At 43.5% G+C, this 230,686-nt stretch carries 221 protein-coding genes, 1 tRNA gene, 1 pseudogene and 1 riboswitch (2 of these 224 only partly in view); of the genes and pseudogenes, 106 read left to right on the top strand and 117 right to left on the bottom strand.

Annotated elements, in window-relative coordinates:
- The 5 genes from pstB to ACYVGZ_RS12980 form a co-directional block, all read right to left on the bottom strand.
- A protein-coding gene (pstB, locus tag ACYVGZ_RS12960) for a phosphate ABC transporter ATP-binding protein PstB (RefSeq protein WP_460756308.1) crosses the window boundary here: on the bottom strand, positions 1–407 show its 5' end (the start). It extends 424 nt beyond the left edge of the window; only the first 407 of its 831 coding nucleotides appear in the window; its start codon is at positions 405–407; its stop codon lies off the left edge, out of view.
- Between the two features lie 20 nt (positions 408–427).
- Complete coding sequence (gene pstA, locus ACYVGZ_RS12965; RefSeq protein WP_460756310.1) at positions 428–2,143, bottom strand: phosphate ABC transporter permease PstA; 1,716 nt, start codon at positions 2,141–2,143, stop codon at positions 428–430.
- Positions 2,143–4,401 carry an ABC transporter permease subunit gene (locus ACYVGZ_RS12970; RefSeq protein ID WP_460756313.1) on the bottom strand — a complete coding sequence of 753 codons (2,259 nt, stop codon included), beginning with the start codon at positions 4,399–4,401 and terminating at the stop codon, positions 2,143–2,145. Before ACYVGZ_RS12970 ends, pstA begins: the two co-directional genes overlap by 1 nt.
- Positions 4,402–4,512: 111 nt before the next feature.
- Positions 4,513–5,481 carry a PstS family phosphate ABC transporter substrate-binding protein gene (locus ACYVGZ_RS12975; protein WP_460756315.1) on the bottom strand — a complete coding sequence of 323 codons (969 nt, stop codon included), beginning with the start codon at positions 5,479–5,481 and terminating at the stop codon, positions 4,513–4,515.
- Positions 5,482–5,657: 176 nt separating this feature from the next.
- Positions 5,658–6,575, bottom strand: a complete 918-nt coding sequence (locus tag ACYVGZ_RS12980; protein WP_460756318.1) for a DMT family transporter — start codon at positions 6,573–6,575, stop codon at positions 5,658–5,660.
- 128 nt (positions 6,576–6,703) lie between these two features.
- Here ACYVGZ_RS12980 and ACYVGZ_RS12985 point away from each other — a divergent pair, with 128 nt between their 5' ends.
- The 7 genes from ACYVGZ_RS12985 (at position 6,704) to ACYVGZ_RS13015 (ending at position 15,485) form a co-directional block, all read left to right on the top strand.
- Complete coding sequence (locus ACYVGZ_RS12985) at positions 6,704–7,165, top strand: Lrp/AsnC family transcriptional regulator (RefSeq protein ID WP_460756320.1); 462 nt, start codon at positions 6,704–6,706, stop codon at positions 7,163–7,165.
- A 318-nt stretch (positions 7,166–7,483) separates the two neighbouring features.
- A complete protein-coding gene (locus ACYVGZ_RS12990; RefSeq protein ID WP_460756322.1) occupies positions 7,484–8,002 on the top strand; it encodes a TRAP transporter small permease subunit in 519 nt (172 codons plus the stop codon).
- Positions 8,003–8,004: 2 nt separating this feature from the next.
- A complete protein-coding gene (locus tag ACYVGZ_RS12995; RefSeq protein ID WP_460756325.1) occupies positions 8,005–9,393 on the top strand; it encodes a TRAP transporter large permease in 1,389 nt (462 codons plus the stop codon).
- A gap of 94 nt (positions 9,394–9,487) precedes the next feature.
- The gene (locus ACYVGZ_RS13000) at positions 9,488–10,450 is read left to right on the top strand and encodes an NADPH:quinone reductase (protein ID WP_460756327.1); all 963 of its coding nucleotides are present in this window, start codon (positions 9,488–9,490) and stop codon (positions 10,448–10,450) included.
- A gap of 165 nt (positions 10,451–10,615) precedes the next feature.
- Entirely contained in the window at positions 10,616–11,386 is a 771-nt protein-coding gene (locus tag ACYVGZ_RS13005; protein WP_460756330.1) for a helix-turn-helix domain-containing protein, read from the top strand.
- Positions 11,387–11,648: 262 nt separating this feature from the next.
- Positions 11,649–14,771 carry a bifunctional proline dehydrogenase/L-glutamate gamma-semialdehyde dehydrogenase PutA gene (putA, locus tag ACYVGZ_RS13010; protein WP_460756333.1) on the top strand — a complete coding sequence of 1,041 codons (3,123 nt, stop codon included), beginning with the start codon at positions 11,649–11,651 and terminating at the stop codon, positions 14,769–14,771.
- 30 nt (positions 14,772–14,801) lie between these two features.
- Positions 14,802–15,485, top strand: a complete 684-nt coding sequence (locus ACYVGZ_RS13015; RefSeq protein WP_460756335.1) for a 1-pyrroline-5-carboxylate dehydrogenase — start codon at positions 14,802–14,804, stop codon at positions 15,483–15,485.
- Between the two features lie 70 nt (positions 15,486–15,555).
- Here the strand turns inward: ACYVGZ_RS13015 and ACYVGZ_RS13020 are convergent, their stop codons facing one another.
- From ACYVGZ_RS13020 to uvrD, 4 genes are all read right to left on the bottom strand, one after another.
- Positions 15,556–16,665, bottom strand: coding sequence for a TRAP transporter substrate-binding protein (locus ACYVGZ_RS13020; protein WP_460756338.1), 1,110 nt, complete (start codon positions 16,663–16,665; stop codon positions 15,556–15,558).
- 225 nt (positions 16,666–16,890) lie between these two features.
- On the bottom strand, positions 16,891–18,003 hold the full coding sequence (locus ACYVGZ_RS13025) for a TRAP transporter substrate-binding protein (protein WP_460756341.1): 1,113 nt from the start codon (positions 18,001–18,003) through the stop codon (positions 16,891–16,893).
- Positions 18,004–18,235: 232 nt separating this feature from the next.
- Positions 18,236–19,285, bottom strand: a complete 1,050-nt coding sequence (locus tag ACYVGZ_RS13030; protein ID WP_460756343.1) for a Gfo/Idh/MocA family oxidoreductase — start codon at positions 19,283–19,285, stop codon at positions 18,236–18,238.
- A gap of 431 nt (positions 19,286–19,716) precedes the next feature.
- Positions 19,717–21,930 carry a DNA helicase II gene (gene uvrD / locus ACYVGZ_RS13035; protein WP_460756346.1) on the bottom strand — a complete coding sequence of 738 codons (2,214 nt, stop codon included), beginning with the start codon at positions 21,928–21,930 and terminating at the stop codon, positions 19,717–19,719.
- Between the two features lie 189 nt (positions 21,931–22,119).
- Here uvrD and ACYVGZ_RS13040 point away from each other — a divergent pair, with 189 nt between their 5' ends.
- The 3 genes from ACYVGZ_RS13040 to ACYVGZ_RS13050 all read left to right on the top strand — a co-directional run bounded on the left by ACYVGZ_RS13040 (position 22,120) and on the right by ACYVGZ_RS13050 (position 24,568).
- A complete protein-coding gene (locus ACYVGZ_RS13040; RefSeq protein ID WP_460756349.1) occupies positions 22,120–22,314 on the top strand; it encodes a PA3496 family putative envelope integrity protein in 195 nt (64 codons plus the stop codon).
- Positions 22,315–22,585: 271 nt separating this feature from the next.
- On the top strand, positions 22,586–23,791 hold the full coding sequence (locus ACYVGZ_RS13045) for an amino acid aminotransferase (RefSeq protein WP_460756352.1): 1,206 nt from the start codon (positions 22,586–22,588) through the stop codon (positions 23,789–23,791).
- A 150-nt stretch (positions 23,792–23,941) separates the two neighbouring features.
- Positions 23,942–24,568, top strand: a complete 627-nt coding sequence (locus ACYVGZ_RS13050) for a DsbA family protein (RefSeq protein WP_460756355.1) — start codon at positions 23,942–23,944, stop codon at positions 24,566–24,568.
- A gap of 41 nt (positions 24,569–24,609) precedes the next feature.
- Here ACYVGZ_RS13050 and ACYVGZ_RS13055 read toward each other — a convergent pair whose 3' ends face one another.
- Positions 24,610–26,121, bottom strand: a complete 1,512-nt coding sequence (locus ACYVGZ_RS13055) for a GntR family transcriptional regulator (protein WP_460756357.1) — start codon at positions 26,119–26,121, stop codon at positions 24,610–24,612.
- Positions 26,122–26,323: 202 nt separating this feature from the next.
- Between ACYVGZ_RS13055 and ACYVGZ_RS13060 the strand changes: the two genes are divergently transcribed.
- The gene (locus tag ACYVGZ_RS13060) at positions 26,324–27,541 is read left to right on the top strand and encodes an aminotransferase class V-fold PLP-dependent enzyme (RefSeq protein ID WP_460756359.1); all 1,218 of its coding nucleotides are present in this window, start codon (positions 26,324–26,326) and stop codon (positions 27,539–27,541) included.
- The gene (locus tag ACYVGZ_RS13065; protein ID WP_460756362.1) at positions 27,534–27,923 is read left to right on the top strand and encodes a SufE family protein; all 390 of its coding nucleotides are present in this window, start codon (positions 27,534–27,536) and stop codon (positions 27,921–27,923) included. The genes ACYVGZ_RS13060 and ACYVGZ_RS13065 overlap by 8 nt, the downstream gene beginning before the upstream one ends.
- Positions 27,924–27,928: 5 nt before the next feature.
- On the opposite strand, the gene ACYVGZ_RS13070 is transcribed toward ACYVGZ_RS13065, so the two are convergent.
- Positions 27,929–28,834: a LysR family transcriptional regulator gene (locus ACYVGZ_RS13070; RefSeq protein WP_460756365.1), complete on the bottom strand. Its 906-nt coding sequence runs from the start codon at positions 28,832–28,834 to the stop codon at positions 27,929–27,931.
- A gap of 160 nt (positions 28,835–28,994) precedes the next feature.
- Between ACYVGZ_RS13070 and ACYVGZ_RS13075 the strand changes: the two genes are divergently transcribed.
- The 5 genes from ACYVGZ_RS13075 to ACYVGZ_RS13095 all read left to right on the top strand — a co-directional run bounded on the left by ACYVGZ_RS13075 (position 28,995) and on the right by ACYVGZ_RS13095 (position 36,081).
- Complete coding sequence (locus ACYVGZ_RS13075) at positions 28,995–30,827, top strand: ABC transporter ATP-binding protein (RefSeq protein ID WP_460756367.1); 1,833 nt, start codon at positions 28,995–28,997, stop codon at positions 30,825–30,827.
- A gap of 52 nt (positions 30,828–30,879) precedes the next feature.
- Positions 30,880–32,409, top strand: coding sequence for an ABC transporter substrate-binding protein (locus tag ACYVGZ_RS13080; protein ID WP_460756370.1), 1,530 nt, complete (start codon positions 30,880–30,882; stop codon positions 32,407–32,409).
- 144 nt (positions 32,410–32,553) lie between these two features.
- Positions 32,554–33,477 (top strand): ABC transporter permease, encoded by a 924-nt coding sequence (locus tag ACYVGZ_RS13085; RefSeq protein WP_460756372.1) that lies wholly within the window; start codon positions 32,554–32,556, stop codon positions 33,475–33,477.
- A gap of 4 nt (positions 33,478–33,481) precedes the next feature.
- Positions 33,482–34,333 (top strand): ABC transporter permease, encoded by an 852-nt coding sequence (locus ACYVGZ_RS13090; protein WP_460756375.1) that lies wholly within the window; start codon positions 33,482–33,484, stop codon positions 34,331–34,333.
- On the top strand, positions 34,330–36,081 hold the full coding sequence (locus tag ACYVGZ_RS13095; protein ID WP_460756378.1) for a M14 family zinc carboxypeptidase: 1,752 nt from the start codon (positions 34,330–34,332) through the stop codon (positions 36,079–36,081). The genes ACYVGZ_RS13090 and ACYVGZ_RS13095 overlap by 4 nt, the downstream gene beginning before the upstream one ends.
- Before the next feature lie 126 nt (positions 36,082–36,207).
- Here ACYVGZ_RS13095 and tcdA read toward each other — a convergent pair whose 3' ends face one another.
- Positions 36,208–36,978, bottom strand: a complete 771-nt coding sequence (gene tcdA / locus ACYVGZ_RS13100; RefSeq protein WP_460756381.1) for a tRNA cyclic N6-threonylcarbamoyladenosine(37) synthase TcdA — start codon at positions 36,976–36,978, stop codon at positions 36,208–36,210.
- Positions 36,979–37,072: 94 nt separating this feature from the next.
- Here tcdA and ACYVGZ_RS13105 point away from each other — a divergent pair, with 94 nt between their 5' ends.
- Complete coding sequence (locus tag ACYVGZ_RS13105; protein WP_460756384.1) at positions 37,073–37,813, top strand: TrmB family transcriptional regulator; 741 nt, start codon at positions 37,073–37,075, stop codon at positions 37,811–37,813.
- Between the two features lie 67 nt (positions 37,814–37,880).
- Here ACYVGZ_RS13105 and ACYVGZ_RS13110 read toward each other — a convergent pair whose 3' ends face one another.
- From ACYVGZ_RS13110 to mnmG, 13 genes are all read right to left on the bottom strand, one after another.
- A complete protein-coding gene (locus ACYVGZ_RS13110; protein WP_460756387.1) occupies positions 37,881–38,303 on the bottom strand; it encodes a F0F1 ATP synthase subunit epsilon in 423 nt (140 codons plus the stop codon).
- Positions 38,304–38,364: 61 nt separating this feature from the next.
- Positions 38,365–39,741, bottom strand: a complete 1,377-nt coding sequence (atpD, locus tag ACYVGZ_RS13115) for a F0F1 ATP synthase subunit beta (RefSeq protein WP_460756390.1) — start codon at positions 39,739–39,741, stop codon at positions 38,365–38,367.
- 28 nt (positions 39,742–39,769) lie between these two features.
- Positions 39,770–40,630: a F0F1 ATP synthase subunit gamma gene (gene atpG, locus ACYVGZ_RS13120; protein ID WP_460756393.1), complete on the bottom strand. Its 861-nt coding sequence runs from the start codon at positions 40,628–40,630 to the stop codon at positions 39,770–39,772.
- Between the two features lie 76 nt (positions 40,631–40,706).
- Positions 40,707–42,251 (bottom strand): F0F1 ATP synthase subunit alpha, encoded by a 1,545-nt coding sequence (gene atpA, locus ACYVGZ_RS13125; RefSeq protein WP_460756395.1) that lies wholly within the window; start codon positions 42,249–42,251, stop codon positions 40,707–40,709.
- A gap of 38 nt (positions 42,252–42,289) precedes the next feature.
- On the bottom strand, positions 42,290–42,826 hold the full coding sequence (locus ACYVGZ_RS13130; protein ID WP_460756398.1) for a F0F1 ATP synthase subunit delta: 537 nt from the start codon (positions 42,824–42,826) through the stop codon (positions 42,290–42,292).
- 11 nt (positions 42,827–42,837) lie between these two features.
- Positions 42,838–43,308, bottom strand: a complete 471-nt coding sequence (locus ACYVGZ_RS13135) for a F0F1 ATP synthase subunit B (protein WP_460756401.1) — start codon at positions 43,306–43,308, stop codon at positions 42,838–42,840.
- A 58-nt stretch (positions 43,309–43,366) separates the two neighbouring features.
- On the bottom strand, positions 43,367–43,624 hold the full coding sequence (gene atpE / locus ACYVGZ_RS13140; protein WP_087610906.1) for a F0F1 ATP synthase subunit C: 258 nt from the start codon (positions 43,622–43,624) through the stop codon (positions 43,367–43,369).
- Positions 43,625–43,678: 54 nt separating this feature from the next.
- The gene (gene atpB, locus ACYVGZ_RS13145) at positions 43,679–44,506 is read right to left on the bottom strand and encodes a F0F1 ATP synthase subunit A (protein WP_460756405.1); all 828 of its coding nucleotides are present in this window, start codon (positions 44,504–44,506) and stop codon (positions 43,679–43,681) included.
- 46 nt (positions 44,507–44,552) lie between these two features.
- Positions 44,553–44,963: an ATP synthase subunit I gene (locus ACYVGZ_RS13150; protein WP_460756408.1), complete on the bottom strand. Its 411-nt coding sequence runs from the start codon at positions 44,961–44,963 to the stop codon at positions 44,553–44,555.
- A gap of 147 nt (positions 44,964–45,110) precedes the next feature.
- The gene (locus ACYVGZ_RS13155; protein ID WP_460756411.1) at positions 45,111–46,001 is read right to left on the bottom strand and encodes a ParB/RepB/Spo0J family partition protein; all 891 of its coding nucleotides are present in this window, start codon (positions 45,999–46,001) and stop codon (positions 45,111–45,113) included.
- A gap of 41 nt (positions 46,002–46,042) precedes the next feature.
- The gene (locus ACYVGZ_RS13160) at positions 46,043–46,810 is read right to left on the bottom strand and encodes a ParA family protein (RefSeq protein WP_460756414.1); all 768 of its coding nucleotides are present in this window, start codon (positions 46,808–46,810) and stop codon (positions 46,043–46,045) included.
- A 4-nt stretch (positions 46,811–46,814) separates the two neighbouring features.
- Positions 46,815–47,441, bottom strand: coding sequence for a 16S rRNA (guanine(527)-N(7))-methyltransferase RsmG (gene rsmG, locus ACYVGZ_RS13165; protein ID WP_460756417.1), 627 nt, complete (start codon positions 47,439–47,441; stop codon positions 46,815–46,817).
- 38 nt (positions 47,442–47,479) lie between these two features.
- Positions 47,480–49,369, bottom strand: a complete 1,890-nt coding sequence (gene mnmG / locus ACYVGZ_RS13170) for a tRNA uridine-5-carboxymethylaminomethyl(34) synthesis enzyme MnmG (RefSeq protein WP_460756420.1) — start codon at positions 49,367–49,369, stop codon at positions 47,480–47,482.
- 644 nt (positions 49,370–50,013) lie between these two features.
- Between mnmG and acuR the strand changes: the two genes are divergently transcribed.
- Positions 50,014–50,649, top strand: coding sequence for an acrylate utilization transcriptional regulator AcuR (acuR, locus tag ACYVGZ_RS13175; protein WP_460756423.1), 636 nt, complete (start codon positions 50,014–50,016; stop codon positions 50,647–50,649).
- A gap of 110 nt (positions 50,650–50,759) precedes the next feature.
- On the top strand, positions 50,760–51,740 hold the full coding sequence (gene acuI, locus ACYVGZ_RS13180; RefSeq protein ID WP_460756426.1) for an acrylyl-CoA reductase (NADPH): 981 nt from the start codon (positions 50,760–50,762) through the stop codon (positions 51,738–51,740).
- A 79-nt stretch (positions 51,741–51,819) separates the two neighbouring features.
- Here acuI and mnmE read toward each other — a convergent pair whose 3' ends face one another.
- From mnmE to rpmH, 4 genes are all read right to left on the bottom strand, one after another.
- Positions 51,820–53,199 carry a tRNA uridine-5-carboxymethylaminomethyl(34) synthesis GTPase MnmE gene (gene mnmE / locus ACYVGZ_RS13185; RefSeq protein ID WP_460757064.1) on the bottom strand — a complete coding sequence of 460 codons (1,380 nt, stop codon included), beginning with the start codon at positions 53,197–53,199 and terminating at the stop codon, positions 51,820–51,822.
- 125 nt (positions 53,200–53,324) lie between these two features.
- A complete protein-coding gene (yidC, locus tag ACYVGZ_RS13190) occupies positions 53,325–54,986 on the bottom strand; it encodes a membrane protein insertase YidC (RefSeq protein ID WP_460756428.1) in 1,662 nt (553 codons plus the stop codon).
- Between the two features lie 96 nt (positions 54,987–55,082).
- Entirely contained in the window at positions 55,083–55,481 is a 399-nt protein-coding gene (gene rnpA / locus ACYVGZ_RS13195) for a ribonuclease P protein component (RefSeq protein WP_460756430.1), read from the bottom strand.
- A gap of 8 nt (positions 55,482–55,489) precedes the next feature.
- Positions 55,490–55,624: a 50S ribosomal protein L34 gene (gene rpmH, locus ACYVGZ_RS13200; RefSeq protein WP_460756433.1), complete on the bottom strand. Its 135-nt coding sequence runs from the start codon at positions 55,622–55,624 to the stop codon at positions 55,490–55,492.
- 512 nt (positions 55,625–56,136) lie between these two features.
- On the opposite strand from rpmH, the gene dnaA reads away from it, so the two are divergent.
- The 5 genes from dnaA (at position 56,137) to ACYVGZ_RS13225 (ending at position 63,422) form a co-directional block, all read left to right on the top strand.
- Positions 56,137–57,678: a chromosomal replication initiator protein DnaA gene (gene dnaA / locus ACYVGZ_RS13205; RefSeq protein WP_460756436.1), complete on the top strand. Its 1,542-nt coding sequence runs from the start codon at positions 56,137–56,139 to the stop codon at positions 57,676–57,678.
- 31 nt (positions 57,679–57,709) lie between these two features.
- Positions 57,710–58,807, top strand: coding sequence for a DNA polymerase III subunit beta (gene dnaN / locus ACYVGZ_RS13210; RefSeq protein WP_460756439.1), 1,098 nt, complete (start codon positions 57,710–57,712; stop codon positions 58,805–58,807).
- 87 nt (positions 58,808–58,894) lie between these two features.
- Complete coding sequence (gene recF / locus ACYVGZ_RS13215; protein ID WP_460756442.1) at positions 58,895–60,001, top strand: DNA replication/repair protein RecF; 1,107 nt, start codon at positions 58,895–58,897, stop codon at positions 59,999–60,001.
- Entirely contained in the window at positions 60,002–62,425 is a 2,424-nt protein-coding gene (gene gyrB / locus ACYVGZ_RS13220) for a DNA topoisomerase (ATP-hydrolyzing) subunit B (RefSeq protein WP_460756445.1), read from the top strand.
- Positions 62,426–62,927: 502 nt separating this feature from the next.
- Entirely contained in the window at positions 62,928–63,422 is a 495-nt protein-coding gene (locus ACYVGZ_RS13225) for an NYN domain-containing protein (RefSeq protein ID WP_460757067.1), read from the top strand.
- A 90-nt stretch (positions 63,423–63,512) separates the two neighbouring features.
- Here ACYVGZ_RS13225 and ACYVGZ_RS13230 read toward each other — a convergent pair whose 3' ends face one another.
- The 15 genes from ACYVGZ_RS13230 to def form a co-directional block, all read right to left on the bottom strand.
- A complete protein-coding gene (locus ACYVGZ_RS13230; protein WP_460756447.1) occupies positions 63,513–64,493 on the bottom strand; it encodes an NAD-dependent epimerase/dehydratase family protein in 981 nt (326 codons plus the stop codon).
- A gap of 108 nt (positions 64,494–64,601) precedes the next feature.
- On the bottom strand, positions 64,602–64,961 hold the full coding sequence (locus tag ACYVGZ_RS13235; RefSeq protein ID WP_460756450.1) for a MerR family transcriptional regulator: 360 nt from the start codon (positions 64,959–64,961) through the stop codon (positions 64,602–64,604).
- A 128-nt stretch (positions 64,962–65,089) separates the two neighbouring features.
- Positions 65,090–67,060 (bottom strand): Fe(3+)-hydroxamate ABC transporter permease FhuB, encoded by a 1,971-nt coding sequence (gene fhuB, locus ACYVGZ_RS13240; RefSeq protein ID WP_460756453.1) that lies wholly within the window; start codon positions 67,058–67,060, stop codon positions 65,090–65,092.
- A gap of 14 nt (positions 67,061–67,074) precedes the next feature.
- Positions 67,075–68,004: an iron-siderophore ABC transporter substrate-binding protein gene (locus ACYVGZ_RS13245; protein ID WP_460756455.1), complete on the bottom strand. Its 930-nt coding sequence runs from the start codon at positions 68,002–68,004 to the stop codon at positions 67,075–67,077.
- Complete coding sequence (locus ACYVGZ_RS13250; protein ID WP_460756458.1) at positions 67,998–68,765, bottom strand: ABC transporter ATP-binding protein; 768 nt, start codon at positions 68,763–68,765, stop codon at positions 67,998–68,000. The genes ACYVGZ_RS13245 and ACYVGZ_RS13250 overlap by 7 nt, the downstream gene beginning before the upstream one ends.
- A complete protein-coding gene (locus ACYVGZ_RS13255) occupies positions 68,753–69,481 on the bottom strand; it encodes a siderophore ferric iron reductase (protein ID WP_460756461.1) in 729 nt (242 codons plus the stop codon). The genes ACYVGZ_RS13250 and ACYVGZ_RS13255 overlap by 13 nt, the downstream gene beginning before the upstream one ends.
- Positions 69,482–69,498: 17 nt before the next feature.
- The gene (locus ACYVGZ_RS13260) at positions 69,499–71,598 is read right to left on the bottom strand and encodes a TonB-dependent siderophore receptor (RefSeq protein WP_460756464.1); all 2,100 of its coding nucleotides are present in this window, start codon (positions 71,596–71,598) and stop codon (positions 69,499–69,501) included.
- A gap of 89 nt (positions 71,599–71,687) precedes the next feature.
- Positions 71,688–72,590: a GyrI-like domain-containing protein gene (locus ACYVGZ_RS13265; protein ID WP_460756466.1), complete on the bottom strand. Its 903-nt coding sequence runs from the start codon at positions 72,588–72,590 to the stop codon at positions 71,688–71,690.
- Between the two features lie 159 nt (positions 72,591–72,749).
- Positions 72,750–73,307: a D-glycero-beta-D-manno-heptose 1,7-bisphosphate 7-phosphatase gene (gmhB, locus tag ACYVGZ_RS13270; protein WP_460756468.1), complete on the bottom strand. Its 558-nt coding sequence runs from the start codon at positions 73,305–73,307 to the stop codon at positions 72,750–72,752.
- A 14-nt stretch (positions 73,308–73,321) separates the two neighbouring features.
- Positions 73,322–73,795: a Cys-tRNA(Pro) deacylase gene (gene ybaK, locus ACYVGZ_RS13275; RefSeq protein WP_460756470.1), complete on the bottom strand. Its 474-nt coding sequence runs from the start codon at positions 73,793–73,795 to the stop codon at positions 73,322–73,324.
- Between the two features lie 12 nt (positions 73,796–73,807).
- Positions 73,808–75,256: a TrkH family potassium uptake protein gene (locus ACYVGZ_RS13280; protein WP_460756473.1), complete on the bottom strand. Its 1,449-nt coding sequence runs from the start codon at positions 75,254–75,256 to the stop codon at positions 73,808–73,810.
- A 57-nt stretch (positions 75,257–75,313) separates the two neighbouring features.
- Positions 75,314–76,687 (bottom strand): Trk system potassium transporter TrkA, encoded by a 1,374-nt coding sequence (gene trkA, locus ACYVGZ_RS13285; protein ID WP_460756476.1) that lies wholly within the window; start codon positions 76,685–76,687, stop codon positions 75,314–75,316.
- A gap of 261 nt (positions 76,688–76,948) precedes the next feature.
- Complete coding sequence (gene rsmB, locus ACYVGZ_RS13290) at positions 76,949–78,304, bottom strand: 16S rRNA (cytosine(967)-C(5))-methyltransferase RsmB (RefSeq protein ID WP_460756479.1); 1,356 nt, start codon at positions 78,302–78,304, stop codon at positions 76,949–76,951.
- The gene (fmt, locus tag ACYVGZ_RS13295) at positions 78,304–79,299 is read right to left on the bottom strand and encodes a methionyl-tRNA formyltransferase (RefSeq protein ID WP_460756481.1); all 996 of its coding nucleotides are present in this window, start codon (positions 79,297–79,299) and stop codon (positions 78,304–78,306) included. The genes rsmB and fmt overlap by 1 nt, the downstream gene beginning before the upstream one ends.
- Positions 79,300–79,366: 67 nt before the next feature.
- On the bottom strand, positions 79,367–79,885 hold the full coding sequence (def, locus tag ACYVGZ_RS13300; protein WP_460756484.1) for a peptide deformylase: 519 nt from the start codon (positions 79,883–79,885) through the stop codon (positions 79,367–79,369).
- 234 nt (positions 79,886–80,119) lie between these two features.
- Here def and dprA point away from each other — a divergent pair, with 234 nt between their 5' ends.
- Positions 80,120–81,346 carry a DNA-processing protein DprA gene (dprA, locus tag ACYVGZ_RS13305; protein ID WP_460756486.1) on the top strand — a complete coding sequence of 409 codons (1,227 nt, stop codon included), beginning with the start codon at positions 80,120–80,122 and terminating at the stop codon, positions 81,344–81,346.
- A gap of 30 nt (positions 81,347–81,376) precedes the next feature.
- On the opposite strand, the gene ACYVGZ_RS13310 is transcribed toward dprA, so the two are convergent.
- Entirely contained in the window at positions 81,377–81,796 is a 420-nt protein-coding gene (locus ACYVGZ_RS13310) for an RNA-binding S4 domain-containing protein (RefSeq protein ID WP_460756489.1), read from the bottom strand.
- A gap of 38 nt (positions 81,797–81,834) precedes the next feature.
- Between ACYVGZ_RS13310 and cysQ the strand changes: the two genes are divergently transcribed.
- Positions 81,835–82,683, top strand: a complete 849-nt coding sequence (cysQ, locus tag ACYVGZ_RS13315) for a 3'(2'),5'-bisphosphate nucleotidase CysQ (protein ID WP_460756491.1) — start codon at positions 81,835–81,837, stop codon at positions 82,681–82,683.
- A 103-nt stretch (positions 82,684–82,786) separates the two neighbouring features.
- On the opposite strand, the gene ACYVGZ_RS13320 is transcribed toward cysQ, so the two are convergent.
- Entirely contained in the window at positions 82,787–83,401 is a 615-nt protein-coding gene (locus tag ACYVGZ_RS13320) for a TetR/AcrR family transcriptional regulator (protein ID WP_460756494.1), read from the bottom strand.
- A 103-nt stretch (positions 83,402–83,504) separates the two neighbouring features.
- On the opposite strand from ACYVGZ_RS13320, the gene fabF reads away from it, so the two are divergent.
- The 5 genes from fabF to ACYVGZ_RS13345 all read left to right on the top strand — a co-directional run bounded on the left by fabF (position 83,505) and on the right by ACYVGZ_RS13345 (position 88,751).
- The gene (fabF, locus tag ACYVGZ_RS13325; RefSeq protein WP_460756496.1) at positions 83,505–84,776 is read left to right on the top strand and encodes a beta-ketoacyl-ACP synthase II; all 1,272 of its coding nucleotides are present in this window, start codon (positions 83,505–83,507) and stop codon (positions 84,774–84,776) included.
- 101 nt (positions 84,777–84,877) lie between these two features.
- Entirely contained in the window at positions 84,878–85,819 is a 942-nt protein-coding gene (lpxM, locus tag ACYVGZ_RS13330; protein WP_460756499.1) for a lauroyl-Kdo(2)-lipid IV(A) myristoyltransferase, read from the top strand.
- Between the two features lie 11 nt (positions 85,820–85,830).
- Entirely contained in the window at positions 85,831–86,769 is a 939-nt protein-coding gene (gene hemF, locus ACYVGZ_RS13335; RefSeq protein WP_460756501.1) for an oxygen-dependent coproporphyrinogen oxidase, read from the top strand.
- Between the two features lie 13 nt (positions 86,770–86,782).
- Complete coding sequence (gene aroE / locus ACYVGZ_RS13340; protein ID WP_460756504.1) at positions 86,783–87,586, top strand: shikimate dehydrogenase; 804 nt, start codon at positions 86,783–86,785, stop codon at positions 87,584–87,586.
- Between the two features lie 22 nt (positions 87,587–87,608).
- Complete coding sequence (locus ACYVGZ_RS13345) at positions 87,609–88,751, top strand: GNAT family N-acetyltransferase (RefSeq protein WP_460756507.1); 1,143 nt, start codon at positions 87,609–87,611, stop codon at positions 88,749–88,751.
- Here the strand turns inward: ACYVGZ_RS13345 and ACYVGZ_RS13350 are convergent.
- Together ACYVGZ_RS13350 and ACYVGZ_RS13355 are read right to left on the bottom strand one after the other, a co-directional pair.
- Complete coding sequence (locus ACYVGZ_RS13350) at positions 88,738–89,187, bottom strand: group II truncated hemoglobin (RefSeq protein WP_460756510.1); 450 nt, start codon at positions 89,185–89,187, stop codon at positions 88,738–88,740. The two genes, ACYVGZ_RS13345 and ACYVGZ_RS13350, sit on opposite strands and share 14 nt — an antisense overlap.
- On the bottom strand, positions 89,180–89,386 hold the full coding sequence (locus tag ACYVGZ_RS13355; protein WP_460756512.1) for a hypothetical protein: 207 nt from the start codon (positions 89,384–89,386) through the stop codon (positions 89,180–89,182). Before ACYVGZ_RS13355 ends, ACYVGZ_RS13350 begins: the two co-directional genes overlap by 8 nt.
- A 353-nt stretch (positions 89,387–89,739) precedes the next feature.
- Here ACYVGZ_RS13355 and ACYVGZ_RS13360 point away from each other — a divergent pair, with 353 nt between their 5' ends.
- On the top strand, positions 89,740–91,080 hold the full coding sequence (locus ACYVGZ_RS13360; RefSeq protein ID WP_460756515.1) for an MATE family efflux transporter: 1,341 nt from the start codon (positions 89,740–89,742) through the stop codon (positions 91,078–91,080).
- 7 nt (positions 91,081–91,087) lie between these two features.
- On the opposite strand, the gene ACYVGZ_RS13365 is transcribed toward ACYVGZ_RS13360, so the two are convergent.
- On the bottom strand, positions 91,088–91,876 hold the full coding sequence (locus tag ACYVGZ_RS13365; RefSeq protein ID WP_460756517.1) for a TSUP family transporter: 789 nt from the start codon (positions 91,874–91,876) through the stop codon (positions 91,088–91,090).
- A gap of 110 nt (positions 91,877–91,986) precedes the next feature.
- On the opposite strand from ACYVGZ_RS13365, the gene ACYVGZ_RS13370 reads away from it, so the two are divergent.
- The gene (locus ACYVGZ_RS13370) at positions 91,987–92,202 is read left to right on the top strand and encodes a DUF2798 domain-containing protein (RefSeq protein WP_460756520.1); all 216 of its coding nucleotides are present in this window, start codon (positions 91,987–91,989) and stop codon (positions 92,200–92,202) included.
- 50 nt (positions 92,203–92,252) lie between these two features.
- On the opposite strand, the gene ACYVGZ_RS13375 is transcribed toward ACYVGZ_RS13370, so the two are convergent.
- Complete coding sequence (locus tag ACYVGZ_RS13375) at positions 92,253–92,900, bottom strand: pyridoxamine 5'-phosphate oxidase family protein (RefSeq protein WP_460756523.1); 648 nt, start codon at positions 92,898–92,900, stop codon at positions 92,253–92,255.
- A gap of 105 nt (positions 92,901–93,005) precedes the next feature.
- Here ACYVGZ_RS13375 and pdxR point away from each other — a divergent pair, with 105 nt between their 5' ends.
- On the top strand, positions 93,006–94,487 hold the full coding sequence (gene pdxR, locus ACYVGZ_RS13380) for a MocR-like pyridoxine biosynthesis transcription factor PdxR (RefSeq protein ID WP_460756525.1): 1,482 nt from the start codon (positions 93,006–93,008) through the stop codon (positions 94,485–94,487).
- A 68-nt stretch (positions 94,488–94,555) separates the two neighbouring features.
- The gene (locus tag ACYVGZ_RS13385; RefSeq protein ID WP_460756527.1) at positions 94,556–96,205 is read left to right on the top strand and encodes a tannase/feruloyl esterase family alpha/beta hydrolase; all 1,650 of its coding nucleotides are present in this window, start codon (positions 94,556–94,558) and stop codon (positions 96,203–96,205) included.
- Here ACYVGZ_RS13385 and ACYVGZ_RS13390 read toward each other — a convergent pair.
- Entirely contained in the window at positions 96,202–96,948 is a 747-nt protein-coding gene (locus ACYVGZ_RS13390; protein ID WP_460756530.1) for an SDR family oxidoreductase, read from the bottom strand. The two genes, ACYVGZ_RS13385 and ACYVGZ_RS13390, sit on opposite strands and share 4 nt — an antisense overlap.
- 136 nt (positions 96,949–97,084) lie before the next feature.
- Between ACYVGZ_RS13390 and ACYVGZ_RS13395 the strand changes: the two genes are divergently transcribed.
- Positions 97,085–97,687 carry a gamma-glutamylcyclotransferase family protein gene (locus ACYVGZ_RS13395; RefSeq protein ID WP_460756533.1) on the top strand — a complete coding sequence of 201 codons (603 nt, stop codon included), beginning with the start codon at positions 97,085–97,087 and terminating at the stop codon, positions 97,685–97,687.
- A complete protein-coding gene (locus tag ACYVGZ_RS13400; RefSeq protein ID WP_460756536.1) occupies positions 97,677–98,738 on the top strand; it encodes a methyltransferase in 1,062 nt (353 codons plus the stop codon). The genes ACYVGZ_RS13395 and ACYVGZ_RS13400 overlap by 11 nt, the downstream gene beginning before the upstream one ends.
- 55 nt (positions 98,739–98,793) lie before the next feature.
- Here ACYVGZ_RS13400 and ACYVGZ_RS13405 read toward each other — a convergent pair whose 3' ends face one another.
- Both ACYVGZ_RS13405 and ACYVGZ_RS13410 read right to left on the bottom strand, forming a co-directional pair.
- On the bottom strand, positions 98,794–100,203 hold the full coding sequence (locus tag ACYVGZ_RS13405) for an alanine/glycine:cation symporter family protein (RefSeq protein WP_460756538.1): 1,410 nt from the start codon (positions 100,201–100,203) through the stop codon (positions 98,794–98,796).
- A 476-nt stretch (positions 100,204–100,679) separates the two neighbouring features.
- A complete protein-coding gene (locus ACYVGZ_RS13410; RefSeq protein WP_460756541.1) occupies positions 100,680–101,300 on the bottom strand; it encodes an SGNH/GDSL hydrolase family protein in 621 nt (206 codons plus the stop codon).
- Positions 101,301–101,407: 107 nt separating this feature from the next.
- On the opposite strand from ACYVGZ_RS13410, the gene ACYVGZ_RS13415 reads away from it, so the two are divergent.
- Entirely contained in the window at positions 101,408–102,826 is a 1,419-nt protein-coding gene (locus tag ACYVGZ_RS13415) for a coniferyl aldehyde dehydrogenase (RefSeq protein ID WP_460756543.1), read from the top strand.
- Between the two features lie 4 nt (positions 102,827–102,830).
- Here the strand turns inward: ACYVGZ_RS13415 and ACYVGZ_RS13420 are convergent, their stop codons facing one another.
- Positions 102,831–103,898 (bottom strand): bifunctional transcriptional activator/DNA repair enzyme AdaA, encoded by a 1,068-nt coding sequence (locus tag ACYVGZ_RS13420; RefSeq protein ID WP_460756546.1) that lies wholly within the window; start codon positions 103,896–103,898, stop codon positions 102,831–102,833.
- 185 nt (positions 103,899–104,083) lie between these two features.
- Here ACYVGZ_RS13420 and ACYVGZ_RS13425 point away from each other — a divergent pair, with 185 nt between their 5' ends.
- Positions 104,084–104,845 (top strand): sulfite exporter TauE/SafE family protein, encoded by a 762-nt coding sequence (locus tag ACYVGZ_RS13425; RefSeq protein ID WP_460756549.1) that lies wholly within the window; start codon positions 104,084–104,086, stop codon positions 104,843–104,845.
- Here the strand turns inward: ACYVGZ_RS13425 and ACYVGZ_RS13430 are convergent.
- Together ACYVGZ_RS13430 and ACYVGZ_RS13435 are read right to left on the bottom strand one after the other, a co-directional pair.
- Positions 104,842–105,414, bottom strand: coding sequence for a DNA-3-methyladenine glycosylase I (locus ACYVGZ_RS13430; RefSeq protein WP_460756551.1), 573 nt, complete (start codon positions 105,412–105,414; stop codon positions 104,842–104,844). The two genes, ACYVGZ_RS13425 and ACYVGZ_RS13430, sit on opposite strands and share 4 nt — an antisense overlap.
- A gap of 10 nt (positions 105,415–105,424) precedes the next feature.
- On the bottom strand, positions 105,425–106,444 hold the full coding sequence (locus tag ACYVGZ_RS13435; protein ID WP_460756554.1) for a hypothetical protein: 1,020 nt from the start codon (positions 106,442–106,444) through the stop codon (positions 105,425–105,427).
- Positions 106,445–106,593: 149 nt separating this feature from the next.
- On the opposite strand from ACYVGZ_RS13435, the gene ACYVGZ_RS13440 reads away from it, so the two are divergent.
- The 13 genes from ACYVGZ_RS13440 (at position 106,594) to ACYVGZ_RS13500 (ending at position 120,563) form a co-directional block, all read left to right on the top strand.
- Positions 106,594–107,064, top strand: a complete 471-nt coding sequence (locus ACYVGZ_RS13440; RefSeq protein ID WP_460756556.1) for a hypothetical protein — start codon at positions 106,594–106,596, stop codon at positions 107,062–107,064.
- A gap of 81 nt (positions 107,065–107,145) precedes the next feature.
- Positions 107,146–107,311, top strand: a riboswitch (FMN riboswitch).
- 132 nt (positions 107,312–107,443) lie between these two features.
- Positions 107,444–108,367 carry a DMT family transporter gene (locus tag ACYVGZ_RS13445; protein WP_460756559.1) on the top strand — a complete coding sequence of 308 codons (924 nt, stop codon included), beginning with the start codon at positions 107,444–107,446 and terminating at the stop codon, positions 108,365–108,367.
- Between the two features lie 132 nt (positions 108,368–108,499).
- A complete protein-coding gene (locus ACYVGZ_RS13450; protein ID WP_460756561.1) occupies positions 108,500–109,369 on the top strand; it encodes an NAD(P)-dependent oxidoreductase in 870 nt (289 codons plus the stop codon).
- 94 nt (positions 109,370–109,463) lie between these two features.
- A complete protein-coding gene (locus tag ACYVGZ_RS13455; RefSeq protein WP_460756564.1) occupies positions 109,464–110,672 on the top strand; it encodes an MFS transporter in 1,209 nt (402 codons plus the stop codon).
- A 125-nt stretch (positions 110,673–110,797) separates the two neighbouring features.
- Positions 110,798–112,948 (top strand): FAD-dependent oxidoreductase, encoded by a 2,151-nt coding sequence (locus tag ACYVGZ_RS13460; RefSeq protein WP_460756566.1) that lies wholly within the window; start codon positions 110,798–110,800, stop codon positions 112,946–112,948.
- Positions 112,949–112,952: 4 nt separating this feature from the next.
- Positions 112,953–113,750, top strand: coding sequence for a DUF547 domain-containing protein (locus ACYVGZ_RS13465; RefSeq protein WP_460756569.1), 798 nt, complete (start codon positions 112,953–112,955; stop codon positions 113,748–113,750).
- 29 nt (positions 113,751–113,779) lie between these two features.
- Positions 113,780–114,361, top strand: coding sequence for a DedA family protein (locus ACYVGZ_RS13470; protein WP_460756571.1), 582 nt, complete (start codon positions 113,780–113,782; stop codon positions 114,359–114,361).
- Positions 114,358–115,491, top strand: a complete 1,134-nt coding sequence (locus tag ACYVGZ_RS13475) for a D-alanine--D-alanine ligase (RefSeq protein WP_460756574.1) — start codon at positions 114,358–114,360, stop codon at positions 115,489–115,491. The genes ACYVGZ_RS13470 and ACYVGZ_RS13475 overlap by 4 nt, the downstream gene beginning before the upstream one ends.
- A gap of 12 nt (positions 115,492–115,503) precedes the next feature.
- The gene (locus ACYVGZ_RS13480; protein ID WP_460756577.1) at positions 115,504–116,064 is read left to right on the top strand and encodes a hypothetical protein; all 561 of its coding nucleotides are present in this window, start codon (positions 115,504–115,506) and stop codon (positions 116,062–116,064) included.
- A 1-nt stretch (position 116,065) separates the two neighbouring features.
- Positions 116,066–116,803: an NRDE family protein gene (locus tag ACYVGZ_RS13485; RefSeq protein WP_460756579.1), complete on the top strand. Its 738-nt coding sequence runs from the start codon at positions 116,066–116,068 to the stop codon at positions 116,801–116,803.
- 17 nt (positions 116,804–116,820) lie between these two features.
- Positions 116,821–117,261: a YHS domain-containing (seleno)protein gene (locus ACYVGZ_RS13490; RefSeq protein ID WP_460756581.1), complete on the top strand. Its 441-nt coding sequence runs from the start codon at positions 116,821–116,823 to the stop codon at positions 117,259–117,261.
- 7 nt (positions 117,262–117,268) lie between these two features.
- The gene (locus tag ACYVGZ_RS13495) at positions 117,269–119,026 is read left to right on the top strand and encodes a lysophospholipid acyltransferase family protein (protein WP_460756584.1); all 1,758 of its coding nucleotides are present in this window, start codon (positions 117,269–117,271) and stop codon (positions 119,024–119,026) included.
- 133 nt (positions 119,027–119,159) lie between these two features.
- The gene (locus ACYVGZ_RS13500) at positions 119,160–120,563 is read left to right on the top strand and encodes a sensor domain-containing diguanylate cyclase (RefSeq protein WP_460756586.1); all 1,404 of its coding nucleotides are present in this window, start codon (positions 119,160–119,162) and stop codon (positions 120,561–120,563) included.
- Positions 120,564–120,618: 55 nt separating this feature from the next.
- Here ACYVGZ_RS13500 and ACYVGZ_RS13505 read toward each other — a convergent pair whose 3' ends face one another.
- From ACYVGZ_RS13505 to mtgA, 9 genes are all read right to left on the bottom strand, one after another.
- Positions 120,619–121,293, bottom strand: coding sequence for a 7-cyano-7-deazaguanine/7-aminomethyl-7-deazaguanine transporter (locus tag ACYVGZ_RS13505; RefSeq protein WP_460756588.1), 675 nt, complete (start codon positions 121,291–121,293; stop codon positions 120,619–120,621).
- Positions 121,294–121,457: 164 nt separating this feature from the next.
- A complete protein-coding gene (locus ACYVGZ_RS13510) occupies positions 121,458–122,504 on the bottom strand; it encodes a GGDEF domain-containing protein (RefSeq protein WP_460756591.1) in 1,047 nt (348 codons plus the stop codon).
- Positions 122,505–122,643: 139 nt separating this feature from the next.
- Positions 122,644–122,991, bottom strand: a complete 348-nt coding sequence (sdhD, locus tag ACYVGZ_RS13515) for a succinate dehydrogenase, hydrophobic membrane anchor protein (RefSeq protein WP_460756593.1) — start codon at positions 122,989–122,991, stop codon at positions 122,644–122,646.
- Positions 122,982–123,362 (bottom strand): succinate dehydrogenase, cytochrome b556 subunit, encoded by a 381-nt coding sequence (gene sdhC / locus ACYVGZ_RS13520; protein ID WP_460756596.1) that lies wholly within the window; start codon positions 123,360–123,362, stop codon positions 122,982–122,984. The genes sdhD and sdhC overlap by 10 nt, the downstream gene beginning before the upstream one ends.
- 122 nt (positions 123,363–123,484) lie before the next feature.
- On the bottom strand, positions 123,485–124,597 hold the full coding sequence (locus ACYVGZ_RS13525; protein ID WP_460756598.1) for a GGDEF domain-containing protein: 1,113 nt from the start codon (positions 124,595–124,597) through the stop codon (positions 123,485–123,487).
- 532 nt (positions 124,598–125,129) lie between these two features.
- Positions 125,130–126,728, bottom strand: coding sequence for a sensor domain-containing diguanylate cyclase (locus ACYVGZ_RS13530; protein WP_460756601.1), 1,599 nt, complete (start codon positions 126,726–126,728; stop codon positions 125,130–125,132).
- A 186-nt stretch (positions 126,729–126,914) separates the two neighbouring features.
- Positions 126,915–128,534 (bottom strand): methyl-accepting chemotaxis protein, encoded by a 1,620-nt coding sequence (locus ACYVGZ_RS13535; RefSeq protein ID WP_460756605.1) that lies wholly within the window; start codon positions 128,532–128,534, stop codon positions 126,915–126,917.
- 186 nt (positions 128,535–128,720) lie between these two features.
- Positions 128,721–129,719 (bottom strand): ABC transporter substrate-binding protein, encoded by a 999-nt coding sequence (locus tag ACYVGZ_RS13540; RefSeq protein WP_460756608.1) that lies wholly within the window; start codon positions 129,717–129,719, stop codon positions 128,721–128,723.
- Positions 129,720–129,827: 108 nt separating this feature from the next.
- Positions 129,828–130,508 (bottom strand): monofunctional biosynthetic peptidoglycan transglycosylase, encoded by a 681-nt coding sequence (gene mtgA / locus ACYVGZ_RS13545; RefSeq protein ID WP_460756611.1) that lies wholly within the window; start codon positions 130,506–130,508, stop codon positions 129,828–129,830.
- A 208-nt stretch (positions 130,509–130,716) separates the two neighbouring features.
- Between mtgA and ACYVGZ_RS13550 the strand changes: the two genes are divergently transcribed.
- On the top strand, positions 130,717–132,030 hold the full coding sequence (locus ACYVGZ_RS13550) for an ATP-binding protein (RefSeq protein WP_460756613.1): 1,314 nt from the start codon (positions 130,717–130,719) through the stop codon (positions 132,028–132,030).
- 75 nt (positions 132,031–132,105) lie between these two features.
- On the opposite strand, the gene ACYVGZ_RS13555 is transcribed toward ACYVGZ_RS13550, so the two are convergent.
- A complete protein-coding gene (locus ACYVGZ_RS13555) occupies positions 132,106–132,255 on the bottom strand; it encodes a DUF2256 domain-containing protein (protein WP_460756616.1) in 150 nt (49 codons plus the stop codon).
- Positions 132,256–132,319: 64 nt separating this feature from the next.
- Positions 132,320–133,324: a GNAT family N-acetyltransferase gene (locus tag ACYVGZ_RS13560; protein WP_460756619.1), complete on the bottom strand. Its 1,005-nt coding sequence runs from the start codon at positions 133,322–133,324 to the stop codon at positions 132,320–132,322.
- 321 nt (positions 133,325–133,645) lie between these two features.
- Between ACYVGZ_RS13560 and ACYVGZ_RS13565 the strand changes: the two genes are divergently transcribed.
- Positions 133,646–134,287, top strand: a complete 642-nt coding sequence (locus ACYVGZ_RS13565) for an Abi family protein (protein ID WP_460756621.1) — start codon at positions 133,646–133,648, stop codon at positions 134,285–134,287.
- A 136-nt stretch (positions 134,288–134,423) separates the two neighbouring features.
- Here ACYVGZ_RS13565 and polA read toward each other — a convergent pair whose 3' ends face one another.
- A complete protein-coding gene (polA, locus tag ACYVGZ_RS13570) occupies positions 134,424–137,159 on the bottom strand; it encodes a DNA polymerase I (RefSeq protein ID WP_460757070.1) in 2,736 nt (911 codons plus the stop codon).
- 268 nt (positions 137,160–137,427) lie between these two features.
- On the opposite strand from polA, the gene ACYVGZ_RS13575 reads away from it, so the two are divergent.
- From ACYVGZ_RS13575 to ACYVGZ_RS13615, 9 genes are all read left to right on the top strand, one after another.
- The gene (locus ACYVGZ_RS13575; protein WP_460756624.1) at positions 137,428–138,390 is read left to right on the top strand and encodes a homoserine kinase; all 963 of its coding nucleotides are present in this window, start codon (positions 137,428–137,430) and stop codon (positions 138,388–138,390) included.
- Positions 138,387–138,953: a DUF1007 family protein gene (locus ACYVGZ_RS13580; RefSeq protein WP_460756627.1), complete on the top strand. Its 567-nt coding sequence runs from the start codon at positions 138,387–138,389 to the stop codon at positions 138,951–138,953. The genes ACYVGZ_RS13575 and ACYVGZ_RS13580 overlap by 4 nt, the downstream gene beginning before the upstream one ends.
- A gap of 33 nt (positions 138,954–138,986) precedes the next feature.
- Positions 138,987–139,619 (top strand): LysE family translocator, encoded by a 633-nt coding sequence (locus ACYVGZ_RS13585; protein WP_460756630.1) that lies wholly within the window; start codon positions 138,987–138,989, stop codon positions 139,617–139,619.
- A gap of 28 nt (positions 139,620–139,647) precedes the next feature.
- Positions 139,648–140,253, top strand: coding sequence for a MarC family protein (locus tag ACYVGZ_RS13590; protein WP_460756633.1), 606 nt, complete (start codon positions 139,648–139,650; stop codon positions 140,251–140,253).
- A 112-nt stretch (positions 140,254–140,365) separates the two neighbouring features.
- Positions 140,366–141,331 carry a nickel/cobalt transporter gene (locus ACYVGZ_RS13595; RefSeq protein WP_460756635.1) on the top strand — a complete coding sequence of 322 codons (966 nt, stop codon included), beginning with the start codon at positions 140,366–140,368 and terminating at the stop codon, positions 141,329–141,331.
- Entirely contained in the window at positions 141,331–141,804 is a 474-nt protein-coding gene (locus ACYVGZ_RS13600; RefSeq protein ID WP_460756638.1) for a Fur family transcriptional regulator, read from the top strand. The genes ACYVGZ_RS13595 and ACYVGZ_RS13600 overlap by 1 nt, the downstream gene beginning before the upstream one ends.
- A 3-nt stretch (positions 141,805–141,807) precedes the next feature.
- Entirely contained in the window at positions 141,808–142,581 is a 774-nt protein-coding gene (znuC, locus tag ACYVGZ_RS13605; RefSeq protein WP_460756641.1) for a zinc ABC transporter ATP-binding protein ZnuC, read from the top strand.
- Between the two features lie 50 nt (positions 142,582–142,631).
- A complete protein-coding gene (gene znuB, locus ACYVGZ_RS13610) occupies positions 142,632–143,423 on the top strand; it encodes a zinc ABC transporter permease subunit ZnuB (protein WP_460756644.1) in 792 nt (263 codons plus the stop codon).
- Positions 143,424–143,520: 97 nt separating this feature from the next.
- The gene (locus ACYVGZ_RS13615; protein WP_460756646.1) at positions 143,521–145,152 is read left to right on the top strand and encodes a methyl-accepting chemotaxis protein; all 1,632 of its coding nucleotides are present in this window, start codon (positions 143,521–143,523) and stop codon (positions 145,150–145,152) included.
- Here ACYVGZ_RS13615 and ACYVGZ_RS13620 read toward each other — a convergent pair.
- The 7 genes from ACYVGZ_RS13620 to ACYVGZ_RS13650 all read right to left on the bottom strand — a co-directional run bounded on the left by ACYVGZ_RS13620 (position 145,142) and on the right by ACYVGZ_RS13650 (position 149,165).
- A complete protein-coding gene (locus ACYVGZ_RS13620) occupies positions 145,142–145,609 on the bottom strand; it encodes a DoxX family protein (protein ID WP_460756648.1) in 468 nt (155 codons plus the stop codon). The two genes, ACYVGZ_RS13615 and ACYVGZ_RS13620, sit on opposite strands and share 11 nt — an antisense overlap.
- Positions 145,610–145,652: 43 nt before the next feature.
- Complete coding sequence (locus ACYVGZ_RS13625) at positions 145,653–146,411, bottom strand: HvfC/BufC family peptide modification chaperone (RefSeq protein ID WP_460756651.1); 759 nt, start codon at positions 146,409–146,411, stop codon at positions 145,653–145,655.
- Positions 146,395–147,312 carry an MNIO family bufferin maturase gene (bufB, locus tag ACYVGZ_RS13630; protein WP_460756654.1) on the bottom strand — a complete coding sequence of 306 codons (918 nt, stop codon included), beginning with the start codon at positions 147,310–147,312 and terminating at the stop codon, positions 146,395–146,397. Before bufB ends, ACYVGZ_RS13625 begins: the two co-directional genes overlap by 17 nt.
- 12 nt (positions 147,313–147,324) lie before the next feature.
- Positions 147,325–147,600, bottom strand: a complete 276-nt coding sequence (locus tag ACYVGZ_RS13635; protein ID WP_460756657.1) for a BufA1 family periplasmic bufferin-type metallophore — start codon at positions 147,598–147,600, stop codon at positions 147,325–147,327.
- A gap of 102 nt (positions 147,601–147,702) precedes the next feature.
- Positions 147,703–147,897 carry a zf-HC2 domain-containing protein gene (locus ACYVGZ_RS13640; protein WP_460756659.1) on the bottom strand — a complete coding sequence of 65 codons (195 nt, stop codon included), beginning with the start codon at positions 147,895–147,897 and terminating at the stop codon, positions 147,703–147,705.
- 3 nt (positions 147,898–147,900) lie between these two features.
- Complete coding sequence (locus ACYVGZ_RS13645; RefSeq protein WP_460756662.1) at positions 147,901–148,524, bottom strand: RNA polymerase factor sigma-70; 624 nt, start codon at positions 148,522–148,524, stop codon at positions 147,901–147,903.
- 89 nt (positions 148,525–148,613) lie between these two features.
- Positions 148,614–149,165, bottom strand: coding sequence for a gamma carbonic anhydrase family protein (locus ACYVGZ_RS13650; RefSeq protein WP_460756665.1), 552 nt, complete (start codon positions 149,163–149,165; stop codon positions 148,614–148,616).
- Between the two features lie 259 nt (positions 149,166–149,424).
- On the opposite strand from ACYVGZ_RS13650, the gene prlC reads away from it, so the two are divergent.
- The gene (gene prlC, locus ACYVGZ_RS13655) at positions 149,425–151,455 is read left to right on the top strand and encodes an oligopeptidase A (RefSeq protein ID WP_460756667.1); all 2,031 of its coding nucleotides are present in this window, start codon (positions 149,425–149,427) and stop codon (positions 151,453–151,455) included.
- A gap of 15 nt (positions 151,456–151,470) precedes the next feature.
- Positions 151,471–151,731: a YheV family putative zinc ribbon protein gene (locus ACYVGZ_RS13660; RefSeq protein ID WP_460756670.1), complete on the top strand. Its 261-nt coding sequence runs from the start codon at positions 151,471–151,473 to the stop codon at positions 151,729–151,731.
- Positions 151,732–151,783: 52 nt separating this feature from the next.
- Here the strand turns inward: ACYVGZ_RS13660 and ACYVGZ_RS13665 are convergent, their stop codons facing one another.
- On the bottom strand, positions 151,784–152,314 hold the full coding sequence (locus tag ACYVGZ_RS13665; protein WP_460756673.1) for a DUF3750 domain-containing protein: 531 nt from the start codon (positions 152,312–152,314) through the stop codon (positions 151,784–151,786).
- Between the two features lie 171 nt (positions 152,315–152,485).
- Between ACYVGZ_RS13665 and ACYVGZ_RS13670 the strand changes: the two genes are divergently transcribed.
- On the top strand, positions 152,486–153,700 hold the full coding sequence (locus ACYVGZ_RS13670) for an MFS transporter (RefSeq protein WP_460756675.1): 1,215 nt from the start codon (positions 152,486–152,488) through the stop codon (positions 153,698–153,700).
- Between the two features lie 77 nt (positions 153,701–153,777).
- The gene (locus ACYVGZ_RS13675; RefSeq protein WP_460756678.1) at positions 153,778–154,287 is read left to right on the top strand and encodes a glycine cleavage system transcriptional repressor; all 510 of its coding nucleotides are present in this window, start codon (positions 153,778–153,780) and stop codon (positions 154,285–154,287) included.
- 22 nt (positions 154,288–154,309) lie between these two features.
- Here ACYVGZ_RS13675 and ACYVGZ_RS13680 read toward each other — a convergent pair whose 3' ends face one another.
- Together ACYVGZ_RS13680 and ACYVGZ_RS13685 are read right to left on the bottom strand one after the other, a co-directional pair.
- A complete protein-coding gene (locus ACYVGZ_RS13680) occupies positions 154,310–154,891 on the bottom strand; it encodes a LysE family translocator (RefSeq protein WP_460756681.1) in 582 nt (193 codons plus the stop codon).
- Between the two features lie 48 nt (positions 154,892–154,939).
- A complete protein-coding gene (locus ACYVGZ_RS13685) occupies positions 154,940–155,776 on the bottom strand; it encodes an AraC family transcriptional regulator (RefSeq protein ID WP_460756683.1) in 837 nt (278 codons plus the stop codon).
- 167 nt (positions 155,777–155,943) lie between these two features.
- Here ACYVGZ_RS13685 and ACYVGZ_RS13690 point away from each other — a divergent pair, with 167 nt between their 5' ends.
- On the top strand, positions 155,944–156,285 hold the full coding sequence (locus ACYVGZ_RS13690; protein WP_460756686.1) for a zinc ribbon domain-containing protein YjdM: 342 nt from the start codon (positions 155,944–155,946) through the stop codon (positions 156,283–156,285).
- A gap of 111 nt (positions 156,286–156,396) precedes the next feature.
- Here the strand turns inward: ACYVGZ_RS13690 and ahpF are convergent, their stop codons facing one another.
- The 11 genes from ahpF to ACYVGZ_RS13745 form a co-directional block, all read right to left on the bottom strand.
- Positions 156,397–157,944, bottom strand: coding sequence for an alkyl hydroperoxide reductase subunit F (gene ahpF, locus ACYVGZ_RS13695; protein ID WP_460756689.1), 1,548 nt, complete (start codon positions 157,942–157,944; stop codon positions 156,397–156,399).
- 140 nt (positions 157,945–158,084) lie between these two features.
- Positions 158,085–158,642 (bottom strand): alkyl hydroperoxide reductase subunit C, encoded by a 558-nt coding sequence (ahpC, locus tag ACYVGZ_RS13700; RefSeq protein WP_460756691.1) that lies wholly within the window; start codon positions 158,640–158,642, stop codon positions 158,085–158,087.
- Positions 158,643–158,821: 179 nt separating this feature from the next.
- Positions 158,822–159,745, bottom strand: a complete 924-nt coding sequence (locus tag ACYVGZ_RS13705) for a 5-oxoprolinase subunit C family protein (protein ID WP_460756693.1) — start codon at positions 159,743–159,745, stop codon at positions 158,822–158,824.
- Complete coding sequence (gene pxpB, locus ACYVGZ_RS13710; protein ID WP_460756696.1) at positions 159,735–160,466, bottom strand: 5-oxoprolinase subunit PxpB; 732 nt, start codon at positions 160,464–160,466, stop codon at positions 159,735–159,737. The genes ACYVGZ_RS13705 and pxpB overlap by 11 nt, the downstream gene beginning before the upstream one ends.
- Before the next feature lie 7 nt (positions 160,467–160,473).
- Positions 160,474–161,220 carry a 5-oxoprolinase subunit PxpA gene (locus tag ACYVGZ_RS13715; RefSeq protein WP_460756699.1) on the bottom strand — a complete coding sequence of 249 codons (747 nt, stop codon included), beginning with the start codon at positions 161,218–161,220 and terminating at the stop codon, positions 160,474–160,476.
- Between the two features lie 23 nt (positions 161,221–161,243).
- On the bottom strand, positions 161,244–162,551 hold the full coding sequence (locus tag ACYVGZ_RS13720; RefSeq protein ID WP_460756702.1) for a TRAP transporter large permease: 1,308 nt from the start codon (positions 162,549–162,551) through the stop codon (positions 161,244–161,246).
- Positions 162,551–163,069, bottom strand: a complete 519-nt coding sequence (locus ACYVGZ_RS13725; RefSeq protein ID WP_460756704.1) for a TRAP transporter small permease — start codon at positions 163,067–163,069, stop codon at positions 162,551–162,553. Before ACYVGZ_RS13725 ends, ACYVGZ_RS13720 begins: the two co-directional genes overlap by 1 nt.
- A gap of 105 nt (positions 163,070–163,174) precedes the next feature.
- Complete coding sequence (locus ACYVGZ_RS13730) at positions 163,175–164,137, bottom strand: TRAP transporter substrate-binding protein (protein WP_460756707.1); 963 nt, start codon at positions 164,135–164,137, stop codon at positions 163,175–163,177.
- A gap of 100 nt (positions 164,138–164,237) precedes the next feature.
- Positions 164,238–165,038 carry a putative hydro-lyase gene (locus ACYVGZ_RS13735; protein ID WP_460756709.1) on the bottom strand — a complete coding sequence of 267 codons (801 nt, stop codon included), beginning with the start codon at positions 165,036–165,038 and terminating at the stop codon, positions 164,238–164,240.
- Between the two features lie 105 nt (positions 165,039–165,143).
- Positions 165,144–166,046 (bottom strand): LysR family transcriptional regulator, encoded by a 903-nt coding sequence (locus ACYVGZ_RS13740; protein ID WP_460756711.1) that lies wholly within the window; start codon positions 166,044–166,046, stop codon positions 165,144–165,146.
- A gap of 19 nt (positions 166,047–166,065) precedes the next feature.
- A complete protein-coding gene (locus tag ACYVGZ_RS13745; RefSeq protein ID WP_460756714.1) occupies positions 166,066–167,118 on the bottom strand; it encodes a glycosyltransferase family 9 protein in 1,053 nt (350 codons plus the stop codon).
- Positions 167,119–167,333: 215 nt separating this feature from the next.
- On the opposite strand from ACYVGZ_RS13745, the gene ACYVGZ_RS13750 reads away from it, so the two are divergent.
- A complete protein-coding gene (locus ACYVGZ_RS13750) occupies positions 167,334–168,551 on the top strand; it encodes a TIGR03862 family flavoprotein (RefSeq protein WP_460756717.1) in 1,218 nt (405 codons plus the stop codon).
- A 60-nt stretch (positions 168,552–168,611) separates the two neighbouring features.
- Here the strand turns inward: ACYVGZ_RS13750 and ACYVGZ_RS13755 are convergent, their stop codons facing one another.
- The 7 genes from ACYVGZ_RS13755 to ACYVGZ_RS13785 form a co-directional block, all read right to left on the bottom strand.
- Positions 168,612–169,859 carry an OmpA family protein gene (locus ACYVGZ_RS13755; protein WP_460756719.1) on the bottom strand — a complete coding sequence of 416 codons (1,248 nt, stop codon included), beginning with the start codon at positions 169,857–169,859 and terminating at the stop codon, positions 168,612–168,614.
- Between the two features lie 218 nt (positions 169,860–170,077).
- Positions 170,078–171,799, bottom strand: a complete 1,722-nt coding sequence (locus ACYVGZ_RS13760; protein WP_460757073.1) for an ABC transporter substrate-binding protein — start codon at positions 171,797–171,799, stop codon at positions 170,078–170,080.
- Positions 171,800–171,877: 78 nt separating this feature from the next.
- A complete protein-coding gene (locus ACYVGZ_RS13765) occupies positions 171,878–172,150 on the bottom strand; it encodes a DUF2160 domain-containing protein (protein WP_460756721.1) in 273 nt (90 codons plus the stop codon).
- Positions 172,151–172,161: 11 nt separating this feature from the next.
- Positions 172,162–173,052 carry a carbohydrate ABC transporter permease gene (locus ACYVGZ_RS13770; protein WP_460756724.1) on the bottom strand — a complete coding sequence of 297 codons (891 nt, stop codon included), beginning with the start codon at positions 173,050–173,052 and terminating at the stop codon, positions 172,162–172,164.
- 9 nt (positions 173,053–173,061) lie between these two features.
- Positions 173,062–173,931 (bottom strand): carbohydrate ABC transporter permease, encoded by an 870-nt coding sequence (locus tag ACYVGZ_RS13775; RefSeq protein ID WP_460756726.1) that lies wholly within the window; start codon positions 173,929–173,931, stop codon positions 173,062–173,064.
- Positions 173,921–175,057, bottom strand: coding sequence for an ABC transporter ATP-binding protein (locus tag ACYVGZ_RS13780; protein ID WP_460756729.1), 1,137 nt, complete (start codon positions 175,055–175,057; stop codon positions 173,921–173,923). Before ACYVGZ_RS13780 ends, ACYVGZ_RS13775 begins: the two co-directional genes overlap by 11 nt.
- A 2-nt stretch (positions 175,058–175,059) precedes the next feature.
- Positions 175,060–176,148: an ABC transporter ATP-binding protein gene (locus ACYVGZ_RS13785; RefSeq protein ID WP_460756731.1), complete on the bottom strand. Its 1,089-nt coding sequence runs from the start codon at positions 176,146–176,148 to the stop codon at positions 175,060–175,062.
- A 269-nt stretch (positions 176,149–176,417) separates the two neighbouring features.
- On the opposite strand from ACYVGZ_RS13785, the gene ACYVGZ_RS13790 reads away from it, so the two are divergent.
- The gene (locus ACYVGZ_RS13790; RefSeq protein ID WP_460756734.1) at positions 176,418–178,442 is read left to right on the top strand and encodes a sigma-54-dependent Fis family transcriptional regulator; all 2,025 of its coding nucleotides are present in this window, start codon (positions 176,418–176,420) and stop codon (positions 178,440–178,442) included.
- Between the two features lie 32 nt (positions 178,443–178,474).
- Here ACYVGZ_RS13790 and ACYVGZ_RS13795 read toward each other — a convergent pair whose 3' ends face one another.
- A complete protein-coding gene (locus ACYVGZ_RS13795) occupies positions 178,475–179,353 on the bottom strand; it encodes an AraC family transcriptional regulator (RefSeq protein ID WP_460756736.1) in 879 nt (292 codons plus the stop codon).
- A gap of 196 nt (positions 179,354–179,549) precedes the next feature.
- Here ACYVGZ_RS13795 and ACYVGZ_RS13800 point away from each other — a divergent pair, with 196 nt between their 5' ends.
- The 3 genes from ACYVGZ_RS13800 (at position 179,550) to ACYVGZ_RS13810 (ending at position 184,549) form a co-directional block, all read left to right on the top strand.
- Entirely contained in the window at positions 179,550–181,277 is a 1,728-nt protein-coding gene (locus tag ACYVGZ_RS13800) for a solute:sodium symporter family transporter (RefSeq protein WP_460756739.1), read from the top strand.
- Positions 181,278–181,325: 48 nt separating this feature from the next.
- Positions 181,326–182,918 (top strand): sulfatase-like hydrolase/transferase, encoded by a 1,593-nt coding sequence (locus ACYVGZ_RS13805; RefSeq protein ID WP_460756741.1) that lies wholly within the window; start codon positions 181,326–181,328, stop codon positions 182,916–182,918.
- A 164-nt stretch (positions 182,919–183,082) separates the two neighbouring features.
- Positions 183,083–184,549: an EAL domain-containing protein gene (locus ACYVGZ_RS13810; protein WP_460756744.1), complete on the top strand. Its 1,467-nt coding sequence runs from the start codon at positions 183,083–183,085 to the stop codon at positions 184,547–184,549.
- Between the two features lie 11 nt (positions 184,550–184,560).
- On the opposite strand, the gene ACYVGZ_RS13815 is transcribed toward ACYVGZ_RS13810, so the two are convergent.
- The 3 genes from ACYVGZ_RS13815 to ACYVGZ_RS13825 are packed head-to-tail and all read right to left on the bottom strand — an operon-like array spanning position 184,561 to position 186,103.
- Positions 184,561–185,175, bottom strand: a complete 615-nt coding sequence (locus ACYVGZ_RS13815; RefSeq protein WP_460756747.1) for a glutathione S-transferase family protein — start codon at positions 185,173–185,175, stop codon at positions 184,561–184,563.
- Positions 185,172–185,456: a putative quinol monooxygenase gene (locus ACYVGZ_RS13820; protein WP_460756750.1), complete on the bottom strand. Its 285-nt coding sequence runs from the start codon at positions 185,454–185,456 to the stop codon at positions 185,172–185,174. Before ACYVGZ_RS13820 ends, ACYVGZ_RS13815 begins: the two co-directional genes overlap by 4 nt.
- An 11-nt stretch (positions 185,457–185,467) precedes the next feature.
- Positions 185,468–186,103, bottom strand: coding sequence for a helix-turn-helix transcriptional regulator (locus tag ACYVGZ_RS13825; RefSeq protein ID WP_460756752.1), 636 nt, complete (start codon positions 186,101–186,103; stop codon positions 185,468–185,470).
- 296 nt (positions 186,104–186,399) lie between these two features.
- Between ACYVGZ_RS13825 and ACYVGZ_RS13830 the strand changes: the two genes are divergently transcribed.
- Together ACYVGZ_RS13830 and ACYVGZ_RS13835 are read left to right on the top strand one after the other, a co-directional pair.
- Positions 186,400–186,747 (top strand): cupin domain-containing protein, encoded by a 348-nt coding sequence (locus tag ACYVGZ_RS13830; protein ID WP_460756755.1) that lies wholly within the window; start codon positions 186,400–186,402, stop codon positions 186,745–186,747.
- A gap of 86 nt (positions 186,748–186,833) precedes the next feature.
- Positions 186,834–187,472 carry an RpiB/LacA/LacB family sugar-phosphate isomerase gene (locus ACYVGZ_RS13835; protein ID WP_460756757.1) on the top strand — a complete coding sequence of 213 codons (639 nt, stop codon included), beginning with the start codon at positions 186,834–186,836 and terminating at the stop codon, positions 187,470–187,472.
- Between the two features lie 51 nt (positions 187,473–187,523).
- Here the strand turns inward: ACYVGZ_RS13835 and ACYVGZ_RS13840 are convergent, their stop codons facing one another.
- From ACYVGZ_RS13840 to ACYVGZ_RS13880, 9 genes are all read right to left on the bottom strand, one after another.
- The gene (locus tag ACYVGZ_RS13840) at positions 187,524–188,189 is read right to left on the bottom strand and encodes a DsbA family oxidoreductase (RefSeq protein ID WP_460756760.1); all 666 of its coding nucleotides are present in this window, start codon (positions 188,187–188,189) and stop codon (positions 187,524–187,526) included.
- Positions 188,190–188,550: 361 nt separating this feature from the next.
- Positions 188,551–188,895, bottom strand: a complete 345-nt coding sequence (locus ACYVGZ_RS13845) for a YidH family protein (protein ID WP_460756762.1) — start codon at positions 188,893–188,895, stop codon at positions 188,551–188,553.
- 15 nt (positions 188,896–188,910) lie between these two features.
- Positions 188,911–190,188: a TRAP transporter large permease gene (locus ACYVGZ_RS13850; RefSeq protein WP_460756765.1), complete on the bottom strand. Its 1,278-nt coding sequence runs from the start codon at positions 190,186–190,188 to the stop codon at positions 188,911–188,913.
- Entirely contained in the window at positions 190,181–190,690 is a 510-nt protein-coding gene (locus tag ACYVGZ_RS13855; RefSeq protein ID WP_460756768.1) for a TRAP transporter small permease, read from the bottom strand. Before ACYVGZ_RS13855 ends, ACYVGZ_RS13850 begins: the two co-directional genes overlap by 8 nt.
- Positions 190,691–190,745: 55 nt before the next feature.
- Positions 190,746–191,774 (bottom strand): TRAP transporter substrate-binding protein, encoded by a 1,029-nt coding sequence (locus tag ACYVGZ_RS13860; protein ID WP_460756770.1) that lies wholly within the window; start codon positions 191,772–191,774, stop codon positions 190,746–190,748.
- Positions 191,775–191,825: 51 nt separating this feature from the next.
- Positions 191,826–193,364, bottom strand: a complete 1,539-nt coding sequence (locus tag ACYVGZ_RS13865) for a sulfatase family protein (RefSeq protein ID WP_460756773.1) — start codon at positions 193,362–193,364, stop codon at positions 191,826–191,828.
- Positions 193,361–194,125: a helix-turn-helix domain-containing protein gene (locus tag ACYVGZ_RS13870; protein WP_460756776.1), complete on the bottom strand. Its 765-nt coding sequence runs from the start codon at positions 194,123–194,125 to the stop codon at positions 193,361–193,363. The genes ACYVGZ_RS13865 and ACYVGZ_RS13870 overlap by 4 nt, the downstream gene beginning before the upstream one ends.
- Before the next feature lie 213 nt (positions 194,126–194,338).
- Positions 194,339–195,103: an SDR family NAD(P)-dependent oxidoreductase gene (locus ACYVGZ_RS13875; RefSeq protein WP_460756778.1), complete on the bottom strand. Its 765-nt coding sequence runs from the start codon at positions 195,101–195,103 to the stop codon at positions 194,339–194,341.
- Between the two features lie 69 nt (positions 195,104–195,172).
- On the bottom strand, positions 195,173–196,633 hold the full coding sequence (locus tag ACYVGZ_RS13880; RefSeq protein WP_460756781.1) for an NAD-dependent succinate-semialdehyde dehydrogenase: 1,461 nt from the start codon (positions 196,631–196,633) through the stop codon (positions 195,173–195,175).
- Between the two features lie 231 nt (positions 196,634–196,864).
- Between ACYVGZ_RS13880 and araD the strand changes: the two genes are divergently transcribed.
- The 5 genes from araD to ACYVGZ_RS13905 all read left to right on the top strand — a co-directional run bounded on the left by araD (position 196,865) and on the right by ACYVGZ_RS13905 (position 202,016).
- Positions 196,865–198,586, top strand: coding sequence for an L-arabinonate dehydratase (araD, locus tag ACYVGZ_RS13885; RefSeq protein WP_460756783.1), 1,722 nt, complete (start codon positions 196,865–196,867; stop codon positions 198,584–198,586).
- Positions 198,586–199,353, top strand: a complete 768-nt coding sequence (locus ACYVGZ_RS13890) for an HpcH/HpaI aldolase family protein (protein WP_460756786.1) — start codon at positions 198,586–198,588, stop codon at positions 199,351–199,353. Before araD ends, ACYVGZ_RS13890 begins: the two co-directional genes overlap by 1 nt.
- An 11-nt stretch (positions 199,354–199,364) precedes the next feature.
- On the top strand, positions 199,365–199,907 hold the full coding sequence (locus ACYVGZ_RS13895; RefSeq protein ID WP_460756789.1) for a TRAP transporter small permease: 543 nt from the start codon (positions 199,365–199,367) through the stop codon (positions 199,905–199,907).
- A gap of 4 nt (positions 199,908–199,911) precedes the next feature.
- Complete coding sequence (locus ACYVGZ_RS13900) at positions 199,912–201,198, top strand: TRAP transporter large permease (protein ID WP_460756792.1); 1,287 nt, start codon at positions 199,912–199,914, stop codon at positions 201,196–201,198.
- A gap of 62 nt (positions 201,199–201,260) precedes the next feature.
- The gene (locus ACYVGZ_RS13905) at positions 201,261–202,016 is read left to right on the top strand and encodes a TSUP family transporter (protein ID WP_460756794.1); all 756 of its coding nucleotides are present in this window, start codon (positions 201,261–201,263) and stop codon (positions 202,014–202,016) included.
- Positions 202,017–202,023: 7 nt separating this feature from the next.
- Here the strand turns inward: ACYVGZ_RS13905 and ACYVGZ_RS13910 are convergent, their stop codons facing one another.
- On the bottom strand, positions 202,024–202,761 hold the full coding sequence (locus ACYVGZ_RS13910; RefSeq protein ID WP_460756797.1) for a GntR family transcriptional regulator: 738 nt from the start codon (positions 202,759–202,761) through the stop codon (positions 202,024–202,026).
- Between the two features lie 214 nt (positions 202,762–202,975).
- On the opposite strand from ACYVGZ_RS13910, the gene ACYVGZ_RS13915 reads away from it, so the two are divergent.
- Complete coding sequence (locus ACYVGZ_RS13915) at positions 202,976–204,046, top strand: TRAP transporter substrate-binding protein (RefSeq protein WP_460756800.1); 1,071 nt, start codon at positions 202,976–202,978, stop codon at positions 204,044–204,046.
- 61 nt (positions 204,047–204,107) lie between these two features.
- Here the strand turns inward: ACYVGZ_RS13915 and ACYVGZ_RS13920 are convergent, their stop codons facing one another.
- Positions 204,108–204,992 carry a LysR family transcriptional regulator gene (locus tag ACYVGZ_RS13920; protein ID WP_460756802.1) on the bottom strand — a complete coding sequence of 295 codons (885 nt, stop codon included), beginning with the start codon at positions 204,990–204,992 and terminating at the stop codon, positions 204,108–204,110.
- Positions 204,993–205,101: 109 nt separating this feature from the next.
- On the opposite strand from ACYVGZ_RS13920, the gene ACYVGZ_RS13925 reads away from it, so the two are divergent.
- A complete protein-coding gene (locus tag ACYVGZ_RS13925) occupies positions 205,102–206,313 on the top strand; it encodes a Gfo/Idh/MocA family protein (protein WP_460756804.1) in 1,212 nt (403 codons plus the stop codon).
- 73 nt (positions 206,314–206,386) lie between these two features.
- Here ACYVGZ_RS13925 and ACYVGZ_RS13930 read toward each other — a convergent pair whose 3' ends face one another.
- On the bottom strand, positions 206,387–207,226 hold the full coding sequence (locus tag ACYVGZ_RS13930; protein WP_460756807.1) for a 2OG-Fe(II) oxygenase family protein: 840 nt from the start codon (positions 207,224–207,226) through the stop codon (positions 206,387–206,389).
- A 384-nt stretch (positions 207,227–207,610) separates the two neighbouring features.
- On the opposite strand from ACYVGZ_RS13930, the gene ACYVGZ_RS13935 reads away from it, so the two are divergent.
- The 11 genes from ACYVGZ_RS13935 to ACYVGZ_RS13985 all read left to right on the top strand — a co-directional run bounded on the left by ACYVGZ_RS13935 (position 207,611) and on the right by ACYVGZ_RS13985 (position 216,082).
- Positions 207,611–208,177, top strand: coding sequence for a YqgE/AlgH family protein (locus ACYVGZ_RS13935; RefSeq protein WP_460756809.1), 567 nt, complete (start codon positions 207,611–207,613; stop codon positions 208,175–208,177).
- Positions 208,178–208,621 carry a Holliday junction resolvase RuvX gene (gene ruvX / locus ACYVGZ_RS13940; protein ID WP_460756812.1) on the top strand — a complete coding sequence of 148 codons (444 nt, stop codon included), beginning with the start codon at positions 208,178–208,180 and terminating at the stop codon, positions 208,619–208,621.
- An 87-nt stretch (positions 208,622–208,708) separates the two neighbouring features.
- Positions 208,709–209,203, top strand: a complete 495-nt coding sequence (pyrR, locus tag ACYVGZ_RS13945) for a bifunctional pyr operon transcriptional regulator/uracil phosphoribosyltransferase PyrR (RefSeq protein WP_460756815.1) — start codon at positions 208,709–208,711, stop codon at positions 209,201–209,203.
- Between the two features lie 112 nt (positions 209,204–209,315).
- Entirely contained in the window at positions 209,316–210,320 is a 1,005-nt protein-coding gene (locus ACYVGZ_RS13950) for an aspartate carbamoyltransferase catalytic subunit (protein ID WP_460756817.1), read from the top strand.
- Complete coding sequence (locus ACYVGZ_RS13955; protein ID WP_460756820.1) at positions 210,321–211,601, top strand: dihydroorotase; 1,281 nt, start codon at positions 210,321–210,323, stop codon at positions 211,599–211,601. It abuts the gene before it with no gap.
- A 101-nt stretch (positions 211,602–211,702) separates the two neighbouring features.
- A complete protein-coding gene (locus tag ACYVGZ_RS13960) occupies positions 211,703–212,809 on the top strand; it encodes a diguanylate cyclase domain-containing protein (protein ID WP_460756822.1) in 1,107 nt (368 codons plus the stop codon).
- 77 nt (positions 212,810–212,886) lie between these two features.
- Positions 212,887–213,597 (top strand): YggS family pyridoxal phosphate-dependent enzyme, encoded by a 711-nt coding sequence (locus tag ACYVGZ_RS13965; protein ID WP_460756825.1) that lies wholly within the window; start codon positions 212,887–212,889, stop codon positions 213,595–213,597.
- Positions 213,598–213,731: 134 nt separating this feature from the next.
- A complete protein-coding gene (gene proC / locus ACYVGZ_RS13970; RefSeq protein WP_460756827.1) occupies positions 213,732–214,553 on the top strand; it encodes a pyrroline-5-carboxylate reductase in 822 nt (273 codons plus the stop codon).
- Positions 214,554–214,564: 11 nt separating this feature from the next.
- Positions 214,565–215,107 (top strand): YggT family protein, encoded by a 543-nt coding sequence (locus ACYVGZ_RS13975; RefSeq protein WP_460756830.1) that lies wholly within the window; start codon positions 214,565–214,567, stop codon positions 215,105–215,107.
- A gap of 186 nt (positions 215,108–215,293) precedes the next feature.
- Positions 215,294–215,779: a pantetheine-phosphate adenylyltransferase gene (gene coaD / locus ACYVGZ_RS13980; RefSeq protein ID WP_460756832.1), complete on the top strand. Its 486-nt coding sequence runs from the start codon at positions 215,294–215,296 to the stop codon at positions 215,777–215,779.
- 51 nt (positions 215,780–215,830) lie between these two features.
- Positions 215,831–216,082: a YfhL family 4Fe-4S dicluster ferredoxin gene (locus ACYVGZ_RS13985; RefSeq protein ID WP_460756835.1), complete on the top strand. Its 252-nt coding sequence runs from the start codon at positions 215,831–215,833 to the stop codon at positions 216,080–216,082.
- A gap of 58 nt (positions 216,083–216,140) precedes the next feature.
- On the opposite strand, the gene ACYVGZ_RS13990 is transcribed toward ACYVGZ_RS13985, so the two are convergent.
- Both ACYVGZ_RS13990 and trmL read right to left on the bottom strand, forming a co-directional pair.
- Positions 216,141–217,244: an ion channel gene (locus ACYVGZ_RS13990; RefSeq protein WP_460756837.1), complete on the bottom strand. Its 1,104-nt coding sequence runs from the start codon at positions 217,242–217,244 to the stop codon at positions 216,141–216,143.
- 9 nt (positions 217,245–217,253) lie between these two features.
- Positions 217,254–217,724: a tRNA (uridine(34)/cytosine(34)/5-carboxymethylaminomethyluridine(34)-2'-O)-methyltransferase TrmL gene (gene trmL / locus ACYVGZ_RS13995; protein WP_460756839.1), complete on the bottom strand. Its 471-nt coding sequence runs from the start codon at positions 217,722–217,724 to the stop codon at positions 217,254–217,256.
- A gap of 121 nt (positions 217,725–217,845) precedes the next feature.
- On the opposite strand from trmL, the gene ACYVGZ_RS14000 reads away from it, so the two are divergent.
- From ACYVGZ_RS14000 to ACYVGZ_RS14050, 11 genes are all read left to right on the top strand, one after another.
- Positions 217,846–217,921 (top strand) — tRNA-Phe (locus ACYVGZ_RS14000).
- Between the two features lie 443 nt (positions 217,922–218,364).
- A complete protein-coding gene (gene ugpB, locus ACYVGZ_RS14005; RefSeq protein ID WP_460756842.1) occupies positions 218,365–219,666 on the top strand; it encodes a sn-glycerol-3-phosphate ABC transporter substrate-binding protein UgpB in 1,302 nt (433 codons plus the stop codon).
- Positions 219,667–219,742: 76 nt separating this feature from the next.
- Complete coding sequence (ugpA, locus tag ACYVGZ_RS14010; RefSeq protein ID WP_460756844.1) at positions 219,743–220,621, top strand: sn-glycerol-3-phosphate ABC transporter permease UgpA; 879 nt, start codon at positions 219,743–219,745, stop codon at positions 220,619–220,621.
- On the top strand, positions 220,618–221,466 hold the full coding sequence (gene ugpE, locus ACYVGZ_RS14015) for a sn-glycerol-3-phosphate ABC transporter permease UgpE (RefSeq protein WP_460756847.1): 849 nt from the start codon (positions 220,618–220,620) through the stop codon (positions 221,464–221,466). Before ugpA ends, ugpE begins: the two co-directional genes overlap by 4 nt.
- Position 221,467: 1 nt before the next feature.
- Positions 221,468–222,541 carry a sn-glycerol-3-phosphate ABC transporter ATP-binding protein UgpC gene (gene ugpC, locus ACYVGZ_RS14020; RefSeq protein WP_460756849.1) on the top strand — a complete coding sequence of 358 codons (1,074 nt, stop codon included), beginning with the start codon at positions 221,468–221,470 and terminating at the stop codon, positions 222,539–222,541.
- Between the two features lie 8 nt (positions 222,542–222,549).
- Positions 222,550–223,278 carry a glycerophosphoryl diester phosphodiesterase gene (locus tag ACYVGZ_RS14025; protein ID WP_460756852.1) on the top strand — a complete coding sequence of 243 codons (729 nt, stop codon included), beginning with the start codon at positions 222,550–222,552 and terminating at the stop codon, positions 223,276–223,278.
- Positions 223,279–223,296: 18 nt separating this feature from the next.
- Positions 223,297–224,055 carry a DeoR/GlpR family DNA-binding transcription regulator gene (locus tag ACYVGZ_RS14030; protein ID WP_460756855.1) on the top strand — a complete coding sequence of 253 codons (759 nt, stop codon included), beginning with the start codon at positions 223,297–223,299 and terminating at the stop codon, positions 224,053–224,055.
- Positions 224,056–224,062: 7 nt separating this feature from the next.
- Positions 224,063–224,863, top strand: a complete 801-nt coding sequence (locus ACYVGZ_RS14035) for an HAD-IIB family hydrolase (protein ID WP_460756858.1) — start codon at positions 224,063–224,065, stop codon at positions 224,861–224,863.
- A 117-nt stretch (positions 224,864–224,980) separates the two neighbouring features.
- Positions 224,981–226,159, top strand: a complete 1,179-nt coding sequence (locus ACYVGZ_RS14040; protein ID WP_460756861.1) for a GAK system CofD-like protein — start codon at positions 224,981–224,983, stop codon at positions 226,157–226,159.
- Positions 226,160–226,273: 114 nt separating this feature from the next.
- The gene (locus ACYVGZ_RS14045) at positions 226,274–227,293 is read left to right on the top strand and encodes a response regulator (RefSeq protein WP_460756864.1); all 1,020 of its coding nucleotides are present in this window, start codon (positions 226,274–226,276) and stop codon (positions 227,291–227,293) included.
- Positions 227,290–227,748 (top strand): hypothetical protein, encoded by a 459-nt coding sequence (locus ACYVGZ_RS14050; protein WP_460756866.1) that lies wholly within the window; start codon positions 227,290–227,292, stop codon positions 227,746–227,748. Before ACYVGZ_RS14045 ends, ACYVGZ_RS14050 begins: the two co-directional genes overlap by 4 nt.
- Positions 227,749–227,789: 41 nt before the next feature.
- On the opposite strand, the gene rimK is transcribed toward ACYVGZ_RS14050, so the two are convergent.
- Positions 227,790–228,692, bottom strand: a complete 903-nt coding sequence (gene rimK, locus ACYVGZ_RS14055) for a 30S ribosomal protein S6--L-glutamate ligase (protein WP_460757076.1) — start codon at positions 228,690–228,692, stop codon at positions 227,790–227,792.
- Between the two features lie 75 nt (positions 228,693–228,767).
- Positions 228,768–229,172: pseudogene (locus ACYVGZ_RS14060) on the bottom strand (ATP-dependent zinc protease family protein); the annotation flags it as partial.
- Positions 229,173–229,399: 227 nt separating this feature from the next.
- On the opposite strand from ACYVGZ_RS14060, the gene ACYVGZ_RS14065 reads away from it, so the two are divergent.
- Positions 229,400–230,323 carry a D-hexose-6-phosphate mutarotase gene (locus ACYVGZ_RS14065; RefSeq protein WP_460756869.1) on the top strand — a complete coding sequence of 308 codons (924 nt, stop codon included), beginning with the start codon at positions 229,400–229,402 and terminating at the stop codon, positions 230,321–230,323.
- 75 nt (positions 230,324–230,398) lie between these two features.
- Here ACYVGZ_RS14065 and ACYVGZ_RS14070 read toward each other — a convergent pair whose 3' ends face one another.
- Positions 230,399–230,686 carry the 3' portion of an exodeoxyribonuclease III gene (locus ACYVGZ_RS14070; RefSeq protein WP_460756872.1) on the bottom strand. It continues 489 nt past the right edge of the window, so only the last 288 of its 777 coding nucleotides appear in the window; the start codon falls outside the window, past its right edge — the gene reads right to left on this strand; the stop codon is at positions 230,399–230,401.

The raw sequence follows: 230,686 nt of genomic DNA on the forward strand, positions 1-230,686 counted from the left end.
ATACGAAGACCGTAAGCAACATTTTCATAAATGCTCTTAGGGAATGGGTTTGGCTTTTGAAACACCATGCCCACTCGGCGACGTAATTCAGCGACGTCTGTGCCTTTTTCGTAGATATTATTGTCGTGTAAGTTGATTTCACCGGTAATGCGGCAGCTATCTACCAAGTCGTTCATTCGATTAAAGCAGCGTAATAAAGTCGACTTACCACAACCAGATGGACCGATAAACGCAGTTACCTTTTTCTCTGGGATAATCATATCCACACCTTTCAGTGCTTCTTTTTCCCCATAGTAAAGGTGTAAATCCTTTACAGAAAGGCAAACGGTTTCGTCTTCAATGCGTAGTGCTTGTTGGCTACGTTGCATTGCTGAAATATCAATTGAGTGTGTTTGTTCTTCGCTCATAATAATCTCTTCTTCTCCGCTTACATTTCTAGCGATTTGTATTTTTCACGTAGGTGATTTCGAATCGTTACTGCTGAGAAGTTCAACAGAGCAATCACCATAACAAGTAGTAAAGCTGTTGCATAAACCAGTGGTCGCGCTGCTTCCACATTCGGACTTTGGAAACCTACATCATAGATATGGAAGCCTAAGTGCATGAATTTCTGGTCTAGGTGGATAAATGGATAGTTACCATCTAGAGGCAGCGTCGGAGCTAGCTTCACCACACCCACCAGCATGAGTGGAGCAACTTCACCCGCAGCACGGGCCACCGCTAAGATAACCCCTGTCATGATCGCAGGGCTGGCCATAGGCAACACCACACGCCATAGGGTTTCGGCTTTTGTTGCTCCCAATGCCAAACTACCTTCACGAACATTACGAGGAATACGCGATAAGCCTTCTTCTGTCGCTACAATGACAACCGGCACTGTCAATAGAGCCAAGGTAATAGAAGCCCACATCAGACCACCAGTACCAAAAGTTGGTGATGGTAATGCCTCTGGGAAGAATGCTTCGTCAATGCCAGAACCTAGGAAGTAGATAAAAAACCCTAAACCGAATACACCGTATACGATAGAAGGTACACCAGCCAGGTTATTTACTGCGATACGAATAATGCGAGTAATCACACCTTGTGTGGCATATTCACGTAGATAAACCGCTGCAACGACACCGAACGGCGTGACCAACACGGTCATTAACAATACCATCATGATGGTACCGAAGATCGCAGGGAAAACACCGCCCTCTGTATTTGCTTCACGTGGCTCGTCGGTTAAAAACTCCCATACTTTATTGAAGTAGAAGGCTAGCTTCTCAAACACTCCCATCGCATTCGGACGGAAAGCATGAACTATTTTAGCCACTTGAATTTCATGAACCGTACCGTCCATAACCTGCACAGTTATTGTGTCACGGTTAATCTGCTGGTACAGAGCTGCAAGTTGCTTTTGCAACTGAGCATATTCAGCATCATATTGAGCTCGTTCGGCAGCCAAATCAGCTTCTACTGCTGGAGTTAACTCACCATCAAGCTCATAGCGGCGCTGTTTAAGGCGAATACGCTCTAGGGCATGGTTAATTTTACCAATGTCTGCTTTTTCGATGTCTTTGATTTCATCAAAAATGCTTGAAGCGCGTTCAATACTCTTTTCAAATACACCCCAAGTTGCCAAAGCCGACGCAGTTGGCGTGAGGTCTTGTGTTTGAGAAACGACTTGACCGTTTTCTTTTACTTCTTTCAAGTAGCCATACAGGTTACCCCATTCGTGCCTTTCCGCTGCAAACAGCATTTCAGGGGTTTCCATATCACTTAGGTACTTATCAAGGACCCAACCAAAATCGGCACCGTAGACATCGCGGTTACCCATTTTAAGTAAGGTTCGAGTAAGTAATGGCTCACCACCTTCAGGTAAGTTAATACCGGCTTCACGAAGCTGAGCCGCTGTAACTTCCACGCTTTCAACGCGCTCTGCCACAATGGTGTACGCCTTTTCTCCTGGTAGGGAGTAAGTCGCTTGAGTAATGTCAGCAGGCCAGAAATGCCCCAGACCTCGTACTGCAATAAGCAGTAGCAAGCCAACCACCATGATGACAGAAATGGCAACTGCACCAGCATTCATCCATACCCATGGATCACCGGACTTGACCCACTCAGATACGGACTGTTTTTCCATTTTCATTTCTTTACTCATTACAATGACCCGTATTTTTTACGTAGGTGCTGACGCACGGTTTCGGCGATGGTGTTTACCACAAAGGTAAAGATAAAGAGCACAAACGCCGCCAAGAAAAGAATACGATAATGGGAACTTCCCACTTCTGATTCTGGAACCTCTACCGCTAGGTTTGCGGCCAATGTACGCATACCTTCGAAAATATTGAAGTCCATAATCGGCGTATTACCTGTTGCCATAAGTACGATCATGGTTTCACCAACAGCACGGCCCATACCTATCATTACGGCAGAAAAAATACCTGGGCTCGCCGTTGGAAGAACCACTCGAGTCATGGTTTGCCAGTAAGTCGCACCCAATGCTAGTGACCCTTGTGTTAAGGCTTTTGGCACACTAAAGATCGCATCTTCGGTAATTGAGAAGATGGTAGGAATCACCGCAAATCCCATTGCAAAACCTACTACTAACGCATTACGTTGGTCAAAAGTGATACCCAAGTCGTGAGTAATCCAACCGCGTATATTACCGCCAAAGAAGTTCAGCTCTATGAATGGACTCACGGCCAAACAGAACCAAGCTAAGAACACGATAACGGGGATCAATAAAAGTGGTTGCCAGCCTTCTGGTACTAACCAGCGAATATTGGTTGGCAGCCTAGACCAAAGGTAGGCAAACAACAAAATTCCAATAGGTAGTACGATCAGAACGCTAAAGGTTGCGGCCAGATTTTCTTCTAAGAAAGGAGCAAAGAATAAGCCCGCTAAGAAACCGAGGATTACCGTCGGCAGTGCTTCCATTAACTCAATAACAGGTTTCACTTTACGGCGTAGGCCCGGTGCCATGAAGTAAGCCGTATAAATAGCGCCACAAATAGCCAGCGGCACGGCCATTAGCATTGCATAGAACGCGGCTTTCAAAGTACCAAATGCCAACGGCATTAAGCTGTATTTCGGCTCAAAGTCATTGTTAGCTGCAGACGACTGCCAAGTAAAGGTCGGCTCTTGGTAGCCTTCATACCAGACTTGCCCCCACAATGAAGACCAAGATACCTCTGGGTGCTCGTTATCAACGTGGTAGAAGTGTAAGCCTTTGCCATCTTCTAACAGTAAGCCATTAGCACGTGGCGTAAAGCTGATCATGCGAGCCGAACCGTCACTCAATTGCTCATCCACAACTTGGCGCTTCGCTGTCGCATTATAGATAGCCACAACACCACGATCGTCTAGTGTTGCAAAACCTTTACGACGTTGTTCCATAGTAATGTTGTCGATGGCTGAGTTTTGCTCGAAGTCACGAATAAACGTCAGCTTTTCTTCATTACTGCCATCTTCGCGGACATTGAACCATTGTCCGACACGGCCTGAAGAGTCGGCTACCATCACAGAAGAGTTACCTAGCAAGTAAGTCATAGAAACTAGGCTTGCAGACTGGTCAAATAATTGAATGGTATCTTTTTGGTATATGTTATCGAAGTTACGTAAATCGAACTCGTTTAACTCACCTTTAGTAGTGGCAATGTAGAGGTATCTTTGGTCACCACTCACTAACACAGACGCTACGTCTTGTATGAAAGGTAGAGATTCACGTTGCTCTGATATTTCAACTTCTTCGGTAATGATGTTAACGTCTTTGGTAACACGCAGTACGGTGCTTTCTGAGGCACCGAGTGCAGCAATGGTCATACCATCTTCAGCATCACGAACCGCCAGTTTATTAATGGCGAAGTTAGCGACATTGATGGCTTCTTCACCATATGGAAACTCGACAAAAGGTGTGATTTGACGAACACCGTCGGGGTAAGAAATACGATAGCTATGCTTTACTAAAAGCACCTTTCCGTCTTCATAACCAAAGGCTAATAAACGGCTGGTATCAGACTCAATAGTAAAACTCGTTACAGCTTGCTCACGAGGATTCTCGATTGTATTGATGACACTGCCATCGGCAATAGAAAAGAACACTATGCTGCCGTTTTCTGCAACACGCATTCCAATTTCAGACTGTTCTTCTGAAGTAAGATATAAGCTCTTACCATGATCTTCAGCAGGCAAAGAGTAATCTGCTTGCTTTTCAATTGAAGCACCAGCGAAAAGTGGCGCAACCTCGTACAGAAGGTAAAAACAAATTAGCAATACAGCCAGTATTACACTGCAGCCCCCGATGGCGATCCCAGTACCGGTCATGCGGTCTTTTAGGGCTCGAATTTTACGATGACGCTTTAGCGCTGGAGTATCAAAATCCAGCTCAGGCATCTGATTATCAGTTGTTGTAGTCATCCGCTTTCAACTTTTATTGTGACGTTTTTGTTACATCAAGTGAGAAGAGAAAAGCAGGAGAGCGTAACGCCATCCTGCTTCTGGTATCTCATTTTGATTCGCTAAGCTAACTTAGTTAATGCCTAGAGATTTTAGGTACTTGTCAGCAACTTTAGCTGGTAGAGGTACGTAACCGTCTTTTACAACAACCTCTTGACCCATTTTAGATAGAACCATTTTTACGAATTCACGTTGTAACGGTGCTAGTGGCTTGTTAGGTGCTTTGTTTACGTAAACGTAAAGGAAGCGAGACAGTGGGTATTTACCAGTAGAAGCGTTTGCTGGAGTAGCTTCTACGAATGCGCCACCTGCTTTCTTAGCCAATGGTAAAGCACGTACTGAAGACGTTTTGTAACCGATACCAGAGTAACCAATACCGTTAAGTGAAGTAGAAACAGACTGAACAACAGAAGCAGAACCAGGTTGCTCGTTTACACTGTTTTTGAAGTCACCTTTGAATAGTGCAGTAGACTTGAAGTAACCGTAAGTACCAGATACTGAGTTACGACCGAACAATTGAACGTCGCGGTTTGACCAAGCACCAGTTAGACCCGCTTTACCCCAGTTAGTGATGTCTTCGCTGTGACCACCTTTACGAGTAGAAGAGAAAATCGCATCTACTTCTGGAAGTGAAAGACCTTTGATTGGGTTATCTTTGTGTACGAATACTGCTAGCGCATCAATTGCAACTGGGATTGCAGTTGGCTTGTAACCGAATTTTTTCTCGAACGCTGCGATTTCTTTGTCCTTCATTGTACGAGACATAGGACCAAAGTTTGACGTACCTTCAGTTAGTGCTGGTGGCGCAGTAGAAGAACCAGCCGCTTGAATTTGAATGTTCACGTTAGGGTAAAGACGTTTGAAATCTTCAGCCCATAGAGTCATCAAGTTAGCCAAAGTATCAGAACCAACACTTGAGATGTTACCAGAAACACCGCTAGCCTTAGTGTAAGAATTCAAACCTGCATCAACGTCTGCAACAGCGTTAAAAGAAACGCTTGCCGCTGCTGTCATTGCTAAACCCGCAACTAGTTTTTTCATCACATAAACCCCAATGGTTATAGTCAAATATTTATGAGCGACTGCCCATAGCTCGTTCAATGACAGCCACTATAAAAAAGTTATGTGACAGAAATGTTAAAGAGTGAAATATTTCAATAATAATTTCTTTTGGGTACTCATTCTTTAATTATTAGCATCAGATAAATGCCCTTAGTTTAAATTTTAATTGGGAAAAATGACGACAGTTTCCAATCGAATTTTACTGCGCAAACGGCTAACAAAATGAGTAATACCCCTACCCCTTGCCAGAGGCTAATTTGAGTTGAAAACGCCATGTAATCAACAATCAAAGCAGTTACAGGGTAAATAAATGACAGAATGGCAATCAACTGAGTTGGCAACTTTTGAAAGCTATCGTACATGATGATGTACATAAACCCAGTCAGGATAACCCCTAACACTAAGATATCCGTCCATTGGCGAGCTGACGTAGGCAAGTTCGACAAGTCCACCAGCGGCATCAGCATAAAGATACCAATGATCATCTGCACTAGGGCCACAAAAGTAGATGGTACTTGGCTCACTCTTTTCGCCAGTAAAGTGGCTGCTGTATAAAACAGCGCAGCCCCTAACGCGAGCAACAAACCAATAAAAGCAGACGAGCTGGCATCACCAGACAAGAGTCCAACTATCTCATTCACATCCAACTCAACGATGCAAAACAAGCCAACAAACGCCACTGCTAACCAAAACAACATAGAACGAGAAGGAGCTTCTCTACTAATAAACGCACTCACCAGCACCAAAAATAAAGGTTGCATGTTGTAGGCCACCGTTGCGATGGAAAACGCGATAAACTGGAACGAAGCAAACAACAAAATCCAATTCAGAACTAAAGTCATGCCACCTAAGATGATCAATGACAGTACTCCAAACCGAAAAAACTCACGACGAACTACCCCAGAAAAGTATGCATAGCCCCCTAACACTAGGGCACCAATCACACATCGAAAAAACACAACGTTATACAATGGCTGCTCAGAGCTGATAACAAAATATCCAATTGTGCCGGACATCATCATGGCCAACACCAATTCAATGGTGCCAATACTGCTAATAGAACGATTCATCATTTCTCTCCTATTCTTTGCATTAAAAGAACAAAATGCTCTATGGTGAATAGAATAAATTGAATAATCTTAATTTAGCAGACAAATACAAAGGCAAATAAAGATAGTTCCTATAAGAAATAGAGGCAAAAATGCGAAATAACTTTAGAAATAATAATATCACTTTAGATGGCATAGACACTCAACTCATCCGACTCTTATACGACAATGCCAGAACACCTGTCAGTGAACTGGCTCGAGTGGTTGGCATGACAGCCCCAAGCGTCAATGAGCGCCTAAAGCGATTAGAAGAAAACGGCGTTATCGCTGGGTACAAAATAGAAATCAACCCTGACGCCTTAGGCTATGGCTTAATGGCCATTGTACGTATGCGCCAGCTACCAGGAAAAATACACGAATTAGAAAAACAAATTAGTGCCATTCCAGAAATCGTTGAGTGCGATAAAGTGACGGGAGAAGACTGTTACATCGCCCGTTTATACTTGAAAGACATCAGCGAACTCGATCCGATTTTAGACAGAGTTTCCGAGCTTGCAGATACCAACACCGCCATCGTCAAGTCTACTCCGGTAAAACGTCGGTTACTGATTTAACCATGAAGCGCACTTCTCTTTGGAGCTGGGTTTCAGCCATTGCAAGTAACCATATGGCTGCGCTAAGCCTTTTATCAAGGCAAGAGCGAGGCAAACTTTTGGGCAACTATCAAAATCTAGCGTTTAATACAGTGAATCAATCACGTAAGAAGGCTGTTTTTCACGTATTTAAGTAGAAAAACGCACGATTTTAGCCAAGTTTCAGCTTCAAATATTCCCATCTTGCTTGAGATCCAATAGACTAACCGTCCAGTTTTTTTGCTTGTTCTTTGAACAACAAAAACACTTCATAACGGTTTATATTCTGTGAGTATTTCAATGTTAAACAAACTGGTTTGTTCTGCTGGTGCTGTCTCCCATTACATGGGGCGATGTGTGGCTTGGCTAACCCTAATGATGATGTTACTAACTTGCCTTATTGTGCTATTACGGTATGGCTTTAACTATGGCTCTATTGCACTGCAAGAATCTGTGCTTTACCTACACGCTTTAGTTTTTATGCTGGGTGCAGCTTATACCTTCAAAGACGATGAACACGTTAGAGTCGATGTATTCTATCGAGAGTTTTCACCTACTAAAAAAGCTTGGGTAAATATTATTGGTGGCCTTTTCTTACTACTGCCTTTTATTTTTTATACCGCTTATTTAAGTATCGATTATGTCGCAGCGTCTTGGCGAGTCATGGAAACGTCTCAAGAGCCAGGCGGGCTACCTTTTATTTACCTATTAAAAACGTTAATCCCAGTCATGATGGTAAGCCTGATTATCCAAGGGGTTGCTGATATTTTGAAAAACATTGGCGTTATTACAGCGGCACCTAGCAAAGGACAAAATTAAGCATGGTTGAATTACTTCCTATTTGGTTATTTGCAGCTGTTTGTATCTGCTTGCTATTTGGCTATCCCGTTGCCTTCTCATTAGGTGGCACAGCGCTCATATTTGCTGCCGGTGGCGCCGTATTTGGTACTTTTGATGGTGTTTTCTTAGAAGCCTTACCCAATCGTTTATTCGGTATTGTCCGTAATGAAACTCTTATTGCCGTTCCTTTATTTGTATTAATGGGGGTTCTGCTAGAAAAATCCAAACTGGCTGAAAAGCTATTAGACTCCATGGCCATGCTATTTGGCTCACTGCGTGGGGGTCTTGGTATCTCGGTCATTCTAGTGGGCATGCTGATGGCAGCCAGTACAGGTATTGTTGGGGCAACCGTGGTCACCATGGGGATGATTTCCCTGCCCACTATGTTGCGTCGTGGTTACGACCCAGCTTTAGCAACCGGTACTATCTGTGCAACAGGAACACTGGGGCAAATCATTCCGCCATCTATTGCCTTAGTGTTACTGGGTGATGTCATTTCTAATGCTTTCCAAAAAGCACAATTGGAAATGGGCATATTCTCACCTAAAACGGTTTCTGTGGGCGACCTATTTGTTGGCGCTTTAATACCTGGCTTGATGCTAGTTGGTTTATATATTTTGTATGTGATCCTAGTTGCTTGGCTACAACCCCATAAAGCCCCTGCGGTACCAAGAGAAGAACTTAGAAATAACTCTGATGAATCATTAGCGATTCAGTTAATTAAAGGTTTATTACCTCCTTTAGTGCTGATTTTTTCTGTTCTCGGCTCTATTTTATCAGGCATTGCCACCCCTACCGAAGCAGCAGGTGTCGGTGCTTTGGGCGCAGCCGTGCTGGCTTTCTTAAGCGGAAAATTAAATCTAAGCACCTTAAAAGAGTCTGTTTACTCCACCACTAAAGTCACCAGTATGGTCTTTATGATCCTAATTGGCGCATCCCTATTCTCGCTTGTTTTCCGAGGTTTCGGTGGTGAAGAACTGATTCACGAATTCTTCTCTCAGCTACCTGGTGGTGTCGTTGGGGCCATGATAGTGGTTATGTTGCTGATGTTTTTCTTAGGCTTCATTCTCGATTTCATTGAAATTACCTTCGTTGTTGTACCGATTGTTGCTCCTGTCTTATTAGCAATGGGGTTAGACCCAATTTGGCTAGGTATTATGATGGCCATTAATTTACAAACTTCGTTCTTAACACCGCCATTTGGTTTTGCACTGTTCTATTTAAGAGGTGTTGCACCTCCGGAAGTGAAAACCCAGTCTATTTATAAAGGCGTATTGCCCTTTATACTAATACAAGTGTTGGTACTTATAATGCTTGCCATTTGGCCCGAACTTGCCACTTGGCTGCCTGAACAGGTTTATGCTGATTAACCATTAAAGTATGGAGGAGTGCCCCAAACTATGTGTACTGCGCTCTTCCATTGTTAACATCTGTGACACCTAACTATAAGAAGGAAGTCCGACTATGAAAGCAATGCAAATTCAAGATTATGGCCCAGCCAGCGATTTAGCCCTTGTTGATGTGGCAAAGCCTAGTATCGATGCAGATCAAATCTTAGTGGCCGTAGGCGCGGCTGGTGTTAACCCTGTAGACACATACATTCGTTCAGGTGTTAACAACTACAAAGCGAACTTCCCACACACGCCAGGTAATGATGGCGCAGGTACAATCGTTGAAGTAGGTAGCCAAGTAACTCAATTTACAGTAGGACAAAGAGTTTACTTCAGCCGCAACCTAACGGGTTCGAGTGCCGAGTTTGCTGTTTGTAACACCACACATACTTTTGCCCTTGCAGATGCCTTGTCCTTTGAAGAAGGTGCCTGCTTAGGGGTACCTTACACAACGGCTCACCGAGCTTTATTTGGCCGTGCTAATGCCAAAGCTGGCGATAAAGTATTAATTCACGGTGCTACTGGTGCCGTAGGCATAGCTGCGGTGCAACTTGCTCTAGCAGCTGGCATGGAAGTGGTTGCCAGTTCTGGTACTGAAGCAGGCGCTAAGCTTCTTAAAGAGCAAGGTGTGAGCTCCGTTATCATGCATAATGAAAGTGGTCACCTTGAGCCTTTCCAGACACTGGAAACAGGTTTTGACGTAATTATCGAAATGCTTGCTAACCATAACCTAGACCAAGACCTTAAAGCCCTTGCCTTTGGTGGATGCGTTGCTGTTATTGGTAACCGAGGCACCGTTGAGATTAACCCGCGCGACTTAATGGCACGGGATGCCAGTGTGGTGGGTGTGGCTCTAGCGAACGTTAAACCAGCGGAACTGGCCTTAATTGCAAAGTCCTTGCTTCCTCAGTTCGAAAAAGGCGTATTAAAGCCCGTTGTACGCCGTGCGTACGAATTGGCCGACTTGGCTCAGGCTCACGAAGACGTCTTAAAATCAGGCGCACTTGGCAATTTGGTCATTAAGGTTAGTCCTTAATAACTATGAAGTAGGCTCACTTAGCGCTTAGTAAGCGAGTCTACTGGCCTTTTTAAGGATATAACAGGCGTTGTTTTAGAGGTTAGGGAAAGTCGGATTGAATCTATTCAAGTTAGCCATAGCTGACTATACTTTATACAAACCGTTACAAAAGAAGACTCGAATTTGACCACGCCTGACTCTGATGTTTTTAGCTTACCTGATGAAGCAGATACCCATGAACATGACTACCACCAACTGGTTGTTGTGCTAGATGGTAATACCGACTTTGATATCCAAGGGAAAAGCAAACAACTCCATACTGGTGAAGGATGCATTGTACCTTCTTCAGACGGGCACGCCTTTGCGGGGCTGGGAGAAAACCGCATTATGGTGGTCAATTTACCCGTCCCTCCTCAGCAAAGCATTACAGACCAAGAGTACGAAATTGTCTCACGTTTATTTGACCAAGCGGCTTTCTTCCAGCTCAACAGCCGCCTTCAGATCCTCGCTTCAGCGTTATCTGGTGAGCTAGAGCAATATCCAGAAGACAGTATGTTAGCCCGAGCCTGTGGGAATACCCTACTCAGCGCTATTCGGCATCAAGTAAACACCAAAGAAATACGTACCCGAGGTAACCAGCTCGACATAGACAAACTTGACCAATTTATTGAGCTTAATTTGTCCCGCCGTGTTCATATTGAGCAATTAGCTAATTTTTGTTTTTTAAGCGTCAGTCAATTTCATGAAAGGTTTAAAGAACGCACTGGCGTAACGCCCCACCAATACCTAATTAAAAAGCGCCTTGAGCGTGCCCAGCATTTATTAATTCAAGGCCTAGCACCAATACAAGTCGCCCAGATGTGTGGTTTCTCTAGTCAAAGTGCCATGACCAATCTATTTAGCCAAAGCTTAGGCATTACGCCCTTAAAGTTTCAAAAGCTCCATTCAAAGTAGCCTCCTTTCGCTTTATACACACGGTACGTTAACCAAATACAATATTAGCCCGTAAACATTCCGTAAAAAATCAGACTTTCTTATAAAAAAAACCGATTTTTTCGAAAGACAGCATATCCCCCTATCACTAAAGTGTGCTTATAAATCAAGTAAGCTCTTTTAGGCGTATTTGTTCAATACATCGCCAAAATCAGCAAACCTGCTCTATAACAATATACGGTCTAATAAAAGCCAATTGGCTTGGTGATAGGAGAGTTCCACCATGTTTAATGCGATTGAGGTCTTACAGCCTAACTTCATTCAGCGACCACTTAACGAGTTATGGCAGCTCATTTCTCCGCTTTATAAAGCAGATGAAGAACAGTGGTTAAAAGAATTGCTACCTTTGGCTAAGCCATCAGAACAGTCTCTTACTAACTGTACTGATGCCGCTACGCGCTTGATAGAGCAAGTGCGTAAAGACGACGACAGCATGTCTATGATTGATGCTCTCTTACTAGAGTACAGCTTGGATACCAAAGAAGGCATTCTCTTGATGTGTCTTGCCGAAGCGTTAATGCGAGTACCTGACAAAGAAACCGCTGATGCTTTTATTAAAGACCGTTTGAGCGTAGCAGACTGGGCTTCCCATGCAAAAAACTCCGACTCCTTTTTTGTCAATGCCTCTACCTGGGGGCTATTGCTCACAGGGAAAATTGTCACCATGGACGAAAAGCAAGATGGCACCCCAGCCAACTTGGTAAATCGCTTGGTTAACCGAGTTTCAGAGCCGGTAATTCGTAAGGCAATGAACCAGGCAATGAAAATCATGGGACATCAGTTTGTCCTAGGTCGTGATATTAAAGAAGCGTTATCACGTGGTAAGGGTTACCGTGACAAAGGCTACACCTACTCTTTCGATATGCTAGGGGAAGCGGCACTAACATCAAACGATGCCGCTAAATACCTTCGTTCTTACGAAAAAGCGGTTGAGTCAGTAGGTAAAGATACCTACAGCAAGGGCTACCGCCCGACCATTTCAATCAAGTTATCTGCCTTACACCCTCGTTACGAAGTGGGCTGTGAGGAGCGTGTTATGACTGAGCTGTTTAACAGTGTGAAAGGTTTAATCAGCAAGGCACGGGCTTTAGATGTTGGTATCACTATTGATGCAGAAGAAGCCGATCGCTTAGAACTTTCTTTGCACCTGTTTGAAAAACTATACCGTGATGATGCGGTACGAGGTTGGGGGCTGTTTGGTCTTGTTGTTCAAGCCTACTCAAAACGTGCTTTACCTGTACTTGCTTGGCTGGCAGCTTTAGGGAAAGAGCAAGGCGACCGTATTCCTGTGCGCCTAGTTAAAGGCGCTTACTGGGACTCAGAAATTAAACTGTGTCAGCAACGAGGCATCAATGGCTACCCTGTATACACCCGCAAAGAATCTACAGATGTTTCTTACCTTGCGTGTGCAAATTTCCTACTCAGCGAGCACACTCGTGCGAATATCTTCCCTCAGTTTGCAAGCCATAACGCTCACACCATTGCAACCATCGCTTGCATTGCTGAAGAATTAGGCGCAACCACAGAAGAATATGAATTCCAACGTTTACACGGTATGGGCGACGCTCTTTACAACAGCTTAATCAAAGACAGTAATATTTGCGTGCGCATTTATGCACCTGTCGGTAGCCATAAAGACCTACTTCCTTACTTGGTAAGACGCCTACTAGAAAACGGCGCTAACAGCTCTTTTGTACACCGTTTGATTGACGCTCGTTGCCCAGTTGCAGAGCTTGTTCACCACCCAGTGACTACGCTGGAAAGCCGAAAAAGCTTGGCGAACCCGCACATTAAGCTTGCAAAAGACATGTTTGATGATCGTGACAACTCTTTTGGCCCTAATATTGAAATTGAATCTGAATGGCAGCCCTTTAAAGCCGAGATTGATCGTTTTATGGGGCAAGATACCCAGTGGCGAGGCTTCCCAATTGTTGGTGGTGAACGTATTACTACCGGTAATACTCACAACATCGTCAGTGCTTACAAACACAGCGAAACAGCCGGTCAATTAGACTGGGCTGACGCTTCGACCGTTAGCCAAGCAATTGATCTAGCACAAGCAGCCTTCCCAGCTTGGTCAGCAACACCAACAGCTGAGCGCGCTGCTTGTTTAGACCGCATGGCAGATTTAATGGAAGAAAACTATGCCGAACTCATGGCGCTTTGTCATCGTGAAGCTGGTAAAACCATTCAGGACAGTATTGATGAAGTACGTGAAGCCGTGGACTTCTGCCGTTACTACGCCCAGCAAGCGCGTAGTGATTTCGCTCAGCCAAAAGCTTTTAAAAACTTCTTGGGCGAAGATCGCCAAGCCCAACTTGTTGGCCGCGGAGTATTTGCTTGTATAAGCCCTTGGAACTTCCCATTAGCCATCTTTACAGGCCAAGTAGTCGCTGCTTTGGTAGTGGGTAATAGCGTCATTGCTAAGCCTGCAGAGCAAACCAGCTTGATAGCTTATCGTGCTATTGAATTGCTACACCAGGCAGGTATTCCAAAAGATGTTCTACACCTGTTACCAGGCGACGGTGCTCAAGTCGGTGCGCCATTAACCAGTGATAAGCGTATTGCAGGCCTGGCCTTCACAGGGTCAACTGGCACCGCCCAATTAATTAACCGTACGTTGGCAAGCCGCGGGGTTGCTCCTGTACCAGTGATTGCTGAAACAGGTGGTCAAAACGCTATGCTGATCGACTCAACGTCATTACCAGAGCAAGTTGTGCGCGATGCAGTACGTTCCGCTTTTGCCTCAGCAGGGCAACGTTGTTCTGCTCTACGTGTGATGTTTGTCCAAGAAGACATTGCCGACCGAGTGATCCCAATGATCAAAGGCGCTATGGCAGAGCAAAGCGTTGGGCTACCTTACCTACACAGTACTGACGTGGGCCCAGTAATTGATAAAAAAGCTCAAACAATGTTGCTAGAACACATTGAAAGAATGAAGGTAGAGGGCAAGCTCATTGCTCAATCAGAACTGCCAGAATGGGCTGAAGAAGGCACTTTTGTACCACCAACGGCCTTTGAGATTCCAAGCATTTCAATTCTTAGCGAAGAAAAATTCGGTCCTATCATGCACCTTGTACGTTACAAAGCGCGCGACCTAGATAAGATCATAGATACTATTAACAACTCAGGCTTTGGCTTAACAATGGGTGTTCATAGCCGTAATGAAACCACCTGCGCTCGTATTGCTAGCCGAGCACGTGTCGGTAACCTTTATATAAACCGTGACCAAGTGGGCGCCGTGGTCGGCGTTCAGCCGTTTGGCGGACAGGGGTTATCTGGTACCGGTCCTAAGGCCGGTGGGCCACACTATCTACAACGTTTTGCAGTAGAAAAAATCATTTAATTCTATCTGCAAAATTTAGGAGACAAGACAATGACAATCGTACAATCTGTTCAAATTGAAATGGCCCAAAAGGTATTCGAATCCTGGGATAAACTTGGCGTAAATGGCCGTGCACAGCTTTTACAACCTGTGCTTAGCAAGCTGTCAGAGCAAGAGCAAAAAATGGCCCAGTGGCAAATTAGTAATGCTCTAAAAGAAATTGGTGAAACCCAAATTATGCCAGGACCTACAGGTGAGCGAAATGAGCTTTCCTCACAAGGTCGTGGTGCGTTTTTGTGTGTCAGCTTTGCTCAGCATTCACAAGCTAAAACAGGGTTAATAGGACAAATCATCGCTGCGCTTATCGCAGGGAACCCAGTGATAACGGTAGGTTCGAAAGGCCAAGGAATTATGGACTTACTTGCTCCTAGTTTACCTGAAGGCGTTATCCAAAACGTTGCCGAATCGGCCCAAGATTCCATCATAGAAGCAGAGCATCTCGCCGGTATCGCAGTGATTTGCAAGCCAGAAGAAGCTCTTTCTTTAAACCAGCGCCTAGCAGCAAAAAACGGACTAATATGCCAGTTGGTTGAAGAAACTAATGTTGATAGCTTGAACTATATTGCCAGCCCACATTACATTCTTCGATTTGTGACTGAGCGTACTGTATCAATCAATACAACCGCTATTGGTGGTAACGCTACCTTGCTAGAACTAGGCAGCATGGACGAATAATAGCTCACACAAAAAACCTTCCGCACCCTGGAAAGGTACGGAAGGTTTTTTTATAAGCTAACAATCAGTCTTACTGGTCACGAGCGTTAATGTAGGCACGCTCAGAAACCGCATGCCAATCACTAACTTTTGCTCGGAAAGCTTTGAAAGAATCATATACTTTCTGGCTCATAGGATCCGCTGCTGCCACTTCTTCTAATACTTCGTCAGACGCTACTTTTAACGCAGCTAAAAGATCTGCAGGGAAAGGTTTAAGATCAACATTATGCTCGTTCACTAGAGTCTGTAACGCATTATTATTTAACGCTGTAAACTCATCTAGCATATCGGCATTACTCTGACGAGCCGCTGCCCTAACAATCATTTGCAAATCTTTTGGTAGAGCTTCAAAAGCTTCTTTGTTCAACACCACTTCCATTGTTGAACCTGGCTCATGCCAACCAGGGTAGTAGTAGTATTGAGCCGCTTTGTATAATCCAAAGGCTAGATCATTGTATGGCCCCACCCACTCAGTGGCATCAATGGTGCCAGACTGCAATGCTGTGAAGATTTCACCGCCAGGCAGGTTAACTGGTGAACCACCTACTTTTTTCAGGACTTCACCACCTAAACCTGGAATACGCATTTTAAGGCCTTGGAAGTCCTCTAAAGAGTTAATCTCTTTATTGAACCAACCGCCCATTTGTACTCCAGTGTTACCTGCGGCTAGAGGGATAAGATTAAAGGGCTCGTAAATTTCTTCCCATAGCTCTAAACCGCCACCATGATGGATCCAAGAATTAATTTCTTGTGCAGTTAAGCCGAATGGAACTGCGGTGAAGAACTGAGCAGCTGGTGCTTTACCTTTCCAATAATACGCAGCACCATGACCCATTTGTGCAGTGCCTCGAGACACAGCATCAAATACTTCAAGAGGCGGAACTAACTCACCCGCAGCGTATACTTTGACATTGATGCGTCCAGCAGTCATTTCATTAATATTTTTCGCAAGCAACTCAGCCCCTGTTCCCAAACCTGGGAAGTTTTTCGGCCAAGTGGTTACCATTTTCCACTCAATAACCTCTGCTTTCTTCTCTACTTTGGCAGTCTCTTCTGCTTTTTCAGAACCACCACAAGCCACCAAAGTGGCTGCTGCCACGCTAGCCAGTGCCAACTTACTCCATGAACCTACCGCTTTCATTTCGCTTAAACCTCTCATGAATCATGTTTATTTTTATATTGCTCGCTACGCGAGTTCTTCATGCAAACTGAAATTACACATTTCTTGCACTAAGTATTACGATAGTATGAAGTGTTAGCGTCAGTCTCAAGCCCTATTTTCCATTACAGATCAATTTATTACTTTTTCTGACATAAAAAAGCCCCTCCTAGTTAGGAGAGGCTGAAGTATTCAATGTTTTAAAGCTTATTTAAGCGCTCTTGCATTGATATAAGCACGCTCAGACACATCATGCCATGAAGTTACAGAGTCTAAGAAAGCTTTAAACGAGTCATAAACGCGTTGGCTATCTGGATCATTCGCTGCGATTTCAGCCAAAGTTTCCTCTGATGCTTTTTTAAGAGCGATCAGTAAATCTTCAGGATAAGCACGAAGGTCCACATTATGCTCATTCACCAATGTCTGGAGTGCGGCGTTATTACGCGCAGTATACTCGTTCAGCATATCCTGATTGGCTTGCTGAGCCGCCGCCCTTACGATCGCTTGTAAATCCGCAGGTAATGCTTCAAAAGCCTCTTTATTGAAGATAGCTTCAACAGCACTGCCTGGCTCATGCCAACCTGGGTAATAGTAGTATTTGGCTGCCTTATAAAGGCCGAAAGCTAAGTCATTGTATGGCCCAACCCACTCAGTCGCATCGATAGTACCAGATTGTAGAGCAGTAAAGATTTCACTCCCTGGTAGGTTAATAGGCGAAGCTCCTAACTTTTTAAGCACTTCGCCACCAATGCCAGGCATACGCATTTTTAGGCCTTTAAAGTCTTCTAAAGAGTTGATCTCTTTATTGAACCAGCCGCCCATTTGCGCTCCTGGATTACCTGCTGGCATAGGGATTAAACCAAATGGTTCGTATATTTCTTCCCACAGCGCTAAGCCACCACCGTAATAGATCCAAGCATTAAACTCTTGCGCCGTTAGACCAAAAGGTACTGTTGTGAAAAACTGTGCCGCCGGAACCTTACCTTTCCAGTAGTAAGAAGCACCATGACCCATTTGAGCGGTACCGCGTGATACGGCATCAAACACCTCTAGAGCCGGTACCAACTCACCAGCCGCATAGACTTTTACCTCTAAACGACCACCAGCCATTTCGTTAATGTTCTTCGCTAAAAACTCTGCTCCAGTACCTACTCCAGGGAAGTTTTTTGGCCAAGTGGTGACCATTTTCCATTTAATGGTCTCAACTTTTGCTGCCGTTTGTGCTGATGTGTTTTCTTCTTCTGAACCACCACAGGCAACTAAGACTGTGGCAAACAAGCTAACTAGAACCAACTTGCTTAATGAGAATAAGTTGCGCATTACGTTTCCTTTAAAAAAGTAATTTGAAATCTGAGGTCTCTGCCTTCAATAGGACAAGATAAGCGAGGTTTAACGCGCCTATGATCATCGCAACATTTTATTATTTTTCTCATGAGTGAGCAGGACAGCCCCTTATAACAAAAATATAAGGGGCCAAAGATAATAAGAAGCGATTAAGATTAGCTCAACTACTTTTTCCAATTTTCGACATTTAATTGCGAATACTGGCTTGTTATGCGTAATTCCATGCCAACCTTTGGCAAGAATGAGAGGATTGTTCTGCTAACAGCAAGGCATACACAAGATGACAGGCATCTTCTAGAGGCACAGGAGAGTCCGCTTTACCCTGAATCGCTAATGCTAATTGACGATAGAAAGCGGTATATTGGCCAGCATCAGCCACTTCTTCTTGTACCGAAATATCACTTGCCGTTGGAGCTATATAGCGAGTTATACTTTGTTGAGCAGCTTGGTCTGGAAATCCACTGTGCCAAGGCATTTGGCCGCTACGTAAGGCATCTTCTTGAGGATCAAGACCATGACACTGCCAACTCCCTCCAGAAAAACGAGCATTGAAACGACGCATGTTACCGGCTTCAAAAGAGCTATGACCTAAACGAACTCGAGTTTTACCGTAGCCCAACTCCAGCTCAAAAGTATCCGCTGTTTTGCCGCCCTCTCTTAATGTATCAATGCAAGCTTGAATCCAATCAGGCTCCCCCATTAAGCACAAAGTTTGATCTAACAAATGGGGGCCAAGATCCCAAAAGATACCTGCACCTACCCCTGGCTCTTCCCGCCAACGCACCTGAGGTATTGGGCGAAAACGATCAAATCGTGAATCTAACTGTTTTAACTCCCCCAGCTCCCCGCTTTTTATTAAAGCTCGTAAACGCTGAAAATCTCCATCAAAACGGCGATTTTGATACACACAAAAAATACGCTCTTGCTCTTTACTCAAAGCACAAAGCTGCTGAATCTCTTGAATACTGGTGACCGAAGGCTTCTCTAGCAAAACGTGTTTGCCCTGCTCAAGGGCTTGTTTCGCTTGCTCGAAATGAACAGCATTCGGAGACGTAATAACTACTAAATCAACATCTTGAGCCGTTAGCACTTCTTCAACATCCGCTACCACACGTGCCTGTGATGCGACTTTCGACACTTCTTCAGCTTGGCTGGTCGACACACACACCAACTCCATATCAGGATCATGAAGAATAAAAGGCGCATGAAAAATACGTCCTGACAGACCAAAACCAACCAACCCTACTCGAATAGTCATTGAATACTCCTTATTTTTATTCATTCCCTAACAGCCTAACAGATAACGGCAGAAAATTTATATGGCAGGCACAAAGCTCCTACCCCTCAAGCAAAATGCCACCGCACAGGAGACAGACGTAAACACATCAGTAGAAATCGTAAAAAAATGCGAAAGTGCACCCGCAGCCACTTTGAACGCCTGCTTCACATCTTGGGTATCTCAGCCCAAATAAGCACAACGTTTAACTACCAGAGAAAAGATGTAAAAGCGCTCTCGTAGCGACTTTGAACGCTTGCGTTCGGAGCCAGAGAGTCGCTTTACATTTTAGGAAACCACAGCCCGAATAAGCACAACGTTTAACAACCAGAGAAAAGACGTAAAAGCGCTCTCGTAGCGACTTTGAACGCTTGCGTTCGGAGCCAGGGAGACACTTCACACCTTGGAAGCTACTAAATTACCTCTAGCTTAGCAAAAGACAGCACCAGCCACTTCGTACCTTCATCGTCAAAATTAACCTGCACACGAGCTTGAGCCCCTTGGCCCTCATGATTAATCACCAGTCCTTCTCCAAACACAGGGTGTCTTACCCTATCTCCCATATTCACCGTAATCTCAGGAGCTTGATAAGCATTCAACACACTGCTACTTCTAAGCTTTTGTTTCTCAGAAGCAAAATCATGGCGCTGGAACGACACTGGGCGGCTTACTTGCGAGCGTAAACGCACTTCTTCTAACGTTTCAGGGGGAATCTCTTTAATAAACCGTGATGGACTATTAAAAGACTCACTGCCAAATAAACGACGGGATTCCGCATAGGTTAAATAGAGTTTTTCCATTGCTCGTGTGATTCCGACGTAGCATAAACGTCGCTCTTCGGCTAAACGACCAGGCTCTTCAAATGACATTTTGCTTGGGAACAGGTTCTCTTCTACCCCGGTTAAAAATACCAGAGGAAATTCTAGGCCTTTTGCCGAGTGGAGCGTCATCAATTGCACCGCATCCTGATGCTCATCTGCTTGAGCTTCACCAGCATCTAACACCGCTTGGTCTAAAAAGGCCATAAGTGGAGAGCTGAACTCTTCGTCTTCATCGTTCCAGCTAAACCCACCAGCAGCACCAACAAGCTCTTTTAAGTTTTCAATACGAGCTTCGCCTTTTTCACCCTTTTCTTTTTCGTGGAAAGGAATCAAACCTGCTTCCTCAATAATTTGAGAAAAAATTTCATTCAAATTCAGCTCAGGGTTTTTCACACTTATCGCAAGCCCTTCAATCAATTGTAAAAAGGCTTTAATGGCATTGCTGGCGCGAGCCGTCATAAGAGATTGCTCAACTACCTGTTGAGCGGCTTGCCACATAGAGCAGCCTTGATCTCTCGCTAGTTCACGCAACGTACCAATACTGCGCTCGCCAATTCCTCGGGGTGGAACATTAATCACTCGCTCCATGGCGCCATCATCATTCGGGTCTAAAGCCAAACGTGCATAAGCTAGGGCATTTTTGATCTCTAATCGATCATAAAAACGATGACCGCCGTAAATTCGGTAAGCAATACGTTCACGTACTAAGCATTCCTCAATCACTCGCGATTGAGCGTTAGAACGATATAAGATGGCCATATCTCTTAACGCCGTACCTTTATCGCTCCACTCTTTAATAATACCGATAATAAAACGCGCTTCATCTTGCTCATTAAAGCCTGCGTAAACTGAGATCGGCTCGCCTTCTCCGCTGTCTGTCCATAGCTCTTTACCCAAACGATCATCGTTGTTTTTAATTAGGCCGTTAGCCGCTTTAAGAATATGGCCAGTGGAGCGGTAATTCTGCTCAAGGCGAATGGTTTCAACATTTTTAAAGTCTTTGGTAAAACTTTGAATGTTTTCAATTTTTGCGCCCCGCCAACCATAAATAGATTGATCATCATCCCCTACCGCGGTAATAGTGCCTTGATCTCCCACCATAAGGCGTAACCAAGCGTATTGAATCGTGTTGGTGTCTTGAAACTCATCAACCAGAACGTGTTGAAAGCGATCTTGATAATGTTTAAGTAACGACGGTGTACTGAGCATGAGTTCATGAGCTCTAAGAAGCAATTCACCAAAATCTAATAATCCACCTCGTTCACAGGCTTCTTCGTAATGGTAATAAAGCTCACGCATGCCTTTGGCAAAAGGATCGTGGCTATCTGGCACATGGGCTGCGCGGCGGCCCTCATCTTTTTGAGCATTAATAAACCAACACACTTGTTTTGGCGGCCAACGAGTGTCGTCTATGCTGAGCTCTCGCATAATACGTTTCACTAAACGTAGCTGATCATCACTGTCCATAATTTGAAAGTTTTCTTTCAAACCTGCATCGCGCCAATGAGCCCTTAAAAGCCTATGGGCTAAGCCGTGGAAAGTTCCTACCCACATGCCCTGTGGTGGCACTCCAACAAGCTGTTCAATACGCCCTTGCATTTCACGAGCGGCTTTGTTGGTAAAAGTAACTGCCATGAGACTATAAGGTGATAATTCATAGGCATGCATTAGCCAAGCAATTCTATGTACCAATACACGGGTTTTTCCTGAACCCGCACCTGCTAGCACCAAACTATTTTGCAATGGTGCGGCCACTGCCTCTCGTTGCTTATCGTTTAATCCATCGAGGATAAAAGAAACGTCCATTCAATTCCGCCATAGGTTGTATTCTGTTTGTAACAAAAAAACGGCATGATCAGGTTGATTTTTGATCACAAAATGTTTTTTATTAACTTGTTGATTATGTTGTTTGTCTATTTTGACGCTTTTTGAGCGCCGATGACAGTCATCTGTGTATTTCTATTGCTACGAATACGCTAGAAAGGAGAAACCATCATGAGAAACCTGTCTGAAACTTTAACAGAAGTAAAAACAGACATTCTTCACGCGTCTATCAGTTTAAAGAATGAAGAGAACGAAAAAAATCAAAAAGAAGACTCGGCCCGCATGCTAAGAGCACGTCGTGCCATTGAACAACACCTAGAAGAGAAACGCTTAAACCAAGCTATTTCTGACGGTTGGGATGAATAGCTAATAATCCTGCCTCAACATACAGGCTCAACCACCTACGCTGTACCAAAGCGAGCGTAGCGGAGACATTTAGCCCCTGAATTAGGTAATTCCCCCCCATTACCTAACAAGCCTCTTTTACACCTTTTTCTTCCGTTTTCACAACCTAGATCAACAACAAGTTTCATTTTTAATGGCGATCATGTCTAGCATGGAGTACCATATTGTCTGATTTTAACATCAATTCATCACATAATAAGAAAAGCAAAATAAACCCTCTTGGGGAGTCTCCATGTTTGAACATATCCAAGCTGCTCCAGCAGACCCAATTCTTGGCCTGAACGACGCTTATAAGAAAGATCCTAACCCTAACAAAATTAATCTTGGGGTTGGTGTATTCAAGGACGAGCAAGGCACTACGCCAATTTTAAAAGCCGTTAAACAAGCGGAAGCAAGTTTGTTAAACCAAGAACAAACGAAAAGTTATTTAAGTATTGAAGGGGCTCCCGCTTATCGCGCAGCCGTTCAAAAGCTACTTTTTGGCGCTGATCACAAAATTATTGCTAAAAACTTAGCGCAAACTGCCCATACACCTGGCGGTACTGGCGCACTTCGTGTAGCTGCAGAATTTATTAAGAAACACCTTCCTGAAGCGACTGTTTGGGTGAGCAACCCTACTTGGGCAAATCATCAATCTATTTTCCAATCAGTGGGCATAGAAGTCGGCAGTTACGCTTATTACGACGCAAAAAATAAAACACTGGACTTTGAATCTCTGCTCGCAAGCCTTTCTCAAATACCAGAAGGCGATGTAGTATTGTTCCACGGTTGCTGCCACAACCCTACTGGCATTGATCCAACCCCTGAGCAATGGCAACAGCTTGCCAAACTTTCAAGCAAACAAGGCTTTTTACCCCTGTTTGACTTTGCTTACCAAGGATTTGGCCTTGGTATTGAAGAAGATGCTCAAGGTTTACGCACCTTCTTAGATCAAGTACCTGAAATGCTGATTGCTAACTCGTTTTCCAAAAACTTTGGCCTATACAATGAGCGGGTTGGAGCCTTAACTCTTGTCTGTGAAACTGCAGAGCAAGCAGAAACTGTGTTCACTCAGGTAAAAAGAGCTATTCGCACAAACTATTCAAACCCGCCTTCTCATGGCTCTGCTGTTGTGGCAGAAATTCTCAACAATGCAGAACTACGCGCAATGTGGGAAAATGAGCTAAAAGAAATGCGAGTTCGTATTCATGAAATGCGTAGCTTGTTTGTTAACACCCTTCGCGCTAAAGGGGTTAGCCAAGACTTTTCGTTTATCTCTCAGCAGCAAGGCATGTTCTCTTTCTCAGGTCTAAACCCAGAGCAAGTTGCCCAATTGCGCAAAGACCATGGCGTGTATATCGTTGGGTCGGGGCGCATTAATGTTGCAGGTATGACCCACGAAAACATGGAGCCACTTTGTGACGCCATTGCCGCCGTATTAAAAGCCAGCGAAAGCTAAACCTTTATAGGCTTGATGATTAAAAACCGCTTAGCATTTCTTTCTAAGCGGTTTTTTTTTTGACTTCTTTGTCCCAATACTATTTATATTACTGTCTAAACAGACAAGATTATTTCTTAGCATTGAACAAAAAGAACACTGGAATCTGATATGACCGCAACTCTGATTTACTGTTACGACCCTATGTGCAGCTGGTGCTGGGGCTTTAAACCCACTTGGAGCCAACTACAAAAAGCCCTCCAACCATTGATCGATAACAAACAACTTACCATCCAGCCCATGCTAGGTGGATTAGCGGTAGATTCCGATCAACCTATGCCAGAGCAAATGAAATCTGCGTTAGAAGGAACTTGGCAACGCATCCAAAATACACTCGGCACCGAGTTTAATTTTGACTTTTGGCGTTCCGCAAAACCTCGCCGCTCCACATATCCAGCCTGTCGCGCTTGCTATGTGGCTCGCGATGTTGGCTTAGAAGATGAAATGTACCAAGCTATTCAAGAAGCGTACTACTTGCAAGCACGTAACCCCTCCGACATGGATACACTCACACAATGTGCTGTGCAAATTGGCTTAAAAGCAGAAGGCTTTGAAAAATCCATGCAACATGTTCGGGAAGAGAAACTACTCGAACAAGAAATTAGCCAAGCGAGGCAACTTGGCTTAAATTCGTTTCCGTCACTGGCCCTTTTGATTGGCGATCGACTGGTTGATATCCCACTGGAGTATCATAACCATGAAACCATGCTAGAGAGCATCAAAGCTGCTCTAAGTTAACCGAATCATCTTGGTGTTATTCTAATTAACCAGCGAATTTGTTAACCAAAGTCGTGGTTAATTAGATCTAACATCGGATTATAAACAGGTTCATCAAGCTGACTTTTCCTTTGTGGTTTTTCTTCAGATGATGCGGCATTTTCATTGGTTTGTACTTCCTCGGATGGAACAGAAGAAATATCAATCCGTGTCGTTTTTTCGTCTACTAGAATTTCCGAGCCCTGATCAGAAACAAGGGGATCTTTTGCGGCTAACGCTTTTGCTAAAGCCTCGATAAAACCGTTTAATTCTGGAGAAGTTACATTCACAGCCAACCAATGTTTGGCTTCGGCTTTTTGACTAAGCAAGGCACCACTGGCAAAACAATGCCGAAACTTAGCCATTAGTGTTTTACTGGTTTCTTCCTCAACCGCACGCTCTAGTTTCAACCAAAGAATAAAGCCCCCTTTACTTTGGGCAAAACTCACTTGATCTGAAAAATGCAGTTCGAAAAGGCTCTTCGCTTTCTCCATTAAAGACCAAGCGGTACGCGCTTTTTTCGTTAGAGATGACTTGCCTTCTTTCTTAAAAGTCCGGACTAGAGCCTCCTGTTGGGCTTCTGACAAGGCCATATCCATTCCTAGCAAGGCCCCCTCTAACTTGTCATGATAGCGGCCAGCAATACACCAAGCTGCACTAGCGTATGCAGACTTAGCTTCGAGGGCGCCTATATAAATAACTCGATCTTCTTGATCGAGAGACTTATATGCCATAACAGAAGATGCCTTGTGCGCAAGGTGAGAGTACATATCCCACTCAATTGCAGGAATGTCTACCTTCTCAATAATAGCTAACCAGCGTCGTAAGCTTAAATTACTGATGGCCAATCCCGTAGGAAATGAAAACTGCCCTGGTAGAACAATTAAGCCAATGCTTTCTTGTTTTAAACACTGCAACACAGCATCTAAGTCAGCTCCTCGTTCACCGACATCCAAGGTCATTACTTGACGCTCTAAACTCACGAGAGTCGCGGCTAATCTTGGGTCACTCGGCGTTAACAGCAACACTTTGTCTTGTACTTGAGTCAGCCTTAAAACGGCTTGAGTGAAAAAACTAAGCGGGCTACGGCCTAACCAAAGTTGAGATGCATGAGTATTAATTCCTAGATTTTTTAGATACTGGCAACCAGCCTCACGAGCAGATAGGCTACCTCTACCCAGTGGCGCAAATTCATGATCATGCTCGACCAAGCTCGTATCACTCAAAGCACTTAGTTGATCTGTTAATACGCCACGTAAGGACATAGCCGTCCATGCTAATGAGCAGCCTGATTCGTCCAACAAGCTCACTGAATCACTGACTAATAAGTTAGCGGGCTTAGCTTGATTTCTATGGCAAACAAAATAGCCTGATTTAGGGCGTGATTCTATCCAGCCTTCTTGCGAAAGAATGTCATAGCCATGAATAATGGTATTTAAGCTCAGCCCTAAGTCTTTAGATAAATTCCTAAGAGACGGCATTCGATCACCAGGAGACAATTTAGACGTCGATACCTGCTCAAAAAACCAATCCACTACACCCTTGTATAAAAAGTCAGCCACCATTTGTACCTTTTTATTAACTTACATTTAAATCTGTATTCAATCATTAAGCCGAAACTTGAAAAAGGCAAGTAAATTGGCCATTTTTTCTTATTTCAAACCACAGCTAGGTTACAATTTCCAAACTAGGCATAGCTTTTAATTCTCGTTAAGCAGGTAACATTGAAGGACTTTCATGGCATTTGACCCTCTTTCACTTCATGAGCAATTCCCCATTCTTTCTATGGAAGCAAATGGTCACCCGCTTACCTACTTGGACAACGCGGCCACGACACAAAAGCCATCTGCGGTTTTAAAAGCCATACAAGATTATTACCTTACTTGTAATGCCAATGTTCATCGTGGTTCTCATTACCTAAGCGATCGTGCAACCAATCACTTCGAGCAAGCTAGAAGCCGTGTCGCTCGCTTTATCAATGCACCTGCTGATAGCCATGTCATATGGACTAAAGGTACTACAGAGTCCATCAATACGGTGGCTTATGGATTAGAGCATCTTATCGAAGCGGGTGATGAGATCTTAATAACCAGCTTGGAACATCATGCCAACCTAGTACCTTGGCAACAATTGGCTTTTCGAACTGGCGCCAGATTAAGAGTGCTTCCCCTTACTTCTGAAGGAAATTGGCAATCCGAATATGCTCGGTATTTTACTGACCGAACCAAGATATTTGCCACCACACAAATATCCAATGCCATCGGAGTATCAACACCTCTCGCCAACATGTTAGAACAAGCTAAAGAATGTGGTGCTTTTACCTTAGTAGATGGCGCTCAAGCGGTTGCCCACCATAGTATTGATGTGGCTGAACTGGATTGTGATTTTTATGTCTTTTCGGGTCATAAAATGTATGGCCCAACGGGTATTGGTGTTTTATATGGTAAAAGTCATGCTTTAGAAGTGCTTATGCCTTTCCAAACAGGGGGGGAAATGGTTCATCACGTGGCATACCAAGCTACAGAGTTTAATGTGCTGCCTTATCGCTTGGAAGCCGGCACCCCCCATATAGAAGGGGTAATAGGTTTAGCTGCAGCGTGCGATTTTTTAACCAATCAAGACCGAGAAGCGATTCTTCAATGGGAAGAGTTTTTAGCCAATCACGTATACCAAAGGCTTTTTAAACATGGTGGAATCGACCTGTTTTCCCCTGAAACGAAAACCAACATTGTTTCTTTAACTGTACCCAATATTCATACTATCGATTTAAGCAGCTACCTAGATGCTAAGGGAATCGCGGTACGAGCAGGAAGTCACTGTGCCCATCCATTAATGGCTCAGCTTGGTGTAGCAGGGACACTCAGAGCGTCTTTTGCTTGTTATAATACTTTAGAACAAGCCAATCATTTTTGTGACACCCTATTTGAAGCCATTGAGATCCTAGGTGATGACTGATTATCAAAGTATAAAAACACAACTTAGCGAATGTAATAGTAAAGAAGAAACCTTTAAAACCTTGGTCATGCTCAGCAAGAGCCTAGAACGCTTGGCAGACCCAGATAAGTCTGACGAAAATAGGATAAAAGGCTGTGAAAGCGCTGTTTGGCTACTTGAGCACAAAGAAGGCGAAATCTGCCACTTTCGGGCTGACAGTGACGCCAAACTAATGCGTGGAGTGCTGGTTGCCATTCTTAGCCTTGTGAATGGCAAAAACAAAACGGCAATTCAGGCTATGGATCTCAAAGCAGAACTTGCCGAACTGAACCTAAGCAGTTACCTCACCACTTCTCGTACAAACGGTGTATTGGCGATTCTTAGCTTTATCCAAGCGCGCTGAATACGCTAACTCTCATTAAATTCCGACATGGTTGGCACTACCGTTTTAATGGTATTAATAAAGTGGTGCAAAGATTTGTGCTGCTTGATGTTCGTTGGGTAGGCAACCCCATAGGGATAGCTAATCGCAGGCTCAAAAGGTCGGGTTATAACCCCTTTATTTCGCCATGTAATGGCTGCAAAAGGTTCCAATACCCCAACAGCCAGCCCAGAAGAAATGATGGCATAAGCCGTATGAGAAGTGTCTATCTGGATACCGCGATGTATTTGACCTTTAACAGGTTCAAGCGCATCTTCTAGCTTATTCCAATAGCCTGGGTATGAGTCTAAAACCGACAACACACTCTCACCAATAAGATCCTCTGCATGAATCACCTGCTTATGTCTAAGTGCATGACCATCTTGCATAGCAAAAACGAATCTCGCTTTACCAATAAACTCCCGCTCAATACCCACCAATTTTGGCAACTCTAACCCGAGCGCGAGGTCAATGGAGTTGGTTTGAAGTCGCATGGCAATTTCAGACATAGACAAAGTTAGTACAGTGAATCGCTCAGCGGGGTAATACTTCTTATGTTCTTCTAAGACAAGGGTTAATAAGGAGCTAGAAATAGCAGAGGTACAAGCAATTTTTAATTCACTAGGAGTACGGTTACGAATCCTTTCCGCAACCGATTCCAGCTTCTGAAAGCCTATAAATATCTCTTCAACGGAGCGAAAAAACTCTGTCGCTTCGATCGTAGGGTGGAGTCTACCCTTTTTCCTTTCAAATAGAGCAAAGCCCAATGAGTCTTCAAGATCACTTAGCAAACGGCTTACAGCGGGTTGAGAAATATACATTTTTTCGGCGGCAGCCGATGTTGTTCCCAACAACATAATGTTCCGAAACGCCTCAACTTGTCTAAATTTCATACATTCCCATAACTTTTGGTTATTGATAATACTTAAATATAAGTAGATATCATGGCATTAAATTTTCATTATAGAAATATGTAAAGAGTGTGAAGCTTTAATGAAGACGAAAAAATTTTAGAGACTTTCAAAAATATTCAATGAATAGGGGTAACTCGTTGTGGAAGAAGAGACTACATCTCCGATACTGACTGTGAAAGATTTGTCCGTTGAGTTCGGTCAGTCCCGGGTAATTAACCGATTAAGCTTTTCTGTTTCTCAGGGGAAAACTCTCGCCATTGTTGGCGAATCCGGATCGGGGAAATCGGTTACCTCTCAGTCTATTATGCGATTAGCAGAATCATCGGGAGCGACCTATCCATCAGGTCAAATTCTGTTTTCTCCGGAACAGAATGAAATGGACCTGCTATCGCTCTCTGAGGGTGAGATGCGAAATATTCGCGGCAAAGATATCGCGATGATCTTCCAAGAACCCATGACCTCCCTCAACCCGGTATACACGATCGGAGACCAAATCAGCGAATCACTCATCCTTCACGAAAAACTCGATAAAACTTCTGCTCTGAACGAAAGCATTAAACTGCTCAAAATGGTACGACTCCCAGACGCTGAAGACATGATCCACCGCTATCCTCATCAACTATCAGGTGGTATGCGACAAAGGGTAATGATCGCCATGGCGCTCGCATGTCGCCCTAAACTGTTAATCGCGGATGAACCTACCACTGCCCTCGACGTCACCATCCAAGCGCAAATACTGGCCATTATTAAAGACTTACAGCAAGAATTGAACATGGCTGTGATTTTCATTACCCATGATATGGGGGTAGTGGCCGAGGTAGCTGATGATGTCGTCGTTATGTGGAAAGGGGAGAAAGTCGAACACAAAGAAGTGAAAGAGCTCTTTGCGAACCCTCAACACCCATACACGCAAGCCCTCCTTTCTGCTGTGCCAAAACTAGGCAGTATGAAAGGAGAAGCCTTCCCGAAACGACTGCCGGTGAAGATCATTCAAAACGGTGAAATCCAACTGGTGGGCCATGAAGAAATTCAAGACACCGCTAAATATGATGAAGCCCCACTATTGTCTGTCTCCAACCTAGTTACTCGCTTTGACAGCAAAAAGAGTTTTTGGGGCAAGGTCACTCACAGAGTGCATGCGGTAGAAAACGTGAGTTTTGATATTTATCGAGGCGAAACGCTGGCCTTAGTGGGAGAATCGGGATCAGGTAAATCGACCATTGGTCGCACCATACAACAGCTACAAGAAGCCACCAGCGGCGATGTTAGCTATCAAGGCACTCCTCTTTCGAAAATGAGCAAGAGCGAACGAAAACGCCTACGCCAAGAAATCCAATATGTATTCCAAGATCCTTTTGCCTCACTAGACCCTAGAAAAACGGTGGGCTTTTCCATTGCTGAACCGATTAAAACCCATGACCTCATACGTGGTGAAAGCAAGATTCAGCACAGAGTAAATGAGTTACTTGAACGTGTTGGCTTATCTGCCGAGCATGCGGATCGCTACCCACACCAGTTTTCAGGTGGACAACGCCAAAGGATTTGTATTGCCAGAGCTCTGGCTTCCAACCCTAAGCTCATCATTGCCGATGAATCTTTATCTGCGCTGGATGTGTCGATTCAAGCACAAATTATTAACCTTTTCATGGAGTTACAAAAAGAGCACGGCATCGCTTACTTGTTTATTAGTCATGATATGGCAGTGGTTGAGAAAATCAGCCACCGAGTAGCCGTCCTGTATCTTGGGCAAATTGCTGAGCTTGGCTCACGAGCTCAAGTCCTTGAAAACCCAACCCACTCCTATACACAAAAGTTATTAAGTGCGGTTCCGGTTGCCGATCCAACCATAGAAAAACGCCTTACGAAATTAACTGGTGAAATACCAAGCCCTATCAGACATGTGGATGATGCGCCGGTCATTGTATCTCACCAGGAAGTAGAAGCTAACCACTTCGTCGCCACACCATCATAAGCTAGCAATAACATTTAACCTTATTCGTTATACCTAATTTGGAGAGCTGAAAATGAAAACGCGATTACCTGTTACAACTCTTATCAAGTCATCACTTATGGCCTGTAGTTTATCCCTTGCGGCCTCTAGCTTTGCTAGTACCTTGACGGTTTCCTCCCCGCAAGACCCCGGCAGCTGGGACCCTATCGACACGTTTTTAGTCAACTGGGCATCCGTCGCCACCAACATTTATGATGGTCTTACTTACCGTGGACCAGACCTTAAACTACAACCGGGCCTCGCCACTGAGTGGTCACAATTGGATGAAGGTAAACGCATTCGATTCAAGCTACGTGAAGGGGTGACCTTCCATAACGGCGAAGCCTTTAATGCCAATGCCGTAAAGTTCACCTTTGACCGCTTGATGGGAGCAGAAGGTAAAAAAGGCCCACAAAGATCCAACTATGCCGCCATTAATTCTGTTGAAATAATTGACGACTATACTGTCGACTTTCACCTGAATGCTGCCGACCCAGTTTTGCTGACCAAGCTAGCAGGTTATGGCGCCATGATAGTGCCGCCAGCCTATATAAAAGAACACGGTGAAGACTACTTTAATACCCATCCAGTGGGCACAGGGCCTTTTAAATTCGCAGCCTACGAGCCGAAAGTCTCCATCAAACTTGAAGCCTACCCAAACCATTGGGGCGGCAAACCTAAGCTTTCTAATTTGGACTACCGATTTATTTCTGAGCCTTCTACCGCAGTGGCGGAATTACAATCTGGCCGAGTTGATCTCGTCATCCCACCAACCATCCCAATTGGTATGATCCCTGTTATCGAAGATAACCCAGACCTCAAAGTAGTCTCTACCGCAAGTCCAGGTGTTTATGCCCTGCGTTTCAATACTAAACAAGGAATTACAAAAGATGAGCGAGTACGCAAAGCCTTAATATACGGGGTAGACCGTCAAGCTATTATCAATACCATTTTGGCAGGACAGGCCTCACAAATATCTAGCTTCCAAAGTGCGATTTCGTTTGGTAACGACCCTGAAATGGCACCGCTACCCTATGATCCTACAAAAGCTATGCAGCTGTTAAAAGCCGCTGGTGTGAAGACAGGTACTAAGATCCAAATCGACATTCGTGGTAATGACTCCACCTTTAATGAAGTAACTCAAGCCGTTGCTAGCTATCTACAGATTATTGGTTTGAATGCCACAATTAAGCCCTACGAAACCAATGTGCTGCTCAATGACATCATTCCTGCAGGTAAAACCGGTGCTATGTTCCAGCAGAGCTGGGGCGGTTGGACACTAGATTACGATAATACAGCCTACTTCATGTACCACACGGGTGAAAAGTGGAACCCATACGATAGTGATCCGGCTTTAGATGCTCTTTTAGAATCTCAACGTCCTATTACCGACAGCGCTAAGCGTGAAGAAATACTAAAAGAAATTGCCAACTACACAGCCAATCGCGCATTAGAAATGCCTCTTTATAATCTAAATGCCATTTTCGCTATATCCAATAAAGTTAAAAACTTTACACCTGTACCTGATAGTCGCCTGCGTTTAACGGATGTAAGCGTGGATTAAAGCCATTTTTTCGCCATGGAAAAAGTGATTTCCATGGCGAAAAGTAAGCTTTGTATTTCATTGCTCGTTAGCAGCAATTTTCAGATTACAAATCTCTAGATGTTATTTAAGTGTTTCTTAAATAATGAAACTGAAGGAAAAGTTATGGCGAACTTTTTAATTAAACGTCTCCTACAAGCTATTTTTGTCTTGTTTGCCGTTACCCTGTTGGTCGCCTTTGCGATCCGTTTAACAGGTGATCCCGCGTTGATGCTAACGCAAGGGGCAGGCAGTGTTACCGAAGCAGACTTGGTGTTAATACGAGAAGCATTAGGCATCAACAAACCCTTTTTAGAGCAATACCTCGACTTCATTGTGGGTTTATTCCAACTGGATTTCGGCAATAGCTTTTTAGGCGGTACCCCAGTCTCCGATTTAATCAGCACCTCATTGCCAGCAACCCTTTTGTTGGCAGGGGCCGTCATGGTGATCTCAATTGTGATTTCCATTCCATTAGGCATCAAAGCCGCTGTATCCAAGGGCCAGTGGTCTGATCAATTGATCCGAATCACCTCTTTAATCGGTCTGTCTTTTCCAAACTTTTGGTTAGCCTTGATGTTAGTGCTGGTGTTTTCCATCTGGTTACAGTGGTTACCTCCTAGCGGTATGTCTGGCTTTGCAAGCTTCGTCATGCCAGCTTTCACCATGGCCATTATTTTAACGGCAACAAACGTACGATTGGTTCGATCTTCCATGCTAGAAACCTTACAAGCCCAATATGTCATGGTGGCACGTGCTAAGGGTTTGAGTGAAAACACCGTACTTTATAAGCACGCCTTACGTAACTGTGCCATTCCGCTAATCACTTATTTCGGCCTACAGTTTGGTGGTTTACTAGGCGGCATCGTCGTAATAGAACGCGTCTTTAACTGGCCAGGGCTTGGAACGCTTGCTTTCGATGCTGTCAGTAGCCGTGACTACCCTGTTCTACAGGCTGTCATTACCCTGCTATCAATGCTTATCGTCAGTGTGAATCTACTTGTCGATATTGCCTACGGGTTAATTGACCCACGCATTCGAACGGAGTAAAAAAATGTCTACTAATCGTTTAGCCTCAAATTTATCCCAGTATAAAAGCTTAGAATTTATACTCGGTGCCCTACTAACCGGCGGCATCTGCTTACTCGTTATTTTTGCTGATTTGCTTTTTCAGAGCGCTGACAAAATCGATTTGTCCGCTCGATTATTAGCGCCTTTTACTCACCCTGACCACATTTTTGGAACCGATCCATTAGGTCGAGACATTCTTGCCCGAGTTGTTTCCGGCGGGTCTATTTCCCTGCAAGTGGGCTTTATTTCGGTGGCTGGTGCGGTAGTACTTGGGGTCGTCATGGGGTTGGTTGCGGGTTATTACCGTGGCTTTTGGGATGTAATAGTGATGCGCTTTGCTGATGTGCAGTTAGCCATGCCTTTTATCCTTTTGGCAATCACCTTCATTGCCATTGTCGGTGGAGGCCTAGCCAATATGATTTTCCTGCTCATTATCTCCCAATGGGTGCAATACGCTCGACTCGTGCGTGGCTCTGTTTTGTCTTTACGAGATAGAGAGTTCATCTTGTCAGCTCAAGCCATCGGGGTAAGCAACGTGAGTATCTTGTTCCGTCACCTTTTGCCAAACCTAATCGGTCCCGTCATCGTGCTGATGACCTTAAACGTAGCGAACAATATATTGCTAGAAAGTAGCCTGACATTCTTAGGCTTAGGTGTAGACCCATTAACCCCTAGCTGGGGTGGAATGCTAGCGGATGGCCGAACCTACATCCAAAATGCATGGTGGGTGAGTGTTTTTCCTGGTGTTGCTATTCTGCTGACAGTACTTGGGCTTAATCTATTAGGAGATTGGTTACGAGACAGTTTAGACCCAACTGGGAAAACGTCGCGATGAGTACATTTTTCACCACTGAATTGTCACTTACAACTGATAGGCTGGTTGAGCGTTTCAACCAGCCGCAGTACCAAGGCTGTACTATCGAAGCTTGGCTATTTGCAGATAAAAAGCACCGAAAAGCCGCTGAACAGAAGCTTTTGCAGCATAATGTAAAAGCAACCTTTCGAAGTGCTTATAAGCCTCTAGTACACTTTTTCCTTGAGGATATTCCTTATAAAAAGGAGTCAATTGAGAGCATAAAGGTGTTCTACCCTATTCATAGCAAAGCTTCTGATAAACGCTTTTTATTAGAGTCTTATCCATTAGCCGCCATGATGAAGGATCAGAACATTGAATTTATCGGTAATCCTCAGCAACAAGGGTTTTACCATGTCCATCTGGTTTTAAAATCTGGGGAGCCTCATCAATATCAAGTTTTTGCCCCGAACCATTTACAGCAAAGTGTGATTCAAGAAGAGCATCTTTCTCCAACGGGTTGGCTAAAGGTTTATCACCCTGAGAAAGGCGTGACAGAAGATTCGCGCTTAGTAACGGACTATGAAGAGCTCTTTGAGCAAGCAATAAATGCGATATGTCAGCACCCTTGGCAGCAGCAAGAGCCTTATTTCAAAGAGTTACAGATACTCGTAAAACTACCTTATGAAGATCAGCCATTAGACTTTAAGCAAGAGATAATCAGTCTTAGGGAAGCACTTCATGAAGATTTATATTTTTCCATTCTTGAGTGGTTTAAGGTGAAAAGCGGCTATCTTGCCCATGGTAGAGAAGGACAAGTGGGGCATATTGTGCCAAACATTGTCTTTACGGAAGAAAAGCAAACAAGTGTGCAGATTTCCCTTGAGGATTATCAGCTGGAGAGTTCTAAAGGCTTACAATCACTGGTCAATTGCCAACGCGCGATTAGTGTAGAACAGGCTCAAGCAGAACTTGCTGACATCTCAGGCGTGGATTTTTCAGCTCTAACCATTACTGGTAGAAAGCTGCAAGGTCGCTACCATAAAGGCTCAGATCAAGCTGTGATGATTAGTTGTGGCCAGCACGCTAATGAAACCTCGGGGGTTGTCGGTGGTCTACTGGCGGCTCAATACCTTGCTCAGCAGCCCCATAGCCACTTCAGTATCTGCCCATTAGAAAATCCTGATGGTTATGAATTACATCAAAGGCTAATCAAGGATAACCCCTGCCACATGCATCATGCAGCTCGTTATACAGCCTTAGGAGATGATTTAGAGTACCGTAATCAAGCCCCTTGGTATGAAAAAGAGATTCGTCAAAAAGCCAAGCAATTGAGTGAAGCTAGTTTGCACATCAACCTTCATGGCTACCCATCTCATGAGTGGACTCGCCCGCTTTCTGGCTATGTTCCTCAAGGCTTTGACATGTGGACCATTCCAAAAGGCTTCTTTCTGATTTTACGTCACAGTCATGAACAAGCATGGCAGGATTACGTGGAAAAATTCCTGCCTTTTGTTACCGCTCGATTAACGCAAATACCAGGGCTTATGGCTTTTAATCAGCAGCAGATTGAGCTTTATAAAGAGCATGCTGGGGAGGCTAACTTTCATTTTGTTAATGATATTCCCTGTCTTATCAGCCAGATGGAGAATCCAGATGTTCCAGTGCAACTCGTGACGGAATTTCCGGATGAGACCATATATGGAGATGACTTTGTCTTTGCACACCAAGTACAGATGACAACCGTACTTGCGGCGTATGAAGCACACCAACTGTTCGCTGAAGCTTAGAGAAAACTAACCTTTCATGGCAGTAGATACAGACACCTATTCTGTATCTACTTTTTCTATTCCAATATTAACAATATCCAATTAAGTACCTTACATTCCTTCAACTAGAGTAGAAAAGCTAACCAACTACTTAGCTAGCTTTTCTAATACTCTTGATGCTGCGACAAAGCCGAAGGTAGCGGTCACTGCTGTGCTCGCACCAAAGCCTGTATCACAATTCATTTTCGTTTCTGTGTCGCCTTTTTGCCTTGACTCACAAACGGTGCCATCAAGTTGGGGGTATCTAAGTTGCTCAAGGGAATAGACACACTCTATGTCAAAGCGGCGTTTAGTATTACGAGAAAAATTATAATGACGACGTAGAAAGTTTCTTAACTTTGCCGCCAAAGGATCTTGTTCGGTTCTGGCCAGATCGGCAATCTGAATTTTTGTTGGGTCTATTTGCCCACCCGCGCCTCCGACCGTAATTATTTTACGCTTGTTGCGCTTACACCAAGCAATAAGAGCGGCTTTCGGCTTGAGGCTGTCAATGGCATCAATAATGTAGTCAAACGGCTCTGAGAGAAGCTCAGGCAGGTTATCGGGGGTTATAAAGTCTTCTACACAGTTAATTTGGCAATCTGGGTTGATGAGTGCCATTCGCTCTTTCATCGCATCAACTTTTGGTTTGCCGATATTGCCATCAAGTGCATGGATTTGGCGGTTTGTATTGGTGATACATACGTCGTCCATGTCTATTAAAGTGATCTGACCCACTCCCGAACGAGCTAGTGCTTCAACAGCCCAAGAGCCTACCCCACCTATGCCAATAACGCAGACATGTGCTTTTTGGAAGGCTTCGTAACCGGCTTCACCATATAAACGGCGAATACCGCCAAACCTTTGTTCTTGTGACACAATTTTCTCCTCACAGGCTGAACTTACCTGCGCTTCATTGTATTTCAGTGTATTCTTAAGCTTGTTGCCTATTGATAATCAGACTGTGAGTTATATGATCCAACAAGCCTTTGAAGAACTTGGCTTAACGCCAAGAGAAACTCAACTTTACCAAACTCTTCTTAAACTAGGCCCTTCTTCTATTCGCGATATAGCAGAGCACAGTGGGATAAACCGAGGCAGTGCTTATGAGTCTTTAAAGCAGTTGCAAAGCAAAGGGGTAGTCAGCTACTTTCCGAAGGGAAAACGCCGCTTTTTCACCGCTGAAAGCCCTGATATTTTGCTTAACTTGGCAGAAGAAAGACGCAACCGCCTTAATAAAACCATCGATAACTTAAAAAATACGATTATCCCTAGCTTGCACCAGCAACAGCCAGACTACCACCATACCAATGTTCGCTATTACGAAGGTGACGATGGTATCGAATGGGTTTTGCGAGATATTTTAAACGTGGTATCAGAACAAGACCACAAAGAATATTGTGTGTTCTCTTCAAAGCCTATTCGGCCTTATTTGTATCGCCCTTTCCCGAACTACACCAAGCAAAGAGTAAAGCTAGGCATTAATGTTAAAGTAATAGCCTTGGGAGATGGCGGTGAAGATGCGGAATTATCAGAACGTAAATGGATCAAAACCGAAGGCGCGGTCGACGCCAGCTACATTGCTATTTATCCGCCCAAATGTGCCATCATTTCTCTCGCCAGTAACAACTTTCCTTCTGCCGTTGTTCTTGAATCTCAAGACATAGCAAAGGCCCAGCAAATCATCTTTGATACTCTTTGGAAGATGCTCTAAAACTCTCTCTATAAAACAAAAAAAAGCAGCCGAAGCTGCTTTTTTGATGTTACTTACAAACAATGAATTAACATTGCTTGTTTTGTAACTGCTGAATGGTACGAATACGAGCCACAGCTTCTGCTAGGTCGGTTTTCGCACGAGAGTAGTCAATATCAGTATTCTGATTTGCTAGCTGCTCTTTAGCATATTCTTTCGCTTTAAGCGCTGACTCTTCGTCCAAATCATTGGCACGAATCGCAGTATCAGCCAAAACGGTGACACGGTGTGGTTGAACTTCTAAGAAGCCACCAGACACAAAGATAAACTCTTCTTCACCATCTTCTTTAACCACACGAACAGGGCCTGGCTCCAGTGTTGTTAACAACGCCGCGTGCCCAGGCATAATACCCAAATCACCGTGGCTACCAGGAGCTACGATAGATTGAACATTACTAGAAAAAATTTCCTGTTCAGCGCTTACGATATCGCATTTTACTGTGATAGCCATAAGTTGCCTCTTATATTCATACAGAGTTAAAGCCGACTAAGGCTTTAACTCTGAGCCGTGATTAAAGGTTTTTAGCTTTCTCGACTGCTTCGTCGATGCTACCAATCATGTAGAAAGCTTGCTCTGGCAGATCGTCATATAGACCATCTAGAATGCCTTTAAAGCCAGCAATCGTGTCTTTCAAAGATACATACTTACCTGGTGCACCAGTGAAGACTTCTGCTACGAAGAAAGGTTGAGACAAGAAGCGCTGGATTTTACGAGAACGGTTAACCGTTTGCTTATCTTCTTCAGATAACTCGTCCATACCCAAGATGGCAATGATGTCTTTCAACTCTTTGTAACGTTGCAGAACCATCTGTACACCACGAGCAACGTCATAATGCTCTTGACCGATTACTAGAGGGTCAAGCTGACGTGAAGTAGAGTCTAGTGGGTCGATCGCAGGGTAGATACCCAAAGAAGCGATATCACGAGACAATACAACGGTTGCATCCAAGTGAGAGAAAGTTGTTGCTGGAGACGGGTCAGTCAAGTCATCGGCAGGTACGTATACCGCTTGTACCGATGTGATAGAACCAGTCTTAGTAGAGGTGATACGTTCTTGAAGAACACCCATCTCTTCAGCAAGAGTCGGCTGGTAACCTACCGCAGATGGCATACGACCTAGCAATGCAGATACTTCCGTACCCGCCAGCGTGTAACGGTAGATGTTATCTACGAAGAAAAGTACGTCGCGACCTTCATCACGGAACTTCTCTGCCATAGTCAAACCAGTCAATGCAACACGTAGACGGTTACCTGGTGGCTCGTTCATCTGACCGTATACTAGAGATACTTTGTCGATTACGTTCGAGTCAGTCATCTCATGGTAGAAATCGTTACCCTCACGAGTACGCTCACCAACACCAGCGAATACAGAATAACCGCTGTGTTCGATCGCGATGTTACGGATCAGCTCCATCATGTTTACGGTTTTACCTACACCGGCGCCACCAAACAGACCAACTTTACCACCTTTCGCGAAAGGACATACTAGATCGATTACTTTGATACCAGTTTCTAGTAGTTCGTTACTAGAAGACTGCTCAGAGTAAGACGGTGCATCACGGTGAATAGACCAACGCTCTTCTTCACCAATAGGACCTTTTTCATCGATTGGGTTACCAAGAACGTCCATGATACGACCTAGTGTTTTAGTACCAACAGGTACTGCCACTGGGTTGTTGGTGTTTTGAACAGCCAAACCACGCTTCATTCCGTCTGTAGAACCCATGGCGATAGTACGTACAACACCATCACCTAGTTGCTGTTGAACTTCCAACACCAACTCTTTGCCCTCAATGGTAAGGGCATCATATACTTTTGGCACTTCGTCACGTGGGAATTCCACGTCAATGACTGCACCGATAATCTGTACAATTTGTCCGCTACTCATGTTCGGATCCTCTTAATACCTTAATACCTTAAACCGCTGCCGCGCCGCCGACAATCTCAGAAATTTCCTGAGTAATCGCTGCTTGACGAGCCTTGTTGTACACCAATTGCAATCCATCAATGATGTCGCCCGCATTATCTGTCGCATTTTTCATCGCGATCATACGTGCAGCTTGCTCACAGGCAATATTTTCAACCACTGATTGATACACTTGAGATTCAATATAACGAACCAATAACGCGTCTAAAATTTCAACGGGCTCTGCTTCGTAAATATAATCCCAGTGGTGCTGTAACTCTGTACTCTCTTCGGCTTCTAATGGAAGAAGCTGCTCGACCTTAGGCTTTTGCGTCATGGTGTTGACGAACTCGTTAGAAACGATGAACAAGCGGTCAATTTGACCTTCATCAAACGCATCTAACATAACCTTTACACTGCCGACTAGGTCATCTGCTTTTGGCGCATCACCTAATCCAGTGTAAGCGGCTGTTACGTTGCCACCATAATTTTTGAAGAAAGAAACTGCTTTACTACCGATTGCACAAACGTCTATTTCAACGCCGTCATCAGCATACTGTTTCATTTCTTTAAGCGCCGACTTAAACACGTTTACGTTTAAGCCACCACATAAACCTCGGTCAGAAGAGATTACGATATAACCAACACGCTTCGCCTCACGCTCGGTAAGGTAACGGTGTTTATATTCAGGATTCGCGTTGGCCAAGTGGCCAACTACTTGGCGAATTCGTTCCGCATACGGACGAGAAGCGGCCATACGATCCTGAGCTTTACGCGTTTTACTTGCAGCTACTTTTTCCATAGCGCGCGTAATTTTTCGCGTATTGTTAATGCTCGAAATCTGAGTACGTATCTCTTTTCCGACTGCCATAATAAACTGCCCTTGTGAGAATGTTATTTCACAAACGATAAAAGTGATGGCTAATGTTTAATTAGCCATCCACTGATTACCAAGTTTGCGTCGCTTTAAACTTCTCGATTGCCGCTTTAAATGTCGCTTCAATCTCGCCGTTGAAATTACCAGTTTGGTTAATATCGGCCATAAGATCAGTGTGCTCACTGTTCATGTAACCTAATAACGCACTTTCGAAACTGCTAATTTTGCTTGTTTCAACATCTTCAAGGAAGCCGCTATTGGCAGCGTAAAGAACAACACCCATGTCTGCTACAGGCATTGGGCTGAACTGTTTCTGTTTCATCAGTTCAGTAACTTGCTTACCATGCTCAAGCTGCTTACGAGTTGCTTCATCAAGGTCAGAAGCGAATTGCGCGAATGCCGCCAATTCACGGTACTGAGCTAAAGCAAGACGAATACCGCCACCAAGCTTCTTAACGATCTTAGTTTGCGCCGCACCACCTACACGAGATACCGAAATACCGGCGTTCATCGCAGGACGGATACCAGAGTTGAACAGACCTGTTTCTAAGAAGATCTGACCATCTGTGATAGAGATAACGTTCGTTGGTACGAACGCAGATACGTCACCACCTTGAGTTTCGATGATAGGCAATGCTGTCAAAGAACCTGTTTGACCTTTTACTTCACCGTTAGTGAATTTTTCTACGTAGTCAGCGCTTACGCGAGAAGCACGCTCAAGAAGACGAGAGTGTAAGTAGAAAACGTCACCTGGGTAGGCTTCACGACCTGGTGGACGACGAAGCAACAAAGAGATTTGACGGTAAGCCCAAGCTTGTTTAGTCAAATCATCATAAATGATCAATGCATCTTCACCGCGATCACGGAAATACTCACCCATAGTACAACCAGTGTACGGTGCAAGGTAAAGCATAGAAGCAGGGTCAGAAGCGCCCGCTGCGATCACTGTGGTGTATTCCATAGCGCCAGCTTCTTCAAGCTTACGTACTACGTTTGCAATGGTAGATTGTTTCTGACCGATTGCTACATACACACACTTAATGCCACTGCTCTTCTGAGCAATGATGGTGTCGATTGCCAATGCCGTTTTACCTACCTGGCGGTCACCGATGATCAACTCACGCTGACCACGACCAACTGGAACCATTGCATCAATCGCTTTGTAACCAGTTTGGATAGGCTGGTCAACAGACTGACGAGCGATAACACCAGGTGCTACTTTCTCTACTTTGTCTGTCAACTGTGCATTGATGTCGCCTTTGCCGTCGATTGGGTTACCCAATGCGTCAACAACACGACCTAATAGTTCAGGACCAACTGGAACTTCCAGAATACGACCTGTACATTTAACTTTTTGGCCTTCTACAAGACCTTGGTAATTACCAAGTACAACGGCACCTACAGAGTCACGCTCTAGGTTCAACGCCATACCGTAAACACCACCAGGGAATTCAATCATTTCCCCGTACATTACGTCTGCCAAGCCGTGGATCAGAACAATACCGTCTGCCACGCTGACAATTGTACCCTCATTTTGAGCATCAGATGATACATCAAGATTTTCAATACGCTTCTTGATGATTTCGCTGATCTCAGATGGATTCAGTTGCTGCATGCTAAATTCCTCAACCCTGTTTTCGATTTAACGAAACACTAGGAGTTTATCGCTTCGGACAGTTTCGCTAATTTACCGCGTACTGACCCGTCGATGATTAAGTCACCTGTACGGATAACCACGCCACCAAGTAAGCTCGCATCTGTATCACTGGTTAAGTTGATCGTACGATCTAACTTTTTAGCCAGTGCTGCGGCCAAAACTTGTGTCTGTTCTTCTGACAATGCGAAAGCAGAGACGAATTCAACATCTACCGCTTTCTCATAGTTCAGCTTGAACTGTTGAAACAAATCAGAAATCGCAGGTAATAGCGTTAGACGCTTATTTACTGCTAGGGTAAGCAAATAGGCTTTGCCCTGTTCTGATACTGCTTCTGCACAAATTTCCGCAAGTGCGTTCGCTTTCTCTTCCGCATTAAAAGCTGGATTCTCAAGTGCCTTTTTGAGCACAGGGTCCATCGTTACTTGAGCTAATGTCGTTAACATTTCAGCCCATTGTGTGATGGAACCTTGCTCACGAGCTACTTCAAAAGCCGCTTTAGCGTATGGTCGCGCGACTGTTTTTAGTTCAGCCATTAAACCCTCGCTTAAAGCTCTTTAGCGAGTTGTTCAACGATCTCGCTGTGTGCTTTTTCGTCAACAGTAGCACCCAAAATTTTCTCAGCGCCAGCAAAAGCTAGAACAGAAACTTGTGCACGCAATGCTTCTTTAGCACGCAATACATCTTGTTCGATCTCTGCTTGAGCAGCTTCGCGCAAGCGTTTGCCATCAGCAATCACTTGTTCATTCGCTTCTTCGATAATTTGGTTTGCACGTTTGTTAGCTTGTTCAATAATCTCGGCCGCTTGTGCCTTGCTTTCTTGCAATGTCTTATTAGCTTCTTCTTGGGCTAATTCAAGATCGCGAGAAGCGCGGTTAGCTGCTTCCAAACCGTCAGCTATTTTTTTACTACGCTCTTCAAGAGCAGTAATAATTGGTGGCCATACAAACTTCATGCAGAACCACACAAAAATAGCAAACGAGATAGCTTGGCCTATTAGTGTGAGATTAATATTCACGCAAATATCCTCGCTCTAGTCGTTCAAAAAATAAATCACTTTTAATAATAGCGACTTATTAGCCTGCAACCTGAGCGATGAAAGGGTTCGCGAAAGTAAAGAACAACGCAATACCAACACCGATCATAGATACCGCATCAAGAAGACCTGCAACGATAAACATTTTAGTTTGTAGCATAGGTGCAAGTTCTGGTTGGCGAGCACTCGCTTCCAAGAATTTACCACCTAAGATAGCAAAACCAATCGCTGTACCCAGTGCAGCCAAACCGATAAGGATTGCTACAGAGATAACAGTTAAACCTACTACAGTTTCCATTTTAACTCCTAAATTACACAGTTTTTAAAGATTAAAGTTTATTATTCAAAAGAATTAGTGTTCTTCATGCGCCATGCTGAGATAAACAATCGTCAGCATCATGAAAATGAATGCTTGTAACGTTATTACTAGAATGTGGAAGATCGCCCATGGCACAGATAGCGCCCATTGAGCAAACCAAGGCAAAATAGCAATAAGGATAAAGATCAATTCACCAGCATATAAGTTACCGAACAAACGTAGTGCAAGAGAAACAGGTTTCGCCAATAGGCCTACCATTTCCAACACGAAGTTGAACGGAATCATGATTGGTGTATTGAAAGGTTGTAATGTTAGTTCTTTCGTGAAGCCACCAAAACCTTTAATGCTAATGCTATAAAAGATAATGAGAGCAAACACAGACAAAGACATACCTAAAGTAGCGTTAATGTCTGTTGTCGGAACAATTTTGAAGTACTCTAGACCAAATACGTCGTGAGCAATTCTTGGAACGAAATCCACAGGGATCAAGTCCATCAAGTTCATTAAGAAAATCCAGACAAAAATCGTCAAGGCTAAAGGCGCAATTACTTTGCTCTTACCATGAAAACTTTCTTTTACTGAATTATCGACAAACTCAACCATCATCTCAACAAAGTTCAACAAGCCTGAAGGTGTTTCAGTTGAGGCTTTTTTCGCTGCAACGCGAAATAACCACAAAAACAGAATACCCAGACCAATAGAGAACCCCATTGTGTCTAAATGAATTGCCCAAAAGCCCATATCTGCGGCTTCTTTAGATGTTCCTGCAATACCCCAGCTACCATCAGGATGCTGACCAAAAGTCAAATTCTGAAGGTGGTGTTTTATGTATTCGGAAGCACTTGGATTTTCACTTGCCATATTTACATCCACGCTCTTAATGATAAAACCTGTACCTTCTTGCTGCTTAGCGCTTCAGCAAGATAGGGCTGAGCCAATGGCTCAAAATAACGAATCCAAAACCTGCAAAAAAGTAACCTGCGGTTAAGGGCTTTATGTAAACGAAAACCAGCGACAATAAAACAGCTGTCAAAACTAATTTACCGGCTTCGCCACGATAAAAGGACTTTACAACATCCCTAGCTGGTCGGGCTCCTTTGTGTCCAAAGACCCGCCAAGCCATATATATACTTGGTATTACGCTGACACCACCACCCAATAAAAAAGAATACGCATTGGTAGTAGTACTAAACAGCCAAATCCCTAATGTCACAACAATAAGCAGTAAAGATTGCAGAAAAATAAAGCCAAATACGGCACGCTTTTTTGCTCTTAGCAACAGGCTTGAGCTAAGCGGTTTGCTGTGTCCAACTTGCATTCTTTCCTCTGCACTTAAACAGTGCACACCCCATTAGGATTTATAAAATTCGAGGCATTATATGAGTAAAAGCCAAGCGGTTCAACAGAAACTCGCTCCTCTCAACACTTTCTAACAAACTTGTCTAGGGAGCAGAGAGCGCTTACTTTATTTTTCCGTAAAAAATTCACTAATCAGCAATTCCAAGTGCTCTGGATTGCGATACTCAATTACTAATTTACCTTTACCCTTTGCAGATGCTTGAATCTTTACAGCAGCATTGAGTTTTTGACTAATACGTTCTGCTTCTGCACTTAAATCAGGCACAGTCGATTTTTCTAAGTCGTTAGCGTCTTGTTCCTGTGCTTGAAAACTCTTCACTAGCCGTTCAGTTTCTCGAACAGACAACGATTTAGTAATGACTTGCGATGCCGCTTGGATTTGTTGCTCATGTGGTAATGGCAGTAGCGCTCTTGCATGCCCCATTTCAATATCACCGTGCTCTAGCAGGCGTCGTACTTCAGGCATTAACCCCAGTAAACGCAATAAGTTGGCTACTGTAGAGCGTGATTTACCTACGGTATCCGCAATTTCTTGCTGAGTTAGATTAAAGTCATCGACTAAGCGTTGTAACGCAATCGCCTCTTCAACAGGGTTAAGATCTTCCCGCTGAATATTTTCAATTAATGCTAGTACAACAGCGTCGCTATCTTCTACATGACGGACAATAACTGGCACTTGATCCAAGTTGGCAAGTCTTGCCGCGCGCCAACGGCGTTCACCTGCAATAATTTCATACTTATTATGGCCATCCGGGCGCACCACAATTGGCTGCATTATGCCTTGTGTTCGAATAGAGGCAGCCAATTCTTCTAGGTGCGTTGGGTTCATATCACGACGAGGTTGAAATTTACCTTTAGCTAACCAATCGACAGGCAAATAAGTTAAACCTTTTACTTGCTCTTCTTGCCCACCGTGTTCTGCGGCATCTACAGCAGCTGTTTGTGGCGCTAAAAGAGCGTCTAAGCCACGACCTAAGCCGCGTTTTTTTGTCGTCATTCTACAAACCTTAATTCGTCTAAATAGGCGTTCATGTTTTATTAAGCAGACTGTTTACGAATAAACTCACCCGCTAGAGCAAGGTAAGCCACAGCCCCTCGGGACTGCTTTTCATAATGTAAAACAGGCACCCCGTAACTCGGTGCTTCAGCAAGTCGAATATTCCTAGGAATAACGGTATCGTATAACTTGCCACCAAAGTGCTTCTGTAATTGGCTGGACACATCATGCGTTAAACTCGGCCTTGGATCATACATAGTTCTGACTATGCCATCAATTTGTAAGGCCGGATTTAAAGCGTGCGTAATACGCTCAATAGTCTGTAAAAGTGCGCTAAGACCTTCCAAGGCGTAATACTCACATTGCACAGGAATCAGCACACCTTGGGCTGCCGATAAAGCATTCACTGTCAGCATATTTAATGAAGGTGGACAATCTAACAAGATAAAATCGAATTCATTGTCTACTTCGTACAACCCAGATCGTAGGCGCGTCTCTTTACTGGGTAAGTCTAATAAAGCGACTTCTGCCCCAGTTAAATCCCCATTTGCGGGTAAAACCCAATAGTCACCAGGGTCGCATTTTTTCATCACTTCTTTAACGCCATGGCTACCTACCAACACGTCAAAAACACTAAACTCAAGTTCATTTTTAATCAGACCACTACCTGTAGTAGCATTGCCTTGAGGGTCTAAATCAATCAATAAGACTCGGCGTTTCATTGCCGCTAACGAAGCCGCTAGGTTGACGCACGAAGTGGTTTTACCCACGCCCCCCTTTTGATTAGTAACAGCGATGATTTTTGCCATAGTATTATCCTTTACGAGTCATAGTAACCATATGACGTTCTGCATGCACATTGGCTACTTGTAGCGGCTCAACACTCACTAACTCAACTTCTTCAGGAAGCAACGCCAATTCATCATGAGGGTAAACCCCTTTCATTGCTAAGAAGTTACCTGAATCTTTAGGCAAGGGTAAAGTCCAATTGATCATATCTTGAATCGAAGCAAATGCCCGAGATGTCACATGGTCGTACTTACCTTGTTGGGTATGCTTTTCTACACGTTCATTCGCAACGGTCACATTGGACATGCCAAGTTCCATTTTAACTTGCGTTAAAAAACGTGTTTTTTTGCCATTGCTATCAAGTAAGGTAAATTCTTTTTCAGGGTAACAAATAGCCAAAACCATGCCAGGCAAGCCAGGTCCTGTGCCTACATCAATAATTTTATTACCTGTAATAAAAGGCAAAATAGCAAGGCTGTCTAACAAATGTAAATCAATCATCTGCTCGACATCGCGAATAGCGGTTAAGTTATAAGCCTTATTCCACTTTTCCAGCATGGTTAAATAATCAACCAAGCGTTGAATCGTGGCATCAGAAAGGTTGGCGCTCATTTTCTGAGCGCCTTTTTGAATCATATCAAAATGTGTCACAGTCGAATCCATGTAAAAGGAATGTTCGGCTGATGATTTTAGGCAGTTTTACGTGCAATGGCACGCTTTTTCAGATGAATTAACAGTAAAGATACTGCTGCAGGTGTCACACCTTGAATTCGAGAAGCGGCTGCCAAAGTAGCAGGACGTGCATCATTAAGTTTCTGTTTCACTTCGTTAGACAAGCCATCAAGCTCATCATAATTCAGGTCATCAGGTAACAAGGTGTTTTCTTGTCGTCTCAAGCGCTCTATTTCATCCGCTTGACGAGAAATATAACCTGCATACTTTACTGAAATTTGAACCTGTTCAGATACTTGCTCATCTACTGCTAGTTCAGGTGCATTTTTCAGATCCGCAACATCGGCATATTCAATACCTGGACGCTTAAGCAAATCTAATAAACTGTACTCTCGGCTAATAGGAGTCTCAAGTTTTGGGTTTATACTTGCTGCTTCATCCGAACCAGGTACAATCCAAGTTGATTTTAGTCTCTGTTCTTCACGAGCAATGGCTTCACGCTTGTCACAGAATGCCTGCCAGCGCTTGTCGCTTACTAGGCCAAGCTCTCGACCCTTTTCAGTTAAACGAATATCGGCATTATCTTCTCTTAGAATAAGACGATATTCAGCACGACTGGTGAACATTCTGTAGGGTTCTTTAGTCCCCATGGTAATAAGGTCATCCACCAGCACGCCTAAATATGCTTCATCACGGCGAGGAGTCCAAGGGTCTTTATCTTGAGCCAATAGCGATGCATTTAGCCCCGCCAATAAGCCTTGCGCTCCAGCTTCTTCATAGCCAGTTGTGCCATTTATTTGGCCGGCAAAAAACAACCCAGGCATGTGTTTTGTTTCAAGGGAGTACTTAAGATCTTGAGGATTAAAGTAATCGTACTCAATCGCATACCCAGGGCGCATAATATGAGCATTTTCCATACCTTTCATAGAACGTACTAGTTCAATTTGGACATCAAAAGGCAATGACGTTGAAATACCATTAGGATACAACTCATGAGTAGTTAAACCTTCAGGTTCAATGAAGATTTGATGGGAGTTTTTATCGGCAAAGCGAACTATTTTATCTTCTATTGAAGGGCAATATCTTGGGCCAACACCTTCAATAACGCCAGTGTACATAGGTGATCTATCCATACCACTACGAATAATATCGTGAGTCTTTTCATTGGTATGAGTAATAAAGCACTCTATTTGGCGGGGGTGCATATCGCGATTCCCCAAGTAAGACATTACTGGAGTGATGTCATCACCGGGTTGCAGTTGCATTTGAGAAAAATCAACGGAACGAGCATCAATTCGCGGTGGTGTTCCCGTTTTCAAACGGTCAACGCGAAATGGCAGAGCCCTTAATTTTTCTGCTAATCCAATAGATGGCGGGTCACCTGCACGGCCACCAGCATGATTTTGCAATCCTACGTGAATAACACCACCTAAAAAAGTACCTGCTGTAAGTACAACTGTTTTACTTCTAAAACGAATACCTGTTTGAGTCACTACACCTCGTGCTGCACCTTCTTCAACAATTAGGTCTTCAGCTGACTGTTGAAACAACCATAGGTTAGGTTGGTTTTCTAATACTTCTCGAATCGCTGCTTTGTAAAGAATACGGTCAGCCTGTGCCCGAGTTGCTCTTACTGCTGGGCCTTTGCGTGAGTTCAAAGTACGAAATTGAATTCCTGCTTTATCAGTTGCTAGACCCATAGCACCGTCTAAGGCATCAATCTCTTTTACTAGGTGGGACTTCCCAATACCACCAATAGCAGGGTTGCAGGACATTTGTCCTAAAGTTTCAATATTATGCGTAAGTAATAAAGTCTTCACGCCTGTACGAGCTGCAGCAAGAGCCGCTTCCGTACCTGCATGGCCTCCACCTACCACAATCACGTCAAAGCGACTTGGGAAATCCACGGTAACCTCGGAAATAAAAAGTGAATAAAAAACGATCAATTATCGATTGAGGCCGCTAAGTATAAAGACAAATTTTCAAAAAGAAAGGGACGACCAAGATTCACCCCGGTCATCAATATTAAATAAAATTAAGATATATATATGTCTTCTTATGTTTATTATGTCTATATAGCTAAGTTTTTTCTGTATATAACTCAATAAAACCTAATTATTTCATAGCTTTATTGGGTTAACATCTTGTAGTCAAAGGGCAGAGAAACATGTGATGTGGATAACATTAAACTGTTAATAAAATAGCAAGTTATACACATGTGAATAAACCTCTTTAAGTTACTCAAAACTGTGCAAAACTTTTTATCCACTTATCTTCAATCTTATCAACAATCAGTGTAGTATCTTTTTTTGTTTATAAGAGTTTGTTTTTAAAGAATTTAATTTATTTTTGGTGGAAAAAATAGGTAAATATCAAAAAAAATAATCCACATGAAAAAAATTATTTTTTCTTCTTTCTTTTTACTAAGCGATTGAGTGAGTTCTTCTTTTTAGCAATGGCCAACTGGAGTGAATTGTGTATAAAAGTATCAATTTGATTTTTATAGACAACCGGTCTAAATTGTTAGAACCATTACACAAGAGTATTACCATTGACGATAGATCATAAAGCAAAGCCACGACGGGGAAGACCCAAAAAGGCCATTAACCAAGATCAAAATACCCGTGATGCACTACTTAGAGCGGGCATGGAAGTACTCACGGAAACAGGTTATGTTCGCAGTGGGCTTGATAACATATTAAGCCGAGTATCAGTGCCTAAAGGCTCTTTCTACTACTACTTCTCAAGTAAAGAAGTGTTTGGTCTCGAAGTACTTGCTAAATATAGGCAGTTTTTTGAACACTCTTTAGATCGATGTTTACTGGATACTAAACATGATCCACTAGAGCGTTTTAGGAACTTTGCTCATCAGGCTGCTTTAGGAATGAACAAGTATGAATGTCGGCGTGGTTGTCTTGTGGGGAACTTAGAGCAAGAGTCGATCTTTCTATCACAAGAATTTCGTTTGCGAATACAAGCGACCTATTCTAGTTGGGAAAAGCGGGTTGAGGCATGTTTGCTTGAAGCGGCTGAGGTAGGAGAAGTAAAACCAATGGAAGCACCTGCTGATGTTGCAAAAGCATTTTGGATTGGCTGGGAAGGAGCGGTGCATAGGGCTCGGCTAGAAAAGAACACACAGGCTCTTGAAGCCTTTATGAGATTTTTCATTCACTCAATTAAAGCTTAGAGAATAATATTTAGAAATGACTGGTTATTGAAAACCAGCGATTTTTAATTCTAAGCTCTCTAAGAGAAGTTAGGTATTTAACTAGACACTTGGTCTAAATAGGAGAAAGTATGTTTCAAGCTCTATTGATTAATCAAAATGATCAAGGCAAGCAGGAAGTAAGACTGGCGCAGGTCAATGACAATCAGCTACCGGAAGGCGAAGTCTTAGTGGAAGTTTCTTACAGTACATTAAATTATAAAGATGCCCTTGCTATAACTGGCAAAGGTAGAATTGTCCGATCTTATCCAATGGTGCCCGGGATTGACTTGGTTGGACAAGTGATAAGTTCTCAAGATGCTCGCTTTAAAGAGAGTGACTGGGTTCTACTCAATGGCTTTGGTGTCGGTGAAGGTCATTGGGGTGGACTTGCTCAAAAGGCCCAACTAAAAGGAGACTGGTTAATCCCCTTACCAGAGGGCATGCCCGCAAAACATACAATGGCAATTGGAACGGCAGGTTATACCGCTATGTTGTCGGTATTGGCTTTGGAAAAACATGGTGTACTACCAAGCGATGGAGAAATCTTAGTGACAGGAGCAAATGGTGGAGTGGGAAGCTTTGCCATTAGCATACTTAAACGTCTTGGTTACCAAGTGGTTGCATCTACGGGGCGCGTAGAGCAAACCGCTTACCTTAAATCTTTAGGGGCTGTCGAAGTTATTGACCGACAGCTTTTGTCAGAACCTGGTAAACCTTTGCAAAAAGAACGTTGGGCAGGGGTGATTGATTGTGTAGGCAGTCATACACTAGCAAATGCCTGTGCAGCCACACGCTATGGCGGTATTGTTACGGCTTGCGGTCTTGCACAAGGGATGGACTTTCCAAGTACAGTGGCGCCTTTTATCTTACGTGGTGTGCAATTAGTGGGAATAGACAGTGTCATGCGCCCATTAAGTGATCGCCAAGTTGCATGGGATAGGCTTACTGATCTATTTAAAGATGAAGATTTTACTGAAATAACAGAAGAAATTGATCTGTCTTCTGTTGAGCAAAAGGCCCATGATTTATTGGCAGGTAAAGTGCGCGGCCGCTTAATTGTGAAGTGCTAAAGCCATTAATAGATAAATTGCTTGTTATTGAGCTCACTGTAACCTGTGAGCTCAATAAGCACTATTAGCTTAATAAGCTCTATTTACCAATACAGAAAGATCCAAAGATACGACCCAGTAGGTCATCACTGGTGAAAGCCCCTGTAATTTCACTAAGAGCTTGTTGTGCTTCTTTTAGGTCTTCTGCTAACAGCTCCCCTGCACCATAGCCTTGAAGCTGCTCTGAGCCTGCTACTAAGAAGTGATTTGCTTTATTAAGTGCTTCAATATGACGGCGGCGAGCAATAAAGCCTCCTTCTGTCGTACTGTCAAACCCCATAACAGACTTAAGATGATCTTTTAACTCGTTCATACCCTCGCCTGTTTTTGCAGACAAAGAGATCACAGGGACTTGGTTAACCATTTCAACGCCTGTGTTTTCTTTGGTGAGGTCAACTTTGTTACGAATTAGAGTTAAGTGTTCGGTACTATCGAGTTGCGACATAAACTCAGGCCAGATTTCATTAGGGTTTTTAGAGTCAATGGATTGGCTGTCGACCATCATGAGAATGCGATCTGCTTTATGGATTTCTTCCCACGCTCTTTGTATACCGATTCGTTCCACTTCATCTGGGCTGTCTCGCAAGCCCGCGGTGTCGATAATGTGCAAAGGCATACCATCTATGTGAATGTGCTCTCTTAATACATCTCGCGTAGTGCCTTCAATACTCGTCACTATGGCGGAATCTTTGCCTGATAAAGCGTTTAGTAGACTGGATTTACCGGCATTTGGTCGACCAGCAATAACCACATTCATCCCTTCTCTGAGCAAAGCACCTTGGTTGGCTTCTTTTAACACTGCTTTTAATTTCGCTTGGATACCTTCTAAGTCTGCAGCGACTTTACCATCGCCGATGAAGTCGATTTCTTCCTCTGGAAAGTCGATGGCTGCTTCAACATAGATGCGTAAGTGAATTAAAGCTTCTACCAGCTCATCTACTTTTTGAGAGAAAGCACCCTGTAATGACCTTAAGGCGCATTTAGCTGCTTGTTCAGAACTACTGTCTATAAGGTCTGCAATGGCTTCGGCTTGAGTCAGGTCCATTTTATCGTTTAGAAAAGCACGTTCTGAAAATTCGCCAGGGCGTGCCAAACGAGCCCCTAAAGCAAGGCAATGAGTTAGCAGCATGTCCATAATCACAGGGCCACCGTGACCTTGTAATTCAAATACGTCCTCACCTGTGAAAGAGTTAGGGCCTGGAAAGTACAGTGCTAATCCCATGTCGAGTTGCTCACCTTGAGCGTCTTTAAAAGGCACATAGTGGGCATATCTTGGTTTGGGGTCGAATCCGACAATTTGTTTGGCAATGGCAAGACTTTTTGGTCCGGATAAACGAATAATTCCAACGCCACCTCGGCCTGGAGCCGTGGCCTGAGCTGCAATCGTATCTTGGTCTGTGAGGTGTTGAAATTCAGTCATAAAGTCACTTTTAAAGAGGTCAGATAAGTTGTTATTGTCGGTCAGTCTTATTTGAATGGCAATTCTTGGCATAAAAAAGGCTTCCTACTGGAAGCCTTTTAAACCATTTATTATCGATGGCTAAATTACTTAGCTTCTTTCTCTATGCGCTTAGTAATAATGTACTGCTGGATGATAGACAAGGTGTTGTTACATACCCAGTACAGAACCAAACCACTTGGGAACCACAAGAAGAAGAAGGTAAATGCAATTGGCATAATCTTCATAATGCGTGCTTGCATTGGATCTGGTGGTGTTGGGTTAAGTAGTTGCTGAACAAACATACTCACACCCATTAAGATCGGCAATACAAAGTATGGGTCCATTGCTGATAAGTCATCTATCCATAAGAAAAATGGAGCATGACGAAGTTCAACCGATTCCATTAATACCCAGTATAGAGAAAGGAACACAGGCATTTGTACAAGAATAGGTAAACAACCCCCTAATGGGTTAATTTTCTCTTTCTTATAAAGTGCCATCATAGCTTGAGACATTTGCTGGCGGTCATCACCATGCTGTTCTCTCAGTTTCGCTATTTCAGGACCAAACTTACGCATTTTTGCCATTGAACGATAGCTGGTGGCTGAAAGCTTGAAGAAAATGGCTTTCACGACCACTACGATCAAGATAATGGCAACACCCCAGTTAATCACGACAGATTGAATAGCAGTTAGAAGCCAAAACAGAGGTTTCGCTAACCACCATAACCAACCGTAATCTACTGTTAGATCAAGGTTAGCGGCTGTTTCTTCTAAGTGATCTTGAAGTTTAGGACCTACGTAGAAAGTGCTGCTTAGAGTGCCTTGCTGGCCCGCTGCAATTTCAACGGCAGAGCCTGTAAAGCCTATGATGTTGAAGTCGTTATTAGTGCGAGCAAATAGCGTTACTTTTTGTCCTTGCTCAGGAATCCAAGCAGAAACAAAGTAATGTTGTAGTAATGCAACCCAGCCTTGAGTACTAGAAACACTTACAGGCTCTTCTGCCATATCAGAGAAAGAGACTTTTTTGTACTTGTTCTCTTCATCAGAGATAGCGCCACCTAGATAAGGCTGTAGCCCCATGCCAGTTGCTTGGCTTGGGTCGTCTGTGTTGTCACGCTTAATTTGCGCAAATAAGTTACCGCGCCATGTTTCTGCTGAAGCATTATCAACAGTAATTAATTGGCGAACACGGTATTTTCCTTTTAAGAAACGGAATGTCTTAGTGTATTTCACGCCATTTGCGTCAGTGAAATACAAATTTACATCCAGTGAGTCAGCCCCTTCTTGCAATTGGTAAGAAGAGCTTTCTGACTGATAAACAGGACGACCATCTTTTGATGCGTCTGGACCGTTTCTACCAACAAGGCCACTTTGCGTTACATAGGTACGCTCTGTGCCATTTTCTAAAATGACAAATTGATCCGGTTGGCCAAGCTCTTTCTTATAGTCAAGAAGTGCTGCTTGTACTAAATCACCACCCACAGGGTTAATGGCAACTTTTAATGTATCGGTAGTAACTTCAATCAGTTTTCCAGGTGCGATTTGGGTCGCATTTTGTGGAATATCACCGTTTGCTTCGGTAGAGCTACTTGCAATACCCTGAGGCAAATCAGTGCTTGATTGAGAAGTTAATTCGGTTTGAGAGTTTTGCGCTACGCTTTGTTGTGTGGACGACTGAGGACCATAATCTTGGTTCCACTGTAAAAACAGTAAGTAGCCACTGATAAAAAGCGCACCCCATAGTAAGTAACGTCTGAAATCCATGCTATTCAACTAATTTTGATTGGTTAGACAATAGGTTTAGTAACCCAATTTTAAAAATCACGCGCTATTAAACCAGCCTTTAGCAGTTTTTTCAGCCTATTTCTGCTTCGAGTGCTCGCGTTTTTTCTTAAATGATGGGTTTGAGGCTTTTTTTACAAGCTGAGCCCAGGCTTTTTCTAGGCGTTTATGCAAATTTTCGTTGTCCACCTCTTTTATGCCTTGGCGAGATAAGAACACAATGTCTAAACCTGCTAAAGGTGTTTGGTGGTGACGAAAGGACTCACGAACGACACGTTTGATGCGATTACGGCCGACCGCACGTTTATCGGTTTTTTTAGACACAATAAGGCCTAACCGAGCTTGATCATCGTTGCGTTTATGAACTAGTAGGAGAAACTCGCCTGCGAAGACTTTGCAGGAAGTTTGATTAAAAACGGATTGATAATCCCCGGCATTCAGGAGTCTGACATGCCGGGGAAAACAATGATCGGTCATTAGCGTTTTTATGCGCTTAGTGCCTTACGACCACGAGCACGGCGACGAGCAATAATCTGACGGCCGCTTTTAGTTGCCATGCGAGCACGGAAACCGTGGTTACGTTTGCGTTTCAATACGCTAGGTTGGAAAGTTCTTTTCATTTCTCTTCTCTCACTGAAGCAGTGTTTCAGTTTTCGAGGGTTAGCGTCCGCCAAGCCTCAACATTTGATTGTCAAATCAGGGCGCAAATTTTAGAGGGTTTTCTTAGTTAATTCAATGCTTAAGGAGCATGTTTAATAAAAAAATAGTCTCCACATGTGCTTATAAAAATATACACAGACTTTTCTTTGTTAGTGGATAAAAAATTAGAGAAAATAGGAAAAGATATCCACAAAAAGGTCTGTGTTTAAAATATGTTTATAAAAACCAATGGGTTATGTTTTATTTTTATTGAGGATAACTCACAGAATACATTTTTATTATTATGTTAATAACTGACATTTTTATGCACAATGAAAGTGTTTTATCTACTGCTGTGTATAAAAAGATTTGTTATCAACATTGCTTTAGTGAGAAGGTTATTTTCGCTGACAGTCATTTATTTGTGGATAACTTTTTCCCCACAAGGTAAAATCCGTTTCTTGTCTGTCACTCAACTAGGGAGTAGATCTAAGTGTCTTTGGAGCATTGGGAGCTTTGCCTGCAACGATTGCAGGATGAATTTTCCACATCGCAGTTCAACACATGGATTCGACCATTGACGGCACAAATGCTGCCAAGTGGGGAGTTGTGTTTGAGTGCACCTAATCGTTTTGTTTTAGATTGGGTCAGCAATAAATACCAAACACGTATCAAAGAGTTGCTGACTGAGTTCGCAGGAAATGACCCTGCCGTTACGCTCAAACTGGAAGTGAAAGCCGCTGGCTTTACTGCACAAGCCTCGCCCCCTCCTCCGCCAATTCAACCGGACCCCGTGGTAGCCCCTTTAAATAATGAAGTGGTGAATGAATCAGGCTATCGTCCAGCCTTTGGCTTAATGGATGACGAAGCAGGTCAGCATTCAGAGTTGGAATTTGAAGCGCCTTTAACCTTATCTGATAGTGCCTTAAAAGCAGACCTCGAGCCTTACGAGCAAGGTCAGTTACCTTTAACGCCACCTAATCGGAAGGTTCAAGTAGAAGGTGGTATCAACCACGGTGCGAATCTTAATAATTCATTCACTTTTGATAACTTTATCGAAGGTAAGTCCAACCAGTTAGCCCATGCAGCAGCGAAGCAAGTAGCAGAAAATCCTGGTGGTGCGTACAACCCTCTGTTTATTTACGGTGGTGTGGGTCTAGGTAAAACTCACTTAATGCAAGCGGTTGGTACCGAACTTATGCGCCATAACCCCAATGCTAAAGTGGTTTACCTACATTCAGAACGCTTTGTGGCAGATATGGTTAAGGCGTTGCAATTAAATGCGATCAACGACTTTAAGCGCTATTACCGCTCTGTAGACGCACTATTAATAGACGATATTCAATTCTTTGCGGGAAAAGACCGTACTCAAGAAGAGTTCTTCCACACCTTTAATGCGTTATTGGAAGGCGGTCAGCAAATGATTTTGACGTGTGACCGTTACCCGAAAGAAATACAGGGCCTCGAAGACAGATTGAAATCACGTTTTGGATGGGGCCTAACGGTTGCCATTGAGCCGCCTGAATTGGAAACTCGTGTTGCTATCTTAATGCGTAAAGGAGAAGAAAGTGGTATTAAGCTATCGTATGACTCCGCTTTCTTTATTGCCCAAAAAATTCGTTCCAATGTTCGTGAATTAGAAGGCGCATTAAAGCGCGTTATTGCCAATTCGCATTTTACTGGGCGGGCAATCACCCCCGATTTTGTTAGAGAGTCATTAAAAGATCTTTTGGCCTTGCAAGATAAGCTGGTGAACATTGATAATATCCAACGAATTGTCGCGGAATACTACAAGATTAAGATTAGCGACCTGCTATCGAAACGTCGTAGCCGTTCTGTTGCTCGTCCTCGCCAAGTTGCTATGTCGTTGGCGAAAGAGCTAACCAACCATAGCTTGCCAGAAATTGGTGATGCTTTTGGTGGCCGTGATCATACGACCGCACTGCATGCGATTAGAAAGATCAAAGAATTACAAGATTTGGATTCTGATATCCGAGAAGATTACAAACAATTAATGAGAATCCTGACCACCTGATGGTCGAAGATTTTAGTTTACGAGGGAAATAATGAAATTTTCAGTCGTCCGCGAGACACTTCTTAAGCCGCTACAGTTAGTAGCAGGGGTTGTTGAACGTAAACAAACCATGCCGGTTTTAGCGAATGTTTTGGTAGAAGTAAAAGACCAAACATTAACCCTAACGGGTTCTGACCTTGAAGTTGAGTTGGTTGGTAATGTGGCTCTTGATGAGTGCGAAGAAGGTCGAATTACAGTGCCTGCTCGTAAATTAATGGATATCTGTAAGAGCTTACCAGATAGCGCCGTCATCGAATTTGCTCTAGATGACCAAAAGGCCATTATTCGCTCTGGCCGATCTCGCTTTAGTTTGTCTACCTTGCCTGCGGATGAATTTCCAAACATTCAAGATATGCAAGGCGACCTGTCGGTTAGTATTGCTCAAAACAGCGTGCGCCGTTTGATTGACCGAACGGGTTTTGCCATGGCGAACCAAGACGTTCGTTACTACCTGAATGGCATGCTATTTGAAGTGGCAGATGGCCAACTAAGAGTCGTTGCAACGGATGGACACAGATTGGCAACGGCCATTGATGATGCGCAAGTTAGCGGTGATCTGACTCAAGTGATTGTACCTCGTAAAGGTGTTCTAGAACTTAACCGTTTGTTAAGTGATACGGAAGACCTAGTAGAGCTTACTATTGGCGCTAACCACATACGTGCGAAAGTATCTGATTATGTTTTTACATCTAAATTAGTGGACGGCAAATTCCCTGATTACCATAGAGTAATTCCTCGCAATAACGAAAAAGTAGTGGTTGCCGACCGATTAGAGCTAAGACAAGTATTTTTACGTGCGTCGATCCTCTCTAATGAAAAGTATCGTGGAGTACGCCTAATTTTGTCTAATGGCATGCTACAAGTATTTGCTAACAACCCAGAGCAAGAAGAAGCCGAAGAGTCAGTATTGGTTCAATACCAAGGCGATGACTTAGAAGTTGGCTTTAATGTTGGCTATCTATTAGACGTGTTGGGTGTGGTTGATACTCAGGAAGTGCGTTTATCATTGAATGATTCAAACAGCAGTGCCTTAGTAGAAGAGGCTCAAAGTCACTCTGCGCAATACGTTGTGATGCCAATGCGTCTATAACTGTACCCCTTTTGATGCTTAACAGTATTTATAGTAACCTGTTTTTACTATGAAACAGGTTACTATTCTTCCTCTAAGGTTCCTTTTATGCCGCTAGTTCGTTTGGACATTGCCCATGTTCGTAACCTGTCTAGTGTTCGCTTTGAACCCTCCCCTCAAGTCAATCTGATCATTGGTGAAAATGGCAGTGGGAAAACTTCCATTCTTGAAGCCATTTATTTATTGTCTTTTGGGCGTTCTTTCCGCAGTCATAAGCATAAAACCTATATCCAGCACGATACGCCTCATTGCTTAGTGTTTGCACAACTTAAGCAAGATAATGAGCAAGTGGTTCCGGTAGGCTTACAAAGACATCGAGATGGCCAGGTTGATGTTCGTATTCAAGGACAACGTGCCCAGTCAGCTATTGAGCTTGCAGAGCGCCTTCCTGTGCAGCTTATTAACCCAGATGCATTCCGTTTATTAGAGGGCTCTCCTAGTATTCGCCGGCAATTTATCGACTGGGGAGTTTTTCATTTTGACGAGAGTTTTATAAACGCGTGGCGAGGCTGGCAAAAAGCATTAAAACAAAGGAATACCTTACTCAGACGTGGTAAAATATCTGCCAGTTTACTATCGGCATTCGATCAAGAATTGATTCGCCTAGGTGAACAGGTCAATTTTGCTCGAAAAGCCTATGTAGATAATTTAACACCTTATTTTACCAAGGTATTATCTGAACTTTCTGGCGAACTAGAAGTAAAATTGCAGTTTTACCAAGGCTGGGACAGTCAAAAAACGCTTGCCCAAATGGTGGAGTCTGGACGGGACCGAGACATTGAGCTTGGTTATACCCATGGAGGCCCTCAGCGAGCGGACTTAAAAGTAAAGACCCCAGTGGGTGATGCTCTTGACTCCTTATCCCGGGGGCAACAAAAGCTGGTTGTTTCGGCGCTTAAAATTGCGCAGGGTCAATTACTAATGTCGACAGGTCGTCCTCTGGTATTTCTAGTGGATGATTTACCCGCTGAATTAGACACCAAGCACAGGCAAAAGCTTTGTCATTTGCTGGAGTCTTTAAACAGCCAAATTTTTATTACCAGTGTGGGTCCCGATTCAGGGGATTTTGATTGGGCCGACACAACTGACGTTCGCCAGTTTTTAATGAATAACGGCGAACTGTCCTTATTGAGCAAAGGTTTGCAGGAGAGTTAAATGAGTGAAAATAATTACGATTCGTCCAGTATCAAGGTGCTCAAAGGGCTAGATGCCGTTCGTAAACGTCCTGGTATGTACATTGGTGATACCGATGACGGCACAGGCTTACACCATATGGTTTTCGAAGTGGTAGATAACTCCATTGACGAAGCATTAGCTGGACACTGTGACACAATCACTGTACTTATTCACCCCGATGAGTCAATTTCTGTGTCCGATAATGGCCGTGGTATTCCTGTTGACATGCATGAAGAAGAAGGCGTGTCAGCGGCCGAAGTAATTATGACAGTACTTCACGCAGGTGGTAAGTTCGACGACAATTCTTATAAAGTCTCTGGTGGTCTTCATGGCGTAGGGGTATCGGTAGTAAACGCTCTGTCTGAAGAGCTCACTCTGACGATTCGTAAGAACGGTAAAATCTATGAGCAAGGTTATGTTCATGGTGTACCTCAGGCGCCTTTAGCCATTGTGGGCGATACCGATGGTGCAGGTACAACCGTACACTTTAAACCTTCTGCAGAAACTTTTAGCAACATTGTCTTCATTTACGACATTCTTGCTAAGCGCTTGCGTGAGTTGTCTTTCTTGAACTCAGGCGTGGCTATTTTGTTAAAAGATGAGCGCTCAGGAAAAGAAGAATTTTTTAATTATGAGGGTGGCTTGCGTTCTTTTGTAGAGCACTTGAATACCAACAAAACTCCGATCAATGACATTTTCCACTTTATTTGCCAGCGTGATGATCTAGAAGACGGTATCGCGGTAGAAGTGGCATTACAGTGGAATGAAGGCTTCCAAGAGAACATTTACTGTTACACCAATAATATTCCTCAACGAGATGGTGGAACACACTTAGCGGGTTTCCGCGGTGCCTTGACTCGTACCCTAAACAATTTCATTGAAAGTGAAGGTTTGGCTAAGAAGCAAAAAGTAGCCACAACAGGTGATGACAGCCGTGAAGGTCTAACGGCCATTGTGTCTGTGAAAGTGCCTGATCCTAAATTCTCTTCGCAAACCAAAGACAAACTGGTGTCTTCTGAAGTAAAAACGGCCGTTGAGCAAGAAATGGCAAAACGCTTTGCGGAATACCTGCTAGAAAAACCAAACGAAGCAAAAATCATCGTTAACAAAATGATCGATGCCGCCCGTGCTCGTGAAGCAGCTCGTCGTGCTCGTGATATGACTCGTCGTAAAGGCGCGTTGGACATTGCAGGCTTACCGGGTAAATTGGCTGACTGTCAGGAAAAAGACCCAGCGCTTTCTGAAATTTACCTAGTGGAGGGTGATTCCGCTGGTGGTTCTGCTAAGCAAGGTCGTGATCGTCGTACACAAGCGATATTGCCGCTTAAAGGTAAAATCTTAAACGTTGAGAAAGCACGCTTTGATAAGATGTTGTCTTCTGCTGAAGTTGGCACTCTGATCACCGCATTAGGTTGTGGTATTGGCCGTGACGAATTTAACGTCGAAAAGCTGCGGTACCACAGTATTGTAATCATGACCGATGCCGACGTGGATGGATCTCACATTCGTACCCTGCTGTTGACCTTCTTCTTCCGTCAAATGCCTGAAATTATCGAGCGTGGTCATATCTTCATTGCACAACCACCACTGTTTAAGATTAAACGTGGCAAGCAAGAGCAATACATCAAAGACGAAGCCGCATTGGATCAACACTTAATTGAAGTGGCATTAGACGGTGCGGGGTTATACGTAAACTCTGAAGCACCGGGCATTCAGGGTGAAGGCCTTGCTAAGTTGATTCGTGATTACATTCATATTGAAGAAGACATTGATCGTTTGTCTCGTGTGTACCCTAAAGATGTAATGTCTAAACTTCTGTACTGCAAAGAGTTGACTCAAGAACAACTGACTTCAGAAGAAACCGTTGCCAACTGGGTGGAATCATTACGCGCTTTAATGCCACAAGATGCACGTACAGGCTTCCGTTTTGACTTTAATGTTGAAAAAGACGAAGAGCGTGGCGTGTTCTTACCTGTTGTGGACATTATGTCGCACGGTGTTTCTAACCGTTACCGCTTTGAATCGACCTTCTTTAGTTCGCCTGAGTACAAGCGCATGGTGGCTATGTCTGGCACGGTGGAAGAACTGTTCTCTGAAGAGTCCTTTATTCAACGTGGAGAGCGTCGTCAGCCAGTGCTTAACATTGAAGAAACCAAAGCATGGCTAATGAAAGAAGCGTCACGAGGTATGTCTATCCAGCGCTACAAAGGACTGGGTGAGATGAACCCAGAGCAACTTTGGGAAACCACAATGGATCCAGATGCTCGTCGTATGCTTCGCGTTACCATCGACGATGCCGTTGCCGCTGACCAAATGTTCACCACTCTAATGGGTGACGAAGTGGAACCACGTCGTAACTTCATCCAAGACAACGCCTTAACAGTTGCCAACCTAGACGTTTAAGTACAGCCTACGGTTGAATTAAAAAAGCGCTTAGAGTGAAAGTTCTAAGCGCTTTTTTTTGTAGTTTCAATGGGGATAATCAAACAGTTTTTTCATTGACGACGAAAATGAAACGTAATATATTTAGGGTTATAGCACCCGTGGCCACGCTTTACTTGTTTTTAACAGTTCTGCCTAACCCACGGGTTTTTTGTTTTTAATGATTGGAGACTCTTGTATGGACCTTAGAGTTTTAGTTGATGGATCATTTTACTTAAATCGCCTTCTATTCTTTAAGCGTAAATATTACCCTTCCACTCCCGACTTAACACCAGAGCAAATAATACAAGCGTTAAACAGCGTAATCCGGAAACATTTAAATGGAGGCCGTGATACATACTAACACCTTTATCGAGTTTTTTACTATGACGCCCCACCACTAGACATAAAGGCACACTACCCTTTACCACTAGCTGGTGAAACGAATAGTCGCTCAATAGATTTTTCGCAAAAAGCCTCAACAATACAACGCAAAAAAATTTTAGAAGAACTAAAAAAGCAAAGAAAATACGCTCTTCGCTTGGGACATATAAAGCATGACAAACAATGGAAGCTAACTGATCACGCTCTTAATAAATTAATTAAAAAAGAAATTGTTTTCGATGATTTAACAAATGATGATTTCTACTATAGTTCAAGACAAAAAGGAGTTGATATCAAGTTAGGAATCGATATATCAACATTAGCTCAAAATAAGCTGATTGATAAGATTATTCTTATTGCGGGAGATAGTGATTTTGTTCCAGCTGCTAAACTTGCCCGAGTAAATGGTATTGATTTTGTTTTAGATGCATTGAGAAATAATATTGACCCGACTCTTCATGAACATATCGATGGCTTAATTTCATATGATCTCGTTGCTATTATTAAAGATATTCTGAGTCAAGAACCTGAGGTCAAGCCTTCATGGTGGGAAACAGGGTCAAATCCACAAAAGCGGAAAGTTTATCGTAGATAGCAGTCTGTATATATTCGATAGAAGCTTCCATGCGGGAATCGACCTATACTTATTTTTATGTGCGGCCGTTGTTTTCCATGTTCTTAGAGCTCAACGATTCTCTAAGTATTTAAACGTGTCTACTAAAGTGTCGTGTGGTGTTTTAGGTTTGTAGCCGAGTTCTTTTCTAGCTTTTGAGATGTCGTATTCTTGTTTTACGTTGAAGAACATGGTGACTTGGCTGGCGATCAGTTCAGCGGGTTTACCTGTGATTTTTGCGCTTAATCCCAATACTCCCGATAATACGTACAACAACCACTTCGGAAAAACAGGTGGTGTTTTGACTTTTAAGCCAATGGATTTTGCGGCTGTTAGAATTTCTTCTAAAGAAGACGAATGATCGTTGGCGAGAATGTAGCGTTCACCAGATGTGCCCTTTTCGATCGCGGCAATCATGCCTTTTGCCACGTCACTAGGATCAACGAAGTTAAAAAAGAAGCTTGGGTTCATCGCCAGTTTGTTGGTACGGATATTATCAATAAATTGCATGGTATCAGTTAAACGGCCGATATTTGGGCCAACCATTGCAGAAGGTAATGCAGCGACCATCCATAAGTTGTATTGCTTCGCTAATTGCCATGCTCTTTTTTCAGACTCTATTTTAGAGCGGTAATAAGGATTAGACCGATCTTGGTTCCAACTATCTTCTGTTAAAGGTGTACCATCATGTCCGACAGCCGCTACAGAGCTCACATAAACGACTTTCTTTACTTTGGCTTTTGCAGCAGCGGCGAGCACAATTTCTGTACCTCGAATATTTGCCTGAACAATTTCTGTTTCTGGGTCTTTCGCCCAATGTTTAAACACCGCGGCAACATGATAAAGCACATCCACACCGATTAAGGCCTTTTCCATGGACGCTTGATCGAGCATGTCGGCTTCAACGAGTTGACAGTCTAAACCAGATAGGATGACTGCATTTTTGCTGTCTCGTACGCCTGCACGAACTGTGTTGCCCTTTTTAAGAAGTTCTCGCACGAGATTGTTGCCTAAGTGGCCGTTTGCGCCTGTGACTAAGCTGATGTTTGTCATTTCATTTATCCTGTTAAAGTAATCGATAAATGAAAGGATAAACCCGCCCCCAAAGGGGCGAGTCAACCTAGGTTTCAATATATTTCTTTGGAATGATGGGGTTTTAATTTAAGTGTTTGAGAAGACTTTTTGCAGTTCGGTTTGGAGAGATTTTAGTCCCTTATCTTTTGCTTTTAAGGCTTGTTGTTCCGCCTTTATTTGCGCCCTTTTTGTATTAATTAAGTCATTGGCGAGGTCGAGAGGAAAGCTCTGTTGTGCTTCTTTAGCAAGGATGAGAGGCGTTAACTCTGCGAGTTTTATTCCTAAGCTCTGAGCGCGTTTTATAAGAGAGATGACGACAATATGGTTTTGATCGTAAACTCGATAGCTTCCAGATCGTTTAACATGGCGTAGCAATCCGATTTCCTCATAGTGAAGAATGGCTTTTCTTGACGCGCCCGTTAATGTGGTTACCTTGCCTATATACATACTCGATCACCTCAAATACAGATATCTCAATGGTATAGATAGGTATTTATTAACTCAAGACTTCAGATTATTCATATTAACTTTAACCCTTTTTATCAGTAATGAAACTGGGAGCCGCTATTGAAAAGCTAGTGGCTAATATTTCTACGATTCCTAAGAAGGATAAGAACGAAATAAGCACCACCAATGATGGCTACCATAGTACCGGCGGCCAGTTGGTTTGGGTAAATGAGAGTTTGCCCGAGCCAATCGGAAAACTGCAATAAACTGGCGCCAAGTACAGCAGAGAGTATGAGTTGTGGTAGTACTTGACGAGCCCCCAATAAGCTGGCGAGGTGGGGGGCCACAATACTAATGAATACAATTGGCCCTAGCAATGCGGTTACCGTGGCGCAAAGCGCTGCGGCTAACATGAGCATTAGAATAAAAGTAGGTTGTACAGCAATGCCTCTCGCTGCCGCCGTCATTTTTCCTAATGACATAAGGGTAATCACCTTATGCAAGCTGATGGTTAAGCCGATTAGCATAATGCTGATAACAAAGAGCAGAATGGCTTGGGGTGAGGTGACCCGATAAGTAGAGCCGGCAAGCCAGCGCAAAATGTCATAAACCTCTTCTGTACCTCTCATTAGGCTAAACTGAACAAGTGTTTCTATTAAAGCCGATAATGCGACGCCCGTAAGTATCATGGGGCCTGGTGCAAAGCGGAATTGTCGCCCTAGCAGTAATAGTGCTGCTAACGCCAACATACTGCCAACAAAAGCAATGAGAGGCCCTAATTGCCCCATTCGAATGCCAAAATAAGCACTAAAGCTGACCATTGCCAGAACGGCTCCCGCGGATAAACCGAGTAAATCTGGGCTTGCTAATGGGTTATGAATGAGCCTTTGCATTATAACGCCAGACACCGCCATTGCAGCACCTGCAGATAAAGCAGCAATTAGCCTTGGCCATTTTAACTCCCAGCTAAAGGAATCGGGCAGTTGAAATAACAGCTGGTTGTTCTCAAAGTGCGAAAATACTCCCAAGCCTATTCCTATTAGGCAAACAAGGAAAACCGCGCTTAGATTGTACTTGTTAAGTGTCGTTTGGCTGCTTATGGCTTGAAAACTGCTGATCTGCTGGTGGTTTTTCTGACGTAGAATGAGCCAAATAAGCAAAGGTGCGCCAATTAAAGCAGTAGCAAGTCCAGTGGGTACAATATCAAAACTGACTAAGCTGATGATAATAGTCAGGTTGTCTGCCATTACAAGCATTAACGCGCCTAGCAGCGCGGACCAATACAGCTCGCTACTCGCTGTGCGAGCACCAATAAGCCGAGCCAGGTTGGGAGCTACTAGGCCTAAAAAGCCAATTACACCCACCATGGTAATACTGGCAGATAGCATCCATAGGCCGAAAACCATCAGAGTCATAAATAAGGCAGTAACGTTTAATCCTCTTGCCTTGGCACCACTTTGACCCAAGCGTAATAGGGAGAGAGGTTTGCCGGCAAAAGCAAGAATGACTACGCCAATCAAACAATGGGGCCAAAGCCAGTGGAATTTTTCCCAACCATTCTGGCTTAAGTCCCCTGCTCCCCAAATAAATAAATTTTGAGCGTATTCTTCATTGAGCAGAATTAATGCTGTAGTAATGGCGCCAAATAACAAATTGACAGCCATACCTGATAGTACGATTGATAAGCCAGTGAGTTGTCGGATACCGCAGATTAATATGACTAGGCTGAGTGCTAATAACGAACCTAACATGGCAGCGATAGCCTGATAATGGGCTTGGCCTTGGGGCCAAAAAATAGCTAAGCAAATCAGACCAAGCCAAGCACCACTAGATGTTCCAAGGGTGGTTGGTGACAATAATGGGTTGCGGGTTAACTGTTGAATAACACTACCAACGAGCCCCATGACACAGCCCACTAGGATAGCCATAGCCAATCTAGGTAGGCGAGAAAAAGCCCAGTCTACTTGCTCAAAATCATGACCGATATTGCCTTGTAACAGAGCCCACTGGCTTGCCAAACTAAGGCTTGTATCCCATTGCAAAAAGCTGATAGAAAAGACAAATAGAGCCAAAATAGCGGCCCATTGCCATTTACTCATAACCTTGATCATAGTTAGTTAGCGAGCTCTAACAAAGCTGCAGCCATAGATTCTGCTAAGTATTGTAATGACATTGCACCCCCATAGGTCCATGTAGAGTCGACAGAGTTTACCTTGCCAGCTTGTACAAAAGGCATCGCTTGCCATAAAGGTGATGCATTCAGTTTGTCTTCTTCATAAAAAGGTTGGAAGTACAATAAGGTATTTTCCTCAACGGCTCGTAGATCGCGGATTTTCTTTTGCACCACGCCCCACTGAGTACGTTTAAGAGTTAATGCATTTTCCACTCCAAGCGCTTCTAAAGCGTATTGCGGCATGGCGTTTTCACCGTATGCATATACAGAAGTAGTGCTGGCGAAACGTAGACTAGTTACTTTAGGTAAGCCATTTGGGTAGGCTTCATTGAGCTGCTGTTTTAGTTGGGCGATAACTTGAGCCCTGTGAGCCAATTTTTGCTTGGCTTGCGCTTCTTTATTTAGCAGTTTAGCTAAGGATAAGAAGGTATTGTCTACCTGCTCGGTATTGTTGTGGTCTTTTCGGTAGCTTTCAAAAAACACAACTGGAGCAATTTTCTCTAAGCGGGACTGCATACTTTCTAAAGCACTTCCGATTAAAATCACGTCGGGTTTGAGCTCTGCTAGTTTACTAAGGTTTGGCTCTGCTCGATCGCCTATGTCTTGAGTACTAGCTGGGATCGCGGGTTTGGCAACCCATTCTTGGTAGCCTTTCGCATCAGCTATCGCGACAGGTTCTATGCCCAGTTCAATCACGTTCTCGGCCATTTCCCAGTTTAGAGCGGCAACTCTTGTAGGAGGCGTTTCAAAGACTTGAGTGCCATGACTATCGGTTATGGATATTTGTGCTAATAGAGGGTTCGCGAATCCTAAAAGTAGGACAGCCAATAGAGAGTGATATTTTTTTAAACCATAAGTGAGTACTAACATACTACAGCAACCTTTGAATGATGGTTAGGATGAGGAAGTATCGACATTGGTACGCCGTATAGCTCGGCTAATTTTTGCTCATCCATGAGATCAGCAGGCGTACCCTGGAAAAACACTTCGCCTTGTTTCAAGGCTAAAATGTAGTCGGCAAAACGTGCGGCCAAGTTGACTTCATGAAGAATCAGCAACATGCCTTGCCCCGTTGTTTGATTTAGCTTTTTTAATAAAGATAACAGCTCGTATTGGTGAGCAATATCGAGTGCAGAGGTTGGTTCGTCTAGCAGCAACACTGGGGATTGTTGTGCCAGCAGCATGGCAATCCAAGTTCTTTGCCTTTCTCCGCCTGAAAGGGCCTCTAAAGCCTGTTCGCGATATTGGCTCACACCAACTTGTTGCATAGCATGATCGACAATAGCTTGGTCGTCTTGTTGGGCTCTACCCCATACACCACGCCAAGGAAAACGCCCCAATTTTACTAGTTCATTGACCGTTAACCCTGAGGTGTCTGGTAAATGTTGAGGTAAAAAGGCAATTTGCTGAGCGAGCTCACGTTGCGGTAAGCGTTGAATAGACTGCCCATTGAATATAATGCTGCCCTGATCAGCTTTTTGCTGGCGAGCAAGGCACTGCATTAAAGTGGTTTTTCCTGAGCCATTATGACCTAGCACGACGGTGATCTTATCGGTAGGAATGGTTAAGCTAGGGATATCTAAAATTCGTCGATTATTACGGCGAATTAGAACCTGAGTTAATTCAAACATAGTGCTTCGTTGTTCGTTTTCTTCTTGGTTAATGGGCAGTTGGCGCAAACATCCCCATCGACTCTGCGATAGTGTAGACAGCAAGATTTACGTTTAAAGCCTATGCCTTGATTTGTTCGTTGTAGCTGTATTTCCTGCACATTAGGAAGGGCAAGATTTTGTGCCCAAATATTGTATTCTTGAATTATCTGTTGCTGGTTCCCATGGGAGGCTGCTCGAACCACCACATCCATAATTTGGTCCGCTAATAAATGCTGGTACAAAGGTTGGTTTCCTCCAAACAGTTCTATGTGTGCTTGGGAGAAAGTGTTGAACAATATTGCAAGGTGTTTTGCCGTGTAGGCAATTAGTTTATGGTGATCCGCCTGATACCACTCACCATCGGGTAAGGCGTATCCGGCAATGTAATTACCTTGTTGGCGTTGGTGCAAGCGAGATAAAGAAGATGGTGTTGCACCAAGATGGTAAACACAAATCAGTGCAATATAAATGGGCTGCCAACAGGTTAAGCCCCAGCTTCTTACACGCCAATAAGGCGCACCCGTTTCCGGATGCGCCTCTTTTAACCTTTGGTGTAAACGCTGCAAACTTGGCTTGTAACTAGCCACGGATAACAGTTGCTCGTCTCCTTCTTGAGAGGAAGCTAGCTGCCAACCTTCTAGGGCTGGCAGCAACGCTTTACTTTCCAGGAAGAGCTGCTCTATTGGTTGTTCCATGTCAGCTTTGGCCTTGATTAAAATTCATAGCGTCCTTTTAGTTCGAAAGAACGCTCTGCACCGAACCAGCAGTTACTCGTGTCGTAGCAGGTGTAGTAGGTTTTATCGAACAAATTGGATACAGAAAACTGTACGCTGGCGCCTTGCCAATCAGACGACAATTGAGCCAGGTCGTAACCTGCAGATACGTCGACTAAGGTGTAAGAAGGTACGGTGCCTGAGTTGGCTGCATCAACTTGCATTTCACCAACATAACGAACTCCTGCGCCAAATGAAGCACCAGCTAGCTCTCCTTTAGATGGTTGGTAAGATAGCCAAGTACTGACTTGTTTCTCTGGAGTCCAAATAGGAGTGTTGCCTTGAATTCCATTTGTTGCATCCTTGCTGATTTCTACGTCTTGATATGTGTAAGATAACGAAAGATTTAATTCATCTGATATAGATTTCTCTAGCTCAAGCTCGAGCCCTTGTGAAGTGACTTCACCGACTTGAATTTTGTCATAGGCAGTAGCGCTAGGGTCTCTCATAACCACATTGCTTTTTACAATATGGAAGGCCGTGGCTGACGATCGAAATGAACTATTTTCATACTTAAGACCCGCTTCAATTTGGTTGGCAGTTGATACGTCGAAAGCATTACCATTGGTATCTTGACCTGCTTCAGGCTCGAAGCTCTGGGCAAAATTAATAAAAGGGGATACTCCGTTGTCAAACTTATAAAGCGCGCCAACTCGCCCCGTTAAAGAGCTTTGATTAAGGTCATTAATTCCGTAGGATGCACTAACTCCTTCTTGATCTATTTCATACTGATCGTAGCGCATACCTGCGAGTAAAACCCAGTCTTTGTATCTAATTTGATCTTGTAAATAGAGCCCTAATTGCTCTCTTTCAGTTGTGAAGTTACTGTCATCTGTTAATGACGATAATAAAGTGCCTCTATCAACTTGATTTGTGTCTGGGCTGAAGAGGTTAACCGTTCCAATTGAGCCGTACTTATAAATGTTTTTTTCTGTACTTCTTAAGTAATCAATACCTATTAAGATATTATGCTCAGCATTGCCTATATCGTAAAACGCCGATAATTGGTTATCTATATTCATTGCATTAACTGATTCATCAGTCATATAAGCACTTCTATTAACTGTCTCGTCATCACTACCTAGTGAGTATGCGTACACATTTTCCTGATAAGCTGTTGCAGTGGTGAATCGAGTATTTTGTAAAAAGCTCCAGTTCCCATTTATTTGATGGTCTAGTTTATAGCCTAATAGTAAAAATTCACGCTCGTATGTATCCCAATTAACATCTCCAAGATATGTATCAGGCTCTAATTGACCGTTTGCGTTGTTATATACAGTTCCTTTTGAAGGTAAAGCTGAATAGATTCCTGCACTTGGGTCCTTTTGATAATACATATTTAAGTTGAGTAAAGTGTTTTTACTTAAATTGATATCAACAGATGGTGCGAAAAGTATGCGCTCGTTTTCTGAGGTTGTCGCTTGGCCATCTGATTGACTAGCTTTGGTTATAACTCGGTAGTTAACCTTGTCACTAATGGTGCCTGTGGTGTCTAAACTCACTTCTTTTTTATTGTCACTGCCAAGAGTGAGTTCTACAGCGGTTTTACCTTCGGTTTGAGGCGCTTTGGTTATGATGTTAACCATTCCTCCTGGAGGCATTTCACCGTATAGGGTAGAAGTAGGCCCTTTGAATATTTCGATTTGCTCTATGGCCGAAATATCAATCTGTGGTTGTAGGTTCCACTCATTAAAGATTAGAGGAAGGCCATCTAGTAAAATGGTATCGTTATCAAATCCTCGAACATTGAATAAATCAAAACGTGTTACTGCACCGCCACGTAGTTGAGTATTCACACCTGCTGCGTAGCGTAAGGCTTCGGCCACACTTTCTATGCCTTTCTCATCAAGCTCTTCTTTGCTGATAATACTGATTGCTTGTGGTGTTTCTTCTGGATCAAGTTGTGTTTTTGTTGCCGTGTTTCGGTATGTTTGGCCAGCAACCTCGATCGTGTCTAATACGTCGGCGGCATAAGTGTAACTGCTCGATGCGACTGCAGCGGCTAACAATGACAGCTTGAAGGGGAAAGCGGTTTTCATTTGTACTCCAGAATAACAATAATATAATTGAGAATGGATCTCATTGTATTGATTGTGTTGAAGCAAAACTTAACAATTTGGTGCATCTTTTATTCGGGGCGAGTTTTTTCGTGAACTTTCCTTGGCTCGATCGGCAGCCAATATTCCATATAGCTGTGTTTACTATTCGGGTCATAGTTGGCTGAATAGACTTCTAGCTCAAAGCCCGGCACGTTGTAGTAATGAGACTCTGGAAGCCAATGGAAGAAGAACCATTCTATGGCGGCTTCTAAAGCTTTCACTTCTCCATGGACTGGGATCACGGCATATTCTTGTTCAGGAATAGACAGCTTACTGTCTGGGTGATCTAGCGCCACTGGATATCCTGCCCAGTAGTGTAATTGTTCCGGTTTTTCCCCTTGCTCTCGAGAGTCAATTACTCCTATTGGATTTTGAGTCAGTCGTTCTAAATGGTCAGGATGTTGTTTAACAAAACTTTGCCACACTTTTGGTACTTGCTCCGTAAAGTTTGGCGCTGTAGAAAATGGTCCATAAATCCAATCTGCTTGCCCCATTAATGCAAAAGCGCTTTTTGTCTCAATTCTAATTTGTGGAAAGGAAGTAGGTGATTGCCAAATGGGTTTCACGGCACAGTGCTTTAAAGGGGTTCTGAGGCCTATTCGTTTACCTCGTTGGCGGTATTGCCTAGGAGAACATTGAAACATTTGTTTAAAAGCGCGGCTAAAGCTAATCTCGGATTCAAAGCCACAGGTCAAGGCGACATCAATGTGTTTCAGTGAGCTGTTTAATAAGAGTTCGGCGGCTTTGCTTAGGCGAAGCTCTCGAACGTACTGGGCGACAGTTAGTCCTGTTGCTACCCCAAAAACTCGCTGGAACTGCCAACGGGACCAGTTGCATTTTTCCGCGAGAATACTGACGTTGATCGGATCATCTAGGTGCTGGTGTATGTATTCAAGGGCTTTTTCAATCCGAGCAACGGTAGCGTTTGACATAGTTTGTTCTTAATAATCATTCTCATTAATTCTAATGTTTTTGGAGCTGGTTTACCAGCCAAAGGCTAGATTTTATACAGAATGATACTGGTTAAAACTTTCCCTATAGATCAATAAGATACCTAGTGAGTTAATATTCACTAACTCGCTAGGTTAGATTTAATTGTATTTATTTAATGTGGCAATGGCGAAAGCAGCAAGGTCGGTGTAAATGTCAAAGTTGAAATCAATGTTCTTATACTGGGTTTCTCTGCCGTTGCCAGTTAGCACTAATACTGGCTGGCAGCCACGCCCTACTCCTGCTTGTAAGTCTCTTAACGAGTCCCCTACCATGAGGGCTGGAACTTCTTGAAAATCCACTCCTAGCTGCTTCTCAATTGCTTCGATCATTCCTGTTTTGGGCTTACGGCAGGTGCAGGCATCATCGGGTCCGTGGGGACAGTATTCTATGCCCTCTATTTGGCCGCCTTCAGCAGTAACTAAGTCCGTCATTTTTTTGTGCATCATAGCTAAGGTGTTTTCATCATAATAGCCACGGGCGATACCTGATTGGTTCGTTACGATAAAAACTTTAAAGCCTGCTTTTGACAGCGCGGCAATGGCTTTAATGCTACCTTGTAAAGGTATCCACTCATCTACTGATTTGACGTATTCTTTTGAGTCTTGATTAATGACCCCATCGCGGTCTAGTAAAATAATGGGTTTATCGGTTTTCATATGAATCCTTACTATTATTTGGCTTCGCCTATGGCAGAGAAGTGCCCTTTTTTACAAAGTTTTAATAGGTCTTGTGGGGCTAAGGCGATGTCTAATCCTCTTTTTCCGCCGCTAACATAAATTTGATCGAATGACTCTGCACTGCTATCTAAGCACGTGATTAAAGCTTTCTTTTGGCCTAGAGGACTAATTCCGCCGACTAGGTAGCCAGTGAGTCTTTCTGCCTCTTTAGCATCTGCCATACGAAGTTTCTTGACTCCAAACGTGTTGGCCGCCTTTTTTAAATTTAATGTTCCTGTCACAGGTACGATAGCCACAAAGAAAGCTTTCTCATCCGTTACCAAGAGGGTTTTAAAAACCACAGCAGGGTCTAAATTTAATTTTTGCGCGGCTTCTAAGCCATAACTTTGGCTGTGAGCGTCATGTTGGTATTCGTGAATGGAGAAGTGTACTTTCTTGCCTTCCAGTAATTTAATTGCTGGTGTCATGCTCTAACGTCCTTATTTCTGCCAAAACATTGGGGTAAAGAGTACCAATAAGGTAAAGACCTCTAAACGACCTAACAGCATGGAGAAACATAGCATCCATTTAGCAGGGTCACTCAGGCCTGAAAAGTTTGCTGCCACATCACCAAGGCCTGGGCCAAGGTTATTAAGAGTGGCGGCAACAGCAGACCAGGCAGTCACCTGATCTATTCCTGTAGCCATTAGTGCAACCATTAATATGACATACACTAATAAATAAGCGGAGAAAAAACCCCATACAGCAGATACGACTCTTTCTTGAATGGCTTTGCCGCCTACTTTTACTGGAATGACGGCGCTTGGGTGAACCAACCTTTGTAATTCCCGAAAGCCTTGCTTGAGGATCAATAAAATACGAATGACCTTCATACCGCCACCGGTCGAACTAGCACAACCACCTGCAAAGGAGGTAACGATCAATAAGAAAGGCAAAAAATGTGGCCAAGTCGAAAAGTCTGAGGTGCCGAATCCCGCGGTGGTGGCAATTGAAACACTCTCAAAAATGGCGTATCGAATGGCATTGTCCCATTCATATGTTGAGGTAATCACTAACACAAAGGTGGTAATAGAGATGGTACAAGCCAAAATAAACATGAAAAATCTGGCTTCAGGGTCTTTGAAATAATGCCATACGCTTTTATGTCGCCAAGCGTAGAAGTGCAAGGCAAAGTTAAAGGCTGAAGTGATCATAAAGAAGGTACAAATCATTTCTATGGCGGCATTGTTAAAGTGGCCAATACTGGCATCGTGGGTTGAAAAGCCGCCAATAGCCACGGTTGAGAAACTGTGGCAAATGGCGTCAAATAGACTCATACCTGCTAGCCAATAACCAAGCGCACAAACTGCTGTCAGGCTTGCGTATATGTACCAAAGAGCTTTAGCCGTCTCTGCGATACGTGGTGTAAGCTTATTGTCTTTTACTGGGCCTGGTGTTTCCGCTCGATATAACTGCATGCCACCAATTCCTAGCATCGGCATAATGGCTACGGCTAGCACAATGATACCCATACCACCAAGCCAGTTCAGAAGTTGGCGGTAGAAAAGAATAGACTCAGGCAAATGGTCTATGCCTGTAAGAATCGTCGCCCCTGTTGTGGTAAGCCCTGAAATAGATTCAAACAAGGCGTCTGTGAAAGTAAGATCAGGGCGTTCAGATAAGAAGAAAGGTACCGAACCGAACAAGCCTAGTACCGTCCAGAACAATACCGTAACCAAAAAGCCATCACGAATTTTTAGCTCGCCTCGTTCACGATACACAGGGGCCCACAATAAAAATCCGCCTAATAGGTTAATACCAAACGCATATAAGAAAGCATCTAATACCCCATCGTTATAAATAATTGAAACAATAATGGGTGGAATTAACGAGATACTAAACACCATGACTAGGAGGCCAATAACTCTTAAGATCACTTTGATATGCATGTTTTTCCCTACGGGCTGTGCTTTATTTGCCCTGTATTAGGTTCTCGTTTTCAGTCTTTAGAAGAAAGTTAAGCCAACTTGAAAGAGTTGTTCAACAGCTGGAATTTGTTTTTTATTGGTGACAAAAGTGATGACATGGTCTTCAGCCTGTATGACTAGATCCCCCGTTGCAATGATGACATCGTCCCCTCTTACTATGGCACCAATGGTAGCGCCTTCAGGAAGGTTTAAATTAGCGATGCTGCGCCCTACCACCTTAGACGATTTATAGTCCCCATGAGCGATGGCTTCTAATGCTTCAGCTGCACCTTTACGCATAGAGTGAACGTTAACTACATCACCTCGTCGAATATAGCTTAGCAAAGAGCTGATGGTTGTTTGCTGAGGTGAAATTGCAATATCAATCATCCCTTCTTGTACTATGTCTACGTAAGCTGGGTTGTTGATTATGGTCATTACCGTGCGAACCCCTAATACTTTTGCCAGCATAGATGACATGATGTTGGCTTCATCGTTATTGGTTAGTGCACAAAATACGTCGGTTGACTCTATGTTTTCTTCCAATAACAGCTCTTGTTTTGAGGCATCTCCATTCAGCACTATGGTGTTATCTAGGTTTTCCGATAAGTAACGGCATCGTTGTGGATCACGTTCGATGATTTTAACGCGATACTCTTTTTCTAAGCTGCGTGCTAATCGTTCTCCTATGTTGCCTCCACCAGCAATAATGATGCGTCTATATGGAGTATCTAGCGGACGTAATTCACTCATTACATCTAAAACGTCTCGTTGAGCCGTTAGGAAAAACACTTCATCGTTGGCATAAATAAAGGTGTTTCCATCTGGAGAAATGCTTTTTCCGTCTCGGTAGATAGCAGCAATACGAGTTTGTATTGAAGGCATGTGTTCTTGCAAAAAACTAATAGGTTGGCCTATTAGTGGGCCGCCTTTTTCTGCTTTAACCACGACTAATTGTACTCGGCCTTCTGCAAATTCCATTACTTGCAATGCTCCGGGGTAACGGATTAAGCGACTTAAATGCTTGGTTACTTCTTTTTCGGGGCTAATGCGAACATCTATAGGTAGGTGCTGATCTTGGAATAGTTGCGGGTACTTTGAGTAAGCGCTAGAGCGTACTCTTCCAATTTTTGTTGGTGTTTTAAAAAGAGTATAGGCTACTTGGCAAGCAACCATATTTGTTTCATCTTGGTTACTTACGGCGATCAACATGTCGGCATCGTTACAGCCTGCTTGATCAAGCACATCAGGGTGAGCGCCGTTACCTTCGATGGTTTGTATATCTAACCTATCTTGTAATTCTCTCAGTCTAACTAAATCAGTATCTATTACGGTAATGTCATTATCTTCACTGGCTAAGTTTTCTGCGAGCGTTGCCCCTACTTGGCCAGCGCCGATGATAATAATTTTCATAAGTTGCCTTACAGCGAATACGCTTATTATTAGACTGAATGTGTGTATTGCAAACGTTTAGTGATTGCCCAACCAGCTAGGTTTGCATTTTTCTTGAACAATTTTACCCCTATAACCATAAATAATTAACTTATCAGACAAAAAAATTGTCTGCTTTCGGCAATTATTTTTAGACTTTTATGAGTTTTTGCTAGGAAGTGTTAAAACACCTTATTGGAAGGAGGCACTAGGCTCATTGATTGAACCTAGTGAAGGTGCTTCTTACGCAAGTTTTTTTTGTAATAGGCAGTAGTAAAAACCGTCTTGTTGATCTTTTTTAGGAAACAGCTGAACCCCATGTAAAACTTTTTTGCCCTGCTCTCCTTCAAGCTGAAGAGCAGGATTAATGGCGTTTAAATCCAGTTCCTTTGCATCAGCTTGCTGCGCTAGAAAATAAGCAACTTGATCTTCGTTTTCCTCTTTCATTAGTGAGCAGGTTGCATAGAGTAAATGCCCGCCAGGTTTTAATGTCTTCCATACTTGTTTGAGAATCTCTCTTTGTATGTCTACTAAAGCCGATACATCGGTTGGCTTGCGGTTTATTTTTATATCTGGGTTTCGACGAATAACCCCTGTGGCAGAGCATGGAACATCCAGTAAAATTTTGTCGAACGCTTCACCTTCCCACCAGTTTTCTATTTTTGCTGCGTCTGAACAAATTACGTGTGCTTGATAACCCAGTCGTTCTAAGTTCGACTCAATCTTTTCAATACGCCATGCTTCCAGTTCGACAGCTGTAATCTGGTTTTCTGGTGCCATTTCTATTAAATGACAGGTTTTTCCGCCAGGCGCTGCACAGGCATCTAGAATGATATCTCCCTGTTTTGGCAGTAATATATGAGCTGCAAGCTGAGCTGACTCGTCCTGAACACTCACTTCTCCATGCTCAAATCCTGGTAGGTCCACAACTCTTACAGCTTTTTCTAGGTATATAGCAGACTCAGAAACCTTACCTGCAGTTGCTCTTATGCCATTTAGTTTTAACTTTTCTAAGTATGTTTCACGTGAAACTCTAGCTTGGTTTACTCGTAAACACATAGGTGGGTGGTTATTGCTTGCTTCAATAATGTTTTCAAATTCTTCAGGCCAATACTTTTTGAAGCGCTTAACCAACCATTTAGGCATATTAAATTGAACGGATGGAAGGTGGTATAAAGACTCAACGAGAGCTTGGTTTTCTCTTTGATAATTTCTAAGAACAGCATTAATCAGTTTGGTTGCCCAATCTTTATCGAGCTGACGACAAGTCTCGACACTTTCATTAATGGCTGCATGATCTGGTGTGTTCATATAACCAAGTTGATAAAAACCAATTAAGATCACCGCATAAAGATCAAGATCTTTTTCTTCAAATGGGTGATTAAGAAGGTTTAGCGCTAGGCTGTTAAGGACAGGAAAGTGGCGACAAACGCCGAAACACATCTCTTTCACTAGAGGCAGTTGGTCTTGGCTAATACTGTCATTGTGCTTTGCTAGCTGTGAGCTCAAAGAGCCTTGGTCGTTAAGAACATGACTAATTACTTTTACAGCAGCAAGGCGTGCAGAACTGTATTCTTGTGTATTCTCAACATTGACCATTAGCTATTACCTGCACTTTCTTGTGATAGCAGTTCCTGACCCACTAAAATGGCTGCTTTATGCTTTCCATTTAAGGCATCCTGTACTGACATGCGCTTGCTTCCAGCAAATTGTATCTCTTTAATAAGTATGGCACTGTCATTTGTTTTAACTAGCAGGCCTTCCTTGTCTGACTTAATTATAGTTCCAGGTTTACCGGCTAGCTTATCATCGCTATGAGAGACTTGTGCCTTGTGGACTTTCATAACACCCGCTTGAGTCTGGCTGAATGCCGTTGGCCAAGGTGAGAGCCCGCGAATATGACGATCGATATAGGTGGATGTTTGTTGCCAGGGAATATCACCCTCATGCTTAGTGAGCTTTGCGGCATAACAAGTAAGAGACTCGTTTTGAGATTCCGCTTGGACTGTTTGCGTCTTAATTTTTTCCAACGCTTCAATTAATGCTTGCCCACCAAGTGGGGCAAGCTTATCGTGCAAACTGGCTGAGGTGTCACAGTCTTCGATATCACAGAATACTTTCAATAGCATATCGCCGGTATCTAGCCCTACGTCCATTTGCATTATAGTGATACCCGTTTGTGTATCACCAGCTAAAATTGCCCGGTGGATTGGTGCTGCCCCTCGCCATCTAGGCAGTATAGAAGCATGAACATTAATACAGCCTAACTTTGGAGTATCCAATACTTTTTTTGGCAGGATAATACCGTATGCGGCCACAACCATAATATCGGCTTTATACTCTTCAAGCTTCATTATTTCTTGTGCTTCTTTAAAATTTACTGGTTGCTCAACGGTAATGCCATTGGACTGAGCGAGTTGTTTAACAGGGCTTGCCACCAGTTTTTGACCACGACCTGCAGGGCGATCAGGTTGTGTATATACAGCGACGATCTCGTATTGGTTTGCTTGCTGGTTATCAATAAGAGCTTGTAAGCTGGCCGCGGCAAAGTCTGGCGTTCCGGCAAAAATGATACGTAAAGGAGTAGTATTCATGGGTGTTCCTCAATAAAAAATCAGGCCGCAGCCTGATTTTAGGTAAATTGATTGGTCTAACGAGGCTTTAATTACCGCGCTTTAATGCCATTTTTTGTGCTTTCTCTAACTTGCTCTTGATGCGATTTCTTTTAAGTGGGGATAAGTAATCAACCATGAGCTTACCGTCAAGATGATCAATCTCATGTTGTACACAGACTGCCATTAGTTCATCGACATCCATTTCAAATGGGTTGCCATGGCGATCTAACGCTTTTACTTTTACTTTAGCCGCACGATAAATGTGCTCGTAGAACCCTGGTACAGACAAACACCCTTCTTGGAACTCATTTGGCTCATCATCAAGTACTTCAAACTCAGGGTTAATAAATACCAGTGGCTCATTGCGCTCTTCAGAAAAATCCATGACAACTAATCTATGATGATAGTCCACCTGTGTTGCTGCCAAGCCTACACCGTTTTGGTCATACATGGTGTCTATCATGTCATCAATTTGTTTTTGCAGTTCAGTGCCAAATTCAGTGATCGGCTGTGCTACTTTTCTTAAGCGTTTATCAGGAAATTCTAATACAGGTAAAACGGCCATAACTTTTCCATTTTCAATCAGTTCTTTAAGAGGTTAACCCCTTTTCTATTGAGTATATTGTATCTCAACTCAGTTAAATGATCAGTGCTAGATGTTGGATTTTTAGTCGATTATTACCATGGTATTGATAGGCCTTTGCTATATTTAATAGTGTTGGCAGCTTCTCTAGTAATAATTACCAACCGAATACTACTTATAAACTGTGTTTCTATTTGTCTTAGCAAGGATGCGACAATGAATGAAAGCCCGTATTACTCAGACTTATCTAGCAAAGATTGGATAGCCCTCAGTTTGTTAGATGGAATTGGACCTGCACGGTTATCTCGACTTTGCACTTATCTTGAGTCTTTATCTGAACAAAGTGATGGCGTGTTGTTTTCGTCTAATGATCAAGATCCCACCCTATCGTTTGAGCTTTTGTTAGCTTTGAAATGGCCACAAGTGACAGCAAAGCAAGCTATGGAGTATCTAAATCATGGCGTTCTTTCGGACTCTCAAAAATCCAAATTTGAAGATTCTCTCAAGTGGTTGCAAGTTGAGGGTCGGAGTTTACTTTTAAGAGGCTCAGATGATTACCCTCAAACACTTAATGAAATTAAAGTGGCCCCAGCTATGCTTTTTGTAGAAGGGACAACAGAGGCTCTCTCTAAGCCGTGTATTGGTATTGTGGGGGCCCGTAAATGTGTTAACGAGAATAAAAAGCTTACCTATGAGATCGCTGGCGAGTTAGCTCGCTCTGGCTTTACTGTGGTTAGCGGTGGCGCTATAGGTATCGATACTCAAGCCCATTATGGTGCTATGCAGGCCGGCGCAAATAGCACCGTTGCGGTTATGGGAACAGGGTTGTCTCACTTATACCCCAAATCTAATCAAGGATTGTTTCAAAAAATTATTAATTCACATGGCTGTATTGTTAGTGAGTACCCACTATCCTGTACTCCTAGGCCCCATTTCTTTCCCCCAAGAAATAGAATCATCAGCGGTTTAAGTTTAGGCGTGTTTGTTGCTCAAGCGTCATTAAAGAGTGGTTCTCTAATTAGCGCTAACTATGCAGTTGAACAAAATAGAGATGTGTTTGCCTTGCCTGCTCGGGTAAGCGATGAATTTAATGCCGGTTGTTTAGCTTTATTGAAACAGGGCGCGATGTTAACGGTGAGTGCTCAAGATATCTTACAGACCTACCCTAATCTGTCTTTGGCTGCGTCGCAACAAAATAGCGACGCTCACTCGACTAGCCATTCAGTTGCAAGCAAAATCCAAGCTAATTGTTTTGCTGACATTAACTTAGATGCTCGACCTATTTACGACTTTATTAGCAATCAACAGGGAGTTGATTTTGATTGGCTGGTTCGCAAAAGTGGTCATGAAGCTGGTTTTTTAATGCAGTTATTAATGGAATTAGAGTTGGCTGGACTCGTCAAAAATAACATGGGGTATTATTACCCAAGTAAGACTGGCTGAATAACGACTCAGCCAGCGGTCATAATCAGATTATTCAAAGTCGTTAAAAATGTCTTTCTTCAGCTGCTTGATGTCGCGGCGTTCTTTTTTATTGGGTTTATGATCGCTAATAATACGGCCTCCATAGGATTTACGTTCAAGCGCCCTTCTTTCTCTTAAAGCAATCGATTGTTCAGTTTCGCTGTAAAGCAGTTGAGCTTCTGGAGCGCCCCTACGTTGTTCACTTATGGCCATGACCTGTATGGTTTTTTCATCCCAGCCTAAACGTAAAGTAATGGTAGCACCAATTTCAACGTTTCTACTTGCTTTACCTTTTGCTCCATTGTAAGTGACTTTGCCACCATCAATAGCATCTTTGCAGAGAGAGCGGGTTTTATAAAACCTGGCTGCCCAAAGCCATTTATCTAAACGAACTGCTTGTGAAGCTGGTTGCTTTTCTGCTTTACTCATAGACAATATTTTTACCCTAGATTTTATTTGAGGCCATTATGCAGGATGTTAGTCGCCACCCTATTTTTCTCTCGTTGCAAACCATCATACAGCGAGCGGCTAGCGAGATCATGAATGTTTACCAAAGCACAGACCTCGGTGTTGAGCATAAATCAGATAATAGCCCTGTTACAGCAGCAGATTTGGCTGCCCATAAGGTGATTAGTAAAGGGCTTGCTGAATTAACGCCTGAAATTCCCATTTTATCTGAAGAAGCAGTGGTTGAATACCAAGAGCGCAGGCAGTGGGATTCGCTTTGGGTTGTAGACCCTTTAGATGGAACAAAAGAATTTATAAAACGTAACGGTGAGTTCAGTATCAACATCGCACTAGTCATTGATGGCTCTCCTGTTTTAGGAATGGTGTATCTGCCGACCACAAGCGAAGGCTACTTTGGTGTGTCTCAAGAATGGCAAGATTTAGAAGTTGGAGCCGTTAAATGGCAAAACGATCAGGTTGAAGTCATTCGTATAAGAGAGCCACATACTCCTGTGATCGCCATGACGAGCCGAAGCCATGGCCCAGCTTTACCAGATGATCTTAAACAAGAAATTATTGCTGAGTATGAGTTTGTAAGGGAAATTCCTAAGGGCAGCTCTATTAAAGCTTGTCGCATTGCCGAAGGCGTTGCCGACCTACATTTAAGACGTGGACCAACCTGTGAATGGGATACCGCTGCTCAGCAAGCTATTGTGGAAGCTGCTGGTGGTATGTTGGTGGGGCCTAATGGTAAGCCCTTTAAATACAATCAAAGAGAAACATTACTTAATGGCCATTTCTTTGTTTGCGGACCTGAACTGGCTCCGAAAGTCATGGCTTGGTATGAAAAGGAAGGACGCCGTCACTGACAGTGCTTAGCTAGACTAGTTAAGAAAATTCTGTGTGCTTTTCTTTGCTCAAATATAAAACTATACCTCTGTTTCACGTGAAACAGAGGTGTATGACTAAAAATTACCTCTGCTGAATTATTCTAGCTTCTTTCTCGGATGAAATAGAGCTATGAACACGTTTGAAAATTCGCTCTTTAGCTCGCTCTATAAAGTCTCTTTGCAACGTCTGCCCCATTGATCTGGCAATGGTGACCGTACCTACTAATGAAATAACCATCTCTTCAGCCAAATCTTTAGCATTACAACTACCTTGCTTACTGAGAATACTCGCAAGCTTATCAACCAAACTATCAAAGCATTGCTGATAAGCTGCTCTAACTTTTTCGTCTTTATGGGCTGAGTCAGTAACTAAAAACTCCAGTGGAGATTGTTGTTCGAGGTTTGGCTGCCCCCACTTTAGGTAGCGCGTAATTAAGGCTTTAAGGTGAGTATCTTTATACTCACTGGATTTGTCGTTTCTGGCCCAAAAGGCATGGGACGAGGCGAAGTTCATTGCGGCTTCATATAGGCTACTTTTACCAGAAAAATGAGCATAAAAAGCACCGTGTGTCATATTTGCTTCACGCATAATTTTACTCAAAGTGACTCTATCGAAACCTTGAGTGCAAAATAGTCGTGCTGCAGACTGCAAAATTCGCTGGCGTGTTTTTTCTTTATGCTGTGTGGAATATGGCATATTTAGTCTCCTAAATATTATCTTGATCATATATAGCTCTACTCTAGCATAACCCATATCAAGAAAAGAACAGAGTAACCATCTTGTTACTGAGGAGTGAGTTATGTCAGAAACAACACGTATCGTAGTGACTGGAATGGGGCTAGTGACCCCGCTTGGGTTAGGCGTAAATGCCGTATGGGAAAAACTTATTGCCGGTGAGTCTGGTATAGGACAGTTAAATATTAAAAATCAGCAACAAGTAGCAACCCAAATAGCCGGTCATGTACCGAACGCTGAGCAGGCGAGTAACGGTTTAAATGAAGCCGATTACATGAGCCCAAAAGAGCGTAAACGAATCGATCTGTTTACACTGTTTGCATTAGTTGCAGCAGAAGAAGCGCTTACACAAGCAAATTGGTTTCCTACCAGCGAAGCAGAAAAAGAAGGCACTGCCACCGTAATAGGCACAGGCATTGGTGGCTTGCCGACGATAACGCAGGCTTATGAGACGTTAAATACATCTGGCGCAAGAAGAATGTCAGCTTTTACAGTGCCGGCATTTTTGGCCAACCTAGCGAGTGGTAACGTGTCATTAAAGTATGGTTTTAAAGGGCCAACAGGTACGCCAGTAACGGCTTGTGCGGCTGGCGTACAAGCCATAGGTGATGCGATGAGAATACTGCGCTCAGGTGAGGCAAAAGTAGCTCTTGCTGGTGGTGCTGAAGCCTGCATTGATACATTATCTTTGGCGGGATTCGGTGCCTTGAAAGCGTTATCAAATGATAATGACACGCCGGAACAAGCCTCTCGTCCCTTTGATCAGACTCGTAATGGTTTTGTTATGGGTGAAGGAGCAGGCTTGGTCGTGATTGAAACCCTTGACCATGCCCTAGCCCGAGGCGCGACACCCTTGGTAGAGATTGTCGGCTATGGTACCAGCAGCGATGCATACCACTTAACCGCTGGTCCTGAATCTGGTGATGGCGCTGCAAGAGCAATTCGAGCTGCCTTAAAAATGGCTGGTATTCATCCCAGCGATATTAATTATATTAATGCTCATGCTACTTCAACTCCAGTTGGGGACCGTGGTGAGGTAAATGCTTTAAAGCAAGTCTTTGAAGAACATCTGCCTGGGATTTCAATTTCCTCTACGAAGTCAGCAACCGGCCATCTTTTGGGAGCTGCTGGAGGAGTAGAGAGTATTTTCAGTGCGCAAGCCATTTTAACGAACTGGGTACCACCCACTTTAAATTTGCATCAGCTAGATGAGAATATGCAGGGACTAGACTTTGTTCCTCTTAAAGCGAAGCAGAGGGTGCTAGATCACGTGCTTTGTAATGGATTCGGTTTTGGTGGGGTGAATGCTGCACTCGTATTGAAGCGCTATCAATAAAAGCCAATAGCTGGAAAACGGCCTGGCAGTTAAATGACTACAAAGAAGGGCTATGCATGGGGTAAAATGTGCCCTTCTTTAAATATGTAAGACAAAATTTGATGAGTAAAATAGACCCCTACCTACATGCCCCCAAGTTTCAGTGGAAGTTTCTAGCCCCAAAATACTGGCCTGCTTGGTTCATGGTTGCTGTGGCGTTTCTATTGGCGTATGTGCCCTATCGCTGGCGCGATAAATTGGCTACGAAAGTCGTTCCTCTAATCATTAATAAAAAAAGTAGTGCTTTAAAGCGTGCAAGGATAAACCTTGCAGAATGTTTTCCCGAGAAAACAGAAGAAGAGCGAGAACAAATACTTAAGAGTAGCTTGGAGACTGGTGCGAGGTTTTGTTTTGCTTATGGCGAATTGATGGTACGCAGCAAAAAGTACCTAAAAAGCCGAGATAAAATAGTCGGCGGTGAAAACCTGTTCCCTCTTTTAGAGCAAGGTGAAAAAATAATCACGCTTGTTCCCCACTGTTGGGCGCTGGATTACACCGGCCCAATGTTGGCTTCGCTGGGACACAATATCACAACCATTATAAAGCCCCAAAGTAATGAGCTAGTGGATTGGCTTTTGCACAAGCAACGCATGCAGTATGGACGAGGTAAGATCTACCCAAGGTCCGCAGGTATCAAACCTTTTTTAAAATCAGTGAAAGAAGGAAATCTTGGTTATTACTTACCAGATGAAGATCTTGGTGTTCAAAACTCAGTTTTCGTGCCCTTTTTCGCTGCAGAAAAAGCAACGATGAAAGGTCTAGGAAAGCTCACTAAATTGACCAAGGCCAAGGTTGTGCCCTTGTGTCAGGCGTATAATGCTCAAACAGGGAAATATGAATTGCACATTTATCCTTGCTTAGAAAATTTTCCAACTGGAGATGAAGAGCAAGATGCGATTATGATGAACAGTGCTATTGAACAAATGGTGGCTGAGCATCCTGAGCAATACATGTGGATCCTAAACTTATTACGCTGTCACCCTGACGGTACACAAAGATATTAATGGAGCACAGTATGACCGACACAACCTCCCTTGGCCGCCAAGACATAGACGCTGTAAAACAATATTTACTGTCATTACAGGACTCGATATGCCAATCATTGGAGGTTTTTGAGCCCGAGCAAGGTTTCCACGAAGATAAATGGGATAGGCCCAATGGCGGCGGTGGGCGAACTCGTGTTTTAGCGGGTGGCCGGGTAATTGAAAAAGGCGGTGTAAACTTTTCTCATGTAATGGGTGATAACCTTCCGCCTTCTGCGACCGCGGATCGTCCTGAGCTGGCTGGTGGCCGTTTTGAAGCCATGGGGGTGTCGTTAGTCATACACCCTAATAATCCTTTTGCACCTACTTCACATGCCAATGTACGTCTTTTTGTGGTGCATAAAGAAGGTATGGAGCCTGTTTGGTGGTTTGGTGGAGGCTTCGACTTAACGCCGTATTATGCTTTTGAGGAAGATTGTATTAGCTGGCACCAGGCATGTTTTAATGCTGTAGAGCCGTACGGTGAAGGCCTTTATAACGAGTTTAAGTCTTGGTGCGATGAATATTTCTACCTCAAACATAGGGGGGAAGCTCGTGGTGTTGGCGGTTTATTCTTTGATGACTTTAATCGCGGTAGTTTTGAACATTGCTTTGCAATGTTGCGCTCGGTTGGCGATGCCTATAGTCAGGCTTACGTGCCTATCTTAGAGCGCCGTAAAGACATACCTTTCACCGAGCAACAAAGGGACTTCCAGTTGCACCGTCGTGGACGTTACGTAGAATTTAATTTGGTGTTTGATAGAGGCACTCACTTTGGCTTACAAAGTGGCGCAGGAAGAACCGAGTCCATCCTGATGTCTTTACCTCCAGAAGTGAAATGGACATACGACTACCAGATACCAGCAGGTAGTGACGAAGAGAAACTAACAAAAGAGTTTCTGACTGGTCGGGACTGGTTAGAAAAGAAATAAAACGAGGAAAACCGTGGATCAGTACGCCGTATTTGGAAACCCAATCGCCCATAGCAAATCCCCTATGATTCATAGTCATTTTGCCATGCAAACTCAACAAGCCCTTACTTATAAAACCATTTTAGGCGACCAAGAAGGATTTGAGCAGCAAGTAAGAGACTTCTTTTCGGCAGGAGGTAAAGGATTAAACGTAACCATGCCGTTTAAAGAAAGAGCGTTTGCTATGTGCCAAGTACTAAGCAAGCGAGCGCAGCTTGCAGGGGCTGTGAATACGCTCATGATGGGAAAAAATGGGCAACTCTTTGGCGACACAACGGATGGTGTTGGCATGGTCCGTGACATCAAATTTAACCATCATCAGAGTATAGAAGGTAAGCGCTTACTAATCATAGGGGCTGGTGGTGCTGTACGAGGTGTGCTTGAACCTTTATTGGAACAAGCCCCTTCTTCTATCACTATAGCAAACCGAACTGTATCGAAAGCAAGTCAACTAGCAGAGCTGTTTGGCTGTCTGTCCTCTTCTTTTGAAGAACTAGACGGCCCCTTTGATTTAATCATCAATGGTTCTTCGGCCAGTTTATCTGGCAGCTTACCTCCTCTTAAAGATGAGCTGATAGGCGATCAGACATGGTGCTATGACATGATGTACGCAAAACATAGCACGGTCTTTTTAGATTGGGCCGCTAACCTCGGTGCACAAGGTGCAGATGGCCTTGGTATGTTAGTTGGACAAGCGGCGGAGTCTTTTTACTTGTGGCGTCAGGTGCGCCCAGAAACGACTGAGCTAATTACCCAACTTAGAGAACAAATGGTGTAATTAACTGGCAAAAAGGCTGACTATGAAGGCGCAATGGTTTCGCAGTGTGGAAGAAATTGGTGTTGATCGTTGGCAGAAAGCCATAGGTAAGACACGCTATCCATTTGCTAGTTTTTACTTTCATAAGGCTTTAGAAGACAGCCAAAGTATCGGTGACGGTTCAGGCTGGTACCCTGAATATTTACTGATCATGGATGATCACGACAATGCTCTTGCCGTGGTGCCCAGTTATTTGAAAACCCACTCTCAAGGTGAGTTTGTGTTTGATCATGCTTGGGCTGAGGCCTATCAGCGCCATGGCATGTCGTACTATCCAAAACGTGTTTGGGCTATCCCCTTTTCCCCCGTAACAGGCCCGAGAATATTTTCTTGTTTAGAGAACGATGTTGTTGAGCAACTTTATCCTACTATTGCTGAGTTGATGACCCAAGCCGATTCAGACCGAGGGTTTAGTAGCTGGCATTTGCTTTTTACGCAACAGTCGGTTGCAAACTCTCTAGCTAATGAAGGGCTATTGACGCGAATTTCTTGTCAATTTCATTGGTTTAATCAAAATTATTCGGATATGGAGTCTTATCTGGAAAGTTTTTCCAGTCGTAAGCGCAAAGTGGCTCGCAAAGAAAGACGCAAAGTAGAAGAGCAAGGCGTCCGCCTAGAAAGGCGCTTAGGTCATCAGGTATCTGCCCAAGAAATTGATTTTTTTTATCTTTGCTATCAGTCAACTTATGCAAAGCGTGGTCAGCGAGGCTACCTATCGCAAGCCTTTTTCTCTGAATTAATACGTACTATGCCAGAGCGCATTTTATTGGTGTTGGCCTTCAGAGGCGAACAAGCCATCGCGGCTTCATGGTGCTTTTACGATGAGCACTCCCTGTATGGTCGTTATTGGGGTTGTACTGAAGAAGTAGACAGCCTTCACTTCGAAGCATGCTATTACCAAGGAATTGAGTTTTGTCTAGAAAATGGGTTACAGCATTTTGATCCTGGCACCCAAGGGGAACACAAAATTGCCCGAGGTTTTCAGCCTGTATTCAGCCATAGTGTGCATTATATCCGCCACCAAAGTTTTCGGGATGCCATAGAACAGTTTTGTCTAGAAGAAGCTGAGGTGGTGCGTGAATACCATCAAGATACCCACTCATTATTACCTTTCAAGCATTCTTAGTGTTCTGATAAACGGCACTAACTTGTTGTATTCGCTCTGCAGGAAATGCCAGCTGTTTTAACAGATAGCTTTTTAGTTCGCCTGAATAATTAAGTTGCTCTAGAGCGTCTGACATGCAGTTTAGCCACATCGTTTTTTCTTTGTCTGTTACAACTAAATGGGCATGGGCTTGAGGTAAATGCATTTTTCCATATTTTTTGGCGTATAAACGCTCTCCTCCCATCCATCCTGATAAGAAAGACACCAGCTTGTCGATAGTAAGGGGAATGTTCTCAGGGTGCATATCAAATAAAGGGCGATACTCAGGGGTATGCTCCATTATTTGATAAAAGCGAGTCACAAGTTCTGTTAAGCCTGATAAGCCGCCTACTGCTTGGAGCGTGGCGTCGCCTTGACCATAGGGAATAAAATGACCACTAGTCTGGGAATCAGTCATTCGTGTTGTGCTCTTTGGGGCTGTTGTCTTTGTCTGCTTTTTCTTTATCCATTTTTATGGAGTTTCGGTAACCACCTAAGGCAGCGAGTGCTCCGATAATAAAACTCATATATAAAGGAATTTGAAAAAGCATGGTGATACTGATAAATACACAGCCAACTGCTAGCCCTTCTAAAATGGGTTTGAGTTGTTTTTTCATAGCGGTTTTGCTCCAAAATGTGAATAACTAGGATTCTAACAAATAAGTGACGAAAAAGGCTTGTGCTGTGGAAAAAAACCTGACTTATCCAAGTTTAAAAACACGCACTTTTTAAAGGAAAACACAAGATTTTTTCTGTGGATAACCCGTACAAAGTGGTTTTTTTGCAGATTTACATTGATATGTGAGGAAAAAAGCGTAAAAAAATCCCATAAAGCCCTTTTTTTGTGTATAACCACCCATGTTACACACATTTTCATTGCAGTTTTGTTTTAAGCTCTTTTGGATTAGTTATCCACATTTTTTGTATTTTCTTTCTAACTGATTTTTCAACACAGGATGTATAGCAGGCTATGGCTCTTTTTCAAACAGATCGGGTTCTACATACCAAAATTTGGAAGATGGCCTGGCCTCCTATGGTGTCAAACATCACTACCCCCTTATTAGGCTTAGTGGACACCGCTGTTGTTGGGCACCTTGGTACTGCCACACATTTAGCGGCCGTTGCTATTGGCGCCAGTATATTTAGTTTTGTTTTTTGGGCCTTTGGCTTTTTACGCATGGGTTCAACAGGTTTAACTGCCCAAGCATTAGGGCAAGACAACCACCACCGCGTCAGAGAGCTATTATTCCAGTCAGTGCTTATGGGAGTCTTGATCGGCTTATTACTAATACTATTTAAAACCCCTATTATTGAGTTGGCACTTGAGCTAATGGCCCCTAGCTCAGAAGTGGAACCTTGGGCAAGACGCTACTGTGAAGCACGTATTATGAGCGCACCTGCTGTATTAGCGGGCTATGCTTTAATGGGCTGGTTTTTTGGTGTGCAGTACTCTAAAGGCCCTTTGTGGATGCTCTTGGTGATCAATATTGCCAATATGATTTTTGATTATTTGGCAGTCTATGGTTTGGGGATGGCAAGTGATGGTGTTGCTTGGGCTACAGTACTGGCTCAATACCTAGGGTTAATCGTGGCATTGAGTCTTGCATGGTGTAAGTTGAATCACTTCAAAGGCACGGTAACCCCACTTAGTTTGCTACAGTGGCGTAAATATGTCGCTCTTATACAAGTGAACCGTTATTTGTTTGTGAGAACAGTGCTCTTGTTGCTGGTAATGCTTTTCTTTACGGCCCAAGGTGCTCGCCAAGGAGACGCTATTCTTGCTGCTAATGCCGTATTGTTAACCTTTTTAATGATTATTTCGAATGCGTTGGATGGCTTTGCTTTCTCTGTTGAAGCTTTATGCGGTGAATATTATGGTCGTAACAATAAGACCATGTTTAAACGTGTGATTGCCCTTTCTACTTATTGGGCTTTATTGTCTGCCGCTTTGCTTACATTAGCTTTTTGGTTATTCGGAGAAAGCATAATAAGTCTACTGACCAGTGTAGAGAGCGTACGACAAGAAGCGGCTCATTATTTGCCTTGGCTTATTTGGTTTCCGCTTTTGGGAATTTGGTCCTTCATGTTAGATGGCGTCTTTATTGGAACAACCTCTGTGAAAACCATGCAAAATAGCATGATTATCTGTGTTGTTGGTGTTTTCTTCCCTGTTTGGTTTGTTTCTCAAGGTATGGGTAACCATGGCTTATGGCTGAGCCAAGCGGCCTTGTTTATTGCCCGCGGCGCCACTCTTTATTGGTGTTATCAACGTAATTTGAAACAGCACATTTGGTTTAAAGAGCAGCGCTAACTTCACTTTACATCATGAATGTAGAGTACAGACCGAAGGCACAAACGATTAACAGGGCACAGCCTATAAATTGGAAAAAGACCGGTGTTTCTGCTTTTTGAATTTTATTATGCAGCTGTTGCCCTAATAAGTGACCAATAAACGCACAAGGTAGTAACCAAAGCTGGTGAATAAGTTGTAAATCCACTCCAGCGATGAAGAAAGACGACATCTTGATGCAGACTAAAATGAACCAAAGGACAAACAGGGTGTCTCTTAATTGGTGCCTGGCGACCTTAGTTGCAAATACAGAGACAATTAATGGAGCACCAATTAAAGAGGTACCACTTACATAACCCCCTAGCATTAGGAAAACAGTGTCGAGTATTTTATTGTTGCTGTAGAAAGGCTTATTAATAATGTAAGAGACAGCAAAAATAGCCACGATAACAAAGATAACGCCTGTCACTATATCGCTAGGTAGAGTCAGTAGGCCAAATACGCCGATTAATTTAGGAACCAGCATAATACCCAATGCTTTTTTCAAATAGGCCCAATCAATATTGCTTTGGGATGCTAAATTATCTGAAGAAGCGGTTTTTTTAGCCTGCTGCGCTCCTTGCCAAGCAATCCAGCTAGAAAAAATTAGCAGATGGATTGAAATGATGGGTAAGAATATTAGCGGATCATTTTCAACCAATAGCAGAAAGGGTAAGGCCAGCACTGCACCACCAAATCCTAAACCGCTGCGGACAAAGCCACTCCAAATAAAAATGATGCCGATGAGTGTATACTGCCACCAAACTAGATGCTCCATGTTCGTCCTTAAATGTATAAGTAATCTGTCTGACAGTAAGTTTATCTTGCTTAATAAGAGATAGAAATAAAATTATATCAGGGGTAAAAGCTTGATGAATGAGGTTAATAATGAAATTTCGTGTGTATTTTGCCGTTTTAATGTCCTGTGTTTTGTCTTTCTTAATGTCGGGCTGGATTACCTTTATTAATATCGGCTTAGTAGATAGATTTTTCTCCGCATGGATGGCTGCTTGGTGCCTAGCTTGGCCTGCCGCAGCCGTAATTGCCTTTTTATTTGCCCCTAAAGTCCAGCAAATTAGTCGTTATTTGGCTGACCGGTTTTAGGGGCTGCCGCTAGAAAAACATGTTCTTTCAATGGCTTGTGCCAAAGCGAGCTAGTACGCCCTTGGGGGTTGTGCAACCGGGTAATCCTGTTGTTGCTTAGGATCTTGTTGCGGCTTTCCCCATTGCCTGTCTAATGGTAATACGCCCGCCCAAACTGGCCAACTGTAGTCTTCTTCGTCATCAATAGGTGGCTCATTACGAAGTTTAATAGAGGCTTCTTCGATTTTAATTCTAACAAGTCCAGTTGCTTTGACTTCTTGATCGGTAACTGGGCGCAGATTTTGCCAGCGATTAGGACTCACCTTGTCTAGAAAGAGCTCAAACTGGCGCATTTTTTCATCTTTGTCGGTTATGAGCTCAGGTACACCAAATAAAGTCACTGAACGATAGTTGACTGAATGATGAAATGCAGAGCGAGCCATGACTAATCCATCAAGTAAGCAAATATTAATGCAAACTTTTTGCTGGGCCTGACTCGCATCGTGGACATTGCGTGCCTTTGCATGGCCGTGCCAGTATAAGTACTGCCCATCGCGCCAATGGCAGGTTGGAACGATAAAGGTTTGATCTTGCTTCTGTTGAGCAACATGGCATAGCAAAGCGGCATCAATGATTTCATACGCTGTTTGTTGATCATACTGGGCTCTTTTAGGCCCTCTTTTGACTTGGCTTAAACTGGTCTTCAAATCAGCACTCATTCTAGATCTCCTTGTGTTTTCTCTACTGCTTGGTTATAACGCCAATATAAAGGCATCTGGATTTATCAAAAATATCCAGATTGAAGAAAAAATTAGAGGCCAGATATGACATATGCGTTGGCTAGCTTGAGAATTTCCTTGCAATCTAATGGGCAGGCTTACTATGCCCAATTAGTACAGCAAATTTATTCAGGTGTTCAAAATGGTGAACTTTTAGCTGGCGATAAACTGCCCTCAAGCCGTTCACTAGCTCAGTCACTAGGCGTATCCCGTACAACCATTAACAGGGCCTATGATCAGCTCATTAGTGAAGGCGTATTGCGTACTGAACAAAAGAAAGGGGTATTTGTTGCCCTATCTAAATTACAAGCTAACACTGTACCCACAATAATGCTTGATGATAAAACTGTTCATAGTGAACCCTCGCCTTTAAGGTTTGATTCCGGAGTGGATGTTGGTGCCTTTCCAAATAAAGAATGGGCCTCCAGTATGAGACGAAGCTGGCTCAATCCCGATGCACAAATATTACAAGGCAGCTATACAACGGGTTATCCACCTTTGAAAGCAGCGATTGCAGATTATTTGAAAAGGGCAAGAGGGCTCGATTGCACTACAGAGCAAATTATTATCACGGCAGGCAGTCGAGACTCACTAATGTTGTTGCAACATGCGCTAAGTCGTAGAGGACGTATTTGCTGGTGGCTAGAGGAAGCTACTTACAGCCCTATGCGTGAAGTACTTCAGCAGATCACTGCTTGTCGCACGCTAAGCGTTGATCAACAAGGCGCTCAGTGTCCCCAAACGATAGAGCAAACAGCCCAAGTACAACAAGTTTCTTTAGTCACCCCTAATCGGCAATATCCTTTAGGAATGAGTATGGACTCTGAGCGGCGTCAGCAGTGGTTGCAACAATTACAAGCGCCCAACCACTGGGTGGTCGAAGACGATTACGATAATGAATTTGTGTATTACGGGCGTCCGGAGCGGCCTTTCACACAAGCCGCTAGCCTTTATGCAGCGGCGAGCAGTAAAGTGCTTTTTGTTGGCAGCTTTTCTAAAGTTATGTTTCGTGGTTTACGGGTTGGCTACATTGTTGCTCCTCTTTCTCTCTTACCTGATTTACAACACAGCCAACGACAAATAGGTTTATCAGCATCTCAACCTATTCAGCCAGCCTTGGCTGATTTTATTTTGCAGGGACGCTTTGACCGACACATTAACCGTATGCGACGTCATTACAAATTAAAGCGAGATGTGTTACTCGATTTATTAAAAAATAATCTAAGTGATTGGTTTGATTGGCAAGTTCCTAGCGGCGGTATGCATGTGTTAGTGAAATTTAAGGCGACTTTTTTGCAATCCAGAAGCACTCTGGGTTTGCCTGACTGGATCGATAAATGGTTAGCAGAAGACCTAAAAAGTCACAATATACAATTATCGAGCTTATCTTCACACTATGCGAAGCCAAACTTGATGGAGCAAGGCTTCGTGATGGGGTTCAGTGCACCCAAAAAAGAAGAAATGCTTCAGATTATTGAAACAATGAAAAAATGGTTACAGTTACATCTTCCTGTTAATCCTTTTTGATTGACTTGTTGTCAATGCTTGAGCTTGCTATAAATTAATTCGTCAAAGCATTTAAATGGATATGAGTAATGGCGTTCGTGGTTTATTTAAGATTCAGTGTATTAGTATTACTTTGCTTAGTACCATATAGCCAAGCCGCTAGGTTAACCTGCCAATCTATGGTAGATCATGCTCCGCAGGGTGTTCAGTTAACCGCGTCCAAATATTTGCCTAATGACGACGTAACATCCCGATATTGTTTGTTACGGGGCAAGGTGCCAAGCCGTCTAGGTAGCGATGGTTATACCTACCAATTGGAGTTCGAGCTAAGATTACCTGATTCTTGGCAGGGGCGTTTTGCTTATCAGTTTAACGATGGGCATGGTGGTATTGTTGAACCTGCGTTGGGCCAACTCACAGGATTAAGAGCTACTGAATTTGCGGTGAATCAAGGCTTTGCCGTTTTATCAAGTAACGATGGACATAATGCGCGGCAGCAAACGTTAGCTGGCGTCGTTAAATCCACACTATTTGCTCATGACCCACAAGCTCGTATCAATTATGGTTATCAAACCGTTGCTCAGCTCTTCCCAATTGCTACTCAATTGACAGAAACCTACTACCAGCAAGCCATTCAATATACTTATGGAATGGGGCAAGGGAATGGTGGTCGTATGGCGATTGTTGCGGCTTCTCGATTCCCTGAAATGTTTGATGGACTGATTGCAGAAGCTCCTGGCATAAACATGCCTAAATCGGCCCTACAATTTCCTTGGGACACCCAGATACTACACCGCCTAAATACAGATATACGGCTGTCGCTTAGCAAACGAGAACTGAACCTATTTGTTCAATCTTTATTGCAACAGTGTGATGCTTTGGATGGTATCAACGACGACTTGATTCTTGCCTACCGTCAGTGTGCGGAACACTTCGAAGCAACAGCTGTTACCTGTACTAATCGCTTTGATCGTCACTGTTTGTCGGCGCAAACGACAGGTGCGCTGATCACCATGCATAAAGGCCCCCATAATAGTAATAATAAAGCGTTATACAGTGATTGGTTGTTCGATACTGGGATACGAAGCCAAAACTGGCGTGACTGGAAAGTGCAAAGTCGTATTGCCAGTTGGGATTACCAACCTTATAACAGTGTCATGGGAGCTTCAGCGCTTGCTAACATATTTATGACGCCACCAGTCGATGTAATAGGAACGCCCTATTCATTAGAAACTTTTTTGTTGAATTTTGACTTTGATAGAGACGCTCCCAACATTAACACAACACATAAGCAGTTTACCCAGTCTGCAATGGATTTCATGTCGGGATCTGAAGTGAACCCAAAATTAGAGCACTTTCATCGAAATGGCGGGAAAATAATGGTGTTTCATGGTAACAGTGATCCACTTTTCTCAGCAAAGGATACAATGCGTTGGTTCGACTTTCTTAACTTTCATCATCATGGCAAGGTCAATGATTTTGTTCGTTTGTTCCTCGTGCCAGGTATGCCGCATGGTGAAGGAGGCAGCTCGACAGATCGTTTTGATATACTTAAAGCAACGGTTGCATGGGTAGAAGCGAAACAAGCTCCAAGCAAAATTATTGCTTATACTCGAACGGAAAATCCAGAGATCACACCCCGTTTGGCGGGCGTTAGTCGGCCACTGTGTGCTTACCCTAAACAGGCTTTTTATAAAGCTGGCCCCTTCCGACAAGCCAGCTCTTTTGCGTGCCGTTAACGCCCTCCAGCAACATTAATAAAACTACCTGTCGTGTAGCTGGATTTGTCACTGAGTAACCATAGGATAGACTCAGCGACTTCCTCAGGGGCTCCGCCTCTTCCCATAGGGATACTGGGAGCTAACCTATTAACTCTATCTGGTTCTCCACCATCACTGTGCATGTCGGTATGAATAAAGCCTGGTCGCACCACGTTGACTCGGATGCCTTCATCGGCAACCTCTTTCGCTAATCCCATTGAAAAGGTATCGATAGCCCCTTTACTAGCAGCATAATCGACATATTCATTGGGCGAGCCCGTCAGCGCAGCGAGAGATGAGACATTAACAATACTTCCGCCCTGACCTCCTAAGCTTTTTGCCATATGTGTAATGGCTTTTTGGCTGACCAACATAGTACCAAAAACATTTGTTTGGAATATTCTTTGCCAGCGCTTAGGGTCTGTTTTTACAAAGGTATTTTGTGTTTCTAAAATTCCTGCATTATTGACCAAGGCATTTAATTTTCCCCAGCGCTGTTCAATTGTTTGGAACATGAGTGAAACGTCATTTGGGTCACTTACGTCCCCTTGAATGACATAGGCTTTTCCACCCTTCTCGTTAATTTCTGAGGCGAGCAGCTGAGCGGCTTGCTCATTTTTCAAATAATTGACTAGGACAAGGTAGCCTTGTTGAGCGGCAAGTTTTGCGGTAGCTGCACCTATACCTCGGCTAGCACCGGTAATAAGAAGAATGGGTGACATTGGACCTCCAAGAAAGGATGTTGATTTCACCATCATGGTCATATGGCAATCTAAAGACAAGACTGGTACTGGTATTTTTAGCAAGTTATCATGCCCAAATCATTCGTTTCATTGATACATTCGGGAGGATATACAAGTGGAAAACCGTCATTTTATTTTAGGGTATGGTAGTCTCATAAACAGTGTAAGCCGAGCGAAAACAGGTGAAACGGGCCAAGTTTGGCCAGTCAAACTTGATGGTTTTCAACGCCATTGGTCCATTATGTCGAGGGATGCTGTAATGAGCTCGGTGGCGGTTGTACAAGCGAGGGGGGAATCTTGTAATGGGGTTTTGGTTGAGGTTCCTGAAGATCAATTTCCTCTTTTTGATGAACGAGAAACGGGTTATCACAGAGCGAAAATAGATCTACAACAACTCACCAGTTACAGTGAGGAGCCTTTACCTAATGGCACGTATTGGGTGTATTACACAGACAATGTGTTAATCCCTAACCAGCAATCACCAATCGTGCTAAGCTATCTTGATGTAATTTTGTCAGGTTGTTTGGAGCACGGAGACGCTTTTGCGCAAGACTTTCTCGCTCTAACGAAAGGCTGGCAAGCGCCTTTATTAAATGACCGCCAACAGCCTCGTTATCCGAGAGTACAACCAGAACTATCGACAGAACGCCTGAATACCCTATTAGCCCCAGTTTCTACATTATCCATTAAAGAGTTAGCAACTTCTTATGAATCATAATCCGACCAGTCAATTACTGGCACGAAATGAAGACCAGTTGATTGGCAAGGTGTTATTTGCCAATCCTGAGGACACTTATCCGCACACCTTGTCACATCAGGCCCAGGTGTACGCTTGGTGCCAATCTAAAACCCAGTTTGATAACTTACTAAAAGTTGGTTTTACCGAGCAACAATGTGATTTTTCTGCTGTTTGGGATGCGCAGAAAGCAGATCAGTTTGATCATATTGTGATTTATCAGCCGAAAGCAAAAGAGCTTTTAAACTATCTATTAGCTGTGTGCCTGCCACTTTTGAAAGTTGGAGGGCAAATCTGGCTAGTGGGAGATAACAAAAGTGGTGTGAAGTCTTCAGCTAAGCAGTTAAGCCCTAAACTGGATGACGTGGGTAAAATAGATAGTGCTAAACACTGCTTGCTCTTCATGGGTTATAAGCGGGAAGAAAGTGCGAATTTTGTGCTGGATGATTGGGTGTTAACTTGGCAGCAAGAGGTTGCTGGGCAAACCATGACCATTTGCAGTCTGCCTGGTGTGTTTGGCCACGGTAAACTGGATAAAGGTACTGAGCTACTTTTAGAGCAGTTAAACCAACATCGGTTTATGAGTCACGCGATGGATGCCCGAATGCTCGACTTTGGTTGTGGAGACGGCATTATCTCTTTATGGCTGCATAATAAAACAGGGGCAACTATTACCGCGTTAGATGATAGCGCTTTAGCATTGTTAGCCACCAAGCTGACCTTTGCTGCTAATAATGTCTCTGAAAAGCTTATCTTAATTGCTTCTAATGGATTGCAAGAAGTGAAAGGACGGTTTAATTATGTCATTACCAATCCGCCTTTCCATACCGGCATAAACACGGACTATAGTATTGCGGAAAGCTTTTTCATGCAGGTAAAGCAACACTTGACTTTAAATGGCGAATTATTCGTCGTTGCTAATGACTTCTTACGTTACCCACCACTTATTGATGCTGCTCTTGGTTCTCATACTCGATTGTTGAGAGAAAAAGGCTTTGCCCTTTACCATGGGCGACAAATGAAAAATCGTTAATAAAAAAATGCCTTTACCTATTCAGATAAAGGCGTTTTAGTTCATAGTCGATCTATTACTTTTTGTCTTCTTGCCAAATAGTAAGATCAATTTTTTCAGACACCTCAGGGTAATCTTTTGGATTAAATACAGGGGAGTCTGTGTGCTTACGTTGAGCAAAGTAGTCTTTCGTTAGCTTAACCACTAATCCAGATAAGAGAAGGATCGCAATTAGGTTGACGGTCGCCATCAATCCCATCGCGGCATCAGCTAGGTTGAATACCGTCGCAACGCTTTCGTAAGCGCCCCAAATAACCATTAGCAGACCCGCTATACGCAATACAAACACACCTAGTTTGCCACCTTTAAGGTAGACAACAGCGTTCTCTGCGTAAGAGTAGTTACCAATAATAGAAGTAAAGGCAAAGAAGAAAATGGCGATGGCAATAAAGTAGGTACCTGCTGAGCCAATGTGCGCACCCATAGCCGCTTGAGTTAGCGGAACACCGGTTAAGTTAGAGCCAGTTTCTAAAACACCAGACATTAAAATAAGTATCGCGGTAGCGGTACATACTAAAATGGTATCAATGAACACGCCAAGGCCCTGTACTAAACCCTGTGAAGAAGGGTGATGTGGATTTGGGGTCGCAACGGCTGCAATGTTCGGCGCAGAGCCCATACCAGCCTCGTTAGAGAATAAACCTCGCTTAATGCCGTTTAGCATGGCACCTGCGATTCCGCCCACGGCTTCTTCAAAGCCAAATGCGCTTTTCACAATCAGAGCCAATATGTGTGGAACCTCAGACAGATTAGTGACGATGACGTATAAGGCCACGAGTAGATACAAGCCGGCCATAATCGGCACAATAAACTCAGCGACTTTGGCAATGGTACGAATACCGCCAAAAATCACAATACCCGCAAGAACCGCAACAACGACACCGATGCTGATTGGCGGTAATCCAAAAGCACCTTCCATTGCACCTGCAATAGAGTTAGCCTGAACAGCGTTAAATACCAAACCAAACGCAATAATGAGAGAAATCGCGAAAATTGCACCAGCCCATGGTGCTTTTAAGCCTTTCGACATATAGAAGGCAGGGCCTCCACGTAGCTGACCATTTTCATCACGTGTTTTGAACAGTTGCGCCAATGTACTTTCAGCATACGCTGTTGTCATTCCGACTAAGGCAACCATCCACATCCAAAAAATGGCACCTGGTCCGCCCAACGTAATTGCTACTGCAACACCTGCAAGGTTTCCGGTACCGATACGGGATGCCAAACTCGTACACAGAGCTTGGAATGGAGAAATGCCGCCTTTGTCTTTGCTGGGTGATTTAAGCACTGAACGGAAGAATTCGGGGAAATGACGGATTTGTAAAAAGCCTAAACGAATGGTGAAGTATAGACCTACTGCAAGTAATCCATAGATAAGAATATAACCCCAAAAAATATTGTTGAGGAAGTTTATTATTGAGTCCATGTGGTACTACCTATTATTTTCGACAGAAAAAATTTGGCGGTAGCCTATAGGGTTTTGTTACAAATTTAAACATTGAAATGTGAAAATGATCAAAAATAGTGCAGTTGTGGTCGCGTATTGAACAGTTCTTGACGTTTTTGGTGGTTATTTGAGCAGATAGGTTTGCTTTTCGTTTCTGTTTTGGCGAACAGACATTGTTTGCGCCATAACGAGGCGCTATTTGTGGATAACTTTGTGAAAGAAAAATCTGATCAGAAACTAATCAGTGTATGTAGGCTGTCTGGTTTTTTATACAGTGCTTTTAAGGCTCAAAATTGCACCTATTTGTGTACCAATGAAAATAACGATGCAAAATAAAAAAAGAGGTTTGGCTTTATCTACCTTATTTAGCTGCTAAAGCGATAACAAGGCTCTTACAAGCCCTGCTTAGCTTATTGTAGGTTTTTGGTTTTTTTGTATAAAAATCAACAAATTAACTATAATTTGTGCGCTAGTAAATTTGCGATCGCTTGCCCCAAGGCCTCATTACCTTGAGCATCTAGATGGATGCCGTCAATGAGACTCGGTTGTATCACCCCTGCTGAATTTAAGAATAAGCAATCATTTTCGCTGGCAACACTTTGATAATACTGATGAAAATGTTGGGATTTTTCGACAGCTCCAGCAAAACTTTCAGTCATGTTTCCAGTTGGGGATAAAATATTAGGCGGGGCAACAACAAGGATTTTTGGGTAAGGAAAACCCTGGGGGTTAGGAGTACGAGCCTTCTTAATTAATTGTTCAATACCCTTGGCTGCCTCGAATGCCCCTATGTTGAAATGGCGTTTTAAGTCATTTGTCCCTAGCATAATGATAAGCACATCCACTGGACCAAAGGTCTCGAGCGCGGCTTGAATGTAAGTAAGACCATTGCGTCCTTCAGAGAAAGGATCTTGCCAAATCGTAGTTCGGCCCGGTAATCCGAAATTGATGACTGTATGCTCAAGTCCTAATGCCGACTGCAAAATGGACGGCCAACGCAAATGCTCAGGATATCGCCCTCCGTTAGGTACGCTTCCCCAAGTTAAAGAGTCTCCGTAACATAAAATGGTTGCCATGGTGTTCTCCTTTTTTATTCTCAAGTTTAGCTAAGAAATGCGTAATAACATAGTTCGTGTTAGGCTGTGTTCTTCAGAAATAAAAATTATAATATACGAGCGTTATTATGACTTTTAAACATAATGGTGAATATCTAGACACAGCTTTTACTCGTCTAAAAGGGTTATTTGAAAGTCACCCTTATCCTTCTTATGAGCAGCGTCAACAGCTGCTTACCTCACTACAACAAGGGCTTCTGCAGTATGAAGATGAGTTACTTGACGCATTAAATGCAGATTATGGTAACAGGCGACCAGAAGAATCTCGTTTGATTGAGCTTTTACCTACCTTTAGTGAGCTCAAACACGCCAAAAAGTCGTTAAAGCAATGGATGAAGCCTGCAAGGCGTAAAACACATATCAGTATTCAGCCCTCGCAGGCAAAGGTGATTCATCAACCAAAAGGGGTGATTGGTGTCATATCGCCATGGAATTACCCTATTTTATTAGCACTGGGCCCCTTGATTGGCGCTATTGCGGCTGGAAACAGAGTTATGTTGAAAGTCTCTGAGTTCTGTCCAGCAACGAATCAAGTGCTGTCGCGCTTACTCGCCGAATCACTGGGGGAGGATTGGGTTGTGCTAATCGAGGGAGAGGCTCAGGTTGCCAATCATTTTACCCAGTTAGCTTTTGATCATATTCTCTTTACTGGCTCGACCTTAGTTGGTGCCAAGGTGATGGAAAATGCAGCGAAAAACTTAACGCCAGTCACCCTTGAGTTAGGAGGAAAGTCCCCCCTTGTTATAACAGAAAGCGCCAACATTCAGCGTGTTGTCAGTCGAGCGCTATTTGGTAAGATTCTCAATGCAGGCCAAACTTGTGTTGCTCCCGATTACATCCTTTGTCACCAAAGCAAAAAAGCTGAATTAGTGAGTAAGCTCAAAGAAGAACTTGCTAAACTGTACCCTAAAGGTATAAATAGTGAAGACTATACCTCAATGATTAATGAACGCCAGTTGTCACGGCTTAAGAGCTATCTAGCCCAAGCGGAAGAGTTAGGTGTTAACTGTGAGAATATTTTACCTCAAGGGCCTAAAGAGCATGATGGAAAATTTGCTTTACACCTTGTGCATGAGCCTTCTAACGAATTGCAATTAATGCAAGATGAAATCTTCGGCCCGATTTTACCTATTCTTACTTATGACACTTTTGATGAGGCTTTGACTCATATTAACCAAGGGCAGAGACCACTGGCGATGTATGTTTTCACTCAAGACAAACTTGAGATGAAATTGAGCGAAGAGCGTGTTCACAGTGGTAGCTTGGTATTTAACCATACCTTAATTCAGGTGGCTCAAGTAGATCTTCCGTTTGGGGGAATTGGGCATTCAGGCATGGGGGCGTATCATGCCCAGGAAGGTTTTCAGACGTTCTCCCACAATAAGGCTACTCTATACAAGCACGGGCCTGACTTGCTGAAGCGATTTTTACCCCCTTATCGCGCTTGGCCGCACCGTTTGATGAAGAAAATCTGGCGGTACCTGTAGAGCGTTAAAGGAGTGATGAGCTGGTATGCTTTTTCTCGTGATCTAGCAGCCAGCGCTTTCTTTCAAGGCCTCCTGCGTATCCAGTTAGACTGCCGTCTTTGCCAATGACGCGATGGCACGGGATGACAATCGCAATGCGGTTCATACCGTTTGCTCGTGCTACGGCGCGAAAAGCCTTAGGGTTATTGATATGATCAGCTTGCTGTTGATAGCTTGCCGTCTGCCCATAAGGAATATCCCCAAGAGCTTCCCAAACCTGTTTCTGAAAGTCTGTCCCAGGGTAATCTAGGGGCACATCAAAGTGTTTCCTTGTACCTAGAAAATACTCATTAAGTTCTGACTTCATTTGTTTTATATGAGAGTTTTCACCACTAACTATTTGAGCTTTTAGTCGCTTTTGCAGGTCTTCAAACTCTGTTTCCAGCATGCGTCTATCAACAAATTCCAGTAAGCATACCCCCTGCTCTGTCGCGCAAATGAACATAGGACCAATAGGCGTAGTAAGTCGATCAATTAATATCACATTGTTCTCCGAATGAAACTTTGGTGAGTGACCTAAAAGTTTTTTAAATGTGTACCCAAAGCCGCTAAGAGATTCATAGCCTGTATCTAGTGCAGTATGAGTTGCGCTCTTGCCAGATTTAAGCTCTTGATAAGCTAAGTTAATACGATACATTCGCTGAAAGGTTTGAAAGGTCATTCCATAGTGCTTTTTAAACCAACGGCGGACATAAATAGGCCGAATATTTTTATCTCTTAAGTTCTGGTCGGTAATTTTGGCCTTTTCACTGTTACGAACTAAATCAATAGCTTGCCCTACTTCATCAGGAGTTTGATGAGCATTCTCTGTTGGGCGGCACACTTTACAAGGCCGATAGCCAGCATCTAGAGCTTCTTTGATTTGAGTATAAAAAATGACGTTTTGTCGCTTAGGTTTGCGAGCTCTGCAGGTTGCAATACAGAAGATAGACGTGGTTTTGACACCGACGAAAAAGCTCCCCACATAACTGGGCTCTCTATTTAACAGGGCTTGATAATACTCATCTGCCAGCTTAGTGTCTGTAATAACCATGCTTTCTCCATCTCTAACTTCCTATAATCATAGGTTAATCTAGCTAAGAGAAAACCGACAACCGAAAATTGAACAAGTATTTTTACAATAAATAGTGTCTAAGCAAGGCTTGAATTCTCTTCCTAATTGTTTTGGCTTTCTTTATGATGGCGCAAAAAATAACATCGCTCATAAAGGGAGGTTGCGTGGATTACAGTTTATTTACCATTGGATTACTTATTGGTACGGGGTTCTTAGCGGGGATTATTAATACCCTTGCTGGAGGCGGGTCTAACTTGACTCTTCCTGCCTTAATGGTAATGGGGATGCCTGCAGATATTGCTAATGCTACTAATCGGGTTGGTGTTTTTCTCCAAAATGTAACAGCAACAATGGGGTTTAAAAAGGCAGATAAGCTCAATGGCGATGATATATTACCCGTGATGATCCCCTCTTTATTAGGTGGTGTGGTTGGTGCATTTGCTGCAAGTTATGCTCCTGAGTACTGGTTAAAGCCTCTTTTGTTAGCTGCTATGATTAGCATGACGCTTCTTATGATCATTCGACCTGCATTAGTGGCGCCACCGGAAGGAACTCGAGCTTTTAAAGTAACGGAAAAACCATCGGCTTGGTTTGCCTTGTTTATAGCCGGCATTTACGGTGGTTTCGTACAGGCCGGGGTTGGCTTTATTTTAATCGCTGCACTTGCAGGAACACTCAGATATGACCTAGTACGCACAAACGCCTTAAAAATGGTTTGTACGCTAGGCTTTACCGCTTTAGCGCTTGGGGTGTTTATTTGGAATGACCAAATTTTATGGCTCCCTGGGCTTATTCTTGCCTCTGGAACTATGCTGGGCTCCCATTTGGCTGTAAAAATGGCCATCACGGCAAACCCTAACCATTTAAAGTGGTTCTTATTTATTATGACAGTATGTGGCAGTGCCGCGGCACTATTAAGTGACTAAGGGCGAATAAATTCTGCTCTGGCTTTAGTGATGCGGAGCCGCATTTCACAATGTGCTTCGTGATCGTTTACCATGCCCATTGACTGCATGAAGGCATAAATTGTCGTCGGGCCAACAAATTTCCAACCGCGTTTCTTTAATTTTCTAGCCAATTGCATGGCCTCCGGACAAGTCGTTCTAGGTAGGTCATCGAGAGAGGATTCAGAAGGCTCGAATTGCCATAAGAACTTGGCTAAAGAACCATGCTCGTTAATGATCTCAATCGCTCTTTTGGCATTGTTAATGACTGCTTCGATCTTTCTTTGATTCCGAACTATCTTTGCATTGGCTTTTAATGACGCAATATCTTCTGCAGTGAAGCGGGCCATTTCGTATGGGTCGAAGTGTTTGAAGGCCTCTCGAAAGTGTTCTCTTTTGGATAGAATGGTGCGCCAGCTCAAACCTGACTGAAAAGACTCTAAGCAGAGTTTTTCAAACAACTTTTGATCATTCGCAACAGGCCAGCCCCATTCCTCGTCATGATATCTAGGAAAATCTGGCGCATCATTTACCCAATTACATCGATTCAAACTTCTTCCTTTAATGAGGCATTACTTTTAAGCAATGATTAAAAAGGTTTTCAGCGTCAGTGAGTACAGCATAATAAACTGACCCCTTAATTGGCAGAGCATTACTTGTTTTCTTGTTAATAGCTAAATATCCTGCGGAAGATAGACTTTGGCTGGATGCAAGGTTAGCGTTTACTGTTGCAATGATCTCATTAAGAGAGTCGTTTTTTACACTATCTTCTTTTAACGGAAGACTTTTATTGAACTTGCTTTGTAATGCTATAAGCCGGTTATCAGAAGCTTGATAATATAACTCATGCGCTTTAATAATACTGGTTACTACTTTGAAGTCTTTATATTTCTCCTTCCCTTTTTCTGTAAACTCGGAGCATTTAGGCCTAAAGCGCTCAATACTAAAACCATTAACAATGGTAGCACCTGCAGAGTTGTTCGAATAATTCGTACCGCCTGTTAGCTGCTCAGATATAAACACACCGTTTTCAAGTTTGAGCTCTTGTGACCAGTTATAAACCAAGCGGTTCTTTTGGGCAAAAAATGCATATATGTCATTACGAATAGCTGCAAGCGTATTTTCTTGTATGTTGAATTGCTGTTGTGCTTCTTGGCAAACGGCATCATTTGCGGGTTTTTTAGCTTTACATTGTAATAATTTATTGGCTGCGACAATGTAGTGCTCGGCCGCATTGAGTTCTCGTTGCTGGTTAACAACAAGCTGATCAAGAGCCGTCGATTCGGATGGATAATGTTCATAATGTACACTTCCGCTTTTACCATTTACGGATCCAAAACAATTAACTGTAAACGGTGAGCGATATCGACTTGCTAGACAAAGCTGGCCTGATTCTAAAGCCAACTGCCCATTTAGAGAGACGTAAGTTGTTTGTAACGGGTGCCCCCATACAACCCATTTACTGGGATTCATAAAAACGCCATCATTACGAGCTGATACGGTTAAGTTGTCGACAACTCTGAGCTCGCTACTAGAGCAAGCAACAAGAAAAGCAGAAAGGGGAATAATTAGAGTTTTCATAGCCACATCCTTGTTGTTGGGTATTAAAAATGTAGGCTGAAATTACTAACCTGGCAAGGATAGTAATATTTGCACCCTCTTCTATAATTAGCTGATAATGATCGTGTTAGCGATAATACGCATTCTGTGTCCACGAGCAGGTTAATATCATGAAAACGTTAAAACGGTTAATTATTGCAGGCCTTGCTGTTTCGGCCTCTTTTTCTGTGGCTGCACAACCCTCGGTGAATGAAATGCAAGACTGTCAGGCTTTTATTGATTTTGTGGATCGCAAAATGACAGTGACTGCCGATGTTTATGAAGCAACAGACTTGAACCTTATTCGAAAAGGTTTGCAGTCTTACAATGTCTTTATTCAAGAGCAAATTGTTTCTCCGGGTATTTTGGCTTATAGCCAAGGTGATACAGCCAAAGCTGAATATCTTCAGCAACAAATTGATGTTTATAAAGTGACGGTCGTGGACAAGTTAGGAGAAAGGTATCCTGAGCGTAAATTATTAACGGATTTTGCTTTTGCCATTAATGAATGTGCGAAGAAAGCTTTGCCCAACGAAGAAACCCAAGTGCAGCAGCTGAAAACATCTTTAGATACTATTATCAAGTTAGCTCAAAAAGCCTAAAAACGAGGCGAACTCTGCCTAGAGGCATTGCCTTATAGTGATACTGACAGTAAAGTTAGCATCTCAAATTTATACAATTTAATCGAACTTCGGGGCGGGGCGAAATTCCCCACCGGCGGTAATGAAAGTGCATTTCGTGTTTTCAGCAGCCCGCGAGCGCTTATTTAATCAAATTTGATTAATAAGGTCAGCAGATCTGGTGTGATTCCAGAGCCGACGGTTATAGTCCGGATGATAGAAGGTCGACCAGTGAAAAAAGGTATACAACCTATTTTAGTAGACGTCTTGCCCTGCTAGTGCGCAAGGCGTTTGCTTGTCTTGTGCTGGCTGGTACATTTCTCATCACCCCTGTGCATCTTATTACGAGGAGCAATCTAAGATGGCAGGCACATTTTTTATTATGGTCGCATGTTTTACATGGGCCTTAGACACACTCATTCGTTACCCTTTACTAAATGCAGGCTATTCCACCCTACAGATAGTGCTAATTGAACATTTAGTGTTAGTACTCGTAACAGCCCCTTTGCTTTGGCGCTATCGGGCTGAGTTTAGTGCTATGTCAAAAGCGTCTTACGGTTGCTTACTGTTTATCGGGGGAGTTGGCTCAGCAATAGGTACTTTGGCTTTCACTCAAGCCTTTGCCTACTTAAATCCTACCGTTGTGATCTTATTGCAAAAGCTACAGCCGATTATTGCCATCATTTTGGCTTATCTGTTTTTAAAAGAGAGAATCCAAGCCAACTTTGTTCAATGGGCCTGTGTAATTTTATTAGGAAGCTTGGTCATGATGTGGCCTGACTTACTCACTCTGCAAGGTGCACAATGGCATTATGCTAGTGACAGCACCAGTGTGATAAAAGGATATGGTTATACCCTCATTGCGGTATTTGCATGGGGGGCAGCTACGGTATGTGGTAAATATTTGTCCCATCAAAATATATCAGCCAATGCCATTATGTCTGGGCGTTTTGTGGCGGGCTTGTTAGTGTTAGTGCCCTTGGCGCTGGTTGATTCGTCAAGTTTGGTGGCTATGGCAACGAGCGACATAATGCTGGCAGTACTAATGGCGTTATTAAGCGGATTGATCGGAATGTGGTTTTATTATCGAGGTTTAAGAACAGTGCCTGCTCAAATGGCGACTTTAGCAGAGCTGTCTTTTCCTGTGTTTTCCGCAACGATTAACTGGCTGGTGTTAGACATGGGGTTAACCAGTTATCAACTTATCGGTGGAGCTATGTTGATATTTGGCAACATTGGTTTGCGCTTAAAAGAAATCAAGGCTTCTCAAGCGATAAGCACTTAAGCTAAAAAATCAAAAGTACCAATAATGTGTCAAATCCCTCAAGTGATCTAAGTATACGCTAGCCAGCTTGAGGGCTTCGGAGTATGCTACTCATAAGTCTTTTTAGGTTAACAAGTTAGCAGGGAGAATAGCATGACTGATTACACATTAGCTTTTATTGGGCTTGGTGTTATGGGGCGTCCAATGGCAGGGCATCTGAGCCAAGCAGGTAATCAAGTAACCGTATTTAATCGCACGAAAAGCAAGGCAGAACAGTGGGCTCAAGACTACCAAGGAAGCTTTGCCGATACGCCTAAAAGCGCTGCTAGACAAGCGAACATTGTATTTCTTTGTGTCGGAAATGACGACGATGTTCGTAGTATGGTATATGGCGAACAAGGCGTTCTAGCCGGAATGCAAGCGGGGGACATACTTGTTGATCATACGACCACTTCAGCAACCTTGGCCGTGGAACTTGCTCACGCTTGCCAACAAGAAGGTGTGTACTTTATTGATGCCCCTGTGTCTGGTGGGCAAGCCGGTGCCGAACAAGGAAAATTGACGGTCATGTGTGGCGGCCCATTAGAAGCTTTCTCAACGGTCGAGCCGATTATGCATGCTTATGCACAACAGGTGCAGCTAATGGGCGAAAACGGTCAGGGCCAAAGGTGTAAGATGGTTAACCAGATTTGTATCGCTGGTGTGCTACAAGGTTTGAGTGAAGCCCTATTATTGACTAAAAAGTCTGGCTTAGACGTACGACAAGTTGTCGATACCCTGCAACATGGTGCTGCAGGTTCGTGGCAAATGATTAACCGCTTAGAAACTATGTCTCGAGACGAATTTGATTTTGGTTTTGCCATTGACTGGATGCGTAAAGACCTCGGTTTTTGTTTGGATGAAGCTAAATCCCATGGCCTTGACCTGCCACTTACTCAGCAAGTCGATCAACGCTATGAAAAGTTACAACAAGCAGGCTTAGGAAGAATGGATACATCCGTACTTGTTAAGGCTCTTAACTAAAGTCCAGATACTTTTCACCTTCTTGAATTACCCTCTAATATCATTTTAATTGCCTTGCCCCCCCCCTTGATTAGGGGGTAAGAAAGGATAGTGTATGCCTAACAAGCTCCCTGTAGGGAAAACTCATTGGCTGGCTGTGATTTTGCTTTGGTTTGCGGGAATCAGTGCAGCCATGCAGTTTGCCAAGTTTTCTATTTCTTATGATGCCTTATTGTTGCACTACCAGGCAGGAGCCACCCTTACCGGAGCCGCTTTATCTGTGGTTGGGGTGGTCGGTCTTATTCTTGGTGTATCGGCAGGAATGTTGGCAGGGCGTTTAGGGTACTTGAATGTATTGATCTGTGCTTTACTCATTGGCGCGTTGGTTTCTTTTGTTCAGTCTTTCTTGCCCTCTTTTAACGTGGTGCTCATGACTCGAGTGTTGGAAGGGTTCTCGCAATTAGGTGTGGTGGTCGCTGCGCCTACTTTGATCTCCCGCTTAAGCGCCGATCAGCATAGGTCGTTAACAATGGGAATGTGGGGCACATTCTTTGGTGTTGCGTTTGCTTTAAGTGGTTGGCTAGGGGTGGATATTCTTAAGCAGTATGGCTTATCTACTTTATTTGGAGTGCATGGCACCCTTATTCTTAGCATGGCCGTGATACTTTTTTTCTTATTGAGAAAGCATCCTGTGTTGGCAGAAATGCTTGTATCAAAGAGCTCGATAGGCTTTTGGGCTCAGTTATTGGCTGTCTATCGTAACCCTAGGTGCCTATTACCAAGTGCCGTCTTTCTTTGTTATACCTGCTCACTGGTGTCGTTACTGACCTATATTCCGCGCATGGTAACGAATGAAGTGTTAGCATCCAGCCTGATGATTATCTTGCCGCTCATTAGTACATCAGGCTCTTTTATTGCAGGGGCGTTGGCGCAGTATTGGCTCGCTCCCACAAGAGTGGCTCTGGTTGCTTATTCAGGGGTTGCCATTAGTGCGTGCATATTATTGATTGTGAGTCATGAAGCCCATTATTTTGCACTAGTTACCGGTGTGCTTATTTTATTCTTGGGTATGATACCGGGCGCCTCTTTAGCCATGATTCCGTTATTGGCTCGAAATCCTGAAGAGCAAGCACAAGGTTATGGTCTGATCGCTCAATTCGGCAATTTAGGCGCAACCATTGGGCCGCCAAGCTTCGCTTTATTAATAAGTCTATTCAGCTTAAATGGTATGGTAGGTCTAATTTGGTTGGTTTGCTTGGCGGGTATCAGCCTAAGTTTTGTAGCCAGTGGCATGGCAAAAGCGAATCGTACAGCCTTAAAATAAGGTTCGTATTTCTCCCTAGAGTAAAAAATAAAAAAACTTGTAACATTTTCTACTTTTTGACGTCTAACTCCTAACATTTAAATTAATAGCTTCTTTTTAAGCTCAACTATGTGTTGGAGACATTGATGAAGAAAATAGGACTTTTGGTCATAATCGCAGCAGTCGTTGCAGGTTTTTTCCATTTTAATCTACACCAACTACTGACTCTTGATGGCCTAAAGACAGGTCTTGAGCAATTTGAATCCCTTCGTGCAGAGAGCCCAATTATGGTAGCTGGTGCCTTCTTAGGGCTCTATATCATAGTTACTGCCCTTTCATTGCCTGGGGCTGTCATTATGACACTGGCTGCAGGGGCCTTGTTTGGATTAGGGGTTGGAACCTTGTTGGTGTCTTTCGCCAGTAGTATTGGCGCAACCTTGGCCTTTTTAGCTTCTCGTTACCTATTGCAAGATACCGTACAAGCTCGTTTTGGTGATCGCTTAAAGGCGTTTAATGAGGGCGTTGCGAAAGACGGTGCTTTTTACCTCTTTACCTTGCGGTTAGTGCCGGTATTTCCGTTTTTCTTAATTAACCTATTAATGGGGCTAACCAAGTTACCGGCTTTTACTTTCTATTGGGTAAGTCAGCTGGGTATGTTGGTGGGTACGCTAGTCTATGTGAATGCAGGTACTCAACTAGGCCAATTGGAAAGCCTTTCTGGTATTTTGTCTCCTTCCTTATTGTTCTCTTTTGTTCTGCTAGGAGTGTTTCCTTTGTTAGCGAAAAAATTATTAGGAGCTATTAAAGCTCGAAGAGTTTATGCCAATTACCAAAAGCCTAAAAAATTCGACCGCAACCTAATTGTAATCGGTGGTGGTGCTGGTGGTTTGGTGAGTGCTTACATTGCGGCTGCGGTTAAAGCAAAAGTTACTCTAGTAGAAGCTCATAAAATGGGTGGGGACTGCTTAAATTATGGCTGTATTCCGAGTAAAGCCATTATTAAAAGTGCCAAGGTCGCGCAACAGATGCGACATGCCGAAAAATATGGCCTTGATGCGAGCCAACCAAGCTTTTCATTTAAAAAGGTGATGGCGCGCGTTCATGAAGTCATTGCCAAGGTTGAGCCCCACGATAGTGTAGAGCGCTACACAAAACTGGGAGTTGATGTTGTTCAAGGCTATGCCACCATTGTTGACCCTTGGACAGTTGAAATTAAGCTAAATGATGGCGGCACTCAGCGTTTAACTGCACAAAGCATTGTATTGGCCACGGGTGCTCGTCCTTTTGTGCCACCAATTCCGGGTTTGGATGACGTTGGCTATTACACGAGCGATACTCTTTGGTCAGAATTTGCAAAATTTGATGAGCCACCAAAGCGTCTAGTAGTGCTAGGTGGTGGGCCAATCGGAAGTGAGCTGGCGCAAAGTTTTGCCCGTCTTGGTTCAAATGTCACACAAGTTGAGCGTGCTGAACGCATTATGATTCGTGAGGACCAAGAGGTATCCGAGTTAGTTCAAGCAAGCATGCGTTCCGATGGCGTAGAAATACTGACTTCTCATAATGCGATTCGTTGCGAAAAAGAAGGCGATGTAAAGCGTCTGATTGTTGAAAAAGACGGCCAAGAAAAGATTATAGAGTTTGATGCTCTGCTTTGTGCGGTTGGTCGAGAAGCGCGCCTAGAAGGTTATGGCTTAGAGAATCTTGGTATTGAAACCCAACGTACCATAGTGACAAATGATTATCTTGAAACCTTGTACCCGAACATTTATGCCGCAGGAGATGTAGCTGGCCCATATCAGTTTACTCATGTCGCAGCTCACCAAGCTTGGTATGCCGCTGTAAATGCTTTATTTGGTACCTTTAAGAAATTCAGAGCGGATTACCGTGTTATTCCATGGGCTACCTTTGTAGACCCAGAAGTCGCTCGTGTAGGTTTAAGTGAACAAGACGCTAAAGAGCAAGGTATTGCTTATGAAGTGGTGCGCTATGGACTAGATGACCTAGATCGTGCCATTGCAGAAAGTGCGGATCATGGCTTTGTAAAAGTTCTTACCGTTCCAGGAAAAGATAAAATACTGGGAGTAACGATTGTAGGCCAACATGCTGGTGACTTACTGCCTGAATTTGTCCTTGCTATGAAGCATGGTCTGGGCTTAAACAAAATTTTAGGCACGATACACACTTACCCAACTTGGGCTGAGTCCAACAAATATGCAGCAGGTGAGTGGAAACGCGCTCATGCGCCGCAAAAAGTACTTAACTTGTTGGAAAAATATCACACTTGGCGTCGAGGTTAAGAAAATGAAGAATTGGTTATTGATCCTGTTAAGTGTGTTTGGACTTAGCAACCTAAGTCATGCAGATAATGCCTTCGACCATGACGTTTGGGATAAGCTTGTAACAGCGCACGTACACCTAATAGAGGGTGGGAAGGCGAGCCAAGTGGATTACCAGGCTTTTGCTGATAATCGAGCGGTACTGAAAGGTTATTTGTCTCAACTTGAGGCGGTTGATCAAGCTAGCTTTGATGCCTGGCCAAAGGATGATCAGCTAGCGTTTCTCATTAATGCTTATAACGCTTGGACCGTGGAGCTCATTCTAACTAATTGGCCTGATTTGGAGTCAATAAAAAACTTAGGTAGCTTATTTAGCTCCCCTTGGAGTAAGTCTTTTATTCCTTTACTGGGTAAAGAGCGTTCTTTGGATGATATTGAACATAAGCTCATTCGCGGCACTGATCGTTATCAGGACCCACGCATTCACTTTGCAGTAAACTGTGCAAGCATCGGTTGCCCGGCATTAGCGAATCAGGCCTATCAAGGTGATAACCTCGACCATTTGCTAGAAGCGCAAACTCAGCTGTTCTTAGGGGATTCTAGCCGTAATCGTCTTGTAGGTGATACGTTAGAAATTTCCTCTATCTTCAAATGGTATAAAGAGGACTTTGAAAAAGGTTGGAAAGGCTATCAATCCTTAGAGTCTTTCCTAGCTCACTATGGCGAATATTTATCTTTGTCAGAGGGTGATATCGCGCAACTTACAGCCAAGAAAATGGACATTGATTTTTTAAAGTATGACTGGGGTCTAAATGCCAAGTAGCAGGGAGTCAGCCTGGTACGGGCTATAGTATGATTTCAGAACTTCAAGCATGGTTAGTATCGGGCCATGAAACGGTCGGCATGATGTTTGTGGGCATTATCTTGTTGTCTTACCTATTGGAAGATCTTGCCATAGTGACCGCAGCTACCCTGGCCGTACAAGAACTTATCGCTCCTAGTGTTGCATTAATTGCCATCTTTATTGGTATTGCAACAGGAGATTTGGGTCTATATCTATTAGGGAAATACGGACGAAGTTGGCGTTGCTTACGTTACCGTGCTTTGTCTAATAAGCGTTTTAAAATGCTTCAAAAAAGGCTCAATAAGGGAACATTCTGGAACTTATTTATTATCCGTTTTGTCCCAGGGTTAAGAACGGCCGGTTTCACTTTGAGCGGCTTTTTGTCGGTACCATTAAGTATTTTTATTGGCTCAGTAATTTGCGCTACCGCTCTTTGGACAGGGCTGGTTTTTAGTCTAATTTACTACCTTGGCGCTAGTGCATGGTCGCAAGCTAGCGAATATCAATGGCTCATGATTCCGATTGCTTTTGCCTTACTGTTTGTTGTTAATCGTGTTGTGAATAAATCAATTTCTAGGGGTTTTGAGTGAATAATCCAATAACTACCCAATATATACCAGAAGGGAAAATTAATGCGGGTATGCCTTTCTTAGAAGAAGACACAAAACGCAGTGTTTCTCCTTATGAGTTTCTACCTGCGTGGTTTTTTTACACACCTGTTGTTGTTCAGAGTCTGTTTCAAGGGATACGACACGGTAATTGGGCATTACCTCTAATCGCTAACCCAGGCATACATCTAAGTGGCATGGTAGGCGAGTCAAAAAATGATATTTTAAAATTAGCAGGCCCAATTGCTCGTGATTGGATTTCCCCTTTCATTACTTGTCAAAAAAGTTCTGCAGAGTTAGAGCAACAAGTAGAGCAAGCTCTGAGCGCATTAGCTGGATCAAATTTAACCTTTCCTCTTGTGGCTAAGCCTGATCTAGGTTGTCGTGGCGTTGGCGTAAAGTTAATAAAAGATCGCCAGCAACTCACAGAATATTTTCGTATTTTTCCTCAGAATGCACGCTTTTTATTACAAGAAAAAGCCCCTTATGAGGCTGAAGCAGGTGTGTTTTATGTGCGTCAACCCGATTCAAAACAAGGGGAAATTATATCCATCACTCTAAAATATTCTCCCTTAGTAATAGGTGATGGCAAGCGGAATTTACGACAACTGATCGAGGATTCGCCTCGTGCGGGTCAGCTAAGCCACCTATATTTACCTCGACACACAGAAAAATTAGATTGGGTGCCTGCAAACGGTGAAGAGTTTCAATTGGCTTTTGCCGGTAGCCATAGCCGAGGTTGTATTTTTCGAGATGGTAATCAATACATCAGTCAGGCGTTAACGGCTAAGTTAGATGAGGTTCTAGGAGATATTGATGGCTTTTTCTTTGGCCGTTTAGATATCAAGTTCAAAAACATTGATCGCTTTATGGCTGGGGAAGATTTCACTATTTTAGAAATCAATGGCGCTAGCAGCGAAGCGGCTCATATATGGGATAGAAATACTCCGCTTTTAGAGATTTATCGGACCCTATTGAAACAATACCGGCTGTTGTTTCAAATCGGTGCTAAGCAGGTAAAACTCGGCCATAAAACGCCAAGTTTTAAAAGTCTATATCAAGCGTGGCGGCTTGAGAAATCCTTAACCGAACACTATCCGAGTACGGACTAAGGAGCGTTCAAGGTGGGTATGAGAAAGGTGAGTAGCCATGCGTTAGAGCAGTTAGAGTCGGTTCATGCAACCCTCAAAGGCTGTATAGATACACTAAGCCAAGGGCAAGAATTTTTAGAAGGGATAACTGATCAAGTCTACTGCTATGATGCAAGGCCCTTTGTTGATAGCACAATAGGGCAGCATTTTCGTCACCTGTTAGACGTTTTTTTATCTGTGCGACAAGAGATTGGTGTGGTTGATTACAATACACGGCGACGCGGACATGAAGTAGAGGTAAATCGCTTGCTTGCTGTACAAGAATTACAACACGCCATTGACTGGCTAGAAAGCTGTCATGATGATGCCATTAGTATTCCGGTTACTGTTATTAGTGAAGTCTCTGTTAGTGAAACGCAAGTGTGTAGCATGCTTTCAACGTTAGAACGTGAGATTACTTTTGCCGCCTTACACGCCAATCATCATTACGCTATGGCAAAAGTTGTTGTTAATCTTGCAGGCAATCATGCCTCGCAAGACCACCAAGGTTTTGGCTTTGCCCCGAGTACCTTATCGTATTTGAAGGGGCAGTAGTATGTGTTCAGTTTCTTGGTTAATAGACTCTTCTGGTTACCAAATCTTTTTTAATCGCGATGAACAAAAAACACGGGGCCTTGCCTTGCCGCCTCAGTATCTTGATATTGACGGTACCGAGGTATTAATGCCAATTGACCCAGTGGGTAAGGGGAGTTGGATCAGCACAAATGAACATGGGCTGTCACTTTGCCTCCTTAATAATTATCAAGGGCAAGTGCCATCGGGAAAACTTATTAGTCGCGGTCAGCTATTGAGAGACTTATCTAATGCTTCAGGCATTAAAGAGGTAGAAAGGCGCTTTAAAGAGTTAAATCTTGCGTGCTTTGCTCCTTTTACGTTACTGGCCTTTGCACCTAACTTAGGGAGAGGCTCAGAGTTAGTATGGGCGTTTGAGTGGGATGGTAAAGCTTTTAGCATTGGAGTGACCCAAGCCCCGAAATTTTCTTCTGGCGTTGAGCTGGAGATTGTTACTGAATACCGTCAGCAAGTTTATCAAAAGTGCGAAAAAAACACTGAAGCCCATTTGGCTTTTCACCGTCAGCATCATCCAAGTCAATCCCATTTGTCTGTCTGTATGCACAGACAAGACGCGCAAACGGTTAGCTTCACTAATATTAAAGTGACGCAAAATCAACAAGAAATGATCTATGTGGCAGGTGCTCCGTGTGAAAACTTATCATCTAAAAATCTACACCAGAATCGATATAAGCTTAAAAAATCGGCTGTAGCATGTTAATTCAAGAGAGGTTTGTTATGAAAATTATAATGAGTTTTTTGTTCGCTTTAATCAGCTCTTTTGCCCTAGCAAAAGACCCAATCTCAACTGGCTTTTTCAGTAACAAAGCGGTCAGTGGTTACGATACAGTGGCTTACTTTACAGAAGGTAAACCGGTTAAGGGGAGCTCGAAATGGTCTACAAAATACCAAGGTGCCGTTTGGCAATTTGCCAGTCAAACGCATTTGGATATGTTTTTAGTCGAACCGGAAAAATATGCGCCGCAATATGGTGGCTATTGTGCTTGGGCAGTGTCAGCGAAGAGCGACTTTGCGCCTTCTGACCCTAAACAATGGGCGATAGTAGACGGTAAGCTCTATCTTAATTATGATAAAAAAATTAAAGCACTATGGGATGAAAAGCCCGTTCAGCATATTAAACAGGCGAATACTAATTGGCCTGGCATGATTGGCGGATAATAGGGAAATGGGTACGCAATTGAATGACAGTCCTTTTAGGTTACCAAGTTACACACCGTTTCGACTGGGTGAGTCGTTTATTGAATGGCTCACAGGACTCAGTAAATTAGACCAACTGTATCAGCAGAGACCTGCAGGTCTATCCAGTTTTGACTTCATGGACTATACCTTAAAAGCGCTTAAGGTGGATTATAAGGTGATCCAGGGGAGTCTTGAGAACATTCCGAAACAAGGCCCTGTGGTAGTCGTAGCGAATCATCCTTTAGGGGCTATTGAAGGTGTGGTGCTAGCTGCCTTGTTATCCCAGCACCGTCAAGATGTTCAAGTGCTAGCGAATCAGTTGTTAAAACGTATTTCTGAGCTCTCTGATCTCTTCATCGGAGTCGATGTTTTTGGTGGCAAAGAGGCTAAAAAAACCAATCGCGCAGCGATTAAAAGCGCGAATCAACACCTCAAAGACGGTGGCTTGCTGGTTATCTTTCCTGCTGGGGAGGTGTCTACCTACCCTAAAGGTGAAAAAACTCTGGCAGATGCCCCTTGGAGTCACTCTGTCGCCAAGTTTGTCCGCCATGCAGAAGCTACGACAGTACCGATTTTTATCGACGGCAAAAATAGCGACATGTTTTATCAAGCTGGTCGTGTACACCCATTATTGAGAACGGCATTACTTGGCAAAGAGCTGATTAATAAGCAAGAGTCAACTATAGGCTTATCAATTGGAGAGGCCATCTCTTACTCTGAACTGAGCAGTTTTCAACAAGATGAAGACCTAGTTAACTACCTTCGGCTAAACACATACCTCATGGGGCCAAAAGAGCAGCACTTGCTTGCTGAATCTGATTTTCAAGTCCAAGAAGAGGTTATTGGTCCCATTCAGCCTGACTTATTATTGGCAGAACTAGAGCAACTTGAAGAAGCTGACTTATTGCTAGAGCAAGGCGAGTTTGCCGTTTATTGTACTCCGAGCACTCGAATACCTAATATTATGCGAGAAATTGGCCGTATCCGAGAAGAAAGCTTCCGTGCAGTAGGCGAGGGAACCGGTACTCAATGCGATCTAGATGACTATGATGATTACTACCATCAGCTTTTTGTTTGGCATAAGTCGAACCGGGAAATTGTAGGGGCCTATCGATTAGGCTTAGTTGATCAGTTGATTGAGCAACAAGGCTTGGATGCTCTTTATTCTCGTAGTTTATTTAAATACGATCAGAGGTTTATTGATAGCCTAGATAAGAGCATTGAGCTTGGTCGTTCTGTTGTCGCGCAACGCTACCAAAAGAACCTAAACTCACTCCTGTTGCTTTGGAAAGGGATTGCAAGTTTTGTATCTCGGTATCCTGAATATACTCATTTATTCGGCCCTGTGAGTATCAGCAATGAATATAGCCATAACGCGCGCGCGCTCATGGCAGACGCTTTGTCTATTCACTTTTACGATCAGCAAAAGGCGGTATTGGTGGAAGCCCTAACGCCTCTGAAAGTGAGTGAGAAGCCCTTTTGGCAACCTAACTTATTAACCGCTTTAACCAGTGTTAGCCTGATATCTAATGTGCTTTCGCGCATGGAATCTGGCAAAGGGTTGCCAATATTGCTGCGTCAGTATTTGAAAATGAACGGTAAGTTAGTGTGTTTTAACGTGGACCCTGATTTTAACGATACACTAGACGGTCTTATTGTTGTGAATTTGAAAGAGGTGCCGGTTAATACTTTGGCAAAGTATATGGGGAAAGAGAAAGCGAAGGCTTATTTGGGGGGTATTTGAATTGAGATTGAATGAGTTTATTTGACTCTATACTTACAAATTGTAATCTTTCAGTCTTTAGCTTTACAGTTTTAATTACTTTGGCTAACAGCCTGCTTTATAATTCAGTTGAAACTGGAAAATTGGAATCTACATGGATAAGAGTCAGGAAGAGTCTTTAGATCTTAAAGATGTGCTGAACTGCACTTCGATGGCTATTGCTTGGAGTAGCACCCACTCTCAGAATTTGGAATACATTAATCCTGCCTTTGAAAAATTGCTCGGTTACTCGTTATCTGATGTTAAAAATACACGGGCTTGGCTTAATCTTGTGTTGCCTTCACCTGAGTATTTTGAGAGAACTTTCCTGCCTTGGCGAGAAGCCCAAGAGCAACGTCAAAAAAAAGGCTTAGCACCAGAAGAGTTAGAATTACCTTTCCGCTGCAAAGACAAGAGCATTTGTTATGTGCGTTTGAAGTTTATTGTCTTAAAAAATAAGCGTCTAATTCATTTAATTGATATAACTGAGCCTTTTATTATGGCTCAGCGTTTAAAGTTTAGAAGTGAACTGCTAGATGAAGTTGTTAAAGGGAGCCAGCTTGAGCTCATGCTGCATAAGCTGACCCAGCAATTACAAACTGAATTGCCTGATGCTTTGTACAGCATCCTTCTTTTTAATAAAGTCAATCAAACTCTTGAACTTGGCGCAGCTCCCAATTTACCTGATTTTTATAACCAAGCCATACATGGTGTTGCCATAGGACCAAATGTAGGGTCTTGTGGTGCTGCTGCATATTTTGCCAAACGCGTGGTGGTTGAAGATATTCATAGCCACCCTAATTGGCAGGCATATAAAGAGCTAGCTAATAAAGCAAATTTAAGGTCTTGCTGGTCTGAGCCTATTCTAGCTTCAAACGGTGAAGTCTTAGGAACCTTTGCGATTTATCATTCATATGTTACTCAGCCTCAACCAAAAGACATCGAACTTATCCGCTTTGTCAGTAACTTAGCAAGTATTGCTATTGAAAATTCTCGGATCAGGGATGAACTTACTCAACGTGCTTACTTTGATTTTCTGACAGGGTTGAATAATCGTCGCAATTTCTTTGAGCTAGCCGAAAAACAGATGAAACAAGCGAGTCTGCTTGAAAAGCCTTTTACGTTACTCATGATGGATTTAGATCACTTCAAACTGGTTAATGACACTTATGGTCATAAAGTTGGCGATAGAGTTTTAAAAGAGATCGCTCGTGAAAGTGAGTCTTTTTTGAATCATGGCGTTATTGGGAGAATTGGCGGAGAAGAGTTTGCAATAGCGTGGTCAGGTGTGCCCCGAGATCAAGCGATAGAACAAGCAGAAAGATTAAGAGAGTATCTTGCCAGTCTTATTATTTCTATTTCTGATGACGTGGAAATTAATGTTACCACTTCATTAGGGATCGTTCACGTTAAGAAAGTTACAGATCTATCGATCGATCTTTACATGGGAGAAGCAGACAAAGCGTTATACCAAGCAAAAAAAGCAGGTCGAAACTGTACTCAATGGATTGATTATTAGTGCTCTGACACCCTTTCGCCTGCCTCAAAAGCTATGGTGTCAGAGTCGCAATAGATTAGCTTACAGAGCTTTGCAATTGTGCTGAACGCTCATCAATCGCAGTAATTTTTTTGGTTAAATAGTTGAGCAGCACACCGTACATAGGGATGAAAAGGCCGAGACTAATGAGAAGTTTAAAGCCATAGTCTGCCAACGCAATTTCAGGCCAATGTTGTGCCATGAAAGCATCTGGACTTTGGTAAAAAGCCACACCAAAGAAGGCGAGGGTGTCTAATCCATTACCCAACAAGGTAGAGGCCGCAGGGGCAATCCACCAACTTTTTAGCTGGCGCAGACGGTTAAACACTTGAATATCCAAAACTTGGCCAAGCAAATAAGCAAATAAGCTAGCAATTGCAATACGCGCTACAAACCAATTAATATTACTTAGCGCATCCATTCCTTGATAAGCACCTTGATCAAATACAACAGACAAAGCGTAGGACACGACAAGTGAAGGAATCATCACTAGGAAAATGATTTTCCTTGCCAAATTTGCTCCAAACACTCTTACGGTCAGGTCCGTTGCCAAGAAAATGAATGGGAAGGTAAAAGCGCCCCATGTGGTATGGAACCCAAGAATGGTAAAGGGTATTTGAACCAGGTAATTACTGGAAGCAATGATGATCAGATGAAATGCTGCGAGATAGAGCAGTGCTTTGCTCTGTTGAGCTTGGGTAAAATTACTCATATTGTGACCTTTTTCGTTAGTTTGGGGTGAGGGAACCCAAAGTTGAGCTAAATGCTCCGTAACAAGACAGCCTCGTGGCTGTAAATTCGGAGGGCGATTATACATTAACCAATTCTCTTGTCTATTCCATCTGGTCGATAGGGGGAAAGATAGACTGTTAGGAACTACTGTTTCTCTTCAAAAAACTTAATGCAGTCTTTCCCCGATGACTTAGCAAGGTATAAGGCGCCGTCTGCTTGGTGAAGACTTTGCTTGTGATTATTAGAACTATGACGACAGCCTCCAAGAGATAGGGTGATTGGAGTGTCCAGTAACGAGTCCATGTTTGTAATGGCTAGACGAATAGCGTCTAATTTTTTAAGGAAGGCTTGCTTGTTATCTTGGTTAAAGGTTAAAGCGAATTCCTCTCCACCCCAACGGACGACTTTTCCGTCTGTTCCTAATGTTGCTGCTAGACAATGAGCGACCTGCTGGAGTACTTGATCACCCATGATATGACCGTATTTGTCATTCACTCTTTTAAAGTTATCAATATCGACCAAAGCTAGGTACTGGGGGCGCTCTTTTTCAAGCAAGTAGTCTTCAAGATAGCGACGATTATAAAGACCTGTTAGTGCATCCCTAAAAGCGAGCTCAGAAAGCTCGTTGTTGGACTGTTCTAATTGTTGCTGCATACGTTGCCGGCTACTCTCATAGAAGGCTGTAACTACAAAGAAAATAATAAATATGATCGTAATTTGCATATAAGCAGTTGGAGTAAAGCTTGCTGGTAGCCATGTGTCGAAATGGGCAAAGCATAATATGGAGAAGGCAATGTAATACACGATATTAATAATCGAACCAACCAAAAAATTAGTCAGAATGATGCTAAATACAGGGCACACTAATACTAAAACTAAACTGAAAGCACGAGTATTAGCGATGACCATGGCATTGAAGCAAGCGAAAAGCGCGGCAAAAAGTACCATATAAGAGGCTAGCTGAACGGTTTTGAACCTAAACAAGAGAAACAAACTCGTAAAGCAGAGAACCGCGGAGAAAAGGTTACTTGAAATTAAAAGCATTGAGCGGCCAACTATAATGCCAAAAATTCCAAAGTAGCTCGTGGTTGCACCAATAAGAAGAGCTGAAACAATCACCACAGTGATGAAGCGCAGCTTGTCACTATTTTCATTAGGGCCGAAGTATTTACGAAGTAGAAGATTTATCATCCAACAAAGACCTGCTAGCTAGGAGCTTCAAATCAAGAGTAAAAGATAATAGGTGACAATCAGGGGTGAGAAAAGTATTTATTTTCAGGAGTGTAAAAATAAGAATGAGCAGCCGCTAAAAGCAGCTGCTATAGGCTGTTTACAGAACCCAAAGGATATATAGGCCTGCTATTGCATATAAGAAGCTACCTAGCTTCACAATAAGCATAAAGATACTGTTTACTTGGGGAACCTTAATATAATCGGTTCCTATTTGCCACCCAGCCAGAACCGAGTTAAGGCAAACAACAAGCAGAGTTAGAGAAGTGAATAGCTTCCATAGCATAGGCTCAAAAAGTGCCTGCCAATTAGCAAAACTCGCTTCATCAAGGCTAATAACCTGAATAATAAATAGAATTGTCCATACACAGATTAAAGCGTTAGCAACTCTTTGGAAAAGCCACTCTTTAGTACCACTGCGCACACCGTTCGAAGTCATTAAAGCCATACCCAACCTCCAGAAAGAATACACAGAATTGCAGCACATACGATCACAGCTGTTGATATCTGTTTTCCCGACTCTAATTCTTCGAAATGACCAAAGTCTTGGATGATGTGTTTGATTGTAGCGCAAACGTAGTAGCCAAGCGCTGTTAATAAGCCCCAACTAATGAACTGACCTAAGAAATGTGAACTAAAGAAAGCCAGAACACACTCAAATCCTGCTTCAGAATCAAGAGAGAAATAAGCAGAGGTAAGGAAAATGCCAAGACCGACCCAAATAATAACAGCAGATATCCTATGTAAAATAGAAGCGACTGCAGTGATAGGCAGCTTGATCGTTTGTAGGTCCAGATTTACTGGTCGATCTTTATTCATACTTTTCTCCCAAAAAGCACAGCAAGTTGTGGATCATCAAATTGAATTAATGAGAAACCGCTATAATAGCAAAGTTTATTGGCTTTGCGTAAGAAATGGATTGATTGGCAAGAGCTGAACGATTAACTTGCTTCCGCCTTTGTTTGGTCTCCGGCATTGCGGCTGTCTCGTACTTTGTTTCTGCCAAGGCTTTTAGCCATATAAAGATGTGTGTCTGCAATGTGGAATACATCAGTAGTTGAAACGGGGCCTTTCTTAATGACTTCACTAGAGTGGCCAATACCAATACTCACAGTGATTTTACTAACGGGCTCAATAGTGAAACTCTCAACAGACTGGCGTATTCTCTCTGCAAGTCGCCATATCTGCTGTTCATCTTTGTTGAGTGTGATAATGATGAACTCCTCACCCCCCCAACGCCCCAATATATCATCTGGGCCAATTGTACGGCTTATATTAGCCGCAAATTCAGAAAGAACCTTATCACCTACTAGATGGCCATGTTGATCGTTCACCTTTTTAAAGTGATCAATGTCCATCAATAAAATGGCGTATTTTTGTCTTGGCTGAGGCTCATTTAATCCCAGCTCTAGCACAACATTTTCGATACCACGTCGGTTAAGAATACGAGTTGTTTGGTCTAAATAGGCAAGACTTTCTAGAGTATTTGCTCTGCTATGTGCTTGTTGATTTTGAGTTCTTAGTCTGACAATGGTCCATAGTAAGACAATGTAAGCAAAATGAGCGATGGCAATATTACTAGTAATTCCAAAAGAATCGATGAATGGTAAGTGTTGAATGAGTGCGGCAAAGTGACCAGTAACTGTTATGACATAAAGAGAAATAGTAATAATGATGGCCTTGCGCACCTCAAGAAAAAGGTAGGCAATAATGTAGTTGAGCCCAAGCCATTGGGCTGCATTTGGAAACAGCTGATTTTCTTGAGAATGTTGCCAGATACTTGACGATAATAAGTAACCTGCCACTATGCTAAAAGAAAGGAAAATAAGCTTCTCTTCAGAGGTATTTGTAAATTTGCATGCAATATAAATGAGTGAAAAAGCACAAATACAAATAGGGTAAGCCAGTTCATCAAATGTCACCACCATATTGCTGGTGTAATCAATTAGCCAAACCCCAGTAAAGCAAAAAACAGCTAAGATCAGAAGCCTACTCAAAAGCTTTCTATCTAGCATGGTAAAGTGCTGATCAGATGTTTTTTTTGGGTGTAACATGTAAATGACTTGTTATTGAATGAATAATGCGAAACATATTATTACATAATATTGGCTTTATTGTTGTTATTTTGTACTAGATGTGTGTTGACCTTGTGAAATGGTGCGTGTTTATTTTGTAATGTGCAAGTTAATTACTGCTAGGCTACTAGAGCGACACTTGAGGAAGTTCAGAAGACTTAACCACACCTTCCTTAACTTATGTTCCGCTTTTTTATAGTCAAACAAGACAAACCATACAACAAAACAATTCCAAACATGAATAGGCTTGGAGGGAGCCCCCAATATAGGCTGATAGGCCTGATCATAACAAGGCTTAGTGCAACGGGTAATATAAGCAATAGCATACGGACTAAGCTAATTGTCAGTACATAACCCTGGTTGCAGTGCCGGCAAGTTTGAGGGGCAAATGCACTTTTTTTAGCAAGCGTTAATGAAAGTTTTGAATGGCAGTGAGGGCACTTTATCATATTGTATGGGTACTCAAATGTGTTTGTCTTAGTTTGCCTAATAGCATTCGAGTCGGCAAGAACTATACGTGACTGGGTTCAATTCTATTGCGGCCGGAATTTTTTGCTAAGTAAAGGTTTTGGTCAGCTGTTTCAAACAGCAGGGAGTCTTTTAAAAGCTCATTTGTACAAGCCACGCCAATAGAAATGCTAATGCGGTTTTGTGTCGTCTCGCCAGTCACTTTGCTGGGTTTGATATTCCATACTTTCTTGCGGATGGATTCGGCAAGTTTAATGGCTGAGTTTAGGTCTGTGTTAGGTAAAAGGATGACAAATTCTTCACCTCCATAGCGAGCAACCATGTCGCAACTACGCAAGATTTCGTGTTTTAGCGCATTAGCAACTTCCTGTAAACAGCGATCTCCCGCCTGGTGTCCATAGTTGTCGTTGAATTCTTTAAATGAATCAATATCACAAAGAATGAGCGACAGAGGTTGTTGTAAGCGTCGGGCTCGGCTGATTTCTCTGCAAAGAGTGTCATCGTAGTAACGACGATTGAAAAGCCCAGTAAGAGCATCTTTTTTTGAGTTGTATTCGGCTAGGGCCAGCCGACCTTCTCTGCGCATGATCCAAAGCAAAAATAGTTCGACAAGAATAAAGCCAAAAGAAGCAATTAAGATGCTAGCAGCAATGCTTTTATGGAAAGCTTGTATGGTATCAGTGGAGTCCTCCCATAAAACAACGACGCCTACCGGCGCAAGCTTATCTTTTAGGCCTTGGAAATCATACAGTGGAAAGTAAAAAACATTAAAATATTTGGTATCGTGATGTACGAGGGTAGCATGTTGGGCTCTAAGGCTTTCTCCTATACTGAATTTATCCAGCAAAGGCTGAATATCTGACGAGGCGGCATCAAGGTAAAAGCGATCATCGGAAAGTTCTGAAAAGTGCTGCAAGGAGCTAGGATGAGCGATTTTTTGTTCGACACTATGCTTATTCAGTAATACGGCCGCGTGGATGTGATAAGAGTCAGCATAAAGTGGAAGAACTTGCTCAAAGGAAGCGCCTACCTCTAGCGCACCTACATGCTGCATTTGTTGACGGTTTGGACTCTGAGACCAAATCGGAATAACGCTTCGTAAGCCGCTATAGTATTTACCAATTTCAAAACCATCCTGATGCAATCTATGCTGGTTCACAGAGGCTACAATAGGACGTACATTCTCTAAATTGTCTGAATGAATTTCTGGTCTATGTACACGTAAAAAAGTAACGCTTTGAGGGGCTGAGTGGTAGTGTAGCTGACGAAGCTTATAAGAGTCGACCATCGCTTTCCAAGAGGGCTGCAGTTCTTTCAGTAAAGCTTTTCGAGCGAGCACTTCTTCCTCTTTATTGCCTTCAAGAGCTGCTTTTTGACCCTCACTAAAGAGTCGGTTCCAACTATTTTGGTGGCCTATGAAGCTAGCAAGTTGGTGCATATTAAGGTAGCTCATACGCACAGTTAATTCAAAGGCTGATTCGTGCTCTTTGGCGTGGTCAAGCAGGTCTGCTTGAAGAGTATTCTTCGCAGAAAAGTAATTATATGACACCAACAGAATGTCTAATATAAAAATAAAGGTGCTAATGTAAACAAAAGATCTTCTGGTCTGTTGGTGCTGAATACCACTTAAAATTTTTAACATGGTAACAAGACTCTCATACTAAAATCGTTAAGCAACCACGATAAGTGTATATGAGAGAGAGATAGGTTATTGGTTACTTCAACATATAAGCAATAAAATGCTACAAACTTTCACAGAAGATTTTTGTTTAAGGTCTACATATACAGCTGCTGGGCTCGCGCTGTATATGTAGTGGTTCAATACAACTTAGACCTTAAAGTAGTTCACGTCCTTGGTAAGTTTTTCAGATAGCTCTTGTAGCGCGAGTGTCTCTGCAGAGTTAGTGGCGAGAGCTTGGCTACTTTCTTGCGACATGCTGGCCACTTCTTGGATTTCATCGTTAATGTCTTGCACCATAGTGACTTGTTGCCCCGTATCGTTAGCCACTTCAAGCACTTTTTCTAATGAATCCTTAGATTGTTGCTGAATGTCTAGCAAAATTTGATTCGCTTTTTGAGTCAGAGACAAGCCATTTTCTACCTGTGGTACCGTAGTTTCCATAGCCTTAACGGAAGCTAATGTATCCTCTTGAACCTGGGTGATCATCCTTTCAATGTCACCTGTTGCTTCACCTGTACGTTGTGCTAGGTGCCTTACTTCATCTGCAACAACCGCAAATCCCCTGCCAGTTTCACCTGCTCGAGCGGCTTCAATAGCGGCATTTAGGGCCAGTAAATTAGTTTGTTCAGCAATTTCACGAATGACATTGATGATGTTACCTATGTCTTGAGTACGCTCTTGCAATTGATTAACTTGACTAACCGTGCTTTTTACCGTGTTCGCGACTTCTTCTATTTCATTTGCAACTTCCTGTACTGCATGTGAGCCTTGAGTGGACAGTTCTGCTGCTAAATTAGAGTTATTAGCTGTCTGCTCGACTGTTTCGGCAATTTTTTGAATGCTGGAGCGCATATCATTTAACTTATCAACACTTGAATTGGTTAATTCTAACTGGGCTTTTGCGGCCACTAATGATTGTTGTGTCCCTGCAGCCACGGTAGTAGAACGTTGTGACAGCTCAGAAGATGAGTTGATAATGCTGTTTACTATATCAACGAGCTGGCTTTGCATGATTTTCACAGAGGACATCATGCTATTATCACAGCAAGATGATACATCGCCTCGTAGATCGCCTTTTGCAATCTCTGCAATGACCTCAGCTGCCTCTTGAGGCTCACCACCCACAGCATTACGGATTCTAATGCTGATAAAATAAGCCACGCTTGAAGCGATAACCACCGCAAGGGCAGTTAGACCTATCATCCAGTTTTGAAAGCTACTAGTTACAATTCGTGTTTCTTCAGTGGCGGCTTGGTTGGCCATTTCCTCAAGGTTAATAAAGTCATTAATGGCCGCGAGCCATTCTGTAAATGCTGGTTTTGCTTCGTTGAGCAAGATGCTTTGCGCACGAGCTGAGTTTTGGCTCTGTAGAGCTTGTATTATATCCGAAATCAAAGGCTGGGTTTTCTGTTCGACCACCTGAATTTTACTGTATAAGGCTTTTTCTTCCTGTGTCATAGAGTTCTGTTGGGCGTCGAGTTGCGAAGCAGACTCTTGGTAGAAGGTATCTAAAGATTGTATGAGCGCAATCGTATCATTGAGCTCTTGTGTGCTTTGAGCCAGTACTAAATCTCTAACGGCAATCGCTCTGTCATGGACACTGCCTCTAAAGTTGATGCCATGGCGCTGCTTGACGGAGTTAACATCATTGATTTGAGTAATCGTAGCATCAACAAAGTTAACTCGATGAATACTGATGATAGTTAGCAAAAGCATCATAAAAAGAGTGATACCAAAGCCAGCTATGAGGCGCATGTTAATGGTCATATAGATGAATTCCCAACAAAGAGATAGCGATAGAAGTTACTTTGACTTTAAATATAGCTCAAAGTTCAAGAAGGTATTTTGGCGTAGAGTAGATAAGGTATGCAAACAAAGAATTTCTATTATGCCCATAGCCAAGTGCCGTTATGTCGTTACCTTCGGCACTTGGTTAGGTAAATGGATGTTCTTTTAATCCAGTGCGTTTTCAATTCTTAGAGCGATTTCTTCAGATACCCATGCTTTCCAAGTGTCTGGGTAGGTTTCTAAAAAGTGATACATAGCCGTTTCTCCGTCTGCTTGGTTACTTTCTATCCAGGCAAGCAAGGTACTCATCTGTTGATTGGTAAATCCCCTTTGCTGGAAGTAAGCGAAGGCATCTGGCTCTTGTTCAGAGAAACTTTGGGTGGTGATTGTGTATACAGGTGCAGCTGGGTACATGGTCACTTTTGGCGATGCGCAGTCTGGCTGAGTGGTGCAGTTACGAAATTCTTCCACATCCGTGCCACTACCAAAATCTACCTTAACCATGTCATATTTGCCTAATACTGGGGTGGGTGCCCAGTAGTACCCTAGCCAAGCTTGCTGGCGTTCGTAAGCACGAGAAATAGTACCAGCCAGACCCGCACCAGAGCCTGGGTCTACAATGTCGAAGCCGTGTTTAGCAAGGCCAAGAGCATTAAATAAGTGCTCAGCTGTAATTTGGCAAGTCCAACCTGCAGGGCAGCTATAAAAGGCAGACTTATCATCGTTTTCAGGGTGAGTGAAAACCTCAGCGTGCTTAATAACGCCTTCAATAGTCGCCATTTCTGGGTACTTGTCTACTAAGTACTTAGGTACCCAAAAACCCTCTTCACCACCATTAACAAGAGACTTTCCGGCATAAACTAAACGCTTTTCAGCCACACCTTTATCTAGAGCTTCCTTAATACCATTCGTCCACATCTCAGGAGCAACATCTGGTTGGCCTTTTTCAATCATGGATAAACCAGTCGGCACACTGTCACCAGGGACAAGCTCTGCATCACACCCATAACCTTCATTCAGAATGAATTGGTCTACGTGAGCCATTAAACTGGCAGAGTTCCAGTTCATGTCAGCAATAGAAAAACTGCCACAGCTGGCGGCATAACTGGTTGCAGAAAAAGTTGATGCTAACACCAAGGGAATTAATGGGGCTTTTAAGTTCATAGAGTTTACTCCCATGCTAAAAATGCCAGAGTAACTCACTGGCGAACATAATTATATAAGGGGGCAGGACCTTTTTAAGGTTTATTGCTGCATGTTAATGATAGCCTGCTAATGATCTAGTATAGGGGTAAGGTGATCACCACCAAGTTGTCGCATCTGACGCTCTACCCAATCGACCCTCTGACGAAGGCTTGGTGTTAAACGGTTAGGGTCACGTGTTCGAGGGCTGGGCAATAACACAGCTAATCTCGCAGCTTGGTTACCTGTTAGATGACGAGCCGACTTGTCAAAATAATGCTGACTCGCGGCCTCTATGCCATAAATGCCTTTACCGAATTCTGCCACGTTTAAATACACTTCTAAAATACGTTTTTTGCCCCAAATGGCTTCAAGGCTTATGGCTAACCCCGCTTCTAACCCTTTGCGAATAAAACTTCGCCCCGGCCATAAGAAAAGATTCTTTGCCGTTTGTTGAGTAATTGTACTGGCACCACGCAGGCCTTCGCCATCATCGTATTGACTGAGGGCATTAGTAATCGCAACAAAATCGACACCAAAGTGCTGAGGAAAACGTTGATCTTCGGAACCAACAATTGCCAATGGCACCTGTGGTGGCAGCTTATCAATACTGATCCAATGGTGAGTGACAGGATAATCACTTTGCAGCATGAACGCCGTAGTTGGGGGGGGGACAAAGCGGAACAACAAGAGAATCAAGGTAAACACAACTAAAGTACGCCACAGGATAGCCCATGCTTTATTGACCATACTCTGTTTGCGCTTTGCCATGTAATGTCTCTTATTAAATAACGGCTGTTAAGTATAGCAAGCTGGACGTCGTGCTGTTCATGAAAGTTAGGGTATAGGAAGAACATGCTGAAAACCAAATGGGTTTACACTTTTAAGCGCATAAAAGTGTAGTTTTTTACTTTTTAATGCGCATAAAAGTGTTATTCTTTATAGGTTCTTCAATCTCAATCGCTGGAAATAGGCCATAATGAAGCGTACGTTACTCGATAAACTTATCCACTGGAAAAGCCAAACAACGAGAAAGCCGATACTCATTGACGGCGCAAGGCAGACAGGTAAAACCTTTCTGTTACAAGAGCTCTTCGGCCAGACTTTTCCAAATAGCCTACGCATCGATTTTCTGGAAACGCCTAATTTAAAAGACGCTTTTAATGGCTCGCTACACCCAGATGATATTCTGATGAACATAGAGCTGATCACGGGACAAACCTTTAACCCAGAAACAGATCTGCTCATTTTAGATGAAATCGGTGAATGTGAATCCGCTGTCACATCACTCAAATATTTTGCCGAGAAAGCGCCTACTTATTACATCGCGGCCAGTGGCTCCAACATTGGCTTATTAAATAGCTTTCCAGTTGGTAAAGTAGAACAACATAATCTGCGACCACTCAGCTTTTTAGAGTTTTTATACGCCTCTGAAGAAAAAGCCTTAATAAAAGCCTTTGAAGCACAAACTAACTCGCCTGCGGCTCACTCGAAACTCTTCGATAAATTGACCGATTACTACTTTACCGGCGGTATGCCAGAAGCTGTAGCGACTTGGTTTGCTAACAAAAATGACAGCATATTAGCGCGCATTGAAAAAGTGTCGAAAGTACAAGCAGACCTAATAGAAGGCTATCGACGGGACTTTGGTAAATACTCAGGGAAGGTAAATGCACAACTTATTGAATCGGTCTTTAATAGCATTCCTGCTCAATTATCCGCCGTGATGGATGAATCGGTTAAACGTTTTAAATTTAAAAACATTGTCGAACGTAAAACACGCTACAGTGAGTTTGAGAGCGCCATACATTGGTTGAGCCGTTGTCGCCTTGCTTTACTCAGCTACCCAATAGAAGGTCGACCAAGATCACCACTCGCCGCTTACAAAAAAGACAACCTAGTCAAACTCTTTCTGTTTGATGTTGGTTTACTAAACCACATGCTCGGCACCCAGTACCAAGAGCTCAAACAGCAAAGCTATGAATACAAAGGCTATATTGCAGAAAACTTCGTACAGCAAGAACTTACCACACTAGGAATCGATCCAAGCTATTCATGGAACGACGCCCGTGCGGAAATAGAGTTTTTATTAACCAATGAAGAAGGGGAAATCATTCCCGTAGAAGTGAAAAGCGGAAAGCGTACACGAGCCAAATCGCTTCAATCCTACATAACCAAATGCCAACCACATAAAACATTCAAACTCACAGGAACACAAGGCTCACCCGAACTAGAACAAACCAACATCGTCATGCCGCTTTATTACTCGATGTATTTAATGGAAAAATGGTAAATCGATTAAGTTAAGGAACAAGAAGTAAAGCGGCTTAAGGATTTTGACCTTTTTAAATTAAAAAATGAAATGCAGCTATAGGTCTCGATGCTTACCTTGTCGTTTACAACGCTCAGAACAATATTTTACCTGAGGCCAATCACGCTCCCACTTCTTACGCCACGTAAATGGACGCTGACAGATGAGGCAAATCTTTTCGGGTAGGTAAGGTTTTTTATGAGGCATAGATTGGGCTACGCAAACTATGCTGATTGGGATTAATTGGAAAAGAGTTTTGATTCGTTGAATCCTAGTTAGTAAGCCTTCCTACTGATTTTAAGAAAGCTTCCATAGATGTATTTGGCTGCTCAACGTACAGATCATCACCGTATTCTTCTGTAACTTGTTCCCAAAGTTGCTTCATTTTCCCTTTTCCTCGGTAAAATGGGTGTATCCAAGCAGTTGATAAATAAGGTTGATCTGAAACGTTTGCAATAGTAACTAAGCCTATCAAACAGTCTCTAGTACCACTACCATCTAAAGTTGCCATGCATTCAGTAAATGTGTACGCCTCGATATTCTTCCACGCCTGATCTGATATATCCCAGCTCATCCCTTGGTCACACTCTTTTCCTTGAAAACGCCGAATTGCTACACATGCTAATTTTTGCCAATCAGGTGATGAAATAGTGACCTTTTCATTATAGGTCTCTCCTCGCGGAGCTGGAATTGGCCGAATCAAACCTATTAAGCACTCTTCCATTAATTTTTGATCTGCGATACCTGAATGAAGCGAATTACCTTCCATTAAATGATTGAGGTTTTCAAACAGCTCCATTAATAAAGTATCTTCGGTATATTCTTTATCCGCCGGTATCGGTGAGGCTGCTTGCTCATTTAACCCTCGGTACACCTTATCAAAATCCATGCTAATCACATGAAATAAACCACTAGGTAAAGCGGAGATCCAAGAGGGACTATCAGCCCAATAAAGAAGAGTAGAGCCTTCTTTCCTTAATTTTTTGATTAAACTGATACAAGCATTTTCACCATCTTGCCCAGAAACTTTTAACATACAAGGCTCAAATCTGTTCTTATCAATTTTGGGGTAAGCAAATGTACAAAAATTCTCTATCGCATTGAGTACTTCGCGACGATCAAAATCTTTATAACTCGTAATAACTAATGGAATATCTTCTTCGCTTGTTTCATTCTCAATAAGGCAATCTATCGATAAACTAACTGCTTTTTTCTGCTCTTCTGATAGGGCATCAAGCTCTTCTAAGTATTTTTGTTTTTTTGATCGGGTACTCATTATCATCTTTTCCTTTTTCAGAGGGCTATTTTCAGTATAGAAGAGCAATTTACTCAAAAGCTACTTGATGTAGAGGATTTGCTTAGGAACCTTTATACATAAAAAAAGTTAGGCTTTACTAGATGAGAGGCGTCCAGCAGACACAAAAAAGCCTACATTTTTCAATGCAGGCTTCTTTATCATATGTCCTCGGGGGAAAGCTTTCGCTAAACAAGTCCCGTGGCTCGCTCAATAAATATATATACCGCAAACGAAAACGTCAACTGTATTTTCCATTTCGGGTATACTGAATTGATCATAATACTAACAGGTTTTACATACATGGATAGTATCAAAAGCACGCTGTCGTTACCCAGAATGAGTACCTTTGAGCGAGAGGTTGCTGGTTCTAATGTCAACGCATTAGATCTTTATCGTTGGAATGCTCAGTTGTCGTCAGCTTTAATTTATCCCTTTCACATATTTGAAGTGTCGTTACGCAATGCAGTAAGTGATGCCCTAGCAAATGTCCATTCACCTCATTGGCATAGGGCTCAAAGTTTCCGACGCTCTCTTAAAAAAGCGAAATATGGATATTGCCCACTTGAGGATCTAGAAAAGTTAGCTAGGAAGCATCAGAGATTAAGTAAGGTGATACCTGAGCTTAAATTCGTTTTTTGGGAAAAGTGCTTTACTTCGAGGTTTCAAGGGCAAATTTGGGCAAAGCATATTTTCAATACCTTTCCAAATCATGCCTTTTTAAATTTATCTCCAACCGAACTGCGTGAGCATATTCGAATTCAAATTGGCCTTGTTAGAGAAGTGCGAAATCGGGTTGCTCATCATGAGCCCATTTTAAAGTTTGATATACCTATTTTGATGCAGTCTATGGAACAAATTATCCGACTAAGATGTGAAGACACTTCCGAGTGGATGATGGCTAATCAACAAGTGCTGACCGTTTACCAAGCAAGACCAATTTAATGTGGAGTATTATAGATTCCTTTATTGGTCCAAAAAAATGTTCAGGATCATTGGTCACATCGAATAAAAAAGGCTTTTGATTCTTCAAAAGCCTTTCTGTGTCTCTCAATAACCTGACTCCTTTTAGTCCGAGCGCTTAATGCGCCTCGTCCCAGTTGTTACCAACACCTGCTTCTACCAGTAAAGGCACGTCTATTTTGCTGCTGTTCTGCATGATGTCGACTATTTTCGCTTGTGCGCTTTCAAGGTCGCTTTCAGCCACTTCGAAGATCAATTCATCGTGTACTTGTAGGATCATTTTTACATCTAGGTCGGTGTCAGCGAGCCAGCTGTGCATCTTGATCATGGCGCGTTTAATGATGTCGGCGGCAGAGCCTTGCATCGGTGCGTTGATCGCGGTGCGTTCGGCGGCTTGGCGCATCATGGCGTTGCTGGCTTTGATGTCTGGCAGGTACAAGCGGCGGCCATAAATGGTTTCCACATAGCCGTTTTCTTTCGCGCCTTCACGGGTGTTTTCCATGTATTGCTGTACGCCTGGGTAACGCTCGAAGTAGCGTTTGATGTATTTCGCGGCTTCTGGTCGGCTGATATCCAGTTGCTTCGCTAAACCAAAGGCGGACATGCCGTAGATCAAGCCAAAGTTAATGGCTTTAGCGCGGCGACGCTGCTCTGTGGTGACTTCCTCTAAGCTGACTTCGAAAACTTCCGCGGCGGTGGCCTTGTGAACATCGGCGTCGCGGGTGAAGGCATCAAGCAAGCCTTTGTCTTGTGACAAGTGCGCCATGATACGCAGCTCCACTTGAGAGTAATCCGCAGCCAGCAGTTTGTAGCCTTTGGGTGCAACGAACGCTTGGCGAATGCGACGACCTTCTGCGGTACGGATCGGAATGTTCTGCAAGTTTGGATCGGTCGATGACAAACGACCTGTGGCGGTAATGGCCTGATGGTAAGAGGTATGGATGCGTCCAGTAGTTTGAATCATTTCTGGCAGTTTGTCTGTATAGGTCGACTTGAGCTTAGATAAACTGCGGTGTTCCATAATTAACCGTGGTAGCTCATAGTCCTGCGCCAACTCTTGTAGAATCGGCTCAGCGGTGGAAGGCTGACCTTTTGGTGTTTTCTTAATGACAGGTAAGCCTTGCTTTTCAAACAAGATGACTTGTAGCTGTTTAGGGGAGCTCAGGTTGAAGCTTTCTCCTGCCAGTTCATGGGCTTTAATTTCAAGCTCTTGCAGCTTGGCTCCAATCTCTGAGCTTTGAAGATGCAGTAACTCTGGGTCGATGAGGGCGCCTGTTTGTTCCATTTTCGCCAGTACTGGTACTAACGGACATTCTATATCTTTGAATATGCTGACGAGTTCAGGCGTTTGTTCTACTTGCGGCCAAATGGCTTGGTGTAATCTTAGAGTGATGTCGGCATCTTCGGAGGCGTAGAACGCGGCTTGCTCCAGCTCAATTTGGTTAAAGGTCTTTTGCTTCTTGCCCTTACCCGCTAACTCTTCAAAGCTGACACAAGTGTGGTTTAAGAACTTTTTCGCTAGGGTATCCATGTCATGACGAGAACTCACCGAGTTGTAAACATAGGACTCCAGCATGGTGTCATAAGCAATGCCGCGAAGCTCAATGTCATAGTTGTTCAATACATTGGCATCGTATTTAAGATGTTGGCCGACTTTTGCTTTACTGTCGTCTTCAAGCCAAGGTTTTAATTGCGCTAATACCCAGTCACGATCCAGTTGCTCAGGTGCACCTTCATAGTCATGGGCAAAAGGCACGTAGGCGGCTTTGCCTGCCGTAACGGAGAATGACACCCCAACCAGTTCGGCCGCCATATAGTTTAGGCTGGTGGTTTCGGTGTCAAAGGCAACCAGTTCAGCTTCTTGTATGGTTTTTAGCCAAACAGCAAAGCTTTCTTTATCCAACACTGTGTCGTATTCAATCTCGATGTTGGCCGCTACAGGGGCTGCTGCTTGTCCGGCGTTATCTACCGTGTCGCTGGCGGTTTCCACGCTTGGTGCTTTGTCTAGGTCGGCCAACCAAGTTTTGAACTCCAGCTTGGTGAACCACTCTTTAAGAACTTCTTTATCCGCCTCACCATTTTTGAGTTCTAGGGCATTGAAGGGTAATTCAACATCGCACTTGATAGTCGCTAGGGTGTACGAAAGCTCGGCCATTTCTTTGTGCTCGGCCATTTTTTTAGCCATGGTTTTTGAACCGCGAAAGCCCAAAGCAGCAATGTCATCAAGGCGCTGATAGATGTCTTGAATGCTGCCTAAGCCTTGCAACAAAGCTAAGGCAGTTTTTTCACCCACGCCAGGCACGCCAGGGATGTTATCCACCTTATCGCCCATTAAGGCTAGGTAATCTATGATCAATTCAGGTGGAATGCCAAACTTGTCTTTGACTCCTTGAATGTCCATCACGGTATTGTTCATGGTGTTCACAAGGGTGACTTTCTCGGTAACCAACTGAGCCATATCTTTATCGCCCGTGGATACCACCACTTCGCGACCCGCTTCCCCGACTTGCTTGGCAATGGTGCCAATCACGTCGTCGGCTTCTACACCATCAATGATGACTAAGGGAAGCCCCATGGCTTCTACCATGCGGTGAATGGGTTCAATTTGTGGACGTAAGTCGTCTGGCATAGGCGGACGCTGTGCCTTGTACTCACTGTAGATTTCATCGCGGAAGGTTTTTCCCTTGGCATCAAAGATGATCACCATAGGGGAGTCCGGGTAGGTTTTAATGAGGCTGCGGATCATGCTGATGACACCACGGGTCGCATTGGTAGGGTGTCCGTTGCTGGTGCTCATGGGGGGGATTGCGTGGAATGCTCGGTAAAGGTAAGACGAGCCGTCTACCAGAATCATAGGGGGTGTTTGTGTTGATGAATCCGTAGCCAAAATAAGACCTCTAAATGAATCGGCGATAGTTGCTCTCTATTCTAAGCGCTTGTGATTATTTTTGCAGTCTTAATGCTCATTAATAATGGAATCTCCTTATGCTTGTAAATTTGACGTGATTTCATGGAATAAATTGCGCTTTTGCATAGAACGAATTGACCTTTTCCTGCTTATTGTGGAGCATAGGCTTTTGAACTTTTAAATTACTCTTTTTCAATATTTATAGGTAGCAAATTTGGCTGTTTACACTTCCCTTTCGGACTCTGACATGCGGGCCTTAGTGGCGGATTACTCTCTAGGTGAACTGGAGTCCTTTCAAGGCATCTCTGGCGGCGTAGAAAATACGAATTATTTTGTTAATACGACAACAGGCAAATATGTACTAACCCTATTTGAAGAGTTTGAATTTGAAGAGGTTCCTTACTTCTTAGACGTGGTCGCTCATTTAAGAAACAAAGGTTTTAATGTGCCTGCCGCATTGGTAGATAGCCAAGGCGAGCGCTTGCGTATGGTTAATGGTCGCCCGGCTATCTTTGTGGATTGCTTTGCTGGGGCTGAACTTGCTAAAACGACCGAAAAAACTTGTTTGGAAATGGGTGCTCTGTTGGCTAAGTTACATATTGCTGGTGAAGACTTTGTACAACACAGAGAAAGTCATCGAGGAATTGACTGGTGGCATACAACGAGTGAAGCACTCGTAGAGGAGCTAGAGCCGCAACAAGTGGCGTTGCTACGTACACAAATTCAAGCGTTTGATGAATTTATTGCTGTCAATCAGGACCTCCCTAAAACGACTATTCATGGCGACCTGTTTTTTAACAATACTTTGTTTGAAGGCGAACGTCTGTCAGCCATAATCGATTTTTATAACGCTTGCCATTCTTGGGTGATGTACGATCTCGCAATTGTGGTCAATGATTGGTGTACTGACCGTACCTCAGGTGCCATTGACATGGCCAAATACCATGCGCTAATTAACGCTTATCTCAATGAACGTACCCCAAGTGAGCAAGAAGTGTCAGCATGGCCGCATATGCTAAGAATTGCAGCGTTGCGTTTTTGGTTGTCTCGTTTGGAAGCGTGGCATGCGGCCAAGCATGATCCAGAGCGCCTTGCTCAACAGCATGATCCAAAAGAGTTTCAGCGTATTTTGGAAGCGCGAGTTACTTCGACTCCTGACTTAAAGGTAAAACTATGAAGCTTGCTAGGTTGTTTGGTTTATTTTGCGTATTGTTCTCTGCTCAAGCGTTCGCGCATCCTCATGTGTGGATCGATTCTCAGTATCAACTAGACCTTGATCAACCTAGCTTTCATTCCTTACAGGCGCGTTGGACGTTTGATCTATTTACCTCGACGAGCTTAATTCTTGAGTATGACGTAGATGGTGATGGGGCGCTTAAAGGACAAGAAAAAATAGCCGTTATTGAGGTATTAGAAAGCTTCGATCAGTTTGGTTATTTTGTCTGGCTTGATCTGGATGGGCAGCCGTTAAAACCCGATAGTATCAGTATTAGCGACGTCGGGATCTATGATCAAATGTTATGGGCTAAGTTAGATATTGAGTTAGCGCAAGACGTGGATCTTCGTAGTTCAACGTTAAGTCTTGCCTTTGGAGATGACAGTCTTTACTTCGCTATGATTCCAGTAGAGCAAGGCTTGTTGAGTTTATCAGGTCGCTTCGCGGAAGCCTGTACACCGAACCAACGAGAAGCGGAAGAAATTTCCATTGAATCTTGGTCTCAAATTAGCTGTCAGCTCTAGTGCTGAATTTTCATAGAAGATTGGAGTGACTCCATGTTAGAACATTTCCAGTGGTTTTCTTTTTTAGCCGCGATCTTGGTACTGACCATGAGTCCAGGGGTCGATACTATTATTGTGATGCGCAACTCCGTTTTAGGTGGCTGGCGCTTAGGTTTTTTAACCAGCTTAGGCATCTGCATGGGGCTGTTTGCACACGCTACGGTTTCTGCGCTGGGCTTATCTGTAATCCTGTTGAGTTCAGCCAGCCTGTTTACAGCTTTTAAACTGCTAGGGGCTGCCTATTTGGTTTATTTAGGCTATCAGGCGCTACGCAGTGCGAGTAAACCAAAAGGGATGACTTTTGACGCCAACACACCGGTTAGTGGTTCTGCTTGGGGCAGTTTCCGACAAGGTTTGTTTTCTAACGTGCTGAATCCCAAGCCAATTATTTTTTATATGGCTTTCTTGCCTCAGTTTATCGACCCAAGTCACTCGGCCTTAGTCCAATCTTTATTTATGGCGGGTCTGCATTTCATTATTGCCATGATCTGGCAAACATTTTTAGCCTTGATGGTACACAGGGCAAGAGTATGGCTGGCGCGACCAAAAGTTGCGCAAGTCTTGGATGGTTTAACTGGCCTATTGCTAGTTGGCTTTGGTGTTCGTTTAGCGCTTAGCCAGCGTTAAATAGATCTTTATACGTGAGTAATGTTAAATGAGTCTGTTGATTTCTACCTGGATAAAATTTTTCTTTTTATTCGCTCCCTTCTTTGTTTTATCAATGTTTCTGGCATTAACCAGAGGAGAAAGTTCAGCGGCGAGAAAACAAGTTGCCAATAAGGCCATCATTGCGGCTATCGCTATTGCGTTAGTTCTGCTGTTCTTCGGAGGCAGTTTATTTGCCGTATTAGGAATCACTCTAGACTCCTTTCGAATTGGCTCTGGCATCTTACTGTTTATGTCGGCTCTGAGCTTAGTTAAGGACGGTACTCGTAATCATGCAGTAGGTATGCCTAGCGAAGAACGGGAAGATGTATCCGTTGTACCTTTAGCGGTTCCCACTATTATTGGCCCAGCGACGATAGGAACTATCTTGGTTTATGGGGCAGAGTTACAAGGGTGGGAGTTAATCATAGGAATTGTAGGTTTACTGCTTGCATTGTGTTCACTATTACTGTTGCTTTATTCCTCTTCTCTTATTGAAAAGGTGTTAGGCCGAACGGGCTTGAATATCCTATCTAAAATCACCGGATTGATCTTAGCGGCTATGGCTGCTCAAATTTTCATGGGTGGCGTCATGGGCTTTTTAAAGCCGATGTAATCGACCTTATGAATGCTGTTTAGATTCTAGAGCTGTCTTCACTCACCTTATTTTTTGTTATAATATAACAAAAAATAAGGTGAGTGCATGAATCTACTTGTTGGAAAAAGATATGTTTAAAAAGTTACTTTTTACAAGCTTCATTGGATTGCTTGTTGCCTCATCCGTATGGGCGTCAGATAGCATTAGCTATCAGTCTTTTATTCAGTGGGTGCTTTCTCAGCAGGCTGTTTTGCATCGCGAACTGGTAACCTTGGTACGCGATTTAAGCCGTGAAGCTAGCCCTGTTGTTTTATGGAGTTTGATGACCGCTAGTTTTGCTTATGGTGTTTTTCATGCGGCGGGACCAGGGCATGGAAAAGCTGTAATATCTGCCTATATGTTGGCAAGTAAAGCGCCCATAAGACAAGGCGTTGTTTTGTCTTTTGTGTGTGCAATGGCTCAGGGCATAATGGCTATAGCGCTAATTTTAGTCTTGTCGCAAGTATTTTCTATTGCTGGTAAGGCTATGCAGATTTCCCGTTTTTTTGAGATAGCAAGCTTTGCAGCAGTGGGCGCTATGGGAATATGGATTCTTTCGCGCTTAATTAGAGGCAAGTCTAGTTGTGGTCATGATCACTCCCATGACCACTCACATTCTCATGACTCGGCTCATGTATGTGGGCATCGTTCTCATGACCATGACCATGACCATAAGAAAGTGATTCATACACATGAAGAACATATAAAGAGCGAGACAACAGTGGCCCAGCGTAGTTATTGGGCAATGGTATTGGCTGTTGGTATTCGCCCTTGTACCGGTGCGGTATTGGTTTTGTTGTTTTCTATCAGTGCTAATATCTTTCAGTGGGGAATCTTGGCAACTTTTGCTATGTCATTGGGTACGGCTATAACGGTTGCAGCGCTTGCCATTTTAAGCGTATTCGTAAGGGACGCTGGGCTCAATATGAGTCGAGCACGGCCACAATGGCAGAAGAAACTAACGAAAGGGTTTGGTTATGCAGCTGCGTGCTCGTTAATTTTTGTTAGCTGTTCCATGATCTATAGCTATATTGACAATGCAGGAAGGGCTTTCTAATGAAACATCATGACCACGATCACGATATGTGTGCAGAGCAAGCGTTAGCTACTGCTGAAGCAGTTTGTTTAGAACAGGGCCAAAGGTTAACTAAGGTGCGTCGTCGCACCCTAGAGCTAATATGGGAAAGCCATAAGCCATTAGGGGCGTATCAACTCTTGGCAAAACTAGCGGAAGAAGGGTTCAATTCTGCACCACCTACCGTTTATAGAGCATTAGATTTTTTGTTATCAGCCGGCCTTATTCATAAAGTAGAATCGATGAACGCCTACCTTGGTTGCATGCATGCTGATAAGCCTCATAAAGGCTATTTTCTGATTTGTGATGATTGCCATAATGTCATGGAATTTGACTATCAAGATATTCACTCTTTGTTAGAAAATAAAGCGGGCCAACAAGGCTTTAGATTAAAATCCGAGACCATTGAACTAAATGGCACTTGTCTCGATTGCCAGCCGTCTTCTGGAGAATAAAAAATGGCTCAGCCATTAGTAAGTTTTGAAAAAGTGGGTGTCTCTTTTAATGAGAAACCCTTGTTAGAGCAAATAGACATGGCGGTAAAAGAGGGGGAAATTGTTACCCTTATAGGCCCTAATGGCAGTGGTAAGAGCACTTTAATTCGGATGCTGCTTGGTTTACAAATGCCGAGTGAAGGCCAAATTACACGTGCTTCTGGTTTAAGAATTGGCTATATGCCACAAAAGTTGCATGTTGACCCAACCTTGCCTTTAACCGTAAAGCACTTTTTAGCCTTGGTTCGAAGTGGTGACAAAAAACAAATTGTCCCAACCTTGGAAAAACTAGGAATCGCACATTTACTAAATTCGCAAGTCCAGTTTTTATCTGGAGGCGAGACTCAGCGTGTTTTATTAGCTAGGGCTTTACTCAATAAGCCTAATCTATTGGTGTTAGATGAACCCGTTCAAGGGGTGGATGTAAATGGTCAGGTTGAATTGTATAACTTGATTGAGAGCATTCGTAACGAACTTGGCTGTGGCGTTCTCATGGTGTCCCATGATTTGCATTTGGTCATGGCTAAAACGGATACAGTAGTCTGCATTAACCAGCACGTTTGTTGCTCTGGTTCTCCGCAACATGTGACGGGACACCCTGCCTACCAAGCTTTATTTGGCATACCAGGTGCCGATGAATCTATTGCTATCTATGCACATCGCCACGATCATGTTCATGATGAACACGGCGATATCGTGAACGATTCAGATTGCCAAACCACCTCATGCAATCACTAATTTATGTTGTTTGTTAAGAACTCAAACCGATTTTAGGAGCGGTGAATAGAATGTTAGATCTATTACTACGGGCTTTGCTTGGGGGTATTGGTGTTGCTGCAGTTGCAGGCCCGTTAGGTGCTTTTGTCGTTTGGCGTCGTATGGCGTATTTCGGGGACACACTAGCACACTCAGCTTTACTTGGTGTGTCACTTGGTTTTCTATTTGATGTGAACTTGAACCTAGCCATTATTGTTTTATGTGTGGGCTTAGCAGCGGTTTTAGTGATGTTGCAAAAGCGCCACATAATAGCAACAGATACCTTGCTCGGTATATTGGCTCATTCAGCCCTATCTTTAGGGCTTGTTGCAGTAAGTTTTCTTGATAATATCAGGATTGATCTAATGGCGTATTTGTTTGGCGATTTGCTCGCTATTAGCCAGATGGACTTATATTGGATCTATGCCGGTGGCGTCGCAGTATTGACTCTTTTGGTAATATTTTGGAAACCTTTGCTTGCAATGACGGTCAATGAAGAGTTGGCGAAAGTAGAAGGCTACCCCGTTGAGTCTATTCGCTTACTACTCATGCTTTTGGTTGCTTTAGTGATCGCGGTTGCCATGAAAATCGTGGGTGTGCTGTTGATTACCTCTTTAATGATTATACCGGCCGCTACCGCGAGAAAACTGTCTAAGACACCCATACAGATGGCGAGTATTGCTAGCATTATAGGGTGTATTGCAGTCTGTGGAGGGTTGTGGGCATCCTATCAGTGGGACACTCCTACGGGGCCTAGTGTGGTGGTGTGTGCCGCTATGCTATTTATGTTCGCTTATTCAGTACCGATCAAACGTCTAGCCTAAGGGCTAGGATATTATTCAGGATTCGGGCACTATAAAGTGAGATAAACTACATCAGAGTCTAAACTTAAGTGATCATCACCGAATTTATGAGGGTATTATGTTAGGTTTTTCAACAATTCGTAGCCGCTTAGCCACCAGTTATGTCGTGCTGTTAGCGTTACTCATTTTGGTTATCGTTTTTTCCGCCTCACGCTTTCAGCTGTTATCTAAAAATATTCAAGGGATAGTCGATGAAAATGCGGCTTTAGTTGATTTAGCTGGTGAGCTTAATGTGAATGCAGAAAGCTTAGCAAGCCGTTTATTGCTGTTATTTGTCTTAGAAGAACGTGATGCACGTGTTGCCATATATAAGGAAATTGATGAACGTAATAAGCGTTTAGATGAAGGCTTATCAAAAATGCTTGAGCTGGTTTCCAGCTCAGAAAACCAGGCTCATATTGAAGTTTTAAAGAAGCAAAGAGTGGTTTATCAAGCTGCCTTACAGTCTACTGTTGAGGCTCTAGAGTTTGGTGAGTTAGCTGATGCAAAAGCAATGATGGCAGGACAAACTCGGGATGAACTACAAACCTTCTTAAATCAAACCAAAGCGTTAGCTGAGCGGGAACGTTCGATGATGTCATCGCGCCGTCAAGAAATTCTATCTGAGGCCAATATTGCTATTTGGTCGACCTCGTTTATCGGTCTGTTCGCCATAATAGTCGGTGTGGCGATGTCAGTGTTAATAACCCGTAGTATTGTTCGCCCTTTAAACGAAGCAGTGAACTTGCTGGATAAGGTTTCCCATGGTGACTTAACGCAAGAAATAGACAAATTACCATCAGGAGAAATTGGCCAACTACTTAGTAGTGTGAAAGGTATGAGAAACAGTTTAGTGCAGGTGGTTAACCAGATAGAGCGTAATGTCACCACAGTTGTTTCGGCTACAGGAGATATCTGTTCAAGCGTTTCCGGGGTGCAACAGGGCTCACAAACTCAAGCTAAAATGGCCGGTGAAATTCAAACCTCAGTAGGCGAGCTGTCTAGCTCTGCCGGTGTCATTTCAGAGCACGTGAATGTTACTCGCAGCCAAGCGGAAGGTGCTCATAATCTGGCTCAGAGAGGCAAACAAGTAATTACTGGTGCAGCTCATGATATTACAGAGGTTGCCGCATATATTAATGAAACTTCCCATTCCGTAGCTAAGCTGAGTGAAAGTGCTGTAACGGTTACTGAGTTTGTAAACAGTATTCGAAACATCGCTGAACAAACGAATTTGCTGGCTCTGAATGCGTCTATTGAAGCTGCCCGTGCTGGTGAATCTGGTCGTGGCTTTGCGGTGGTTGCAGACGAAGTACGAAACCTTGCGACGAATACAGCGGAAGTAACGTCTTCTATTGACGAGGTTATCACTCGAATTGGGGCATTGTCTCAACAGATCTCAGATGAGATGTCGCATGGGCAAGAAAAAATGCGCAATGGTGTTGAGCAAATAGAAGCGGTGGTTGAGCCTTTAAGTCAATTAGAAGCCGACTCAGCACAATCTCTCCAGAGTTTAGATGAGTTAACACACCTTGCTCAGCAGCAGGCTAACGAAGCCGATGACATAGCCCAGCATATTGCACGCATTGTTGAAGTCACGGGTGAAAATGAAGCAACATCTGAGCAATTAAGTGCATTGACCGATTCGCTATCAGGGTCTGCCAAGCAAACCCAAAAAGCGACGGCGACCTTTACCTTACCTAAGGTTTAATAAGCTGATCGAAAGAGAAACGGCCAGCACCACGGTACATAAGTAGCAATGCAATAGCTAACCATGTGCCGTGGGTTGGATAAGCGTCCGGGTAAACAAAAAGCTGAATGACCATTGTCATAGCAGCTAAGCCAAAGGCTGCTAAACGGGTAAATAGGCCTGTTAAAATCAAAATAGGCAAAACATGCTCCGCAATGGTTGCAAGCACGGCAGCAATGGCAGGTGGGATAAGAGGTAAGTTATATTCGTATTCGAATAAAAATTGCGTCGTCTCAGCGAGTTTAGGAATACCTAGCTGAAACTTCATCGCAATAATATCAATTGAAAAGCCCTCTACCTTGGTTTGCCCCGATTTCCAAAAAACCGCAGCCAGAGAGAACCTAGCAATAAATAAAATGATGGACTCGGGCAGTCTATTGAACACGCCCTCACTCTTTTGCAAAATAAAAGACAACATAGTTTTTCCTTATTATATTAGATAGTTGGGTTGGTTCAGGTAGCTAGTTAGTGCTGGGTTCAGCTATTTGCGTGATGACTTGCCAAGCAATGAGTTGAGCTAATGATTGCCCTAAGTCAAAATTATTATCCTCTGGAATGGCTTCCCCCAGCTCGCAACCTAGTAATAAGTTCTTGATAAACACGGCTTCAGCATGGCTAATAATATGAAGTTGCGCATAAACATGTGACTTTACGAGTAGTAGATGCTCCGAGTTATCCACTTTAATATTGCTGAGCTGATTATTGTCGTCATTTAAATGAGCTTTATAAATTGAGCCAATTGCATAGGGCGAGACAAAAATTTTACTGCTAGGCGGTAACGAAATGAGTAAACGGTTCGGGCTCTCTGCCTGCTCAAGTGCTTCTGAAACGGCTTGTTGATTGAGGATGTGATATTCTTCAGAGTTGGTTAAATCTAGTAAGCTGTACTCAAGAGCGGCTAAGTTGGCTAAAAACGGTAAACTTTTGACCGCCTCAAATTGATAAATAAAATCAGAGAAAGTGTCACCATATTGACTAATAATGGGAGATTGTGGCGGGTTTGTGAGCACATACTCCCTAGCCATCGCTTTAAAGAAGGCCTCTCCTACCAAGGTTTGTGTTACTGGAAAAATGTCGGCTAGGGCCTCAACAAGAGATACCACTACATTATTGCGATAAACGTTTAGTCTAACTTCCTTTTCTGCCATGGTGGGCGCGTCTATTTTTGAATAAATCTGGCTGTCTTCGCTCAATAAAGCCGCTTTAAATTGCGATTGCATGCTCAGCCTCCTGCTGCAGGCGTTGGCGTATGCTATCAGCGTGCGTAGCTTCGTCTAGCAATTCTCGTAATGGTGGTAAGTTTCCATCTCGCTCAATCAGAGTCGGTTTGTCTCCTGCTAGCTTTAGCGTCAGCTCATATAAAGACCAAACTTCATTGGCAACAGGTTCATCATGGCTATCTATCTTTAATGGTATCGTTTCATTACTGTCCAAAGTATGGCCTGCTAAGTGAATCTGACCAACGGCTTGCATGGGAAAAGCTTGTAGGTATTTTTCGGGGTCACCCTGATTGTTAAAGCAAGAGACCTCAACATTGTTCACATCTAACAGCAAGCCACAGCCAGTACGCTGAGCCATTGCTTGAATAAACTCGATTTCGCCGCAATCACTGTGGGTAAAAGAAAAGTAAGTAGAGGGATTCTCAATCAATATTCTCTTTTGTAATTTGTTCTGTATCTGATCGATATGCTGACAAACTCGGTCAAGGGTAGTCTGATCATAAGCTACAGGCAGTAAATCATTCAAAAAGTGACCGTTATGGCTGGACCAAGCCAAATGCTCTGAAAATATTTCAGGCTGCATTTCATTTACGAGAGTGGCAACGGAATTTAAATGTTGCTCATCGAGAGGGTTTTCCCCTCCAATGGATAAACCAACACCGTGTATGCTGATGGGGTAAACTTCCCTAATTTTATTTAAAAAATAGCGGGCAGGTCCACCTGGGCGTAAGTAGTTTTCAGCATGAAGCTCAAAGAAGCCAACATCAGGTTGGTCAGTGAGAATGCTCTGGTAGTAGTTCGGTTTTAAGCTAATCCCGCTCCTTGAGAGAAAGCGTGGGGACTGTGCTTGGTCCCCACCTTCATTAAGCTCTTTAGAGTAAAGTGCTTGTTCCATCATCATTGGCATCCGAAATTAGAATGCTTTAAGTTGACCGTGACCAGTCGGAGACGTTTTTGACTCCATGTCCATGCAAGTACCAGCCGGAACAAGTTTCCAAGCATTGCTTTGGTAGTCTTTAGTAGAAGTGCCTGCACAAGATGTACCTGGACCTGCAGCACAGTCATTTTGACCTGCTAGAGACACGCCATAGCATTTTTCTTTGCTTGCAGCTTCAGCTGGAACAGCAACAGCAGATAGGGCAATAGCAGTACCTAAAGCAAGAGATAGTGAAGCTTTTGTATTTTTCATTGGTATATCCTCATCTATTTTCAAAGTAAGACTGAATTGTCTTGGTTACCTAATTCTGACGATCTGTGGGGAATATTTCTTACACAGAAATATCAAAAAAAATTATATTTTGTCATTTTCTTCTTCTGGCTTATTATAAGACCTTGAAATAAAACGTAATTCTTCCATTTGCTGGCCGAACCTGCGACACGGTGGGCACATGGCAGTATGCAACGCTAATGACACTTTCTCTTTTGTATCTAAAGGGCGATCCAATTTTTCAGACAGTAATTGAGTAGCTTCTTTGCAATTCAGCATAGTTTAAGATCTCTCTACTTGAAACCAATGGTCCTCCAAGCATTCACGTAAACGTAAGCGGGCTCGGTATAAGGTGACATTTAAGTTACTGACCGACATGTCTTCATTATGGCAAATTTCTTGGGTGTCCATTTCAAGAAATTCTCGCATCATAAACAGGCGGCCATACTTATCAGGTAATGCATTTAAGCAAGCGTCAAAAACTACCCAAAAGTCATCGCTTTCCACATAATGGTCTGGCTGGTCCCATTTCTGCGGTCTTTCATTGACTTGCCAGTGACCGTTCTCTACAAACAAGTGCTCCATTAACGCATCACCTGTTTTGTTTGGACCATTTTCAAGTTCACTGGCTGCTGTCATACGTTTGTTTTTACGTAATAGGTCGATGACTTTATTTTTGACAATGCTAAATACCCAAGTACGAAATGCTGCTTGGCGATTAAATCGGTCAACATTTTGATAAGCTGAAATCAAAGCTTCTTGCACCGCATCTTCCGCAAGCTGCTTATCTTGCACTTGCTTAAATGCAAACTTCATCATTTGATCTCTTAATCCTTCAACGAAGGCAGCATCATGAAAAATTTGTTGTGAATAGGGTTGGTCAAACGTTGTTTGCACATGATTCATGAGAGCCTCAGTTTATCTCTTAGTAGTTAGTCGTAGAGAGTTACGTTTTCTTACACAGTTAATGAAAAAAAATTGAATATTACTGAGTCTTATTTTTTCTCTAAAAGTTCCGCTTGCGCTAAGTATTCGTCTTTAAGTTTCACGTAATTGAGCCCAGCATATTGAAAATACTCAATTTCTTTCTGATCAAGAGCACGAACTTTTTTTGCTGGGGAGCCCATATATAAGTAGCCAGATTCCAACGTTTTACCAGGAGGGACTAAAGAACCAGCACCGATGATCACTTCATCCTCAATGATAGCTCCATCTAAAATAGTGGTGCCCATGCCAACCAGCACTCGATTACCGATAGTGCAGCCATGTAGCATTGCCATATGACCAACTGTAACATCGTCGCCTATTTTTAAAGGGTGACCTTCTGGTTTATAGGTACTGGCATGAGTAATGTGTAAACAAGAGTTATCTTGAATGCTGGTACGTGCGCCAATATGAATGTGGTGCATGTCACCCCGAATGGCGACTAAGGGCCACACGGAGCTGTCATCACCTATCGTGACATCGCCAATAATCACGGCACTGTCGTCTATCCAAACTCTGTTGCCTAATGTAGGGGTTGTACCCCGAAAAGATTTTATTGTCATAATGTGTCTCTACTACTAAGTGGGTTGGCGGAAAAGTGAGTTATCACTAGGCTTTGGTGCCATAAAGGAATGAATACAAGGCTTTATTTTAACCAACTCATTGAAAAACCGTAATTCTTACCTATCTATTAAATAACAATCACCAACAACAATGCTTTGAGATTGATCAATAAAGGCAGTCATCATTGCAATGTTGGCCTAAGGAAATTATGCCTTTAGCTCTTTTTCTGGGTATTAAAATTTTACAAGGTATCACGTTATGACAGAGTCCGTATGGGATGCAACCGATCTACCCGTTTTTTCAAAAGTGGATATAGCGAGTATAGAAGAAAATTTAGAAAAGCTCTTACAAAACAGTCAGAAAGCCATAGATGAATGTGTTACCGCTAATAGTCAACCTACTTGGAATAGCCTAGTAGCACCGTTAGAGCAGCTGTATGATGAACTCAGTAATTTTTGGTCACCGATTAGTCACCTTAACTCAGTAAAAAATACCCCCGAGCTGCGTGCAGCTTACAACGCTTGTCTGCCAAAATTGACAGAGTTCTATACTAATCTGGGGCAGAATAAAGCGCTTTACCAAGCTTATAAAACTTTAGCTCAAGGCCCTGAAGCAAAAGTATTATCCGTTGCTCAGCAAGAAGCCTTGGTTCAAACGATTAAAGATTTTGAGTTGTCTGGTGTAGGGTTAGAAGGTGCTCCAAAAGAACGTTACGGCGAAATAAGCCAGCGTTTGTCTGAGCTTGGTAGTCAATTTGGTGAAAATGTACTGGATGCAACTCAAGCGTGGAGTAAAAACATCACCGATCAAGCTGAGTTAACAGGCTTGCCTGATTCAGCTCTGGACCAAGCCAAACAAATGGCGCAAGCAAAAGGCCTAGACGGCTGGCTATTTACCTTGGACATTCCATCTTATTTACCTGTGATGAGTTACGCAGATAATGCCTCCTTAAGAGAAGAAATGTACCGAGCTTACGCGACTCGTGCTTCTGATCAAGGTGGCGATGCAAAATTCGATAACGCCGTGATTATAGATGAAATATTAGCTCTACGTCATGAAATGGCTGGAATCTTAGGGTTTGATAACTACGCAGAGCTTTCAGTCGCAACTAAAATGGCGAGCAATGGACAACAAGTGATCGACTTTTTGGGTGACCTTGCAACACATTCCAAACCTTCTGCTGAGCAAGACCTTGCGCAGTTGACTAAGTTTGCTAAAGAGCAGAATGGCATTGAGACCTTAAATGCTTGGGATGTACCATACTACTCTGAAAAACTCCGCCAGTTTGAATACAGCTTATCTCAAGAGGCACTGCGTCCTTACTTTCCTATGAACAAGGCGCTAAGCGGATTGTTTCACGTGGCACAAACTTTATTTGATGTGGAAATTCGTGAAGAAAGTGAGTTTGACACTTACCATAAAGATGTACAGCTCTTTACCATTAGCAAACAAGGCGAAGATATAGCCCGCTTTTATCTTGATCCTTATGCTCGTGAAGCTAAACGTGGTGGAGCTTGGATGGATGCATGCCGCACAAGACGCAAACGAGTCGATGGCCGTTTACAGTTACCAGTTGCATATTTGGTGTGTAATTTCACGCCGCCAATTGGTGAAAAACCAGCATTATTGACCCATGATGAGGTGACCACCTTATTCCATGAGTTTGGTCATGGTCTGCATCATATGCTGACTCAGGTTGATGTCTCTTCAGTCTCTGGGATTAACGGAGTCGCTTGGGATGCCGTCGAGCTCCCAAGTCAATTTATGGAAAACTGGTGTTACGAACCAGAAGCGTTAGCTCATATTGCTGGCCATTATGAAACTCATGAGCCTTTACCGACGGACTTACTAGAAAAAATGCTAGCGGCTAAAAACTTTCAGTCTGGCATGCAAATGGTAAGACAGCTGGAGTTCTCTTTGTTCGATTTCCGTTTACATAGAGAATATCAACCTGGCCTTGTCGTTCAGGATATGTTGGACCAAGTGCGTCAACAAGTTGCTGTTACCACTCCGCCAGCGTTTAATCGCTTTCAAAATAGCTTTTCTCATATTTTTGCTGGTGGTTACGCAGCGGGCTATTACAGCTATAAATGGGCCGAAGTACTGTCGGCAGATGCCTTCTCTAAGTTTGAAGAAGAGGGAATCTTTAATACCGAAACGGGAGCCTTGTTCCGTGATACCATATTGGCAAATGGAGGCTCAAGACCGGCAGCTGATTTGTTTGCTGAGTTCCGTGGTCGGGAGCCAAGTACCGAAGCATTATTAAGGCACAGCGGCATTGCCGCTTAGTTATGGTTTAGCAATATGGTAGTGAAGCGTTTTATCGCTGGGGCAGTATGCCCTAGATGCAGCGAAATGGATAAAATTCGTGCGTGGCGTGATGATGAGGCACAGAAACAATATCGCGAGTGTGTTGCTTGTGGTTACGAAGACGCCCAGTCAACGAATGTGCAAGCTCAAACCCAAGAATTGCCAACACGAGTCAATACGCCACACAGCAGTACTCCTGATGGTGAAGAAAGTGTTATACAGTTTGTACCGAACCCAGGAATGACAAAGCACTAATAAGTGGATGAAAAACAAGCGGCTTACCTGAATGGGTAGGCCGCTTTTTATTTTAGCGGCTTGCGTAACCGCTACCAATAGCGCTAAAGGGCATGTCCAGCTCTAATTCAGGGACTTCTTTTCCTAACCAAGCCGGGAAGGTGTTGCTGTTTGGTCCAGGAAAAACAGTGTACTCATTAGCCCAAGGGTAACGTTCTACAGCTGCGGTAATTTCAGGGATTAAGCGAGCAGCTTTTTCACCACTTAGTGACAGTACTTTTTCGGGTTCTGCTCCGAACCAATAACGGTCGGGAGTTTGAGTCTGGTAAGTATTCAGCGCTGGTAAACCTCTTTTGACTCGCCAGCCAGTGACTTCATACACCGTATATTGGCGGGCATTTTTGGGCTTAACGGCCACCCAGGTATGCACAGCAAACCAGCCACGCCAGCTGAATGCGTCTGCCGCATAAAACTCAATCACAGCCTCATTGTGTAGATCAGGGTCGGGGGCAATACCTGCTGGCTCTCTGCTGGCCGTTCGCCAGTCTGAGTTAGAGCATGCACTGAGTAGAAAACTCAGAGCAAGAACACTGAATATCTTCATAATTGAGCTCCTTTGTTGAACTTATCTATTAAATAGTAATTTTCCCTTTAGAGGAGTAGCTAAACTGGGAACTAATATGAATTATGCAGATACACCCAGTATCCACCTGGTGCTGACTTAGGTACTCACTTATTTTTAAGGGAGTGTATCGCCTTATTTTCAGGAGTTGTTTTGAACAGGACGTTTCGATCTTTATCCAATCCTAATTATCGAATTTGGTTTTGGGGTTCAGCCATTTCAAATATCGGCACTTGGTTGCAACGGACTGCTCAAGACTGGTTGGTAATTGCAGAGCTATCCGATAAAAATGCGGCGGCGGTTGGCTTAGTCGTGTTTCTCCAATTTGCACCTCAGATTCTGCTATTGCCTATTACAGGCTGGACGGCGGATAGACTTGACCGGTGTAAATTACTCTTTATTACTCAAACGCTGATGGCGGGCTTGGCCTTGCTCTTAGGGGTATTGGTAATCAGTGGTCATGTAGTGTTATGGCAAGTGTGTGGCTGTGCGTTAGCACTGGGTTGTGTGGCGGCTTTTGATGCTCCTGCACGCCATGCTTTTGTCTCTGATCTAGTCAGTGAAAAAGCGCTTTCTAACGCCGTAGGGCTAAACTCGGTGGCCTTTAATAGTGCTCGGCTTATAGGGCCTTCTGTTGCTGGAGTGCTGATTGCTTTGGTGGGAAGTGGCTGGGTGTTTATGATTAATGTATTGACCTTTTTTCCTCTGCTTTTAGGGCTATTCGTATTGCGTAATCGATTGCCTAAAAGAGAAGCCGATGTGTCATCCAATGGTCCGAGTATGGCTAGATTTCTAGATGGTTTTCGCTATATCTGGCAACACAGAGAAATGGCCGTAATCTTGTTTATGTCCTTTTTGGTTTGTAGTTTAGGCATGAACTTTTCGGTGTATTTATCTGCCATGACGGTACATGTATTTGAAGGGCATGCAGATCAATATGGCATGCTGGTTTCCATGATGGCGATTGGCTCGATTTCGGGAGCCATGGTCACAGCGAGTCGAGCTTCTGCCCCGACCTTCCATTTTATGATTTTTGTGGCCGCCATGTTTGCATTGAGTTGCATGCTGGTTGCCATGGCAACGTCATTCTGGTCCTTTGCTGGACTGCTGATTTTGTTGGGCTTAAGTTTGCAGTTATTCACAACCTCTACTTCATCTTATATGCAGGTGGCGACAGAGAAACCTTACCGTGGTCGAGTGATGGCGGTGGTCATGGCCACCGCATTAGGAAGCACAGCAATTGGTGCACCTTTGGTTGGCTGGCTGGCGGATACTTTTGGTGCTCGTTGGTCGATCGGTACGGGAAGCTTTTCTGGGATATTAGCGGCATCATTAGGTCTGTGGTATCGTCAAAAAAAGCTAAACTAGAATTGAGTAATCTTTTTAACCATCGATTTTTATCGAGGGGTTACCACACAAGATAATAACAAGAGTAGGAGTACCTTATGTCACAGCATTTAGTGTTAAGTTTTATTGGCGATGACAAACCCGGTTTGGTAGAGCGCCTTTCAGCCACTGTGGTAGAGCATCAGGGCAACTGGCTGGAAAGTAAAATGTCTCACCTTGCTAATAAGTTTGCCGGAATTTTGGTGGTATCTGTGCCATTAGAGCGGAAAGAGGCTCTGATTCATGCTCTACAAGATGATGAAAAGCTCGGCCTTCATATACGAGTTGAAAGTGGCGATGTAGTGGAGTCTGATAATACGTCCGTGTCTTTATCAGTAGTTGGCAACGATCGTCCTGGTATTGTTCGAGAAGTCTCTCAAGTGTTGCATGGCTTAATGGTCAATGTGAAGAAGCTATCCACTCAATGTGAGCCAGCTCCTATGAGCTCAGAAATGTTATTTAAAACCGAGATGGAGCTCACTGTACCAAGCCAAGTGTCTTTAGACGAGCTAGAACAAGCGTTAGAACAAATCAGTAGCGACCTAATAGTTGAGTGGCCAAAAGACTAGGTATGCAGCTTTCTCCTCTTGGTTATAGAAAGAGAAAGCCGTAAGCCACGTAGCTCAATAGTATTGCCATTAGCCTATTTACCCAGGACATCACCTTAGGATTTAAACACGCTTGTTGCAACAGGGAGCCGAACATTAAGTACATTCCAGGGGCGCCTGTTGCCATGGCTGCGAGCAATAAACACCAAGGTAGAATAGCATTTCCTTCTATGCCCGCTTTACTAAATAAAACGGTTGTAATGGGTACAACTGCAATTAATGATTTCGGATTACATAATTGTAAAACTAACCCAGTGGAATAGCTGACTTTATCGCTTTTCCCATGGGTCTTTTGGCTGCTAAAACTGACTAGCCAGATTTTCACCGCTAAGTAAGCAATATATAACCCACCTAGAATTGAGAAAACGCTTTGTGATTCAGGAGGCATAAAGCTCTCACCAAGATAACTCACAACGATAAAAAGCAGTAGCATGGCGCTACCAACTCCAAAACAATAGCGTATGGCAGGCCAGCCTTGGTGATTTAGCCCTGCAAAGAGTGCTAATAGGTTCGCTGGTCCAGGGCTGTACATAATACTAAATGCATAAATAAGAATTTCGAGCATGGGCGGTCCTCGATAGTTAATCGATAAAGTAAAAAAGAAGTGAGAGGGTTAGTTTTTGAGCAGCTGACTGTATTGGTAGGGTGTCATACCGAAAACTGGCTTAAAGTTGCGATTGAAATGACTAAGGTCATTAAAGCCTAAAGTAAAGGCAACATCATTCGGTGCCATACCCAAGTCTAGTGCCTTTTTAGCCTTATTTAAGCGCTGGTTTTGCCAATACTTATAGGGTGTCATTCCAAAATATGTCTTGAAGCGTCGTAAGAGGTGGAACTTAGACATGTGCGCGATTTGACTTAAGTCATCCAGAGTAACTTCATTACTGGTTTGACTGTGAAGGTAGTCTCGTACTCGTTCAAATACTGGGTCTTTGTTGCATTTTTCTTTTTCAAACCAGGTCCCTTGTTGTGCCGCTAGGCTTTGCGCGAATTCAAACAAGGCTGAGTCATAATGTAATGGCTCGGTATTATTGTTTTCAACAAGATGTGCTAACCGCAAAATATGTTGGCGAATAGCCGTGTTATATTGAACACATTCTTGAACTCGAAAGTGTTCAGCTTGTTTGACGCCTGCACTGAAGAGCATAGGGCGGAGCTGATTAGGGTGAATATAGAGCATTTTGTAATGTAAAGGATCTTCGCCACCAGCGTGGCCGTCATGAGCGTCATCTGGATTAAATACAATGACACTGTTAGGAGGGCATTTAAAGTATTCTCCACGGGCAAAAAAATCTTGCCGGCCAGATAATGTAACCCCAAACGAAAATTCTTCATGGGCATGAGTGGCGTACGTAAAGTCGCTCATAGAAGCATCTAGAATCATTATATCGTTTGTTAGATGATTCTTGGCAAAGTAGAAATTGTTTTCAATCTTACCCTGACTTGCCATGATTGCTTTCCTCTGAACGTTTATTTCAAATGCTATCGCTATTCTATTACACGATAAAATGAAGAGATTGGACAAAATTGCGCTTTATAAAATAAATGTAGGGTAATTCCACAATAAAAATAAGGTTATAATGGCGACACAAGTCATAAATCTTAAGGAAAAATGGTATGGCCTTACCTAATTGCCCACAATGTAACTCTGAATATGTTTATGAAGATCAAGCTCTGCTTGTATGCCCAGAGTGTGGACACGAGTGGAACCCAAATGAAGAAGTCGTTGATGAAGATGCTCTTATCATCAAAGACATGAGCGGCAAGTTGCTACAAGAAGGGGATAAAGTCACCTTGGCGAAAGACCTAAAGGTCAAAGGCTCGTCTCAAGTTTTAAAAATAGGCACGAAAGCCACTATTAAACGTCTTGTTGATGGTGATCATGACATCGACTGCAAAGTGGATGGTGCAGGAGACATGATGTTGAAATCGCAATTCGTAAAAAAACAATCGACTTAGTAGAGCTGATTGTTTTTGCATGGGATTAAAAATAAAAAAAACCACCCATCAGCGAGGCTGAGGGTGGTTCTTGAACCATGAAGTTCTCACTTCACTTTTGGGGTACCTGCTTTAATTGCGGATTAGGTAGTCAAATGCACCCAATGCTGCCGTTGCACCTGATCCCATCGAAATGATGATCTGCTTGTAAGGTGTTGTTGTCACATCACCGGCCGCGAAGACACCTGGTAGAGATGTCTCACCGTGGCTGTTTACAACAATTTCACCGCGGTTAGTCAATTCTAATGTATCTTGCAAGAATTCACTGTTAGGCACCAAACCGATTTGAACAAAAATACCTGCAACATCAACTAGATGAGATTCATCTGTCTTGCGGTCAGTGTATTTCAGGCCAATCACTCGCTCGCCATCGCCTAGCACTTCTGTTGTCATGGCTTCTTTAATGATGGTGACGTTAGGTAGAGACTCAGCTTTTTTCACCAATACATCGTCAGCGCGTAGTGTGTCGCCAAATTCTAGAACGGTAACGTGCTCAACAATACCAGCAAGGTCAATGGCCGCTTCAATACCTGAGTTACCACCACCAATAACGGCAGTTTTCTTACCTTTAAACAAAGGACCGTCACAGTGTGGGCAGTAAGCAACACCTTTACCGCGGTACTCTTGCTCACCCGGTACGTTCATTTCTCTCCAACGCGCACCAGTGGCTAGAATGACAGACTTACTTTTCAGCACAGCACCATTTTCTAGCTCTAGTTCGACGAATTCTTTTTTCTCTAAACGAACAGCTTTCTGGGTTTTCATAACATCAACGTCGTAATCTAATACGTGTTGTTCTAGGCCAGCGACCAATTTTGGGCCGTCAGTGGCTTTCACCGAGATGAAGTTCTCAATGGCCATAGTATCAGCCACTTGGCCACCAAAACGTTCTGCAACAACACCGGTACGAATACCTTTACGAGCCGAGTAAATAGCCGCAGCTGCTCCAGCAGGACCACCGCCAACAACGAGTACGTCGTATGGCTCTTTTTTAGACAAAGCGGCTGCTTGTTTGTCTGCCGCGCCAGTATCAACCTTGTTAAGAATCTCTTCTAATGTCATGCGGCCTTGACCAAAGTGCTCACCGTTTAGGTAAACAGAAGGTACTGCCATGATATTTAAGTCATTTACTTCGTCTTGAAACAAAGCACCGTCAATCATGGTGGCGGTTACTTTCGGGTTCAATACCGCCATCAAGTTAGTGGCCTGAACTATGTCTGGACAGTTGTGGCAAGAGAGGGAAATATACACCTCAAAGTTTAATTCTGTATCGAGAGACTTAATTTGCTCTAGTAGTTCGGGCGCCGCTTTAGATGGATGACCACCTGCTTGTAGCAAGGCCAACACTAAAGAGGTGAATTCGTGGCCCATAGGGATGCCAGCAAAACGCACGCGAGGTGCCTCACCTTTAGGTGCGATTGTCATTTGTGGCGCACGACCTGTTGGGTTCTCGTCTACGGTGAGAGTGATTTTTCCGCTTTCAAGCTCAGCGATTTCACGGGCTAAGCTAAGTAATTCGAGTGATTTGTCTGAACCATTTGAGGACACAGTAATCTCAATCGGATTAACGATATTCTTTAGGTATGCGCCCAATTGCTGTTTTAAATTTGCTTCTAACATGATGTAACCCATTAATGATTGAGTGTGGTATTACTGTGTTTTCTATATTTCCGGTATATTCGAATAGAAAATATAAAAAAACACCTTTTTTAAAGTTGCCCCCTCCTAACGAGGGGGCGTAGATCATTTCTAACTAATGGTTAGATTTTGCCTACTAGATCTAGAGAAGGAGCCAATGTTTCTTCGCCTTCTTTCCATTTAGCTGGGCAAACTTCGCCTGGGTGAGCTGCAACGTATTGAGCTGCTTTTACTTTGCGAAGTAGGTCTTCAGCGTCACGGCCGATACCTTCAGCAGTGATTTCCATTGCTTGGATAGTACCTTCAGGGTCGATCAAGAAAGTAGCACGGTCAGCAAGGCCTTGACCTTCACGCATTACGTTGAAGTTGTTAGTGATGTTGCCAGTTTGGTCGCCTACCATGAAGTATTTGATTTTGCCGATCGTTTCAGAACTATCGTGCCAAGCTTTGTGAGTGAAATGAGTATCTGTAGATACAGAGAATACTTCAACGCCACGAGACTGAAGCTCTTCGTATTTATCAGCAACATCGCCTAGCTCTGTTGGGCAAACAAAAGTGAAGTCAGCTGGGTAGAAAAAGAAAACAGACCATTTGCCTAGTACGTCTTTTTCAGAAATTTCTACGAATTCGCCGTTTTTGAAAGCTGTTGCGTTAAAAGGTTTAAGTTGAGTGTTAACCATTTTTTGTTTCCCCTAAAAATGAAAGTATGTGTTAAGAACAGGACCTATATTAGGCAAAAGAATTAGATTGGTAAAATTATTATTTTTTTACAAGGTGATAAGAAAAAGCTATCGACTATTAAAAATGAATGAGCATTTCATAAAAAAGGCGCTAAAAAGCGCCTTAAATTGCTGGTCCGTTATCGCCATTGAGCGAGCCGAGCAAGGTCTAAATGCCGCTGGTGCTCTGCTTGGTCAATAGTAATGGGGTTAAATTGGATCTTATCACCTTGTTTTTGCTGCGCTAAAATCCCACCTCCAGCACTGGTAATACAGCCCATCTTAGGATAACCGCCAATGGTTTGACGATCACGTAATAGCACGATAGGTTGTCCGTCTTTTGGGATCTGGATAGCGCCATAGGCAATGCCTTCCGAGATGATGCCTTTTTTCTCACTTGAGATCATCGCGCCTTCTAAGCGATAACCCATACGGTCGCAATTGGCTGAAACTTGGTAATCACTAGAGAAAAAGTGGGCTCTTTGTAATTCAGAGAAAAAGCGGTATTGATAACCTAGCACCACTGGAATCTCTGTTTGGCTATAGTCTGGAATGGCGCGTCTGGGTACACTTCTATGTTCATGTTGGCTGGTGGGTATAAAAGCTAACAAATCGTCTTTTTGGAGCTTATCCCCCTTACCGGTTAGTCCACCTACTTTTTCTCTCATGACGGTTGATACGCTGCCTAAAGTCGCATCACATTGAAAGCCGCCTTTTACCGCCAGATAAGCTCTCAGGCCCCACAAGGGTTGCTTAAAGTGAAGAATATCACCCTTTTTAATCTTATAGGTTTGCCAAGGCACAATGCTTTTATCGTTTAGCGTGGCGTTTAGGTCGGCCCCAGTAATGGCAAAGCTGGTATCAGCTTGTGCTTCTAAACTGAACATACCGAAGGTAATCTCAATTTGTGGGGCGTTGTCTGAATTAGCCAATAAGGCATTGGCCCATCGAAAGGCGAGCTCATCCATAGGGCCACCAGAAGTGAGCCCTATTATTTGATGACCGTGACGCCCTAGGTCTTGAACCAACGCAAGGACCCCTGGTTTAATTACTTTAAAAGCCATCTAGTTGACCTCCTAAACGTATGAACTCCTCTTTAGATATGGCCTCAAAGCGCACGGCGTCTCCCATCTCTATTAAGGCAAGACTTTCGCTACCCCAATCGACTAGCTGAATAGGAGTACGACCAATGATTTGCCAGCCACCCGGTGTGACACTGGGGTAAACCGCTGTTTGGTTTTCTGCAATTGCCACACTGCCGGTGGGTACTTTCAAACGAGGTGTCGTTTTTCTCGGTACATGTAGCTCGTCAGGGGTGTTGCCAAGAAAAGCAAAGCCTGGGGTAAAGCCAATAGCATAAGCCCGATACGTACACTGGCTATGGGACTCAATAACCTGTTCTGGCGTTAACTCGCAGTGTTTGGCAACTTCATGTAAGTCTGGCCCGACTTCCTCGCCATAATAGACGGGAATCACAACCTCGCGAGCATCTGTTTGCAGAGCCTGACTAGGGTCAATAGCGCATATGGTCTGGCGAATGAGCTTAGTAATAGCAAAGCGGTCGAATTGGTTGTTATCGAACACCACAAGCAATGTGGTGTAAGAGGGAACCAAATCCGTAATGCCTGATAAGACTTTTAAGTGGTTCGTGACTAGCGCAATATAATTCGATACTTGTTCATCGATCACTTCGGAAAAGCTTAATAAACAGGCATGATCACTGACCATATCGATGTTTGGCATACAGATGGTTTGCGTCATGCCATTTGATGATTCATGTTTCATAAGGTTTTTAAGCGTTCGAGTTAAGTTGATCGACCAGAGTACGAATGCGAGTCACAGCCTCAACTGCATGAGCACCATCACCATGTACACAAATGGTGTCGGCATGGATCGTCAGCTGCTTGCCGGAAGCTGTCGTTAAAGTACCTGTCTCACATAGTTGCTTGACCTGTTGTTCAATGAGGTCGAAGCTGGCGTGCACTGCGTTAGGCTCTTTGCGTGGTGTCAAACGGCCCTCGTCTGTGTAGAGACGGTCTGAGAAAGCTTCAAACCATACGGTGAGACCAAATTTTTTCGCCATGGCTTTGATCTCCTCAGCTTCTGGTACGGCCATCACCATAAGTGGAAGGCTATCATCCAACTCACTTACGGCTTGCATGACGGTTTCCAGCACTGAAAAATCGGCCATCATGGTGTTATACAGAGCGCCATGGGGTTTCACATAGCCAATGGCGCTGCCTTTGCTCTGGCAGATGCCCTGTAACGCGCCGACTTGATACTGAATGATGGCTTTCAACTCATTAGGCGCAATATCCATATTGCGTCGACCAAACCCGACAAGGTCGGGGTAGCCGGGGTGTGCGCCTACAAGAACATTATTTTCAAGGGCTAGGGCAACCGTTTTTGCCATGGTATTCGGGTCTGATGCGTGAAAGCCACATGCCACATTCGCTTGGTCTACATGGGGCATTATTTTATCGTCTAGGCCCATTTTCCATGCGCCAAACGCTTCACCCATATCACAATTTAATTTCATAATAGACTCCTTGTAAAAACGGATTATTTATTCGCCATCGTCGCTGGCAAGTAAGTGACGATTTCTGGGAATAAACTGATCAATAGAATGGCAACGCCAATGAGTAAGAAGAAAGGTAAAGCCGCTCTTGCCACGTAGAGAATGTTTTTGCCCGTTAATGATTGAATGACAAACAAGTTGAACCCAACTGGCGGTGTAATTTGCGACATTTCAACCACTAATACAATGAAAATACCGAACCAAAGTAAGTTGATATTTGCGGCTTCCACCATAGGTAAAATAACGGCTACGGTAAGCACAACAACAGAAATACCGTCAAGGAAGCACCCTAAGATCACGAACAATACTGTCAAATAAAGGATGAGTTCCATCGGGCTCAAAGACATACCACCGATCCACAGTGCTAATGCCTTAGGAATGCCTAAAAATCCCATGGATAGCGTTAGGAAGTGGGCGCCAATTAGGATAAAACCTATCATACATGAGCTTTTTACCGCGCCAAGTAAGCTTTCTATGAAGCTATCTTTACTTAAGGAGCCTGTGCAAGCTGCTAAGATCAGTGCGCCAGTCACACCTATGGCTGCCGCTTCAGTGGGGGTAGTAATACCACCATAAATCGAGCCAAGCACAAAACCAATTAAGCCGACCACAGGCATAAGCTGACGTAAGCCTTTAATTTTTGCGCTCCAGCTTACTTTGTGAGCATTGTCTTGAGGGAGCTCAGATTTATGCATATAGCCCCATAGCATGGTAAAGCCCATGAATAAGGAGACTAACAATAGACCTGGTAGAGCGCCTGCGATAAACAGGCGAGCAATAGAGACTTCTGCAGCTACGCCATAAACAATCAAGATTATCGATGGTGGAATGAGCAAGCCAAGTGTCCCTGAGCCTGCTAGCGTGCCAATCGCCATACGGTCGCTATAGCCTTGTTTGCGAAGTTCAGGCAATGTCATGCGGCCTATGGTGGCTGCGGTAGCCGCAGATGAACCAGACACAGCAGCAAAAATACCACAGCTTAAAATATTAACGTGTAGTAATTTACCCGGTACTCCTCCTAGCCAAGGCGAAAGCCCTTTAAATAAATCTTCAGAAAGGCGTGTTCTAAATAACACTTCGCCCATCCAAATAAATAAAGGTAAAGCGGTTAGGGACCATGCTGTACTTGCTCCCCAGGTTGATGTTGCAAACAACAAATCAATTTGGAAATTCTCAGATAATATGAGGCCTAAACCGCCGATGGCAATTAGGGTAAAAGATACCCACACCCCCATAGACAATAACACCAGCATGGCAACGGCTAGTAGGATTGAGATCCACATCATGTCCATTAGATTTCCTCCAGAGACAAGGCGTCTTCATGTTGGCTGTAACTGGGTTGTTTGCCTTGAAATACGCTAATAAGAGCATCTAATACGGCTAAATTTAGGGCGATCGCGCCAACGGCAACAGGCACTTGCGGAATCCAAAGGGGCACGGGGATATATCCGTAAGACACTTCTTCGTAAATATAGGACTCGTATACCATGTAGATACACGAATAGCTGATAAAGCACAGTAGGGCAAAAGACAGCAGTAAAATAGCGCCTTCTTGAATGCGTCTGGACGTGCTAGAAAATCTTTGAATGACTAATGTAACACGAATGTGACCACCTTCCCGAAAGGTATAGGCCAGGCCTAAAAAAGTGGATGCAGCAAGGGCGTAGCCAGCGAAATCTTCAGCAGACGGGACAATAAAGCCTATCATTCGGCCTAGAATTTGCGCCAGCAAGAGAAGGGTGATTGCAACAATGAAAAAGCCAGATAACAGTCCAGAACATTGATAACATTTTTCTTTGATTGAGCTCATAATGTTCACACTTGTAAGCAAAAAACATCGTCTAGCCTCGCAGGAGGAGTACAAACACTAGACTAGACGATGAAAGGAGGACTTAACTCTTTAACAGGATAAAAGTTAGTTTTGGTACGCAGACAGGATTTCACCCACTTCTTTCGGAGCTTCAGCTTCCCATTCTTGGGCCATAGTCTCACCAATTTTAGTTAGTTCAGCGACTAGCTCGGCACTTGGGTCAGTAACCGTCATACCATTTTCAATCAAAATAGCACGGTCTTTGGCAGCGCGAGCCGCAACTCCTGTCCAACCTTTTGCTTCAGCATTTTTCGCAGCGTCCAGAACAATCTGTTGAGTAGCTGCGTCTAAGCGTCGAAAAGCGCGCTTATTTACAATCACAATGTTCTTAGGTATCCATGCTTGAATGTCTGTAAAGTGATTCACATAGTCCCAGGCTTGGCTGTCAACACCGGTAGAAGGGGACGTTACCATGGCTTGAATGATGCCAGTGCTGAAGGCTTGAGGAATATCTGGGTTTTGGATCGTGGTTGGTGTAGTGCCCATTAAATCGGCTAAGCGAGAAGTGGATGGGCTGTAAGCGCGCATTTTAGCGCCTTTAATATCTGCAAGGGAATTGATTGCATTTTCACTGTAAAGGCTTTGTGCTGGCCATGCTACAGCGTACAGTAGCATCATGCCATCTTTGTCGAGTTGCTTAGCTACAGAAGGTTTTGCAGCTTCCCATAGGCGCTGAGCATCTTCGTAAGTTGTTGCAAGAAAAGGAATGTTGTCATGCTTATAGATAGGGTTTTCATTACCTAGGATGCCTAGGAACAATTCACCCATTTGCACCTGGCCAGTTTTCACAGCACGTGGAATTTCAGTGTGCTTAACCAAAGAGCCACCAGAGTGAACAGTAATGTCTAAATCTGCTGCAGATTTATCTTTGATCTCTTGCGCAAATTCGTAGGCAATTTGAGTCTGTAGGTTACCGTCACCGTATGGCGTCGGCATGTGCCACTTGTCCGCTAATACAGTCGTTGACGCTAGGCCACCAATTAATAAAGCGCTGGTCAGCTTTAACATAATGTTTTCCTCATCTTTATAGTTTAATCGTTATCGTTCGGGTTATATCAATTACGTCGCCTAAGCGCCGCAGTAAAGCAACAGGCTCAATTCCATTTGATTAGAGCACAGATAAATCAGTATCCATTAGGTCGGTTACTAACATTTTACCTGGCGCATGAGTAATACAAATAGGTGGCTTAGCGTTACGAATCGCAACTTGCGGTGTAACACCACAGGCCCAAAATACCGGAACTTCGCCATCCTTCACTGGAACGGCATCACCAAAATCTGGTTGAGTAAGTGAATCGATCCCAATCTCTGTTGGATTGCCAAAATGCAAAGGCGCACCATGAGCTTTGGGAAAACGCGTGGTGATTTGAATAGCTCGAATGGCGTCTTTGGGCGTATACGGACGCATAGTCACAACAGTATTTCCATAAAATCGCCCTACAGGGTTAGTCGCAATGTTGGTTTCAAACATGGAAACATTTACACCTTCTTCGATGTTACGAGGTGTTAGCCCTGCTTGAGATAAAGCGTGCTCAAAAGAAAAAGAGCAGCCTAATACAAAGGCCACCATATCGTCCTGCCATAAATCTTCAATGTCCGTTCGGCTTTCAACACGCTCACCATCTCGGTAAACGTAGTACTCGGGAACATCGTGGCGTATGTCTATGTCTTTACCTAGTTCGGGTAGCTGAAATTGTCCCACTTCAGAAACTCCGATGAGTGGGCAAGGAACAGGGTTTTTCTGACAGAATAACAAAAACTCATTTGCCCATTCAGCAGGTAAAATAACTAGGTTACCTTGCATAGCACCAGTAGCAAAACCACTGGTAGGGCCAGTATGTTCTTTACGTCGAATGGTCTGACGCAGATCATAGGTTTGTTGTAATAATGTCGGGGTCGATAGACTCATGTTGAGCTTCCTTATTCTTGCCACATTTCTTACTTTCAAGAGTAGTAGCTCAATAGGTGAAAAGTCTAATCGTGTTTTTTTTGCATATTTGATAAAAAAAATTGATCAAGCGCTGAGTTCATCAAACGCTTTCGCGGCTTCTACTGCAAAGTCTACCACCGCTTCAGCAAGAGGGTTAAAAGGATCATTGGAGTAGGAAGCCGTGAATTTTAAAGGGCTAGGAGTCCAAATGGTGCGCAGGGTTTTGAGACGGCCTCGTTCAATTTCCTTGCTGATAATGACATTCGGTAATGTGGAAATACCGACGGCGTCAATAGCCAAACTGCGACACGCAGATAAAGACGTGGAAGCAAAAAAATGTACTGGGGGGCCTTCTAGCTCGCGCAATTTTTGATTAATTTCGACAAAAGGGCCTGTTGCTTTGGCGTAAGTGATAATTGGCCATTTGGCTAACTCTTCTAAATATAGGAGCCGGTCTGGTAGCTCTATATCTGGGCTGGCAGCCCAAGAGAGCGGAAAGGTACAGAGTTCTCTATTGACGATGTTGGGTTCAGACACAGGGCCCATCAGTAAGCCAAGGTCTATGGTTCGTTCTTTTAATCCTTCTGCTAACGCTGTGGAAATATCGACCGTCATTTCTACATCTAAATGAGGCATTTCTTTATGAATGCGAGCGAGGAAATCAGGTAACCAAGTATGCACAATGGTTTCCGATACGCCTAGTCGTAGCACGCCCGAGTAAGCAGAGGAAATGGCAGCACGTTTTTTTAACTGTTCTGTTTGATAAAGAATTTTTTCTACATAGGGTAAAAGCTCTTTTCCTTTAGAAGTCAGCATAATAGGACTAGAGCCGCCATCTCGCTCAAAAAGTTTCACACCCAATTCGCTCTCAAGGGCGGCAATTCGGGCAGAAATGGCGGGCTGGGTCGTGTGCAAACGCTCTGCGGCTTTACGAAAGCTTCCTAAGGTTGCTACCCAAACAAAAGTTTCTAAGCGTTTGTAGTTCATAGTGTAAATCTTTTTTAAATTATGGAGTGCAATGGGTTAGGGCGTTTTCAATACCTGCAACGATTTCATCTGTTGATGGTGTTGTGGCATCAGGGCGCATCACGATGAAGTGATCTTCATAGCGCGGCGTATAACGAAATGGCACAGTAGAGAAAAAGATCCCAACAGTAGGGGTGTGAGTTGAAATACCAATATTGCGTACACCTGTATCAGGGGCTATCAACAAGGTAGATTGAGCAATGAGAGTGACCAGTTTGTCGAGCTCAAGACAGGGCTGAATACTAAAGTTGTCTGCGCTTTCTGCTAAATCTGCCAAATAGTCACCTTTTTCGAAGTCGTTTTTACCTTCTAAAAAGATGTGACGAACATGGGGCATAGCACGAATGCTTTTCTCCATCACATTGCGCATTTGATCTTTAGTGAGGATTTTTCGTAGCTGGGAAGCACCATTAAAATACAGGATGAAAGGACTTTCTTTATCGCAAAGCTCCTGATGATCTGGGTAAGCGAAGTCCAAACGTCTTGGTGGATTGTGACCTAACACTCTGAGCATATCTAATAGGGTTTCTACTTCCGCTTGGAAGTCTGAACGAAGCACGCACAAGTTGTATAAAGTTCCTCTAAGTAAAGCGTGATAAGGGAATCCTACTTTCAGCTTGGCCTTGGAGAGTAGCATCATCCAGTATGAGCGGTTTGTGCTTGCTAAATCAAAAATAATATCTTGCTCACCCAGCTCTTTAATATTTGCTACTTTAGCTTTGAAACTAGGCTTAGCTTTGCCGTCCTTACCTAACATAATGTGAGTGTGGTCAACCAGGTCTGTAGGCATACCGTATTGATAGTGCGAAACTCCCACTAGAGTAAGCTCGGCGTTAGGAAAAAATTTACGCGCTTCCACTAGAAAAGGGCGTAGAATGACTTGGTCTCCAAGGGCCGCATGGCGAATAATGGCGACTTTTTTTACTGTTTCGGGATTGAAATCAGAGGTGATGTATCCCCTAGCCTTTTCTGATACATATGCGCCTCGTTCAAACCAAAGGTTTTTCATGCTCGCCAACCATGGATGCTTCATGTGTTTTCCTAGTGCTTAATTGTGTGGTTAAATGTAGAGAATTAGAACATAGCTTTTTGGTAACGTAAATTCGCAATGTTGTCATTGCTATGTAGCAAAGTAGCTCGCCTATTATCGCAGCTATCTCAGGACAGAGTGAGCTTACTTTTTAGGCTGGAGTTGGCCTAAGAACGATTCTTCATTAAAATGCGCCTTTTCATCTTGGTAGCCTAATTATGCAAAAGAAAGTCATCGTCGTTGGTGCTGGGCCTGCGGGTCTCATGGCGGCAGAACGTATTGCTGAACAAGGGCACCAAGTGCATGTTTACGACGCCAAGCCCAGTGCCTGTCGAAAGTTCTTATTAGCCGGTGTGGGCGGTATGAATATTACTCACTCGGAAGGCTTTGAGGATTTTATTAGGCGATATTACGATAAAGCCCAATGGCTGACCCCGATGTTGCAAGGTTTTGATAATCAGGCTGTGTGTTCATGGATACACAGCTTAGGCGTACAGACCTTTGTTGGCAGTTCTGGCCGAATTTTCCCTACTGACATGAAAGCCGCCCCCTTACTGCGAAGTTGGCTAAAGCGTTTACGTGAGATGGGTGTGGTGTTTCATATGCGCCATAAAATGCACCGGGTTAACACGGGCGAAGTTCAATTTATTCACAACGAAGAGCAGGTCTCAGCTTATGCTGATGCTATTGTTCTGGCGTTAGGTGGAGCTAGTTGGCCGAAACTCGGTGCTGACGGTAGTTGGCAGCAGGAGTTATTACAGAGTGGCGTGGCAGTCTCCCCATTAAAAAGTGCCAATTGCGGGTTCTATAGTCACTGGAGTGATTTTTTAAAAGAGCGCTTTGCTGGTGCGCCGCTTAAAGGTATTGCCTTTAGGCTAACAGAGCAAAATGGCTCAGTAATAAGTAAAAAAGGGGAATGCATCTTAACTCAGGATGGCTTGGAAGGTAGTCTTGTTTATGCTTTTTCCAAATATTTACGAGAACAAATAGAACAAGCTGGACAAGCCGAGTTAACGATAGACTTATTGCCCCAGTGGGATCTAGATACCATTCATACAAAGTTGGCTAAACGAAAAAGCAAAGAGTCTTTTAGTAAATACTTGAAGCGAACAGTCAATATTAGCGGGGTAAAAGCCGCGCTATTGCGAGAGGTGTGTGATACGGATGATTTAGCCAATCCAGAAACTCTGGCTAAACAGCTGAAAAGCCTCCCCGTTACCTTTTACCGAGCTAAAGAAATTGATGAAGTGATTTCTAGTGCTGGTGGCGTATGTGAGGATAGTTTTGATGAAAATCTCATGTTAAAAGCCATGCCAGGGGTCTTTTGCGCTGGTGAGATGTTAGATTGGGAAGCTCCTACAGGAGGGTATTTACTCACCGCTTGTTTTGCTACTGGACGTTATGCAGCCCACGGGGTAGAGGATTATTTAAGTTAAAAAAAGGCTATGTCTCAATGCCGAGACATAGCCTTTCGTTTGAAGCGAGTTTTCTTATTTTTATTGAGCCGCTTCTTCGACTGTAGCAGACACAACAGCTACTACACGGCGATTGATGTTACGGTTTTCAGCTGTATCATTGCTGACTTTAGGTTGTGACTCACCGTAACCGATTGCAGATACACGCTCTGCAGCAATATCGAATTCGTCCATAAGAACATTTGCAATGGCTGTTGCACGTTTTTCAGAAAGTTGCTGGTTGTAGGCTTCTGAACCACGATCGTCCGTGTGGCCTTCAATAACCACATTGGTTTCAGGGTATTCGGTTAGGAAGGTTGCTACTTCAGCAATTTGAGCATAATACTCTGTTTCAACGCGGTCTGAATTGTTGGCGAATTGCACATCTAAGCTTACAGTGCGAGTGCTCGATAGAGTTTCATAACAGCCAAGTTCATTAACTTTGGCACCAGCTGCGGTTGTAAGACATTGATCTTTATAGTCAGCTACACCGTCATTGTCACCATCAAGGGCGCAGCCTTTGGCATCCACTGCAACGCCCATTGGGGTCGTTAAACATTGATCCAAACGATCTACGACACCGTCTTTATCACCATCTAGCTCACAGCCTGTCGCATCAACGCTGGCACCTGCTGGGGTTGATAAACATTGATCTTGGCTATCGAATACGCCGTCACCATCAGAGTCCACTTGCGGTTCTTCAACCACTTGCGCAACAACGGGTGCTTCTTCAACAACTTCTTCTACTTCTTGCGTAGGAGTAGACTTGTTACCAAAGGAAATTTGCAAGCCAAGTGTGGTTAGGTTATCTAGGTGGTGATCTTCTGTGTCTTTTAATAGGCGAAAATCAGCTCGTAAAGCAACGGAGTCGTTTAGGGCGTATTTTAATCCGCCACCGGCATTTAGCTGGGTGTTGTCTAGGTTGATAGGACTACTAAAATCCGTTGAACCAACTCCTGCCGCTAGGTAAGGAGTCACACCGTTACGATCCGCTAAATGATAAAGTGCATCTAAGCGTAGTTGGTCCACATCAACATCAGCACCACTAGCTAAGGTATTGCTATCGGCTTTAAGGTAAACAAACTCTACAGCCCAAGGAGAGTTAAACTGGTAGCCAAGGCCAATAGATAAAGCGGTTTCATTATCTACACCGCGCTTGTTGTCCATGTTGTAGTAACCAATGCTTGGCGTCAGAGTGAAGCCTTCTTCAGGTTGAGCTAGAGCTTGGCTAGATACACCCGCAATAGCCAAACTAGTTAAAATTGCGATGGGTGTTTTGTTAAAGGACATGGAGTGCCTCCTATGTATTGTAAAGCAAGAAGTTGCGGTGTTTCCGAGTGCATTATGCAGGCTTTCGAAAGAGAAATCCTAGGTCAGATACAATTTTGTGCGTTGTTTAAAAATCTTTTACAAAAAAGTGTAATTGCAGGTTTCTGTAAAGATTTATGGGTAGAAAAAGAAGACCGGCCTAAGCCGGTCAAAATTGGGAGATGAAAACAGAGTAAGGCTTACTCCCAAGAGCGTAGTAACTCCTCGTAAGAAACCGTTACCCCTTGTGGTTTTTCATTTGCCAGTTTGGCTTTTGGTGCGCCAGGCTGTGCTAGCCAGTATGCTTCGTCTCTTGGCTCGTTAAGCTTTGGACCACATACATCCTGTACTTTAGCGCGTTCAAGACGTGTCATAACTTTATCTTGAGCTGCTGCTAGTCCATTCAAAGCCTCTTGTGGCGTTGCTTCACCACTTGCTGCTTGTGAAATGTACTGCCACCAAAGTTGAGCCAGTTTTGGGTAGTCAGGAACGTTAGTACCGGTTGGCGACCACTCTTTACGTGCAGGCCCTTTATAGAACTCCACTAAACCACCTAACTTAGGTGCTGCCTCTGCCATTTCAGGAGAATTAATGTCTGATTCACGAATAGGGGTTAAGCCAACCAGAGTTTTCTTCAAAGAAACGGTTTTTGACGTCGTAAACTGCGCGTATAGCCAAGAAGCAAGGCGACGGTCGTCAGGTGTGGAGTTCATGAAAGTCCATGCACCTACGTCTTGATAACCTTTCTTCATACCTTCTTCCCAGTAAGGCCCTACTGGCGATGGTGCCATACGCCATTTTGGTGAGCCATCAGGGTTAACTACGGCTAAACCTTCTTTTGTCATATCAGCGGTAAAAGCGGTGTACCAGAAGATTTGTTGAGCGACGCCACCTTGAGCAGGAACAGGGCCTGACTCAGAGAAGGTCATACCTTGAGCTTCTGGCGGCGCATACTTACGTAGCCAGTCCACATATTTAGTGGTTGCATAAACCGCCGCTGGTCCATTAGTCGCGCCACCGCGAGAAACGCTGGAGCCAACAGGATGACAGTTTTCTACACGAATGCCCCATTCGTCAACAGGAAGACCGTTCGGAATGCCCTTATCACCCGCGCCTGCCATTGAGAACCAAGCATCGGTGAAGCGCCAGCCTAGAGAAGGGTCTTTTTTACCATAGTCCATGTGGCCGTAAACGGGTTCGCCATCGATGCTTTTCACTTTATCAGTGAAGAACTCAGCAATATCCTCATAAGCAGACCAGTTAACAGGCACTCCAAGGTCATAACCATAAATAGACTTGAACTTCTCTTTCAGGTCAGGACGCTCAAACCAATCTGCACGGAACCAGTATAGGTTAGCGAATTGTTGAGTTGGTAGTTGGTATAACTTGCCGTCTGGTCCTGTGGTAAAGTCAAGGCCGATGAAGTCTTCTAGGTCTAAGGTTGGTAAGGTGTAGTTCTTCGCATCACCTTTCATCATTTCAGAGATAGGGACAACCTTACCATAACGTACGTGAGTACCAATAAGGTCGGAATCGTTGACATAGGCGTCGTAGATGTTTCGACCCGATTGCATTTGGGTTTGCAGTTTTTCAACTACATCGCCTTCCTGGATCAGATCATGGTTAACTTTAATGCCAGTAATCTCTTCAAAAGCTTTAGCTAAAACTTGTGACTCATATTTGTGAGTTGTTAATGTTTCAGAAGCGACGTTGATTTCCATACCGCGAAACTTCTCCGCAGCCTCAGTAAACCATTGTAATTCACCTAGTTGTTGCTCTTTAGTAAGCGTTGACACAGTGAACTCGTTATCTACCCACTTTTGTGCTGCATCCGAATAAGCGTCTGCCCAAAGCGATGCTGAATGCATCATTACGGCAAAAGGTAGAGCGGCGAGTGCAATTTTTTTCTTATTGTAGTGCATATATACCTCAACAAAGTTTAATAGTAATTGGCGTCCTGCCAGAGTTTCCATCGTTCCTAGTGATTAGGGACGCTGAGACTAGCCCCAACGCATCAAGATGATCATCCATACTGCGCAAAGAGCTGTGGCCACCGCGATATCCGCACTTGTTAGCGCGACAAATGCGAGGTGGATAAAGGCACTGCTAAGCAGGCCAATAAACAGTCTGTCGCCCCTTGTGGTTGCAAGTGGCAAAAAACCACGACGCTCAACACAAGGTGACAAAATTTGCCATGCGGTCATGGCGACTAAAATGGCTGCAATGGTGATGAAGAACATTGCAGTCGGTAGGGTCCAAGACATCCAAGCCATGATGCTTCTCCTTATACTCGACCAAGGGCGAAGCCCTTAGCTACGTGATTACGAACAAAATAAATAACCAACATACCTGGAATAATGGTGAGTACCCCCGCTGCGGCGAGTAACCCCCAATCCATTCCAGATGCAGACACTGTTCGAGTCATGATGGCGGCGATAGGTTTGGCTTCAACTGAGGTCAGAGTTCGAGCCAACAAGAGCTCAACCCAAGAGAACATGAAGCAGAAGAAAGCCGTTACACCAATACCTGAGCGGATCAAAGGAATGAAGATGCGCACAAAAAACTTGGGAAAGCTATAACCATCAATGTAAGCCGTTTCATCGATCTCTCTGGGCACGCCACTCATAAAACCTTCTAAGATCCATACAGCTAGTGGCACATTGAATAGACAGTGTGCGAGGGCGACCGCAATGTGCGTATCAAAAAGGCCCACTGAGGAATAGAGTTGGAAGAAAGGCAATAAGAATACCGCTGGTGGTGCCATGCGATTTGACAGTAGCCAAAAGAACATGTGCTTATCGCCAATAAACTTATAACGGCTAAAAGCGTAAGCAGCTGGCAGCGCAACCAGCAAGCTGATCACCATGTTCATAGAGACGTATAAAATAGAGTTTACATAGCCCATATACCAAGTGGGATCACCAAAGATCTTGGCATAATTTTCTAACGTGAAGTTCGCTGGGAAGAAGGACAAACCACTCAAAATTTCCGTATTGGTTTTGAATGACATGTTAATTAGCCAGTAAATGGGCAATAGCAAAAGTACTAAATACATGGTTAGGCCAATGCGTCCACGCAGGGTGGCATTACGGGCTTTTCGCTCGGCCACACTGTGAACCGGCGCTTGTGACGCAGAAGGCGAATTTGCTCGGGTAGTGGTTGATGCTTGAGTCATGATTTGCTCCTATTTGTCTTTTTGCATATTCATGATGGTGGTGTAGAACACCCAACACACCAATAGAATGATTAGGAAGTACACCAGCGAGAATGCGGCCGCTGGGCCAAGGTCAAATTGACCGATAGCTTGCTGTACCAATGATTGACTCAAAAAGGTAGTAGAACTGCCTGGACCACCGCCGGTTAAGACGAAAGGCTCGGTATAGATCATGAAAGAGTCCATGAATCGTAATAGCACGCCAATGATTAAGACATTGGTCAGTTTGGGAAGTTGAATGTATCGGAACACAGCCCAACGAGACGCTTGATCAATACGCGCCGCTTGGTAGTAGACTTCAGGAATGGCTCTTAAGCCCGAGTAGCACAATAGAGCAACCAATGGAGTCCAATGCCAAACGTCCATTAACACCACCGTAAACCAAGCGTCAGTAGGGTTAGAAGCGTAGTTATAATCAATACCTAAGCCGCTCATCATTGCTCCAAATAACCCAATATCAGCACGGCCAAAGATTTGCCAAATAGTACCGACCACGTTCCAAGGAATGAGCAGAGGAATGGCCACCAAAATTAGGGCGAGAGAAGCCCCACGACCTTTGGTCGGCATCATAAGAGCCACACAAATTCCTAAGGGGACCTCAATAGCTAGGACGGTAAAGGAATACAAAAACTGGCGCAGCAAAGCTTCGTGCAAGCGGCTATCCAGCATGACTTGTTTGAACCATTCAGTCCCCACAAAATAGCGAGTGTAAGGGTCAAAAATGTCCTGAACCGAATAATTAACCACGGTCATTAAAGGAATAATGGCTGAGAATGCCACGATCAAAAAAACGGGTAAAACAAGAAACCAAGCCTTGTTGTTTTCTACTTTAGTTTGCATGAGAAACCTCCTGTTCAGTGAGCGACTCACTGATGGGTGCGATATCAACTAGATACTCATCAACGTAAATTTTGGTCCATTGTTCTGGGAAGCTAACGTAGACCTGGCCGGTTGGTACGGTTTGGTCTTCACTGAGACGAGCTTTCATTGGTACGCCATTGAAGAGAAAAGACAGTATTTTGTATGTTCCTAGGTCTTCGACATAATCTACTTCAACAGGGAAGGCATCATCGCTTTTGCCGTCCCACACATGAACAAATTCAGGGCGGATACCCACGGTAACCTTGCCTGCAGCCATACCTTTTAGGCGTTGCAACATAGCCTCGCTAGTGTTGATGACCTTATCTCCAAAGCGAAGTTGGTCACTTAGTTCAGCCTCAAAAAAGTTCATGCCAGGGCTACCAATAAAGTAGCCAACAAAGGTATGGGCAGGGTTTTCAAAAAGTTCTCTGGGAGTGCCAAACTGTACAATTTGGCCGTTGTACATAACGGCAATTTTGTCGGCAAAGGTAGACGCTTCTAATTGGTCATGGGTTACATAGACCATGGTAATATTAAATTGCTCGTGGATTTGCTTGAGTTTACGGCGCAGTTTCCATTTTAGTTGTGGGTCAATGACGGTTAAGGGTTCATCGAATAAAATGGCTGACACGTCATCACGTACTAGTCCGCGCCCCATAGAAACTTTTTGTTTCTGGTCAGCAGAAAGCCCTTTCGCTTTGCGCTTAAGCTGATCCGAGAGCTCTAGAATTTCGGCCACTTCATGAACTTTTGACTTGACCTTGTATTCTGGAACTCCAATATTTCTTAAGGGAAAAGCAAGGTTGTCAAATACGGTCATGGTGTCGTACACAACAGGAAACTGAAATACTTGGGCAATGTTGCGCTCTTCAGGCTTAAGTTCGTTAACACGCTTACCATCAAATAGCACTTCGCCATCAGAGGGTTCCAGTAAGCCTGAAATAATATTAAGCAAAGTGGACTTGCCACAGCCAGAAGGGCCAAGTAAAGCAAAGGCACCGCCTTGCTTCCAAACATGACTCATTTCTCGAATCGCATAGTCTTCCGGTTTGGTTGGATTGTCAGAATAAGTGTGGGCTAATGCGTTTAGGGTAATCTCTGCCATGGTTATTGCTCCCTCATGCGTGCTGGTGAGTGAACCATCTTGCCCTGCTGATCAAAGGCATACAGTTTATGTGTAGGAAAATAGACCTTAATTTCCTGATCCACTTGATAAGCGTGAACACCAGAAAGGTGAAGCACTAGATCAAAATGAGGGTTGTGTACGTGTAAAAAGGTCTCTGAGCCACTAATTTCAGCAAGGTCGACTCTAACTGATAGCTCTAGGTCATCATCAGAATGCGGGACTAAACCAATATGAGAGGCTCGCACGCCGAACTGGTACTCGCCTGGCGCTAGACTGCGTAAATCATTGTTTAAGCGAAAATGAACGGTATCGTCAAAAGTGACTTCTTCTTCGTTGACTCGTCCAGGCACGACATTGATTGGCGGCTCAGAAAACATTTCGGCGGTGATGATGTCTTTGGGTTGGTGGTAGACCTCTGCGGTTGGCCCCATCTGCAGTAGCTTGCCTTCGTGTAATACTGCTGTATTCCCGCCTAGAGCAAGCGCTTCATTGGGTTCAGTGGTCGCGTAAATTGCAATGCAATTACGTGCTTTGAAAAGGGCTCTTAGTTCTTGGCGCAGCTCTTCTCTGAGTTTGTAATCTAGGTTAACTAAGGGCTCGTCAAACAAAATTATTTGTGAATCCTTAACAAGGGCGCGAGCCATGGCAGTACGTTGTTGTTGTCCACCAGAGAGCTGTAGGGGGAGGCGATCTAGGAAAGGCTCAATACGCAACATTTGTGCGGTTTCTCTTACCCGGCGATCAATCTCACTCTCCTCCATCTTTGCAAGGCGCAAAGGGGAGGCAATATTTTCATAAACGGTTAAATTTGGGTAATTAATGAACTGTTGATAAACCATAGAGATATTGCGTTCACGTACAGCAACACTTGTTACATCCACTCCGTTCATGAGTATTTTGCCAGAGGTTGGTCGATCTAAGCCGGCCATGAGTCGCATCAAGGTGGTCTTGCCTGACAGGGTTCTGCCCAGCAATACGTTGAACGAACCTGGTTCAAGAGACAGGTTTATCTCATCAATCCAAGTTTCGCCATCCACAACGCGCGACACGTTCTGCAGCGTTAAAGACATGTTGATTACCTATTTTTGTTATTGTTGTTGTGTGCCAGAGTGTGAACACACTGTGATCTAAGTTAGGTAATACAAAGGTCATGCCAAAAAAAATTTAAAAAAATTTAAAATTTTAATTAATTGAAAAATATAGTTTTTATTTATTTTGTATGATTTTTTAGAGTATTTGTTAAGTGAATTTAAGACTGTTCACCAGTGTTCAAAGTGTTTACAGTGGGTAGATTGACTGAACAGTAAAAGTGTTGCCATGAGGCAGTATAAAGAGAGGAATGGGTCGTCTTATATCACCACCTCTTATACTAATGGGCTTTCTAAAACTGGCTGATAAAATGCAAGAAAATAACGATAAAAATACGCTAAAAGAAGATAAAAAGCCTTTATTTGAGAAAGGCAAAAGCCATAAGGATTTGATCCAGGCCTCTTGGTATCGGTGTGAGCAATTTGGACTTGAGCACGGAAGTCGACCTGACTTTTCCACGCTTCCCAAAGGGGTACTTAAAGACTTAAAAGATCAGCATCAAAGTCTGTTAGAGACAACAGAGAATGAAGTGCTGCCATACTATGAAAACATTTTAAGTAACTCTTCGTGCATGATAGTGCTTGCTGACCGCCAAGGACATGTTCTTAATACTTGGGGGCAACCGCGTTTTGGTAGTGCTGCTGAACATGGCCTGATTGGAGGCAACCAATGGACCGAAATGGGAGCGGGTACTAATGCTATCGGCACAGCGCTAATGACAGGAGAGGCCATACAAGTAGGGCGAGATGAGCACTTCTTACGTGCGAATCGCTTTATGGTGGGATCGGCTTCACCGATTTACAACACACAAAACGACCTAGTCGGTGTATTGGATATTTCTTCTGATGCCTATCTACCCCAAGATCACACCTTTGGCATGGTCAAATTGATGTCATTGAGTGTAGAAAATAGGCTGATTTTTTCGGCTTTCCAGCAAGAGCATTTTATTCTTAGTTTTAATACTAATGTCGGTAGTTTAGATAGTCACTGGTCAGGGATTCTCGTTCTAGATGAGAACGGTGTCATAGTGTCTGCCAACCGAAGGGCTGAGGTGGTATTGGCCAAAGACCTTGCCTTACTAAATATTGAACAAGTGTTTGATGTGCAAATGCGAGAGATAAGGCATCATCCAGCGAGTATGCCGATGAAATTAGTAGCACTGGGGCGCTATCAATTTTATGTGAAAGTCATTCCTCCGTCACAGCAAATTATGCGAGTACCAGACTTTCGACAGCGAGCAGGCTATCGTTCCCCCAAAGATCTTCGTCAGCCTAATGAGGTGCCTGCAGCCTTGAAACAACCCGTTGCAGGGGAGCTTTTACAAGCGATCAAGCCCAATGCGGTGCCAGACAATGTCATTCCATTACAAGAACTACAACATGGTGATGAGAAGGTACAAAGGCTCGTCATGCAGGCTCATAAAATGATGGAGAAAGATATTCCTATCCTGATACACGGAGAAACAGGGGCAGGTAAAGAAATCTTTGTGCGCAGTCTCCATTACCATAGCTCTAGAGCTACTGAAATGCTGGTGGCGGTAAACTGCGCAGCCATCCCTTCAGAGCTTGTTGAATCCGAATTGTTTGGTTATGAAAAAGGGGCTTTTACTGGAGCGCAGAGCAAAGGCTCCATAGGCTTAATTCGGCGAGCACACAAAGGTACTCTATTTTTGGATGAGATTGGCGAAATGCCGCTAGCGGTCCAGTCAAGGCTGCTTCGGGTTTTGCAAGAAAGGGTCGTTACACCGCTTGGTTCGACAGAAGTCTACCCTGTTGATATCAAACTAATTTCTGCAACCAATAGAAAACTTAAAGATGAAGTGTCAGAAGGGCGCTTTCGACAAGACCTTTATTATCGAATCTCGGGTTTGAACATAGAATTACCACCATTACGTAAACGAGCAGACAAAGCGGCTTTAGTGCGATATCTACATAGTTTACTGCGACAAGAAGAGCCTGGGCCGGACTTAACAAATGAGTTAGTGGCTTTATTAGTACAGCACCCTTGGCCTGGCAATATTCGACAGCTAGCACATGTTTTGAAAGTCGGGCTGGCTATGGCAGATGGTGATGAAATGGAAGACTGGCATTTACCAGCAGACTTTTTTGATGATCTAGAAAAGGTAACGGAAACGGAAGAGCCAACAAACTTGCAACAAGAGCCGCTAGAGGTGCTGATCCCAAGGCTACTTCAAGAATACAGCGGTAACGTTTCTAAGACGGCTAAGCAGGCCGGTGTAAGCAGAAATACGGTATACAAATATTCTAAAAAGTAGTTTTAGGGTACAGTTTTAGGGGTAGCACTAGGTTATTTGTCACCCCCTTCATTTCGGACCAATTGCAATGCCAATGGAGTGACTGCTTTAACTTGTGATGGAGAATAACCAAACTTTCTTTTGAAAGCATTACTGAAATGAAAATTATCAGTATAGCCGAGCGCATCAGCAATTTGCGTAATGGATTTATTCCCCCTTTTTAACATACCTAAGGCGATGTCTAACTTCAGTTTTTGATAGTAATCTTTGGGAGATAACCCTGTGTATTTCAAGAAAAGCTTACGCAAGTGTTGCTCGCTACAACCACAAAAATCAGCCATGGCTCTTACTTGCCAATTAACTGAAAGTTGGTGGTGCATTTCTTCTATTACACGGTGAACGCGCCTTTGGGAGTTCGATTGGTTTTCAGTGTTTGCTAGGAGGAGCCATTCAAAAAACATCTTATTAAATAAAGCTGCGGCGTATTGTTGGTGGGGGAATTCCTCTTGTCGCAAGCAAGCTATAAATTCATCGAACTGAAAGGCAAAATGGCGATGGTTTTCGATGGGAATTACCTGATTTAAAGGAGGACGATTGGCAGGATGGTTATTAATTTCAATCCAATAAAGTTTCCATAAGTAGCCATCACACCAATAGCCTTTGATGTCTTTTGGATTGAGAAATACTAAGCAGTTTCCTCTAACAGAAACCTGTGAGGCATCCTTAAGTCTGATCGTACCCTTACCTTTCTCGGCGTACACTATAACCAGAGTATTTTCTCTTAACGCCAGAACCCTGTCTTCAGGCCATTTATTAGAATAACTTTCATCGCCATTTACGTCCCAGAAAGAACGAATGCTGACATTATTAAAATAAATATTGTTTTTAATAATAATGGGTTGGTTTTTAATAGTTTCGCTTTTTACATTCATTGGTTCGTAACATACATAGTCTGTTATAAATTATTCACTTATATTTCAAACATAGTTGGACAAAAATAGCCAGCTTAAGTGCTTTCTCATTAAGAATCCCCTTGGAAAATAATAAGCGTGATTCGGCTGTTTTCGTCTTCTCAGCCTCTATAGTGAGAATAGAATAAAAATAATTAAGCTATATGGAGCGTTCAGAATGATAACAATAAGCTCATTCATAATATTCACTTTGCTCGTCGCCTGGGTATCTTTTAAGGCAACGAAAGAAGAAAACCTAAATCAAACGACAGGATATTTCTTGGCGGGTAGAAGTCTGCCTTGGTTTGTGATTGCCGGTTCACTGTTTTTAACAAATATATCGGCAGAGCAATTAACAGGTCTAAACGGCAATGCGTTTGCAAATGGCGCGAGTGTCATGGCGTGGGAAACGGTAGCCGCAGTGACCATGATTATTCTTGCAGTAGTTTTCTTACCAAGATTCTTAAAAGGAGGCGTTGCCACGGTGCCTCAATTCCTAGAGTTACGCTTTGGCAAACGCATGAGATTAGTTGCTTCGTTTATTTTTAGCTATGCCATTATTATTGGCTTTCTACCGTTTGTTTTGTATGCAGGCGCTATTACGTTAGGAAAGCTTTTCAATATTGCTCAGTTGCTGAATGTGAGTGACAGTGTAGCGACTTGGATTATGGTCATCAGCCTTGGTCTAATCGGTGGTGTCTATGCCGTATTTGGCGGGCTTAAAGCCGTGGCTATTTCAGATACTGTAAATGGTGTGGGTCTACTTATAGGTGGGTTTTTGGTGCCTTTGTTGGCCTTGTATCAGCTTGGTGATAGTAGCATTGCTGAAGGCTTTAACATTCTAATTAGCGAATCCCCAGAACGTATGGCTGCCGCGGGCGTGCAAGCTGATTCAGCCATTCCTTGGCACACTTTAGTGTCAGGTATTTTGCTAATCAACCTATTCTATTGGTGTACCAATCAGGCGATAGTGCAGCGCTCTCTAGGCGCGAAAAATCTCGCTGAAGGCCAAAAGGGGGTGCTTGCTGCTGCCGCTATGAAAGTATTTGGTGTTGCCATGTTGGTGCTACCTGGCATTATTGCTTGGCACTTACATCAAAGAGGTATGATTTCAGTACCATTGAATGAAAATAGTATCGCGATCAAAGATATGGCGTACCCAACACTCGTTAGAGAAGTCATGCCCTCTTGGCTGACAGGCTTTTTTGGGGCTGTATTGTTTGGCGCGGTTATGAGCTCCTTTAATAGTGGTGTAAACAGCTTAGCTACTCTGGTTAGCCTTGATATTTATAAGGAAGTCATCAACCCCAAAGCTGATGAAAAAATGGTGGTAAAAACAGGTAAAATTTTTGCATCAGTAACCATTATAACCTGCATTTGTATTGCTCCTTGGATTGCTCAAGCAGATGGACTGTATACCTTCATGAGAACCATTATGGCGGTGATAAATGTTCCCATTTTAACGGTTATTCTGGTGGGCATTGTGTCTAAGCGAACCCCTGCACTAGCTGCGTTTGTCGCGCTGCCTATTGGCATGGGAAGCTTTTTTATCGCCAACTTTGTTTTGAAGAATGACTTTGGGCTGTTCCAGTTGCATTGGTTGCATACGGTAGGATTAAACTTCCTATGGATGGTCTCCATTATGATGGTGATACGTTACTTTAAGCCCTTACCTCAACCTTATTCTCAAACATCTACACAAGAAGTTGATGTCCAGCCTTGGCAACATGCAAGTGCAGCAAGCTGGATAATCATTGCTCTTCTTGCTGTGTTGTATAGCGTATTTTCTGAAATTGGCATTTTAGGGGACCAAGGCAGCATAGGAAAAGTGGCAGGGGTGTTAGCAATTGTCGCTATGGTTTGTTTTGCTTTACATAAAATTATTAAGTTTAAAGTGTCTCGTTAGCCGTCAAGAAAGGGGGAGAATTCCCCCTGCATATCTAGGAAGAAAATCATGATGTCTCAAAAATTTTTAAATGCAAAATCACGAGAGGGAGCCTATTACGTAGACACCCAGACAAAAAAGCCAAATATGCTTTTTATTACTGTCGATATGATCTCGCCAGATTGTTACATGGAGTCTCGACCACTTTCAAACGTGATTAATACACCAAATATTGATTTGATAGCACAAGGTGGTTGCAAGTTTAACCGTACCTACACGACAAGCCCCTTGTGTGGGCCTGCGCGAGCGGCATTATTTACCGGTATGCACCCTCCGTATTTGACCAACGGAGAGCGCGCGCCGTCAGGCTCTCAAGTCGACTTACATGTGAACGATATTATCTTTCAAGACTACCTAAAGTCAGAAGGTTATGTAATGAAACATACGGGTAAGTGCCATGTGGGAGTCGACAAGTTCATTCGTACTTTTGGGGAGAACCTACATGCTTGGGACCGCTGGGGGCCTCCTGTCGCGGACGACGATCGCTATTTAGAATATATTGATCAGATGGGAGTAATGCTACCTAAGTATCGACGAGAGCTTACAGGGCTGCGAGTTGATAAAGTGACAAAAGCAAACTCTTTTGGTGGGTGGATAGAGCAAGAGGATGGTAGCGATTTTCCAAAGGACGCTCATTATTCCACTTTCTTATCAGACTTAACGGTTCGTCAGATAAAAGCAGCGAGACGGCAGGAGCCTGATCGTCCATTCTTTGCTCAGATAGACTACTTCGATCCTCATCAGCCCTATTCTATTCCTAGCGGTTTTGAAGAACGTTATGAGGAAATCAAAAAAGCGGTGCGGCTGCCAGCTAGCTACCTTGATTTTAAAACGACGGACATGACGGATAACCCAATTTACCATCTTTACCGCAAATATTGGGGAATGTACGACGATGATACGGTAATTGACTACATAGCTGGGCATCTATTACAAGTTGAGGTGATTGACTATGGAATAGGAAAAATTATTTCCTACTTAAAAACCGAAGGTTTATGGGATGACTGCGTAGTAGTCTTTACTGCAGATCATGGTGATATGAATGGTCGTTTAGGTATGGCCGATAAAGGTGTTTATTTTCAACCAGATATCTTTGCGGTACCACTTTACTTGAAAACACCAGGATCTCTTGAAATGGTTAATTCTACTTGTGTTGTTTGCTCTTCTCTTGACATTGCACCAACGCTTTTACAGTTTGCCGGCATACAAAAACCAGACTTCATGGAAGGAGCTGATTTATTAAAGATCGCAAATGGAGTTAAGAGACTTGAATTTGAACCTGTCTTTCAAACAGGAATGCATGTTGGGATGAACTTGGGAGCAGGTATTCGCCTTGAGTTGCTAGAGCGAGAATGGTTTTATGGCTACAACGCCGCAACGGGCTACCAGGAGTTATATGATGTGGATGCGGATGTGCAGGAAAACCAATTCTATGAACCAATAGGTAAACGACTACGCTCCGAGATCGTTAATAAGATGGCTAAAGTATTAAAATCTGACCCTCGTTGGCGAGGTTACTGGGCTTCATATCAACTGCATAATATGGAATATTTAGAAGCAGACTTGGCTTTAGATATGCAAATGTTAAAACCAGCCGGATGAGTGTTCAACGGATTTGAGTTTTGCTCAGTTAGTGGCTACTACAGAGAGTTGGTCTGTGGTAGCCACTTTTTAGCCTCCTATAAGCCGTTCAAATCTATAAGTTCACAAGCTTCATTTAAAAACATATAATGAATCCTATACTGTGTTCGAGTGGATGAAGCAGCATGTTTAAGAAGGAAAAAATATTTTTTACGTTTTTTTTAAACCTTTTGCTGGTGCTCGCCTTTTCGCTTGTCCTTGTACATGTAGAACGTTTTTTACAAGAAGAAAAGCAGCAGTTTCACTTCGAAAAATTACAGAAAGATTCTTTTGAAAAAACAGAGGAATACTTTCAGTCCATTGCTAACTTGATTGAAAAGGTTTCACAAGAATACAGTCGAGTTTGTGAAGACGAGTTTGTTTACCTGATGCGCCGAGAGCTTTTTAAAGTTGCTGGTGGTGTTGAGCTAGGGGTAGTTGACCGCCGTGACGATCATGCAATAGTAGCTTGTGACTCGTGGGGTAATCGAATCGAGCAAAAAGTCGATATAGTCCCTTTTTATGAAGAACTTAAGCTCGCTGGTCCTTTTGATATCAAGTCTCTTTCTGAGCCAATATACATTATTAAAAAGATCTTCTCTCATCAAGAGTATAATGTGGTGGTAAAAAAGAGTGCCGTCGATCATTTCTTTTCGGAGAATTCAGGTTTGGCATTGGACATAAAAGATCCTTTGGAGAACTCAGGAAGCGATCTGTATGAGAATTCTAATGTGATTCAAAATGTGGCCTATTTATCCAGGCCTTTAGTGCCTTCTAAAGAGTATAGTTTCTATTTCTATCCCCTGATTCTACTCTTCTTTGTTATTAGTGTGTTTTTAATCACCCCCAGAGTAGTTCTATCTATTCAAGCTTTCTTCTTAAAAAGGAGGATTAAGGACAACTATTTTTATAATGTCTATCAACCTATTGTGGACACGAAAGATAATAAGATTTTCTCAATAGAAATCTTTTTGCGCAGCAAAAGCTCCCAAGGAGCCGGTGAGCTGGCTAAGATGATTAAAGATTATAACCTCTATATCGAGCATACAATTTTTCAAATTCAAGAGATGGCTCGCAGCTTCTCGGAAGAGTTTTTAAGAACGCACTCTTTTCAAGTCAATGTGTCGAGTAAACACATTGAAAGTGACCAGTTTATTACCGGGGTCTCAAAGCTCCCTGAAACCATTCGTTTAGGTCTTATTCTTGAGATTACAGAAGATGAAAATCTCATGAGAAATCGTACAAAAATTAAAAAGAATATGGACTATTTAAGAGCGTTAGGCTGTCGATTTGCCGTGGACGATTTTGGTATGGAGTATTCTGGGTTATCTTATATTTCTGAGTATGATTTTGAGATCATCAAAACAGATAAGCTGTTTGTTGAGTCTAACTTTAAAAATAATGCCATCATGAGATCCATTCAAACCCTGTCAGAGGAATTAGAAATAGACTGTATTGCGGAAGGAGTCGAAATCGAAGCGGATTGCCAGCGTCTACAAGACATGGGGATCTATTTACACCAAGGTTGGCATCACAATAAACCTATGTCGGCTCAAGCTGTATTAGACTATGAACTAATGCTCAGTTCCGATTCCTCCGAGAGGCCAAGCTGAAGAACCGTATCCTAATGGGCTTGAGTAATAGGTTGAAACCAGCTTTGTTGCTCAATTGTCTGAATCCAGCGTTGGATATAAGGGTAGTTAGCCAGATCAAAGGCCCCCCCTTCTTCAGCCACGTGAGTGTAAGCGAACAAACAAATATCCGCTAAGCTTAGCTCTTCTCCCACTAAGTAGGTGCTTTTTACTAAAGTGTCATCCATTAACTTAAGGGCGGCATTACCCAGCTCTATACGCTCCGGTAATATTTGCTCTTTAAGTGGGGTCATCGCATCGTGGGTTAACCAAAAGCGAACTGCTGCAATATTTGGCTCATGGCTATATTGTTCCCAAAATAACCATTTATAAACTTCTGCCCTCAACAAAGGGGCGCTTGGCATGAGCGTCGAATTAAAACGCTCTGATAAATAGAGCAAAATAGCATTACTTTCACTTAGACAATGACCGTTTTCGAGCTCCAAAACTGGAATTTTCCCGTTTGGGCTTAATGCGAGAAAATCCTCTGTACGAGTTTCTCCCTGAGTTATGTCATATTCTTTTAGCTGGTAGTTTATGCCGAGTTGGGCGCACAGTAAGCGAATTTTATAGCCATTGCCTGAGGGCAAATAATCGTGCAGAATCATGTTTTTACCTTTTTGATTTGATAGTGGCGTTCAGCGTTTTTACTGACTTCTCCCCAGCTTGATGCTTTAACGCGGGCTTGATGGTGTTCAAAAGCCTGTTCGTCTACAAAAGTCTCATACACGTCAAAGTAGCATGGCTCTGAATGCCTTTGGGTTACCTCGAATGTCAAGCAACCAGGTTCAAGTTTGGTTTGTTTGATATGGCTAGGAAGGGCGGCTAAAATGTCCCGCAAAGCCTTTTCTGGTACTTTTATATAGCCTTCTAAAACAACTTTCTCCATAGGAATAATTTCTATTCAGTCACTAAAGATTTTAATAATAAGGTATCTGCTGGTAATAAGCCTACTCGTAAATCAAAAGGTTTGAATACTTTGTTAATCACTTCTGAAGTGTAGTTTCCTTTGTTGTTTTCAATCTCAGACAAGGTTTTACGAGAAACGCCTACCTGATTTGCAAAGGTTTCCTGTCGTAATCCTAAAATTTTCACCCTTAGCTCTCTTAGGGCCAGTCCTTGAGATATTTCACCTAATAATAGCCTTTTCGTAATGTTTTCAATGGCCGCTGACTGTTGATGAGGTAGAGGTACCTGAAGGTTTTTTGACACTCTATTACGGCTTATGTCATTACTCGAATTAGATACTTGAGGCTGAGAATCTAGATTAACCTTGGTTGGCTCATTTGGAACTGCTAACTTAGCTTCGGGTGCTGAAGGAGGAGGTGTTTTAGTCGCAGAAGGCTTAATGACAGGCGACTTTTTAACGTTACCTTTTAATTCTGTATTCCTAGGTAAGTCTTTGGATTTTTTTATTTGATTGACAGTTTTTTTCTTGTTGCCCGATTTTTTCTTAGCACTTTCTTTTTTTAATTTTTTTTTCTTTTTTGGTTTTTTTTCTGGCTCTAATGAGTCCAGCGTGTCCTTCATTTTCATAACCTTATACACCCTGTCACTTAGATGGTTCTACGAATATTGCATACTAATTGAGTAAATACAATTATTCACACTAGGTTGGGAACTATGAGTGCCCTGTAATAAGAGTGTGTCTTTTAGTAATCATACTGATGGCTAGCTGCATAACCTTAATATATTGCCTTCAGGTGACAGTTATATGACGTTGGTTCTGTGTGTAATGAGGTGTTTTGAAATGACAAAAGATTGAAACTAAGTGGTAATTGCGGCAATATGAGAACTCAATCATCATACAAATAAAGAGCAAGAGAGTCAGTATGTTTGTTTACAATCAAGATGTCCAGTTAGAAGACCTAGGTGCAGGGGTTTCTCGTAAGATCATGGCGTACAGTGAAAATGTCATGAGTGTTGAGGTGTACTTTGAAGAAGGCGCAATTGGCGCTATGCACAACCATCCTCATGAGCAGATCACTTATGTATTATCTGGTGAGTTTGAGTTCACTATTGGTGACGAAACGAAAATCGTAAAAGCTGGTGATGCACTATACAAGGTGCCAAATGTAATGCATGGCTGTGTGTGTTTGAAAAAAGGTGTACTACTTGATACGTTTGCACCAATGCGTGAAGACTTCGTTGACGCTAAACCTGACGGCAATGGCTACTAAGGCCTTTGGTTAAGTAACAACGATTGCTCGAATCCAATAAAAACAATGCAAAAGGCCGAAGGCATTCGGCCGACAAGGAGCGAAGAATGAAAATAGCACTTATGATGGAGAACAGCCAAGCCAGCAAGAACGCGGTTATCCTCCAACAATTGACGGAAGTCACCAAGCCGCTTGATCACCAAGTCTATAACGTAGGCATGTCTGATGAAAACGACCATCATTTAACCTATATCCACCTAGGCATAATGGCGAGTCTACTGATTAACTCCAAAGCAGTGGACTTTATTGTTGCAGGTTGCGGTACAGGTCAGGGTGCTATGATGTCATTAAATGCCCATCCAGGTGTGGTTTGTGGGTATTGTTTAGAGCCTTCAGATGCTTTCTTATTTAATCAAATAAACAACGGTAATGCGTTGGCATTGGCTTTTGCTAAAGGGTTTGGTTGGGCGGCAGAGCTAAATGCACGCTATATGTTTGAAAAAGCATTTACTGGCCCACGTGGTGAAGGTTATCCAGTAGAGCGTAAGGCGCCTCAAGTAGAGAATGCCAGTCTACTAAACGATATCAAAGCCGCTACCATGAAGAGTGACTACTTAGACACGCTAAAGGAAATAGATCAAAGTTTAGTGCGTACCGCAGTGACAGGAAAACGCTTCCAAGAATGTTTCTTCGAGTACTGTCAAGACGATGCGATCGCAACCTATGTAAAGTCATTGTTAGATTAGCAAAAACTACGAACACGGCTTGTTCTCAAAGCCGTGTTCGCTCTAGGTTACTTAGGCGCTAGCGCCCGTTTGTTCTTCCTGCAAAATTTGCTCTAATGCTAAACGAAACTGCTCAGCGGGCTGGCCGCCTGAAATTGCATACTTGTTGTTAATAATCACAGTAGGTACCGAGCTGATGCCGTTTTGTTGCCAAAAAGCTTCTTGGCGTCGCACTTCTTCTGCATAATGTCCTTGCTCAAGCACACCTAGAGCAACGGACCTTTCTAAGCCCACATCGGCGGCAATGTTGGCTAGAATCGAATGATCACTAACATCTTGGTTGTGAGTAAAGTGTGCTTCAAACAGGGCGTTCTTAAGCTCTGCCTGCTTACCTTCCAACTCAGCCCAGTGCAGTAAGCGATGGGCATCGAAAGAGTTACGCATTCGGCTGTCGTCAGCAAAGTTGAAATCGAAGTTAACTTCTTTGCCGCGCGCTTGAATCATCTGGCGATTTTCGTTCGACTGTTCAGGTGTAATGCCGTATTTTTCAACAATGTGCTCTGCGAAGTTTTGCCCTTCTGCTGGCATTTGTGGGTTCAATTCAAAAGGCTGGAAAGTCATCTCGCTGCTAACCTTATCATCCAGATTAGCGAGAGCGATCTCAAGGTTGCGCAGCCCAACCACGCACCAAGGGCACATGATATCGGATACGAATTTGATCTCTATTGCTGCTTTCATAACATTCTCTCATTAGTTTGTCGTTACAGCATTGTTTAGGGCGTAAGGGGAAAATAAAAGCCCATATCTGTAAAAGCTTTTGAGGTTGCGCATGATTTGCACAATTAAAACGCTGTCTATAGAACAAGAGAAGAGATTTTTACAAAGAGAAAAAAGGCGATTAGATAAAGTATCGAAAGGCAAAAACACAGCTTACTTTTGGCAAGGTAAGTGAAAGCCACACCCATTACAAAGGGCATGCAAAGTAGTAAAGAGGATAATGTGATGCTATCCCTCAATATAAACAACAGACTCAGTAGGCATAAGGACAGTGTCCTAATCCAAGATAGCTGAGTCCGTTCAAACTGTGTTTCAGGAGGTGTCACCATAATTTATAAAGCACAAACGCAATCACAGTTCCAATCGCAATCAATGTAAGCAAGAGGCTGGCAATGCCATAATGCAGTGGGGCGTTATTTCGCATCTGCTTTTCATTTTGTTTCCACCTTATGTATCCGCTCACAATGCACAGGGTGCTAATGGCCAACAAGCAATAAGGGAACCCCCACAGCAAGGACTCTGTTTCCATATAGATTAGCAATTGGTCTATGGATATTGCGCTAATAAAGAACCCCAGGCCGGTTCTCATCCATGCCAGAAAGGTTCTTTCGTTCGCCAGAGTGAACCTATAATCAGGGTTCACTCCTTCTTCATACCATTTGGCCAAGTAGAGCTCCTTACATTACAAAAAGCTTTCTGAGAAGGCTGGGATAAATGCGATCAGCAGAGCCGCGACTAACATACCTGCGAGTGTCGGTAGCGCACCGATGAAGACCCGTTGAACTGAAGTCTTACTGATTTGGTTAGCAATGAATAAGTTCCCTCCTAAGGGGGGGGTTACGAACCCAAGGCCTAAGCATACAATCAGAATGATGCCGAAATGATATTGGCTAATACCATACTGGCTTAACATGGGGTAAAGCAAAGGCGTGAGCACAATGATGGATGCTAGAGTGTCCATAAAACACCCGACAAACAGCAAAAAAAGAATGATCATAAGAATGGAAATTACCTTACCGTCTAATACCCCCGACATAGAGCTGGTGATCAGTTCAGGAATTTGCTGAGAGGATAAGAGCTTCCCGAGCACCACCGCAAAAGGAATGAGGAACATGGCTACGACAGACATAATGGCGGATTGAGAAAACACCGAAAATACGTTGTTCAGCTTTATTTCCTTATGAACAAATGCTCCGATAATAAAAGCATATAGAGACGCTACGGCTGCAGATTCAGTTGGAGTGAAGGCTCCAGAGTATATTCCTCCTAAAATAATTACGGGGGTAAGTATTGCCCATTTTGCATTAGCAATAGCTCGAATTCTGCTAGACCATGAACCTGCCTGGCGCTTACCTCCCCAGTTATTCTTTTTAGAGACGAAATAAGCTGGAATGGCGATTCCCAGAGCTAATAATAAACCTGGAATTAAGCCGCTTAGGAACATAGAAGAAACTGATGTTCCCGGTTGAGCTAAGGCGTAAATTATCATTGGGTTAGAAGGCGGAACGAGTATCGCAATTACCCCAGAGCAAGCCGTTAGGCCTGCTGCAAATCCCTTGTCATAACCTTGTTTGATCATTGCAGGAATAGTAATTGTACCAATGGCTGCAACGGTAGCAGGAGCTGAGCCGGAAAGTCCTCCAAAAAGTAACGAAGCAAAAATAGTTACAATTGCTAACCCCCCTGGTAGATGGCCAACGAATTCATCGGCCAGATCTAGAATCCGTTGGGCTACTCCCCCAGTCGCCATCAGGGTGCCCGCCAGAATGAACATTGGAATGGCTAACAAGGGGAAGCTGTCGAGTGACTGGTATGCATCTAATGCTAATTCGATGGTGTCAAATCCCATGTAGAAAAATGCCACAAAAAGAGTTGATCCTAACGCAATAGCAACGGGGACTTGGAATAGAATAAACAAGAAAAATGAGCAAACAATGAGTGAAATCTCTAAATTAGACATTGTTAGGTCCTTGAGCCGTTACTGTTGTATTGGTTTTAAGTAATTTATAAATACGTTGTACTAGTCTGATAATGGTTAATGCAAAAATGGCGGGAAGAGCTCCAAGTAGTAACCAATATGGTAATCCTAACCCTTCCGTAACGGAGCCAAGCATGTGGTGAAACTCAGCTGCTCTATAAGAGGCATTGATAAATAACAAGCAGAAAACAATAAAGATAGCGTGAGAAATGAGCTCTATAACGGTGCGCTTTTTTTTCCACTTAGGAGAGGTAGGGATAAGATCGATAATTACGTGTTTGTTCAGCTTAACTGCCCATGGAACACCAAGGAAAACTAGCATAATCATGAGTGTACGAGCAATTTCATCAGTAAATGCCGAGGGAGAGTTTAAAAAGTAACGATTAAACACCTCTGCATTTAGAGATACGGCGATGTAGGTGAGCATGCCACTACATAACACCTCTTCAAAATACTGATCTATTATTTTTATAAGTTTATACATAGCATTCATCTTTAGAAAACAGGTAGGGTTATTTTTCAACCCTACCTTAATAGTTTTAGATTTTATCTAACGCAGTTTGTAGAGTTTTAAAGAAGTGCTTTTCGTCAGAATTAAAGCCTTGAGTGGCTATCTTCGCAGCGGGTGCTTGAATAATATCAGCAAATTCGTCTTGAACTTGTTGTGAGGGTTCAATGATATTCACCCCTTGCTCTTTAAATTTATCAAGAGCAGTTGTTAACTCTGACTGAAATACTTCAATATTGTCTCTCACAGCCTTGTCAGCAGCTTGTTGCACTTTGTTCTGGATACTTTTTGGTAGCTTATTCCAAGCTCTAGCGTTAACAGTCATAAACGAGCCATGAGGCTGGAAGTTAAGCAAGTTAATATTGTTGGCTACTTCATGAAGACCAAACGCCACAGCAGTGATCGGAGGAATGGCTAGTCCGTCTACTGTACCGGTTTGAAGTGCCGTATAAACTTCAGAAATGCCCAGTGTTGTTGCCCCTGAACCAAGCTCAGTAATCATACTGCGTTCTACTTCACTTGGGGTAACACGTATCTTCAAGCCTTCCATGTCTGCTGGTGAATTGATTGTTTTTTCGGTGGTCAGGAGGCCACGGAATTCAAATGGCATGACATATAATAGTCTTAGGTTCTTTTTGGCCATTAAAGACTGTAGTTCTTCAACGGTTTCACCTCCAAGAGAGCCATTTGGATAAAATAGTTTAGTGCTCGTCTCTAAGCTATTGATAATGTACGGCACATCGAAGGCTTTAAAAGCACTCACCACAGAGCCTAGGTTTGCCCCAGATGATTGAGCACCTTGTACCGTTGAACCTAACTGGGTTTTTTGCAACAGTTGAGTATCATTACCAAGAGCGCCTCCAAAACTTGCGTTTATTTCGACTTGGCCGCCTGTATACTCTTTAACAAGGCTCTGGAAGCTACTTAGAGTGCTTCCCCAAGGGGAATTTTCTGGCGTTGTTGTCGCCATAGTGAACTTATAATCGGCTGCAGATGAGAGTGCTGAGGCGCCAATTAATAAGGTGCATGAAAGTGCTTTTGTTAACATTGAGTGTTTCATTTTTTGGTCCTTTTATTTTTTTAATAGACGAAATAGTGTAACGATCGAAATTTACAGTGCTTTCATAATTGCTTTGGTGTCGTGTCTTGGTATATCTCCAATTTCCAACATTTTTTCATCGAGAAGGAGTGTTAATTCTTTCACTACTTCTTTATAGCTTGGGTCGTGATAACAGTTAAAAAGCTCTAGAGGATCTTCTTCACAGTCAAATAACTCCCATTCTTTTTCTTCTCCGCCTGGCTGGGTTCCTGGCATGTCTAACCCTTCGTTATACCAATAAATTAGCTTGTATCTTTTGTTACGTATGCCGTAGTGAGCGTAGGCATTATGGTGCTCGTCACTGTGCATCCAGTAACGGTGGTAAGCTACTTTTTGCCAATTGTCAGGTGTCGAATTTTCCAGAAGGGGGCGTACGCTGAGGCCTTGCATGTAGTTGGGTATGGTTAAGTTTGCATAGTCCAGAAACGTTGGGGCAAAATCGACATTCGAAATAATTTCGTTATTGATCGTGTTTGCTTTAATGCCATTTGGGTATCGGATTAGGAAGGGCATCTGAAACGACTCTTCGTACATGAAGCGTTTATCAAACCAACCATGCTCGCCTAAGAAGAACCCTTGGTCAGATGTATAAATAACAATGGTATTGTCTGCTTGTCCTGTTTCATCCAGGTAGTCTAACAATCGACCAACACTTTCATCGATTGAAGCAATCGTTCGTACATAACGCTTTATATAGCGCTGGTATTTGAAGTGAGAAAGAGACTCATGGGTTTCAAAAGTAAACACCTCACCTGTGTCTTTATCGATCAGTTTAAAGTCTGTTAAGTCTTCAGGGTGGGGGATTTTTCTATCTTTTGAGCCCTCAACTGCGATTTCTCCGACCTCAGATCCACCTTCTGGCTGCACGAGTCCAAGATCAAAATACGTAATGTCACCATCGACTCTCATTTTTGCAGCAGCAGCGGCTTTAGCTCGGTTCTTATAATCATCTGAGAAAGTTTCTGGAACTTTAATGTCTTCTTGATACAAGTGGCGGTTCTTGGGGTGCGCTTCCCAAGAGCGGTGTGGGGCTTTATGGTGGCACATTAGGAAGAAAGGTTTGTCTTCATTGGTTTGCTTTAGCCATTCTATAGATTTATCTGTAATAATATCCGTGGCATAGCCAGGCACTTGAATGTCCTTACCCATCTCAATTAACTCAGGGTCGAAATAATCCCCTTGCCCTGGTAACACAGACCAAAAATCAAAACCGGAAGGCTCATGTTCTTTGCCCTCACCTAAGTGCCATTTTCCTATCATAGCGGTACGGTAACCACCGGTTTGTAAGTGCTTAGCAACATTTGGGATGTGTTTATTAATTTTACTATCCAGTGTGGTTACGCCATTTACATGATTGTATGTGCCGCAAAGAATACTGGCTCTACTTGGGGTGCAGATAGAATTGGTTACATAACAGTGGTTAAACATCATCCCTTCTTGAGCAATGCGGTCAATGTTGGGAGTCTTATTTATGCCATGCCCATAGCAACTGATTGCTTTTGATGCATGATCATCAGCCATAATAAAAAGTATGTTGGGTTGTTTTTTCATTGGATCTGCTCGCTGTTAAGAAAGGCGGTAAGTTTTTTAACCGCTTGGTTGAGTAATTTTTTATTTTTTTCTATATGCTCATCTACGTTGTGGATAGAAATGGCGGCCTCAGCAATACAAAGGAGGTGCACGAATTGACCATCTCTATCAAAAATTGCTTTAGAAAAACGACGAATCCCACGGATATTGCCTTCAATGTCATAAAGAACATCCGTTAATGGAGTGGTCTGCAGCTGCTCTTTTAGAGTGCTTTTGGATACGCTATTACGTAATTTTCCAGCTTCGAAAAAAGCGCCGGTGTCGAATTGTTTACGGACGGTTTCCCAGCCCATGGCGGCTAAGCTTAATCTGGAGGGTGCATCTAGTTCATATAGTGGTCGTCTAAAGCCCGCATGAGCTTTCAAACGGAAGGCGACATTTTTTGACTCTTTTTTTGATAGCCAATAAAGCTGGCTGTTTTCGATAAATATTGCTTCGCAAGACTGCTCACTTTTTTCGGCAATGTCCTCAAGAACCTGTTCAAGAATACTTAGATACTCCTCGCTCAAGCTCATTTTCTTTTGCAGATAGAAGTTTCGAATATACGTCTTATTCTTACAACGTCGTAAATAGCCCTCTTGTTCAAGAGTGGTCACTATACGAGAAGCTGTAGCTCTGGGAATATCGCACTTCCTAGAAATACTGGCTAATGTCTCAGCTTTATCATTCATGGCAAATAGCTCAATGACTTTTATTGTTTTTCTAACTGGTTCAGATGTCATATTAATCTCCGTGAAAAGAGCTTAGAAAAGAGAGTAGTGAAAGTGAAGTCATATATGGAGACTATAGTTCCATATATGATCATAATCTTTTAGATGACTGATTATAAAAAGAAAAAATAATAAAAAAGCCCACCGCTCTTTAGTCTAAATAAGAGCGATAGGCTTTAAGGGGTAACTAATTAGATAAGTTCGAGGTACTTTAAAGTTTAGAGTTTACACAATGCCGCCGTCGACGATAAAGTTTTGGCCTGCGCAAGCGCGGCTATCGTCAGAGGCTAAAAATAAGGTCATGGCTGCCACTTCTTCGGGTTGAATGCGGAACTTCAGCGACTGCAGATCAATAAACTGTTGGTCAATTTCAGGGGTCAACCAAAGGGCTTTCTGGCGTTCGGTTACGATCGCACCGGGCACTACAGAATTAACACGAATACCTCGTGGGCCTAGGTCGCGGGCCATGGTTTTGGTGAGTGTATGAATAGCTCCTTTGGAAGTCGTGTAGCCAACCATTTCGTGGCGACCACGCATCCAACCAATAGAACCCATGTTGATAACACTCGCGCCTTCTTGCATCCATTTAGTCGCTTCTTGAATGGCAAAGAAATGGGGTCTTAGATTGATGTTCAGACAATTGTCCCAATACTCCTGCGTCACCTCTTCCATATCATGACGATCATCTTTACCTGCATTATTCACTAGAATGTCTAGGCCATTGAGGGCTTGGGCAGCTTCAGCAATGGCTGTCTGTAAAGCATCGATGTCACGCACATCAACTTGTTTGAACCAAGGGGATGTTTGAAATTCATCTTCTAGCTTGGTGTTCAGAGTAAGTGATGTTGGCTCGTCAATATCAATGTAAGCGACTCGGGCGCCTTGTTTCATAAAGTGCCTAACTAGACACTCGCCAATACCTGAGCCACCGCCTGTGATGAAAACGGCTTTATTTTTTAAAGAAGGATATATATTACTAATTGCGGGCATGGTTAGTTCCAATAGAAGATAGAGATACACAGAGCCAGTCAATGGCTCTGTGTCGAATATGAAAGCCTGTTACTTGTCTAAGCCGGCAACACAAACGTATTTCGTATTCACATAATCGTCGATTCCATATTTAGAGCCTTCACGGCCTAGGCCCGATTCTTTGTAGCCGCCAAATGGAGCAACTTCAGTGGCAATAACACCAGCGTTCACGCCCACTAAACCAGTTTCTAGTGCTTCTGCTACACGGAAAATTCTGCCAATATCGCGTGAGTAGAAGTAAGAGGCTAGGCCATACTCTGTGTCGTTTGCCAGTTCAACGACCTCATCCTCAGTGGTGAACTTAAAGACCGGAGCGAGCGGGCCAAATGTTTCTTCTTTTGCAAATAGCATGTCTTGGCTGGCATTTGCTATCACGGTAGGCTGGTAGAAGTTATCGCCCAATTCATGCTGCTTACCCCCTGTGACTAATGTGCCGCCTTTAGCTAGAGCATCCTGAACTTGTTCAGCCACTTTTTCGACTGCAGAGCGGTTAATGAGAGGCCCTTGTTCAACACCACTTTGGGAACCATTACCCACTTTGATTTGCTCTACTTTAGCCGCAAACTTCTCGACAAACTCATCATATACGCCAGCTTGAACATAGATACGGTTCGCACATACACAAGTTTGGCCTGCGTTGCGGTATTTAGACACCATAGCGCCTTCGACTGCAGCGTCAACATCGGCGTCATCGAAAACAACAAAGGGTGCATTGCCCCCTAGCTCTAATGACACTTTTTTCATCGTATCGGCACATTCTCTCATCAGCAACTTACCAATGGGGGTAGAGCCGGTGAAGGTTAATTTACGAACAATAGGAGAGTCGGTTAGTGTTTTCGCAATGTCACGAGCGGAGCCGACCACAATATTGATTACACCAGCAGGTATACCTGCTTCTTGAGCTAACACACCCATGGCTAAAGCGCTTAACGGTGTTTCTGAGGCAGGCTTGATGACCATAGTACAACCAGACGCTAAAGCTGGGCCAACTTTACGAGTGATCATAGCAGCAGGAAAGTTCCAAGGTGTAATGGCGGCACAGACGCCGACAGGCTCTTTCATGACCATGATACGGCGGTCAGGAGCATAGCTAGGAATCATGTCGCCATAAATGCGCTTACCTTCTTCGGCAAACCACTCTAAAAAAGATGCCGCATAACCAATTTCGCCTCGTGACTCGGCAAGAGGTTTACCTTGTTCAGCGGTCATTAATTTGGCGAGATCATCTTGGTTGGCTAGAAGCAGATCATGCCAGCGGCGTAGTAGGCCTGCTCTTTCTTTAGCCGTTTTCTTTTTCCACTCTTTCTGAGCGGCTTCGGCCGCTAAAATAGCCGCTTGAGTCTCTTCTGAACCAACACTCGCAATGCTAACAATTTCGTCACCTGTAGCAGGGTTTAATACAGAAAGTTTTTTACCTGTATTGGCATTAACCCATTCACCATTTATTAAACACTTATCTTGCAAGAGCGCAGGATTTGATAATTCTAGCATGCTATACCTCAGTTCTGATTCGAATATTGTTCTTGTTTAACTGTTTGTTTTAAAAGAGTTAATTTTTAGATTGGTGCTGGTTTTTGTGGCACTATCTATGAGCTTAAAGCGGATAACTCTTGACTTGTCTTATGTCTTATATAAGATTTATAACACAAGTATCAAGAAGCCGTAAACAACCTACTTGCTACTAAAACAAAAACAACGACACGAAAACCACAGGACAGTCACATGGCAAAACAGATTGAAGACCTTCGCAGTCAGCGTTGGTTTGCCCCTGATAACATGCGTGCTTTTGCCCATCGCCAACGCACACAACAAACTGGCTACAAACGCAGTGATTTTATGGGACGTCCCGTTATTGGAATTATCAATACATGGAGTGATATTAGTACCTGTCACACCCATTTAAGAGAGCGGGCGCAATTTGTAAAAGAAGGCATTATCCGGGCGGGCGGTTATCCGCTTGAGTTGCCTGCAATGTCTTTAGGAGAGGTCATGGTGAAACCAACCACCATGATGTACCGCAATTTTCTCGCCATGGAAACGGAAGAGCTATTACGCAGCCACCCGATTGACGGCGCCATTCTGATGGGCGGCTGCGACAAAACGACCCCAGGCTTAGTTATGGGGGCAATCAGCATGAATATCCCCGCCATTTATATCCCCGCCGGAGCCAGTTTAAATGGTAATTTTAAAGGGCAAAAGATAGGCACTGGGACCCATACCCGTAAATTTTGGGATGAAAAACGCGCGGGCAACCTCAGTGATGAGGACTGGCTTGAACTAGAAGCCAAAATGACTCGCTCAGTCGGAACCTGTAACACTATGGGAACGGCCTCTTCTCTTACTTCAATGGCAGAAGTATTAGGTTTTTGTTTGCCAGGCTCAGCTACCATTCCAGCGGCCGATTCAGCTCATCAACGTTTATGTTCTTTAGCGGGTGAACGTATCACAAAAATGGTGTTTGAAGATTTAACACCGAAAAAACTGGCCACAAAAGAAGCTTTCGAGAACGCCATTGTTAGCTATGTAGCCTTGGGGGGATCGACCAACGGTATTATTCATTTAATCGCAATGGCCGGTCGTGCGGGTATCGACCTCCCAATGGCAGACTTTGATAAATGGGCTCGTAAAGTGCCGGTGATTGCCAACTTAATGCCGGCTGGTGAATACCTAATGGAAGACCTCTTTTATGCGGGTGGGCTTCCGGCCTTATTGACGCGCTTGAAGTCTCATTTACATTTAGATCAATTGAACGTGAATGGTCGCACACTTGGCGAGAACTTAGATGGCGTTGAAATTTACAATGACGATGTAATCAGGCCATTAGATAACCCTGTGAACGATCGCGGCACGATCGGTGTTATTACGGGTAACTTATGCCCTGATGGTGCTGTGTGTAAGCCTTCAGCAGCGTCTCCTAATCTTTTGAATCACCGAGGTAAAGCCTTGGTATTCGAAGACCATCACCAAATGAATGCCCAGATAGATGACCCTGATCTAGACGTAGATGAAAACACTGTGTTGGTGCTAAAAAATGCAGGGCCTATTGGCGGCCCTGGCATGCCTGAATGGGGAGGGTTACCTATCCCGAAAAAACTGCTGCAGAAAGGGGTGCGGGACATGGTGCGCATATCCGATGCTCGTATGAGCGGCACGCACTATGGAACCTGTATATTGCATGTCTCCCCAGAATCTTATGTAGGTGGCCCATTAGCCTTTGTAAAAACAGGCGACTGGATCATCTTAGATGTAGAAAGCCGTACATTAAACTTAGATATCAGTGAAGAAGAAATGGCGGCTCGTAAAGCCGCTTGGACGCCCCCACCACCAAAATTCGCACGTGGCTATGGCGCCATGTTTTCCAGTCATGTGACACAGGCTAACGAAGGCTGTGATTTTGATTTCTTACAAGGTGACGCAGTCATCGATGAACCGGAGATTTTCTAATGAGTACAACCCTAAACCCGTTTAAACAGCGTCTACTGAATGGTCAAAAGCTTTTAGGAGGTTGGACTCTATCAGGAAGCCCCACGGTTGCAGAGGCAATGGCATTTTTAAACTATGATTACCTAGTGGTCGATCTAGAGCACAGTCCAGCCAGTATTCATGACACAACGCCTATTTTACGAGCAATTGAACAAACCCCGACCGCACCAGTGATTCGCATGCCAAGCCATGACTCTATTGCTATTAAACAGGTCCTAGATCAAGGCGGGATGACACTCTACTTTCCGTTTGTCGAGTCAGTAGAAGAAGCTAAGAATATTGTTCAAGCCAGCATGTATCCGCCCCTTGGTAAGCGCGGCTTTGCTAAGATGCATCGCGCTGCTCGTTATACCACTCGTGAAGATTACCCTCAGGCTGCAAACGAACAAGTTTGTTTGATCCCGCAATTAGAGACGCCAGAAGCGTTGGAGCTTGCTGTAGATATTGGTAAGCTAGAGGGAATCAGTGCCGTGTTTATTGGCCCTGGCGATCTTTCGATGGCAATGGGGATGCCAGGGCAGGTAAATCACCCTGACGTTCGCGCCAAAATTCAAACTTGCGTGGCGGCTTGTAACGCTGCGGGTATTCCAGTTGGAACGGTGATGCCGTCCCCTGGAGATGCTAAATGGGCATTAGAAATAGGCTTTAATTTTGTTTCTATGGCAAACGATCTAGCGAACATGTTAGGGCAATGTAAAGCACATTTAGCGGAAATGAATCACTCATAAAGGGTATTTATATGCTTTTACTCACAATAATAACAAAAGGGCTAGGGCAGCTTAATTCTGTTATCATTTTTGTTTTTAAATACTTGGCGATGGCCGCGGTGGCCGTCATGACCTTGTCTATATTGGTACAAGTATTTTGTCGTTATGTGCTCGACGACTCTCTACCTTGGTCTGAAGAGCTAGCGCGTTATCTCATGGTCTGGATGACATTTCTCACCTTGCCGGTGGTCTCTCGAATGAAGCAACATGCTGCGCTGGAAATCATTCTAGGGGCGTTGCCTGCACGTTTGGCGGTGTTGTTAGAGCTTGCTCTGTATGTATTGGTTGCGATTGTTTTGTTCTATGCATTCGATCGCAGCTGGGATTTTGCCGTGAAGGGCAATCGTATGTTGGCAACTGCTTTGCCTATTACGAAAGCTTGGTCTTATATGGCCATGCCTATTGGCTTTGGGGTCATGATGCTGGTTTACCTTGAGCTATTTCTAGAAGCTATTCAAAGGTTGATTCGTGGTGAATCTGATGTCGCTTCCACACCATTAAGTAGCGAGGGCTAATGGCATGAGTATCGCATTTTTCTGGATTTTATTATCCGTTATGTTCTTAGGCATGCCAGTTGCGTTTGCCTTACTGTTTGCGCCAGGAGTAAGTCTATTCTTGGAAGGCAAAGAAATGTTCTTCCTATTGCTGACACAGCGTTTATATAACGGCATAGACAGCTTCCCTTTGATGGCCATCCCATTCTTTATGTTGGCAGGGGAAGTGATGAACCGAAGTGGTATTACCTTGTCTTTGGTGCAAGTTAGCCAAGCATTCATCGGCCATTTACGAGGTGGTTTGGCACAGATCAATATTTTGTCTTCCATGTTGTTTGCAGGATTAAGTGGGTCAGCGGTAGCAGACTGTTCAGCCCTGGGTAAGATGCTGATTCCTGCCATGGAAAAAAATGGTTACTCACGTCGCTTTGCCGCGGCAGTCACCGCTGCTTCATCGGTTATCGGCCCTATTATTCCCCCAAGCGGCATCATGATTCTGTATGCGTTTGTGATGAATGTATCTGTAGGTGGATTGTTCGCCGCTGGTATTATTCCAGGCATTATGGTGGGCGGTAGTTTAATGCTCATGACTTGGTTCCTGGCTAAGCGTCGCGGCTATAAAGTTGCATCTGAAAAGGCAACTTGGGGAGAGCGTCGCACTGCGGTTAAGCAAGCTTTTTGGCCACTTTTAACACCAGTTATTCTCCTTGGGGGTATTTTATCGGGTGTTTTCACACCGACAGAAGCGGCGGCAGTGGCGGCGGCCTATGCTTTAGTGGTGAGCTTGTTGTCGCGTACTATGACGGTAGCGTCTTTACCTGATCTTTTGTATGCCACTGCTAAGTCTTCCGCTGTTATTCTATTTCTTGTAGGTAGTGCGGTAGCTTTTTCATCGGTCATCAGCTTGTCGGGTGCGCCACAAAAAATTGCTAACTTTATGGTGACTCTGACTGAGAATCCGTTGCTCTTACTCTTGATCATTAACATTCTATTATTGCTAGTAGGTATGTTCTTGGATGCAGGGCCAGCTATTTTGATTCTTGGGCCAATATTGGGGCCAATAGTGACTCAGTTTGGTATTGATCCACTGCATTTTGCTATCGTCATGTGTGTCAATTTGACCATAGGCCTAGCGACACCCCCTATGGGATTGGTGCTCTTTGTGGCTTCCAGTGTTAGTGGTGAGAAAGTAGAAACGATTAGCCGTGAAATGCTGCCGTATTTGTTGACTCATTTGGTCGTCATTGTTCTGATTACCTACATCCCTGCTTTAACAATGACATTGCCTCGTTTATTTGGCTTTGCCTCCTAATCCCCTTTAATTCTTGTTCTTGAGGCATCTAAACCTAGATGCCTCTGGTAAGGCTTCTTGCTATGTTAATTGACGCCTCTAGCTTACTGTTGCTGCTGTTTTTTGCATTGGGCAGCTACATTCAAGCCACAACAGGCTTTGCCTTTGGCTTAATTGTCGTAAGCAGTGTCTCGGCTTTGGGTTTGGCTCCAATCGATATTACGGCTTTTGTAGTGGGTGTCTTGAGTCTGATTAATGCTGGCGTTGGCTTATCTGGAGGAGATTGGCGCTTAGCAAACCGGCGAGCATTGGTAGGCTTTTTAATGACTTGCTTGCCTGCGACAGTGGTGGGAGTGTGGTTACTAGGCTATCTTGGTGAAAATGCGTTAGGTTGGTTGCAAACATTACTAGGCTTATGCATTGTTGTGAGCAGCTTAGTGATGATGTTACAGAGACGTCAACCTAACAAAGGGTCTTCACTTCAAGCCTTTTCGTTGAGTGGTGTAATTGGTGGCTTGATGGGAGGGATGTTCTCGACTTTTGGGCCACCGATAACCTTCATGATGTATCGCCAACCTGATGCACAAGCCACTATTAGAGCAACTTTGCTGTCGGTATTCTTTTGTACCGCCTTGTTTAGGGTGTCATCAGTGGTGGTTTCTCAACCAATAGCAAACTCAACCTTACTCTTATGTGCATTGGGGTTTCCAGTGGTGCTGGTCATGACGATTCTGGCTAAAAAGTACCCTTTACCCATTTCTAGTCGAGTGATGAGGTTCTTTGCGTTCAGCTTGCTACTACTATCAGGTGTTAGCCTTTTTTGGCAAGGACTGAACTAACCCTAAGTTAGTTCAGCTCGACAATGTAATGCAGGTGCTCGGTGTTTGCTCGGCTTAGACGATACTCGACCATCTTGCCATCTAGTGAGCGTGCTGTACGGGCAACTTCCAATAAGGGCTGGCCCAGCTCTACGTTAAGTATGTCTTGATCTTTTTGGTTTGCTGGTACCGCCTTAATGCGATCGACCGCTTTATGAATAGTGATATTAAATTGTTGCTGATAGAAATGATAAAGCGAGTGCGGTAGTTTCTCATTGAGCTTCATAGCGGCGAAATAGCGACGCGGCAAATAAATGAGCTCACGGATACAAGCGGATTCATTAATAAACCTGACTCTATGTATTTCTATTAGTTCTTCTCCAGAAGTTAGCTGAAAAATCTCCGTAAGTTCAGCATTGGCAGGGACTAGCTCAATGGTCAATTTTTGAGCGTTGGGTAGTTCAGTGACATCACCGTTATCACTTTTGAAATGGAAAAAATGAAAGAGCATTTGCTGTAGGGTATGTTCGGAAACAAAAGTACCGACACCTTGTCGTCTAAAAAGCACATTCTCTTCAGTTAACGCGCTTAATGCTTTTCGCACAGTACCTTGGCTCACCCCTAGTAAGTCAGCAAGTTGAAATTCGCTAGGTAACATTTCCCCTGGCTTCCAAATGCCTTCAACGATTCTTTCAGTAATAAGCTCTTGTACTTGCTGATAAAGAGGCTTAAAAGTAGGTGAAGCTTTGTTTGTTGTGCTTTTCATCTCTTGACCTATTTCGCTTAAATAAATACACAACACATAAAAAACAAAAAATATCTTTTATCTTCTTGAAATATGTGTCTTGTATAAGATATAAAACAAGAATAACAAATAAAAGACAAAAGTGGTGAATAAAAGTAAACTTACTGCTTGCATTATTTGTTCTGAGAATGAAAATAAATGAGTGCTTTAAAAAAATAACAACGGAGCTTTCGTAATGAAAAAAACGACCTTCTTAAAGAAAACAGCGACAAAATTTGCCCCTTCCTTAGTTGCAGCTAGCATGGCTGTGGCCGCATTGCCTGCTATGGCGGCGGATTATGAATTCAATATAGTGCATTTATCTAACACCAGCGATGAAGATTATGATGGCGCTGTCGTATTGAAGGACTATGTAGAAGCTCAGTCTAATGGACGTATCCAAGTTAATATTTATTCTGGTGGTCAACTGTGTGGTAACCCAACAGAGTGTCTTGAAGCATTGCAAGCTAACTTGATTCAAGTCTTCAACACGACAACGGGTGGTTTGGCGAATGTCTTTCCTGAGATTCAAGCTCTAGATATTCCATATATGTTCCCAAGTGATCGTATCGCAGAGTGTGCCTTGAACAGCGAATTGCTCGCAGGTCCAATCCGTAAAGAGCTTCTAGACCGTACTGGTAGCATGCGCCTAATGACGATTGGTAATACTGGTGGCTGGCGTAACTTTGCGACAACCAGCACTCAGATCAAATCTCCAGCTGACGTAAAAGGCCTGAAAATCCGTACGATCAACTCACCTATTCAAATGGAATTAGTGAAGTCTATGGGCGGCAGTCCAACAGCTGTGCCTTGGCCTGAGGTGTACACCTCTCTTGCAACTGGCCTGGTTGAAGGTTCTAAAAACGGCATTACCGATATCATGGGCATGAAATTTAATGAACACATTAAGTACATGACATTAGACGGTCATGCTTACATGGCATCAATGTGGTGGATGAATAACGATTCCCTAAAAGACATGCCTGAAGACTTACAGCATATCATGATGGATGGTTTTGATGCCCTACGTATGGTGACCACGGTTATGCCTAAGCGCCGTCAAATTGAAGCTTACAACGCCTTCAAAGAGTCTGGTGGTACTATCTACGCACCAACAGCGGATGAGAAGTCTCAATTCCAAGCAGCAGCTAAACCAGTTCGCGATTGGTTTATCACTGAATACGGTGCGAAATGGGTCGATATTACTCAGGGTGCAGTAGATGCTTGTGAAGCCTCAATCGATAAAGCTTACATGGCACAAAACTAAGTTTTAAAGCTCTGTTTGGTGTAATCTTAGCCAGCGGTCTTAGATCGCTGGCTTTTTTATGTTAAAAATCTTCTCTAAGGTGGCTAACCAGCCTGCTCATAGCGGCTGTTTGAGTGCCTTTGCGCCACACAAAATGAATGGCCAGTTCAGGCAACTTACCATTAACTTCTCTAAAGGTTAGCCCTTCACGTTTATCAAAGGCAGTTGAATCAGGTACTAAAGACACACCAACACCAGCAGCCACAAGTGTTCTGGCGGTTTGAGTTAGTCTAGCAACTTGAACAATATTGAGCTCTACGCCAGCCTGATGTAAGTGATGCATGATTTGATCATACAGAGCTGGGTGAGCCTGACGAGCAAAAGAAATAAAAGGCAGCTGGTGAAGTGCTTTTAAGGGAACTTTGCTTAGTTTGGCGAGAGGGTGAGTATCCGGTAAGGCCAAAATATGTTGTTGGGTCTCATAATGCTCATGCTCAAGATCTGTAATGTCCATAATAGGGTTGAGCAAAATCATAGCCATGTCTATACGCTCGGCTCGCAATGCGTTGAGTGCTTGCTGAGTGGTCATTTCTTCTAGGTTGAGAGTGATATCAGGATAGTCTTTTTTGAACTGAGCTAAACCCGCAGAAAACCGGGGTGTACCCGCTGCCCAAACAAAGCCTAACGATAAATTGCCAGCATTACCATTGGCAACCGCTCTGACTTGTTCCTGGACCTTATCCCAGCTATCTAGCATAGCACGAGCTTGAGGTAAGAAGGCTTCTCCGGCAGGTGTTAGCAAGACCTTTTGGCTACTTCTCTCAAACAGCTGAGCGCCTATTTCCTCTTCAATGGCTTTAATTTGTTGTGATAACGGCGGTTGAGCAATATGCAAACGTGCTGCGGCACGGCCAAAATGGAGCTCTTCCGCGACGGTGACAAAATAGTGGAGCTTTCTGAAACGCATAATATTATTTTTATATTAAACTATAGAGTAAGATATATTAGACATTAATGTTCCAATTTTCTATCTTAGTGGGACAAAATAATATTAAAAAATTGTTAGGACAGACATAATGAGTAGAGAAAAAATCGATGGCCAATTGTTTAGCTATACTGGCCCTGCCTTCCATTACATCAATGAAGAAGAGCGCCACTTTTTTGCCAAAGAGCCAGCTCAATTTCGCGTTAACTTAATCGGTTGCGGCATGATTGGCATGGAGCACATGCGCGTAGCAACTCGCGTTGGTCGTTCTGCTATTCATGGCGTGTTTGATCAAAACGAGCGTAGTATTCAAGTTGCGAAAGAAGAATTTGCTAAGATCACTGACGAAGACTTTAAAGTCTACGAGAGTTTAGAAGCGGCCTGTTTCGACCCAGACGTAGATGGCATTTTAATCTGTACGCCTAACTATACTCACCTTGAAGTTTTAAAGGTAGCGATCAAATCTGGTAAGCATATCTTCATGGAAAAGCCTATGGCGACTAAATTAGAAGATGCCTATGAAATTACCAAGATGGCGCAAGAGTACGGTTCTGTATTACAAATTGGTCTACAGTACCGCTATAAATCCATTTATTCAGAAGCTATTCACGAAGTGCTTGAGCGCAAAGCGGTTGGCGATGTGAAAATGATTAACATCATGGAACACCGTATTCCATTCCTAGACAAAGTGAATCAGTGGAATAAGTTTTCTAAGTACTCTGGTGGTACTTTGGTAGAAAAATGTTGCCATTATTTTGACTTGATGAACTTGTTTGCCCAGTCTCGTCCAGTACGAGTGTATGCGAATGGCTCACAGTCTACGAACTTCCGCGATTTCGAGTTCAAGGGAGAGAAATCAGACATACTAGACAGTGCTTTTGTAACCGTTGAATATGAAAACGGAGTACGAGCTGGCTTTAACCTTTGCATGTTTGCCCCTATGTTCCATGAAGAACTTTTGGTCTGTGGTGATGAAGGTCGGGTGAAAGCGGCGGAAATTGAAGATTTCAGTGAAAATGCACGATTACGTACAGAAATGGAAGTGTTCTGTGGTCAAAATCGTCCATCGAAAACCTCTCAGCCTAGCTACCCTAAACTAATTGAAGCGTCGGGTCACAATGGTGCAACCTGGTTTGAACATGTGGCTTTTGCTGATCAAATGGCGGGTAAGAAAACTGACAGTGCAACCGTTGAAGAAGGTTTCTGGTCCGTTGTCGTAGGCTGTGCTGCTGAGCTTTCTGTACAAACAGGTAAGCCGGTTGAAGTTGCTGACTTGCTGAAAGAGAAAGGCATATCTCTTTAAAACGAGAAGTTGCTTTTAGTGTCTCACGGTAGGTAACTAAAACGCCCAGTGATCTCTCGCTGGGCGTTTTTATTTATATTACCCCAAGCTCTACCAGCCTTTCGTGCAGGTAACTGCCTGCGGTATGGCGATTGGATAGAACTACTTCCGGTTTTGGGTGTAGGAAAAGCGGTAAGGAAATACGAGACTTTGTTTTATCCGCACCTTCGGGATTAATGACACGGTGTGACGTTGAAGGAAAATAACCGCCAGACGCTTCTTGTAGCATATCACCGATATTTACGATGAGGGTTCCAAAATCACAAGGCACGTCCATCCAGCTGCCATCTTTAGCTTTAACCTGTAAGCCAGGCTCGTTAGCAGAGGGCAAGATGGTCAAAAGGTTAATATCTTCATGGGCACCTGCTCGAATAGCGCCCAATTCTTCGTCGCCCTTTAGTGGCGGATAGTGTAAAACGCGTAACAGTGTTTGGTCGCTGCCTTCTATCATGCTGGATAAAGGTTGGGAATAATGTTGAGCCACTTCAGTAGGAGTATGAGCTTCTACCCAAGCAAGTAATTCAGAGGCCAGTTGGTTTGCTTCTTGATAATACTGGGCAAGTTTAGCTTTTTTATCTGCTGGGCACTGGCCCCAAGGGTAATAATGAAAATATTCCTTGATGTCTTTTTTGCTGTGACCTTTGGCAGTTTCCGACACGTCAGGTGGGAAAAAGCCATCTTGAGTTCCAATATTATAGCGATAATCGTATTTTTCTTCGCCATCAAAGAAGGTCTGCCACTCGGCATAAATTTGGCTGACTAGCTCTTTTTGGATTGGGTGATTTTTTAACACCCCAAAGCCTGTTTCACGAAGGGATTGTACAAAGTCTTGTTGCGCAGTGGCGCTAGTATAATCAACGGCTACCAATTTCATCTTTTTAGTTTCCTATAGTGGGATTAGTTACAAGTGAGTCTTAATAGAGTCGAGCTTGAGCTAAGAAGACCAGCCACTATGGAAAAAATAGCGCAAATCAACGGTCTCTGCGATGTAATCGAATCGCAGCCATTGAGTTGGCAGATGAGAGGTAATGAAGGGCATGTGTATTGTCCTACGATGAATTATTAAGCTATTTTACTGTTGCATTGGCGATTTTTAAAGCAAAAACACGATAAAAGATTGGATAAAAGCGTGAAATTTCTGAGCATCACCTATACTGCAATCAACCGACGAGTAATTTCATTGTCGTTCACCTTAATTAATAAGGTGTTTTTTTAAGCGCGAACCCAGCGCTAATTTTATAAAAGAGGGCACCATTCTATGACTGTATTATTTGATTCGTTTAAGCATCACTTTTTGATTTCAATGCCTCACCTTGATGATCCTCATTTCGAACATACCGTTGTTTATGTCTGTCAGCACAGCCAAGAAGGCGCAATGGGGCTGATTATTAATAAACCTTCAGACGTAGATTTTACCGAGTTAGCGAACTATTTAGGTATGCCGATTACCAGCCCAAGTCTGACATCTCTGCCCATTTATAATGGAGGACCAGTGGAAGCAGAAAGAGGCTTTATTCTGCATTCGTCTGAAAAACAATGGGGAAATACCCTCCATATTAATGAAGAGGTGTCCTTGTCTGCCTCGCTAGAAACATTAGAAAAAATTGCAGCGGGAGAAGGCCCTAAAGAGTTTATTATAACGCTAGGTTGTGCCGGCTGGCAGGCGGGACAGCTAGAAGCTGAAATTGCCAATAATGATTGGCTAGTATGCGAGGCCGATTTAGACGTATTATTCCGTACACCAAGCGAATTACAATTTAGTGCCGCAACTAAAGTGCTTGGCATAGACATGACACAACTTTCATCGGATATAGGACACGCTTAAATGACGGCTCAACAGCCAACAGAAACACAGTCTCCCCTTACAGTACTGGGGTTTGATTTCGGCACAACGAGAATGGGGGTGGCTTTTGGTCAAAGTGTTACTGGCACTGCACAGCCTTTGGCGCCGTTAAAAGCGAAAGATGGCATACCAAATTGGGATGATATTGGTAAATTAGTGAGCGAATGGCAGCCTGAAGCTTTTGTAGTTGGTTTACCTTTAGACATGGATGGAACTGAAAACGAAATGTGCCTAAGGGCTCGTAAGTTTGCGAAGCGTTTGCATGGTCGCTATAACAAACCGTATTTTATGATGGATGAGCGGTTGTCGTCCTTTGAAGCCAAAGGACGGGTGATTGCTCAAGGAGGAAATCGAAATTTTAAAGAAAATTCAGTAGATGGCCTCGCAGCGCAAATGATCATAGAGAGCTGGTTTACTCAAGGTTAAAAAATACGACAAGGAAAAGGCGAATGAGGTAAAATACCCTCAGGCGCCTTATTAGGCATTGTTCGGTTTAGGATGTTGGGTAGAAATATGTTAGATCTAGAGCAGTCATTAGTCTCTATGAAAGAAAAACTGGCAAATTACTGTCAGCAAAGGAACATTCAAAACCCTATTATCGTAGGGATTCACAGTGGTGGCGTTTGGGTAGCAAAAGAGTTGCTAGAGGCTGTTTCAACCAGTGAGCCATTAGCTACCTTAGACATTACTTTTTACCGAGATGACTTTTCAAGAGCGGGACTTAACCCCAAAGTAGGTAAAACCTTGCTTCCGTCTACAGAAAACAGGCATGTCATTTTAGTGGATGATGTCCTAATGTCGGGCAGAACGATTCGTGCCGCTATGAATGAAATCTTTGATTTTGGCCGTCCAGCCAGTATCAGTTTAGCGATTCTATATGATTTAGGGCAGCAGGAACTTCCTATTAAAGCTGATGTAGTGGGTGAAACCTTAACGCTGCAACCAAACCAACGAGTGAAGCTATCAGGACCAACACCATTGTCTGTTGCTCTAATTGAAACAAACTGAATGAAGTAATGAGTACTCTATGGCGAGTGAAGTGCCAGTTTGCGTACAGGCTACTCCTCGCTCGATTTAACACACAAAGGCACAAGCCTTTACTGTTTGAGGAAAGCAAACCATGATGCGATCCGATCCTCGGGCGTTACAGCTAAATGAACAAGGTCAGTTAAAACACTTTCTAACCCTAGACGGTTTAGATAAAACCATTCTTACCGAAATACTAGACCGAGCAGATTCTTTTCTCTCTATGGGAGAGCAATCTGTTAAAAAGGTCCCTTTACTCAGAGGTAAAACAGTCGTTAACCTCTTTTTCGAAAATTCTACCCGCACCAGAACCACTTTTGAACTTGCCGCCAAACGCCTTTCTGCCGATGTAATCAACTTAAACATAGAAACCTCTGCCACATCGAAAGGTGAATCACTTCTCGATACCTTGAAAAACCTTGAAGCAATGCAGAGCGACATGTTTATTGTACGTCACTCAGACAGTGGTGCGCCGCACTTTATTGCGGAGCACTGTACACCAAATGTTGCCATTATTAATGCGGGAGACGGACGTCATTCTCACCCGACTCAAGCCATGTTAGACATGCTGACTATTCGTCGCCATAAAGGGCAGTTTGAAGGGTTAAAAGTGGCTATAGTCGGTGACATACTGCACTCTCGAGTAGCGCGCTCTCAATTACATGCGTTGACAACGTTAGGAGTTGAAGAAGTGCGTCTTGTTGGCCCGAAAACTTTGGTGCCTCAGTATTTTGAGGAAATTGGCGCTACGGTTTGCCATGATCTTGAAGCTGGCTTGCGTGATGTGGATGTGGTCGTAATGCTGCGTTTACAAAAAGAACGCATGGCTGGTGGCTTACTGCCGAGCGAAAGCGAATTCTATCGTTTGTATGGGTTAACAGAGGAAGCGCTTGCATGGGCTAAGCCTGACGCAATTGTAATGCACCCAGGCCCCATTAACCGTGGTGTTGAAATTTCTTCAGAAGTGGCAGACGGCGATCATTCGGTTATTTTGAATCAAGTCACTAATGGCATTGCAGTTAGAATGGCGGTGCTTTCTATGGCGATGAGCGGGCAGGTACAACCCAGAGAAGAATCGTTTGCGACGGGAGACCAATAAATGAAGTTACATATACAAAATGGCCGCTTAATTGACCCAAGCCAAGGGCTTGATCAAGTCGCAGACCTGTATGTTGAAAATGAAAAAATTGTAGCGATTGGCGAATGTCCAGCAGGCTTTGAAGGGGCCGAAAAAATTGATGCAACGGGGTTATGGGTTCTTCCCGGTTTAGTGGATACAGCGGTTGCGCTGCGCGAACCTGGTTATACCCAAAAAGGTAATATAGCCTCGGAAGCTCGAGCCGCAGTGGCCGGTGGGGTAACTACGTTAATTTGCCCACCGGACACCAAACCTGTTGTTGATACACCTTCTGTTGCTGCTTTAATACAAGATAAAGCAGATGAAGCTGGAATGGCCAATGTGTTCCCTCTTGGAGCTTTAACTCAGGGGCTCAATGGGCAACATTTGAGTAATATGGTGTCTTTGACAGAAGCAGGGTGTATTGCTTTATCAAACCACCGCCACCCAATGGCGAATAGTAAAATCCTATCTCGTGCTTTAGAGTACGCAGCGTCTCACGATTTGCTTGTTGTTTTTCACTCCGATGAAGCGAGTTTGTCTGAGGGAGGGTGTGCGCATGAAGGGGTTACCTCGACCTTGCATGGTTTAACAGGGGTTCCAGATACGGCAGAAACCATTGCTCTTATGCGTGATTTGCTGCTGGTTGAAAAAACCGGAGTCAGAGCTCATTTCGCCCGCTTGTCTTGTGCGAAATCGGTTGAAATGATAGCCGATGCCCGTGCTTCAGGGTTAGATGTAACGGCAGATGTTGCGATTCATAACTTATTGTTAACAGATCAGGTCCTAAATCAGTTCGACGGTCATTACCATGTCATTCCACCATTACGCAGCGAAGAAGATCGGTTAACCCTGCTGGAAGGGGTAAAACAAGGGGTAATTTCTGCGATCTGTTCAGATCACCAACCTCACGAAAAAATGGCTAAAGTGGCGCCTTTTGCCGCCACAGCGCCAGGTATGGCCAATGTTGAAGTGCTGTTACCTTTGGCTTTACAACTAATGGACGAAGGTGATTTAGATCTCAATAGAGTATTGGCTTGTTTAACCTATGGCCCTGCCTCTTGCTTCGGTTTAGAAGCTGGATCTTTGTCAGTAGGAAGCTTCGCTGACTTTGTGTTGTTCGACAGTACCAAACAGTGGCAGTGGACAGATGTAAACAGAAAAACAAAAGGTCACAATTCTGCGTTCCTAGGTGACAAGTTAGTTGGTAAAGTACAATCATCTTACATTTCTGGGCAGTGTGTTTACCGAGTAAGCGAATAGTCTAGAACTAGGTTGAGAATAAGGTGCTGAATATAGCGCTTTTACATATTTACCTTTCTAGTTAAGCTAGAGTTATTAATTAATCAAAAACGGTCTGTTTTATGGATATAAATTTACCGGGTATTACGCCAGAAGCGGCAGAGTCACTAAGGAAGCAAGTTACTTCAGCGGAGATTGAACGCGACTTTTATAAAACGATATATGAAGAATCAGTACAGCTGCTTTCTCCTATTGCAAGTGGGCAGCCCTTATCCGGGGTGCTTAAACATATACGTGGAAAAGTTTGTGAAATCTTTAAGCACGCCGATTGTTTTTTCTTAGAAGCGGATAAAGACTGTCTTAATTGGAGCCTAGTCAGCAGTAATGTGTCTTTGCCGGAAAAAATTGTCACGGCTCAGAAAGCCTTGCTGTCTGTGCCTCAAGCATTGATTACTTTTGCTGCTAGTCCTTCTTGCCCTATTCGACACGATTATGCGTTAGCTAACTCAACCAACTGGGGGGCTTGGCAATCCTTTTTAGTGGAGAAAAGCTATGGGGCGGCTTCACTTCTGAGTGTGTCAGACCAACAAGGCAAGATTCAAGTATTACTCGTGTTACAAAAGTCAGACAAAATAATACCTGAGAAACTAGCCCAAGGGGCTTGCCAAGCATTTGAAGCTTGGTTAAATGCTGCGATCAGTCGCGATCAGGCGAGTACCTTACTGCTAGAGGGCAGCCATAAAAACCTAGTGACAGGTTTTTTGAATCGCTTTAGTTTTGAAAGCAACTTTGAATTAGTGCTTAAAGACTGTCGTCGTCACTTTCAGCGTGTTTCTATTTTGGTTGTGAAGTTATTAACGACGCGGGCAATTGATTCAGCAGAGCTTAAAGAGCTTGCCGGAGTGATAAGAGAAACCGTGCGTGATAACGACTTGATTGCTCATTTTGAAGAGCAAGAGTTAGCCATAGGGATTCGCATTCAAAGTATGGATGACTCGGAAGTGGTGACGAAAAAATTGCTGGGCTCTCTCAAAGAACCGCAATTTGCTGGCAATCAACTAATTCAAGATGGTGTTGCCATTGGTATTGCTTTTTATCCTGAATATTCATCGGTAGAAGAGCTCTATCATGCTGCATCGAAAGCAGCGGCCTCGTTAGGTAATAACACAGGTTATCGAATTGACTTGCATGGTCAATTGCTAGCATCGAGCGACGAATTTTACAGATAAGCGCCTTCTTGTAGAGCAGTGTAATTCATCAAACGGCATAGTATTATGCCGTTTTTCATTTATAGAGCGGCTGGTAAATGACCGATATTAGTCAGATAAAGCAAAACCTTGCAGATACTCATCAACAAATTCACCATTGGGAAACCTATTACAATCGGGCTTCTAGCAGTGTCAGCCTTTTAGCTGTGAGCAAAACTAAGCCTGTTAGCGCTATTCAAGCCGCGTATCAAGAGGGGCAGCGCAGTTTTGGTGAAAACTATGTCCAAGAAGCCGTAGAAAAGAAACAATTACTTAATCAGCTTTCTGATATTGAATGGCACTTTATTGGCCCCATTCAATCAAATAAATCACGTTTAGTGGCTGAGTCTATGGACTGGGTACACACTGTTGATAGAGAGAAAATTGCGCGTCGCTTGAGTGAACAACGTCCAGCGCAATTAGCACCACTAAAGGTTTGCATTCAGATCAATATCAGCGGCGAAATTAGTAAGTCTGGGATTTTACTAGAGCAACTGGATGAGATGGTTGATTTAGTAGTGAGCCTACCTAACCTTGAGCTGAAAGGTTTGATGGCCATTCCAGCTCCGGCACAAAGTGTTGAGCAGCAAATTGAGGTTTATCGCCCTTTGCAGCAGGCTTTTCTTGCTTTGCAGAACAAGCTTGAGGGGATAGATACCTTATCGATTGGCATGTCTGGAGACTTGCAAGCAGCGATTGCCTCTGGTAGCTCTATGGTAAGAGTGGGAACAGGCATTTTTGGTGCTCGCGACTATGGTGTGCAAGGCTAATAACGAAACAGGCAACCCAGTGTGGCAAGAAAAACTTGGTGAGCCCTCAACCTTGTTCATTCTCTTACCTTTGTATACTCTAGCGATAGTATGACTGGGCGATTGAGCCCATTGCGCAAAATATAGGATTCAAAATGAGTGTAAAAGTCGCCTTTATTGGCGTAGGTAATATGGCAACGGCTATTTTCAGTGGCATGATTGCAGGCGGTTTTCCCGCTGAATATATTATAGGAACCTCCCGAACAGAGGAAAAACGTGCGGCATTAGAGGCTCAATACGGCATCCGCATGTTAGACAATAATCAGCAAGCGGTATCAGAGGCGGATGTAGTTGTACTCTGTGTCAAACCCGCGCAAATGCAAGATGTGATTGCTGGTTTCGCAGAGCAGGTACATGTAAAGCAGCTTTTTATTTCGGTCGCGGCGGGAGTGGAATTGAACGCCCTGCAACACTGGTTGAATAAAAAAGTGGCTATTGTTCGTAGTATGCCGAATACCCCATCACAGCTTGGCGCTGGCATTACAGGTTTGATTGCAAACTCTCTATTAAGTGATGAACAAAGGGAATGGACCAGCAGTTTGTTTTCTAGCATTGGCGAGTCGGTTTGGGTAGAAACGGAAGAGCAAATGCATACAGTAACCAGTTTGTCGGGCAGTTCGCCAGCCTACTTTTTCCGTTTTCTGGAGTCCATGATTGCGAATGGTGTTGAACAGGGAATGAGTGAGCAAAATAGCCGTAAACTCGCAACTCAAGCCATGCTGGGAGCTGCGCGAATGGTAACTGAGCTGGACGAACCTATTACCCAACTGCGCAAAAAAATTACTTCGCCAAATGGCACGACTGAGCAAGCGGTTTTATCTTTAGAAGCGTCCGGAATTGATACAATTGTGGGCACAGCCATGACTGCCTGTGCGAACCGATCAAAAGAAATGGCCAAAGATTTCTCGGCCAAATAAAGGAACCCAAAATGAGTTCAGATCCATTTATTTTATTAGTGAAGACCTTAGCAAACTTATATTTGTTTGTTGTTCTGCTAAGAATGTTGTTGCAACTTACTCGTGCAGATTTTTATAACCCGATCAGCCAAGGGGTCGTAAAAGCCACCAGTCCACTTTTATTGCCATTAAGAAAAATCGTGCCACCGATCGGTCGGTTAGATACGGCTTCTTTGGTATTGGCACTTTTAATTCACTTCCTTACCTTGTTATTTATTGTCACGGTAAAAGGGGTGTATCTACCGCCACTTAACTATGTGATTTACACCGTAGCTGGCACGTTATACCAGCTGTTAGATCTGTACTTTTGGGCCATGCTAATATCGGTAATCTTAAGCTGGGTGGCACCGGGAGCAAGCCATCCTGGGGCTATGTTAGTGGGGCAAATCACTGCGCCCTTGTACCGTACTTGTCAAAGGTTTATTCCGCCATTAGGTGGTCTGGACTTATCGCCTATTTTTATCTTTTTGGCGATCACTTTTTCCAAACAAGTGTTGGCTCCGTTTGTCGTTTAAATGAGGCGACATTAGGAAAAAACACAAGCTGAATATCTTTGGTCTATGCTAACGATAATGAGCGCGAATTGAGTACAGGGGCGTATTCCTATATTATGCGACCCCTAAATGGGAAGATAACAAAAGACAAACATAAAAGTCGGCTAATCCCAGCCATTGATCCCAGAATATATTTGGATGAAAGCTATGAGCACAATTGCAGTTTATCCGGGCACATTTGACCCTATTACGAATGGCCATATGGATTTAGTAGAACGCGCCTCAAAACTGTTTAAAACAGTGATAGTCGCCGTTGCTGCGAGCCCTAAAAAGCGTCCTGTTCTTTCTCACGAGCTGCGTATTGAGCTTGCTAAGAAAGTGCTAGGTCACTTGCCTAATGTTGAGGTCGTTGGTTTTGATAATCTGCTGACTGAGTTTACACGCTCCGTAAAAGGTAACGTTGTGGTGCGTGGTTTGCGAGCTGTTTCAGACTTTGAATACGAATTTCAGCTAGCCAATATGAACCGTGTGATTGCACCAGATGTAGAAAGTATTTTCCTAACACCTTCAGAAAAACATTCGTATATTTCTTCTACCTTGGTACGAGAAATCGCTTCTTTGAACGGTGACTTCGGACAGTTTGTGAACCCTGAGGTTGCCCGGGTGTTGAAAGAACACTACGGGAACCTTTAATTAAGTTTGTTAGCTTTTCTGGTATTAGAAAGGCGAAAATAGGAGTAGAGAATGTCTCTTATCATCACTGATGAATGCATTAACTGTGATGTTTGTGAACCTGAATGCCCTAACGAAGCGATCTTCCAAGGGGAAGAAATTTACGTGATTGAGCCTTCAAAATGTACCGAATGTGTTGGTCACTTTGATGAGCCTCAGTGTCAGCAGGTTTGCCCTGTGGATTGTATTCCTCTGGACCCAAATCGCAAAGAAACAGAAGAACAGCTCATGGAAAAATACTTGGTCTTAACAGGCCAGCTATAATCCTTGCTAACGAAAAAAGCCTACACGTTATGACGTCGTGTAGGCTTTTTTTTTGTATTCAGTGTTTGAAAAAAGCTTCAATCTGATCTTGAGTGCGCACTGGCTGATCGTCATTGACCAATACAATGAGAGAGTTAGTGCTAATGACTCGAGAAGCATTGGGGTGGGTAATAATGCGGCCGCTGGTGTCTTCATAGCCTAGGGCGGTGCCTACATCATGCTGAATGAGAGTAGTCACGATATTAGCCCAACTAACGTTTTCGAGCTTTAAATCAATCCGCACGGTATGATCGCCTTGATGGCGGAACAAGTTCTCAAGTACCTGCTCTGTGCCGGGGGCTATGAGGGAGCGAACTAGCATTTCAGGATACGCTCTTACTGGGCGAATGACCGCATTGGCTCCTGCATCACGAAAGCGGTTTCGGTTGGTGTCGTTAATGGACTCAGCTAATACAAAAGCCTTGCTATTAAGCTGTTTGATACGGTGCAAAATGTCGAAGTTAAGGCTGTCGCAATGGGCGTCCTGAGCGTCTGGGGAAAGCACAATAATATACTTGGCCCTCTGTGCCCCAGCGGCTAGCAGCATACCTTGCTCTATCGCATCTCCAGTATGGTGAACCACCCCATGGGAACGCAATTTGTCAGGTAATCCATCAGGAAAATCTGGTGTGAGGATTTGAATCGGGTAATCTGCAATTTCTGGTGTTAAGCAGATTTGGGTGATCAGCAGATCGAGGTAGTTTTCAGTATTGTATTTTGGGGTGTTAATAATAAGAATGTGGTCTTGCATCTTGTTCCACTCCAAGCGTCCTTTAATGCGCATTTCTTTGCGCGAGATTCTAAGCTCTACATAATCACTGGCGATTTGAGCCAATAATGTAATACCAAGCCCGTAAATAAAAACAATGGTAAACAGTTGGCCCCAAAACGTGGCCGCTGAAATATCACCATAGCCTGTGGTGCTGGCTGATGTCATGGTTAGCCAGAAGGCTTGCCACCAGTCTAGATCTTCAAACAGCACCATAGCCAAGCTGTGAATACCGATTACCCCCGCCAACATCAAGAAGCGCTTTTTGAGGTCGGCAAGATCCTGTAAATGTACTTTCTTACGAAACTGTTGTCGGGTTTTGTTACGCCGAATAAGTAGCCCTAGTGAATTCATAGTGCATTCCTAATCGGCTTCAGGCATGGCGTAGCCTAGCTGACGCCAAGATTCATAAATCATGACCGCCACTGTGTTAGACAAATTTAGGCTACGTGAATTAGCCTGCATGGGTAACCGTAAACGTTGTGGGGCTGGTAGAGCTTCAATAAACGCCATGGGAAGTCCACGGGTCTCTGGGCCAAATACTAGGGCATCGTTAGGAGCGAACTCGGCTTCACTATGAGTGCGACTTCCTTTTGTTGTTAAGGCATAAACATTCGCGACCGTATTGCTGGCCAGAAAGGCGTCGAAATCAGGGTAACGCTTAATGTTAGCAAATTCATGATAATCCAACCCAGCGCGGCGTAGTTTCTTATCTTCAAGGTCAAACCCTAAAGGCTCAATTAAGTGAAGCTGGTAGCCTGTATTAGCACAGAGGCGAATTATGTTACCCGTATTCGGCGGGATTTCCGGTTGGAATAAAACAATGTGTAGCATGCAAAGTCTCCTAAAGTTTGCTAGATAATAGCAGAACATTTGGGCTCTCTAAGTGATTGTTTAAAATAAATTAAAAAAAGTGTTGACGACCACTAAGAGTCATATATAATACGCCGCACTTGCCCAGATAGCTCAGTCGGTAGAGCAGAGGATTGAAAATCCTCGTGTCCGTGGTTCGATTCCGCGTCTGGGCACCATTATTAAAGAAACCCGCTTTTTATAGCGGGTTTTTTTATGTCTAAAATTTGTATTCTTATGAGCAAGCACCTTACTTATCTCATTCGGCCGTAGTTTTCTCTTACCCTTTAAGCTGGTAGTTTGGCAAAGGTCTCACGCTGTTTCATACAGCTTAGTCAGCTTAAAGCTGCTTTATTCCAGTGTTTTTTACTTTTATATCCTAATCGATTGGTTTTTCTCTTTTCTTCACGCTCTTTTCTGCTAGCTAGGTTAGCTTGCTAAGTATCTATTTTTGCTAAGCTTATTTGCTTTGCGGGTTTCATTTATGTGCTCTTTGATGAAGAATTTAGTTTCATTTGAGCTATTGATGTTTCATATGAAATGAATTTATCATAAAAGTGACATATTTGATGTCTATAGTGTGTTCTCGAATTTAATAATAACTCGTCTGAGGGACATGGTAATGCATAAGTTAAAGATGGCGTCTGCGTTGGTTGGTTTGTCTGTTGCGACTTCTGGTTTTGCTGCGACTGAAATTGAGTGGTGGCACGCCATGGGCGGCGCAAACGGTGAGAAGGTAAATGAAATCGCGCAAGCGTTTAACGATTCTCAAGATGCTTATAAAGTAAAAGCTGTTTACAAAGGTAACTACTCTGAAACAATGACCTCTGCTATCGCAGCATTCCGTGCGAAACAGCAGCCAGCGATTGTTCAGGTATTCGAAGTAGGTACTGCCAGCATGATGGCGGCCAAAGGGGCAATCTATCCTGTTCATAAACTGATGCGCGAGTCTGGTCAGTCTTTCAATGAAAATTCATATCTAAGTGCCGTGACAGGTTACTACACAGACAGCGAAGGCAACATGTTGTCTATGCCGTTTAACAGCTCTACTCCGGTCCTGTATTACAACAAAGATTTGTTTGCTAAGGCGGGTATTAGCGATGCACCAACCACATGGCAGGAAGTGGAAGCAACTGCGAAGAAACTTCAGTCAGCAGGTGTGACTTGTGGTTTCACAACTGCATGGCAATCATGGGTTCACCTAGAAAACATGAGTGCTCGTCATAACGCTCCTTTTGCTACCTTAGACAATGGTTTTGGTGGTCTTAAAACAGAGATGGCATTTAATGGCCCTCTACAAGTGGCGCACATTGAAAAAATGGGCGAATGGCAACAAAACGGTATCTTTAGCTACTCAGGTCGTACCAACGATGGCGCAGCTAAATTCTACAGCCAAGAGTGTGCCATGTTTACCGAGTCTTCTGCAGGTTATGCAGGTATTAAGCGTAATGCCCAGTTTGACTTTGGTGTAGCAGAACTACCTTACTGGGAAGGTAAAGTAGATCAGCCATCTAACACAATTATCGGTGGTGCATCATTGTGGGTTCTTGAAGGTCACAGCGATGAAGAATACAAAGGCGTAGCCTCTTTCCTTGGTTTCCTCTCTGGTGCGGCGGTACAAGCCGACTGGCACCAGTTCTCAGGCTACCTACCTATTACTAAGGCGGCTTACGACCTAACCAAAGGCCAAGGTTTTTACGATGCTAACCTAGGAACAGAAACTGCGGTTGTACAAATGACAACTGGCACCCCAACGGCAAACACAAAAGGTTTGCGTTTGGGTAACTTTGTACAGATCCGTGGCGTGATCGACGAAGAGCTAGAGTCTGTTTGGAGTGGTAAAGCAACAGCTCAAGCAGCTTTAGATAAAGCCGTTGAGCGTAGTAATGCTCTTCTTCGTAAGTTTGAAAAAGCGAACGATTAAGACTGAGTAATACCTTTTCCCCCTATGGGCTTCCATAGGGGGGATTTTTTGATTCGTTTCCCGGATACATCCATTTATGACTGTTACCTTTCCGAATAAAGTGTTGCCTTGGCTGTTAGTGTTACCACAGTTGATCATTACCTTTATTTTCTTTCTTTGGCCAGCTGAGCAAGCGCTTGAGCAGGCATTTTATCAAGAAGACGCTTTTGGTATTAGCCGAGAGTTTGTTGGTTTAGAAAACTTTGCCGACCTTTTTACTGATCCTCTTTATTATGAATCCATTCTGACAACCTTGATTTTTAGCTTTTCTGTAGCCTTTGTTGGAATGGCGATCGCTTTGTTCTTGGCAGTAATGGCAGACCGAGTAATTCGTGGCAAGTTAGCGTATCAAACTATGCTTATTTGGCCTTATGCTGTTGCCCCTGCCTTAGCTGGCGTATTGTGGTGGATATTGTTTGATCCCAGTATGGGACCGGTTGCTTTGTGGTTGCAGTCCTTTGGAATTGATTGGGATCACTACCTAAATGGTAACCAAGCCATGATTTTAGTCATCATTGCCGCGACCTGGAAACAAATTAGTTATAACTTTTTATTTTTCTTAGCAGGTTTACAGGCCGTGCCGCGTTCTTTGATCGAGGCGGCGGCGATTGATGGTGCCAGTCCGATGAAACGTTTCTGGACCATAGTGTTTCCATTATTGTCACCAACAACTTTCTTTTTGTTGGTTATTAACCTGGTATATGCCTTTTTCGAAACTTTTGGGGTTATCGATGCGACCACCAAAGGGGGGCCGGGGCAAAGTACGACCTTGCTGGTCTATAAAGTGTTTGAAGACGGTTTTGTTGGCTTAGACTTAGGCAGTTCAGCTGCTCAGTCTGTTGTATTGATGGCGTTGGTAGGTGTAATGACCATTATCCAATTCCGTTTTGTGGAGCGTAAGGTACAGTACTCATGATAGAAAATCGTCCTTGGCTGACGTTTGTTAGCCACTTCACTTTGTTATTAGGTATTGGGGTCGTCGCCTTACCTGTTTGGGTGGCCATTGTGGCTTCAACGCATCCTTCGTCTGCTTTTGGTGTGGGACATATTCCTTTATGGTTTGGTGATGCAGCGTCTGACACATGGGGTGCCGTGCTTTTTGAAGAAGCCGGTAACGGAGTCAGCCAGCCCGTTTGGTGGATGATGCTTAACTCCCTGATCATGGCATTAGGAATTACCTTTGGTAAGATCGCCATTTCATTAGTTTCAGCCTACGCCATTGTGTTCTTCCGCTTTCCATTTCGCGGCCTGTGCTTTTGGACCATCTTCATTACGCTCATGTTACCGGTAGAAGTGCGGATAGTGCCTACTTATGAAGTAGTGGCTAATTTAGATTTATTAAACAGTTATACTGGATTGACGTTACCCCTTATTGCGAGTGCTACCGCTACTTTCTTGTTTCGTCAGTGCTTTTTGAGTATTCCTGGGGAGTTAGTCGAGGCCGCTCGTATTGATGGCGCTGGCCCAATCCGTTTTTTCTTTGACATCTTGTTGCCGCTTTCTAGAACCAATATAGCGGCACTCTTTGTGATTTTATTTATTTATGGTTGGAACCAATATCTATGGCCGCTGCTGATTACAACAGACGATGCCTATTACACATTAGTAATGAGTATTAAGCGTATGCTGTCGGTAACAGATGGGGATATAGAGTGGAACCAAATTATGGCAACAACATTATTAGCGATGTTACCGCCTGTGGCAGTGGTACTTGGAATGCAGAAATTGTTTGTTAAAGGTTTAGTGGACTCGGAGAAGTGACATGACAGATGTGGTATTGGAAAACGTAGGAAAAACCTACCCAAATGGTTACAAAGCGATACCCAGTGTCAATTTGTCAATTGAAGAAGGTGAGTTCATTGTACTCGTTGGCCCTTCTGGTTGTGGTAAATCTACCTTGCTACGTATGGTGGCAGGCCTAGAGTCAATCACACAAGGCGACTTATTGATTAAGGGGCAAAAAGTTAACGACAAAGAGCCAGCTGACCGTGACATTGCAATGGTATTTCAAAACTATGCCTTGTATCCGCACATGTCGGTATACGACAACATGGCCTATGGTTTGAAGAATCGCGGAGCAAGTAAAGACGAAATTGCTTCCAAAGTATCTAATGTGGCGCAAATGTTGGGCCTTACCGAGTTATTGCAGCGTAAACCGCGCCAGTTATCTGGTGGTCAGCGCCAACGCGTTGCCATGGGGCGTGCCATGGTACGTGATCCTAAAGTGTTTTTGTTTGATGAGCCTTTATCGAACCTAGATGCCAAGCTACGTGTACAAATGCGCATGGAAATTCGCCAGCTTCAGCGTAAACTAGGCACCACAACCCTGTATGTAACCCATGACCAAGTGGAAGCCATGACGTTAGCCGACCGATTGGTGGTGTTAAATAAAGGGGTTGCAGAACAAATAGGCTCACCGATGGAACTTTATGATAAACCCGCGACGCCCTTTGTGGCTGCATTTATCGGCTCCCCATCGATGAATCTATTAAATGCGAAATTAACCGAGCAGGGGATTAGTCTTTCAGACAGCTTACATTTACCACTACCTCATCAACACCGTGGGGAGGTTATTTGGGGCATTCGACCAGAGCACTTGTTGGTGGTAGAAGAGCCGCAGGCCGACTTTGCGATGGAAGTAATGGCAATTGAGTCGTTAGGAGCGGAAACCCTAGTTCATGGTAACTTACAAGACGGCACGCAAGAAGGACAAGCCATTGTTGTTCGCTTAGCGGGGCCACATAATCCGCCGTTAAATTCGACCATTTGGTTATCTGCACCAAATTCGAGCTGGCATGTATTCGACGCTGCTACACAGCAGCGTTTAGTAGAATAGGAATCAAAATGTTGTTAAACACTCAAGTGATGGGACACCGTGGCGCAGCCATGTTAGCGCCAGAAAACACACTGTCATCCATCAAGGCAGCTGCACAGGCAGGGGTTAAATGGGTTGAAATTGATGTCAGCGTCATTGCTCAAGGTGACCTGGTGATTTTTCATGACACCTTGTTAGATCGCTGTACAAATGGGCAAGGTAATACCCGAGCAGCGAGCCTTGATTATATTGAGTCTTTAGATGCGGGTAGCTGGTTTTCTGATGACTTTAGTGGTGAGCAAGTGCCTACCCTAAAAGCGGCTTTAGAGTGTATTCAAGCATTAGGGCTAGGTTTGAACTTGGAAATTAAACATGATGGTGAAGATGTAGAAAGCATCGTGCCTAGTGTGATGGCAATGCTGAAAGAGCATTGGCAAGACAATGAAAAACTCATGATTTCCAGCTTTAATCACCAAGCACTAGTGATGTGTTTAGAAATGGATGATTCTCGCCACCTTGCACAACTTTACGAAGGTGTGCCCGAAAACTGGCAGACAGAACTTGAGGCCATTCAGGCTTATAGCTTGAATTGTCAATATGACCTATTGACGCAAGAGCAAGCCGAGTCGATCAAGCAGGCGGGTTACAAATTGTTGTGTTATACCGCTAACACCCAAGAGGCTGTTAGCCACCATTGGCAATGGGGAATGGACGCCGTTATAACCGATGACCCTGAACAGTTTGCCGCTTATATCTGACGAGAAGAGGAGACTTTTGTGGGGTTAAATGATCGCCAACATCAGATTCTAAACTGGGTGCAACAAGAAGATGTCTTGTTGGTGGAAGACATGGTGGCACGCTTTAGTGTGTCATCACAAACCATACGCAAAGACATCAATCAGTTGGCTGAGCGTCATTTAGTGCGGCGAACGCATGGTGGTATTGCGCCGGTTTCTAGTACAGAAAACCTTCCCTTTGACCACCGCCAGTTCCTCAATGGCGAGGCCAAAAGTCTGATTGCCCAACATGCCGCACAAGCGATCCCAGATGGTGCTTCAGTGTTTTTAGGCATTGGTACGACGGTGGAATATGTGGCGAAAGCTTTGCTGTCCCATAAAGATCTACAGGTCTTTACGAATAATCTAACCGTGGCGAATATCTTCAGCGCGAGCGCCAACACCAGCGTACGGGTGATGGCGGGGCGGTTAAGGCCACAACACCATGACCTCGTTGGGGAAGACACCTTAGCCAGTTTACGTCAGTATTATTTTGACTATGGTGTGTTAGGCTGCGGTGGAATGGACGAAGTTCAGGGGCTATTAGATTTTGACCCTCAAGAAGCAGCAGTGAGCCGAGTGTTGGTGGAGCAAAGCCGGCATGCTTTATTGGTAGCAGACCAACACAAATGGGGGCGCAAAGCGATGGCACGAGTACACCCTTTTGAAAAAGTGGAGTGCTTATACACAGATTTTTTAAGCGCTGAGCAAAAGCAGCACTTGCAGTCACTTAATGTCAAATTCAAACTATGTAACTAGGCAGACTATGTCCATTTATCCTCTCACTTCTTTAAGTCAAGAAGCCCGTCAGAAAATCCGTTTTGTGTTGACCGATGTTGACGACACTCTGACATGGCAAGGTCGTCTACCTGTTGCAGCTTTGTCTTCTTTGGTTGCACTTGAAACGGCAGGTATTAAAGTTATCCCTGTAACCGGGGGATGCGCTGGTTGGTCAGACATGATGGCTCGGACATTGCCCGTGAGTGGTGTTATTACAGAGGGTGGCGCCTGCTACATACATAAAAATGAGCAAAGTCAGTTAACGTATCATTTTTGGCACGACGAAGAGCAAATGCGATCTCAGCAAGCAGCTTTATTAGAGCAAGTACAAGCGTGTTTAGCAGATTATAATATTTTGGCGTTGGCACGGGATCAAGATTACCGTCTTACCGACGTTGCTATAGATTTCGCCCAAGACATTCAGCCTCCTGCGTTAGTGGCAAAGGAGCAAATGTTGGCACGTTTAAAGAGTGAAGGCTTAAACGCCAAAGCCAGCTCGATTCATATTAATGTTTGTCAGCCGGGTTATGATAAATACAGCATGGCCAAACGTGTGCTACAAGAAACTTACCAGTTAAATGATCAAGAGATGCTTGAGCAAGTGTTGTACGTAGGTGATGCCCCTAACGACGAAAGCATGTTTCGGCGCTTTCCATTAAGTGTGGGTGTTGCCAACATTATTGAGCATTTAGAGAATTTGTCTCGTCCTCCTCAATTTATTACGCAATCCTATGGTGGTTTGGGTTTTGCTGAAGTTGCTGACTATATTCTACTGGCTCAATCTTAGCGTGACGGATTTGCTTAACGACTAAAAATTGTCATCAAGCTTGGTGTACACTGTCCGATAACCAGAGTATAAGGTGTTGCCATTCAGGCCTTAGTGTAATCTGTTAATGAGGATTCTATGCCAAGTGTTGAACGTATTTACCGTCGTCTGATTATGCCGGATTCGGTACGAACCCATCGCTATCAAAGCTTGCCTGAACAGGGTCCTAAAGTATTGTTTTTCAGCGGCGGTTCAGCACTAAATAAAGTCAGCAGAACGCTAAAAAAGTATACCCATAACTCCATGCATTTAGTCACACCTTTTGACTCAGGCGGAAGCTCCGCTCATCTGCGTGCTGAGTTTGATATGCCAGCCGTTGGGGATTTAAGAAGTCGATTAATGGCGCTCGCAGATGAAACCGTACTAGGTCAGCCTGAAGTCTATGACCTATTCACTTATCGATTCTCTCTGCAAGCAGATCAATCTGCATTAGTAAAAGAATTAATGCAATTAGTAACAGGTGAGCACCCGCTGATCAAAGCCATTGCCAACCCGATGAAAGCATTAATCCAAACACAATTAGCCGTGACTCAGTCGAAAATTTCAGACACATTTAACCTTCGTGGCGCCAGTATGGGGAACCTTATTATTGCTGGCGGGTATTTGAATAATCAACAGCAACTTGACCCCATCGTGTTTTTATTTTCTCGGCTTACCCAAACGTTGGGGGAGGTAAAAACGACCCTAGACACGTCCTTTCATTTGGCTGTAGAGCTTGAAAATGGGGAAAAAATATTTGGTCAGCACAATATCACAGGGAAAGAGAGTCAGCCCTTAGTGAGTCCGATTAAACGTATGTGGCTGAACCAAGGGTTAAAAGCTGAGTGCCCCGTGAATCAAAACGTGGCAATAGACCGTGTGAACATGATCGAAACGGCGGATCTTATTTGTTATCCGCCTGGCAGCTTTTATTCTAGTGTGATGGCTAATTTGCAGCCTGATGGTGTTGGCGAGGCTGTATGTGCTAACGCAAATCCTAAGGTGTATGTACCCAATATTGGTAAAGACCCTGAGCAGCTCGGCTTGCCCTTAATGGAGCGAATAGATAGGCTAATTACAATTGTGGCGTCCGGTGGCCATAAAGGTTATGGCGCACTAGACTATTTATTAATTGATGACTGTTATGATTATGGGCCTATTGATTTAGCGAAGTTGAATCAGCTTGGCGTGAGTGTTGTGAAAACCCCGCTTATTTGTGCTGAGTCAGAGTACTATGATGAGGCTTTGTTGGTCGAAGCTTTGTTATCTCTTACATAAAATAACATAGACTTACGTAAGCCTGCGTCAGGTAATAATAAAGGGAAAGACTTAGCACTAACTTATTGGTTAGCATATTATTTCGGAGAGTAAATATTTAAGGTGGGAAACACCATGAGCACTAGAGTACTGATTTGTGATGACTCTAAAATAGCGAGAAAGCAGCTATCTAAAATATTGCCTGCCAATTGGGGAATACAATTAGATTTTGCCCAAGATGGTCAAGAAGCATTAGATTTCATTAGAGAAAATCCAGTTGATGTACTCTTTTTAGATTTAAATATGCCAGTCAAAGATGGCTACCAGACGCTGGCTGAGTTGCCTGAACTTGGCCCTCTTCCCACTGTTATTGTTGTTTCTGGAGATGTTCAGCCAAAGGCAGTAGAGCGGGTTAAAGAACTTGGCGCAAAGGCCTTCCTAAAAAAGCCAGCTTCGGCTGAGCAGCTATCAGATATCTTAAACGATCTAAACCTGCTTGATAACTCAGTCAGCTGTCCAAGCTCCTCTTCTCAAAATAGTATCAATGCGGCAGAAGAGTTCTCGCTAAGTGATGGTTTGCAAGAAGTATCCAATATAGCAATGGGGCGAGCTGCGAGTGTGCTCGCCGAAATGCTGAATGTTTTTATTAAACTGCCTGTGCCAAATGTTAACCTGCTTGAAGCAGGAGAGTTGCAAATGGCCCTAGACTACGGGGTTAAAGGTGAACGCTGCTCTGCAATTTCGCAAGGTTTTGTCGGATCTGGAGTCTCATTTGAAGCCTTGCTTATTTTTAGTGACTCCAGTTTTACAGATATGGCGAAATTACTAGGGGTAACGGAAAGTATTACTCCGCAAGTGGAAACCGAGCTACTCATGGATGTCACTTCTGTATTAGTTGGACCATTTATGAGCGCGATTGCCCAACAGTTGAATATTGATTTTAGTCAGGGACATCCCACTGTGTTGGGGCAACATGAGAGAGTAGCTGATCTAATTAATTTTCAGAAGGCTTCATGGAAACGCACACTGACAGTAGAAATTGTTTATGAAGTGGAAAATTATCAAATCAGTTGTGATCTTATGCTGTTGTTTACAGAAGACTCTGTACCTACGTTAGAGCATTTATTATCGTTTTTAGTGGAGGACGAAGAATGAAGCAAGATGCTGATATGTTGATCGACTTTCACTGGATGTTTGATTTATTACATCATATTGAAGTGGGGTTAGTGGTCTTAAATCGCGATTATGAAGTGCAGCTGTGGAATAGCTTTATGGAAAACCATAGCGGGATCAGTTCCTCTATCGCCAAAAGCCAATCTTTGTTTAGTTTATTTCCAGATCTGGACTCTGGTTGGCTGAACCAGAAAATAGATAATGTTTTTGGTTTAAATACACCTTTCTTCATTTCTTGGGAGCAGCGACCTCACGTTTTCCCATTTAAGTGTTATCGGCCTCTAACCAGTATGGCCAGCACTATGTATCAGAATATTGCTATTCGGCCAATTTCCAGCCCAGATGGAAAGATTCAACAGGTGTGTATGGTTATTTATGATGTGACCGATGTGGCAACTTACAAGAAGTCTTTTAAGGCTTTAACCTCTAAGCAATAGCTAGTTAGGTATTTGATTGAGCCTAACTAGCTTTATCGGTATTAGTTTTTAGCAACGAATTGTTTTTCTATAGCTATGATCATTTTTGAAGCAATGTCTTCGTTCGTAGCCATTTCAATTCCCTGTAAACCAGGTGATGAATTGACCTCTAATAGTAACGGGCCCTTATTCGAGCGAATTATATCCACCCCTGCAACACGTAAATCCATTGCCTTAGCCGCTTTAATTGCTATGCGCTTCTCCTCTTGTGTGATTTTCACCAGTTCAGCATGACCGCCCTGATGGATGTTTGCGCGAAACTCTCCTGGGGCTGCAACACGTTGTATGGAAGCAACAACTCGCCCGTCAATTACAAAACAACGTAAGTCTTTACCGCTTGATTCCTTAATAAACTCTTGTACTAAAATGTTAGCGTTTAAGCTCTTGAAAGCATTAATAACACTGTCTGCAGCTTTTCGCGTTTCTGCTAGAACAACGCCTTTGCCTTGAGTGCCCTCTAGTAGTTTTATGATTAAAGGCGCACCACCAACCATGTCGATTAGATCTCCGGTATCTAGCGGAGAGTTAGCAAATCCTGTGGTTGGAATGTCTAATCCATTATCAAGCAAGAGCTGTAAAGAGCGTAATTTATCACGGGATTGTGAAATGGCGATGGATGAGTTTAAACAATATATACCGAGCGACTCGAACTGGCGTAAAAGGGTACAGGCATAAAAGGTCATGCTTGGGCGAATGCGAGGGATGACCGCATCTAGATCATTTAATACTCGGCCACCACGATAATGAATCTCAGGTGTCGTTGCATCGAGCTTCATATAGCAGTTCTTAACATTCAAAAACTGAATTTCATGGCCGCGAGATTCAGCGGCTTCTATAATTCGGCGATTACTGTAGAGATCAGGGTTGCTTGCGAGTAGGCCAATTTTTAATCCACCGGTACGAATTTCGGGTGACTGATATAGGTTCGCCAGCGAGTCTTGCGTATGCTCTCCTAAAAGGCATTGTCCTTCAGGGTCGACAAGTACTCGTCCAGTCATGGCTTCGCGGCCAAGCAGCATTCGATAGCCCATACTGTCTCTGTCAGAAAGGGTAACCTCAATTGGCCAAGAGCCTTCACCTAAAGTGATGGGGATACGGATAACATAGCGCTTTTCACGGTCACCATTAGAGCTTTTAATCACTCTTTGATCAATTACTTGCGCCTCACAATGAACTTTTGTTTTGCGATTGTCTTGTAGTGGGTGTACTTCAAAGCTTACCCACTGATCGGTATTTCTCGGAAAGACTTTGATATTAACAGCATGCAAAGAAGAGGTCTTAGCGCCAGAGTCGACCCGCGCTTTGATTGCGGGAATATTAAGTGTAGGGAATGAACACCATTCGTCGCTGCCGATGATGATTTTAGGTTCATTAAGTTGATTCATATGCGATGACTCTAATAAGAAGTGGGTAGGGTAGCCCCAAAAAACGGCCTTTTATAAGGCTAAGTATTTAAGAATACTATATAGCGTAAAGTTTGCTTTTTATAAACCAAATTTGTACTTTTTAAAGACTATTATGATGGCTGAATTATCAGCATAAAGACAAACTATTGTAATCGCTGACGCTGGCGTTAATATGTGCCTATCGAATTATCTTTTTGGAGTAATGAATGAATGGCCAACTAATCCAAGAGTTGGAAGCTTTGTGTGGAGAGATTCGCCCAGCAAGTTTTAAAAAATGTGACGAAATTGTAATTGATCAACCTGGCTTCCGAGCCTGTATTGCCTTGTGGGGCGGCCATCTCGCAAGCTTTACGCCAAAAGGGCAGGAAGATATATTGTTTCAATCAGAGAATCAAGGCGGCAAAGGACGCTTTGTTCGCCGTCACTTTGGTGTGCCTGTTTGTTGGCCTTGGTTCGGTGCTCATGAGGAGGATGAAGATGCTCCGGCTCATGGGTTGGCGCGTTATTTTCCGTGGAAGTTTGTAGAGGCTGGGCGCTTCAAGAATGGTGATGTAAAAATAGTGATAAGCTTGGCATCGTCAGAACACCCGTTAATTGAAGAAATGTGGCCTCAAGCATTTGAGTTACGTCAGATTTTTCGTTTTTCAAGCGAAGGCTTTTCCGTAAACTTCTCAGCGGCGAACCTTTCAGATGAAGCTATGCCAATTACGGAAGCACTTCATACCTACTTCAATGTTGGAAGTAACCAAAGAGCACAGGTTCATGGGCTTCACAAAGTGGAGTACGTAGATAAATTTGATGAGGCCAAATGCAAAACCCAAAAAGGCGCCATTACTCCTTGTGAATTTATGGATCGAGTTTATCTATCTTCGCCAGATATTTGTGAGATACATGACCCGGTGTTACAGCGTAAAATCACAGTGAAGAGCAAAGGTAGCCAAAGCACCGTGTTATGGAACCCTGGTCCTGAGTTGGCTCAGCAACGCAAAGATATGGAAGATGAAGACTATCGACAATTTGTCTGTGTTGAAACGGCTAATGCCCTAGATAACCGCTATGAGATAAAGGCGGGAGAAATGCACCAGTTAAAGATGAGCGTGACTTTTACAGACTTATCGGGAACAGAATAGCTTACTCCGCTACAGAAAAAGCCCCTTAGTGTCACTTCACTTTGAAGTGTGACTAAGGGGCTTTTTTCATGGCCATTAATCTATGTTGTATTCCATGATCAAAGGAGCATGATCAGAAAAGCGTTGGCCTTTATAGACGCTCCCGCCCTGAATAAGATTTTTGATGCCTGGAGTCGTAATTTGGTAGTCTAAACGACCGCCTTCATCTAACTTCCAAGCACGTTCGTAATCAGGCCACCATGTGTATTGCTTATCTTGTTTGTTCACCTGACGGAACGCATCTACATACTCGAGTTCATTAAAAATTTCGTTAATCCATTGACGTTCTTCTGGCAAAAAGCCGGAATTGCGCTGATTCACAAA

The sequence above is a fragment of the Marinomonas epiphytica genome, assembly GCF_054780655.1.

Excerpts from the sequence above, each read along its gene's own strand:
- ACYVGZ_RS13890 (WP_460756786.1), top strand. The coding sequence starts at position 198,586 with ATGAGTACAACCCTAAACCCGTTTAAACAGCGTCTACTGAATGGTCAA.
- ACYVGZ_RS13530 (WP_460756601.1), bottom strand. The coding sequence starts at position 126,728 with ATGTTAAAAATTTTAAGTGGTATTCAGCACCAACAGACCAGAAGATCT.
- ACYVGZ_RS13455 (WP_460756564.1), top strand. The coding sequence starts at position 109,464 with ATGCCTAACAAGCTCCCTGTAGGGAAAACTCATTGGCTGGCTGTGATT.
- ACYVGZ_RS13795 (WP_460756736.1), bottom strand. The coding sequence starts at position 179,353 with ATGAATGTAAAAAGCGAAACTATTAAAAACCAACCCATTATTATTAAA.
- ACYVGZ_RS13740 (WP_460756711.1), bottom strand. The coding sequence starts at position 166,046 with ATGAACTACAAACGCTTAGAAACTTTTGTTTGGGTAGCAACCTTAGGA.
- ACYVGZ_RS13280 (WP_460756473.1), bottom strand. The coding sequence starts at position 75,256 with ATGCATATCAAAGTGATCTTAAGAGTTATTGGCCTCCTAGTCATGGTG.
- dnaN (WP_460756439.1), top strand. The coding sequence starts at position 57,710 with ATGAAATTTTCAGTCGTCCGCGAGACACTTCTTAAGCCGCTACAGTTA.
- trkA (WP_460756476.1), bottom strand. The coding sequence starts at position 76,687 with ATGAAAATTATTATCATCGGCGCTGGCCAAGTAGGGGCAACGCTCGCA.
- sdhD (WP_460756593.1), bottom strand. The coding sequence starts at position 122,991 with ATGGCTTTAATGACTTCGAACGGTGTGCGCAGTGGTACTAAAGAGTGG.
- ACYVGZ_RS13645 (WP_460756662.1), bottom strand. The coding sequence starts at position 148,524 with ATGAATCATGTGCAAACAACGTTTGACCAACCCTATTCACAACAAATT.
- ACYVGZ_RS13500 (WP_460756586.1), top strand. The coding sequence starts at position 119,160 with ATGGATAAGAGTCAGGAAGAGTCTTTAGATCTTAAAGATGTGCTGAAC.
- rnpA (WP_460756430.1), bottom strand. The coding sequence starts at position 55,481 with ATGACCGATCATTGTTTTCCCCGGCATGTCAGACTCCTGAATGCCGGG.
- rsmB (WP_460756479.1), bottom strand. The coding sequence starts at position 78,304 with ATGGTCAATGTTGAGAATACACAAGAATACAGTTCTGCACGCCTTGCT.
- ACYVGZ_RS14065 (WP_460756869.1), top strand. The coding sequence starts at position 229,400 with ATGAATGGCCAACTAATCCAAGAGTTGGAAGCTTTGTGTGGAGAGATT.
- znuC (WP_460756641.1), top strand. The coding sequence starts at position 141,808 with ATGGCTCAGCCATTAGTAAGTTTTGAAAAAGTGGGTGTCTCTTTTAAT.
- ACYVGZ_RS13775 (WP_460756726.1), bottom strand. The coding sequence starts at position 173,931 with ATGCAAACTAAAGTAGAAAACAACAAGGCTTGGTTTCTTGTTTTACCC.
- ACYVGZ_RS12970 (WP_460756313.1), bottom strand. The coding sequence starts at position 4,401 with ATGACTACAACAACTGATAATCAGATGCCTGAGCTGGATTTTGATACT.
- ACYVGZ_RS13660 (WP_460756670.1), top strand. The coding sequence starts at position 151,471 with ATGGTAGTGAAGCGTTTTATCGCTGGGGCAGTATGCCCTAGATGCAGC.
- ACYVGZ_RS13420 (WP_460756546.1), bottom strand. The coding sequence starts at position 103,898 with ATGGTTATTACAGACACTAAGCTGGCAGATGAGTATTATCAAGCCCTG.
- ACYVGZ_RS13875 (WP_460756778.1), bottom strand. The coding sequence starts at position 195,103 with ATGCCCGCAATTAGTAATATATATCCTTCTTTAAAAAATAAAGCCGTT.
- ugpE (WP_460756847.1), top strand. The coding sequence starts at position 220,618 with ATGATAGAAAATCGTCCTTGGCTGACGTTTGTTAGCCACTTCACTTTG.
- ACYVGZ_RS13870 (WP_460756776.1), bottom strand. The coding sequence starts at position 194,125 with ATGACATCTGAACCAGTTAGAAAAACAATAAAAGTCATTGAGCTATTT.
- ACYVGZ_RS13550 (WP_460756613.1), top strand. The coding sequence starts at position 130,717 with ATGAAGCGTACGTTACTCGATAAACTTATCCACTGGAAAAGCCAAACA.
- ACYVGZ_RS14025 (WP_460756852.1), top strand. The coding sequence starts at position 222,550 with ATGTTGTTAAACACTCAAGTGATGGGACACCGTGGCGCAGCCATGTTA.
- ACYVGZ_RS13755 (WP_460756719.1), bottom strand. The coding sequence starts at position 169,859 with ATGTCCTTTAACAAAACACCCATCGCAATTTTAACTAGTTTGGCTATT.
- ACYVGZ_RS13025 (WP_460756341.1), bottom strand. The coding sequence starts at position 18,003 with ATGCGCAACTTATTCTCATTAAGCAAGTTGGTTCTAGTTAGCTTGTTT.
- ACYVGZ_RS13030 (WP_460756343.1), bottom strand. The coding sequence starts at position 19,285 with ATGACTATTCGAGTAGGGTTGGTTGGTTTTGGTCTGTCAGGACGTATT.
- ACYVGZ_RS13790 (WP_460756734.1), top strand. The coding sequence starts at position 176,418 with ATGGGTCGTCTTATATCACCACCTCTTATACTAATGGGCTTTCTAAAA.
- ACYVGZ_RS13910 (WP_460756797.1), bottom strand. The coding sequence starts at position 202,761 with ATGAAAAGCACAACAAACAAAGCTTCACCTACTTTTAAGCCTCTTTAT.
- ACYVGZ_RS13050 (WP_460756355.1), top strand. The coding sequence starts at position 23,942 with ATGACCGCAACTCTGATTTACTGTTACGACCCTATGTGCAGCTGGTGC.
- ACYVGZ_RS13260 (WP_460756464.1), bottom strand. The coding sequence starts at position 71,598 with ATGAAAACCGCTTTCCCCTTCAAGCTGTCATTGTTAGCCGCTGCAGTC.
- ACYVGZ_RS13065 (WP_460756362.1), top strand. The coding sequence starts at position 27,534 with ATGACTGATTATCAAAGTATAAAAACACAACTTAGCGAATGTAATAGT.
- ACYVGZ_RS13590 (WP_460756633.1), top strand. The coding sequence starts at position 139,648 with ATGAGTCTGTTGATTTCTACCTGGATAAAATTTTTCTTTTTATTCGCT.
- ACYVGZ_RS13040 (WP_460756349.1), top strand. The coding sequence starts at position 22,120 with ATGAGAAACCTGTCTGAAACTTTAACAGAAGTAAAAACAGACATTCTT.
- gyrB (WP_460756445.1), top strand. The coding sequence starts at position 60,002 with ATGAGTGAAAATAATTACGATTCGTCCAGTATCAAGGTGCTCAAAGGG.
- ACYVGZ_RS13505 (WP_460756588.1), bottom strand. The coding sequence starts at position 121,293 with ATGAGTAATTTTACCCAAGCTCAACAGAGCAAAGCACTGCTCTATCTC.
- pstA (WP_460756310.1), bottom strand. The coding sequence starts at position 2,143 with ATGAGTAAAGAAATGAAAATGGAAAAACAGTCCGTATCTGAGTGGGTC.
- ACYVGZ_RS13080 (WP_460756370.1), top strand. The coding sequence starts at position 30,880 with ATGAAAACGCGATTACCTGTTACAACTCTTATCAAGTCATCACTTATG.
- atpG (WP_460756393.1), bottom strand. The coding sequence starts at position 40,630 with ATGGCAGTCGGAAAAGAGATACGTACTCAGATTTCGAGCATTAACAAT.
- lpxM (WP_460756499.1), top strand. The coding sequence starts at position 84,878 with ATGAGTAAAATAGACCCCTACCTACATGCCCCCAAGTTTCAGTGGAAG.
- sdhC (WP_460756596.1), bottom strand. The coding sequence starts at position 123,362 with ATGAATAAAGATCGACCAGTAAATCTGGACCTACAAACGATCAAGCTG.
- ruvX (WP_460756812.1), top strand. The coding sequence starts at position 208,178 with ATGACGGCTCAACAGCCAACAGAAACACAGTCTCCCCTTACAGTACTG.
- ACYVGZ_RS13345 (WP_460756507.1), top strand. The coding sequence starts at position 87,609 with ATGAAGGCGCAATGGTTTCGCAGTGTGGAAGAAATTGGTGTTGATCGT.
- ACYVGZ_RS13665 (WP_460756673.1), bottom strand. The coding sequence starts at position 152,314 with ATGAAGATATTCAGTGTTCTTGCTCTGAGTTTTCTACTCAGTGCATGC.
- ACYVGZ_RS13585 (WP_460756630.1), top strand. The coding sequence starts at position 138,987 with ATGTTAGAACATTTCCAGTGGTTTTCTTTTTTAGCCGCGATCTTGGTA.
- ACYVGZ_RS13230 (WP_460756447.1), bottom strand. The coding sequence starts at position 64,493 with ATGACAAACATCAGCTTAGTCACAGGCGCAAACGGCCACTTAGGCAAC.
- ACYVGZ_RS14040 (WP_460756861.1), top strand. The coding sequence starts at position 224,981 with ATGCCAAGTGTTGAACGTATTTACCGTCGTCTGATTATGCCGGATTCG.
- ACYVGZ_RS13815 (WP_460756747.1), bottom strand. The coding sequence starts at position 185,175 with ATGATTCTGCACGATTATTTGCCCTCAGGCAATGGCTATAAAATTCGC.
- ACYVGZ_RS13450 (WP_460756561.1), top strand. The coding sequence starts at position 108,500 with ATGACTGATTACACATTAGCTTTTATTGGGCTTGGTGTTATGGGGCGT.
- ACYVGZ_RS13725 (WP_460756704.1), bottom strand. The coding sequence starts at position 163,069 with ATGAGCTCAATCAAAGAAAAATGTTATCAATGTTCTGGACTGTTATCT.
- ACYVGZ_RS13705 (WP_460756693.1), bottom strand. The coding sequence starts at position 159,745 with ATGGCTTTTAAAGTAATTAAACCAGGGGTCCTTGCGTTGGTTCAAGAC.
- trmL (WP_460756839.1), bottom strand. The coding sequence starts at position 217,724 with ATGCTACACATTGTTTTATTCCAACCGGAAATCCCGCCGAATACGGGT.
- ACYVGZ_RS13625 (WP_460756651.1), bottom strand. The coding sequence starts at position 146,411 with ATGCAATCGCAATTTAAAGCGGCTTTATTGAGCGAAGACAGCCAGATT.
- ACYVGZ_RS13555 (WP_460756616.1), bottom strand. The coding sequence starts at position 132,255 with ATGCCTCATAAAAAACCTTACCTACCCGAAAAGATTTGCCTCATCTGT.
- ACYVGZ_RS13580 (WP_460756627.1), top strand. The coding sequence starts at position 138,387 with ATGAAGCTTGCTAGGTTGTTTGGTTTATTTTGCGTATTGTTCTCTGCT.
- ACYVGZ_RS13090 (WP_460756375.1), top strand. The coding sequence starts at position 33,482 with ATGTCTACTAATCGTTTAGCCTCAAATTTATCCCAGTATAAAAGCTTA.
- ACYVGZ_RS13770 (WP_460756724.1), bottom strand. The coding sequence starts at position 173,052 with ATGACTCAAGCATCAACCACTACCCGAGCAAATTCGCCTTCTGCGTCA.
- ACYVGZ_RS14050 (WP_460756866.1), top strand. The coding sequence starts at position 227,290 with ATGAAGCAAGATGCTGATATGTTGATCGACTTTCACTGGATGTTTGAT.
- ACYVGZ_RS13015 (WP_460756335.1), top strand. The coding sequence starts at position 14,802 with ATGACAATCGTACAATCTGTTCAAATTGAAATGGCCCAAAAGGTATTC.
- fhuB (WP_460756453.1), bottom strand. The coding sequence starts at position 67,060 with ATGAGTAAATGGCAATGGGCCGCTATTTTGGCTCTATTTGTCTTTTCT.
- ACYVGZ_RS13985 (WP_460756835.1), top strand. The coding sequence starts at position 215,831 with ATGTCTCTTATCATCACTGATGAATGCATTAACTGTGATGTTTGTGAA.
- ACYVGZ_RS13780 (WP_460756729.1), bottom strand. The coding sequence starts at position 175,057 with ATGGCAGAGATTACCCTAAACGCATTAGCCCACACTTATTCTGACAAT.
- ACYVGZ_RS13960 (WP_460756822.1), top strand. The coding sequence starts at position 211,703 with ATGGATATAAATTTACCGGGTATTACGCCAGAAGCGGCAGAGTCACTA.
- ACYVGZ_RS13485 (WP_460756579.1), top strand. The coding sequence starts at position 116,066 with ATGTGTTCAGTTTCTTGGTTAATAGACTCTTCTGGTTACCAAATCTTT.
- ACYVGZ_RS13070 (WP_460756365.1), bottom strand. The coding sequence starts at position 28,834 with ATGAAATTTAGACAAGTTGAGGCGTTTCGGAACATTATGTTGTTGGGA.
- mnmE (WP_460757064.1), bottom strand. The coding sequence starts at position 53,199 with ATGACTGAATTTCAACACCTCACAGACCAAGATACGATTGCAGCTCAG.
- ACYVGZ_RS13915 (WP_460756800.1), top strand. The coding sequence starts at position 202,976 with ATGAAAAAAACGACCTTCTTAAAGAAAACAGCGACAAAATTTGCCCCT.
- ACYVGZ_RS13130 (WP_460756398.1), bottom strand. The coding sequence starts at position 42,826 with ATGGCTGAACTAAAAACAGTCGCGCGACCATACGCTAAAGCGGCTTTT.
- ACYVGZ_RS13640 (WP_460756659.1), bottom strand. The coding sequence starts at position 147,897 with ATGCTGAATTGCAAAGAAGCTACTCAATTACTGTCTGAAAAATTGGAT.
- ACYVGZ_RS13355 (WP_460756512.1), bottom strand. The coding sequence starts at position 89,386 with ATGAAAAAACAACTCAAACCCATTTTAGAAGGGCTAGCAGTTGGCTGT.
- yidC (WP_460756428.1), bottom strand. The coding sequence starts at position 54,986 with ATGGATTTCAGACGTTACTTACTATGGGGTGCGCTTTTTATCAGTGGC.
- znuB (WP_460756644.1), top strand. The coding sequence starts at position 142,632 with ATGTTAGATCTATTACTACGGGCTTTGCTTGGGGGTATTGGTGTTGCT.
- ACYVGZ_RS13905 (WP_460756794.1), top strand. The coding sequence starts at position 201,261 with ATGTTAATTGACGCCTCTAGCTTACTGTTGCTGCTGTTTTTTGCATTG.
- ACYVGZ_RS12985 (WP_460756320.1), top strand. The coding sequence starts at position 6,704 with ATGCGAAATAACTTTAGAAATAATAATATCACTTTAGATGGCATAGAC.
- ACYVGZ_RS13385 (WP_460756527.1), top strand. The coding sequence starts at position 94,556 with ATGGCGTTCGTGGTTTATTTAAGATTCAGTGTATTAGTATTACTTTGC.
- ACYVGZ_RS13060 (WP_460756359.1), top strand. The coding sequence starts at position 26,324 with ATGGCATTTGACCCTCTTTCACTTCATGAGCAATTCCCCATTCTTTCT.
- atpD (WP_460756390.1), bottom strand. The coding sequence starts at position 39,741 with ATGAGTAGCGGACAAATTGTACAGATTATCGGTGCAGTCATTGACGTG.
- ACYVGZ_RS13735 (WP_460756709.1), bottom strand. The coding sequence starts at position 165,038 with ATGAGTCTATCGACCCCGACATTATTACAACAAACCTATGATCTGCGT.
- ACYVGZ_RS13990 (WP_460756837.1), bottom strand. The coding sequence starts at position 217,244 with ATGAATTCACTAGGGCTACTTATTCGGCGTAACAAAACCCGACAACAG.
- ACYVGZ_RS13510 (WP_460756591.1), bottom strand. The coding sequence starts at position 122,504 with ATGATAAATCTTCTACTTCGTAAATACTTCGGCCCTAATGAAAATAGT.
- ACYVGZ_RS13150 (WP_460756408.1), bottom strand. The coding sequence starts at position 44,963 with ATGCAAGTTGGACACAGCAAACCGCTTAGCTCAAGCCTGTTGCTAAGA.
- ACYVGZ_RS13490 (WP_460756581.1), top strand. The coding sequence starts at position 116,821 with ATGAAAATTATAATGAGTTTTTTGTTCGCTTTAATCAGCTCTTTTGCC.
- ugpC (WP_460756849.1), top strand. The coding sequence starts at position 221,468 with ATGACAGATGTGGTATTGGAAAACGTAGGAAAAACCTACCCAAATGGT.
- ACYVGZ_RS13245 (WP_460756455.1), bottom strand. The coding sequence starts at position 68,004 with ATGTTAGTACTCACTTATGGTTTAAAAAAATATCACTCTCTATTGGCT.
- ACYVGZ_RS13265 (WP_460756466.1), bottom strand. The coding sequence starts at position 72,590 with ATGTCAAACGCTACCGTTGCTCGGATTGAAAAAGCCCTTGAATACATA.
- ACYVGZ_RS14045 (WP_460756864.1), top strand. The coding sequence starts at position 226,274 with ATGAGCACTAGAGTACTGATTTGTGATGACTCTAAAATAGCGAGAAAG.
- ACYVGZ_RS13835 (WP_460756757.1), top strand. The coding sequence starts at position 186,834 with ATGAAAATAGCACTTATGATGGAGAACAGCCAAGCCAGCAAGAACGCG.
- ACYVGZ_RS13375 (WP_460756523.1), bottom strand. The coding sequence starts at position 92,900 with ATGAGTGCTGATTTGAAGACCAGTTTAAGCCAAGTCAAAAGAGGGCCT.
- ACYVGZ_RS13525 (WP_460756598.1), bottom strand. The coding sequence starts at position 124,597 with ATGTTACACCCAAAAAAAACATCTGATCAGCACTTTACCATGCTAGAT.
- ugpB (WP_460756842.1), top strand. The coding sequence starts at position 218,365 with ATGCATAAGTTAAAGATGGCGTCTGCGTTGGTTGGTTTGTCTGTTGCG.
- ACYVGZ_RS13535 (WP_460756605.1), bottom strand. The coding sequence starts at position 128,534 with ATGACCATTAACATGCGCCTCATAGCTGGCTTTGGTATCACTCTTTTT.
- ACYVGZ_RS13965 (WP_460756825.1), top strand. The coding sequence starts at position 212,887 with ATGACCGATATTAGTCAGATAAAGCAAAACCTTGCAGATACTCATCAA.
- ACYVGZ_RS13390 (WP_460756530.1), bottom strand. The coding sequence starts at position 96,948 with ATGTCACCCATTCTTCTTATTACCGGTGCTAGCCGAGGTATAGGTGCA.
- ahpF (WP_460756689.1), bottom strand. The coding sequence starts at position 157,944 with ATGTTAGAAGCAAATTTAAAACAGCAATTGGGCGCATACCTAAAGAAT.
- ACYVGZ_RS13635 (WP_460756657.1), bottom strand. The coding sequence starts at position 147,600 with ATGAAAAATACAAAAGCTTCACTATCTCTTGCTTTAGGTACTGCTATT.
- recF (WP_460756442.1), top strand. The coding sequence starts at position 58,895 with ATGCCGCTAGTTCGTTTGGACATTGCCCATGTTCGTAACCTGTCTAGT.
- ACYVGZ_RS12995 (WP_460756325.1), top strand. The coding sequence starts at position 8,005 with ATGGTTGAATTACTTCCTATTTGGTTATTTGCAGCTGTTTGTATCTGC.
- atpE (WP_087610906.1), bottom strand. The coding sequence starts at position 43,624 with ATGGAAACTGTAGTAGGTTTAACTGTTATCTCTGTAGCAATCCTTATC.
- putA (WP_460756333.1), top strand. The coding sequence starts at position 11,649 with ATGTTTAATGCGATTGAGGTCTTACAGCCTAACTTCATTCAGCGACCA.
- fmt (WP_460756481.1), bottom strand. The coding sequence starts at position 79,299 with ATGAATACTACTCCTTTACGTATCATTTTTGCCGGAACGCCAGACTTT.
- ACYVGZ_RS13720 (WP_460756702.1), bottom strand. The coding sequence starts at position 162,551 with ATGGACATGATGTGGATCTCAATCCTACTAGCCGTTGCCATGCTGGTG.
- araD (WP_460756783.1), top strand. The coding sequence starts at position 196,865 with ATGGCAAAACAGATTGAAGACCTTCGCAGTCAGCGTTGGTTTGCCCCT.
- fabF (WP_460756496.1), top strand. The coding sequence starts at position 83,505 with ATGTCAGAAACAACACGTATCGTAGTGACTGGAATGGGGCTAGTGACC.
- ACYVGZ_RS13620 (WP_460756648.1), bottom strand. The coding sequence starts at position 145,609 with ATGTTGTCTTTTATTTTGCAAAAGAGTGAGGGCGTGTTCAATAGACTG.
- ACYVGZ_RS13895 (WP_460756789.1), top strand. The coding sequence starts at position 199,365 with ATGCTTTTACTCACAATAATAACAAAAGGGCTAGGGCAGCTTAATTCT.
- ugpA (WP_460756844.1), top strand. The coding sequence starts at position 219,743 with ATGACTGTTACCTTTCCGAATAAAGTGTTGCCTTGGCTGTTAGTGTTA.
- ACYVGZ_RS14035 (WP_460756858.1), top strand. The coding sequence starts at position 224,063 with ATGTCCATTTATCCTCTCACTTCTTTAAGTCAAGAAGCCCGTCAGAAA.
- ACYVGZ_RS13445 (WP_460756559.1), top strand. The coding sequence starts at position 107,444 with ATGGCAGGCACATTTTTTATTATGGTCGCATGTTTTACATGGGCCTTA.
- ACYVGZ_RS13020 (WP_460756338.1), bottom strand. The coding sequence starts at position 16,665 with ATGAAAGCGGTAGGTTCATGGAGTAAGTTGGCACTGGCTAGCGTGGCA.
- atpA (WP_460756395.1), bottom strand. The coding sequence starts at position 42,251 with ATGCAGCAACTGAATCCATCTGAGATCAGCGAAATCATCAAGAAGCGT.
- ACYVGZ_RS13730 (WP_460756707.1), bottom strand. The coding sequence starts at position 164,137 with ATGTTAAAGCTGACCAGCGCTTTATTAATTGGTGGCCTAGCGTCAACG.
- ACYVGZ_RS13675 (WP_460756678.1), top strand. The coding sequence starts at position 153,778 with ATGTCACAGCATTTAGTGTTAAGTTTTATTGGCGATGACAAACCCGGT.
- ACYVGZ_RS13855 (WP_460756768.1), bottom strand. The coding sequence starts at position 190,690 with ATGTATAAACTTATAAAAATAATAGATCAGTATTTTGAAGAGGTGTTA.
- pxpB (WP_460756696.1), bottom strand. The coding sequence starts at position 160,466 with ATGAAACATGAATCATCAAATGGCATGACGCAAACCATCTGTATGCCA.
- ACYVGZ_RS13110 (WP_460756387.1), bottom strand. The coding sequence starts at position 38,303 with ATGGCTATCACAGTAAAATGCGATATCGTAAGCGCTGAACAGGAAATT.
- cysQ (WP_460756491.1), top strand. The coding sequence starts at position 81,835 with ATGCAGGATGTTAGTCGCCACCCTATTTTTCTCTCGTTGCAAACCATC.
- ACYVGZ_RS13160 (WP_460756414.1), bottom strand. The coding sequence starts at position 46,810 with ATGGCAAAAATCATCGCTGTTACTAATCAAAAGGGGGGCGTGGGTAAA.
- ACYVGZ_RS13000 (WP_460756327.1), top strand. The coding sequence starts at position 9,488 with ATGAAAGCAATGCAAATTCAAGATTATGGCCCAGCCAGCGATTTAGCC.
- ACYVGZ_RS13440 (WP_460756556.1), top strand. The coding sequence starts at position 106,594 with ATGAAAACGTTAAAACGGTTAATTATTGCAGGCCTTGCTGTTTCGGCC.
- ahpC (WP_460756691.1), bottom strand. The coding sequence starts at position 158,642 with ATGGTTAACACTCAACTTAAACCTTTTAACGCAACAGCTTTCAAAAAC.
- ACYVGZ_RS13850 (WP_460756765.1), bottom strand. The coding sequence starts at position 190,188 with ATGTCTAATTTAGAGATTTCACTCATTGTTTGCTCATTTTTCTTGTTT.
- ACYVGZ_RS13750 (WP_460756717.1), top strand. The coding sequence starts at position 167,334 with ATGCAAAAGAAAGTCATCGTCGTTGGTGCTGGGCCTGCGGGTCTCATG.
- ACYVGZ_RS13370 (WP_460756520.1), top strand. The coding sequence starts at position 91,987 with ATGAAATTTCGTGTGTATTTTGCCGTTTTAATGTCCTGTGTTTTGTCT.
- ACYVGZ_RS13350 (WP_460756510.1), bottom strand. The coding sequence starts at position 89,187 with ATGACTGATTCCCAGACTAGTGGTCATTTTATTCCCTATGGTCAAGGC.
- coaD (WP_460756832.1), top strand. The coding sequence starts at position 215,294 with ATGAGCACAATTGCAGTTTATCCGGGCACATTTGACCCTATTACGAAT.
- ACYVGZ_RS13880 (WP_460756781.1), bottom strand. The coding sequence starts at position 196,633 with ATGCTAGAATTATCAAATCCTGCGCTCTTGCAAGATAAGTGTTTAATA.
- ACYVGZ_RS13045 (WP_460756352.1), top strand. The coding sequence starts at position 22,586 with ATGTTTGAACATATCCAAGCTGCTCCAGCAGACCCAATTCTTGGCCTG.
- ACYVGZ_RS13680 (WP_460756681.1), bottom strand. The coding sequence starts at position 154,891 with ATGCTCGAAATTCTTATTTATGCATTTAGTATTATGTACAGCCCTGGA.
- def (WP_460756484.1), bottom strand. The coding sequence starts at position 79,885 with ATGGCCGTTTTACCTGTATTAGAATTTCCTGATAAACGCTTAAGAAAA.
- ACYVGZ_RS13860 (WP_460756770.1), bottom strand. The coding sequence starts at position 191,774 with ATGAAACACTCAATGTTAACAAAAGCACTTTCATGCACCTTATTAATT.
- ACYVGZ_RS13825 (WP_460756752.1), bottom strand. The coding sequence starts at position 186,103 with ATGAAAATGAAGGACACGCTGGACTCATTAGAGCCAGAAAAAAAACCA.
- polA (WP_460757070.1), bottom strand. The coding sequence starts at position 137,159 with ATGATTCTGGTAGACGGCTCGTCTTACCTTTACCGAGCATTCCACGCA.
- ACYVGZ_RS13310 (WP_460756489.1), bottom strand. The coding sequence starts at position 81,796 with ATGAGTAAAGCAGAAAAGCAACCAGCTTCACAAGCAGTTCGTTTAGAT.
- ACYVGZ_RS13085 (WP_460756372.1), top strand. The coding sequence starts at position 32,554 with ATGGCGAACTTTTTAATTAAACGTCTCCTACAAGCTATTTTTGTCTTG.
- ACYVGZ_RS13495 (WP_460756584.1), top strand. The coding sequence starts at position 117,269 with ATGGGTACGCAATTGAATGACAGTCCTTTTAGGTTACCAAGTTACACA.
- ACYVGZ_RS12980 (WP_460756318.1), bottom strand. The coding sequence starts at position 6,575 with ATGATGAATCGTTCTATTAGCAGTATTGGCACCATTGAATTGGTGTTG.
- ACYVGZ_RS13805 (WP_460756741.1), top strand. The coding sequence starts at position 181,326 with ATGATGTCTCAAAAATTTTTAAATGCAAAATCACGAGAGGGAGCCTAT.
- ACYVGZ_RS13745 (WP_460756714.1), bottom strand. The coding sequence starts at position 167,118 with ATGAAGCATCCATGGTTGGCGAGCATGAAAAACCTTTGGTTTGAACGA.
- ACYVGZ_RS13405 (WP_460756538.1), bottom strand. The coding sequence starts at position 100,203 with ATGGACTCAATAATAAACTTCCTCAACAATATTTTTTGGGGTTATATT.
- ACYVGZ_RS12990 (WP_460756322.1), top strand. The coding sequence starts at position 7,484 with ATGTTAAACAAACTGGTTTGTTCTGCTGGTGCTGTCTCCCATTACATG.
- ACYVGZ_RS13460 (WP_460756566.1), top strand. The coding sequence starts at position 110,798 with ATGAAGAAAATAGGACTTTTGGTCATAATCGCAGCAGTCGTTGCAGGT.
- ACYVGZ_RS13235 (WP_460756450.1), bottom strand. The coding sequence starts at position 64,961 with ATGTATATAGGCAAGGTAACCACATTAACGGGCGCGTCAAGAAAAGCC.
- ACYVGZ_RS13840 (WP_460756760.1), bottom strand. The coding sequence starts at position 188,189 with ATGAAAGCAGCAATAGAGATCAAATTCGTATCCGATATCATGTGCCCT.
- ACYVGZ_RS13690 (WP_460756686.1), top strand. The coding sequence starts at position 155,944 with ATGGCCTTACCTAATTGCCCACAATGTAACTCTGAATATGTTTATGAA.
- ACYVGZ_RS13360 (WP_460756515.1), top strand. The coding sequence starts at position 89,740 with ATGGCTCTTTTTCAAACAGATCGGGTTCTACATACCAAAATTTGGAAG.
- hemF (WP_460756501.1), top strand. The coding sequence starts at position 85,831 with ATGACCGACACAACCTCCCTTGGCCGCCAAGACATAGACGCTGTAAAA.
- ACYVGZ_RS13540 (WP_460756608.1), bottom strand. The coding sequence starts at position 129,719 with ATGAACTTAAAAGCCCCATTAATTCCCTTGGTGTTAGCATCAACTTTT.
- ACYVGZ_RS13400 (WP_460756536.1), top strand. The coding sequence starts at position 97,677 with ATGAATCATAATCCGACCAGTCAATTACTGGCACGAAATGAAGACCAG.
- ACYVGZ_RS13410 (WP_460756541.1), bottom strand. The coding sequence starts at position 101,300 with ATGGCAACCATTTTATGTTACGGAGACTCTTTAACTTGGGGAAGCGTA.
- ACYVGZ_RS13250 (WP_460756458.1), bottom strand. The coding sequence starts at position 68,765 with ATGTTTGAATTAACTCAGGTTCTAATTCGCCGTAATAATCGACGAATT.
- ACYVGZ_RS13950 (WP_460756817.1), top strand. The coding sequence starts at position 209,316 with ATGATGCGATCCGATCCTCGGGCGTTACAGCTAAATGAACAAGGTCAG.
- ACYVGZ_RS13715 (WP_460756699.1), bottom strand. The coding sequence starts at position 161,220 with ATGAAATTAAATTGTGATATGGGTGAAGCGTTTGGCGCATGGAAAATG.
- ybaK (WP_460756470.1), bottom strand. The coding sequence starts at position 73,795 with ATGACACCAGCAATTAAATTACTGGAAGGCAAGAAAGTACACTTCTCC.
- pdxR (WP_460756525.1), top strand. The coding sequence starts at position 93,006 with ATGACATATGCGTTGGCTAGCTTGAGAATTTCCTTGCAATCTAATGGG.
- ACYVGZ_RS13560 (WP_460756619.1), bottom strand. The coding sequence starts at position 133,324 with ATGAGTACCCGATCAAAAAAACAAAAATACTTAGAAGAGCTTGATGCC.
- atpB (WP_460756405.1), bottom strand. The coding sequence starts at position 44,506 with ATGGCAAGTGAAAATCCAAGTGCTTCCGAATACATAAAACACCACCTT.
- mtgA (WP_460756611.1), bottom strand. The coding sequence starts at position 130,508 with ATGGCAAAGCGCAAACAGAGTATGGTCAATAAAGCATGGGCTATCCTG.
- gmhB (WP_460756468.1), bottom strand. The coding sequence starts at position 73,307 with ATGAAAACCGATAAACCCATTATTTTACTAGACCGCGATGGGGTCATT.
- ACYVGZ_RS13255 (WP_460756461.1), bottom strand. The coding sequence starts at position 69,481 with ATGGAACAACCAATAGAGCAGCTCTTCCTGGAAAGTAAAGCGTTGCTG.
- ACYVGZ_RS13975 (WP_460756830.1), top strand. The coding sequence starts at position 214,565 with ATGAGTTCAGATCCATTTATTTTATTAGTGAAGACCTTAGCAAACTTA.
- ACYVGZ_RS13650 (WP_460756665.1), bottom strand. The coding sequence starts at position 149,165 with ATGACAATAAAATCTTTTCGGGGTACAACCCCTACATTAGGCAACAGA.
- ACYVGZ_RS13155 (WP_460756411.1), bottom strand. The coding sequence starts at position 46,001 with ATGACGACAAAAAAACGCGGCTTAGGTCGTGGCTTAGACGCTCTTTTA.
- ACYVGZ_RS13830 (WP_460756755.1), top strand. The coding sequence starts at position 186,400 with ATGTTTGTTTACAATCAAGATGTCCAGTTAGAAGACCTAGGTGCAGGG.
- ACYVGZ_RS13865 (WP_460756773.1), bottom strand. The coding sequence starts at position 193,364 with ATGAAAAAACAACCCAACATACTTTTTATTATGGCTGATGATCATGCA.
- ACYVGZ_RS12975 (WP_460756315.1), bottom strand. The coding sequence starts at position 5,481 with ATGAAAAAACTAGTTGCGGGTTTAGCAATGACAGCAGCGGCAAGCGTT.
- ACYVGZ_RS13685 (WP_460756683.1), bottom strand. The coding sequence starts at position 155,776 with ATGGCAAGTCAGGGTAAGATTGAAAACAATTTCTACTTTGCCAAGAAT.
- ACYVGZ_RS13465 (WP_460756569.1), top strand. The coding sequence starts at position 112,953 with ATGAAGAATTGGTTATTGATCCTGTTAAGTGTGTTTGGACTTAGCAAC.
- ACYVGZ_RS13105 (WP_460756384.1), top strand. The coding sequence starts at position 37,073 with ATGATCCAACAAGCCTTTGAAGAACTTGGCTTAACGCCAAGAGAAACT.
- prlC (WP_460756667.1), top strand. The coding sequence starts at position 149,425 with ATGACAGAGTCCGTATGGGATGCAACCGATCTACCCGTTTTTTCAAAA.
- ACYVGZ_RS13415 (WP_460756543.1), top strand. The coding sequence starts at position 101,408 with ATGACTTTTAAACATAATGGTGAATATCTAGACACAGCTTTTACTCGT.
- ACYVGZ_RS13615 (WP_460756646.1), top strand. The coding sequence starts at position 143,521 with ATGTTAGGTTTTTCAACAATTCGTAGCCGCTTAGCCACCAGTTATGTC.
- ACYVGZ_RS13925 (WP_460756804.1), top strand. The coding sequence starts at position 205,102 with ATGAGTAGAGAAAAAATCGATGGCCAATTGTTTAGCTATACTGGCCCT.
- ACYVGZ_RS13765 (WP_460756721.1), bottom strand. The coding sequence starts at position 172,150 with ATGGCTTGGATGTCTTGGACCCTACCGACTGCAATGTTCTTCATCACC.
- ACYVGZ_RS13955 (WP_460756820.1), top strand. The coding sequence starts at position 210,321 with ATGAAGTTACATATACAAAATGGCCGCTTAATTGACCCAAGCCAAGGG.
- uvrD (WP_460756346.1), bottom strand. The coding sequence starts at position 21,930 with ATGGACGTTTCTTTTATCCTCGATGGATTAAACGATAAGCAACGAGAG.
- ACYVGZ_RS13595 (WP_460756635.1), top strand. The coding sequence starts at position 140,366 with ATGTTTAAAAAGTTACTTTTTACAAGCTTCATTGGATTGCTTGTTGCC.
- ACYVGZ_RS13900 (WP_460756792.1), top strand. The coding sequence starts at position 199,912 with ATGAGTATCGCATTTTTCTGGATTTTATTATCCGTTATGTTCTTAGGC.
- acuI (WP_460756426.1), top strand. The coding sequence starts at position 50,760 with ATGTTTCAAGCTCTATTGATTAATCAAAATGATCAAGGCAAGCAGGAA.
- ACYVGZ_RS13365 (WP_460756517.1), bottom strand. The coding sequence starts at position 91,876 with ATGGAGCATCTAGTTTGGTGGCAGTATACACTCATCGGCATCATTTTT.
- ACYVGZ_RS13920 (WP_460756802.1), bottom strand. The coding sequence starts at position 204,992 with ATGCGTTTCAGAAAGCTCCACTATTTTGTCACCGTCGCGGAAGAGCTC.
- ACYVGZ_RS13930 (WP_460756807.1), bottom strand. The coding sequence starts at position 207,226 with ATGAAATTGGTAGCCGTTGATTATACTAGCGCCACTGCGCAACAAGAC.
- dprA (WP_460756486.1), top strand. The coding sequence starts at position 80,120 with ATGAATGAAAGCCCGTATTACTCAGACTTATCTAGCAAAGATTGGATA.
- ACYVGZ_RS13435 (WP_460756554.1), bottom strand. The coding sequence starts at position 106,444 with ATGAAAACTCTAATTATTCCCCTTTCTGCTTTTCTTGTTGCTTGCTCT.
- ACYVGZ_RS13760 (WP_460757073.1), bottom strand. The coding sequence starts at position 171,799 with ATGCACTACAATAAGAAAAAAATTGCACTCGCCGCTCTACCTTTTGCC.
- ACYVGZ_RS13565 (WP_460756621.1), top strand. The coding sequence starts at position 133,646 with ATGGATAGTATCAAAAGCACGCTGTCGTTACCCAGAATGAGTACCTTT.
- ACYVGZ_RS13320 (WP_460756494.1), bottom strand. The coding sequence starts at position 83,401 with ATGCCATATTCCACACAGCATAAAGAAAAAACACGCCAGCGAATTTTG.
- ACYVGZ_RS13800 (WP_460756739.1), top strand. The coding sequence starts at position 179,550 with ATGATAACAATAAGCTCATTCATAATATTCACTTTGCTCGTCGCCTGG.
- proC (WP_460756827.1), top strand. The coding sequence starts at position 213,732 with ATGAGTGTAAAAGTCGCCTTTATTGGCGTAGGTAATATGGCAACGGCT.
- ACYVGZ_RS13810 (WP_460756744.1), top strand. The coding sequence starts at position 183,083 with ATGTTTAAGAAGGAAAAAATATTTTTTACGTTTTTTTTAAACCTTTTG.
- rpmH (WP_460756433.1), bottom strand. The coding sequence starts at position 55,624 with ATGAAAAGAACTTTCCAACCTAGCGTATTGAAACGCAAACGTAACCAC.
- ACYVGZ_RS13935 (WP_460756809.1), top strand. The coding sequence starts at position 207,611 with ATGACTGTATTATTTGATTCGTTTAAGCATCACTTTTTGATTTCAATG.
- ACYVGZ_RS13095 (WP_460756378.1), top strand. The coding sequence starts at position 34,330 with ATGAGTACATTTTTCACCACTGAATTGTCACTTACAACTGATAGGCTG.
- bufB (WP_460756654.1), bottom strand. The coding sequence starts at position 147,312 with ATGATGATGGAACAAGCACTTTACTCTAAAGAGCTTAATGAAGGTGGG.
- ACYVGZ_RS13600 (WP_460756638.1), top strand. The coding sequence starts at position 141,331 with ATGAAACATCATGACCACGATCACGATATGTGTGCAGAGCAAGCGTTA.
- pyrR (WP_460756815.1), top strand. The coding sequence starts at position 208,709 with ATGTTAGATCTAGAGCAGTCATTAGTCTCTATGAAAGAAAAACTGGCA.
- ACYVGZ_RS13470 (WP_460756571.1), top strand. The coding sequence starts at position 113,780 with ATGATTTCAGAACTTCAAGCATGGTTAGTATCGGGCCATGAAACGGTC.
- ACYVGZ_RS13820 (WP_460756750.1), bottom strand. The coding sequence starts at position 185,456 with ATGGAGAAAGTTGTTTTAGAAGGCTATATAAAAGTACCAGAAAAGGCT.
- ACYVGZ_RS13785 (WP_460756731.1), bottom strand. The coding sequence starts at position 176,148 with ATGTCTTTAACGCTGCAGAACGTGTCGCGCGTTGTGGATGGCGAAACT.